This is a genomic window from Pedobacter sp. ASV12 (genome assembly GCF_016429155.1).
Lineage (GTDB): Bacteria > Bacteroidota > Bacteroidia > Sphingobacteriales > Sphingobacteriaceae > Pedobacter.
Map to the genome: position 1 here is coordinate 1 of NZ_JAELUC010000001.1, position 225,461 is coordinate 225,461.

A 225,461-nucleotide genomic window follows, 5' to 3' on the forward strand; every position below is an offset into this window, starting at 1 on the left:
CCCCCCCCCCCCCCCCCCCCCCCCCCCCCCCCCCCCCCCCCCCCCCCCCCCCCCCCCCCCCCCCCCCCCCCCCCCCCCCCCCCCCCCCCCCCCCCCCCCCCCCCCCCCCCCCCCCCCCCCCCCCTCTGTTAGATGTGTATAAGAGACAGGTAAGGAGGCTTCGGCTCTTCGTCGAGCTCTTCGATGATGTCTTTAACAAACGCCTTTTCCAACTTCCATAGCACCTGCATGATGCGTTCTTCTGTTTTGGTTAATTCTTCCATAACCTAAACTTACAACTGATTTTTCAGTTATACAACTAAAAAATCAGTTTATAAACACAAAACACTGAAAATCAGTTAAATATTTTTAACCTAAGGAGATTAAAACTAAAAAACTAGGGGATAAAAGAAGCGGAAGGTTAGCGATAGAAGGCGAAGAGTTAACGCCAAAAGCCCAAACCTTTGGCAATTTGGCATCGGACGCAAACTACAGCCAATGGGCTAATAAACATCAACTATAGGCTAATACTTCAACTTAAAATGCTCTTTGGCCTGTCCTTTCCTGAAATAAACCAGTCCGATCCAGAACAGATCGACGGTTACGGTTACATCGGGATGGTTTTGAATGGTGGCCCAGGCATTTTTCATGCCTTGGCTCCAATAAATATCGTCGAAAATCAACAGCGAATTTTCGTGCAACTTAGGCAGGCACCAGTTGAAATAGTTCAGCGTAGCTTCTTCGGTATGATTACCGTCGATATATACAAAATCCAGACGGTCGGCCTTGGCAATGGCTTCGGGTAGCAAATCGTTAAAATTGCCAACCTGCAGCTCTACATTATCGAGACCGAGTTCATTGAAATTCTGCTCGGCAATCAATGCCGTTTGGGGGCAACCTTCTATGGTTAATACTTGGGCGTTGGGTTTTGCTTTTGACAGATAGGCTGTGGTAACGCCTAAACAAGTTCCCAATTCGATCAGGCTTTGGGCCTGCTGATTGGCCGCCAAGCGGTAAATAAGCTGGGCCAAGCTCGGGCTTTTCAGTGCATTTTTGGCAATTTGGCTTATCTTTTTGGTGCGGTTCTTATTCAGGTACGAGCCTGCCCCCAGATCGGTTACGGTAATCGATCTATCGTCATGCAAAAGTTTTTTTCGCAGCGCTTCTATGCGCTTGTACGCTTCTTTTGCAGAAAAATCGTAAATTACCTCATCAGCGAGCTTATATACAAAAGGCGAATGGGTACCATGCCTGCTTTTGGCAGTTAATCGATGCTTGAGGTAATCGGCAGCAAATTTTAAAACCATAGCGGCAAAAGTAAGCAAACAGAACTTGTAATTGTACTTTAATGGAAAATCTTGCAGAAATCAGCGCATTGGTCAAATTATTAGACGATCCGGATGAGGAGGTGTACCAGCATGTGCAGCAGCGGCTGCTCGAATACGGCAACGAGGTTATTACTTACCTGGAGAGTGCCTGGGAGCAATCGCTCAATACCGTACTGCAAGAACGCATCGAAAATCTGGTGCATGCCATACAGTTCAACAGCGTTAAAGAAGACCTGAACCTTTGGTACCAAAGCGGGGCTTTCGACCTGTTGCAGGGAGCCATTGTCATTAACCGCTACCAATATCCTGACCTTGACGAACAAGGCATCATCAATCAAATCGAAGAAATTAAACGCGATATTTGGGTGGGTTTACAATACGAGATGAGCTCGATTGAAAAGATCAAGTTGATCAACCATGTTTTCTACAACCAATATGGCTTTAGCGGCAATACCAAAAACCACCACGATCCGCAAAACTCTTACCTCAGCCAGGTTTTGGAAAGCAAAAAAGGCAATCAGATTTCGTTGGCCATTATTTATGCCACGCTGGCCCAAAAGCTCGATATTCCGGTTTATGGAGTTAATCTGCCGCAGCATTTCATATTGGGCTATATCGACGAAAGCAATGCCGACAAGGAATATGGCGTTCTTTTTTACATCAATGCTTTTAACAAGGGCGCCATTTTTGGCAAGCACGATGTAGACCAGTTTTTACGTCAGCTTAATTTAGAGCCTCAGCCTGGCTTTTATTCGCCCTGCAGCAATACAGAAATCATCAGGCGTATTATCCGCAACCTCATTTCGGCCTACGAAAACCTGGGCGCTACCGAAAAGGTGGAAGAATTGAAAGAGCTGCAGGAAATCCTGTCTGAATAACCAGCAGCCGGATTACTGCCACATTCCGGTTAAAGCCACTTGTTTTGTTGCATCCAGCTTTTCAGGCTTTCGAACCAGTCTTCCTTGGTGGTTCTATTGTACAGGCCAAAACCGTGTCCGCCTTCTTGGTAAATGTGCATTTCGGCAGGCACTTTGTTTCTGGCCAGGGCTTCATCGTAAAGCAGGCTGTTTTTTACGGGCACCGTACCGTCATTGTTGGCATGCACCAAAAAAGTAGGTGGCGTAGCGCCGTTTACCTGCAGTTCTGACGAAAAGTAACGGCGTTGCTGTGGCGTAGGCTGATCGCCCAAAAGATTTTTAACCGAACCTGTATGGGCATATGGTCCGAAACTGATCACCGGATAGATAAGCACCGAAAAATCGGGTCTTAAGCTGATGTTTTCCTGGTTGTCTATTTTCATATCGTTGTAATGCACACTCAAGCTAGAGGCCAGGTGGCCACCGGCCGAAAAACCCATTACGCCGATCTTGTTGGGCGAAATGCCCCACACCCCCGCATTTTTCCTGACCAGGTAAATGGCCTGCAAGGCATCTTGCAAAGGTGCCAACGATTTATCGACCATAATGGCATCGTTGGGTAGACGATATTTAAGCACAAATGCAGTAACCCCCAGTTCGGCAAACTTTTTGGCTACCAAAGTACCTTCTTTTTCAAAAGCCAAAATGCTGTAGCCTCCACCCGGACAGATAATGACTGCCGTTCCGTTGGCCTTTGCCGGCGCAAAAACGGTAAGCGTAGGGGTGGTTACCCTGCTGATGCGCAACACGCCATCGGCACCTGTTTCGATGGTTTCCTTAAAATCGGCAGGTGCTGTTTTCGAGCCTGGAATGGCGGCGTTGTAAAGCGGAATAACCTGCTGGGCCTTGGTTTGTGTAAAAGCTGTCAAGATAAAGTAGGCTAGTATGAATATCTTTTTCATCCAATTCAATTATAGACCCTAAACTTACATCTTTAAACTAAATGAACCAATATTTTTACATCCCGAACAAAAGCATGGCACTTTAAACGATTATGAATAAATTAGTTAACACCTTAATTAACTATTAAATAACTTAATCCATCAGACATGAAAACTATTTTAAGCAAAAGCGAACTCAAGAAATTTAAAGGAGGCAATGGCAATGACGACGTGTACCACAAAACCGTAAAATGTACGCGTGGCCAAGGAACTTATGACACTTGTTGCGATTCGGTTCAAGACGTAAGCGGACAAGCCTGTTGCGAACGCAAGCATTGCTCAAGCTCTGTTTTCCTTTTTATCGTATCGGGAGATTGTGTTGATGCGGCGGTATCGGATTTCTGTGCCTAAGCCAAAAAAAGCGATCAAATGATCGCTTTTTTTGTTAAAACTCCATTAAATAAGCTTTTAAAAAATCGTTGATGTCGCCGTTGAGTACGGCATCCGGATTGGAAGTCTGGAAATTGGTCCGATGGTCTTTTACCCGTCTATCATCTAATACATAGCTTCGGATCTGCGAACCCCATTCAATTTTTTTCTTGCTGCCTTCAATCAGTGCCGTGGCTTCCATGCGCTTGCGCATTTCGATTTCGTACAACTGCGATTTGAGCAAGCGGATGGCGTTCTCTTTATTTTGCAGCTGCGACCTCGATTCCTGGTTTTTGATGATAATGCCCGATGGTTTGTGGTATAACCGCACGGCGGTTTCCACCTTGTTTACGTTTTGTCCGCCAGCACCGCCAGCCCTAAAGGTTTCAAATTCGATATCGGCCGGATTCACGTCGATTTGGATCGTATCGTCAACCAGGGGATAAACATAAACCGAGGCAAAAGAGGTGTGTCTGCGGTTATTGCTATCGAAGGGCGAAATACGCACCAAGCGATGCACTCCGTTTTCTCCTTTCAGGTAGCCATAGGCAAATTCGCCCATAATTTCTATCGTTACCGATTTGATGCCGGCTACCTCGCCCTCGGCATAGTCCTGTTCCGTAACCTTGTAGCCGTTCTTCTCGGCCCACATCAGGTACATGCGCAAGAGCATGCTGGCCCAGTCGCAGCTTTCGGTACCTCCAGCCCCTGCGGTAATCTGCATGACGGCCGGCAGTTGGTCTTCCTTGCTGTTCAGCATGTTTTTCAGCTCCAGGTCTTCGATTACCTGTAGGGCCAAGGCATATTGCTCGTCCATTTCCTCCTCGCTGGCATCACCGCTTTGCAAGAAATCGTACAATACGGCAGTATCTTCTACCGCGGCATTAGCCTTGGTAAAGCCTTCCGTCCATTTTTTCTTGGTGCTGATTTCGGCCAGAATGCTTTCGGCCTTTTTGGGGTTGTCCCAGAAATCGGGAGCCAACGTTCTTTTTTCTTCTTCGCTTATCTGATATAACAATTCATCAACGTCAAAGATGCCTCCTCAGAGAAGCTAATCTATCTCTTAAATCCTGTAACTGGTCTTTAGTCATGCACAAATATAGAAATGATTGTGGGAGTATTACTTTTTCATCGATAGATAATCCAACGTCAGGTTGCACAATGCTTTTACGCCCAATGCAAAGCTGCTCTCATCGATAAAGAAATCGGGCGTATGATGCGACGGTGCTTTTAAGGGGTCTTCGCCTTTGGGCATACCCCCTAAAAAGAAAAACAGTCCGGGTACTTTTTCCTGATAGAACGAGAAATCTTCGGCGCCGGTTACGGGCGCTTTCAGTTTTACATTGTCGGCACCGGCTGTAGCCTGCAGGCTTGGCAGCATCTTTTCGGTCAGCGCCAAATCGTTAAAAGTTACCGGATAATGGTTGCTGTAGGGAATTTGCACTTCGACTTTGGCACCAGCAGCCTCGCCGGTTTTAATGGCAATGGTTTTAATCCGATCGATGAACATCGCCTCATCGGCCGCCGTAAAATTCCTAACTGTACCCAGCATTTCTACCTTTTCGGGGATGATGTTAGACCGCACGCCGCCATGAATAGCGCCAATGGTAACCACACCCGGATTTTCGGTAATGTTGAGGTTTCTGCTTACAATGGTTTGCAGGTTGTTTACAATTTGTGCGGCCACCACAATCGGGTCGATGCTGCTCCAAGGGTAAGCGCCATGGGCCTGCCTGCCTGTAATGGTAATCTTCATGTCGTTAACGGCCGCCATGGTACCTCCGGGGCGATAGGTCAGTTGGCCAACCGGTGTTTGCGAATTGATGTGTAAGCCAAAAATAGCGTCGACCTTCGGGTTTTGCAGCACGCCTTCTTTAACCATGAGCTGTGCACCACCTTCTTCGCCCGCGGGCACGCCTTCCTCTGCCGGCTGAAAGATGAATTTAACGGTGCCGGGAATATCTTTCTTCATACCGGCCAAAATTTCGGCCACTCCCATTAAAATAGCCATATGCGAATCGTGGCCACAGGCATGCATCACCCCTACTTCCTGGTCATTATAGATTGTTTTTACTTTCGAAGCAAAGGGCAAGGCACCTCTTTCGGTAACCGGCAAGGCATCCATATCGGCTCTTAAAGCCACCACGGGCCCCGGCTTGCCTCCAACCAAAATACCAACCACTCCGGTTTTGGCTACACCGGTTTTTACTTCCATGCCCAACGACTGCAAATGCTTGGCAATAATGCCTGCGGTACGCACCTCGTTGTTGCCCAGTTCGGGATGTTCGTGAAAATCGCGGCGCCAGCTGATTACCTTTTGGGCCAAGGCATCTGCCTGTTTGGAAATAGCCACTTGGCGGGCCGTATTTTGAGCAAATAGCCATAATGGGGCAATCAAAAGCCCGGAGAGCAATATTTTCTTCATCTTGAATTTAAAATATAGGTATCGGCACTAATTAAACAGTCCTTTGAGCTTATCTACCAAGCCACCGCCTTCGGCTTGCCCGTCGGCACTTGGGGCTTGATTGCCTCCATTAAACATGCCCATCACGTCGCTCAGGTCAAATTTCCCATCGCTGCCACCCGCCAATTTGCCCAAAATATCCTGCAGGTTAAAAGAGCTGTCGTTCGGGTCGTTGGTTTTTTGCGTAAGCTTGCCAATAATAGAAGGAATGATGCTCGAGGCTACGTTTTTGGCGGTTTCGGCATTAATGCCCAAGCCGCTCAGTTTATCGACAAAGCTACCCGAAGCCTGCGCGGCAACTGCAGAACCTTCGGCATTGCCTCCGTTAAAAATATCGGCCAGGCCACTCAGGTTTCCAGACGTAACCTGTGCCTTCAAACTTTCGAAAATAGAACCCGATGCGGCTTCAATGACGGCTTCGTTGTGTTCATTAGGTATTTCGCTATTGTTTACAACAGCATCCTGCGCATTTTCGCGCACCAGTTCATTCAGGTTTTCTAACATGGTTTAATTTTTTTAAGTTGATGGATTATAGTAAAACGATCGAACAATAGGCGGGCTGATTGGTTATTGAATATAGAAAAATTTCATGGTTTTTGAACATTAAAAGACAATTTAAATTGTTTGCTTTCTTACTTTTACAAAAAACATATATGCTATGCTTCCCACAATAAACTTTACCCAAACAGAGGCCTATAAATATTTGGCTGACCATTTTATAGCGATCAACCAACAAAGCATCAAGGATCTTTTTACCGAAGACGCCGAGCGTTTTGCCAAATTTTCGATTTTGTTCGAAGATATCTTGTTCGATTTCTCCAAGAACAGGATCAACGATACCACCATGGCCCTGTTGGTGCAGTTGGCCCGCGAATGCAAGCTGGATGAAGCCATTAAAGCCATGTACAGCGGCGAAAAGATCAACCAAACCGAAGATCGCCCCGTGCTGCACATTGCCTTGCGCAACCAAAGCAACGAGCCCATTTGGGTTGATGGCCAAGATGTGATGCCCGAAGTGAATGCGGTTTTGGCCAAAATGGAGAAATTCAGCAATTCGATCATCTCCGGCCAGTGGAAAGGCTATACCGGCAAAGCCATTACCGACATTGTAAATATCGGCATTGGCGGTTCAGATTTGGGGCCTGTAATGGTTACCGAAGCCTTAAAAGCCTACAAAACACGTTTAAACCTGCATTTTGTTTCTAACGTTGACGGCACTCACCTGGCCGAAACCTTAAAAGCGATAAACCCGGAAACGACTTTGTTTTTGGTGGCTTCTAAAACATTTACCACACAAGAAACGATGACGAACGCCAACAGTGCCAGAGATTGGTTTTTGAACAGTGGTGCCCAAAAAGAAGATATTGCCAAGCACTTCGCCGCTTTATCAACCAATGCCAAAGATGTAGCGGCATTTGGCATCGATACCGAAAACATGTTCGAGTTTTGGGATTGGGTAGGTGGCCGTTACTCGTTGTGGAGCGCTATTGGCCTGTCTATTTGCTTGGGCATTGGCTACGATAATTTTAAACAACTGTTGGCTGGCGCACATGCAACCGACCAACATTTCAAAAACACGCCATTTGAGCAGAACATTCCGGTAATTTTAGGTCTGCTGGGCGTATGGTACATCAATTTCTTTAATGCCGAAACCCAGGCTATTTTGCCTTACGACCAATACCTGCACCGTTTTGCGGCCTATTTTCAGCAAGGCGATATGGAGAGCAACGGCAAACACGTAGACAGAAACGGAAACCCTGTTGATTACGAAACCGGCCCGGTAATTTGGGGCGAGCCAGGTACCAACGGCCAACATGCCTTTTACCAGCTGATCCACCAAGGCACCCGTCTTATTCCCTGCGATTTTATAGCCCCGGCGCAAAGCCTCAATCCGCTGGGCAACCACCACCCTATTTTATTGTCTAACTTTTTTGCCCAAACCGAGGCCTTAATGAATGGCAAAAGCGAAGAAGAAGTAATCGCAGAACTTCAAAAAGCAGGCAAATCTGAAGCAGAAATTGCCAAATTGGCTCCATTCAAGGTTTTCGACGGCAATAGGCCAACCAATTCTATCCTGCTAAAAAAAGTAACGCCTTACAGCTTGGGTAGCCTTATTGCCATGTACGAACATAAGATTTTTGTACAAGGCATCATCTGGAACATCTTTAGCTTCGACCAATGGGGTGTTGAGCTGGGCAAGCAACTGGCTCAAAAAATACAGCCCGAACTTGCAGACAACAGCCCTGTAAGCACCCACGATTCTTCAACCAACGGCTTGATTAACCAGTATAAGAGCTGGAGATAACAAAAATTATGGCCAACGGCATCCGCTGTTGGCCATATGAACAGGCTACAGAAATTTGTATTTTTAACCCAACTGTTGCACAAGCAGCTGTAAAAAATGGCATCGGGCACCAAAGTTAAGACTTATCATTTTCTACCCTATAAGTATGGCTCAGAATTGCTATTGGATATTGGTCGTATCGAAACATTGAATAATTATGTATTAGATAGCACCTTACATCAACTCAGTTTTTACGAAATTCTTTTCATCGAAAAGGGAACAGGCACTTTTACATTGGACGAAAACACAACGCCAATAAGTCCACGGACCATTATTTTCACCAGTCCCGGGCAAGTGCGCCGCTGGGATATTGAAGAACCGGTAAGCGGCTATACCTTATTCTTCGAAAAAGACTTTCTCCATCTCTTTTTTTCGGACGAGCTATTCCTCTATCGATTTCAATATTTTCATCAATATTTGCGTCCAACCGATATGCAGCTAGCCGAGTTGCCATTTGAGCAATGCCTGCAGCTGCTCTATGGCATAGAGCGGGAGTTTGGGCAGCTCCAAAACGATAGCAACCATTTGATCAGGGCCTTGCTCTATCAATTACTCGTTGTGCTCAACCGATATTATGCCTCCGTTTACCATGTTCAGAGAGATACCTATGTGCACGCTGATTTTTATAGATTTAGAGCTTTGCTGGAAAAGAAATTTGTGCACCACCGCAATGTGGAGGCCTATACCAAAATGCTAAATGTAAGCCCCGGCTTTCTGAATAAAATCTGCAGGCAATTTAGTGGCTTATCTACCCAACAAATGATCCATTACAAGCTGATTTCAGCCATCAAGAAACAACTGTATCAAAACAAATCGGCAAAAGAGATTGCCTACGAGTTTGGCTTTTCAGATCCCTCTAATTTTAACCGTTTCTTTAAAAAGCTGACCGGCATTACCCCCCAACAATACCGCAAGGAGATATAATTGACCATTTTAAAGCTAAAACGACCATTTTAGGAAGGCAAGCATGTTTTAATTTTACAGCAAAAAAGAACATGATCAAATACACACTTAGCCTCTTATTGTTTGCCATGAGCGTACTGCTGGCACAGGCAGAACAATTATACGTTAATCCTCAAGCGGGTAACGACGCAAATTCCGGCATAAAAACAAGCCCGTTAAAGACACTGATGGAGGCCGCAAGGCGCGTAAACCTCAATCAAGAGCGGACATCAACCACCATCTTCCTCGCTGAAGGCATACACCTGTTAACCCAAACCGTTGTATTTACCAATGACAAGTATACCCTTAAAAACCGGCTGATTATTCGTGCGTGTGTTATGCCCGACGATGCGGATTGGACTCCACAAAAAATGCCAATTGTAGTGACAGCAGTGCCACTTGTATCGGGTGTAGGCGGAGAAGAAGCAAAAGGCATACAGCCAGAGGTTAGCCACGTAACCATTGAAGGCCTGCGATTTACCGGCAGCCCAGATTACGCTTATGTGGACGGCAAAAACCTGCGTCGCTCCTATCCAATATGGCGTGATGGCAAAAAACTGGACGACCTGCTCGTTACACAATGCCTATTTGCCGGCAACGTTGATGTGTTGCCTTTACATGTGGGAATTATCGCTAATGGCTATGGCCTCGTTATTGATCATTGCGTTTTCTTCAACTGCAAAAACCCTGTTGTTTTTTGGCAAACCGACGGAGGTACTGGCAGCCCTAATGCCATGCGCTACTCACTGGTATATGGCTGTTATTTTAGTGGCGTTTGGACTACGCAAAGTACCAATGGAGACGATTTCGAATTTCATCATAACATCATAGCAAACAGCAGTACGGTATGGATCAGAGAAAAAGGAAGCACGCGTCGCTACAAAGCTGCTGATTGCCTTTTTACCGATTACACCAATCTGGCAGGTTATGGAAGTGGCCCCTTAAGCGGCAACGATGCAACTTCGACAGATTTCCTGGAAATGAAAAACGTACAAACCACCGGAAGCGTAAAGATTGAAAAAGACCAGAGCAAACGCAATTACCTGCAATTAGCCGAAGGCTCGATGGGTTCGAACCTAAAGGCGGGCCTTTTCAAAAAGAACCCGCAATAATTGAATTGCATTCCTTATTGAAAATCGCCAAAGCAACCCGGCAACCTAAAATCGCTATTCATTGATCAATGAATAGCGATTTTTCATTTAAAGCAAATTTTTATTGCTTAAATTTCTAATAGCAAGGCAACCTTAAGCTCCTGGCTGCCGTAACTGCATATAACTAAACAAAATTACTTTGCTTACACCCGAACTCATCAATGGCTGTATCAAGAAGGACCGGAAAAGTCAGAAGGAACTTTACCGCCTCTACTATGGCTATGCCATGAGGATCTGTTTGCGCTACGCCAAAAACAAAGACGAAGCGGTTGAGTTGGTAAACGATGGTTTTATGAAGGTATTTACAAACCTGCAGCGCTACGACAAGGAACGCTCGTTTAACGCCTGGATCAGCACCATTATGATCAATACCTCAATAGACCATTACAGAAACCGGATAAAACAAATGGAAATGGAAGAACTTAACGCTAAGCACGAATTGGAAGATAGAGAGAATATTCTTTCCCATTTACACTATGAAGACCTGATCAGATTGGTTCAAAAACTTTCTTATGCCTACCGAACGGTCTTTAACCTTTTTGCCATAGACGGCTACTCGCACGAGGAAATTGCCGAAATGCTTTCCATCTCGGTGGGCACCTCCAAATCGAATCTGTTTAAGGCAAGGGAGAATTTAAAAAAGATGCTGGCCGAAACTTTGGCAACCGATCAGCAACAAATGAGCTATCAAAAATGAAAGAACTGAACGATAAAGATTTTGACCAGGCTTTTAAAACACGGGTAACCGAAGAATACCTGCAGTTTGAAGAGGAATCTTGGTTAAAGATGGAGAAAAAGCTCCAAAAAAGAGACCGCATGATCTGGCTGAGAAATGCCAGCATTATTTTGCTGTTTCTTTCGTTTGGTTTGGGCTTCTTCCTGTTCAACAGGCAAGAACAGCCTAAGCAACAAACTGCCCGCAACAACAAACCCAAACAAACGCAAAAGCCTTTGGTTGAAGCCCCTAAACCTATAACCGAACTAGCCCAAGCTCAACCGATTGGCCCAAAAACCGATGCGCCTACTTTGAGTAAGCAATTGTCAACAGCACATCAGACTACCACAACCGTAACCACAAAAGGCAATAGCGATAAGCCTGTTTCAGACCATGCCATAGCCCATGTTATTCAGGCGCCTGCCAATTCCGCACCAATGGCAGCGCAACCAGTAAAACCTGTACAAAATACCGAATTGACCGATCAGCAGGTTATTGCACAGCTGACTTCGCCAAGCATCAACGCCATTGATACAGCAGACAACCTTGTCCAAAAGCCAAAAGCGAAACGTAAAATCCCGATTAGCCTGGCCATTAGTGCAGGACCTGATTTTAATTCTACCAGTGCCCTGATAGGTGGCAAGGGAACCGCGGCCTTCGGATTGACCGTTGGTGTGGGAATCAGCAAAAAAATAACCATCCAAACCGGTGTTATTTATGGTGCCAAAAATTACACGGCCAGCAATTATGATTATCAATTCAGCAACCCGAATATAAAGAACAGCATTGCGCAGATCAACGCAGCTTGTAAAGTGCTTGAAATTCCGTTAAGGGCTTCCTATTTGCTTAACGACAACAAAAGCCGCAGCCTTGAACTGAACGCTGGGCTATCGAGCTACCTGATGCTAAAAGAAGATTATGTGTTTAAGTACACGGCCGCCAGTGGCAAAGCCGATAGGCTTACGCAAAAAACCAACGCCAATCAGCATTTTCTGAGCGTGCTCGATCTTTCGGCCACTTACAACATCAAACTGAACAATAAATTCGGTTTCGGCATAGAGCCTTACGTTAAAATCCCTTTGGGAGGCATTGGCGAAGGAAGCGTGCCTTTAAAATCGAGTGGTGTATCCTTAAAACTGCGTTATGAACTCAACAAGAAATAAACTGGTCTGGGTGGCTTTGCTCTGCCTTGGCTTGATTGGAAAAGCCGAAGCTCAAAATTATGTGGGCAAAAGCCTGAAGATGACGATCTTTTCTTCTACCCCGGTTGAAGACATCAAAGCCGCAAGCACTTCGGCAAGCGCCGTGCTGGTAGCCGACAAACAGGAGCTGGCAGTGCAACTGCCCGTTAAAAGCCTCGAGTTCGACAAAAAGCTGATGCAGCAACATTTTAACGAAAACTACATCGAGAGCGACAAATACCCGATGGCCAAATTTAAAGGCACCATCACCCCCCAGTTGGATTGGAGCAAAGACGGCGAGTATCCCGTTACCGTAAAAGGCGTGCTCAATGTACACGGCATTGACCAAAACCGGACAATAGCCGGCAAAATAACGATCAAGGGCAATACCATAAGCATCAGTTCGAGCTTTGAAGTAGCCTGCAAAGACCATCAGATCAAAATTCCTCGCCTTGTATTTGCCAAAATAGCCGAAGTTATCAAGGTAACTCTACAAGGCACCCTAGAGCCACTCAAATAAACGTTATGAAAAAGTCTAAATTTTTTATTTACCTCTTTTTGGTTTTAGCCCTGTTGGCCATGAGGGCTAGCGCGCAAACCGCCGAGGCGCTGTTGAGCCAGCTAGACAGCACCAAGAAATTCAACAAGGTAGAAGCTACCTTTAAGGCAACGCATGTGGTACTTTCGCATTCTACCGAAACCCAAAAGAAACACGACCTCGATTTGAGGATCAGGCATCATTTTGGGGATATTGGTGGCGAATTCGGAAGCGCACACACCCTGTATGGACTCGATGTGGCCACCGACCTTTTTATCGGGCTGGATTATGGCTTAACCGACAACCTGACCGTTGGCTTTGGCCGCAGCAAGCATGATGAGCTTTTTAACCTTTATGTAAAACAAAAGCTGCTGCAACAAACAACTGATGGGAGTATGCCCATTAACCTCACGTTTTTGGCCCAGGCAGGCCTGGTGGCTCGAAAACCATTTACCGACACCGAATTTGCCAACTATGGAAACAGGCTGAGCTATTTGATCCAACCTATATTTTCGAGGAAGTTCTCGCAACGCATTTCACTGGAAGTAATGCCGGCCTTCCTGATCCGTTCGGTAAGTGCCGATCCTAACGACCCTAAAAACCTGTTTACCTTGGGCTTTGCCGGGCGGGTTAAGCTCACCAAGCGACTGTCGTTTGTAGCCGATTATACCTTGGTTAACGGCCTATCGCGACCAAATAAACTCGCCGTCCCCCTATATAACCCCTTGGGTATAGGCCTAGAGATCGAAACCGGCGGGCACATCTTCTCGCTCAACTTCATGAATTCGGAATACATTAACGAAAACAGTTTTATAGCCAATACCAAAAAATCGTGGACCGATGGTGGCGTCCGTTTTGGCTTTACCATTTCGCGCAACTTCAGCCTTTTTAAATCTAAAAACCCCGATACGAAATCGACAATTTACTAAAACTATAATTTTATGGAACGGAATGAATTTATCAAATCCCTAGGGCTGGGTATGGCTCTGGTATGCGCCGGAAGTTGCCTTTCGGCCTGTGGAAGCAAGTCTAACGACCCTGCGCCAAGTCCGCCCGGAGGTGGCGGAGGCGGAGGCACGACCGGCGCTACTGCAAGCATAGACCTTGCCACGCAACTCACCACAGTTGGTTCTTTTGTAGCCACGGGAGGTGTTTTGTTTATCCGCCTAGCGGCTGGAAATAGCACTTCTTCGTTTGTAGCCACTCAGGCCGCTTGTCCACATCAGGGCGGCGCATTAAACTGGATCCAGGCCAGCAACCTGATCCAATGCAGCCTACATGCTTCGCAGTATACCTCAGGTGGCGCTATTTTAAGACAGCCTAACGATGGAGGCACAACCAATGCCCTTAAGGTTTACAACACGAGCATTTCGGGCAATATATTAACCGCTACTATTGTTTAGTTTTTAAGGTTGAAAGAAGGACGGGAGAAATATTTTCCGCCCTTTTTTCGTTTTCTTTATGGAAAACCGGTATATTATTAATCATATAGCTGATTTTGAATTTGTTATTCAGAACTGATTTAAGCATTAAATATACTTCATGACCATGAAATCATTTAAAACCTTAGTAGCTATGGCAGGTTTGGCACTTTTGTCCACTGCCGCTGCCGCCCAAACCGATAAAGCCACTACCCGCAAAATTGTGGAAGACAAGAACTACACTTTTGTGGCTACAAGCGCTACACCGCTCAATGGGTCTGACATCAACAGTATTTTGTCGAAAATGCCTGGAGGAGCCAGTGGAGGCAATATTAACCTCACAGGCAATAATTACGACGTACGCATTACCAAAGACAGCCTGATTGCCTATCTGCCTTTTTACGGCAGGTCTTATACTGCTCCAATCACCAACGAAGAAAGCGGCTTCAAGTTTACCAGCAAAAACTTTGTTTACGACACCACCAAGCGCAAAAGAGGTGGCTGGGACATTAGAATCTACGCAAAAGACGTTAAAGACAGCCCACAACTCACGATCAGCATCAGCGAAAGCGGCTATGCTACCCTCAGCATGGTAAGCAACAACAGGCAGGCCATTACCTATAACGGCTACCTGAGCGAAAACAGCAAAAAAGACTAGCGTTACTCGTTGAGCAGTTTGATTTCGTAAAGCTTGGGCCATTTTTTGCCTACCACAAATAGCCGTTTGCCTTTGGCATCCCAAGCGATTCCATTGAGCACATTGCCGTTCACTTCGTCCTGTGTTTTAAAGAAATTCTTGGGCACTAGTGCTGTGAGGTCTATTTCGGCTTCAATTACCCCTGTTTTGGGATCAATACGAACAATCTTATTGGTTTGGTATACGTTTGCATAAATCTTGCCGTCAATAAACTCGAGTTCGTTAAGCTGTTCTACCTGACCTTTATTGTCGTACACCTCTATATAGCCTTCTTCCTGATAGGTATCGGCATTCATGAACCAGATGCGGTTAGAGCCGTCGGTACGCAAAATCTTTTGGCCATCAAAAGCCAGGCCCCAACCCTCTCGACTGAAAGGAAAGGTAGCCAATTGCTTAAAAGTTTGGGCATCGAATACAAAACCCGTGTTTTCCTTCCAGGTTAGCATGATGATCTTATTGCCCAGTTTAAGCGAGCCTTCGCCAAAATACTGTGCCGGTAATTGGATCTGTTGCAAGGTCTTGCCGGTTTTTAAATCGACATACTTGAGTTTAGAGCTTCCATACTCGCCGGTGCTTTCCAATAGTTTGCCCTCTACATAGGCCAGGCCTTCGGTGTAGGCGCTGGTATCGTGCGGAAAGGTATTGACCACTTGATAACGGAGCGGTTTAGGCGTTACGCCACTCGTTAACACGATGTTGGTTGTGATGGTATCGTTCTTGCCATCTTTTGTAACGATTGCCGTTAAGTTCTTATAGCCAAGCGATAGACTGTCGCTTTTGATGCTGACAGGACCAACATTATCATGTAAGTAAGCTTTGAGCTTACCATCTAGGTAATAGCTGATTTCTTCGATTTTCTCGCTTTTATCCAGGTCTAAACTTAGGGTAATGGGTTGGCCAAGCACAAACTGCTGGCCTTGCTGGGGTGCACTAAAAGTAGTATAGCTACTTGTGCTACCGTGCTTGCAGGAAGCCAGGCCAAACAGTACAGCAAGCAAAACGCCAAGCCGGACAGGAATGAGGTTATCGGTTTTAAAAAGGCCAAAATGCATCTTGAATATGGTTTATGGTATAATGGTTTGGTGTATCAAATAAAACAGCAACAATATCAAACCTCACTTCGCCCTGATGGCCCATCAGTTCTACGTAAGCCGTTGCCGCCCGGATAAGCTGTTTTTGTTTAGCTTGGCCCACAAAATCTTCGGGTTGCCCAAAAGCAGTCGAACTCCTTGTCTTTACTTCTACAAAAATCAGTTGGCCATTAAAATAGGCTACCAAATCTAACTCTGCTTTTCCATGAATCCAATTTTCTTCGAGCAACTCGTAGCCCAAACCGGTTAAATAGTTGGCGGCTATGGCCTCGCCCTGCTTGCCTAAATCGTTGTGTGTAGCCATTTGCTTGGTTTATTAGTTCTTTAGTTCATTGGATGGTTGAATGGTTGACAACTGTTGAACTGAAACTGAAAACTTCGGGCTGAAACTGGCAACTGCTAATTGCAAACTGAAAACTATTTGACAATCACCGAGCCCAGGTACTTGGAAATCTCCTTTTCAACGTTTTTGATAAAGGCATAGCGTTGCATCAGGATTTCCTGATTGATTACGTCTTTTTCGTGTTTGATTTCCTGCAGCAGGTCTAGCAGGATTTTGTCTACTTTCCGTTTTTTGAGATGGTACAGGCCGCCCAAAATGGTAGCTTTAAGGTTAACGGTTTCATCGCGCACGTAAATGGTATGCTTGTTGTACCAGTTTTCGCTCAGCGTATAGGGCGAGGTAGACAAGGTGATGGCCAAATCGGCAATTTCGCGGTCTTCGCTTTTGATAAACTGGTTGGCGGTTGGCAACTGGCCATTTTCTATTTCGGTACGGTAATGGTCGATGATTTTTTTGCAGAGCGGATTTTCGAACGTTACATCGGTAAGGTTCTGCATAATGAACGATCCGATGTACATGTTATCGATTTTATCCCAGCTCACCAGTTCATGTCCAAAAGCCAACAATAAACGTACAATTTCTTTTTCCTGGCGTTCGTCGTCGGCCGAAAGCTGTACCGTGGCTTGATTGCTCGGCCCGTCTTCGGCAAAAAGATCGTCGGGTGGCATATCGGAGTGCGCGGGCTGGCGCGAAGAAGCCGAAGCAGCAGCATTTTTTTTCAGCTTGGCTGCACGCATGGTGTTCAGCTCGCTCAACAGAATTCGTTCTTCTATACCCAATAAGCCGCTACACTCGCGCACAAAAACCGAGGCTTTGATGTTATCGGGTATTTTGGCAATGCTTTCAACAATATCGCGGATGATGCCTGCCCTTTTAATCGGATCTGTTCCGGCTTCGGCCAACAGGATATTGGCCTTGTACAGGATAAAATCCTGACGCTTGGTTTCTACATAAGTCTTAAACTCGCCGGCCCCCACCTTATGCATATACGAATCGGGGTCGTCGCCATTTGGAAAAGAAACCACTTTTACGTTCAATCCTTCTTCCAAAATCATATCCAAGCCTCTTAGCGAAGCTTTGATACCAGCCGCATCGCCATCGTACAAAATGGTAATGTTCTGCGTAAAACGACCAATAAGGCGGATCTGTTCGATGGTGAGCGAAGTACCTGAGGAAGCCACTACGTTTTCGATATTGGCCTGGTGCACCGAAAGCACATCGGCATAACCTTCTACCAGGTAACAGTTATCCTGATCGCGAATGGCTTTTTTGGCATGAAATAACCCATAAAGCACATTCGATTTATGGTAAATATCGCTTTCAGGCGAGTTTACGTATTTAGGTACGTTTTTATCGGTTTTTAAGGTACGCCCGCCAAAACCGATTACCCGTCCGGTAAAGTTGTGGATGGGGAACATCACCCGGCCGCGAAAACGGTCGTATAGCTTGCCTTTATCGTTTCTGATAGCCAAGCCCGTTTTTTCGAGGTACTCTTCGGTATGCTTGTTTTTGATGGCCTCTAAAGTCAAGGCATCCCAAACATCGGGCGAGTAGCCGAGATTGAATTTCTTGATGATGTCTTCCCTAAAACCCCGCTCCTTAAAATAGCTTAGGCCAATGGCACGGCCTTCGTCGTTGTTCCACAGGTGGTCTTCGAAAAAGTTCGCGGCAAACTGCGACACGATATACAGGCTTTCGCGGGCATTTTGGGCTTCAACATCCTGATGGCTATCAACCGTTTCTTCAACCTCGATATTGTATTTGTTGGCCAAAAACTTGAGCGCTTCGGGATACGAATATTTTTCGTGGTCCATGATAAAGCGCACTGAATCGCCACCCTTTCCACAGCCAAAGCACTTGTAAATGCCCTTGCTTACCGAAACGTGAAAGGAAGGGGTCTTTTCGCCGTGGAACGGACAATTGCCAATGAGGCTGGTTCCGCGTTTTTTAAGGTGCACAAAATCGCCTACTACCTCCTCTATGCGGGCAGTATCCATTATTTTGTCTATGGTTTCGCGGTTGATCATTATTTGTAGGTATTGAGATGTAAGATATGAGAGGTGAGACTTGAAATAACCGATACAACGAATAACAATCCCTGCCGATTCTCCAATCTCACTTCTATTGTCTCAACACTATCTTATTTAATAAAAGGCAGCATTTGATCGGCTACCAACTGGTTGCCGGTATCGTTCAAATGTACGCGGTCTGTAGTTAGCACGCCTTTTTCTTTATCTTCAGTATTGTTTTTGGCTTCGTATTCGGCAAAGGCCTTTCTCAAATCGCAAAGTGGCAGGTTGTTTTTGGCAGCCAGTTCCCTCACACCTTGTGCATATTTGTTCAGGTCGGCATCGGCTTCGTTGGTACCGTCTTTCTTCTCGCCAATAACCGATGGTGTACATACCACCACCTTGGCGCCATTGGCTTGGATTTTATTAATCAATGCTTGATAAAACTTAAGGTATTTATCGTAGTCTGTACCGGTTCTGGCGCCCAGTTTGTGCCATACATCGTTAATGCCCACATAAATGATTACCAAATCTGGTTTTTTGGCCAATACGTCTTCTTCCATGCGCAGGTAGAGGTCGTACACTTTATTACCGCCAACGCCTGCCCCAATCAGTTCGTATTTAGCCGGATCCAAGTTTTTTTTCAATTGGTTAATGTAGCCATTGCCTTGCACGCCGGCCTGGGTAATCGAATCGCCAAAGAAAATTACTTTTTTGGGCTTTGCTTTCATGGCTATGCTTAAGGTTAAAATTAGTGTTGCTGCAATTAATCCCATGTGCTTCATGTGGTTCTTCATGTTGGTTATTTTTTAGTGGTTAGTTTAAAATCTAAATCCTGAAAATCGAAACTGAAGTCTGTCAAAGGTGAAATGGCTTCCATTTTAAAGCCGTCGGCCTTGCCTTCGTTGCTCAGTCCAAAGTTAACAAAGGCATCGGCATCCAAGCTCCTGTCGTACCACCTTACAATAAAGGTATTGCCTTTATAATAAGTCATGTCGCCTTTAAGTTTGGGTGCGTTTTTAGCCTGGAAGTGCATTTTCCCGTTCACTTCGCTAATGGTTACTTCGCCAAACCAATCGTCCTTAAACGTGCCCAAATAATTTTTCATGTCGGGCTTTGCCGTCGTTGCCTTTTGGGCAGCCGCAATATCGGCCCAAACCTTGTCTACGATTTCCTTGGCCTGTTTCTCGTTTCTTAAACGGTTATCGTTATAGGCCTTGATACGGTCTTGGCCCTTAATGCCCAGGTAGCCATCTTTAATGGAATTGGTAATGGAGTTAAAAGCGGCGCCCGATTGCTGGTTGGTGAGCACGATAATGCCCAGTTTCAATTCTGGCAAAATGGTTACCTGCGTTACAATACCCGATAGGCCTCCGGTATGCGTAGCCTGGAAATTACCATTTACCGAGCTCAGGAACCAGCCCAAGCCATAACTGCTGAAGCTGGCTGGGTTGCCACCAGCGATGATGGTTTGCGGGGTCCACAGCTCTCTGGCTACCGCCGGACTGAACAGTTTCTTGTCGAGGTTGTCGCCGTATTTGCCTCCATTGATCATGGCCGTTACCCATTTGCTCATGTCGGTTACGCTCGAGTAGATGCCTCCGGCTGCATTGGCAATTTCGCCAAAGCTGAGGCCTACTGGCAACAACTTGCCTTCGTAGGGGGCATGGCCATCAATAACGTTCGATTTGTCTTTTAAACGGTACCAGGAAGCCGCAGTTTTATTCATGCCCAAGGGCTTGATGATTCTGCTTTCTATAAAATCTTCGTAGGTAAGCCCCGATACCCTGGCTACCACTTCGCCAGCTACAATGTACATCAGGTTATCGTAATCGTATTTGGTGCGGAAAGACGAAACTGGTTTCAGGAAGCGCAGGTTATGGATCAGCTGCTTTTTATCAACGGTCGACGAATCTGGCCAAATCATCAAATCGCCAGCCCCTAGCCCCAAGCCACTGCGGTGGGTCAGCAAATCCCTAACTGTAAATTCGCTGGTTACATAGGCATCGTACATTTTAAATTCCGGAATAACATCGGTCACTTTGGTATCCCAGGTAATTTTCTTTTCATCAACCAACATGCCCAATGCGGCAGCGGTAAAGGCCTTGGTATTGGAGGCTACGCCAAACAGCGTGTTCTCATCAACTTTCTGATTGGTTTTGATGGAGCGTACGCCATAGCCTTTGGCATGAATGAGCTTTCCGTCTTTGATAACGGCTACAGCAATGCCCGGCACATCGAAAGTGGCCAATGTTTTTTCGGCAACGCTATCTATCTGTTTGGAGGTGAGTACCTGCGCCTGCAAACTGGTGGCGAAAGCGCATAGGGCAACCAGGCCAAGCCCGATAGTTAAGCGGTATGATAAATGCATAGTTTAAAGATTTGAATGCTAAAGATAACGATCTTTTAGAGCCTGTTTAAAATTATCTAATAATTTGCCCATGGTCTGTGCGACACAGACCATGGCAACTATTTGCCCTTGCCCAGCTTATAATCTTTGTGCAGGATCAGAAAACTAGCCCGCTCTTCCTTTTTGAAGGGGTAATCCCAGTTGCCCTGATAGGTAATTTTGGTGGGCAGCTTCACCTCGTCAAAATAGCTCATTTCGATGTTCATCTGCACGTCGAAATCGAAGAGCATGTTGCTGTACTTCATATCTACATAACGGCCCAAGATTTCGAAGTTGCGCTTGTCGAAAATGGTAACCAGCTCCTTGATCATCAAGCCGTCTTTGGTCCAGTTACTCAAATCGGGTTTCACCGAAACCTTGAAGCGGTAAACCGGGATAGAATCCAAATAGGTACCGCTGTAAAAAGTATAGTCGTAATACTGGCGCATATTGGCCGTAAAGATCTGCGTTTTGTTGCCGATGAACGGCAGGCCCTTAATCGGGCGCCCCGGATTAAAAATCAAGGTTTTGAGCTTGTCTTTATAGCTTTCGTTTTTGCTTCCGTCGGTACCTGGCGCCGAGTTGGGCACAAAATCGGTATTGTAGGCATTCATAAAAATGTAATCGAACATTTCTACGGTGTACAACTGGTATTTGCCATTTTTCTTATAAATCTTGCCGTTGTCTTCCTTCACCAGGTACTCCATTTTATAGGGCCCATCGTTGTTGTGCTTGATCTTTCTGTAGATACGGCCATCAACCTTGTTTTTTTTATCGTAGGTGTATACCCTGTTTTCGGCAATGAAAGTATATTTTTTCATGTTGCGAAAAGCCTGATAAAAACTGGTATCGTTGATAATGGCATCGATAAAGGTTTCGACATTGAGGCGCTTAGCCTTGATGTTTACGACCGAATCGAGCTGTATGGTAGGGATGGTATCTGGATTAAAACGTTGGATCTGTTGCGCACCTGCGCCAAATGCAACAAGGGTTAACACCAGCAATAACAATATTTTTTTCATCAGTTCTTTCAATACAAATATCCTGCCTTAAATGTAAAACGGAAGAGGCAGGACGAATTCCCCTTCCACCGTCTTCCTTTTTGCCTTTAGTTGCCCAATTGTTTCAAGGCGATATAGGCCATTAAACCCGTTGAGGTTTTGAGCGCATCTTCGTCGATGTCGAAATTTGGCGTATGAACCGAGTATTGGGTTCCCTTGGCTTCGTTACCTGTACCTAAACGATAAAAGCAGGCATTTGTTACTTGCGAGTAGTAGGCAAAATCTTCGGCAGCCATCCAAATATCCAGGTCGATTACGTTTTCCTTGCCCAGGTAATCTTCGGCATAGGTTCTGGCCCTATCGGTTAATTCTTCTTCGTTAATGAGGAACGGATAGCCACGCATGATGTCGAAGGTACAGCTGCCACCCATGCTCTCGGCAATGCCTTCGGCCATTTTCTTCATCAGCTTATGGGCTTCGCTTCGCCATTCTTCGTTCAGCGTTCTGAAAGTGCCTTCCAATTTAACTTCGTTCGGAATGATATTGGTTGCGCCATTGGCATTGACCTTGCCAAAAGAAAGCACCGATGGCAGGCGTGGATCGGCATTGCGGCTTACGATCTGCTGCAAGGCCACAATAATGTGCGCCGTAATTAAAACCGGGTCGATATTCTGATGCGGCTGCGCGCCATGGCCGCCCTTGCCGTGTACGGTTACATACAGCTCATCGGTAGAGGCCATGTAAATTCCGGAACGGAAACCCACTTTGCCGGTTTCGATCAGGGGCATAACGTGCTGACCTATCATGGCTTGTGGCTTTGGGTTTTCGAGTACGCCTTCTTTGATCATGATGCTGGCGCCACCAGGCAGCAGTTCTTCGGCCGGCTGGAATACCAGTTTAATAGTTCCGGCAAAGTCGTTTTTCAATTGGTTAAGGATATAAGCCGTACCCAAAAGCGACGAGCTGTGCACGTCGTGTCCGCAGGCGTGCATAACCCCATGGTTCTTAGAGCGGTAAGGCTTGTCGTTGGCCTCGTGAATAGGCAGCGCATCCATATCGGCACGCAAGGCCACTACCTGGTCTGAAGGAATAGCGCCTTTAATTAAAGCCACCACTCCTGTATTGGCCATATCGGTATATTCGATACCCCATTTGTTGAGCTTGTCTTTGATAAACATCGAGGTTTCGAACTCTTTAAAAGAAAGCTCTGGGTTGGCATGGATGTGGTGGCGATAGCCTACTACATCGTTGTATATTTGGGCTGCTAGTTCTTGTATCTTATCTTTCATCTGTATTGGTTTTAATCATGGAGAAGCTATTTGTTAGCTTCTTCCAGTTCTGGCGCATTGATCTTCTCCCTAAAAATAAACAGGGTTGGATAGCTGGCTTTCAGTTCGTTGAGAAAACGTTGAGCTTCCATCCTCGTTCTGAAATCGCCAACGCGCAGGTAATAATTAGGTTCTTTGTAGGTAATATAAGCCCCCAGTTTGGGGTAGTTGTTTTTAAAACGGGTCTGTTCGCTAAAGGCTTCACGCCGGTCGGAGCCATAAAACACCTGTACCCTGTAGCCCATATCGGTAACTATGGCCGTACTGCCCGGATTAGCAGCGGTAGGTTTCTTTTTGTTAAGTTCGAGCCTTCTGGCAATGAGACTGTCGATGAGCGGATCTTTAACGATGATGAGCTCGCCCTTGCTTTGGGCCAAAGCAGACTGAAAAGAGAAGAGCACGATAAAAAAAAGACTAAATCTGATCATAACATCCATGGGCCTAAGCCTTTTTACAAGCATAAAAAATGCCGAACTTTTTGCAAAATTCGGCATTCTTATCTGGTATTACAAATTATGCGTTAGCACCGTGGCAGTTTTTGTACTTTTTGCCACTGCCACAAGGGCAAGGTTCATTACGGCCAACGGTTGCTTCCTTACGTATAGGCTGCGGTGGTGCCATTTCGCGGGTATCTTCCATTGGCATGCCGCTACTGCTCGATTCATTGAATTCGGGCTTAGACATGCGCAATTTGCTCGGCTGCGGCTGTGGTGCCCTAGCCTCTCTTACCTCGCCAGCATCTTGTTGTACCGGAATGCCTCCTTTAAACAAGAAGCTGACCACCTCTTTGTTTACCACGCTCAACATGCCTTTAAACAGGTTGAAAGCCTCCATTTTGTAAATGATCAACGGATCTTTTTGCTCGTAAACCGCATTCTGAACCGATTGTTTCAATTCGTCCATTTCGCGCAGGTGCTCTTTCCAGCTGTCGTCTATCAAAGCCAAGATAATGGTCTTTTCGAAGGCCTTAGTTACTTCCCTGCCATTGTTGTCGATTGCTTTTTTCAAATCAACCGGCACCTGTATCTGACGGATACCATCGGTAAAAGGTACGACCACCTGGCCAATTTCATGTCCTCTTTGTTTATAGATATCAGTCAACACCGACATGGCCTGGTTGATGACGTTTTCTGATTTACGGGCATAGAAAGCCGTAACTTCTTCGAACAATTTATCGGTTAAGGCATGGATGTTCTTCGAGTTGAACTCGTTTTCGTCGATGCTGGTATCAACTGAGAAGTTCTTGATGACCTCCAACCTGAAGCCTTCATAGTTGGTGCTTTCTTTGTATTCGGTTACGATATCTTCTGCCACATCGAACACCATGTTGTTCATGTCAACGTCTAAACGGTCGCCGAACAAGGCGTTTCTGCGTTTGGCATAGATTACGGTACGTTGCGAGTTCATTACATCGTCGTACTCCAATAAACGCTTACGGATGCCGAAGTTGTTTTCTTCCACTTTTTTCTGTGCACGTTCGATAGAGCTGGTAATCATCGAATGCTGAATTACCTCGCCGTCTTCGATACCCATTTTCACCATGATGTTAGAAATACGCTCCGAACCAAACAAACGCATCAAGTTGTCTTCTAGCGATACGAAGAATTGCGAAGTTCCCGGATCTCCCTGGCGGCCTGAACGACCGCGCAGCTGTCTGTCTACACGACGAGACTCGTGACGCTCGGTACCAATAATGGCCAAACCTCCGGCTTCTTTTACGCCTGGGCCCAACTTGATGTCGGTACCACGACCAGCCATGTTGGTGGCAATAGTTACCGTGCCTGCCTGACCTGCTTCGGCCACGATATCGGCCTCTTTCTGGTGCAATTTGGCGTTCAGCACATTGTGCTTGATGCCACGCAGCTTGAGCATACGGCTCAACAATTCAGAAATCTCTACCGAAGTAGTACCTACCAATACCGGACGGCCTGCTTCTGTCAGTTTCACGATTTCTTCGGCCACGGCATTGTATTTTTCCCTTACGGTTCTGTACACATAATCTTGTTGGTCTTTTCTGGCCAAGCTTCTGTTGGTCGGAATTTCTACCACATCCAATTTATAGATAGACCAGAACTCGCCGGCTTCGGTGGTTGCCGTACCCGTCATACCGCAAAGCTTGTGGTACATCCGGAAAAAGTTTTGCAAGGTAATGGTGGCATAGGTTTGCGAGGCATCTTCTACCTTCACGTTTTCCTTGGCCTCGATGGCTTGGTGCAAGCCGTCTGAGTAACGACGGCCATCCATAATACGGCCGGTTTGCTCATCAACGATTTTGATCTTGCCTTCGTCTATGATATATTCTACATCCTTTTCGAACAAGGTGTAGGCTTTTAACAATTGGTTTACCGAGTGAATGCGTTCTGCCTTAACAGCATAATCGCGCATCAGGTTATCCTTTTTGGCAATTTTTTCTTCGCTGCTCAGGTTCGATTTCTCGATTTCGGCAATTTCGGTACCAACATCGGGCAAGACAAAGAAATGGGCATCCTCGCCCGATTGGGTAATCAGTTCGATTCCCTTTTCGGTCAATTCTACCTGGTTGTTTTTCTCGTCGATATAGAAGAACAGTTCAGAATCTACCTTAGGCATATTCTTAGACTGATCGGCCATGTAATGGTTTTCTGTTTTAAGCAAGGTTTGCCTTACGCTGCCTTCGCTCAAAAACTTGATCAGTGCTTTGTTTTTTGGCAAACCACGGTGCGCACGCAATAGGGCCAAACCGCCTTCGCCTTCTTCGGTGCCGGTATTGCCACTGTTGATTAAGGTTTTAGCCTGGTTTAAGGCTTGGGTAACGTAAGCTTTTTGGGCATTTACCAAACGCTCGATGCGTGGCTTCAATTCATAAAACTCGTGCTGGTCGCCAAATGGCACCGGACCAGAAATAATCAAGGGCGTACGGGCATCGTCAATCAATACCGAATCGACCTCATCTACCATGGCAAAGTGCAGCTTGCGCTGTACCAATTGGTCTGGCGTTTGCGACATGTTGTCGCGCAGGTAGTCGAAACCAAATTCGTTGTTGGTACCATAAGTGATATCAGCCAGGTAGGCGTTTCTGCGCTCTTGCGAGTTTGGTTCGTGCTTGTCAATACAATCAACACTAATACCGTGGAACTCGAACAATGGCCCGTTCCATTCCGAGTCGCGTCGGGCCAGGTAGTCGTTCACCGTTACAATGTGTACACCTTGACCGGCCAAGGCATTTAAGTAGGCAGGCAAAGTACTTACCAAGGTTTTACCCTCACCCGTAGCCATCTCGGCAATTTTGCCACTGTTTAATACCATACCACCAATCAACTGTACGTCGTAGTGAACCATGTTCCATACCACTTCGGTACCAGAGGCGTCCCAACGGTTTGCCCAATAGGCTTTATCGCCAACAATTTTCACATTGCTTTTGCGGGCGGCATAATCTCTGTCAAATTGGGTAGCGGTAACTTCCAGCTGTTCATTTTCGCTTAAGCGGCGAGAAGTTTCCTTTACTACGGCAAAAGCATCGGGCATAATCTGCAATAACACTTTCTCCAATTCGGTATCGCGCTCCTTGCCCAAGGCATCAACCTGGTCGTAAAGAGCTGTTTTTTCGTGCAAAGGCAAATCCTGCTGTTCAGCCTGCTGCTTTACTTCGGCAATCTGTGCATCTATTTTGCTTAAGGCTTCGGCAATGGTTGCCTTAAATTCTATCGTTTTGTGTCTCAGTTCGTCATTACTCAACGACGAGAGCTTGGCGTAAGCTTCGTTAATCTGCTGCACCAAGGGCTGCAATGCCTTGATATCTCTTTCTGATTTGCTTCCAAATATCTTGGCTAAAAATCCTAACATGTGTATGGTGGTGTTTGTGTATATTCAAAAATGTTCAATTAACAACAACCAAACCATTGGCCTTAACAGGTCAACTTGGCAGTTGCAGGGGAGCTTGAGGCTCCAGTTGCCTTTTAATGAGGCTAAATGCGAGATGGAACAGGACTTAGGGACTGTTGTTTCGGGGTTGCTCCCTGGTGGCTGGGCTGGCCCTGAAATGGTTGGGTGCACGGTATTTGGCTGCTTCTATTTCGGGAAGCGTGCCAATGCTGCTTAAATCGTTGTACGACAAAAAGAAAGGGTTGCGGTCGTGGTCTTGCTGGGCCGTGCCCAACGAAACGATTTCCGTGCCGATCTGCTGCTTGTTGCAGTACCTATCGCTCAAATACCTCAAATCCTCTACACGCTCGGCTTTGGCCAAGTGCGTAAGGCTAAAAAATACAAGAGATATGGTAACGAGGTGTCTCATTCTAGCGGCAAATCTAATTTTAATCTTTTACATACAGAAATCTGATTTACAGCAAATACAATTCCACTTTTCATTTACTGCCAAATCGGCGGCTGAATACGTTTATTTAGATTTTATCCGCGCTTCTGCACAGAAAGCAATATCTTTGTTCGCATAGAAAAACCACTATTGATGAATATTTTACTCCTTGGTTCGGGCGGAAGAGAATGTGCTTTTGCCTGGAAAATCAGCCAATCGGCCCAATGCGACACCTTGTTTATAGCACCTGGCAATGCCGGAACCAGCGCCTATGGCAAAAACGTAAACCTTAACCCCAACGATTTCGAAGCCTTGAAGGCCTTTGCCCTAAAAGAAAACATCGGCTTGCTGGTGGTTGGTCCAGAAGAGCCACTGGTAAACGGAGTACACGATTTTTTTAGCAACGACGAAGCCTTGGCGCACATTCCAGTAATCGGCCCTAAAAAAGAAGGCGCCATTTTAGAGGGGAGCAAGGATTTTTCGAAACAGTTTATGGAACGCCATGGCATTCCTACGGCCAAATCAAGGTCGTTTACCAACGAAAACCTTGCCGAAGGCCTGGCCTACCTGCAAAACCATGCCTTGCCTATCGTTTTAAAAGCCGACGGCTTAGCCGCCGGAAAAGGCGTGTTGATTATTGATAATGTAGCCGAAGCTCAAGAAGAACTTAAATTGATGCTGGGTGGTAAATTCGGCACTGCCGGAACTACCGTTGTAGTTGAAGAATTTTTAACGGGAATTGAGCTTTCTGTATTTGTATTAACCGATGGCAAAAATTACGTGGTGCTGCCAGAGGCGAAAGACTACAAACGCATTGGACAAGGCGATACCGGCCTCAATACAGGTGGCATGGGCTCGGTTTCGCCGGTTCCTTTTGCCACCGAGACTTTTTTGGCCGAGATCAAGAACAGCATTATCCAGCCCACTATCGACGGACTGCTCAAAGACCAAATCGATTATACCGGTTTTATCTTTTTCGGCCTGATCAAAGTAGGCGACAAGCCTTATGTAATCGAATACAATTGCCGCATGGGCGATCCGGAAACCGAAAGCGTAATTCCGCGTATTGAAAACGACTTGGTAGAACTATTCATGGCTGCCGCCAATAAGCAGTTAGGCAGTTATCAGTTAGCCATTAGCGATAAAAACGCGGCTACCGTTATGATTGTAGCCGGTGGCTATCCCGGTCCTTATGAGAAAGGAAAGGTAATTGCAGGCTTAGAAAACCTGCGCGATTCGTATGCTTTCCATGCCGGAACCCTGTTAGAAGGTGGCCAGGTCAAAACCAATGGTGGCCGGGTATTGGCCATTACCAGCGTGCAAGACAGCCAATTTAATGCCCTGCAATGTGCCACCGCCGATGCAGCCCGTATTTATTTTGATGGCAAATACTTTAGGGAAGACATCGGGTTTGATTTGATGTAAAAAAGTTTGAAAAGCCTACATAAAGAGCCCCTGCCGAAATTATCGGCAGGGGCTCTTATTTTTTACAATCTAGCATTTGCGCAGTTTGATAAACTTCGCAAGTGTTATTTTGCTTATTTGGTTTTTGAACCTAAAAGTTCTTCTAATTTTTTGTGCAGAGCTTCTCCACGAAGATTTCTAGCAACGATTTTTCCTTTGGCATCAACTAAGAAATTGAAAGGTATGCCTTGAACACCATAACCTTTAGAAACCGCGTTATCCCATCCTTGCAGATCAGATACGTGTGTCCAAGTCAAGTTATCGTCTTTAACCGCTTTCAACCAAGCTTCTTTAGTAGTACGTGTATTACCGCCGTCTAACGAAACACCCAAAACGGTGAAATTCTTGTTTTTAAATTTATTATAGGCTGCTACCACATTTGGATTTTCTCCTCTGCAAGGTCCGCACCATGACGCCCAGAAATCAACCAATACATATTTGCCTTTAAAATCAGATAATTTAACAGGCTTGCCATCGGCATCATTTTGGGTAAACTCTGGCGACATACCAATTTGCGTTTTCTTTACGCCATCAATAACATCCTTCATCTTTTTAGCCATTTCTGTTCCCTTGTTGGCAGCCGATAACTTCAAAAATACCGGATCTACTGCTTTTGGATCGAAATCAGACCCCATCATGTTCCTCACCGAAACCAAGGCGATATATGAATTAGGGTTTTCGCCAACAAATTTCTCATAAACAGGATTTTTTTCTTTATTTAAAGCTTCATATTTATCATAAAAAGCTTCCATAAAGGCGTCATCTTTTTTCTGCTCAGGCGTAAAGGCATTATACTCCTTCATCAGCCCAGCTACTTTATCGTCAACCGGCTTTAGCAGTTGTGTTAGCTTAGCATTATCATCATTGACTTTAGAATCCACGATTTTCACATGTTTTAGCGAGTCTGTTCCTTCAACCTTGAAAGTAGTCGGCTCAATGTAAACCGACTTCATATCCAATACTTCGCCTTTTGCAGGGCGATTTACATAAGGATTTTTATTGAGGAACAAAGTGCCGCTAGTAGTTTCCTTTACCGTTCCCTTCAGCTCGAAAGCGCCATTGTTTACTACTGCCGAGTCAGTTTTTCGTTGGCCTCCTTCAACATAAGAAAGGAAAATTTTGTCGCCGGTTTTCAAGGCTTTCACATCGCCCTTAATAGTATAGGCTTGTTGTGCCATTACGCCCATAGGTAAAAGGCAAACGGCAGATAAGATTAATTTTTTCATTGTTTTATAAATATAAGGTTTAGGTGCTTTAGCTATCAAATATAGTAAAACGTACAAAATTTTGCGACTAATTCTTTTGTAAAATTAGCTGAGCTTCTGGTAGGTACGCCACCACAGGTTGGGCATCTCGCCGTTTACGGCCGTGTTGTAGTCTTCGTACCTGCACGGAACCAGGTGGTAACGCTCGTTTTTGGAGAAGCCCGACGGATAGGGTACCTGCATCCACCAACGGTCTGAACGCTTGCTCTTTACAAAATTCATTTCGCCCGACCCGTCTTTTAAACTGGTTCGGTAAATGATGTACTGCGATTTTGGCGTCAGCGGAAAATCCTGCTTGCGGTTGTAAAAACCCTCTAAAAAATACCACACCATCTGCGCCAGCAATAGGGCTGTTTGGCCGTTTCTGTCGTAGGCCGGATTAAACTCGTAAAAGCCGATGGAGGTCAATTTGTCGTTCATGCCGGCATAACGGGCAATGCGACAGGCATCTTCGCCATAAAAGCCATTGGGCCCGGCATTGCTATTGGCGCAGGCATCAGACGAGCGGACGGCCCCTAAATCGAAGCTGATCATGTTCGCATTGCGCAAAATGGGTTCAGTCAAAGTCATGTCGGGCAAGAACTCACCCAGCCGGTGCACGTCAAAATAGAGCTTGTCCATTACCTTCAGGCTATCCTGGTTTACAAAATAAGTCTGGTAGCCGATATTGCTGAAATTGAACAGGTAATTGGGCTGATGCAGAAAAATCTTGCTCAGGTAAGAAACAGAAGTGGTTTCTACCCCTTCGTGCTCATCTTCGTTCAAATCGAACTTCGAATCGACCACCACCAGGTCTACTTTTTGCTCCAGGCTCTCATAAGCCATGTACTGGGCATAGGTAATGTCTTGTCCGCCACCAATAATAACAGGCAGGATATTCATTTTCACCAATTCGGCCACGGCGGTTTTCACGGCAAAATAAGTATCAGATACTTCCTTTCCAGCTATGATATTGCCCAAATCGATAATCCTAGAAGTAAAAGCCCCTTCGTTAAGCGCATAAAACTGCTCCCTAAAATAATCGGCAGCCAAGGCACAGCCATTGTTGTTCACGGCGCCACGGTCGTCGTTTACTCCAAAAATGGCTATATCATATGGTTTCTCTTCCAAATCAGGGAACTGATCGGTATAAAACCCGGCCTTCAATCCTAGCTGACTGGTAATAAACCCTTGTTTGGGACTAAATTTTTCGGGATTGATGGGCGAAAAAAAATCTGATAAGGACATAAGGCGGTATGAATGTTGGCATCAAATATCTATTTTTGGGCGCATATTTTAATGAACTCCCTAAAAAAAATGATATGATACTGGTAACCGGCGCAACGGGCTTTTTAGGAGCAGAACTGATCAGGCAGCTTACGGCACAGCAATTAAAGGTAAGGGCTATCAAAAGAAGTACGGCCAATGTTCCCGATTTGATTAAAGACAATTCCTTGATCGAATGGCGCATAGCCGACATTAACGAGCCTGAAACCCTGGCCGATGCTTTTGAAGGTGTTACCCAGGTTTATCATTGTGCCGCTTTCATTTCTTTCGACCCTAAAGACAAGGCCAAGCTGCTTAAGGTTAACATTGAAGGCACAGCCAACGTGGTTAACCTGTGCCTAGAACATGGGGCAAGATTGGTGCACGTAAGTTCGGTGGCAGCCTTGGGCAACGCCAAAAAAGGCGAACAGATTACCGAAAAGGATTTTTGGGAGTACGATCCGCATGTGCATTCTTACGCCATTTCTAAATACGAGGGCGAAATGGAGGTATGGCGCGGCATAGCCGAAGGCCTGGATGCCATTATCGTCAATCCGGCCGTTATTATTGGCAAAAATGCAGGTTTTACAGGCAGCGGCGCTATTTTTAAACTGGTAAAAGATGGCCTGAAGTTTTATACCGACGGTGCCACAGGTATTGTGGATGTAGAAGACGTAGCCAAATGCATGATTTTACTGATGGACAGCCCAATTACCGCCGAACGCTACACCCTTTCGGCCGACAACCTCAATTACAAGGATTTTTTTGCCTCCATTGCCAAAGGCTTTGGCATCAAAGCACCATCAACCGAAGCCAAGCCCTGGATGTTGGGCATAGCCTGGCGCGCAGCCAAGCTGGCCTCTTGGTTTACCCGAAAAGCGCCGGCACTAACCAAAGATGCGGCCCGCAGCAGCTTTAACCACAGCTACTACAGCAATGCCAAAATCAGCAAAGCCGTTCCCATCCAATTCAAGCCGCTTCAAACCAGCATCCTGGAAGTTTGCCAGGCCCTGAAATAAGTAACGGGCTTTTAGCCAAGAACAACAAGTATTGCTATCTTTGCGCCTAACAGAAGCAGGCCTATTTGTTTTTGATTGAGCAAACCTTTATTTATTCCGCAACAATGTTGAAGAAAGCCTTTTACATTATCGATTTTGATAGCACATTTACCCAGGTTGAGGCCTTGGATGAGCTAGCCCGTATCTCTCTGAACAAGCACCCTAACAAAGAGGCTATTTTTCAGCAAATAGAAGATTATACCAACCTGGCCATGGAAGGCAAGCTTTCTTTTTCGGAAAGCCTGGCCCAACGCGTAAAACTGCTCGAGGCCAATGAAGCCCACCTGAAACAACTGGTTACCCGTTTAAAGAAAAAGGTATCGAGCTCCTTCTCGCGCAACAAAGCCTTTTTTAAGAAACACGCCGATGAGGTGCTGATCGTTTCTGGCGGATTTAAGGAATTTATTACGCCGGTAGTGAGCCAATACCACATCAAAAAGGAAAACATTTATGCCAATACCTTCGTGACCACCGGCGATGGCCAGATTATAGACTACGATCATGCCAACCCGTTAAGCGAAGAAGGCGGCAAGGTGAAGCTGATGCGCCAGCTAGACTTGCAGGGCGACCTGTACGGCATAGGCGATGGCTATTCTGATTTTCAGCTGCGCGAAAGCGGCCTGATTAAAAAGTTCTTTGCCTTTACCGAAAATATTGCCCGCGAAAGCATTGTTTCGAAAGCAGACCACGTTACGCCGAGTTTCGACGAGTTTTTGTATGTAAACAATTTGCCCAGGGCGATTTCCTATCCAAAAAACAGGATTTTATGCCTCGTGATTGGCGATGTACCTGCCGAGAGTATCGCTGTGCTCAAAAAAGATGGGCTTTCAATCAGGCATAAAACTTCTTTTGAAGAGAAATATGTGGGCGATGTAGGCATGATGCTTTTGGCCTATGGCGAAAAAATTGAGGACGACAAGCTCAAACGCGCCGTTAAGCTCAAAACCATTGGCTATTTGGGCAACGTTAAAAACAAGTTCTCGCTGCAAACCTGCAACGAAATGGGCATTGTGGTATTCGACGATCCTAAAGCCAATCCGCGCAATGTTTCCTTTCTGCCTAAAAGGATGATCGATTTCATGAACAAGGGCACCACGTACCTGAGCTGCAATTTCCCGAACCTGCAGTTGCCGGCTATCGACAAGTCGCACCGTTTGATCCACATCCATAAAAATGTACCAGGCATTATGGCGCAGATCAACACCATCTTTGCCAAACACAACATCAATATTGTAGGGCAGTTTTTAATGACCAATGCGACCTTGGGCTATGCCATTACCGATATTAATGCCGAGTACGACAAGCAGTTGTTCAAATCGCTCAAAAAAATAGACCATACCATTAAGTTTAGGGTATTGTATTAATGCCTTTCAGCGCTTGGCCAATTGCCTGCCCATTAAATTTTCCCTAAATTGCAACCATGATCAACGCATCGCTTACCGTTTTGAGCTTTTCAGAAGCCTTTAAGGCCTGGAAATGGGTGCGCCTGATCAGTTTGGTTATTGCTCGGCCAAGCTAAGCCGATTATTTCTTAAATTTAGGGCATTGTGCCCACCCCAACAATAGATTTAATGACTTTATTGGCCCTGCTGTATGGCAAATGGCCTTCTTCAATATATCACCATGGATTTTACGCCAGAAATCAAGCACAAGCTAGACAAGCTTCAAGAAAAATACGAGGCTATGGGCCAGGACATGGCCTCTTACCTCGACGGCCTTTTGTATGCCGATTTCCTCACCTATTGGGACTACATCCACCTGGACACGCTCCTGAGCCTGCAAAGCCCCAAAACACCTTTCCCCGACGAGGAAATTTTCATCATGTATCACCAGATTACGGAGCTCTATTTCAAGCTTTCGTTACATGAGTGCAGGCAAATCGCAGAACATCAGCAACTTACGGCGCAGTTTTTTACCGAGCGGATCAAGCGCATCAACGCCTATTTCAATGCACTCACTACGTCTTTCGAAGTGATGGTAAACGGCATGGAAAAAGAGCAGTTCCTCAAATTCCGTATGTCGTTGTTGCCAGCCAGCGGTTTCCAGTCGGGCCAGTACCGCATGATAGAAATCAGCGCCACCAACTTTACCCAGCTGGTTGACAAGAGCCAGCGCGAGGCCTTGAAAAACGCCAGCATCGACGAGCAGTTCGAGTATATTTATTGGAAATTTGGCGCTACCGAACTGGCTACCGGCAAACAAACACTTACCCTTAAACAGTTTATCCAAAAATATGCCACCCAGTTTCTGCAACTGGCCAAAGCGCGCGAGCACAGCAATTTTGCCGCGCTGTACCAGCGGCTGGAAAGCCAAGGCGCCGACGTTAGCGAACTGGCCGAGGAGTTGCGCAAACTGGATTTGTATGTAAACGTAGAATGGCCGTTGTCGCACTACAAGTCGGCCGTACGCTACCTGGAGAAGGATCCGGTCGACATTGCGGCTACCGGCGGTACCAATTGGCAAAAATACCTGCCGCCACGTTTCCAAAAACGCATTTTTTATCCTTTTTTGTGGACCGAAGAACAAATAGAGGAATGGGGAAAATCGTGGGTGCTTAGTGTGCTCAAAACACTTCGAAATGACAAATAAATTACGTTAAAACACGTTTTTTCCCTACTTTTGCAACAATAAATCTTTAAAACCGTGATAGATACCTTACAAATCAAGACTACACAAACCAGCCACTCGAGGCTGGGGGAAACAGACTTCAATGTGCTGCCTTTCGGAAAGGTCTTCACCGACCACATGTTTGTTGCAGATTTTGAAGATGGCGAATGGAAGAATTTTGAAATCCTGCCTTATGGCCCAATTGCCATGAGCCCGGCCATTTCTGCTTTGCATTATGGACAAGCCATTTTTGAGGGAATGAAGGCCTACCGGTTGCCAAACGGCGAGGTAAGCGTATTTAGGGCCGACAAAAATTTTGAGCGTTTCAACATTTCGGCCGCGCGCATGGCTATGCCTACCATCCCAGAAGAAGTGTTTATGCAAGGTATTGCCAGCCTCATCAATATCGACAAGGCTTGGGTACCCAGCGAAGAAAACTACTCTTTGTACCTGAGGCCGGTTATGTTTGCCACCGACGCCGAATTGGGCGTAAGGGCAAGCGCCACCTATAAATTTGTGGTATTAGCCAACCCAAGCGGCCCTTACTACAACAAGGCCCTGAAAGTAAAAATCGAAACCCACTATACACGTGCCAACGAAGGTGGCGTAGGCTATGCCAAAACCGCCGGCAACTATGCGCGTTCGTTGCATCCTTTTGCCGAAGCCCAAAAAGAAGGCTTCGACCAGCTGATCTGGACAGATTCGGCAACGCACCAATACGTAGAAGAATCAGGCGCGGCCAATGTGATGTTCATTTTGAACAACAAACTGGTAACGCCTGCCGTTGGCGAAACCATTTTAAATGGCGTAACCCGCGATACGATCATTGTACTGGCCAAAGAAATGGGCATTGAAGTAGAGCAAAGAAAAGTGTCGATTGCCGAGATTTTGGAAGGCGCCAAAAACGGCAGCTTAACCGAGGCCTTTGCCGTAGGTACTGCCGCAACGGTTACCCAAATTGGCAGCATCGGCTACGATGGCGAGCTTTACACCTTAGCTGATGTAAGTACACGCACCATTTCGCCTGCCATTGCCAAAAAACTAAACGATATTCGCTACGGCCTGGCACCAGACCAATTTGGCTGGAACTGGGTAGTTTAATGATATTCGCTATACCTCATCGGTTAAATCCATGAGGTATAGCGCTTCTATTACCGATTGGCTTCTTCCCTTTCACGTTGTTCGCGACGTTCCTGCCTGCGCTTGCGACGCTCTTCCCTATCGCCTTTCATTTGTTCGAAAGATGCAATCTTAGCCCTGATTTCGGCTTCTTTTTGTGGCGTAACGCCGATACTGTATTTGACACCCTGAAAAAGGGTTTTCCATATAAAATTAAAGAAAGAACTGGTGGGTTTGCGCTCAAACTGAACGGGTGCAATGATGAATTTTCCAGTCGAATCGGGATTATCTGAGCGGATAACCAAGGCATTGGCCAAAATAGAAAGCAGCGCCTTGCGTTTCAGCCATTCCTCGCCTTCTTCTTTTTTAAGCAGGGTAAGTGACAAATCACTGAATCTGAACTTAACCTGGCCTTTGGCTTCTTGCTCGTTGGCCGCTATATCAAAGGCAAATTGCTTGATTGTTCCCTTGTTGATCTGCATCAAACCCAATGCTTTGGAAACCTGATTGAGCTTACGGCCATCCATATCGCTAATGTTGCCTTTGTAGCTAAAAGCACCAATGGGCGAGTTCAAATCGAATTTAAAGCTGATCTCCAATTTGCCTTGCCCCATGATGTAGCTCTGCAAATCGGCCTGCATGATGGGCTGCACCGCTTTTACCTTAGGCATATTGGTCATATTGCTAAGGGTTCCCGAAGTCTTCTCGAAAGTAATCTTGCCCTTTTGCAGGCTTCTTCTGCTAAACTCGGCATAGCTGATGTTGATATTGCCCAGGCTTACCTTTTTAATGCTGATCGGCAGATCGAGTTTTTGCAGCAACTGTTGCGGAAACCGGCCGGTTCTTACTTTTTCCAATTTGGGAAAAGTGCTGTTCCTGAACACCGAAACGTTGCCTTCGGCAATATGCATGTCATTGGCATAAAGCGCTTTTTTTTGGATAAAGGCAGGCAGGTCGATGCCATTTAAAACCAGATTATCCAGTTGGATATGGTAACGCGATTTGGCATAGCCCGCCACGCGGGCAAAGGCTCCTTCGCTATACCTGGGCACTGCCCCAAAATGCTTGAGGCTGAGCTTGCCACTCTTGGCATTGAAATCGAGCTGGTGCACGTTGAGGTGGTACATGCTGTCGGGCGTGGCATAGGTATAATCGCTGATGTTGATGTCGATATCTTTGAGCAGGTACAAACGGCTGGTGTCTTGTGCCGATGTTGGATCGATGAGCCAATCTTTGAGGGTCACATTCATGTTGGCTAACGAATCGATTTCGGGTACCGGCCCATTATTGTCCACATATTTCAGCTTCATGTTCTTAAAATCGACTACTTCTACCCGCAACGACTTAAAGAGCTTGGCAATGTATTCGTATGGCGATTTGCGCGGCCTTGGCGGCAGGTTGTCGTTAAAATCGAAATGCCTGTTTACCATGGTCACTTCCGGCTTATCGAACAGCAACAATTTTACGTCTACCACCTTGTCGAAATAAATAGACCACGGCTTAAATCTTTTGACCGACAACTTTTTCAGTCGGATATAGTAAAGGTTGTTAGGCGCTTTTTGCGCGGCAATCAATTGTTTAAAAACAGTGGTATCGGGCGTAATCCTGACCTCGCCAATGGTAGCCGTGCCAGTTATAAAATTGGTATGAATGTTGGCAAAATCAAGGCTGTATAGCCCATGGGTAGAGGTGCGAACCAACGCTCTAAGCTCTTTGCCAATGATGGGCTTCAGCTTTATGCTGAGGTACCATGAGGCACTAGCCAGGCCCAACACTACAAAAAGCAGTATCGCAGCTATCCATTTGAAGAGCTTGAGTTTACGCCTTGGTCTTTCGGCCATCTTATTGGTTTCCATCTTTGTGCACCCCAATATACAAGAAACCGATTGATTTTATACTAACATTAGCTTTCTTCATGGCTTTCGCAACTGAAGAACGGCAACAAACGCAACAAAAGATCAACAATGCTCCTTTCAGAAAAACAAAGGCAATTAAGATTGAGTTTAAACTCAAAATTAGTTCTCTGGATTTACCTCGCCTCTTGTTCAGCAGCAGTATTAATAGATGCAGAGGCACGTGTCGATATAAACAATTTGCTAAAGAACCTTATAACAGCGTAGAGAGTTGTACCCAAGAAAGAAAATACCCCAATAAAATTACCATATCTGTCCCACCAATGAGTCCCTTCCGCTGTCAGGATAAACTCTGGAAATAAATCGGCTATTTTTAATGGTGACAAACCAAATATAATCCAAAGCAAGCTATACCCGATACAAATTGACTTTATTGTTTTGACTAGCCTTAGACTCTGCGGATTATTGTCTTGGGCTTTAATTTGAAAATAAATTACCTGGGCACACATAAAAAGAGAAAAAAGGACGGTTGACAAAATAGCAGGCCAATTTATATAACTGAGAAAATCTTCACTCGCTGTAAGCTGTTCATCTAACTCTCTGAATAAGGCATTAACTTTTTGTTGATCTGTTCCATTTATTGATAAACTACGATCATAAGAAGTAAATTTAAGGTAAATTGAACTGATTGGCTGATATAGGTCCAAATAATTAATGCGTAAACTCGTATAATCCTTGCCGTCAAGATCTAACTTTTCAATCTGGGAGAAATCGTTTAGTGTTTGAGATTCACTATTGCGCCCTATTTCACAGGAGATACTGTATCTCCTAGATAAACCAGTACTGTCTAGTGAATTCCCTTTATGATAGTATTTTATAGATTTGATCAGTTTGTCAAACCCCTCTTTCGTGAGAGTTAGTCGTTCGTAGCTTTTAGCTCGCTCGAACTGTACAGCATCCTGTGCGTATGCAAAAACGCTTAAGATTAGTAGAAAAAATATGAGCGTTTTTTTCATGGGCGTTAATATGATTATTGCAAATCTAGTAGATAAACTCAGTTTTTTTAAAATATAATTTCCAACATAAGTATAGATGAATATTCTGGATTGCACCCGCAACTTATAAATTTACACGATTTGTCCTTACTTTCGTTATTGTTCACAAACCCACCAAAAAAAGACAATGGATCTAGCGTCAAGGCGATTTCTTTTAGGATCTTTTTAAGATTTCTTCTTCTTTGGTGTTTCGCGTTCCTTTTTGCTTTGCGCTTTGGGAGGCCCCGATTTGGGGTTCGGCATTTTTTTCATCGGTACAATGCCAATGCCCACGGTTTCCCGCATGCCCAAGAAAACACTTTTCCACATCAGGTTAAAAAAAGATGCCTGGGGTACCCTTTCATAAGCAATTTTTGCCGTTCTTCCTGCTTCGCCTTTACTCGGATTGTCGTTCTTAATGAGCAAGGCATTGGCCAGAAAAGAAAGCAAGCCCTTTTCTTTTTTCTGCCCTTCATCATCCTTTTTCAAAAGTTTGACCTTCAAATCGGTATAATAAAAGCGCATGTTGCCGCTCGATCGCCTCACATTGGCATGGACAGCGAAATCCACCTTTTGCACCTGACCGCTTTCAATTTCGATCAACCCTAGTGATTTAGACAGCGGGTTAAGCACCTGCAGGTTGAATGGCCCCACAGTTCCGGTATAGTCAAAAGCAGCATCGGCAGCATTCAGGTCGAAATCTATCTTCACGTTCATTTTGCCCTTGCCCATCACATAAGTGGTTAAATTGGCCAGCGCATGGCCATGGGTAAGCAACCTGGTCGAGTCGTTGGTGACGTTTAGGATACGTCCCCCCAGGTTTTCGAGCCTTACCGTACCCCGTTCTTGGGCCTGCGGATTGTATTCGGTATAAGCTACATCAACTTGGTTTATTTGCAGGGTGTCGACCAAAGTTTGGATGGGTAAGCGCTTGATGGCCACATGCGGATAGTTGCGGCCCTTGTCAAAATTAGGTGGAGGCAGTTCGCGGTTCATAAACACGCCCACTTTTGCCGGACCAAGCTCCAGTTTTTTAACATGCAGTTCGCCATCGTTATTCAGCCCAACAAAATCGATTCCGCTTAGGTTTATTGCTTTAAAATTTAAATCGTAGCGGTCTTTCTGTTCCTTGTACATCCGGCTAAAGGCCAAATCGGGGTACCTGGGTATTACTTTGAGGCCTCTTATCTTTAAAGTCTTTTTGCTGATGGAACCTTCCAAAGTATCGAGTTTGAGTGTATACATTTTGTCTTTGGTAACAGACTGATAGCCATTCAGCGCAAAACCCATATCCTTGGCATAAAAAACGCGGGTGCTATCTTGGTCGGCCAGCGAATCAATCAGTACATCGCGCACATTAACGGTCAGGTGCTCAATGGCATTAAGCTTTTTGGTGCCGTTGTAATAATCGAAATCGGCATCAACAATCCTGATACTGCCAATCCTGATAGACCTGATGCTTTTCGAAAGCTGCTGATAAAGCGTCCGGTCGTCCTTTTTCGCTTCACGCTTGGCCACTTTATGGTAAATCATGTCGATAGAAGGATGATCGAGCACAATCGCATTCATTTTGATTTTTTTGTTAAAATAGGCACCCAAAATACCTACCCTGCTCAGTTTCAGGTGCGCCAGCTTGATCCTGAACAAATGCGTAGGCGCCTTCTTTTGCAGTTTGAGCTGGTTGTATACATTGGTATCGGGGCTGAGCGTAATGCTGTCGAGCACCGCATTGCCACTGATCAGGTTGAGGTGGACATCCTTAAAATCGATGTGGTATAATTGATTGGAGGCTTCGGCCACGCCTGCTTTGAGCTTGGTGCTGAGCAGGGGCTTCCATTTTTGTCCGAGGTAAATGGCGGCGCCGCCCAACAATACAATGAGCACAAGCAATACGCCGCCCGCCCACCAGGCTATTTTTTTGAAGTTGCGTTTTTTAGTCGGCATAATCTGTTTTTATCCTTATCTAATACAACAAACAGCACCATATTGTTTGCCAATTGTAAGGAGAGCCGATTTTTAGGCTGACAATTTGTCATTTATAAATTATATTTTGTATTTTTGATGCCCTTAATTTTGATAATTACTGATGATAGATTTACAGCTTAGCGACAAGAAACACGACGAAGAACGCCAGGGAGAAGCCTTGTTACTGGAAAGCCAGCAAAAGGGCGACGGCAGGAAACTGTATATTGAAAGCTACGGCTGCCAGATGAATTTTGCCGACAGCGAAATTGTGGCTTCGATTTTGGCCGATACCGGCTTCGAAACCACCGGCGACTACCATCAGGCGGATGTGATTTTTATCAATACCTGCTCCATCCGCGAAAATGCCGAACAGCGCGTACGCAATCGCCTGTCGCAGTTTGGTGTCGAAAAAAGAAGAAACCCCAAGCTGATTGTGGGCGTTTTAGGCTGCATGGCCGAACGGTTGAAAGCCAAGTTTCTGGAAGAAGAAAAGCTGGTTGACGTGGTAGTAGGCCCCGATGCCTACCGCGACTTGCCACAACTGATCAATCAGGTAGAAGATGGCCGCAAAGCGGTAAACGTCATCCTTTCCCGCGAAGAAACTTATGCTGATATTAGTCCGGTTCGTTTAACTGGCAATGGCATCACGGCCTTTATTTCGATTATGCGGGGTTGCGACAACATGTGTTCGTTCTGCGTAGTACCTTTTACCCGTGGCCGCGAACGGAGCCGCGATCCTTTTTCTATTGTAGCCGAAGCCCAGGATTTGTTTGACAGAGGCTATCGCGAAGTAACCCTCTTGGGCCAAAACGTCGATTCGTACCGCTGGAGCAAGGCCCAACCGGCCAAAGCCACCGCTACCGACCTAGCCGACGAAATGAACACCCTAACCGGCGACGCTTTGTTGGAGGCCTTGATCAACAAAACAGATTTACCGGCAACCATGGCCAAAGCCAGTGGCGATGAGGTAGATGCCGTTAACTTTGCGCAGCTGCTGACCATGGTGGCCGCCATCAGCCCCGATTTAAGGGTTCGCTTCTCTACGTCGCATCCTAAAGACATTACCGACGAGGTTCTCTATACCATTGCCAAGCACGATAACATCTGCAACTACATCCATTTGCCGGTGCAATCGGGCAATTCGAGGATTTTGGCGCTGATGAACCGCACCTATACCCGCGAATGGTACATGGAACGTATCGATGCCATCCGCAGGATTATTCCGGGTTGCGCCATTTCATCGGATATCATTGCCGGCTTCTGCACCGAAACCGAAGAAGAGCATCAGGATACCTTGAGCATTATGCATTATGCCCGGTATAATTTTGCCTATACCTTCTCTTATTCGGAGCGCCCGGGAACCTTGGCGGCACGTAAATACACAGACGATGTACCTGAAGACGTGAAAGCCCGTCGCCTGGCCGAGATCTTCAAAAAACAACAGGAAGATTCATTGGCTTGTTTAGAGGAATTCGTTGGCAAAACCGTTAAGGTGCTGATTGAAGGCTTCTCTAAAAAATCGGATAAGGAATACCGCGGCCGCAACGACGAGAACGCCATGGTCGTTTTCCCGGTTAGCGATTCGGTAAAACCAGGCGAATACGCCAACGTTTACATCGAAAGCTGTACCTCGGCCACTTTAATAGGTCGAATTGCTTAGATACAGTTGGCAGTATGAGGCTGTAAAAAATTAGATTAAAGGTAGAGCGATGGACAAGAGACAGGTCTCAAATCTCATATCTCACATCTCAATACTAAAGAATGGATATACAAGACATTAAAAACAGGTTCGGTATCATCGGCAATTCGCCTTTGCTTAACCGGGCCATAGATATTGCCAGGCAAGTTGCCCCAACCGACATGTCGGTATTGATTACCGGCGAAAGCGGCAGCGGCAAGGAAGTTTTCTCGCACATTATTCACCAGATGAGCACCCGCAAACATGGTGCTTTTATTGCGGTAAACTGCGGTGCCATACCCGAAGGAACCATTGATTCTGAATTATTTGGCCATGAAAAAGGCTCTTTTACCGGCGCACATGAAGCCCGCAAAGGCTATTTTGAAGTAGCCAACGGCGGTACCATTTTTTTAGATGAAGTAGCCGAATTGCCCTTGGGCACCCAGGCGCGTTTGCTACGCGTGCTCGAAAGCGGCGAGTACCTGCGCGTAGGCTCCTCTAAGGTGCAAAAAACCGATGTGCGCATTATCGCGGCCACCAACGTCGACGTGTACAATCAGGTAAAATCGGGCAAGTTTCGCGAAGATTTGTATTACCGCTTAAACACCGTGCCTTTACGCATTCCGGCGCTCCACGAACGCAAAGAGGATGTTTACCTGCTTTTCCGCAAGTTTGCAGCCGATTTTAGCGACAAATACCGCAGTCCGGGCATACAGCTGGAACCAGATGCCGTCCAAATGCTGAGCAACTACAGCTGGCCGGGAAATGTGAGGCAGCTGAAAAATATTGCGGAGCAGATCTGCGTTTTAGAGAAAGACAGAAACGTAACCGCCCAGGCATTGCTCAAATACATACCCAACGAACAGGCCAACAACCTGCCTATGGCCATTAATGGCAGCAGCAAAGAAGATTTTTCGGAAAGGGATATCTTGTACAAAGTGCTGTTCGATATGAAGAAAGACATGGTAGAGCTGAAAAAACTGGTTGCCGAAATCATCCAGAATGGCGGCAACACGGCACACATCGTAGCCGATAACCCGCAGTACATCAACCAATTGTACCAGGATGTAGACCTGCAGCCGCTGAGCAGCGAACCTACCCTAACCATTAAACATCCAACTAATAGTATTCCTTCCGATTTCAACTACGCGCACGATGCGGAGGAAGTAGAAGAGTCGCTATCGCTGGTTGACAAGGAATCAGACCTGATCAAAAAAGCGCTAAAGAAACATAAGGGCAAACGCAAGTTTGCGGCACAGGAACTGGGCATTTCGGAGCGTACTTTATACAGAAAAATCAAAGAATTAAATCTCTAGGCTATGAAAAAACTCATTTTCTTTTTGGTGGTACTGCTGGTGGCAGGCTGTGGCTACAAGTTTAACGGCGCATCAACCGAGGGATTAAAAACGGTATATGTGAAATATATCGAAAACAATGCGCCTTTGGTAGAGCCTACGCTCAGCCAAACCCTTACCGAAGACCTCAAAGAGCGCATCCGTAACCAAAGCAGGCTGGTTATAACCCAAAACACCGATGCCGACGCGGTATTTGAAGGCCGTATTACAGGTTACGAAATCAAGCCTATTGCCATACAAGACAATACCCGTCCCGTGGCAGGCGCCAACCGTTTAACCATTACGGTGAGCATGAAATATATCAACAACGTAGATACCGGCAAAAGAAAACAAAGTTTTGATGAGGTTTTCACTGCTTTTACCGATTTTTCTTTGTCGGGACAAACCCTTGCTTCGCAACAGCAAAAGCTGATTAAAGAGGTAAACGTAAAGCTTACCGAGAACATTTTTAACCGTGCTTTTGCACAATGGTAAAGGAATTGAACTTTCAATTGTTAACTTAGCTGCATGGAGTTGGACTTAGAAATTAAACAACAATTAGCCGAATTACTTGCAAAACCAACTTTGGTAACGCAGGCACATGTCGCTATGTTGGCCGATTTAACCAAGGCCTATCCCTATTATCAGCCCCTTCACCTGCTCTTGGCTAAAGCCAGTTTGGGCAGCACGGGGCATGAGCACCAGTTGGCTACCGCGGCGCTTTACAACAACGGCAGCTTATTGCATCAAATTATTTACAGACCCGATAGCCTAACCACTACGGCCATTGAGGTGGTTCACCCCCTGAAAGAAGAACAGCCAGCCAGCTTAACCGATGAACAGGAAACCTTTGATGAAATAGCCGAAGTAGCAATGGCACCAGCCGAAATGCCAAGCGACGAACAAGAAACCTTCGACGAAATTGCAGAGCTGGAGACTTTACCAACGCAAGCAAACCCAAGCGAAGAGGAAAGTGCCGAAAACGTGGTGGGGCAACCTGCCGACGAACAGGAAACTTTCGACGAAATAGCCGAACTTGATGCCAGGGAGTTTGCACCAGAGCAGGAAGAAACCGAAGCCGAAGCCGTAGCTAACAACCTAGCTACTGCACCCCAAACAGCCCCTATTGCCAACGACATGGCCATTGGCAGCATTGTGGCTACAGATTTTTTCGCCTTTGAAAAAAACTTTAAAACCGAGCAGGGCGACACCGCAACAACAGCCACCCCGATTGTACAACCCGAAGAATACGACCAAGAAGCCGAAGCGCAAACGGTAAGCAAGTATAACGACGACAAGTTGCCTTACACCTTTTTATGGTGGCTAGCCAAAACGCGCAAAGAACACGAACAGATTTTTCAGCCTTACGTAACGCCTAAAAAAACTGATCCGACACCACTTACCGGCGATTTGCAGCACCAGTATGTAGAGCACATTTTCCATATCCAAACACCGTTCAATGCCAATGAGGCCGGCGACGGCGAAATGGCAGAAAGACCCGCCAACAAGGGTGACGAAATTATCGAGGCATTCATCAAAAGCGAACCTCAGATCGGTCCGCCAAAGCCAGAACAGATCAACAACGAGAACAAGGCCAAGAAAAGCGCCGAAGACAACTATGATCTGGTTTCGGAAACCCTGGCCTCTATTTACATCGAACAAATGCTTTATCACAAGGCGATAGACACTTATGAAAAATTAAGTTTGAAGTTTCCAGAAAAAAGCCGTTACTTTGCCGACCTTATCCAATCTTTAGAAAAGAAAATTTAACAACTTATTTATATATGGTAACCTTTTTAATCATTTTATTAGTTATTTTTTGTGTTGCTTTAGGACTTTTTGTATTGATCCAAAATCCAAAAGGCGGTGGTTTGGCTACCGGAGGCGCAGGCAGCAACATGTTTGGCGTACAACGTACGGGCGACGTTTTAGAAAAAGGCACCTGGATTTTGTTGACCCTGATCGTAGTAGCTTCATTGGCCATTACCAGTATCAGTAAGTCTGGAAGCGGCGTTGCAGGCACTGGCTCTAAAATCGATGAGCAGATCAACAAAGCCGCAACTCCTCCAATTATTGGTGGCAATGCACCTGCAAAATCTACAACTACTCCAGCGGCTACGCCTAAAGCTGGCGACAGTACCAAGAAATAATTTCACTCCATTGAAATAAAAAAAACTCCTGAGCAAACCTCAGGAGTTTTTTTGTCTATAGCCTACACTATTCAAAATTTATTCGGCACTTTTGTGGGCAACCCCAACAAACTACATTAACTATGGATCTTTTTTCACCCGAAATCGGACTAACCGTCTATCAGCTATTTATGGCAGCGGTTTTAGTATTGCCTATCGTTTTTCTCGTGAGGTATTTCAGAAGAAAAAACAGGATTTTGAAGATGAGAGAGCAGGAGCTCAAAGCCAACCAAAAATAGCGGGCATCAATTCGCAGTTTGGCACTTCCTACCTCGGTTTTTCTGCCAGTCTGACACCCCTTAAATCGCTCCGGCAAACCATTCTCTGCCAGTGCGTGCAAATTTGTCAAGCGCAAACAGCTTGGCACAAAAACTGTTCGTTTTATTTTATCGTATTATTGCATACGAGTTAAATTAATTATCAAAACTAAAAATAAAGCGTATTTATGTCATTAAATCTTAAACCAGTTGCCGGCACAGCAAACAGAGTGATTGTTGAACCTGCTGCAGCCGAAGAAAAAACAGCATCGGGAATCTATATTCCGGATACGGCAAAAGAAAAACCATCAAAAGGTACTGTGATTTCAGTTTCTGAAGAAGATTCGGAAGGCAAAAAACCTACTGTAAAAGCCGGAGATGTAGTTATCTATGGTAAATATGGTGGCACTGAGTTTCCTTATAACGGAAAAGATTATCTAATTATGCGTGAAAGCGACATTTACGCAATAGAAGGCTAAGTATTAAATCAAAAAACCAAATCATTAATTAAGTATGTTTTGAGTGAGACATCCCGTCTCAAATCTCCATACTCCTATCTCAAATCTAGTAATAATGGCAAAACAAGTAAAATATAACGTTGAAGCACGCGACTCGCTGAAAAGAGGCGTCGATATTTTGGCAAACGCAGTAAAAGTAACCTTAGGTCCCAAAGGCCGTAACGTAATCATCGACAAAAAATTCGGTTCTCCGGCAATCACTAAAGACGGTGTAACCGTAGCCAAGGAAATCGAATTGAAAGATCCCATCGAAAACATGGGTGCGCAAATGGTCAAAGAAGTAGCTTCTAAAACCGCTGATATTGCCGGTGATGGAACCACTACCGCTACCGTTTTGGCGCAGGCTATCGTAACTGCAGGTATTAAAAACGTAGCGGCCGGCGCTAATCCAATGGATTTGAAACGCGGTATCGACAAAGCTGTTGCGGCTGTAGTAGAGAACTTGAAAAAACAATCTCAATCGGTTGGCGACGACAACAACAAAATCAAACAAGTAGGCTCTATCTCTGCCAACAACGACGAAGTAATCGGCGCGCTGATTGCAGAAGCGATGAAAAAAGTAGGCAAAGATGGCGTAATCACTGTTGAAGAAGCAAAAGGTACCGAAACCGAAGTGAAAACCGTAGAAGGTATGCAGTTTGACAGAGGCTACCTTTCTCCATATTTCGTAACTAATGCCGACAAAATGGAAGCCGAATTGGATAATCCTTTCATTTTGATCTACGACAAAAAAATCAGCAACATGAAAGAATTGTTGCCTGTGTTGGAAAAAACCGTACAAACCGGCAAACCATTAGTGATCATTTCTGAAGACTTGGATGGCGAAGCTTTGGCTACCTTGGTTGTTAACAAAATCCGTGGTTCGTTGAAAGTGGTTGCAGTTAAAGCACCTGGTTTCGGCGACAGAAGAAAAGCTATGTTGGAAGACATCGCTATCTTAACCGGCGGTATCGTAATCTCGGAAGAAAGAGGCTACAAATTGGAAAATGCAGACTTGACCTACTTGGGTTCGGCCGAGAAAGTAGTTGTTGACAAAGACAACACCACCATCATCAACGGTGCAGGCCAGTCAGAAGATATCAAAGCCCGTGTAGGCCAGATCAAAGCTCAAATCGAAACTACTACTTCTGATTACGACAAAGAAAAACTGCAAGAACGTTTAGCTAAGCTTTCGGGCGGTGTTGCCGTATTGTATGTAGGCGCCGCTTCTGAAGTAGAAATGAAAGAGAAAAAAGACCGTGTTGACGATGCTTTGCACGCCACACGCGCCGCTGTTGAAGAAGGTATTGTTGCAGGTGGTGGCGTAGCCTTCATCCGTGCGGTAGCTTCGTTAACTGATCTAAAAGGTGCCAACGAAGACGAAACCACCGGTATCGCCATCGTGAAACGCGCCATCGAAGAGCCATTGCGTCAAATCTGCGAAAATGCAGGTATCGAAGGTTCTATCGTGGTACAAAAAGTAAAAGAGGGCAAAGACGACTTCGGTTACAATGCCCGTACCGATGTTTACGAAAACCTGATTGGTGCCGGTGTAATCGACCCAACTAAGGTAAGTCGTGTGGCTTTAGAAAATGCCGCTTCTATCGCAGCCATGTTGTTGACAACAGAGGTTGTTTTAGCCGACGATCCGGAAGAAGCTCCTGCTGGTGCAGGTATGCCTCCAATGGGCGGTGGCGGCATGGGCGGCATGATGTAATCAACTGCGCCATAAACACATAGCTCAATAGCTAAGAATCCCTCACAACCAATGGTTGTGAGGGATTCTTTTTGCAATAGATTCAGCAATAAAATAAAGCGAGTAATCTCTTTTTCTCTTTATATTTACCATACCTATTGTTGTTATTTACTGTGAAGAGAATACGTTTACTGCTCATTGGCCTCTTGTGCGTGGTAGCCAGCTCTGCCTTTGCGCAGCTGACCATTAACGCCGTAGACCCTGGCCCATACACACCGGGCAGTACCCTAGCTGCTACATTTACCATCGACCCCAGCACGGCTTGTATTGCGCAGACGAATGTTTTTCAGCTCTACCTATCGGATGCTTCTGGCGATTTTACGGCAGAGACTCTCATCGGAACCTACAGCAGCTTTTACAGCACCTTTGTCAATGGCGTTTTGCCCAGCCCCTTGGCAGCTGGAACAGGCTACCGGGTAAGAATAAAGGCCAGTTCAAACGCTGCACTTGTTTCAGCTCCCTCGGCTCCTTTTGAAGTGAGGGCCGGCACACCGGTTGCGGCCAAGCTCATTTCCAATAAAATACTCGATAGCTCCAAAGATGCTTTCGGTTTTTGCTCGGCCCAAAGCGGTTCGGCCGCCGATGTGCTCCTGAGCAACCAATCAACCGCCGGAACAACCACCATCAGCCTCACGCACGAACTCAACCATACCACCACCACTATTCCTGTTACCACCCAAACTACTTTTAATGCAGACCGAACCCATTATACGGCTGTTACAAGGGTAATAACCGCCGATGGCAATGTAGCTACCCGCGCCTATTTCATCATTAACAACGAAGTAATTACGGCTTTTTCTACTACCGGAAACAATACGGTTTGCTTGCCGGGAGGCGCCCTCACCTACCTGATCAACGCGTCGTCGGTTAACGGTATTGGCCGTAACTTTCCGGGCAACACTTACCGCATCAATTGGGGCGATGGTACAGAATCGGTTTACACTTATTGCGATTTAAAAGGCGGTACGGTACAGCACTACTATTCGCAATCTTCTTGCGGACAGAGCTTCAATTCGGGCAGTACCACTATTTACAATGCTTTTGGCATCAACATTCAGGTTGTTAGTCCATTTGCCAACTGTGGCAATATCGGAACCCCGATATCCACTACCGCCAAGGTGATTACCATTACCCAGAATTTTATCAGTGGACCAATATTAGGCTGTACCAACAACAACGTTACTTTTAGCAACACCTCTATTTTAGGACAAGACCCCAACACCAATTCGCCCGGCTGTGCCGATTACAACAGTTTGTTCAACTGGTACGTAGATGGTATTTTGGTAGAGGCCAGCGTACCCAAATCGACTAACCTCAACTACATTTTTACCACCAATGGCCAGCATGTGGTTACCCTCGAATCGATTAGCAATGGCAACTGTACAGCACCTATTGCCAGCCGTACCATTTGTATACAAAATCCGCCACAACCATCGTTTACGCTTACCCCAACCACCATTTGTGTCGGTACAACCTTAAAGCCTGTTAATACTTCGGTGGTTGACGAAAGTTGCAACAACAATACCGTTTACAGTTGGACCGTTTCTCCGGCTACTGGCGTAACCTATGTCAATAGTACCTCGAGCAGCAGCAAAAATCCTGAAATCAACTTTGCCAATCCGGGTACCTACACCATTACCCTCCGCATCAACACGGCAACCTGTACAGCCGTTACTTCGGCTGTGCAAACCGTTACTGTAAACGAGGCGCCTACGGCTGTCTTATCGGCTGATGCCCAGCTTTGTGGCTTAAAGACATTTACCTTCGACAATACCGTTGGCAGTACCACCAGAACCATTTTTACAGGCACCATGATTCCAGAGCCAGTTGGCACTTATACCTGGACGGTTACCTCGGGCAACAGTGGAACCTGGGCTTTCGTTAATGGCACCAATGCCAATACAAAATACCCACAAATCAGGTTCGACAATTTCGATACTTATACGGTTACGGTTACCCATACCAACAATTGCGGCACAGTAAGCGCCAGCCAAAAACTCACTTTTAATACCGCACCGGTTGTCAATGCGGGTCCGGATCAGGCCATTTGCTATAACGATGCGAGCTTTACCTTGGCAGGATCAGTTACTGGAAGCACTTCGAGCCAAACCTGGACAACTACGGGTACGGGCACTTTTTCGCCCAATGCCAATGCTTTAAACGCGACCTACACGCCAAGTGTTGCCGATAAGAATGCCGGAACCGTAACATTAACCTTAACGGCTACTACTACCTTGCCAGCTCCATGTAACTTGGTATCTGATCAGGTGGTATTAACTATAAAGCCAAGGACTTTTGTCAATAGCTTGCCAAGCAAAACCATATGTACCGGCACGGCGGTGGCTTATTCGCCAAGCAGCAATATTGCTGGCGTCACTTTCAGTTGGACAGCCACCGGAGGACCTGGCGCAGGTGGTTTTAGCGCATCGGGTAATGGCGCCACTATTAACGATGTATTAACCAACAGCAATCCTACCACCAACGCCACGGTTACCTATACCATTACGCCAAATGCGAATGGTTGTGCCGGCGATCCTTTTACTTTTACGGTTACGGTTACCCCTAATCCCGTACTTACGGCTACACCCGTTAATGCGAATATCTGTAGCCAGCAAAACGCAGTAATCAACCTCAGTGCTAACCTGGCCAACACCAAATATACCTGGACAAGCACCGCCCAAGCAGGTGTTACGGGCAATACCAACAATGCCACGCCAAGCACTGCCACCAGCATTACCAATACCTTGGTAAACAGCACGCTTGTTCCAAAAACAGTTGATTATATCATCACCCCTATTTCTGCAAATAACTGTCCAGGAACACCTGTTACCGTAACCATTACGGTCGAACCGCAGCCTAGCACACCAAATGCCGGAGCAGATGTAAGCATCTGTAACACGGGGTCTTTTGTATTGCAGGGAAATCAGCCAGCCGTAGGAACCGGAAAATGGACCTTGGTTTCAGGCCAAAGCGGCGTAAGCTTTGTTGACGATACCCAATACAACACCCCAGTAAATGGCTTGGCAGCCGGACAGGTTTATGTATTCAGGTGGACCATTGGCAGCGCGGCAAGCTGTGCTCCAAAATCAGACGATGTTTCCATTACGGTAAACCCGGCCTCTGTGGGTGGCACCGTTGCCGGTAGCACCGCGGTATGTTCGGGAACCAACGGCGGTACGCTTACCTTAAGCGGTCACACAGGCAATGTCATCAGGTGGGAAAGCTCTATCAATGGAGGCACCACCTGGGTAGCCATTGCCAATACCACCACCACACTCAATTATACCAATTTAAATACAACAACACAGTATCGGGCAATTGTTCAAAGTGGCGTTTGTGCACCAGACCCAGCAGTTGCTGCCACCATTACAGTAAGTCCGGCTGTTGTGGCCGCTAATGCGGGTGCAGACCAGGAGCTTTGTAACCAAACCTCAGCTACGCTAACGGCTAATTCTCCTTTGCCAAACACCGGTTTATGGACACAGGCTGGAGGCCCTGCAGGCGCAACTTTTGTTGACGCTACCTCGGCAACCACTCAAGTAAACGGACTTATTCCGGGGCAGATTTATGTCTTTACCTGGACCATTTCGGGCCAGGCTCCTTGTCCGCCAAGTACCGATGAGGTACAAATCAAAATCAACCTCCCTTCTGATGGGGGCACTACTGCCGGAAGCGCTTCGGTTTGCTCGGGCAGCAGCTCAGGCCAAATTACTTTAAGCGGACAGCTTGGCAATGTAGTGAGATGGGAAATTTCTACCAACGGAGGTACTACTTGGCAAACCGTTAACAATACCACCACTGCCATCAATTATAGCAACCTTACCACTACGACCCAATACCGCGCTGTGGTGAAAAACGGAACCTGCGCCGAAGCCAATTCGGCCATAAGCACCATCACGGTAAATCCAGCTGTAGCGACAGCCAACGCAGGCACTTCGCAAGAACTTTGCAACCAAACCACGACCACCTTGGCAGGTAACTCGCCTTTGCCAAATACAGGTTTGTGGACACAGAAATCAGGGCCGGCAGGCGCTGTTTTTGCAGATGCCACCTTGCCTAACACCCAAGTAACCGGGTTGATCCCGGGACAAACTTATGTCTTTACCTGGACCATTTCGGGCCAGGCACCATGTCCGCCAAGTTCGAGCGATGTCCAAGTACAAGTTAACCTGCCTTCCGATGGCGGCGTTACCACCGGAAGCACATCGGTTTGCTCGGGTAGCGGTTCTGGACAAATTACGGTGAGCGGACAAGTAGGCAGCGTGGTCAGATGGGAAAGCTCAACCGATGGCGGTGCCACTTGGCAAATTATCAATAGCACTGCAACCAGCATCAACTATAGCAACCTCACCGCTACAACCCAATACCGCGCCGTGGTGCGCAACGGCAATTGCGCAACGGCCAATTCAACCATCAGTACCATCACCGTAAATCCGGGTTCTATTTCGGCTAATGCCGGTCCAGACCAAGAGCTTTGCAACCAGACCTCGACTACCTTGGCAGGTAACTCGCCACAAACTCAAACCGGATTGTGGACCCAGGTTTCTGGTTCGGCGGTAACCTTTGCCGATGCTTCCCTTTACAACACCCAGGTATCAGGCCTTATTCCTGGCCAAACCTATGTTTTCAGATGGACCATAAACGGTTTGGCTCCTTGTCCACCTAGCATGGACGATATGCAGGTTAAAGTCAACCTGCCTTCCGATGGCGGCGCTACTGCAGGAAGCACCGCCGTTTGCTCGGGGAGTGGCAACGGCAGCATAACCTTGAGCGGACAGGTGGGAACAATCCAGGGCTGGGAGCAGTCGACCGACGGTGGCACCACGTGGAGCCCAATCAATAACACCACCGGCAGCGTGGCCTACAGCAACCTGACCATCACCACGCAATACCGCGCCATCGTTAAAAATGGCAATTGCGCCCCGGCTTATTCAACCGTAGCCACCATCACGGTAAATCCAGGTTCTATTTCGGCCAATGCCGGTCCAAACCAAGAACTTTGCAACCAAACCTCGACCACCTTGGCAGGCAACTCGCCACAAACTCAAAGTGGCTTGTGGGCACAAACTGGCGGACCTGCAGGCGCTTCCTTTGCCGATGCTAACCTGTACAATACGCAGGTATCAGGCCTTATTCCTGGCAACACCTATACCTTTACGTGGACCATTTCTGGCCTGGCGCCTTGTCCGCCAAGTTCGGCAAGCGTAACCATTAAAGTCAACCTGCCTTCCGATGGCGGCGCTACTGCAGGAAGCACCGCCGTTTGCTCGGGGAGTGGCAACGGCAGCATAACCTTGAGCGGACAGGTGGGAACGATCCAGGGCTGGGAGCAGTCGACCGACGGTGGCACCACGTGGAGCCCAATCAATAACACCACCGGTAGCGTGGCCTACAGCAACCTGACCATCACCACGCAATACCGCGCCATCGTTAAAAATGGCAATTGTGCACCGGCTTACTCAACGGTGGCCACCATTACAGTAAACCAGGCGGTGGCACAGGCCAATGCAGGCTCAGACCAAACCTTGTGCAATAGCTCGTCTATTACATTGCAAGGCAATTCGCCATTAACCAATATCGGCCAATGGACGCTTACCTCAGGGCAGACTGGCGTTACTTTTGCCGATGCTTCGCAATACAATACGCAGGTAAACGGCCTGGTAGGTGGCCAAACCTATACTTTCCGATGGACCATTTCTGGCTCGGCACCATGTCCGTCTACTAACGACGAAGTAGTCATCACCAATTTGGCACCGCTCACCAATACCAATATCACAACACCTTTTTCTACAGCCTGCAACGGCCAAGTAATTACCTTGGCCGGTAACGTGCCAAGCGGAGGCAATGGCACTTATACCTATGTTTGGGAAAGCAGCAACAATGGCGGAGCCACATGGACTACAATCAATGGTCAAACCAGTCCAAGTTTAACCATTACGGTAAATGCCAGCTTATCGTATCGCCGAACTGTAAACAGTGGCAATTGCAGCGCCATCAGCAATGTATTGCAGCTTACTGCGCTGCCAGCCATTGCCAACAATAGCATTTCGGCTGATCATGCCATTTGTGTGGGCACCAACGCTACGCCAATAAGCGGTTCGCAACCAACAGGCGGTGACGGCAACAACTATACCTATGGCTGGGAACAAAGCACAGACAATGGGGCTACCTGGACAGCCATTATTGGTGCCAATGGAAAAGATTATGTACCGGGAGCAATTACCCAGACCACTTCTTATCGCCGATTGGTAAGCAGCAGCGCTTGCGCAGGTGCTTTACAGCATATCAGCAATGTGGTTAAGGTTACCGTTAACCCAAATGCCAAGGCCGAGTTTAGCTTTACCCGCGATTTGGACTGCTTTCCTTTTGCAATCAATGCCAGCAACGTAAAAGCAACAGCCTACCCCGACCGCAATGCCACCTATACCTGGTATGCCGACAATGTAGTTATTGGTACTGGGATCAACTTCCCGGGCTACACCATTGCTACCGAAAATACGGCAGTTGTGATTAAATTGGTAGCCACCAGCAGTTTGGGCTGCAGCCAGGACGAAATGAGCCACACTTTCCGCACCCGACCAAACATTTTGGCCACGTTCACGCCATCGGCGGTAAATGGTTGTGGGCCGTTGGATGTCGATTTTACCAATACTTCCAACACTTTAACCGGCGTAACCTTCGAATGGCGGGTTAACAATGTAATTGCCGGTACATCGGCCGATTTCCGCTATCGGTTTGATGCCGACCCTTTTGGCGAAGACAAGGACTACACGGTAATCCTCACTATAACTGGGCCTTGCGGAAAATCGGTTTCGGCGCCACAAAAAATAACCGTTTATGGTACGCCGATCGCCACCGGCACACCAGACAAAACGCGTGGATGCTCGCCGTTTACCGTTAATTTCAGAAATACGTCGCCAGGCTCTACCAACACCTATACCTACGAAATTGACGGGGTGATTGTCAACGGCCCAAGTACCAGCAAGACCGATTTCCCTTATACCTTCACCACCGATGTAGTTAGAACATACAAAGTAAAAGTAACAGCCACCAACACATGCGGCACCGATACGAGGGAATATGTAATCGTGGTTTCGCCAAATACCATCAAACCAGGTTTTACCGTTGATGGCAATAAGCTCAGGGGATGCGCACCTTTCGACGTCGACTTCACCAACAGTACGGTAGGTGCCAGTCAGTATGTGTACAATTTTGAACCTGGCCAATCGGCTGAGATTTCTGTCAATAACCGTCCAGAAATTAAGCATCATCGATTTGACAAACCAGGAACCTATGTGGTAACGATGCTGGCCACCAACGATTGTTCTACTGCACCGGTACAAACCGTTACTATTACCGTCGATCCGCAGCCCGTAGCGGCGTTCAGCGCCAACCTAACCATTGGTTGCGACGGCTTGGCCGTTAAGTTTACCAATACCAGCAAGGATGCCATCGGTTATGTATGGGATTTCGGCGACGGGTCGCCAACTTCTACCGAAGTAGCCCCTACCCACGTGTACAAGGGCAGCGCTCGAAACTACACGGTTAAGCTTACCGCCATCAATAGCCTGGGTTGTCCAACTACCGAAGAAAAAGTAGATTACATCCGTATCGTTGGTCCGCCAAAGGCAGATTTCTCGATCTCTCCGACCGCGGTAATCAGCATACCGAACTACACATTCAAATTTACCAACGAAAGCAGCAATGGCGCCCAAACCTATAAATGGACTTTTGGTGATGGCGATGCCTCTACCCTCAAAGATCCAGCACATACCTACTTGGATACGGGCCGTTTCTTGGTTACCTTAAGAACCTACAACGAACAGGGTTGTGTAGACAGCATCCAAAAATATGTACACATTATGGGCATACCCGGCTATGTTTATGTACCAAACTCGTTTATGCCGGGTGGCACCAACGTTCCGTTGCAAAAATTCATAGCTGTGGGCGCAGGCATCAAATCTTGGAAAATGTCGGTCTTCAATAAATGGGGACAGGTACTTTGGGAAACCACCAAACTCGAAGATGGCAAGCCTGTTGAAGGATGGGATGGCACCTACAACAACGTGGCCCAGCCACAGGGAATCTACTTCTGGAAAATAGAGGTGCAGCTCATCAATGGTACCGAATGGAAAGGCGTAACCTACGATAAATCGGCACCGAAACGAACGGGCGAAATATATTTAATACGATGATGATGAAAAGCAGGATTGTTGGATTTTTAGGACTGTGTTTTTGCCTGATGGCTTTGAACATCAAGGCGCAGGACCACCTGTTTTCCCAGTTTTTTAACGCCCCTATTTACCTCAATCCTTCGTTAACGGGACAGTTTGACGGCGATCTGAGGCTCAACATGATTTACCGTAACCAGTGGTCTTCGTTAAGCGGCGACCTCTCCTACATCAACGCCTCTATTGATGTTAATGTACCCAAGCTTTCGGGAGGCGTTGGCTTGTCGTTTAACCGCAGCAGCGAAGGAACCGCCTACCTGGTGAAGAACAATGTGGCCCTCACCTATTCGTATAGTGTGGGCGACGATGATTTTTTGGCCTCTTTTGGCTTGCAGGCAGGATTTACCAACCGCAGCATCGACTGGAGCAAGCTGGTGTTTTTAGACCAGATTGATCGCCGCATAGGTTACATACCGGGCAGCGTATCATCGGCACAGTTGCCAGACATGTCCAATAAGTTCTTTTTCGACCCCGCAGCCGGCGCCAATTTTGTTTACCGCAACTTTATGCTGGGTGCAGGCCTGTACCACATCAACAAACCCGACGAATCGTTCAGCTCGGCGCAGGCGCGCCTTCCCATGCGCTGGACCCTCAACGCCAGCTTTAAGATGCCTTTGAGCTATCGCTATGATTACCTGGAAGACGAAGGCGCTTTTTTAATTCCTTCTGTAGTTTATTACAAACAAGGCAACACCTCTTCGCTCAGCGCCGGCGCGCAGTTCAAGTACCGAAGCTTCAACTCTGGAATTTGGTACCGCACCAATGCCCTGAACGGCTCCGATGCCATTGTGGTTTCGCTCATCTTCGACATCTTTTTGAAGCGTAACGACAGCGAGAAAATGCGTATTGGCATTAGCCACGATGCCACGACCTCCAGGCTCAACTATACCAATACCAGTGGCACTACCGAGGCCAGTTTGGGCTACGAAAAATACTGGCCCAACAGTACGCGCATCAAAAAATACAACGGTTTGCGCTGTTCTAGCTTCTTTTAAGGTTCGAATCCATAAAACTTTTGCGGCTAGCTGGCGTTATTTGAATAATAATTTCGAAATTACGGCTTATTCAATCGAAGCTTTATGTTCCAGGAATTGTTTAACAATCAGCATTTTATTACCCAAAGCGAGGTCAACAAATTCTTATTGGCCATTTTGCTCTGCGGCCTTATTGGCATAGAACGCGAATTTAGAAGCAAGCAGGCAGGCCTTAAAACCATGATCATGATTGGCTTGGGCTCAACCCTGTTTACCATTCTTTCGGTAAAGATTGGCCTCAACAGCGCCGACCGCATTGCCTCTAATATTGTAACGGGCATCGGTTTTTTGGGTGCCGGTGTTATTTTTAAGGAAGACAACCAGGTGAAAGGCCTGACCACGGCCTGCGTCATCTGGATCGTTGCCGCCATAGGCATGGCCGTTGGTAGCGGCTATTACGAACAGGCCATTGGGGTTACGTTGATTGTGCTGGCCGCTTTACTTGTTTTCCCGTTTTTGGAGAATTTTGTGGATAGGCGCTTTACCAAAAGGGTGTACCGCATTGTTAAAAAATACGAAAACGAGAGCTTAGAAGCCTACGAAGAATACCTGCGCAGCTCTAAGCTCAAGATGCACCGTGGCAAACAGGAACTCTCCAACGGCATCATTAGCGGTACATGGATAGCCGTGGGCAGCCCAAAAAACCACAAAAAATTTGTAGACAAGATGCTGCAAGACACCAAGATCATTGCCTTCGATTTTTAATCGGCCTTATTCAATCCTTCTTCGTGTATCTTATCGAGAAAGTTGGTCAGCCAGTAAAAATCGCCCAAAAGCTCTTCAAAATCTACAGGTAAAGCTTCGATATTGTAGAAAAGGTAATCAATCAGCATTTTTCGCAATCCTTTGTTAAGCCGATAGGCCGGTACGGTTTCCAAAAAAGTTTGCAGGCTTTCTAAAATAGGTGCGGCAATGGGTGTTGTGGTGGCAAAATTGTTTTCTTCAGCAGAAAAAGGTTCGGCCATTGGCGAGATTTCGATCAAGTCTTTCATGTTTTCAAAAGGTTTAGATGAGAGGTATGTATCAATAAGCGTATTTTTCAAATGCCTATTTTTACTGGTGTTTCGGCATTTTTATTACATTTATGATTACATCACCAATTTACTCACTCGATGTGAGTAAATCAATAGCCTAATCAAGAAAAACTCACGAAATGGGAATAAAAATAGATAAAGAACTGATTATAAGCCGAATAAAATCTCATTATGGCTTTAAATCAGACGCTGAACTGGCAAGATTTCTTGGAATAGCCTCCAATACGCTAGCCAATTGGCATAAAAGAAATACGGTAAACCTCGACCTTATACTCACCAAATGTGAAGAACTGAATGCTGATTGGTTGCTCAAAGGCATTGGGTTACCTATTAGAAAATATAAGGAACAGCCCGACGGCAATTTTTCGGTAGTAAACGATATTGCCGAGAAATACGTAAACGCCCGCATCGGCGAAGGCGACTACCAAAAAGACATCGAAATCCTGGTCAAAATCATTACCATCCAAGAACAGACGATCAAAGCCCAAGAGCAAACCATCGAAGCTTTATCGCTGAAAAAGAAACGTTGATTTCGATACGGCAAATTTTAAAGCAACCTGGTTCTTTTACCTTAGCCACTCTTAGGTGGCAATAGCTAATCCATCCTCAACACCAGCGCATGCTTCATCATTTTCGCACCAGCGGGCAAGGTTATTTCCAAAACATCGCCTCGCTGCTTCCACTTCAATGCCTGCTTCATCCCCAGCAAAGTTAGCTTTTTAGGCATTTTGGGTGGCGACTGAATGCTTATCGTGGCATCGGCAGCCTTGCCTTCGTCTAAAAGATATAAAGCATACACACTGCCGTTTTTGCCTTGCGTAAAACAAACATTATTGGTTTTATACGGCGCAATGGGCTTACTGGCATAAATAGCTTCTTTGTTCACGTCCATCCATTGCCCCATTTCGGTAAGGCGTTGCAGGGCAGGCTCCGGAAAAGTACCATCGGGCTTTGGACCTACATCGAGCAAGAAATTGCCTCCTTTGGCCACAATATCGACCAGCAGGTGCACCAATGTATTCGTGCTTTTGTATCGATCATGGGGTACATAGCCCCAGGCATCGCCCATGGTCATGCAGGTTTCCCAAGGATAATCCAACGGCTTTTCGGGTATTTTTTGTTCGGGCGTTTGGTAATTCTCGTATTCGCCGTGCACGGTACGGTCAACCATGATCAATCCCGGTTGTTTCGCCCTGGCCATCTGGGCAATGGCAGGCATGTTGATATCCTGATCCCAAGCCGGAATTGGCGCACCCCACGAAAGCACTTCTTCGTTAATGGTCGATTTTGGCCTCACCCAGCCCCCATCGAGCCATAAAATATCGATGCTGCCATAATCGCTCATCAGCTCTTGGATTTGATTATAGGTGTATTGCTTAAACTGTTGCCAGCGTTGCGGATGCAGGCGGATATCGTAGTTGTTGTTGCGGTCGGGCGTGGCATAGCGCGGCCACCAGTAATATTCGCTGTGCCAATCGGGCTTTGAAAAATAGGCGCCAATCATAAATCCTTCCTTCCTGAAAGCCTCAAAAACCTCTTTGGCAATATTGGCTTTCGGATTGGTGGCAAAAGGCACATCGCTGGCCGTTACCTTATAGTTCGACTGCTTGGTATCGAACAGGGCAAAACCATCGTGGTGCTTGGTGGTGAAAACCACATATTGCATGCCTGCTTTCTTGGCGTATTCGGCCCAAATAGACGGATTGAAGTTTACCGGATTAAACTGCTTGCTCAGGTTAAAATACCAACGCTTGTAATCTTCGTAGTTTTTGGTGCTGTCGCGCGGTATCCAAGAGGCATCTTCGGAGCAGATGCTCCACGATTCAACAATGCCCGGAATACTGTAAATACCCCAATGCATAAACAAGCCAAACTTTTTATCGCCCCATTGGCTCAGCTTGGCCTGTACTTTGGTATCGCTGGGTGCTTGGTAATGTTGCGACTGGTAATGTGCTTGTTGGGCGTGGGTCGCAAAAAAAAGGCAAAAAACAAGGATGGTTAGATAGATTTTTTTCATAGGTTGGCCCGAATTGGTCAGCCCAATTTACGTAAATATCAGTAAAAGTATATAGCTTTGTTATCCATGCAAAAAGAACAGATTTCAGTTTTCGATATATTTAAGATTGGCATTGGCCCATCGAGCTCACATACGCTGGGGCCTTGGCGTGCTGCGCAGCAATTTACTGCCTCCTTAAAAAAACAGGCTGATTTGGCCGACGTGGTTCAGGTGAAAATCCTGCTGTACGGCTCATTGGCCAAAACGGGCAAGGGGCACGGCACTGATATTGCCGTATTATTGGGCCTGGCTGGTGGCGATCCGGTTACCTTTGATGTCAATGCCATCGACAGCACCATCGAAACCATTAAACAAGAGCAGCGCTTAAATTTAGGAGGCGAATATGAAATTCCTTTCTCCTACACCGAAGACCTGATTTTCCTTTTTGCAGAGAGCTTGCCTTTTCACCCCAACGCAGTTACTTTTCAGGCTTTCTTGAACAATGGCAAGGCCTTTTCTGAAACCTATTATTCTATTGGTGGTGGCTTTGTGGTAAAAGAGGGCGAAAACGGTTCTGAAAAAGAACAGGTAGACTTGCCGTTTCCGGTAGAAAAAGCCAGCGAATTGCTCCACTGGTGCCTATCAACCGGACTAAAGGTAAGCGAAGTAGTCATGGAGAACGAAGCGGCCTGGCGTCCGGAGGCCGAAACCCGCAAGGGCGTAATGCAGCATTTCAACGTAATTAGAGATTGTATTTATCGGGGTTGCCATACCAGTGGCTTTTTGCCTGGCGGATTGGATGTTGCGCGCCGAGCTTCGAAAGTGAACAGCAAGCTTACGGCTGGCGAAGCCTACACCGATTACGACAGCTGGGTACAGGTAATTAGGAAAGGCGGCAATGGCTTCAACTATACTTTAGATTGGGTAAGCTGCTTTGCTTTGGCTGTAAATGAAGAAAACGCAGCATTTGGCCGTGTGGTTACCGCACCAACCAACGGCGCCGCTGGTGTTATTCCAGCTGTTTTGCAATATTTCATTGCTTTTTGCGATGGCTATACGGAAGACAAAATCATCCAGTTTATCTGCTGTGCTTCAGAAATAGGCAGCATCTTCAAAAAGGGGGCGACCATATCGGCCGCAATGGGTGGTTGCCAGGCAGAAATCGGCGTATCGTCGGCTATGGCTGCGGCCGCCTTAACCGAATGCCTGGGCGGTTCGCAACGCCAGGTTTTAATGGCCGCCGAAATTGCCATGGAACACCACCTCGGCCTTACCTGCGACCCTATTGGCGGACTGGTACAAATCCCTTGCATCGAACGCAATACCATGGGTGCCATCAAAGCCATTACCGCTAGCCAGCTGGCCCTGCAAACCAATCCCGATAAGGCCAAAGTAAGTTTGGATGCCGTGGTCAATACCATGTGGGAAACGGCTTTGGACATGAACTCGAAATACAAGGAAACTTCCGATGGCGGCTTGGCTACCAATATTCCGTTGAGTTTACCGGAGTGCTAGATTGAAAAAGACAAAAGGTTGGTAGGTCGCAAAGGCAGTTGGCAGTAACCAATTGGCAGTTTAACCGCAAAACAAACCACTATTAATTTAGCTTAATGTTAGGTTGGAAGGCAGAAGGTTGAAGGCAATAACCACACAATCCTTAAATCTGTTGATTGGCCTTGATTGCCAAATAGCGGTTCACAACGTTTACCGTCAGGTTTTGAGGCGGGGTAAGCAGGCTTAGGATGCCGTGTTTGGCCAATTCTTTCACCATTAGTTTCTTTTCGTAGGCAAATTTCTCGGCAATGGTTTTAATGTAAATGCCCTGCACATCCTTAGCCGGTTCTTCACTCAATGCCTTCAGGCTGGTATTTTCAAAAAAGACAATCAGCAACAGATGGAACTTGGCTATTCTTTTCAAAAATGGCAACTGTCTTTCCAGGGCCGACATGCTCTCGAAATTGGTGAAGAAGACCACTAGGCTTCTTTGTTTTAAAGTAGTTCTCACCGTGCTATACAACGCTTCCATATCGGTTTCGAGGTAGCGGGTTTTCTCTTTGTACAGCACTTCCATGATCTTGTTCAACTGTACGGGCCTGCGGTCGGCAGGCACCACATTCTTGGTTTTTTCGGCAATGGTAATCAGTCCGGCCTTGTCTTCCTTAACCAAAGCAACGCTGCTCAAAATCAGGCTGGCATTAATGGCATAATCGAGCAGGGTCAAGCCTTCAAAAGGCATGCGCATGGCCCTCGATTTATCGATTACGCAATACACATGCTGTGCTTTCTCGTCGGTGTACGAATTCACCATCAAATCGCCTTTGCGGGCAGTGGCTTTCCAGTTTACGGTACGGTAATCGTCGCCAGCCACATAGCTTTTCACCTGGTCAAATTCCATGCTATGGCCCAACCGCCTGATTTTTTTGATGCCAATATCGGTTAAGCGGTTAGAAACCGCCATCAATTCATATTGCCTGAGCTTTAAAAACGATGGATAAACCGGAACCGTTTTGGGGCTACCGATGTTAAACCGGCGACTCAGCAACGCCAGTGGCGATTGTACATACAGCCTGGTAAGACCAAAATCGTATTCTCCTCTTTTGGTAGGACGCAACAGGTAGGTAATGAGCTTTTGCTCGCGCGGTGCCAAATGGGCTTTGAACCAGATATCGCGCTTTTGGAACTGGAACGGAATTTCGTCGATGATGCCTAAGCTTACCGGAAAGCTATAAAAATTTTCGAGGTAGATCTTCAGTTCGTTATCGTCGCCATTGCTGAGGCGCTCGGGCACTTCCCTACGTAGGAATATGCCCTTTTTGGTGCGATAGAGCAAGACCATATCCAACAGCACCAACAACAGCAATACGCCAAAAAAGAGGTAGGGCAAATCGCCCAATACAGGAATGAAAAAGGAAAACAGAAACAGGGCCACGCATACGCCCAGCGCAATGAACAGGCGCTTGCCCAAAAAGAGGTCTGTATAATATTTTCTGAAAAACTTTTTCATTTCCTTAGCTTTCGCCACGATCAAGAAACAACCTTGGGTAGCAGCGATGATTCTATCTTGGCACTTCTATTTTCTTGATAATTTGGGTGATGATATCGGCTGGGGTTAGCCCTTCCATTTCTTTTTCTGGGCTCAGCATCACACGATGTGCCAAAACCGGAACAGCCACCCTCACAATGTCGTCGGGTGTTACAAAATCGCGACCGCCCATGGCCGCCAATGCCTTGGCGCCGTTTACCATGGCCAACGAGGCCCTTGGCGAAGCACCCAGGTACAGCGACTTGTTGTGGCGCGTTTCGTGCGTAATTTGCGCTACGAAAGCCAGTAATTTCGGCTCAACCACCAAGGCTTTGATGGTAGCGCGCAGGGTCTTGATCTGCTCAACCGATAAAACCGCATGGAGCTCCTGCAGCTGCTCTTCAGGCTTGTGCTGGTGTTGTTTAGAGAGAATTTCGATTTCCTCTTCGAGCGAAGGGTATTTAACTTCTATCTTGAATAAAAAGCGGTCTAGTTGGGCCTCTGGCAAGCGATAAGTACCTTCCTGCTCAATCGGGTTTTGCGTAGCCAATACCATAAAAGGTTCTTCCAGCTTGTAAGTATGTCCATCAACGGTAATCTGGCGTTCTTCCATGGCTTCGAAAAGGGCCGATTGTGTTTTGGCTGGTGCGCGGTTAATCTCGTCTACCAGCACGATATTGCCAAAAATAGGCCCCTGCCTGAATTGGAACTCGGCTGTTTTCGGACTGAAGACCGCCGTACCCAGCACATCCGAAGGCATGAGGTCGGGCGTAAACTGTATCCTCGAAAAAGAAGCCGAAATACATTTGGCCATCAGTTTTGCGCTGAGGGTTTTGGCCACGCCGGGTACGCCTTCGAGCAAGATGTGCCCATCGGCCAGCAAACCTGCAATCAGCAGGTCTATGGTATCTTTTTGACCCACAATGATATTGCCCAACGTTTCTCTGATTTGGGCTACGGCAGCGCTCAATTGGCTCAAATCCGTTCTTTGGTCAAACATTTCCTGTTCCATAGCTATTGGTCTTGTTTATAAAATTGTTCTATCAGTTTATTTAATCTAATCAGATCCTGGTCGCTGATCAAATAACCGCCGTTAAGGTATTGCAGCTCTACAAAAAGTGCTTCGATGGTTTCGGCGGTGGCACCTGTACGACTGATCAGTGTTTCTTTAAATTCTTCGTTAATATTTACCGTACGCAAACGGTATTTGCTGCGCAGGTATTCGAGCCAATAATTGATTTTTTTCTCGGCTATATCCTTGTTGTTGCGTTGCTGGTAGTAAACGCGCCCTATGGTTTCAGCAAACTCGACCGATGTATTTTTAGGTTGCGAAATAACCGGAATGATACGCTGGCGCCTTTTGATCTCGAAAAGCACAAAAGCAATCAGGCTAAAAAGGGCGATGTAATAGGCCCAGCGCAACTGGTCGTATTTAAACAGTACGCGCAAGGGCGATTTGGCCGCCGCATCAGGGCGCGTAAAATATTCGTCCCAAATCACGCGATTTGTTTTAGGCAAATAAGACAGTGCTTTGGAAGCATATTCTGAGCCATCTTCGCGCAACAGGTTATAGTTCGAAAACAGCTCTGGGTTAGGCAGCAGGTACAGCGCGCCCTTGCCAAAATCATAGCGGATAAAATTGGCTTCTTTGCCCTGTCTGGTACTCAGCACCGTTGCCCTGGCCGTGTCTATCTTGTTAAAATACTGCTCGCAAATACCTTTATCGAAATAATAGTCGATATCGCGTTTCAAGACCGGGTTTAAAAAATTGACGGCGTATTTTTTGCCATTCCTGAAATACACACTGTTAGAAAGCGAGGTCCGCAAGGTATCGAGCAATACGCCTTTAATACGGGATGCCGCAATAAAAACCTGATTGCCTTTTTGCATATACTTCACCAGCTGTTCGTAGTCGAGCTTATCGATGCTAATCTCTGATGCAATCATCAGATAGCTTGAACCTAGGGCCCCGGCATTTTCTTTGAGCGTATTGTAAACTGCTTTTTTTTGCACCTCCACCTTGGCATTTGGAAAAAGATCGTGTATGCGCTGATACAAGATATAGGTGCCATAGGGGATTTTATCTTCCTTTAAATAAGTAGGTCTCCAATCGATCGGTTTTGGCTTGAAATACTGCATGCCCAAGTAAACGGCGAGCAACAAGCCGGCAATCACCATGTATTTTCTCAATCCGTTCATCTGTTCTGCTGGTTAAATTGTTGAAAGGATTGAGCGATCGGTTCGAAATGTTGCTTGTCGATAAAAAATTCGCCATACCATACATATTCGAAGCGGTAGGTTAATTCGGCAAATTCTTTGCGGTGGTTTTCGTTCTGCAGTTCGAGCACATAGGTCTGGTTGGTTTTATCGGGCTGCCAGTTGATCATATCCCTATCGCTAAGGCGCTTAAGGGTTTTGAGGTACAGCAAACGCACTGCCAAACGGTAGTTGCCGTCTTGCACGGCTTTATCCAGCTGTTCATCAAAATCGATTTCGTGGATATTTTCCAGGCTTTCTTCGTAGGGAACTTCGATGCTTTTCGGTTTTTTGGCCAATACGCGCAAATCGAGCCCCAGCAGCTTTAAGACACCATAGGCTACGCCTACTACCAAAACCGCGATCAGGAAGTACTTAAGAAAGACGAAAAAATACTTGAGCAAGGCGCCATCGCCGGCATTGCCACCCCTAAAAATCCTGCCGATCAGATCCCAAAGCCAGGCGATGAGCCTTTGCCACCAGCTTGCATTTTGCGGCGCCGTTTCTTCGTAAACAAACTCCTTTTGCTTGCTATAGGCATCCACGGCTTGCCGGTCTATTTGGCGTTGCTCTACCCGGCTGCTGTCTATCTTAATGGTTTTTGCTACTTTGTCAGGCGCTGGTTTGACCGGTGTTTGCAAGGCGTGGCCATAGGCGCTTAACAGCACCCCCAACAACAGTACAAAAACCAGCCTTAAGCGCATGTTAATATTCTTCTTGAACAAAAGGATGGTCGTCTTTGGCATTATTCTGGCCCAGGCTGTCAATTCTTTCCATAAGGCCGGTACTTTCCTTGCGCTCAACCAGGTTAAAATAAATCACTGCGGCACCCACAATTGGAATAATCATAAATACCTGCGAAAACTGCTGGGCAATGGCCATAATTACGCCATAGGTACCAAAAAATGCACTGTTGTTGCGCATAAAGGCCCCAGCCATAGAAATAGCCACAGCAGGCACTTGGATCACCATCGCACAAGCATAGTAAATAAAGAAAATGACCAGCAGCGTGGCAAAAGTAACCCACCATTCGCCTTTCAACAGTTTAAACGCACGGTTAAAAGAGAAAGAGAAGCCGGCATTTTCCAGAATCAGGATGGGATAAAATATGGTAGCGGCCGGAAAAACATAGATGCCCGGTACGAGACAGAGCACAAAGGACAGGCCCAAAAACATAGACATCAAGATGCCGCTGCCCAGCATGCGCCAAAAATAATATTTAAAGTACGACCAAACCTCGGCCACCGTAGGCGCAATATTTCCCTTTCTCACGTAAAGCGATATGTACGACAACACTGTTAGGTAAATGGCAGTATAGTTGAGGATGATAAAAACAAACATCAATACATAGTTCAGCGTAAAGTTAGAGAACATGTAAAGCGATCTTGTGCCCCTGCTGTAATCAACTGCATTGGCGCTTTTGACCAGGTTGCCCACTTGCACCTGCATCAACACGGAGTTGATCATGCTGGCCAAAACAAAAAAGCCGCATAAAAACAGGTAGGCTTTTAAAAGGGGCTTGATATTTTGCTTGATGAAAAGAACGGTATCGCTGATGACGTCACCAAAATCCCTAACTTTTCTAAATTCAACAGGTTCTTTCATGTTTAATTGTACTGAGTGCGTTTTGCTAATTGCATAGGATAGATAATCACATACCAAACCATAAAACCGAGCGAGCTGGCCAATATGCTAATGCTCAGCCAAACAGGCATTTCGGTATGTCGGGTAATAAAACTTTCAAAAAAGGCGGCCAGCAAGATAATCGGGCTAATGCCCAGCGCTATTTTTGCCGCATCCTTGGCGCCGTGCCTAAAGGCTGCCATCCGGGTATAGGTTTTAGGGAAAAGCAGGCCATGGCCCAAAACCAGTCCGGCGCCACCAGCTACAATAATGGAAAGGATTTCGAGCGTTCCGTGTATCCAAATCACCAAAATCGATTGGGCGCCCAAACCTTTGCTAAAAAAATAATATTCGAAGGCACCCAGCATAATACCGTTCCTCATCATGGCAAAAACGGGGCCTATTGACAAGAATATGCCACTGACAATGGTAACCAGTGTAACCCAAATATTGTTGCTGGCAATCATGAGGAACATGCCAAACTCGTTGTATTCTTTATATACGCCAAAGGGATCGCCCTTGGCAATATTTTCGTTGGTCATGTTTACATAGCTATCGCCCAAAATGAGGCGTAGGAAAGTATCATCGTATTTGGCCGAAAGGATACCGATGGCCATTGACAGCGTAAAAAAGATCAAAGAATACAGCAGCTGCCGGCGATATTTAAAGAACAGCAAAGGCAAATCGAGCTTCCAAAAACGGGTAAAGCGATTTGCATCTTCCTTTTTGTTTTTGTAAATGGCCTGGTGCAACAGAGAAGCAATGCCATTGAGATAGCTCGTAGTTTTAGATTTGGGATAAAAAGTTTTGGCGTAGGCCAAATCGTTGGTGATTTCTATAAACCGCTCGGCCAACTCATCTGGATTATTGGTCTGTAGCTGTTCATAGTTCTTCCACTTTTCGGCATTCTGCTTTACAAACAGCGCTTCTCTCATAGATAGATTTCCCGGTTCTAGAATTTTTCCGTTAAAATAAAACAAAAATTTTATTAGTCAACAAAAATTAAAAAACGATATTATATTTGGAGCTATGGAAACAGTTAGGGTAAATACCAGTCAGCACGTAGACATCGATTATCCGGTTGCGGGTGTGGGCGAGCGCATGGCATCATGGCTTATCGACATCGCTGCCCTTGGCCTCACCTTTCTGATCTTTCTGTTTGTTTTCAGCGCCACCGACCTGCTAAAATCAGCCATTTTTGGAAAGGTGATGCTTGTAATCTATGCCTTTCTCTTTTTGTTCTACGACCTGCTTTGCGAAGTTTTTATGAATGGGCAAACCTTGGGCAAGCACATCCTTAAAACCAAGGTAGTTAGCCTCGACGGCGGCCAGCCGAGCTTGGGCCAGTACTTTATCCGCTGGGTTTTCAGGATCGTAGATTTTCCACTAACCGCCTGGGCTGGGGGCTTTCTCTGCGTGGTGCTTTCAGACAACAAGCAACGCATTGGCGATATTGTGGCCGGAACAACTGTCATCAAAACCGTACCGCGCACCAAGCTGCACCACATTGCCTTTCATCCTGCAGCCGAAAGCTATACGCCTGTTTTCGATAGTGTTCACCTGCTCACCGACCGGGATGTAGAACTGGTGCACGAAGTGCTGAATACCTATTACAAAACCTTTAATCCAAACCTTGTTTACCAAATGGCCGGCAAAATATCGTCGCATTTAGGCACAGCCATACCCGAAGGCATGAACGAGCTCGATTTTCTGAAAACCATTGTCATGGATTACAACCAGGTTACCTCAAGGGCAGTCTGATCATTTAAAGTTAGCCTCGACTGCACTAGCCACTTTTAGTGCCCATTCGCCATACATTTTAGCCGAAGGATGCAAACCGTCGGCCGCAACCAGCCCAGCATCGGTAAGTGCATTTCTAGAGCCTGGGGTAATATCTGTATAGCTTATGCCCAAAGCCAGGGTTTCTGCTTTGTTAATGGCATTAAAAGCATCTATTTCCTGCGCAATGGCCTGTACATCTCGGCCACTGTTCTTGCCAAAAGGCGTTACGCCCCAATCGGGAATAGATACAACAAAAACATGTTTTTTCTGATTTCCTGCAAAGCTTATAGCGGTTTGCAGCAGGGCTTTGAATTCCTTGCGATAGGTATCTGGCGAATAGCCTCGATACTGGTTGTTGACCCCAATAAGCAAGGTAACCAGATCAAAAGAAGTCTTGATTTGGGCCTCGTTAATGGCGGCCTGCAGCTCGTCGGTTGTCCAGCCGGTTTTGGCAATGATTTTTGGAGTCTGCACATTCAGGTTCGCCGTTTTGAGCCGTGCCGCCAATTGATAAGGGAATGATTCGCTGGCGCTAACCGCCTCGCCAATCGTGTACGAATCGCCTAAGGCCAGGTAGGTTAAAGGGGTACCCGAAGGTACCGTTGAAGCAGTATTCATATCAGAAGCCGTGTTTTTATCGCAGCTCAATAATAAACAAAATGACAGGAAAATACCGCTAAATTTCATCAACTTCATTTACGAAATTTTGCACCAACCGGTTTTACCTAGTGCAATTGATGCGTAACTATCTTATAGCCATAGCTGACCAGCACGGCCAAACCCGTTGCCAGATACAACGCCTTGAGCCATTTGGCATTGGTATCCCATTTAAGGCTATAACTCAGCAAGGTGGCCAAAGCGCTGACCAAAAACAACAGCGTAGGCGGATAAAAATGTAAACTGGCCTGCCAATCGCCGCGCACAAGGGCCAACAGCGAACGCTGAAAGCCACAACCCGGGCAGTCGAGGCCGATAAGCCGCTTAAACGGGCAGGGCAACAAAAAACCATCGGCCTTGCTAAAAATAACTAACAAGACAGATGGGTCATATTTTACCGATAACTTCAATTGCACTAGGCTTGTGGCTGGCTTGGTGGCGAAGGTGGCTGGTTAAATGGTCCGTTAGGATTGTTGAACGGATTGTTTCCGAAAGGATTTTGTGCCTCTGCTGCCGAAGGGCCCAAATATTTGGCATCGCCGAAACCCAGGATAGGCCAGAAAATAAAACCCAAAAAGAACAGGCCAACAGTAAAGCCTTCGCTTTTGCCATAGCTTTTGCTCATTAAATTAAGCACCCAGATACAAAACACAAAGTTTACACAAGGTATTATGCACCACAACAACCAAATAGAAGGTTTGCCTACAATTTCAATCATTACATAAATATTGTAAATGGGAATGAGGGCTGCCCAGCCTGGTTTACCGGCTTTTTCAAAGGTTTTCCACATGCCGGCAATCGAAATAATGCCCAAGGCAAGGGAAATTAGCCAAAATGTTAAAAAAATGCCCGCAAATATGCTCGCACCTGCGCCTGAGTAATCTGATGAATAATCCATAGTTTTTTAGTTTTTAGTTTAACTTAAAATTAGGGGTTCTATTCAAACAACAAAATTAATCAAGGTTATTTTTCTTAACACTAACCACTGACTATAAGCAAATTACACCAACCCCTCAATCAAAAAACGGTCTTAATGCAAGGCTACGGCCAGTTTTTTCCTGAAATTGGCATCGGTAAGTATGCTGGCTTCAAAGTCGGCAAAATGTTTATTGACCATGGCATTTTCTTTCGCATCGAGGTTATTGAAGAAAAAGGCACAAGCTATTTTGGCCCCGTTTTTGGCACTGGCGTAAAAGGCATCGGTAAGCACAAAAGCCGTTGAGCCGCCTTTTTGGCCCAAGTGGTTAAACATGGCCTGGTTGCCCGGATAAGCCATGGGCCATTCCATGATGCTTTCGAGCACGCTTTGCACTTTTGGTTCAAAAAACTTGCCATTCAGGATTTTTTGCATCAGCTGGGCATAATCGTAAGTAGTAGCGCCTACTAGCCTGTCCGACCAAACCTTTTGCACCGATAAAGGAAGGCGCGCAAAGCTAAACTGTTTCACATAGTTGGGATCTGCCTTAAGTTTGCGGTGGGCTTCCTCGCATTTTTTGGCATAGGCTGCCAAAGGCATAGTGCTCAATTCCGTGATCCATGCTTCGTTGCTTTTGCCTTCGGGCCGAAGCGTGGCCATAGTAGCGCCGGCCGTAAAATAATACAAAGGCTGGTGCGATTTGAGCTGCAATGCTGCCAAGTTTTTATTGATAAGGGCCAGGCCTAACAAATCCTGCAGGTATTCGGTATTGGCATTAGAACTGAATTTGATCATCCCTTGGGCCACCTGAAGCAAAGTTACGCTATCGGCAGCCGATTTGCCTATCGATTTGAGCCAACTGGGATGTGCCTGCCCATCGGTGTTGGGAATATAGTATTTTGCCAGGTCTTGCACGGCAACTTTTGTTGCTGGCGATATTTTTTTTGTGGCTACCTGTTTGGCAAAGGTAATGGCAATAATGGTTTTGGCAGCGCTGGCCAAGGGCATTACCTGATTGCTGTTCCAGCTAACGGTAGTTTGGCCACCTTCTATCAAATAAATCGATGCCTTTTGGGGATTCTGCTGGATGAAGCTAACCAATTCGTCCAGGTTTTGGGCCCGGGCAGTTAAACCTGCCAACAAAAATAGGCAACCAAGCCACCACTTTTTCATATCAAACCAATTCCATTTTAAACAAGGTGGCAATATGGCCCTTTAATTTTTCCTTTACTTCGGCGATGTCCACTTCCCTGCCCAATTCGCGTTGCAGCGAGGTTACATCCTTATCGTCGATGCCACAAGGCACAATATTTTTAAAGTAATCGAGGTTGGCATTCACATTAAAGGCAAAGCCATGCATGGTTACCCAACGGCTACAACGTACGCCCAGGGCACATATTTTACGGGCTTTTTCCTGATCGGCATCCAGCCAAACCCCGGTATAGCCCGGGTAGCGCCCAGCTTTAATGCCATAATCGGCCAAAGTGAGGATTACTGCTTCTTCGAGTGTTCTCAGGTACAGGTGGATATCGGTAAAAAAATGGTCGAGATCGAGTATCGGGTAACCCACAAGCTGGCCAGGGCCATGGTAGGTAATATCGCCGCCCCGGTTAATCTTGTAATAGGCCGCTTCTTTGGCCCGGAGGCCTTCCTCGTCGAGCAACAGGTTTTCGGGATGCCCACTTTTGCCTAGGGTATAAACATGCTTGTGTTCGCAAAACACCAGATAATCGGGGGTTGGAATAGCCGTAGCTTCGGTTCTGTTTTGGGTTTTAAGGGCAACGGTTTGGCCAAAAAGCTCTTCCTGTTTGTCCCAAGCCTCCTGATAATCGATCAGGCCCCAATCCAAAAACTTAACCTTTACCTTGTTGGCCAGCTCATGTGCCGTGCTTTTGTTTTCCATAAACTTGTTCCTCAGGCCACCACATAGCCCAACATATAGCCATCTTTGGTTTTAAAATAGCTCACGGTCAGCTCTTGGGTACCTTCAGGCAAATCGACCAAAGCTTGTAGCGAACCTTCTTTTTTTAGTTTGAACGGCTTGATATGGATATGCTGCTTAAATTCCAGTCCTTTTTTGCCGTGCCACTTGTAAATGGCCTCTTTGGCACACCAGCTTACATAAAGGCCATCGGTATTATCGCCAATCTGCTTTTGGGCCAGCTCTACATCCGAAAGAAACTTATGCTTGATGCTTTTGATCTTATGCTTGATGAGCTCGATATCAACCCCTACCTTCCTGTCTTTGCCCACAATTACGGCAGCGTAGTCGTAAGAATGGCTCAGCGAAATATGAGTGTCCGAATTAACCAGGTAAGGTTTGCCATGTTCGTCCATGCGGCAGTCGATATAGTCGGCCGTGTTGAGCATGGTGCGCAACAATACCCTCGTACCCAGCCAATGCAGGGCTCTTTTTCCGTTGCTTAGCGAAGCGATTACATCCAGTTCGTGCTGCTTAAGCTGCAGGCTGGCCAGAAGCTCTTCTTCGGTTTCTTCGATTTTCCATACAGCCAGTATGGTTTGGTCATCAATTTTTCTATTAAAAACTATTGGCATCTCTTATTTAGAAAATCAATACAAAAGTATCTTAAATTAATCATAATTTAGTCCAAAACTTCATAAAATGATACTCTCAGACAAACTGATACTTGAGGAAATAGATAAGGGCACCATTATTATAGAGCCATTCCATATCGATTGTTTGGGCACCAACTCCTACGACGTACATTTGGGCAAATATTTGGCCACCTACAAAGACCGCGTACTCGATGCCAAGGCCCACAACCAGATAGACCATTTCGAAATCCCGAAAGAGGGATTTGTACTGCAACCCGGTACGCTTTACCTGGGCGTAACCCTCGAATACACCGAAACCCATGCACATGTTCCTTTTTTAGAGGGCAAAAGCAGCACCGGCCGTTTGGGCATCGACATTCATGCCACCGCCGGCAAGGGCGATGTAGGCTTTTGCAATACCTGGACTTTGGAAATTTCTTGTGCGCAACCCGTTAGGGTTTATGCCGGCATGCCTATTGGCCAATTGATTTACTTTGTGGTAGAAGGCCGCATCGGCAACCTATACAACACCAAAAACAACGCCAAATACAACAACAAAACCACCAAGCCCGTAGAAAGCATGATGTGGAAGAACACTTTTTAGCAATCAACTAACTTTTTAATTCTTTATATTTTAATAAAGCCTTAGGTTTTTGTAACTTAAGGCTTTATTACTTTATTTTCGATGAAAAGGAATCTGCTTATCTTATCCATTGCCTTGCTGGCCTTGTTTGGCCTTTCTGCTTTCACTACAGACGACGATCCGTTTGCCGCACTGCTCAAGAAGCTCGAAGAGTACACTAAAAAATATCCGCAAGAAAAAATATACCTGCATTTGGACAAACCTTATTATGCCATTGGCGACAATATCTGGTTTAAGGCCTATGTAGTAGATACCAAAACATCGGAACCCTCTACCATCAGCAACATTTTATATGTAGAGCTGATCAACGAGCGCGACTCCATCAAAAAGCAGCTCAAATTACCTATGCAGAGCGGCATTACCTGGGGCGACTTTAAGCTGACCGATTCGCTAAGCGAAGGCAATTACCGCATCAGGGCCTACACCCAATGGATGCGCAACGCCGGCCCCGATTTCTTTTTCGACAAAACCATCAAAATCGGGAACTCTTGGGCCAATAAGGTATTTACCAAAACCAAAGACGTACTGAGCACCGAAAACAGTGCCGAGAAAGTAAGCAGCACCATTCAGTTTACCGACAAAGACAATAAGCCTTACGCCGCCTGCGAGGTGGCCTACGAAGTCCAACTAAGCGCAAGAAGCATTGCAAAAGGCAAAGCCACCACCAATGGCAATGGCGAAATTGTAATTGGCTACACCAACACGCAGCCCGGTCTTTACAAATCGGGTAGGATTACAGCCACCATTACCCTGCCCAACAAACAAAAAATAGTTAAAAACATCCCCATCAAAACCACGGCTAAAGGCACAGATGTACAGTTTTTTCCAGAAGGCGGTGGCTTGGTAGAAGGTTTGCCTAGCAAAGTAGCCATCAAGGCGGTCAGCTCAAATGGCCTTGGCGAAAACGTTCAGGGCTCTGTAGTAGATAATGACGGCACAGAGCTGCTCAAGTTTGAAACCACCTACCTGGGTATGGGTTCTTTCATCTTAAGTCCGATTGCCGGCAAAACCTACACCGCCAAAATCAAACTGGCCGATGGAACAGAAAAAAGCACGGTGCTCCCTAAAGCGGCCAGCAGTGGTTATGTCATGGCTGTCAACAATATTGACACCGGCAAAATGGCCATTAAAGTTATGATGACAGAAGACTTGGTCAACAAAGGCGAGCTCAAATTGGTAGCCCAGCACAACGGCAATGTATATTTTACCACCAAGCTGCCAACCGCTAGGCAATTGGTTTCCGTTAGCGCTCCAAAGGCCGAATTTCCATCGGGCATTGTGCAATTGACCCTTTTTACTCCCGATAACCAGCCTGTTTGCGAACGCTTGGCTTTTGTAAACAACCCGAGCGACAAAATTGAAGTAAACGCACAAAACCTGAAACCAAGCTATGACAAACGGGGTAATGTCGACTTTAACTTTAACGTTACCCACGAGGCTAAGCCCGTACAAGGCAGCTTTTCGGTTTCGGTAACCAATGCTTCTGCCGTAACACCCGATTTAGACAACGAAAGCAATATCCTGACCCGCTTGCTCCTTACGGCCGACCTTATCGGTTATGTAGAAAAACCAAACCATTATTTCCTCAGCAACGACACCAAAACCCGCACCGAATTAGACAACCTGTTGCTTACCCAAGGCTGGAGAAAAATAAGTTGGAAAAGCCTGGCGAACAACCAGGAGCCGACGATTACCTACCAGCCCGAAAAAAACATGAAAATTAGCGGCATCATTACCAAAGGCGGCAAGCCTGTACCAAATGGCAAGGTATCGCTATTTTCTTCGTCGGGAGGCTTGTTTGCCATTGATACCCTAAGCGATGCCAAAGGCAGGTTCAATTTTGATCAGATCTCTTTTGGCGACAGCACCAAATTTGTGGTTCAGGCACGTACAGACAAGAACAACAAAAACGTACAGATAGACCTAGACATTGTTCCCGGACAAATCGTGACCCCCAACAAAAACACCGGCGACATTGAGGTAAACGTTAACGAAAGCCTGATGCCTTATTTGGCCGAAAGCGGCCGTTATTTTGACGAGCAGAGCAAAAGAGGGCTTTTAGACCGTACCATTATGCTCGACGAGGTTAAAATCGTAGAGAAGAAAAATCCGGCACCCAACTCGTCAAACCTTAACGGCGCCGGCCATGCCGATCAGGTGTTTACCGAAAAAGACCTAGAAACCGCATTTTCGCTATCGCAATTTCTTTCGGGCCGCATTGCTGGCGTAACCGTGAGCAACGGCAAGGCCTACATGATGCGTTCGGGCGGGCTTAATGGCCGCACGCCAATGGCTATTGTTTTAGACGGCATGAACATGGGCGATGATTTTGACCTCGACAATATTGTGGTGCAAGATGTAGAAAGTGTAGAAGTATTGAAAAGCATTGCCAATACCGCTATTTACGGCATGAACGGAGGCAGCGGCGTATTGGTGATCACCTCAAAACGCGGAGGCGCTAGCAGCAGCTACAACAGGTATGCGCCAGGCATTGTAACCTATGCGCCAAAAGGATTTTATACCGTAAGAACGTTCTATTCGCCTAAATACAATGCCACCCAAGACAGCAAGCCCGATTTGCGAACAACAGTTTATTGGAACCCGCAGGTAGTTTCAGATGCCACCGGAAAGGCCAACATCAACTATTTCAATACCGACCAGTCGGGAACTTTCAGAATTGTGATAGAAGGGATCGACAACCTCGGAAATCTTGCGCGAAAAGTATACACCTATACCGTTAACTAACCTAAATCTAACATGTTATCCAATCTCAAGTTAAAGCTTTCACTGCTTAGCGTTTTGGCCATTGCCTGCCTGAGCTTTAATTATCCCGACGATCCCCTAGAAAAAATACTCAAACAGTTGGCCAAGCTAACAGCCACTTACCCACAAGAAAAAATACACCTGCAAACAGACAAACCTTACTATGCAGCTGGCGAAACCATTTTTATGAAGGCCTATTTGGTTACTGCCGAAAAGAACGAACCCTCTTTTTTAAGCGCTGTGCTGTATGTAGAACTGATCGATGCCAAAAACAACATCAAGAAAAAGATCACCTTGCCTGTTGACAAAGGCACGGCCTTCGGAAACTTGAACCTAGCCGACTCACTGGCCTCGGGCACCTACAGGATACGTGCCTACACCAATTACATGCGAAATTACGATGACCATTTCTTTTTTCAGAAATCGTTCAACATCGGTAACGTAAACGAAACCGGCACCGCCAAAACCAATGAAAAGGCACAGGCATTCGACCTGCAGTTTTTCCCTGAAGGAGGTACGATGCTCAATAACGTAAGGACAAAAGTTGGTGTTAAAGCAGTAGCGGCCAATGGCTTTGGCCTTAACCTATCGGGTTATATTGAAAACTCCAAAAAGGAAAAAGTGGCTCAGTTTGCTACCGAGCACGCTGGAATGGGCATATTTGCCCTGATGCCACAAGCCGGAGAGCAATATACCGCAGTGGTGGTGAACAGCACCGGACAAACCAAAACATTCGAGTTGCCACAAGCCTACAACAGTGGCCATGCACTGGCCATTAACATGGCCGGCGACAACATCAGCATACGCGTGGCCAGTACACCAGATTTGGCTACCGGAAAAGATTTATATATAATTGCCCAAGCAAATGGAGTGGTTTATGCCTCTTTTCCCATCAAGGCAGAAAGCGCGAACGTATCGGTTACCACACGCAAAAGCACGTTTCCTACAGGTATTGTCCAGTTTACGCTTTTCGATTCGGATAGTAAACCCATAGCCGAACGCCTGGTTTTTGTTAACCATCAAGATGCCCTGAAAATAAACATCAACGACATCAAATCTGCCCATACCAAATCTAAAACAGAACTCGATTTCACGGTGAGCGATGCCAACGAAAATCCGACAGACGGTAATTTTTCGGTAGCCATAACCGATATGGGCAAAGTGCCTTTCGACGAGGATCAGGAAACTACGATCCTGTCTAACCTATTGCTGACCTCCGACCTGAAAGGTTACGTAGAAAAACCCAACTACTACTTCAATAACGTAACCGACGAGAAAGCGAGGCAACTAGACAACCTCATGCTTACCCAAGGCTGGCGAAGGTTTATTTGGAAAGATATTCAGGAAGACAAAATGCCTGTGCTTAACTATCGGATAGAAAAAAGCCTCGAAATTGGAGGCACCATTGTTTACGATGCAAACAAAAAGCCAGTGCCTAATGCCAAGGTGACTCTCCTCTCGACCACCAAAAACTTCACCATGATTTTAGATACCGTGGCCGATGCCAATGGCAGGTTTATTTTCGACAGGCTCGACCTTCCAGACAGCGTAACCTTTATTATGCAGGCCAAAAGCAAAAACGAAAGCGATAATGTATTGATTAGGCTTAATGGCTCGCCTAACGTTTCAAGCAGTTTTGATGGCCAATCATTTAACCTGACACAATACCTCGAGGAAACCAGAAAACGCTATGCCGACCTCAAAAAATACAATCTGCTCGATGGCGCCATACAGCTTAACGAGGTAAATATCAAGGCCAAGAAATCGCCTATCCCGGTCAACCCCATCAGAGGTTCCAAAAATTTGGCAGGCCAGGCAGACTATGTCATTACCAAAGAAAAACTAAAGTACCAAACTAGCTTGGAACAGGCTTTTTTGAGTATTCCGGGCATCATGCTTTATGGAGGCAACTATGTACGCTCCAGCTTCCGCACGGTTTCTATTACCTCGGCCCTTCCAAAACCAGTAATGGTCTTGTTGGATGGCGTTCGGATTGGCCAGGATAAGATCAAGGATATCCCGCCAGGCACGGTAGAAGGCATAGAGGTGCTCAGCTCGAACTACAATACCGTTCTTTACGGCCAAGACGGCTATTGGGGCGTAGTTTTGATTACCACCAAACAGCTGGACGAATTAGAAACCGTAACTACTTTCAATAAAATCAGGCTATCTAACAGGGGCTTTGCTACCGTAAAGGAATTTTACATGCCCAACTACGACGACCCAAAAGTCAATAAGGAAATGGAAGACCTGAGAACTACTGTTTTTTGGCAGCCAAACCTCAACAGCGACATCAAGGGCAAAGCCAAGCTCAGCTATTTTAATGCCGGAAGCCCTGGTACTTACAGGGTTATCGTAGAAGGCATGGATGCTTTTGGTAATTTGGGCAGAAAAGTATATACTTATGAAGTAAAATAAGAACCCATGAACACAATTGAAACAAGCATAAAAGACGGTTTGGCCATCATTACCCTGAACAGGGGCAAATCAAACTCCATGAACCGCGAAATGGTAACCGAACTGACCGACATGCTGCACCATATCGAAAACGACAGCCATATCGGCGGCGTCGTGATTACCGGAAAGGAGCATTTTTTCTCGGCCGGATTAGATTTAATCGAGCTTTACAATTACAACGAGGAAGAAGCCAAAAGCTTTTGGCATTTATTCCTGGATTTTGTAGCCAAGATCACGGCTTTTAAAAAACCATTGGTAGCGGCCATAAATGGCCATAGTCCTGCAGGCGGCTGCGTTATAGCCTTGGCTTGCGATGCGCGGGTAATGGCCGAAGGCAAATACATTATTGGATTAAATGAAGTTCCGGTAGGCATCATCGTACCCAACAGTATTTTTAACCTGTACGCCTTTTGGCTGGGCAAAGCCTCGGCATCAAGACATCTTTTAGAAGGAAAGCTGTTTAGTCCGGATGAAGCCCTAAATGTGGGTTTGGTAGACGAATTGGTCAAACCCGAAAGCATTTTAACCGCAGCCGAACGCAAAGCGAGAAAATACATGGCTTTTGAACGCAATACCTGGCAACAGAGCAAAACCAACATCCGCAAGGAATTGATTGCCAGCACCAGTGCCGACCAAAGTGCCGACCTTGAAGTAATGCTGAAACAATGGTGGGCACCGACAACCAGAAGCATTCTCAAAACCATTATAGACGGCCTGCAAAAGAAAGCATAGCCTTTGTAAGGCCCCGTGGGCCAACAATACGGCAACTTAACAATTGAACAATTAAAGCAATCCACTAATTCAGTCATAAAGCCATGTACAACGAACCGATGTTAAAAGATGATGCCCTCAAAGGAAAAACCATTGTAGTAACCGGTGGAGGCACCGGCTTGGGTCGTGCCATGGGCACCTATTTCTTAAAGCTGGGTGCCAATTTGGTTATTACCAGCCGCAAACTAGAAGTGCTCCAAAAAACAGCCAATGAAATGGAAGCTGAAACCAGGGGCAAAGTGTTGGCCGTACAATGCGATGTGCGCGACTATGCCCAGGTAGAAGAAGTGCTGGCACAAACCCTGCAGAAATTTGGCAGCGTAGAAGGCTTGTTGAACAATGCGGCCGGCAATTTCATTTCGCCAACCGAGCGGCTATCGGCCAACGCTTTTTCGAGCATTATCGACATTGTGCTTAAAGGTACCGTAAATTGTACCTTGGCTTTTGGCAAGCATTGGATTGCGCAAAAACAACCCGCTACGGTTCTCAACATCGTAACCACTTACGCCTTTACAGGCTCGGCCTATGTGGTGCCTTCGGCTTGTGCCAAAGGTGGCGTACTGGCCCTTACCCGCTCGCTGGCCGTAGAATGGGGCAAATATGGCATCCGCACCAACGCCATTGCGCCTGGTCCATTTCCTACCAAAGGTGCCTGGGACAGGTTATTGCCTGGCGATTTGGCCAAAAAATTCGATTTCAAAAACCGTGTACCCCTTAAACGCGTGGGCGAAAATCAGGAATTGGCCAATTTGGCTGCCTTTTTAATGAGCGATTTTTCGGGCTACATCAATGGCGAGGTCATTTCAATTGATGGTGGCGAATGGCTGCAAGGTGCAGGACAGATGAACGGGCTCGAAGCCATTCCGACCGAAATGTGGGATATGCTCGAACAAATGACCCGATCGGCAAAGGGGAGTTAGCCTTCTTAAAATCTTCAATCCATGAAAAATGCTCGCCTATATCTTCTCATCCCCTATCTGCTCTTGATTTCGATGGGCTCACTTGCCCAAGATACGAAGCCACCCACGTCAATAACCAACAAGATCGAAAAATACTATGCGCTTTTTCCTTCAGAGAAGATCTACTTATCATTTGACAAGCCCTATTATACGATTGGAGATACGCTGTGGTTCAAATCAATTTTGCTCAATTCAGACCACAGTGTGAATACCAGAAGCGACAAGCTCTATGTAGAACTTTTTAACGACAGCAGCCAGCTGGTTGAAAGAAGAGTGGTGGCACTGGACAATGGGCTTGGATTTGGCCAGTTTCCCTTAAGCCAAAAGCTAACCGATGGAAGCTACAGCATACGGGCCTACACCAATTGGCAACAGAATTTTGGTGTGGATGCTTATTTTCTAAAGAACTTTTACATTGGCAATGCCAGCAACAAAACCTGGCTCATCACTTCAAACCAGAAGATTACGACCGAAAACGGCAAAAGAAGCCTCGACATCAAGGCGAGCCTTACCAATCTGCGCAATGAGCCTTCCGGCTATTTAGATTTGGAAATCTACCTAATGAATGGCAACAAAAAAGTGATGCGCACCGAGTTGCAAACAGATCAGGGAGGTTTTTTTGATGCAAAATTACCCTTACCAACCGACAACCTGAACAGCAATTACAGCTTTTTGATAACCGATAAAAAAGACAAGCTGAGAAGGGCAATTTTGCCTTTAACCCTAAATGACCTTGCCGAAATAGATCTGCAATTTATGCCCGAAGGGGGTTACTTGGTAGCGGGCATTTATAACAAAGTGGCTTTTAAGGCCATTGGTGCAGATGGGTTGAGCCGAAACATAAGCGGCAAGATCATTAATGCCAAAAATGAGCAGTTAACTACGTTTGCCAGCCAACATCAAGGAATGGGCAACTTTTTTTTATTGCCGCAAAAAGGCGAAACCTATACGGCTGTGTTTAATGTAAATGGCAAGGAACAAAAAGTACCGTTGCCATCGGCTCAAGCAGAAGGTACTACTTTGCGGATAGACCACACCTCTAAATCAGATTCTTTATATGTGTTTATCAGGGCAAGCGAAGGGAAAAGAATTGACCAGGAATACGAGCTTGTGGCACAAGCAGCTGACAGCCTCATTTTCGCGACCAGAATTAATCTCAAAAATGGCTTCAGCAATCTAAAACTAGCAAAAAATGGCTTTCCTGATGGCATTGTTCATTTTACGCTCTTCTCTCCCGATCAGCAACCGCTTAACGAACGAAATACATTCATCAACTTCAAACAGCAAATCAAGTTATCGATAACTCAAGGTATTTCCTCCAAACCAAAAGACAGTATTTCGCTATCCATTCATGCTACAGACGAGAACAACAACCCAATCAAAGGTACATTTTCTATAGCCATAACCGACAATGCGCAGGTAAAACTGCCTGTTAATGGCGATAATATTGTCACTTATTTCTTATTGCAAAGCAATTTGAAAGGAAACATCGAAGATGCCGACTGGTATTTTAGAAACCAGGGTGGCGACGCTCGGGTTGCTTTGGATAATCTATTGCTTACCCAAGGATGGATCGGGTACAATTGGAATGAGGTTCTCAAGAAACAAGCAAGCCCCAAATTTATCGCAGAAAATGGCAACAAGATTACAGGAAGGTTAACCAACCTGCTCAACAAACCAGTGGCCGCGATGAGGCTTACGCTGCTTTCTTTGGGTAAGGATATACTCATTACAGATACCATCAGCAACTTGGATGGCGGTTTTACCTTTAGCAACCTGCCACGCTTAGATAGCGCCTCCTATGCCATCAAAATTAAAAATGCAGCAGGAAAAGCCTCTGCGGCCAAGATAAGTGTAAATGAATTTGTTCCCCCGCTTCCAATTGGTCTCGCCGAAAAAACAAATCCTTGGTACGTTAACAGCGACAGTACTGCGCTGAAGCATTTTCTTAACGGAAAAGAAAAGGTGAAACAGAACGAAACAATAATGTTCCCCCTAAGCGGAACCACCTTAAAAGAAGTAGAAATTAAAGGCGTTAATCCAAATATAGCCTACGAAGTAGCCTGGGATGCCAAGATTTATAAATCCATTACAGAAGAGGAGTTGAAAAAAACGCCACGCAAAACACTACTCAATCTTTTGACCGAAAGATTTAGCGGGTTTAAGATAAGCGACCGCTGGTATCCCAACTGCAGCACTGGCGCAGAACGCTTCTTATTTGTGGAATATGTAATCGGCTTGAATATTATTAATTCTATTCGGATAGACAAAATCAGTACAACTAAAGTATCGTCAATGGCAGGCCCACAAGCTTGGTTCGAAGTTAACAAACAGCTTTTCAATTATTTGAGTGCAGAAGATATCAAAAGTATCCAACTTTATAAGGGCTGTGCATTTTATTATCTTGAAATTACTACGCGGAGCGGAAATGGGCCTTGGGAGGCCACAAGCCAAGGCAACTATGTGTACAGGCCTTTGCCCTTAAGTCCGGCAAAAGAGTTTTACAGTCCAAAATATACCACTGAAAGTAAAAACGACCTGCCCGATTTGCGGTCGACCATTTATTGGAATGCCCATGTCATAACCGATGAAAACGGAAAGGCCAGCGTTTCGTTCTATGCGGCCGATAAGCCTAGCACTTACACCGTAAAAGCAGAAGGAACGGATTTAATGGGCAGGTTTGGCTATCAGAAGGCCATCATCCAAGTGGCAGACAAACCAAAATCAAAATAGAGATTTTGCAAAGGATTAGGCAAGTGAAGTAGAAAATACCCCTACCGAGTATAGGGTCTTTTAGAACAAATGAATAGAGTAATCAAAGAAAGCTAAAACACCGCTTATGAAACTTAAATCTTTCATCCTGTTTGCCCTACTGGGTTGCTGTGACGCAACAAAAATGTGGGCACAAGAAACAAGGGCTTCCGTAAGCAACTTGGTGCAAGCGCATTACAGCCTGTTTCCGACAGAAAAAGCCTACCTCACTTTTGACAAACCCTACTATAGCGCCGGCGATACGCTTTGGTTCAAATCTTTGCTGCTCAATGCAGACCACAACATCAATACCCGAAGCGATAGGCTGTACGTTGAGCTTTTTAACGACAGCAGCCAGCTGGTTGAACGGCTGGTGCTTCCCTTAAACAACGGGCTCGGTTTTGGACAGTTTGCACTCGATCCGAAGCTTGCCGATGGGAGCTACAGCATTAGGGCCTACACCAACTGGCAACAGAACCTTGGCGCCGATTTTTATTTCTCGAAAAGCTTTTACATTGGCAACGCAACCGACAAAACCTGGCTTTTAACTTCCAGCCAGCAACTTGTTGGCCAAGACGGCAAACGCAGCCTCGACATTAAAGCCCGGCTAAGCAACGTGAAAAACGAGGCGGCGGGCTACCGCGATTTGGAACTTTATTTGATGAACGGCCAAAAGCGGCTGATGCGCACCGAACTGCAAACCACTCAAGATGGCTTTTTCGATATAAAACTGCCTGCCGTCAACCTAAACCCTGGCTATAGCCTGCTTATCCTCGATAAAAAAGACAAATTGAAAAAAGCAATTTTACCTTTGGTTTTAAAAGACCCCGACAACCTCGACCTTCAATTTATGCCCGAAGGCGGCTATCTGGTTAACGACATCTATAACAAAATTGCGTTTAAGGCCATTGGTACCGATGGCTTGGGCCAGGAAATCAGTGGTAAAATTGTGAACAACAGAAAAGAACAATTGGGCACCTTTGCAAGTACACACCTCGGCATGGGCAATTTCTTCTTGCTGCCCAAAAAAGACGAGACTTATTTTGCCGTTTTTAACCTCAACGGGAAAGAAAAGCAAATGCCGTTGCCTTTGGCAAAGCCAGAAGGCACCACCTTAAGGATAGACCATTTGAATAAGCCAGATTCTTTGTATGTATTTGTAAAAGCTAGCCCAGCCAAAAGAACAGACCAAGCTTACGAACTGCTGGCACAGGTAGGCGACAGCATTATTTTGGCTACCAAGCTCAATCTCCAAAGCGGTTTCAGCAACCTCAAACTGCCAAAGGATATTTTTCCTGATGGCATCGTACATTTTACCCTCTTCTCTCCAGAAAAGCAACCCTTAAACGAACGCAATGCCTTTATCAATTTCAAGCAGCATATAAAGCTGGACTTCGAAACCAGGACAAGCTATAAAACCAAAGACAGCATTGCCATCGATATAACCGCAACCGACGAAAACGGGAAGCCGGTAAAGGGTACTTTTGCATTGGCCGTAACTGACGATGCGCAGGTGCAGCAACCGGCCAAAGCGGGCAACATCAATTCTTACTACCTTTTGCAGAGCAACCTTAAAGGCTTGGTAGAAGATGCCAGCTGGTATTTTAAGACCTTTGACGCACACAGCCAAGCCGCATTAGACCAGTTGATGCTTACCCAGGGCTGGGTAGGCTATGATTGGAATGAGATTTTAAAAAAACAGGAAAGCCCTAAATTCATCGCCGAAAACGGCAACAAGATTACCGGCAGGCTAACGGGCCTTTTCAATAAGCCCGTGCCCGATATCAGACTTACCCTGCTCTCTTTAGGCAAGGACGTACTGCTTACCGATACCGTTAGCAATAAGAATGGCGATTTCACTTTCGACAACCTGCCTTTGCTTGACAGTGCGGCCTACACCATTAAAATCAAAAATGCAAAGGGCAAAGTATCTTCGGCCAACATTGCCGTCAACGAATTTGTACCTGCCTTGCCCTTCGGACTTGCTCCAAAAGTAAATCCTTGGTACATAAACAGCGACAGTACGGCACTCAAATCCCTGCTGAATGCCAAAGAAAAAGTAAAGCAAAATGAACGCCTAATGGCACCCTTAACCGGCACTACCTTAAAAGAAGTAGAAATTAAGGGCGCTAACCCAAATATCACCTACGAAGTTGCCTGGGACGCGCGAATAAATCAGTTCATTACAGAAGAGGAGCTGAAAAAGGTTCCACGCAAAACCCTGCTCGACCTTTTAACAGAAAGGTTCAAGGGCTTTAAAGCAGGCAACTCCTGGTATCCATCTTGTTATTCAAGAATGGGCCATTATAGTTTTGACGAATATGTGATCGGAGCAAACCTTATTTTATCCATCAGGATAGACAAAATAAGCACCTATAAAGTTGTACAAGGCGCCGGCCCTAGAGAGTGGTTTGAAGCCAACAAACAAATCTTCAATTACCTCAATGCCGCCGACATTAAAAACATCCAGCTGTATAAGGGTTGTGTCTTTTATTACCTCGAAATTACCACGCGCAGCGGCAACGGTCCGTGGGTAGCTACGGCACCAGGCGTTTACGTATACAGGCCATTGCCATTAAGTTTGGGCAAAGAATTTTACAGTCCAAAATATACTGCCGACCATACCAGCACCGTGCCTGACCTACGCTCTACCATTTATTGGAACGCCAACGTAATAACCGACGAAAATGGCAAGGCCAGCGTTTCGTTTTATGCGGCCGATAAGCCAACGAGCTATACCATTAAAGCAGAAGGCACCGATTTATTGGGCAGGTTTGGGTTTAAACAAAGTCGGATCAACATTGTGAAGCCAACCGAATCAAAGTAAAAGCTATACCTTAAAAAATACTTCGGTAGCGCCATAACCAAACTTTTCCTTGCGGGCATCCATAAAGGTTCTTACCTGCGGGTGCTTGCTAACGGCTTGATGAAGGTGGTGCCTTAAAGTGCCATTGCCCACGCCGTGTATAAAAACGATGGATGGCAACTGATGCACAATGGCCGCATCGAGCAACTGGCGGAAATGTGCCAACTGGATATCGATGATTTCCGATTGGGAGAGAAACTGATGGTCGTCGCGCAGCTTTTCGATATGCAAGTCTACCTCTTGCGGCGGAACAGGCACAACGGGTCTTGGCGTTTCGCCCCTAAAAAAACTCTCTTTTAGTTTTTGTGGATCGATGAGGGGAGCAGGCTCATCCAGTTGTACCAACCAGCCATATTTATTGATTTCGGCGATTTGTTGCTTGGCCGAATTGAAGTCTTTGCTCCTGAATTTTTTGGTCAGGCTAAGTGGCGCTTTGGGTTTAAGGTTGCCTGTTGTAAAATACAAGACCTGGAAAATATATTGGGGCCAATTGTCTAAATCGCCCAAATTGGCGCTAAAGAGCTGCGTTTGTGCCTGAGGTGGCACTACACCTGCAAACTCTCCCCTATACTGCCCCTTCATATCTGTTTTTAGGGTAAGCAGCAATTGATAGGAACTGCGGTTAACCAAGGTAAAATGAGCCACTGAACTGGCTTTTGAATCTTCGGCTACTGCCAAAAAAGCGCCTTCTTCCTTAAAATCGGCTACTGCTTGCGCAGTTTGCTGAGGCTCATGCGCCTGTGTGGCTCCATGGCCGTGCACATGCGTAAGGTTAGCGCCAACAACCGGAATTTCGAAACCATCGGTATCGGTTACGCCAAAAGTTTGTGCATCAATCACCCGAGTAATATAGCCCTCACGCTTTTCGTCTACAAAACGGACGAAATCTCCTAATTTAAAGCTCATTGTTTTAGTTCAATTGTAAATGGGTTCATTTGGCTTCAGGCCAATTACTTCAGGTTGCATCAAACTACCACCTCAACAAGGCACTGGCCCAGGTAAAGCCCGAGCCAAAGGCGGCTAGGCAAACCAAATCGCCTTCCTTAATTTTACCGGCTTCCCAGGCTTCGCAAAGCGCAATAGGCACCGAGGCGGCCGTGGTATTGCCGTATTTCTGAATATTGTTGAATACCTGATCGTCGCGCAAGCCCAACAGCTGCTGTACATATTGGCTGATACGCAAATTGGCCTGATGAGGCACCAACAGGTCTATATCTTTAGCTTCGAGGTTATTTTTGGCCAAAGCCTCTTTAATCACCTCTGGAAATTTGACTACCGCTTTCTTGAACACAGCTGGTCCATCCATATAAGGCAGGGCCGCGCCACTTTCCAGCTGCTCGGTCGTCATGAACAAACCGCCCAGCTCCTGAGCTGGATAACCCGGCTTTTCAGGCATCCATTTATTGGCATGCGAACCGGGGTAAAACATGGCCAAAATCTCGGCATCGGCGCCATCGCTATGCAAATGTGTACTCAAAATGCCTTGTCCCTCTTTTTGTGTGGGCTGCAATACCACTGCGCCGGCACCATCGCCAAAAATAACCGATACATTGCGGCTACGGGTCTCGAAATCCATGGCAAAAGAATGTTTTTCGCTCCCTACCACTAGAATATTCTTATACATGCCGGTTTTAATGAACTGATCGGCTACCGAAAGTGCATACACAAAGCCCGAGCATTGGTTACGGATATCGAGGGCACCAATTTCCTTCATTTTCATTTCGCGTTGCAGCAACACGCCACACCCCGGGAAATAATAATCAGGGCTCAAGGTCGCAAAAATGATAAAATCGACATCCTGGGCAGTAATTCCGGCTCTGGCAATGGCCACTTTGGCCGCTTCGATACCCATGGTGGTGGTGGTTTCTCCCAGTCTGTCGGCAAAACGGCGTTCCTTGATCCCGGTACGTTCTTGGATCCATTCGTCGCTGGTTTCCATAAAGCGCGATAAATCGGTATTGGTATAAACATTTTTAGGCACGTAATAGCCTATTCCGGCAATTTTTGAGTGTTGCATGCTGAGTGGTTTGACAAACAAATGTAGTTATTTTTTGAGACGTATAGCTTCCTGCCTAATGCTCCGGCATCGGTCATTAATTTCATATCATACAACTTACATCTATATCTAGATACTATTTATTATTTTTGTAGCATGGCAACAGAAACCAAGGAAGAAACATTTACGCTAGACGAAATTCTCACTTCGCTGAAAACCATTCATCGCCTTATTCTCTGGAACGATGATGTGAATACTTTTGAGCATGTAATCTGGTGTATGATGAAATACCTTGACTACACGGAGGCACAGGGCGAAAAAATTGCCTGGGAAGTGCACAACAAAGGAAAATGCGCCATTTTAGAAGGTTCGTTTACCGAAATGGAAGTTTACCGCAAAATTCTGCAACAAGAAGGCTTAACGGTTACTGTCGATTAACGTTATTCCTTTACAACCAACGGCGAAGCACACAAATAAGAAAAGCCTTAATGGTTAACCTAATTTTAACCACCTTAGATGCCTCAGGCTAAACCCCAAAACATACGGCAAAAGAAAAGCCTGAATAACCTTAATGCCTTAATGGTTGGCCTAATTTTCAACCACCTTAGACGCCTCAGGCTAAACCCAAAGCATACGGCAAAAGAAAAGCCTGAATAACCTTAATGCCTTAATGGTTAGCCTAATTTTTAACCACCTTAGACCCTCAGGCTAAACCCAAAGCATGCGACAAAAGAAAAGCCTGAATAAGCTTAATGCTTTAATGGCTAGCCTAACTTCTAACCGCCCTAGGTATCTAAGAAATTCATTACAAAATCTTTAGAAAAAAGATTGAAATGTTCTTATTGGTTAAAAAACGCCCAAACAAAGCGACGAACACATTCGTCTATTTCAAATCAGCCAACAATTTGGCCAGCTCTGCTTGCGTACTTTGGGTTTTATCCTTGGCATACCAACCATGTAGTTGTTCGGCAACCAGCATCATATCGGAGTTTTCTTTCTTCCACTGCATCAATAAATCCTGAAGCACTTGAGGCCTTGGTCCCCATTTGGGCAAAACGAGTTCTTTTTGTTCGTTAAGTACCAAAAGTACCGGAATAGCCCTGCCGTTATTGGTGAGGTGGGCATCAATCAGTTCGAGATGTTGATCGCGCAGGACCAGCTTAAGGTCGAATTGATCGGGCGCATGTTCAACCAATTTGTTAATTACAGGTACAATTTGAGCTGCATCGCCACACCAGCCTTCGCTGATTACCAAAAAGTGGTACTTGCCTTTTACTTTGGCCATGGCCTCCAGAAGATCGTTACCCAGCACCGTGGTTTTGTCGACCCGGTTCATGCGTTGCACGTTCATCTTGGTATAATGCAACATGGCTTCCGAATGATCGGGGCCCGTAGTTTTGCCTTCGGCCAGGAGTTGGTTTACCAATTCGCGATAAGCAGTATAACTTAAACCTTCGTTATCAAAAATATTACCGTAATTTATCATGTTTTAGCTGTAATAAAATAGTTACGCCTCGTTTTTTTAAACTTTCTCATCCGACCTTTGTCTTCCAATTTAGGAAAAACTAAAAAAGAGCAAGATTTAGATGAAAAATAGTATCCGCAAAGTTCTGTTATTGACTTTAGCTATTTGTATTGTAACTGTAAAACTTTCTGCACAAACCAATAATATCGGCAAAATAACCGGAAAAATCATTGATGCACAAACCAATGAAACCATTCCGTTTGCTTCGGCCATGCTGATCGATAAAAAAACGAAAAACACCATCAAGCTGGTGCAAACCGATGTTGATGGTGTTTTTGCCATTACCAATATCCCCAAAGGCACCTTTACTTTCAAGGCCAGTTATGTGGGCTACCAAACCATGGTACGCGATTCGGTTACCATTTCAGATGCGGTTAAGGAAATCAGCCTGGGCAGCATCAGAATGAAAACCGCCAAAAGCAATGTTTTGAACGAGGTAACCGTTACCGCACCCAAAACAACCATGCAATTGGGTATCGACAAAAAGGTATTCTCTGTTGACCAAAGTTTGGTAAGCGAGGGTGGTTCTGCATCCGATCTTTTGCAAAACGTACCTTCGGTGCAAACCGATATCGACGGCAATGTAAGCCTGCGCGGTTCGTCGGGCGTAAAAGTGCTGATTGATGGCAAGCCTTCGTTAATTGCCGGCGGCGACGTGGCCCAGATCCTCAAATCCATCCCCGCCAGTTCAATCGAAAGCGTGGAGTTGATTACCAATCCATCGGCCAAGTACGATGCCGAAGGACAATCGGGTATCATCAACATTGTATTGAAAAGAAACAAGAAGCTGGGTTTTAATGGTTCTTTGGCTTTAACTGCCGGAAACCGCGATAATTACAACGCCAACACCAGCATGAGTTTTCAAAACAAACAAATAAACCTTTACGGCAATTACAGCTACCGCTATGGCAACCGTGTGGGTGGTGGCTACAACAACATCGCTTATTTTAATGGCACCGGGCCAACCGGCTATGCCAACCAGAATACCGATTCGAAAGGTTTGGAAAAAGGACATAACCTGAAGGCCGGACTGGATTATTACCTGGCCGAAAAAAGCGTATTGAGCTTCTCTACAGGGCTCAACATCAGAAACAACAACCAAAACGAGTTTTTGTCTATAGACCAGTTAGGCGCTAACCTTAATCCATTGGCACTCAGCCACCGCTCTAACGATAACAATGGCAAAGGCAACAGCTACGATTTGAACTTGGATTTTTCTCAGAAATTTAAAAAGCCTCGCGAAGAGCTTACGGCCAACATCAGTTTTTCGGAAGGCACGAACGATAATTTCCAGACCTACAACACCAACATTTACAACATTAACGGCAACCCGGTTAGCGGCACGCCCGACATCCAGCGCAACGACAGGGACGGACTGAACCGCAACTACAACGCGCAGGTAGACTATACCTTGCCTGTTGGCAAGTCAGGCAAAGTTGAAGCCGGCTACCGCAGCCAAATCCGTATTGCCGAAAGCTCTACCTATGCCGATGTATTAAGCCCTGTTGATGGCAATTACAATTTTAACTATTCGTTAAGCAACGAGTTCAACAGCAAAGACCAGGTACATGCCATTTATGTAAACTACCAGAACCAAATCAACAATTTTGGCTATCAATTTGGTTTAAGGGGCGAAGATGCGCGTTTAGATACCCGTTTAGGCGCTTACGACATCAACTCTAACTTGGCTTATACTCCAGGCAAAGTAGCTTATACCCGTTTATACCCAAGTGTTTTCCTTACCCAAAAGTTTAAGGGCGACCAACAGGTACAGTTGAGCTATAGCCGCAGGGTAAACAGGCCACGTGGCTGGGACACCAACCCTTTTCTTGATGTTTCAGACCCTTTAAACTACCGCCAAGGCAATGTAAACCTTAAACCTGAAGACGTACATGCTTTTGAGTTGAGCTATAGCAAATTCTGGAAAAAATTCTCTTTGGTTTCGTCGGCCTACATGCGCCAAACCAACGATGTGATCCAAAGGATCAGAACTGAACCTGATGCCAACGGAATTACCATCAGTACCCCACAAAACTTAACCCGCAGCATCGCCAGCGGCGTAGAGCTGATTGGTAAATTCGACCTGCTCAAAGCTTGGAACTTTACCGCCAACGTTAACCTTTACCAAAGCAAGATCGTGGGCGTTCCGGCATTTGGCATCGTAGAAAACTCGGGATTTAGCTACAACGCCAACTTAACCAACAACTTTGTATTGCCATACAGCATCACCCTGCAAATCAAAGGCGACTACCGCTCGCGCGAGGTGATGGCCCAAGGCATCAGAAAAGCGATGTACGGCATGGATGCAGGCGCCAAATACGACTTCAAAAACAAGAAAGCCAGTTTGAGCCTAAACATCAGGGACGTATTTTCGACCAGAAAATGGCAGATGACCCAAAACGGCAATACTTCATTGATTGATTTTAGCCGCTACATGCAAGGCACCATGGGCAACCTCACTTTTTCTTACCGTTTTGGAAAAACCAGTTTTGGCTTTAAGAAAACGAAAAAAAGCGATGATGAGGGTGGCAGACCAAACGAAGAAACCTTTTAATTGATTAGCTTAGCACCTACCTTGAAAATCCTGACATCCTTCTTGTTGCTTGTTGCTTGTTGCATGGCTGCTTTTGGCGCCAAAGCAGCAGAAAAGGGCATTATTCGAGGTAAGGTAATTGAGGAGGTAGGCGCTTTGCCTATTCCCTTTGCTGTAGTAGCCATTTTTGAGGGCGCCGCAGAACAGCCCTTGTCTACCATCCAAAGCGATGAAAACGGTATATTTAAATTCGTGAACCTCAAACCCGCCACTTACAGGCTAAGGGTAAGCTACGTGGGCTTTGCCAGTTTGGTGGTCAACGACATCATCATTACCGAAAAAGATTTCGACAAAAACCTGGGCAACCTGAAGCTCAGCAACGAACAGAGCAACCTGAACGAAGTGGTAATTACCGCCCCCAAACCGCTGGTAGAATTTGGCGCCGATGTGATTACCTATAACGTAGGCTCGTCGATACTGGCCGAGGGGAGCACCGCAACAGACATCCTCAAAAACGTACCAATGGTGCAGGTCGACATCGACGGCAACGCAACCATTGCAGGCAAAAGGAGTACCCGTGTTTTTATTGACGGCAAGCCTTCCGATTACATGACCTCCAACATTACCGACCTGCTCAACGTATTGCCTTCTGATGCCATCGAAAAAATAGAGGTCATGACCAATCCGCCTTCCAAATACTCGGGCGATGGCGAGGGTATCCTCAACATCGTAATGAAAAAGGGCTTCAAAGTCGGTTTTAACGGCAATATAGGTATAACCGCCGGCCTGCAGGGCAATACCAACACCAATGCCAATGCCTCCTACAGGGGCAAAAACTATAACCTGAATGGCAGCGCGGCCTATCGGCAGAACATCGGCAAAGGCAATAGCGAAAGCTACCGCACCAATTTCTTTCCCGATACTACTTTCTATTACAACCAGTTTAACAACAACCGCAACAAAAGCGACGGGGGTAATTTTAGGTTGGGGTTCGATTGGGACATTACGCCCAAGCAAAGCCTCCGCATCTCTACCAACTACAACATCAACAACAGCAATAGCCGTTCGGGCAACGATTTTTATTACCTCAATGAAGACCAGATAGCCACCCGCCTGCGCAACCAGCAGAACCTGGGCGACGGCAACAGCCATAACTTTGTTTTTAATGCCGATTACAACCTGCAAACCGATACCGTTGGAGGCAAGCTGACCATGGGCATTACCGCCAATACCAATGCCAACAACGACCTGCGTTCTTACAACCGCACCTATGCCTTTCCGGCCAACTTAAACCCAAGCCTGCAGCAGAACGACAACGAAATCAGTAACCAGGGACTGAACTTTAACCTCGATTATGACAAGCCGGTTTTTAAAAAGCGCGACCAGTTGGAACTGGGCATGGCCTTTAACTACCGCAAAAACGACAACGACCTGCTGGTGCAGAACTTCAATTACCAAACCGAACAGTACCTCACCAATAAAGCCCTCACCAATAAGTTTTTTTATAATGAACACATCCTGTCGGGTTATGCTTCCTATAATTTGAGGCTCAATGGCTGGGGTTTTAAAGGTGGATTGAGAGCTGAATACACCGATGTAAACTTCGACCTTTCTACAGGCGCCAATTACCATGTAGATCCTTACCTGAGCTTGTTCCCCAACGTATCAATCAACCATTACTTCAAAAAACGCTATAATTTCGGAGCGACCTACAGCGTACGCATCAACAGACCCCGAGAAAACACGTTGAACCCACAGGTTAACAATGCCGATACGCTGAATATTTCTTACGGCAATCCCGATCTTTCGCCGGCCTACACACACCAAATGGATTTCAGTTTTGGTGCCTTCGGACAAAAATGGTCGTTTACGCCACGTATTTCCTACTCAACCGCCAGGGGCGTAATCGAACGATACCGTATGGTCAAACCAAACGGCGTGTCAGAAAGCACTTTCGACAATGTAGGAACCAACCATGCTATTGCCTTGATGCTGATCGGTAACTTTAGGCCTACCAGCAAAATTTCTACCAATGGCAATTTCAGTATAATCCAGAGCCGGTACAGCTCTAAATTAAATTCTTCGTTAAACCGCGACGGATTGAGCTTAAGGGCTTCCTTGGGCTTTTCGATGCAATTGCCGTTCAAAACCGCTTTCGAGTCGTACGTAAACTACGCCAACAACATCAATGCGCAAGGCCGTAACAAAGGATCGATCAACAGCAGCTTCGGCGCCAGGAAAACCTTTTTTAAAAACACCCTGAGTGCACGCATCAGCACAAGCGACCCTTTTGGCCGCCGCAACAACAATTCGTTTAACCAAGGCACCAATTTCACCTCGCAGAGCTATTCTACTAACAACTCGAGCAATGTGAGCTTCAGCTTAAACTATCGCTTTACCAAAGTGAAAGTAAACAAGGTAACCATCCCACCTCCACCTGTACCCGTAAAGCAGTAGAAGAAGTTCACGGGTTCATTAGTCACAGGTTTATTGCTAACTGACAATTGTAAACTCAGTGCCCAACCTCAAATTACATTTTCCATCTTCCGTGTTCCAGCTTACCTCTGCGCCCTAACTAAAGACTATGGACTTCCCGACTATCGACTAACCGACTAAAATCGTATCTTGCAGCCATGGACAAGGATAATCCCTGGAAAATACTGGAAAGTCAAAAAATCTACGATAACAATTGGATTTCGCTTACCGAACATCAGGTAATTAACCCTGCTGGCGGTAAAGGTATTTATGGCGAGGTGCACTTTAAAAATACGGCCATTGGCATCATTCCTTTGGATACCGATTACAACACCTGGCTCGTTGGGCAATACCGATTTCCGATCAAGGCCTACAGCTGGGAGATTCCAGAAGGCGGAGGTTTATTGGGCATCCATCCCGAAGAAGGCGCCCGGCGAGAGCTGGCCGAAGAAACCGGATTAAGTGCCGGCCGTTTGACAGAAATCCAACGGATGCACCTTTCCAATTCTGTAAGCGACGAATTGGCAATCATTTATGTAGCCCAAGACCTCCAAATGGGCATGGCATCGCCCGAAGAAACCGAGGAACTGGTTATCCGCAAACTGCCGTTCGAAGAAGCTTTTCAGCTGGTTTTAGACGGAATCATTACGGACAGCATGAGCGTAGCAGGCATTTTAAAAACCAAGCTATTGATACAGGAGGGTAAAATTTAATTTTTATGAGAAAACTGTTCGGCTATATCCTATCGCCAATATTCTACATCTTTTTCGGACTGATGCTTGGCATTTTCCATCCCATCCAATGGATATGCTATAAACTATTTGGCTACAAAGCCCACAAAAGATCAGTAGACTGCCTGAATTTTTTCCTGACTTATTGCAACTGGTTTCTGCTCAACTCGGTTACTTTCGTGAACCAGCAAAACCTGCCAACCGACAGGCCCATTATTTTTGTGGCCAACCACCAGAGCATGTACGATATTCCGGGATTGATCTGGTTCTTGCGCAAGTACCATCCCAAATTCATCTCAAAAATAGAACTGACTAAGGGCATTCCGTCTATTTCCTACAACCTCAAATACGGTGGCGGCGCCAATATCGACCGTAAAGACGGCAAGCAATCGGTGCTCGAAATCGGGAAGCTGGGCAAGCGGATGAAAGAAAACAATTGGTCGGCCGTAATTTTTGCCGAAGGCACCCGTGCCAAAGACGGCAAGGTGAAGACTTTTCACGTAGGAGGCATTGCAACCCTCCTTAAAAGAGCACCCAATGCCTTGCTGGTACCGGTAGCCATAGAGAATTCGTGGAAAATTGTGCGTTACGGCCTATTTCCATTAAGCGTAGCCGAAGCCATCAGGTGGACCGTGTTGGCACCTATCGAACCGGCAGAAAAACCGGCAGAGGATATTACCTTGGCCGCCGAAGTAGCCATTAAAGCCAAACTCCATCAATGAGCTTCATGAAGATCCTAAAATATTTTCTCCTTTGCTTCTTAAGCATCAGTTTAAGCGCAAACGCCCAAAACAAAAAAACAACAAACACCTTGTTGTGGGAAATTTCGGGCAAAGGCCTAGAAAAGCCTTCTTATTTATTTGGAACCTACCATTTTGCCGGCAAAAGCTTTATCGATACCATGAAAGTATTGAACCAAAAGCTGAACAACGCCGATGCGGTAGTTGGCGAGCTGGTGATGGACAATAACATGGCCATCAAACTGGCTCCCTATATGCTAATGAAGAATAATTTTTTAGACAAGCTCCTGAAACCCGACGAGTATCAAATGGTGGCCGATTACTTGAAAAAAGTATCGGGTTACGACCTTAAAATGTTCAATTCGATGAAACCCGCTGCCATTCAGGTCATGTTGCTGGCCTTTACCTCGCCCGTTACTTTCAGCAAAGATAACCCTGCCATCGACCAATATTTTCAGGATGACGCCAAAAGCAGGAACAAAAAAGTATATGGACTCGAAACCGTAGAAGACCAAGCCGATGTGCTATTGGGAGGAACTTTGGAACGCCAAAAAGAATTGTTGCTCAAAAGCATTAGCAAAGCAGAAAAAACAAAAGCCGAAACCCAAAAAATCTACGATTATTACATTACGCAAGACCTCGGAAAATTTGAAAAGCTATTTAGCCAAAACGAAGATTATACCTCGGAGGAAATGGACAAGCTTCTTAAAAACAGAAACCAAAAGTGGCTAACGCAGCTTCCGGCGCTCATGCAAGGCCAAAGCCTGTTTATTGCCGTTGGTGCCGGGCATCTGATTGGCAAAGATGGCTTAATCCAAGGCTTGAAAGCCCTGGGCTATACGGTTACGCCCCTGGCTACCACTGAGTAACCGGCTGGCGGTTTTCTGAATCGAGGCAATCAGCCTTAAACCCAACTCTGCGCTAGTTAGATATTCCTGCCGTCAATCAATTTAAAAAATTCGTCGCGGTAGGTATCGCCAATCGGGATGATTTTAGAAGCAATCGAAATCCGGCTGCGTTCAATGCTTTCGATCTTGTCGAGCGAAATGATGTATGATTTATGCACACGGATAAATTCGCCCTTGGGCAGGGTTTCTTCCATTTTTTTCATGTTCTGCAAGGTAATCACACGCTCGGTTCTGGTAAAAATAGAAATGTAGTCTTTTAGCCCTTCAATGTACAGGATATCGTCGAGTTGGATTTTTTGGATTTTATGTTCTGTTTTCACAAAGATAAAATCTTGTACAGGCCCATTACCGTTGCTGGCGACGCTTGGCGCGGGTACGGGTTCGGGCATTGGAGCAGGTACTGTTTCAGACCGTTGCAGATTTTTGTGTACTTTTTCTACCGCTTTGTAAAAACGGTCGAAAGCAATAGGCTTAAGCAGGTAATCAGACACATTAAGGTCGTAGCTTTCCAGAGCATATTGCGAATAAGCCGTGGTGAGGATAAAATTAGATTTCTCGCCCGCTATCTTCAAAAACTGAATACCCGTTAAATCAGGCATCTGGATATCCAAAAACACCAAATCAATGCCTCCAGCCTGTACCAGTTGCAAAGCTTCGATGGCATTTTCGGTACGTTTAACGAGTTGCAAAAAGGGCACCTTCGAAACGTAATCTTCAATAATATCGAGCGCTAAAGGCTCATCGTCAACAGCAATACATTTTAAAATCATAAGTCTAGCATCAGTTCGGTTGTGTAATGGGTAGCCGAATTTACAATATTTAATTTATACCTTTCGGGATAGAGCAGCTGCAATCTTCGCTCTACATTGTTCAGGCCTACGCCACCCATGGCATCTTTATTGGTTTTGCTCTTTTTGTTGGTTACGCTAAAGTGCAGTATTTTTTGGTTGGCGATGATATTGATCTTGATTGGATCTTCGGGATCGTTGGCCACGCCGTGTTTAAAGGCATTTTCGACAAAGGAAATCAAAATCAGTGGCACTATTTTTTGTCCATCAATCTCTCCGTTAATGCTGATTTCTACAGCCGCGCCATCTTTAAAGCGCAGTTTCTGCAATTCAACAAAGCTCTGTACGTATTCGACCTCCTTGTTAAGACTCACCCAGCTGTCGTTGCTTTCGTAAATCATATAACGCATGATTTCCGAGAGCTTTAAAATGGCATCGGCGGTTTTGTCTGATTTCTGGTAGGCCAGCGAATAGATATTATTTAATGAATTGAACAAGAAGTGCGGGTTAAGCTGCGATTTGAGAAACTGCAATTCCATGTTTTTCTTTTCGCTCTCCAAGTTCGACTGGATGCGCTGGCTCGAAAACCAGTCGGCAGCAAATTTAAGCAGCGAACTCATTACCAAATAAAAGCCGCTGGTGAATAGGGCCTGAACAATAAAATGGTCGTAAGACTGGTATTCCATCTCTTTGGCACCCCGTTCGGCAAACCTCAGCACCTCTTCCCTATACATAACGGCAAGGCCAAATTTGATGGCTACCGTAACCAGCAAAAGTCCTAAAACCGCAAATACATAAAGCCATGCCCTTTGTTTGCGTTTGGTAAAGCTGGGTATCAAAATCAGGTAGTTGATAAAATAGAGCGAGATGTTGATGATCAGGAAGGCCAGATGGTTGACCAGAAATTCATGAAGTGTAAGCTTATCCCTATTTCCGTATAATCCAAGCACAGTAAGGCCTATGATACCAGACCAGAATATGGAATTAATAATAATTGCACTTTTATTTTTCATGCCATTTGATGCTTTTATATCTATCCAAAGTAACTATTTCATTTGTTTTGGGCCCTTACTTTCGACGAACTGGCATTTTTTTTCTACCAATAGGCTAAAATAATCAATTACCGGCAAAACTATCCTTTTTAGGCGTTTATCGAGAATATTTTGCGCTTGGTCTAAAACATTTTAGCAGCATTTTTTTAATTATTCTATTTGTTTCAACAAAACAAAACGAACATGAAAAAGTTATCAAACGTATCGCCATTCTTACTTTTATTAGTACCAGTTTTCTTGATGATGGTATTGGCTTTTGCAACCAACAACATGGGCAACAGCCAAGACGAAGAGCTTGCGGCTAAAACTACAGGCACTACAGGTAACCTCATCAAAGCGGCAACTGCAATCGTAAAATAAGATGGAGAACAGCTACGCTATAGAAACAGTTGGCCTTACCTATAACTTCGGTGCACAAACCGTGGTTAAGGATTTGTCGCTACAAGTTCCGAAAGGAAGCATTTATGGTTTCTTGGGCCCAAATGGCGCAGGAAAGACCACAACCATAAAGATCCTGCTCAACCTGCTCAAATCTCCTGCCGATCAGGTATTTATTTTTGGCAAGGAAATCAACAGCAACCGCATAGCCAGCCTTAAGCGCATGGGTGCCCTGGTAGAACAGCCTGCCATTTACGGCCACTTAACCGGCAAAGAAAACCTGGTTAACCGTTGCCTGTTGCTGGGTATCAGGAAAAGCAAATGCGATGAAATGCTGGAATTGGTTGGACTTAAAGATGCGGCCAACAAAAAAGCGGGCAAATATTCGTTAGGCATGAAACAGCGCTTAGGTATTGCCTTGGCCTTGGTTTCAGACCCTGAGCTTTTGTTGCTCGACGAGCCTACTAACGGTTTAGACCCGAACGGCATTATCGAAATCAGAAACCTGATGATCGAATTAACCGCCAAGCACAACAAAACCATCTTGGTATCGAGCCATTTATTGGCCGAGATAGAAAGAACTGCCACTCACGTGGGCATTATCAATAAGGGTGAGCTCCTTTTTCAGGGTACCATCAGCGAACTTCAAGACCTGAGCAAGGTATCTGTTAAGATCGAAACCAACGACCAGGCCAAAGCTGTTCAACTGTTAGCCAGCACCGGAGTTGAAATTGTACAGCACGACGAACACAGCATTGCCATAGCTTTTAAAAACAGGGAAGACATGGGCCACATCAACACTTTGCTGGTACAGCATGGCTTAACCGTTTACAGCTTGGCCAAAGAGCGTAAAGACCTCGAACATTTATTCTTAGACATCACTTCAAAAAATTAATATCATGCGCTCATTTTTTGTATCCTTATCCTCAGAATTTTATAAGTCGAGAAAGACATTGGCTTTTTGGAGTGCGGTTTTATTGCCTGTGCTCATCTGCGTACTGATCAGCTGGGGTTTTGTTGCCAAGGCCGACAAATTGGTTAACGACCCCGCTCCTTTGCTTTGGTTCAGGTATATATCGGCCATCATTGGCGTAATGGGCGTATTGCTTTTGCCGGTATTGGTTATTTACAATACCTATTCCATTACCAACATGGAATATAAAGGCGATACTTGGAAAAGCCTCTTTTCTTTGCCCTTACCGAAGCTATCGATTTATGCCAGCAAGTACCTTTATATTGTTTTTCTTACTTTATTGACCATGGCACTGTTCAGCTTGCTCATCATAGCAACCGGACACGGCATCGAGTTCTTGAAACCCCAGTTAAAATTTAGCGCCTACAATCCGAACGAGCTTATCTTTAAGTTTTTCACCAAACTGTTCTTGTCTTCCATCGGCATCATTTCTATCCAGTTTTTAATGAACCTGATGTGGAACGACTTCCTGAAGCCTTTTGGCATCGGCTTTGTACTCACCATTTTAGGGATCATTACTTCTCAACTGAAATGGGATTACGTGAATTTCTTTCCTTATGCCTACCCAAATCTAACCGTGCAGAACATCATGCAATCCAAAGGCGGGATAGATAAGATCGCCATTTTTGACCAGGCTATTTACAACAGTTTGATTTGCGGGGTAGCGGTATTTATTATAGGATATTTCATGGTGGCTCGAAAAACCATCAAATAAGATAGGCTGATGCGTGCATCGGCCACATCAAGACTTTAGTTTAGTTTAGTTTTTAGTTTAGCAAGAAGGCAATGGATGTTGCCTTCTTGCTTTTTTGGAATCTACCCAGCCAAGCAGTCCAAAATCCTGGTTAACAATATTTAACAACTTCTTTTAAAGAAAACGATTAGTTTCGTAGCAACAAACCTAACTATAGATGCACAAACAATTGCTACTTTTAACAGGATTCCTTTTAACGTTGATGTATAGCTGTAATGCGCAGACTGAGTTTAATGGAAGTTTTGAGAAAATCGATCTAAAAACAAATAGGCCTGTTGGATGGACTTTTGGGTTCGGTCAGGCAATGGAGAAGGCCTACCCTCCCAAGTTGGACAGCGTTATTAAAAAGGAAGGAAAATATAGTGTTTTGCTCGAAAAAAAGGAAGCTGGCTCTGAATATGGCGTAATTGGCTATACGATTGCCAAAAAATTCAAGGGCAGTACAATTGACCTGGTCGGCTCCATGAAAACCGAAAACGTGGCCAATGGCTATGCAGGCTTATGGATGAGATTAGATGGCGAAGACGGGTCGATCATCAAAATAGACAACATGGAGAAGCAGGGCATAAGGGGAACCAACGACTGGAAGCAATACCATATCAGGCTGGCGTATGGCGACGAAGTGAAAAGCATTGCAATCGGTGGCCTATTGGCTGGAGATGGCAAGGTCTGGTTTGATGACCTACAGGTATATATTGACGAAAAAAAGATTGAAACCTTATCGCCCAAAACCCTTACCCTTGCAGAAAAAGACAATGAATTTAGCAAAGGTTCAGCCATCCAGCCATTTGTTCCAACCAAACAACAAGTCTCAAATATTGCAGTTGCCGCACAGTTTTGGGGTTTTCTAAAATACCATCATCCTGCTATAGCCAAGGGCGATTACAATTGGGATGCCGAACTGTTCAGGTTTCTGCCCTCGGTGATTGCAGCCAATAACAATGCGGCGCTGAGCACTGCGCTAGAAAAGCAGCTGGACAAATTACCTCAGGTAGAGGCTTGTACATCTTGCAACAACAATAATCAGGCAAGCACTTCCAAACCAAATTATGGCGAGCTGTTAACCGGCAAGATATTGAGCCCATCGCTAACCAAGAAGATCGGTTTTATCCTAAAAAATGCCAATATCAAGGAGAGCTATTACATTGCCATGAACGAAGGCGTTGGCCATCCAAAGTTCCAGAACGAAATGGCTTATGCCTCCATGAAATATCCTGATGCCGGCTACCGCATTTTAAGTTTATACAGGTACTGGAACATGATCAATTATTTTTTCCCTTATAAAAACCAGATTGATGAAGATTGGAATAAAGTACTCTATGATTTTGTTCCCCAGTTTATCGCAGCAGAAAATGAACTGGCCTACAACCTGGTTGCATTAAAATTAATTGCAAAAATAAGTGACACACACGCCAATCTGTGGAACAGCAATGGAGTTTTGGATAAATATAAAGGCATCAATACCGCTCCTTTTAAAGCCAAATTTATAGAAAACAAATTAATTGTGAGTGGCTTTTATGTGGATACTTTGGATGTTAAAAACAAGGTAAAGGTTGGAGATGAAATTTTGACCATCAATGGCAAAAAAGTGGAAGATCTTGTTAAACAGTTTTTGCCAATTACTGCTGCTTCTAATTACGATACCCAATTGAGGGATTTGCCAAATACTTTCTTGCTGCGAACAAATAGTGCGTCTATGACCCTGGGATTCAAAAATGAAAAAGGCACCTTTAATTTCGATGTACCCATGATAAGTGTTCGTTTTTCTTATAAAAACATAGATTATACCAAAGCAACGGGTTATCATTTGTTAAATGATAAAATTGGCTACGTTTATCCTGGGAAATATAAAAATGCCGATTTGCCGGCCATCAAAAAGCTTTTCGAAAACACGAAGGGAATAGTTGTTGATATGCGCTGCTACCCATCAGAATTTATGCCTTTCACCTTTGGCGAATATATCAAGCAAGACAAAACACCTTTTGTAAAGTTTACTACTGGAAGTGTTGCTCATCCGGGCACTTTTGTTATGGGCGAGAACCTGATGAACGGCGGAAATAAAGATGCCTACAAAGGCAAAATCATTGTAATTGTAAATGCAGAAAGCCAAAGCCAAGCCGAATATACGACCATGGCTTTTCAAAGTTCGCCCAATGTTAAGGTAGTTGGCAGCCAAACTGCTGGGGCAGACGGTAATGTTTCTACCATTATTTTGCCTGGCGGAATTTCTTCGTGGATTTCTGGAATAGGCGTTTTCTATCCAGATGGCAAACCTACACAAAGAGTGGGCGTTAAAATAGATTACCCGATTAAGCCAACGGTAAAAGGCATAACCGAAGGTAGGGACGAGCTGCTGGAAAAAGCAGTTTCTCTTTTGGAAAAAGGCTGGTAAACTACAGCTGGTGTTCTTCATCAACTGTTTATAGCAATTGGAATTATTCCTGAAGAATACCAGCAATAATTAAAGCCACAGCTCAACTGATTGATGAATCAAAAATCTATTAATCTGTGGCCAAACCTATATTCTTATGTTGGCGCAGACACCAACTAGAGTATATTTTTATCTGCCTGGCCTCGGCGTAACCACCAAGCTCTCGTGCCCCGCTTCGTCTACCGATTGTACGCCAAAAAAGTAGTTGTCTTTAGAATAAGGTAAAGTGGCCGAAGTTTCCTTTACAAAAAACTTGCGCTCCCAAAACGGACTGGTGGTTTCGCGCATCAGCACATAATAACCTGCAGGAGCCTTGCCCTTGGGCGCCTCCCATTTCAGGGCTGTTTTATTGGTTAGGCCGGAAGTTAGAACCATTACGTTTTCCGGATCTTGGGTAGCCCAAGCCAAATTGGCCATTACCGACAGGTTCATCCGAGTTACTTTTTGCAGATAGTTATAATCTACATATTCGGGCAGATCGCCATATTTAAAACCGTTTTCGGTTCTTACGTCCTGGTGCTGGCGGTTAAAATCTTCGTTCATTTCTGTAATGCGCACAGCCGTAAAACCCTGTTGCGAGAAAGGCGTATGATCGCCACCACGTAAGAACCGATCTCTGCGGTAAATCAGTTTCACGTTTAGCTGGTCTACATACCTTTCGGCTACTTCTTTAATGTACCTGGCGGCCTGGCGGGCCTTCCCATCGTTTTCTGTGCCTGCCGATTGGCGCGCAGCAGCTTGCTCCTTGGTTTCTATCGGAGAAACACCTTCGCTAAATACCCTTACGCTTGTGTTGTCTTTAATATCGGTTTCCATGCCATAAGAATTGCCTACGATATCGTTGTTCATCAACAGGTGTACATTCCAGCCCTCTTCCTTTGCCCTTTTGGCCAGATTGGTGGCGCCATACAAGCCTTGTTCTTCGCCCACCATGGCTACAAAAACCAAAGTGGCACTAAATTTTTGCTTACTCATTACCCGGCACATTTCCATTACCGCGGCCGTACCCGAAGCATCGTCGTTGGCGCCAGGGGCAAAATCCTTGATGTTCATCACATCAGTTACCCGCGAATCGTAATGCCCTGAAACCATAAGCATACGTTTATCGTTCGGGTCTGTTCCCGGCAAAATAGCCACTACATTTTTAAGTACAGTAGGCTCTTTAATCCTTCGGCCATCGGCGGCTTGCACAAAACTATCATACGAGACTTGTAATTTTCCGCCACTGGCAACGCCATATTTTTCGAACTCGCTTTTGATCCAAGCCCTTGCCGCCCCGATACCTGTGGTTTTGCTGATGGTATCGCTTAGGGTATGCCTGGTTTGAAAAGACACCAGTTTTTTGACCAGCTGCTCTAGGTTAGCCGCAGAAACCTCGGTTAGCATAGCGCTGATGTTAGGGTCGCGATTTTCTGTTTTTTGTGCCTGCAACTTGCCTGAGAAAAGCAAAGCGATAAAGAGCAAGGAGCTACAATATTTTTTAATCATGATAAGCGTAATTAATATCTTAACTGGAAGTTACAATTATTTCCGATTTTGTTATCCTCTATCAATAATAATGATACTTAGTTTGAAGCAATCTATCAGTTGATATGTTAACGACTAAACCTGCAAAGCTCTAAAAACTATGCAAGCGTCACCTCATGTAAAAATCTGAATAGGTAGCCCCATGTATTTCGCTTTAACTGTAAATTCACCTTTGTTAACTTAAACTAACATTATGATGAAAAATTTTACGATGAGCGCATTGGCCCTAGGCCTTTGCTTTTCTGCTTTTGCGCAAGAGCCTGTAAACTCGGCTGCCGTGCAAAAAATCAGAGCCGAAGGCTTAGATAAATCTAAGGCTATGGATATTGCCTACCATATTACCGATGTAGCTGGACCTCGTTTGTCAAATTCTCCGGGACTGAAAAGAGCACAAGATTGGGCGGTTAAATATTTCAATGAAATTGGCCTTAAAAACGTGCACCTGGAAGCTTGGGGCGAATTTGGCAAGGGCTGGCAGGTAGACAAATACTATGCCGCTACAACCTTGCCTTTTTACCGTCCGATTATTGCTTCGCCAAAAGCATGGACCCCGGGAACCAATGGCCCGATCAAATCTGAAGTAATCTTGATCAAGGCAGATACTGTTACCGATCTAGCCAAATACAAAGGCAAACTGAAAGGCAAAATCGTGATGGTTGAATCTGCCTTGGTACAACCGCTGAAAAACTCTTACACGCCTGACGTGGTTCGTTTTACCGATGAAGTGTTAAATAAAATGGCTGCAGCTACTCCACAAGACGGCGGCGCCCGTCAAGGTGGCCGCCCTGGCCAAGCTGGAGGCAACAACCAAAGGGCCATGATGATGAAAATGGCAGCTACCAGAGCCGCGATTGACAGCATGCTTTTGGCCGAAAAAATCGGGCTAAAATTAACTTATGCCCGTGGCAGCTATGGCACCTTCTTTACCAGCAACGGCGCTTCTTACAAACTGGATGCGAAACCGGTATCGCCTGAACTAGAAGTAAGCAGCGAAGACTACCTGCACATTTTGCGTTTGTTGCGTGGCGGCGAAAAGGTTGAGATAGAAGCAGAAGTAAAAACTTCGTTCTACGACAAAGATCCTAAAGGCTACAACGTAATTGGCGAAATTCCGGGTACAGACCCTAAATTGAAAGACGAAGTGGTGATGATTGGCGGCCATTATGATTCATGGCACTCGGGCACTGGCGCTACAGACAACGCCGCCGGTTCTACCGTGATGATCGAAGCCATGCGTATCTTGAAAGCCATCGATTTTAAACCTAAACGTACCATCCGTATTGCTTTGTGGAGCTCTGAAGAGCAGGGCTTATTTGGTTCAAGAGGCTATGTAAAAGAGCATTTTGCCGATCCTACCGACATGGCTCCAAAACCTGAACATGCCAAACTAAGTGCCTACTACAACTTAGACAACGGTACCGGAACCATCCGTGGCGTTTATTTGCAAGGCAATGCAGCCGTGAAAGACATTTTCCAAAGCTGGCTAACACCTTTCGAAGATTTAGGCGCCAAAACCATTACCATTAACAATACTGGCGGTACCGACCACCAGGCCTTTGATGGCGTAGGTTTACCGGGCTTCCAGTTTATTCAAGACCCGATGGACTACAACACCCGTACCCACCACTCTAATCAAGATGTTTTTGACCGTTTGGTAGAAGATGATTTGAAAAAATCGGCTACCATTGTGGCTTCATTCGTTTACCATACTTCTGAGCGTGCCGAGAAATTGCCACGCAAGGAAATGCCTAAACCACAGCCTCCGCGTCAATAATTATAACAAAAAAGCTCCGAAGTTAATTCGGAGCTTTTTTGTTATACGGAGAATATCCTTTCTTTAAATGCCCACACAATCATTTGGTGCGAGTTTTTCAGGCCTAGCTTCTTGACCATGTTGCGCCGGTGGGTTTGCACCGTAAACTCGCTGATAAAAAGCCTGTCGCCAATCTGCCTGCTGTTATAGCCCATGCAGAGCAAATGCAGAATTTCGAGTTCACGCTGGCTGATTCCTTGCTGGGCTCGAGATGAAAAGTTAATGGTCATAACAGATTAGCTATTTTCTTTGGGTTTTGGACCAGCTCTTCTCACATTAACCAACTTTGTCATGATTTCGAACCAAAACGGACCCCCCATCGAAATCCCAACGGCTCCAATAAACAAGCCTAAAATCATGACCGAACCCTCTAAAAAAGTAACAAATCTCCATTTGTTACTTTTTTCATCTACTATCTTCAAAGGGTTTCCTTCCCAGCCGAAGATCAACTTATCACTTGATATATTCTTAATCAACGAACTCGCAAATCGATATTGTTCTGTGTTGTATTTTTTAAACGCGATATATTTTTCGGAATCCATTGCTTTTTTTAGAGAATCGACATTCATCTTTTTTGTGGCTGTATCTTTTAAGATCGTATTGTATTTTTGATCGATCCCTTTAAAAGCAGAGTCTACTTTACTTGCATAATAATTTTTAACTACTGCTGGTTGGTCTATCATTTTTTCGGCAGTTGAGACTAAAGTTTCCTTCAATATCGGATCATTATGTATGGTTTGGGCAATCTTCACCATGTTCAAATTAAATATCAGGGCTATACAAATGGCTATTATTCTTGTAATCCATCTATATTTATTCTTATACCAGCCACTTACTCTTTCCATGTATTCATTAAACCATTTTTCAACAGCAGCTTGTAGTTGTTGGATATCTTTTGAAGTTCCTGATAAACTGCTTAACAACTTACACAAATCGTTATTCGAACTCTGCAGGATGAGGAGACCATTCTTAAAATCTGCCAACGCATCTGTAGTTCTTTTGCCCCCCTTTTCTGCAACAATATCAATAATTGCCAGTGCGAAATTTGTAGCTGGAATATAGGAAGGTAATTTTTGGGAATTTTCTTTTAGTCTCTTGAGTTGCGGATGATCGAATAAACTAGCCGCTAAGCTCCTATTTGTACCACCATCCATTAATTGCTCAAGTGCATACTGGAGCATTTTTGAGCGATATTTTAAATTAACCGCAATTAATTCTTGAATAACGTAGGCTACAACGCTAAAAATAAAAAAGATTAAGATAATAGCGATGCCCGTTTCCAAATAGCTGTTCATGATTGTTTGGTGTTTAATGATTAATATTCTTGTTTACCAACCCGTTCACTCGAAGGTTTAACGATTGGTATTTGGCATGTCTATCAATAAATAAGGGATATAAGTGTGCCTCCACTGATCTTCAAAAAAATCAACGGCTAAGGTTTTGGCTACAGTGATGAAACCGCTGCTTCCATCCCACTGATCGGGGTGGATGGTTTGGCAGCCGACACTCGAAACCTTGGTATAGCCCCCTCTGTGAATGTTAATACCAAATTGTCCTTCGTCTGGATAATCGTTTCCATTGTATCCATCTCTAGTAACCTTAACGGGCCTGCCTCTTTGGCAAAGGGCCAAATAAGGTTCTCCGCCACTCTGTGGCACATGGTTATCGAATTTATATACGATCCACAAGCCAGTGTTTAATGTAGCGAAACCTTTATTGCCACCAAAACCTGAGCCCTCTCTCCTAAAAGAAGCGTTTGCATAGTTAGCAGGGTTCGTATTTGCGTTGAATGATCGAAATACGGGTTCGGAATAAATAAATAGGGCATCATCATAAATTCCTCGATCATCTTTACCTGCTTCGCCCATGGTATTCAAGTAATAGCCTCTTATTCCGATAATCCATAAAGGGTGTGTTTGAGTATCAATAGAAGAGCCGCTTTCGCGAATAAAACTCAATAGCTCTTCTTTAGACATTTGAGGCTTTGTATGAGGTACTATTCCAGTTGTTGCCATTTTTAATATAAATTAGTTTTAAAAGTTTATGCCATTCTGCCTATTTCTGCCATTCGCTCCCTACTTGGCGGATCTCTATAATCTCCTCTGCTCATTCTGTCGCTATGATCTCTCATTGCTCTATCCATGCTATCGCGCAGCTGCTTCTCGAACGCCTTCTTATCAGCGTTTGCTTTCTCTTGGGCTTTTGCCGCCGCTTCTTGTTGTTTGGCTATTTCGGCAGCAACGGTGGCCACCGCAGCAGTTGCACCGGCAGCAAGCGCCATAGGTTCGGCCCCGGTTACAGCGGCGAGGCCCGCCACCACGGTAAACGCTTTTTCTCCGGCTTCGAATTTTTCGCCCCAGGCATGCCAGGTTTCCGAAGAGATCAGTGGTTCAGGGCTCGCACTTACCAAAGCCAGTACGGTATTGTCACTGGCTCTAATGGCAAATTGTCCACTATATTCGTCTGTTGTTTTCATCTCTTTATTCTTTATCGTAAGCGATACGCATGCGCACCAATAAATTATCTACATAGTCGTTGTTGGTGTCAATATTGCCGAATATGCTCTTAGGTTCTATTCTGATTGTCCACTCGCCAATAGGACTCACATTATTTACCTCGCGTTGGTTAGGCACTACACCCAGTTCGGCTGCGTGGGCGATATAGGTAGCTGCCGGCACAAATACATTGGCCTCATAGGCATAGGGCTGCACCCCTGTGGCAACTATTATTTTTTTAACTGGGGGCTTAACAAAGACACGCCAAAACTGCAACGGTTGCTTGGTATCATTTGGCACCACGCTTACATCTATGCCTTTTAGACGTGGATTGTTTAATTTGAGGTTAAGGCGTTTAAAGAAATCATCTGACAAGTTAAAAGTAAAGGTACCACCGCTTCTGGCTACCCTAAAGGCATCTAAAGTCATGATACGCGGACTATCGTAAACCGGTGGCGCACCAGCGGGAGCACCCGTAGAACCATCGTTTAAAGCGAAGAAAACCGTAGCTTCCCTCACAAAAAACATTTTCTTTTCCAGTTCGTAGGTTGCTTTTCTTGCCCAAAGTATCAGCTGATCTAAATAACCAATGTCTGTAATATCCGGCACCGGAACATCAACCTGATAAATAGCTTTAAGGCCCAAGGCTGCCGCTCTTGCCCTGCAGTAGGCCTCGATCAGATCTACTTCGAAGAGTTTTTTTAAAAATTCGAACCGAGCAATGTAATTGTTGCCACTACCTTGTTCGTTCATCCTCGCAAGTCTGCTATTGGCATCCTCGAATTTGTATTTCAGCTGTGATTCCTGTTCCTTAAGCACATCTTTCCAATAGGTTGAGGTTTGGTCGCCGGTAACACTGCCTGAGGTCGGTGTGGCCAGATATCTTGTATTAATGGTATTGCCCAGCAACTTAGGCTCGTTTTCAGCAAAAAGCTGAATCTGGTTTTGCAGTGTTTCTAAGAGCTTTCGTTGCAACAGCTGGTCACTTGCATCGGCAAATGCTTTTATTTCAAGTTCTTGGGCTTTTAATCTTATTTCTACGCAATTGTTCAAGTGTTCGTTCAAGGTTTGGATGAGGTATTCAAGCTCCAAGGGCGGATAGGTTAACCAGGCATTCCGATAGTCTCTCAGCAGCCTGTCGGCGCCAACATCGATGGGCTGAGAAATTGAAATGGGCACTTGTCCTTCTGGAATGAATAGATTTTCGGCAATTGGGCTAGCTTCGGCCAATTGGTTAAAGGTGTGTTGAATATTGTTCATCGCTGTTTGATTAAATTCGACTTAACAGGCCATGCTCCATGATTAAGACGTTATGGTTTACCCAAAGCTAGCTTGAACAGCAAACCCATAGCTAGACGCAAACACCCTAATCAACAGGGTATTTTTACGGTAAAAAGAAAGAACATTTTACGGTTGCTAATCCGCTGATAATTAATGAATTTTAGAAAAAACTCAAACCAGCTATTTAACCCTTAAAACTATGTTAGTACAAGTATTCGAAAACCCGATTCATGGCGGAATCAAAAAAGATGACATCAAACAAATGGTGAGGCACTATAGAGGCGCCAATGTCTTAAAGAAAAAAATGAAATACGCTCATTTTAGATTAGAAGATGTGCTCGAATTATTTGTAAAGAATGAAGTCTTGCCCAAAAAAATCATTGACCTCATCAATAATGATGCTGAAGTCAAATCTCACATTAAGAAATATGGGCTAAAAATTTATCTGGGCAAACATAAAATACAAAGAACATGCCCAACTGATGGACAAGCAAAACCAGAAGATTATTTAAACAAAGTTACGACCATACTCTGCAACACCGACCTCAAAGAAAGCACCGTTTTATCTGGACCGTTTAAGGGTTTCAAAGATATGCTAAAAGATAACAAATTTTTATTGGTAGGTGCCGAAAGAGCTACAACAACAGACCCCGGAGATGGACTAGACCAAGCTGAAATTGCACCTCCTTTTAATGCCGCAGATGAAGAGATTTATGATATAGACAACAATCCTAAACCATAAGATGTGGCTAGCTAAAATACCCTTTTCTATAATCGCAGAATGGATGTGTTTCATCGCATCCATTTTGTTGATTAGACAGGCATCTCCCAAATTTTGGAAGTGGTTTATCCCTTATCTCGCAATAACCGTAGCCATTGAGAGTTTTAGTTTCTTTGTAAACAGGGTTTTGCACTTCGGACTGTATACCCAATGGTTGTACAACCTGTTTTTTTTGATCTATATGGTATTCCATATTTATATTTTCTATCAAATAATAGCTCTGCCTTTTATTAAAAATGTAGGCAGGGTATGTTTACTACTTTTAATCGGCTGTTATATTTGGGATTGGAACAGCAAGGGCTTTAATGTTTCTTTTTCTACAGCAAACACCTTATTTAACGGAGTGATGATCGTATTGTCGATCTTGTATTTTTATAGTTTATTTCAAGAAGAAGAACCACGAGATATTCTAAAAGAACCTGCTTTTTGGTTTGTTACCGGCTGTCTTGTTTTTTATGCCACTAGCACATGCGTAAGTGCGTTTTTCGATGAAATAGTTGCCTATAGCAAGAAAAATAATTTTCCTTTAAGGTACGTTATCATGAATTTTTTGAATATTATTATGTACGGATGTTGGATCAAATCATTTCTATGCCTCTACAGGGATCGGGCTTTTTCAAGGCAATTATATTAATATCCCTTGTTTTCTTTCTTGTTGCGGTTGGACTGATTTTCTTGGTTATCATCCATAACCAGCGAAAAAAGCTCCATGCAAAGGAAAAGCTTTCGATGAACCAAAAATTCGAATCCGAGCTCCTCAAAACCCAAATCGAGGTACAGGAACAAACCATGCAAACCATTGCCGCCGACCTGCACGACAATATCGGCCAATTGCTAAGCCTCACCACGCTTACGCTCAGCTCTATCAACCTGGCAAACCAACAAAAAGCGGAGAAAAAAGTCAACGATTCGCTTGCATTGGTCAACAAATCCATTCAGGAACTGCGCGAGCTGGCCAAGCTATTACATGGCGAGCAAATTGTTGCCTTAGGCCTGGGCCATGCCCTGCAGCAAGAATGCGATTGGCTGCAAAGAACAAGGACCTACCAACTCCACTTCAACAACCAGCTGACGGGCCTTAACCTCAATTCGCCAAATAAAGACCTCATCGTACTGCGTCTTTTGCAGGAAATCTTCAACAACATCATCAAACACGCCCAAGCCAAACATATTGACGTTGAAGCCAATCTAAACAACGGAATGCTGCAGCTTAGTGTAAAAGAAGACGGCATTGGCTTCGACTACGAAAGCATGAAAAAAGCCAGTCCAGGTATGGGATTGGCCTCACTACAAAAAAGGATAGCCCTGATCAACGGTAACATAAACATCTATTCGGAACCCAAAATGGGCACTTCCATTACCATCGAAATCCCTTATCCCTAATTTATGCAAACACGTATTGCCATTGTTGACGACCACACGCTCTTCCGCTCAGGACTAGCCAGTCTATTGGCCGAGTTCGACGAAATCGAAGTTGTTTTTGAAGCCAACAATGGCCTCGAGCTACAGGAGAAAATCAAAAGCCATTCCGAGGTTCAACTGGTATTGATGGATATTAACATGCCCCACATGGATGGCTATGCAAGCACCAAATGGCTCAAACAAAACTTTCCCGGCATCCACGTGCTGGCACTGAGCATGTTCGACGAGGAAAAAGAAATCATTGGCATGCTTAAAGCAGGTGCTGGGGGCTATATGGTGAAGGAATCGAAGCCCAGCGACTTGCTGCTGGCCATTAAAACCATGATCGAAAAAGGCTTCTTTATCAACGACCTGGTTTCTGGCCGGCTGTTGGTTTCGCTAAAGCAAGATGTACCCAAACCTGCTTTTACCGATCGCGAGCTCAGCTTTCTGCAATTTTGCAGCACAGAACTTACCTATAAGGAAATTGCAAGCTTAATGAATGTAAGTCCGCGCACCGTCGACAATTACCGCGAAGCTCTTTTCGCCAAGCTCAACATCAAATCGAGGACGGGCCTGGTGGTTTATGGCATCAAGCATGGGCTGATCACGATTTAATTTACAGGAAATCGTGATCTCCAACGCAAGCTGGTTTGTCTGCAACAGGCAGGAATCCCGCTCGAAATAGAACCTGAATCGGTGTCAAGGTTGAGGGCCTTTTTTAAACTTCGCAAGCCTCCTTGCCTCCTCCGCTCTTCTGCCTTCTGGCGCCTTTACTACCCCAAATCAAACTCCTGGTGCCTGTCTGGAATTTCTACGCTTTGGTAACCTTTGGCCAATATCTTCTCCCTAAAGATCTGTTGTACATCATAATCGCCGTGCACCAGGAATATTTTTTTCACTTTTTGCGGGTCTTGCTTGGCTATAAAGCGCAACAGGTCTTCGTAATCGCCGTGCGCGCTCATCGACTGGATGCTGCTTACATCAGCTACTACCTTAAACCGCTCGCCAAAAATACTGACCTCTTTAGCCCCACTCTTTAGGCGTCCGCCCAACGAATTAGGCTCGCAATATCCCACCATCAAAATGGTATTTTTCTGGTTGCCGATATTGTTTTTGATATGGTGCTTTACCCTCCCCGCCTCGGCCATACCTGAAGCCGAAATAATGATGCAAGGATCCGGATTGCTATTAAGTGCCTTCGATTCTTCTACATCTTCTACATAATGTAGGTTTTTAAAATCGAAGGGTTCGTCGTCTACTTTCAGCACATTGAGCACCTCCTGATTATAGCCTTCGGCGTGTTCTTCTACAATTTGAGTGGCCTTAGCCGACAACGGGCTATCTACATAAACCTTTACATCCGGCAATTTGCCTTCCAGATCGAGGTTGTTTAAAATATAAAGCAACTCTTGCGTACGGCCCACGCTAAATGCCGGAATGATTACCTTGCCTCTTTTCTGCACACAGGTTTCGAGTATCACCTTAAGCAGGGCCTCTTTGGTGGGCTGTGCGTCTTTATGCAAACGGTCGCCATAGGTAGATTCCAGCAAGATGTAATCGGCCTGTGGAAATTCCTGTGGTGCCCTCAGCAACAAGTCGCCATACTGGCCCACATCGCCACTAAAGCTGAGCTTGGTTGTTTTTCCGTTTTCCCGGATAGTGAGGTGCACCGAAGCACTGCCGATGATATGACCTGCGTCAATAAACTGCACGCTTACGTCGTCGGTAAGGCGGGTTTCGGTGTGGTAATCAACCGCCACAAAATAATCCATGGCTTTAAGCACGTCTTCCTCTTCATAAAGCGGCTGTTCTAAAGGCAAGCCCCTTTGTTGCAGTTTTTTGTTCTTATACTTCAAATCGCCGGCTTGTATCTTGGCCGAATCGAGCAACAAGATCTTGCTCAGCTCTTTGGTGGCTTGCGTACCAAAAATCACGCCCTTAAAACCTTGGGCAATCAAGCGCGGGATAAGTCCGCTATGATCGATATGCGCATGAGAAAGGACCAGGAAATCGACCGAAGCAGCGTCAAAGCCAAAATTTTCGTTCAGTTCTTCCGTCTCCTGCCCCATGCCCTGAAACATGCCACAATCTAACAATATCTTTATCCCATTGTTAAGGGTAACCAGGTGTTTGCTGCCGGTTACGTTACGGGCCGCGCCATGAAAAGCTATTTTCATAAAAATTGTAAATTATTTTTCCAATATTAGAAAATAATAGACGAAAAGTTTTGTAAACTAATATATTAGTTTTAAGTTTAGTTAAAATTAGTATAGATGTTGTTTAAAATGACTTAGCTCCTATTGTAAACAAACAACAAAACACAACAATTATCATGGAAATAAAAGATTTAACGAAGGCAGAGGAACAGATCATGCAAATTGTATGGCAATTAGACAAGGCATTTGTAAAAGAGGTGATGGATTATTTGCCAGAGCCGAAACCGGCCTACAACACGGTCTCTACCATTATTCGTATTCTTGAGGTAAAGGGCTTTATTGGCCACGAAGCCTTTGGCAAGGCGCACAAATACTACCCTTTAATCAGCAGGGAGGAATACAAGCGCCACGCCACCGAAAAACTACTGGGCAACTATTTCGAGAACTCGGTAGAAAGTATGTTCTCTTTCTTCGTCAAAGAAGAAAAACTCGACCTGAGCGATGTTGACGAGATCCTAAAAATGATCAACAAATTTAAAAATAGGCCAAAATGAGTTGGGCGCATTATCTCTTGCAGGTAAACATTTACCTGGTTATTTTTTACTGCTTCTACAGGCTGCTGCTCGATAAGGAAACTTATTTTGTATTGAACCGCATCTACCTGATCGGTTCTGGCCTGCTTTCGCTGGGCATTCCGTTTATGCGCTTCGAATGGTTCAGCCAACAAGAAGTAAGCCGTCATATTTACGTGGGCGTAGACCAGCTGAACAGCTTGGTAGCCCAGGTAACCATACTGGATGACCAGGCTGCAAAATTTAACTGGGGTACTTTTATCGTATCTGTTTATTTGTTGGGGATTTTGTTCTTTCTAGGCCGATTTGTATTTCAGCTATTGGCCGTCCGCAAGCTCTTTAGCAGCATCAGCAAGGGCACCGCTTTTTCTTTCTTCAGAAAAAAAGTGGTTTCGACCGACCTGCCCGAAATAGCCACGGTAAGCCTGCACGAAGACATCCACATTAAGCAGCTCCACACCGTTGATGTGCTTTTCTTTGAACTGTTAGGCATTTTTACTTGGTTCAACCCCATTATTTATGCTTACAAATACACGGTAAAAAACATACATGAATTTTTGGCCGACGAAGCCGCAGCCAAATTTCAGGGCGACAAGGAAACCTATTCGTTGCTTTTGCTGAGCCAGGCCTTCGGCGTAAGGCCCAATACGCTTACCAATGGCTTTTTAACCAAATCGCTGATCAAAAAACGCATCTTTATGTTGCACAAGGAGCGGTCTAAAAAAACAGCCATTCTTAAATATGGCCTGTTTGTGCCACTTTTTTCGCTCACTTTGGTCTTGTCTTCGGCTACCATCCGTAAAAACAACAAGATTTTAGCCGTGGCCCAGCAAATTCCGCTGAACGATGCCAAGGCTGTGGTTGGCCAGCTGATCCAGGCTCCCTTAAGCGTTGTCAACCTTGCCCCGCCACCCCCGCCAGATTCTACCGTTAAAACAACAGCCGTAATTGTAAACCAGTTTATGGAGCCGGCTACTGCGCCAGTTGAAAATACCGATAATAGCGGCGCCTCGCTAAACTCGTTTTTCAGGTATTTGTCAGAACGGGTAAAATATCCGGCCACCGCCATCCAAAAAAAGATCCAAGGTAATGTGGTGGTTAATTTTAGTGTAATCAATGGTAAGCTGCAGAATGTTTTGGTACAGAACGAAATCGGCGAAGGCTGCGAAGAAGAGGTGATGCAAACTTTGTTAAACTACGACGATTTGCTGCAAAAAGATGGAAAATACAGCCTCAAAGTAACCTTTAAACTCGATGGCGCGACCAGCAAAATGCTTAACGAAGAAGCCAACAATCCAGCAGACTATACGCCAATCAATTTGTTTATCCAAGCTGCCGCTCCTAAAGAAAAAGAACCTGAAGAAGCTAAGCCCGAAGACAAGACGATCTACAATTTCGTGACCTTGGAGAACCCGCCAAGCTATCCGGGTGGCGTGAACAAATTTTATGAGTTCTTGGCCAAAAACATCAAATACCCAACCCAGGCCATCGAAAACGATATCCAAGGCAATGTATTTGTTTCCTTTACTGTAGAAAAAGACGGTTCTTTAAGTGATATTAGATTAGACCGCCGACTGGGCTTTGGTACCGACGAAGAAGCCATCCGCGTACTCAAGCTCAGCAAAAATTGGAACCCTGGCACGCAGAACGGCAAAGCGGTAAGGGTTAAGTATAACATTCCGATCAAATTTGCCTTGGATGCCGGCAAAAGAGAAAAAATTTCGCCGAAAAGCATGGCCATCCGCTTAAAGGGGCTTCCCGAAAAAGATGCGCCATTGGTTGTACTTGATGGCGAAATCAAAGAATATGCTGCATTGAAAGACATCGACGCCAGCACCATCAAAAGCGTAGATGTACTCAATTCGGCAAGTGGCGTGGCCCTGTACGGAAAAGTGGCTGAAAACGGCGCGCTCCTGATTACTTCGAAACAACAAAAAATACCAAAAGTAACTGCTACCCTGATTAACAGAAATTAAAACTAGGATATGAAAAAACTTGTGGCCTCATCGCTATTTGCGATGCTCATGATTTGTTCTTTTCAAAACTGGGCACAAAACGTGACCAATTGGGATGCATTTTACCGCTATCTGTCCACCAAAATAAGCTACCCTGCCGAAGCCAGAACCGAGCTGCTACAGGGCGACAACATCATTACCTTTAACCTGGACAAGGGAATAGTAAAAAAAATAAATGTACAGAACCAGTTGAGTACCAAAACAGACTTGGAAGTGGTGAACCTCATCTTGGCCTACCCGGCATTTAAACCGTCTCAAAACGGAAGCTATGCCATTCGTACTTCGTTTAGGTTGCAAGGCTCCAACAGCACAATCATTAACCAGGATGCCCAAATGCCTACCGGCTTTAAGGCGCTCAGCACCATCAATATCAGTGCCATGGCTCCCACAATCGCCAATGCGCCAAAAAACGGCAAAAACATCGAATTTAGAGGCGAAAATGGCACCCGCATTGTTTTGAGAAACTCGAATGGCCAAAGTGCCGGTCAACCTTTGTATGTAATTGATGGCAAGACAGTCGAAGATTTTGAAATGGCAACGCTTTCTCCAGAAAGCATAGACAGCGTACAGATCCTCAAAAGCTTGTCTGCCGTAGCCTTATATGGCAAAGCTGCCGAGAATGGCGTCATTGTGATTACCACCAAAAAATACGCTTCAGAAAAGACCAAAAAAACAGCAAACTAAACCCAAAAACATATGAAAAAACCGATTTTCTCATCGCTATTTGCGGTGTTGCTGCTCATCTTATGCCTCAACGAAACGAAAGCGCAAGACGAAAAGATATACAACTTTGTCAGCATGCAGCATCCGCCAACCTATCCGGGAGGCATAGCCGCGCTCTACAAATTCTTAGGCCAAAACATCCAATACCCTAAAGAAGCAGCGGCCAAAAACATACAAGGCAATGTATTGGTGTCTTTTATGGTTAACAAGGATGGCTCGGTTTCAGACATCAAGGTGGACAGGAAAATTGGCGGTGGCACAGACGAAGAGGCCGTCAGGGTATTAAAAATGATGAAGAAATGGACCCCGGGCACCGAAAACGGAAAAGCCGTAAAAGTAGCCTATAAAATGCCGGTTAAATTTACTTTGGATAAAGCTACAAATGGCAAACCAGCGCTAGGCAATAACCAAGACAAGGTAGCGGACAACGAGCCAAAAACGAAAAACCTGCCAAGCTATCCCGATGGCATACAAGCACTTTATAAGTTTTTGGGCCAAAACATCAAATATCCTAAAGAAGCGGTTGCCAAGAATATACAGGGCAATGTATTTGTATCATTTATGGTAGAAGCCGATGGCAGCATTAAAGATATTAAGGTGATGAAGGGAATTGGTGGTGGCGCCGACGAGGAAGCCGTTAGGGTAGTAAAGCTGATGAAGAAATGGAACCCCGCCGAGAAAGATGGAGAGCCTGTAAGATCTGCTTATAGCCTGCCGATTAAGTTTACTTTAGCCGCCAAATAAATCAAGACTGAGGCAAGAGCTAAAGCCGTGTCAATTACCGGCTATCATAAACCAAACAAAAAACCCCGGCCTAATGGTTGGGGTTTCTCGTTTCATATTTGTTCTCCTTTGTCTCGGATAACTAAATCTAATCATTTTTTTGCAAAAAAGCAAATCAGTTTCCAGTTCTCTGTAAACTGATAAGCCGTCGGCTTTCGACTGCAAACTGGCCGCCGAACTATCCTTCTTCCTCGCTAATGAACTTAGCGGCGTAAAAATCTCTGTTCATGCGCGCAATGTTCTCTAAAGAAATTCCTTTAGGGCATTCAGCCTCGCAGGCACCGGTATTGGTACAGTTGCCAAAGCCTTCGGCATCCATTTGCGCCACCATGCCTTGTACACGTTTGTAGCGCTCTGGCTGGCCTTGCGGCAATAAAGCCAACTGCGAAATCTTAGCCGACACAAAAAGCATAGCCGATGCATTTTTACAGGTCGCTACACAGGCCCCGCAGCCGATACAGGCCGCCGCTTCGAAAGCGGCATCAGCCTGCGCTTTCGGAATAGGCAGGTTATTGGCATCTTGTGCATTGCCTGTATTGACCGAAATAAAGCCTCCAGCGGCAATAACGCGGTCGAAAGCGGATCTGTCTACGGTTAAATCCTTGATCACCGGAAACGCCTTCGCTCTCCATGGTTCTACCACAATGGTGTCGCCATCTTTAAAAGAACGCATGTGGAGCTGGCAAGTGGTAATGCCCTCTTTTGGTCCGTGCGGCCTGCCGTTGATAAACATCGAACACATACCACAAATACCTTCGCGACAGTCGTGATCAAACACGATAGGCTCTTCGCCTTTATTGATCAGATTCTCGTTCAAAACATCGAACATCTCCAAAAACGACATGTCTGGAGAGATATCGGCCACTTTATAATCGACCAATTGTCCTTTGGTTTTGTTGTTTTTCTGACGCCAAACCTTTAGCGTTAAGTTCATATTTCCTGTACTCATTTTATTAGTATTGAGTATTGGGTACTGCGTATTGAGTTTCCTCTTAACGCTCATACACGTTACTGTTTATGATTCTTTTCTTAGCCTCGAACAAACGCACATCGCTATACGCTTATCTCAATACGCTACTATTTATAACTTCTTTGTGCTATTTTAATATTTTCGAATTTCAGTTCTTCTTTGTGCAATTCGAAGGTTCCGTCGCCTTTATTTTCCCAGGCAGCTACATAAGCGTAGTTCTCGTCGTCGCGCAGGGCTTCTCCGTCTTCGGTTTGGTACTCCTCTCTGAAGTGTCCGCCACAACTTTCGTTACGGTTAAGGGCATCGATACACATCAACTCACCTAGTTCAATAAAATCGGCCACACGACCGGCTTTTTCCAGCTCTGGGTTATATTCGTTTACGTCTCCTGGTACGCGTACATCGGCCCAGAAGTCTTTTTTCAATTGTTGGATTTCTGCAATCGCCGATTTTAATCCTGTTGCATTACGGGCCATGCCACATTTTTCCCACATAATCAGGCCTAGTTTCTTGTGGAAATGGTCTACCGATTTGGTTCCTTTGATGTTGATCAGCTTGTTGAGCGTATCTCTTACGCTTTGCTCAGCCTCTACAAATGCCGGATGATCTGTTGGAATTGCTTTTACAGAAATCTCTTTCGACAGGTAAGCGCCAATGGTGTAAGGAAGCACGAAATAGCCGTCTGCCAAACCTTGCATCAATGCCGAGGCACCCAAACGGTTGGCGCCGTGGTCTGAGAAGTTGGCCTCTCCGGTACAGTACAAACCCGGAACGGTAGTCATCAGGTTATAATCAACCCAAAGGCCACCCATGGTATAGTGAACGGCCGGATAGATACGCATCGGCGTTTCATATGGATCTTCGCCAGTAATCTGCTTATACATATCGAACAGGTTACCATACTTCTCTTTGATTACTTCTGTACCTAAACGCATGCAGGTTTCCTGATCAGGGTTATGGTTACCAGCTTTAGCGGCTTCAATACGGCCATAACGTTCTGTATTGGCTTTGAAATCGAGGTAAACCGCCAGTTTAGAAGCCCCTACGCCATAACCGGCATCGCAACGCTCTTTGGCAGCTCTCGAAGCCACATCGCGTGGCACCAAGTTACCAAAAGCAGGGTAACGACGCTCCAGGTAATAATCTCTTTCGTCTTCAGGAATTTCAGAAGCTTTACGGGTATCGTCTTTCTTTTTAGGCACCCAGATCCTGCCGTCGTTACGCAACGATTCGGACATCAAAGTCAGTTTCGACTGGTGATCGCCAGAAACCGGGATACAGGTTGGGTGGATTTGCGTGTAGCATGGATTGGCAAAGAAAGCACCTTGTTTGTTGGCTTTCCAGGCCGCGGTTACATTGCTGCCCATGGCGTTGGTAGAAAGGAAGAACACGTTTCCGTAACCTCCAGTTCCTAAAACAACCGCATGGCCGAAGTGACGCTCCAATTCGCCGGTAATCAGGTTACGAGCGATAATTCCACGTGCCTTGCCGTCAATCTTAACCACTTCCAACATTTCGTGGCGGGTAAACATTTCTACTTTACCCATCCCAATTTGGCGCTCTAAAGCACTGTAGGCGCCCAAAAGCAATTGCTGTCCAGTTTGGCCAGCGGCATAAAAAGTTCTTTGTACCTGTGTACCGCCAAAAGAACGGTTATCTAACAAGCCACCATATTCTCTGGCCAAAGGCACGCCTTGAGCCACGCATTGGTCGATGATGTTGGCACTTACCTCTGCCAAACGGTGCACGTTGGCTTCGCGGGCACGGTAATCGCCACCTTTAATGGTGTCATAAAACAAGCGGTAAGTGCTATCGCCGTCGTTCTGATAGTTCTTGGCGGCGTTGATACCACCTTGAGCCGCAATAGAGTGCGCCCTACGAGGCGAGTCCTGAAAACAGAAGCATTTTACTTTGTAGCCCATTTCGGCCAAAGTAGCGGCGGCCGAAGCACCTGCCAAGCCCGAACCTACTACAATTACTTCTAAGCTTCTTTTGTTAGAAGGGTTAACCAAGGCTACAGACGATTTGTATTTAGTCCATTTGCTGGTCAATTCTCCCTCAGGTATATTTGAATTTAATGCTGACATTATATTTAGCTTTATTCGTCCAAAATTATTTTAAAAACTCCATCCAAAGTAGATTGCAATTGGCATCAGTGCAAAAAGCAACGGAACGATGATCGAGAACCAAACACCAAGGGTTTTGATGATCGGCGTATATTTTTTATGGTTCCAGCCCAAAGTTTGAAAGGCCGAAGCAAAACCATGCAACAGGTGATAAGCCAATGAGATCATGGCCAATACGTAAAGCACCACGCGCCATGGCTGACTAAATTTGGCATGCATCACCGCATATAAATCTTCGTGGCCTGCGGCATCTAGTGGCGTACCGCCATTAAATTGCTCGATACCGGTAAAGCGCGAAACCACCCAGAAATCAGACAAGTGCACAATCAGGAACATGAGCAACAAGGTGCCCAACAAACCCATGGACCGCGAATACCATTTGCTGTTGGCATTGCCATTGTTGTAGGCATATTTTTCAGGACGGGCGGCCTGGTTTTGAAAGGTTAATCTGGCGCCCTGTACAATATGCAAAAGCAAGCCTGCCATCAAAACAACTTCCATAGCCCTGATGATCCAGTTAGTGGCCATAAAATGTGCGCCTTCGTTAAACAGTACACCGGTATTGTCAAAAAACACAAAAGCGTTTAAGAAACAGTGAACCACTAAAAAAGAGATTAAAAACAGGCCTGTGATGCCCATTATTAGTTTTTTTCCTATAGAAGAGGAAAAAGCATTTGCGATACTACCCATTAGCTTTTAATTTATATTCTAGACTGCAAAAGTATTTAAAATATGATTTAAAATAAGATTGCAGATGATAAAATCGTGACAAATAAACAATTTAGAAACATTCTAAAAAAAGAAATTGATTTTGGCAGAAATTGACATTCGCTGAAGCAGTTAGCCCACTAAAGCCCATAAAAAAAGGACAGCTTTTGGGCTGTCCTTTTTCTCAACTATGAATTTGGAAACTTAGTTCCCAAACGAAATGGTAAACATGCGGTTATCGCTAACGCCCGAAATGGTAATTTGACCATCGCGAGAAGTTGGCAGGGCTTTTTCGATATCGGCTACGCTATTTACAGACACGCCGTTTACCTTGGTAATGATGGCACCTTTTGGCACGTCGTAGTAATCAAAAAGCTGACCGGCTTTTACATCGGTAACCACCACGCCGTTTTTAAGGTTAAATTTGGCTTTGGCCGCTGCTGATGCAGGCGCAAAAGATGCACCCAATTTGCTTACGGTGGCACCTGTTGGTTTTTCGGCCGGCGCTTTGGTAGAAGCCAGGCTTACATTGCTTTCAGGCTTTAAGGTTACCGTTACGTTTTTCATTGAACCATCGGCTTTCAATACCGACAGCGCCACTTTATCTCCAGGACGCATACGGCCCACTTTCTCTTGCAGATCTGGCGAATCGAAGATTTCGGTTCCGTTTACTTTTTTAATGATATCGCCTTCTTTAATGCCTGCGGCAGCTGCGCCACCATTAGGCACAACGCCACTAACATAAAGGCCATTAATATCTTTCACTTTTAAACGTTCGGCAACGTCGGCATCCAAAGCTTGGAAGGTTACACCGATATAGCCACGTTTTACAGTACCGAATTCTTTAAAGTCTTCTAAGATTTTTTTGGCCAGGTTGATTGGAATAGCGAAACCATATCCTTCGTTTCTGCCGGTTTCTGAAGCGATAGCGGCATTGATACCGATCAGCTCGCCGTTGGCATTCACCAAAGCGCCGCCACTGTTGCCTGGATTGATGGCCGCATCGGTTTGGATATACGATTCGATGGCATTATTAGCCGGAAGGTCTGGCATCTTGCCGGTTCTTTGATACTCTTCGTATTGTTCGCGGGTTGGTTGTCGCTGTTCTCTATTCAAGATACCGATGTTTCGTGCTTTTGCGCTCACGATACCCGCAGTAACTGTGGTCTGAAAATCCAATGGAAAACCAACAGCAAGCACCCATTCGCCCACCTGCACATTATCAGAGTTGCCCATTTTTACAAAAGGAAGATCTTTTGCATCCACCTTAATCAATGCCAAATCTGTATTGGCATCCTTGCCAATTACTTTGGCCATTACTTTTTTCCTGTTCGACAAAACCACTTCGATTTTATCGGCATTGTCAACCACGTGGTTATTGGTTACGATATAGCCATCAGGGGTTAAGATTACACCCGAACCCGATGCGGCTCTTGGCACACGTTGCATTCTTCGGCCGCCGCCACCAAAAAACTGTTCAAACATATCGTCCATGCTGCCACCGCCTTGCTCGGCATCGCTGTTGTTATTGCTGTAAGTAGTCCTGATGTGTACTACCGCCGGAGATACTGCTGCTGCCGCTTGTACAAAATCAACCGAACCTGATGAAGCCACCTTGATCGGGTTGTTGGCAAACATCATGTTTTGTTTCTCTGCTAATGAGTAGCTATCGTTTTTGCGCTCCAATAGTTTATAAGCGCCTATTGCAACTGCCCCACCTAAGAAAGCAGCCAACACTATTAATCCTATTTTTTTCATTTGCTAATTATTTACTTTTATTTTAACAAGCCGGCAACAGCTTTCTTGGCCTCTCCCCCCGGGCGGTTGGCTCAGCTTGCTTTCGCCGAAAATGTATTATTTACTTTTTTACTGATGTGTTACTCAAAATTAATACCATATAAACGATATTTGTATCATTCGAACATCCTAATTTTTGTTAAAAAATGTTAAATCAAATTTAGATTTGGATTTTCCGTTTTCCACTAACAAATATTTTATTTTTAAATGAAGAAAGCATGAACATCAAATTCTCCAAATACCAAGGCGCCGGCAACGATTTTATCCTGATCGACCACCGCATGAGCCCGCTCGAAAACATTGATAACGAGCTCGTAGCCCAGCTTTGCCACCGCAGGTTTGGCATTGGTGCCGATGGCTTGATGTTTTTGCTGGACCATGAGGATTACGATTTTGAAATGGTGTACTATAACGCCGATGGCAAACCTGGCAGCATGTGCGGCAATGGCGGTCGTTGCATCGTGGCTTTTGCCAAACACTTGGGCATTTTTGACAGCGAAACCAATTTTTTGGCAGTAGACGGCCCACATTATGCCAAAATTACAGCCGAAGGCGATTGGGTAGAGTTGCAGATGATCGATGTTGAACAGGTAGAAAAAGACGGAGATGCCTTTGTACTGAATACCGGTTCGCCACATTATGTAGCGCAGGTAAAAAACCTGGCTTCCTTAGATGTTTTTAACCAAGGCAAAGCCATCCGCAACAACGAAACCTACCAAGCCAATGGCATCAACGTAAACTTTGTAGAACCTAAACCCGACCGTTTGTTTGTCCGTACTTTTGAGCGTGGCGTTGAAGACGAAACCTATGCCTGTGGCACCGGCGTAACGGCAGTTGCCATGGCCATGGCCAAGCACCAGCAACAAATTGGCAAAGTAGAAACACCTATTGAGGTTTTGGGTGGCAAACTGCAGGTTAACTTCAATTACGATGGCCAAAAATTTACCGATGTATTTTTATGTGGCCCTGCCGAAAAGGTTTTTGACGGAGAACTGGATATATAGCGAAGGGCGTATAGCGTATTGACACAGGATTAATAGCTAATTTTTACCGCCTCTTGGGTACGGCGCAAAATATAAAATATGTTGTCATACCAAACAAACTACCTTCTTTAGCTATCGGCCAGGTACACGGCTACCGCAATCTTGATTTCGCTGAAACTGTAGGATTTGCCCAAATGCTCGCGCAGATCGTTGAGTCTGATGGTTTTGAGCGTGGTGATGGCCTCCAACATCCGGTCGAGCCTTTTTTGAGACACCAAATCGCTTCCCTTGATTTCGTGCTTGGCTACAAAATGAGCCAGATGGCCTTCAATAGTTCCTAAGCTCATTTTTCGCTCTTTGGCAATTTCTTCGGCAGTTTTGCCTTCCTTAAACAAACCCAAGGTCAGTTCTTTGGTATCGGGCTTAGGCAAGGCCGGCGCTTTACTTTTCTTTTTGCTTTTGAGCTTGGTGTAGCCATCGTCGCTGTTAAAATCTTCTTTGCCACCCGAATAGGCTTGTCTGATTTGTTCGTTGCGTTTAGGGTTGCGGTGCAAGGCTACAATGTCTTCTTTGGTCAGCTCCCTGTTTTCGCCTGCAGCCACCAACATAGCCTTTGCTTTGTTGATTTTTTTAGATTGCTCGTCAAACATCAGTTCCATTTCGAGCAGTTCAAACAGGTATTCCTTGGTTTGTTTTTCGGTTTTTACTTTTTCGATCAGTTCAAAAATCGAATCGCTCATCGCCATCAATTGTGGCGTAAAATATTGCGTTGCGGCTTCAGTACGCTCGAGCAAAAGCCCAAAACCTTCGGCGGTACCGGCGCCGGCGCATAAACGCTCTAGTTGCTTTAAAAACTTATCGGCATGAGCCCTTAGCGCAATGAGCGTTTGTTGCAGCTTCACGGCCCAGCTCAAATGGGTTTGTTTGGCCGATCGCTTTTCGTCTTTGGTATAGCTAAACACATGCTCAAACACATAATTATCCAACGTGGCAAAGTTGAAAGCCTGCAACAGCGAATGGCGCATAAACGCAAAGCTTTCTCTTTTGATCTGTACGGCCAGGTCTTCCTGTTGCTGCTTGGTCTTGGCAAAATAAGTTACATTTTGATCTTGACGGATGCCACGGTCGGAAATGAGCGAGGTGAGCACCAGCCCGTCCAGCGAGCGGAGCCTCGACAGCGCTACATAAATCTGCCCGGGGGCAAAGGCATCGCCAATATCGATAATGGCTTTATTAAAAGTAAGCCCCTGACTCTTGTGTACGGTAATGGCCCAGGCCAGCTTGAGCGGAAACTGGGTAAAAGTACCTGCAATTTCTTCTTCAATCTCATTGGTGGTTTTATTTACCGTATAACGTACATTTTTCCAGGTATACCTTTCCACACTCAGCCGTTGTCTCGAATCTTCGAACTTGACTTCTACCAAATCGCTTTCCAGTTTGGTTATCACGGCTATCTTGCCATTAAAAAAGCGCTGTTCGCCGGTTGGATCATTTTTGATAAACATCACCTGTGCGCCAACCTTCAGCTCCAATATCCGTTCGGCCGGATACGAACTTTCGCTAAATTCGTCGGTAATCGTTGCCTTATAAAAAGACGATTTCCCTTCCAATTCGGCCAGGCTGTTTTTGTTCAGCGCATCGGCCTTGTTGTTGTGGGTGGTTAGGGTAATGTAGTTGTCTTTGAGGTCGGGCTGGTAGTTTTGCCGGTAATACGATTTAAGCAGGGCTACATCGGCGACAGTGACCTGGTTGTTGCGCAGGTTATTGAGCAATTGGATAAAAACCTCGTCGGCCTGCCGGTAGATTTTTTCAAGCTCGATGTAAATAGGCGGCGATTGCTCGAGCACCAAGGCATCAAAAAAGAAAGCGCTTTTGTAAAATTGGGCCAAAAGCTCCCATTCGGTATTTTTTACTACCGGTGGCAACTGGTGCAGATCGCCAATAAACAATACCTGGACCCCGCCAAAGCCCGAATTGTTTTTGCGCACATAGCGCAGCACCATATCGATGGCGTCGAGCAGGTCGGCCCGCAGCATGCTCACTTCATCGATAATCAAAAGCTCCAAATCCAACAAGATGCGTCGTTTGGTGGCGTTCATGTGCAGGTGCTTGATAATTGATTTGGGAGTATGGTAATGCTGATAGGCGCCCAACTGCTGATCGGGCACTACTTTAGGCAGAAAAGTTCCGAAAGGCAACTGGAACAAGGAATGGATGGTTACCCCGGCCGCATTAATGGCCGCAATGCCCGTTGGCGCTACAATAACTGTTTTTTTGTGGGTTAGCGATACCAAATTACGCAGAAAGGTAGTTTTTCCGGTACCAGCCTTGCCGGTAAGGAAAATATGCCTCGACGTTAAATTGATAAATTTGGCGGCCAACTCTGCCGGCTGGAGCGCTTCCGGTACCTGTATCATCATCACTTATCTTTTACCCTTTTTTGTTGCGAACCTAACGCTTTTTAACGAGTACGCCACCCTGAAATTCCATCCAGGAGAAATCTTTGTCTGATTTTTTGAAGGTGCCATTCACGTTGCCGAGTACCAAAGTAACCGTAAAATCCCTCGTTTGCTGCGTCAATTGCATTTCTTGCCACGGAATGTCTTTTTTATTCATATCGGCAGTGTAATCGTTCTTGTATTTGAAGTAGAGCTTTTGGGCCAGGGCACGCAGGTCAAACACCAAGGGTTCCTGCTCGTTGATGGTAAGTTTCAACTGGTACTCATCTCTTGCCTTGCCGGTATTATTTCGAGACAGGTACTCGAACTTGAACTTGGCACCTGCAAAACTGCGCTGTTGGTCATCGCTATAAAATGCCGAAGGGAAGTAAATATCGTAGTCTTTCACCACAATCCCGACGTTGCTTTCGCTGTCAAAATTAAATTGTACACTTTCATCGTCGAAATTAATGTCCTTGATTTTGAGCAAGGCCAAAGCGGTATCGGTTTTTTCTTGTTTGATTTCGTACTTGTATATGACCGTACCATTGGCAAGCTTCTTGTCTATCTTCTGTTCGATTTGCTTTAAATCGGCCTTGGTAAAGCTTTGCAACGAAGTTAATCCATGCTGTTCTATCAGGTAGCGAACCACTTTCGGCCGTTCTTTCATCGCCTGCTTGCTTTGCTGGTGCATCAGTCGCTTAAGCCTGGCCAACTGCGAATACCTGGCTACCGAAAAAGCACTCTGCGGTCCGTAAACCGTTAGCAAGGCCAATACACAAAGACTGATGGGAATAACCTTGATGTTCTGCTTTTTGCTGAGCAGAAAATAAGCCGTAATTGCAGTTAGCCAAAGTGCCAGTACAATCAGAACGTAACGCGACTCGGTGATGCCATAATTGCCTACCCTTTTTACAATGGCCAGCACGAGCAGTACCAGCAAAGGGATAATCATGAGGTAAAAGAAACGCGAAAACAGCCTAATCCAGCCATTGCCTTCACGTTCCCTGATCGGGTAAACCAGCAGCAGCGACAAAATGCCAAAAACCGAATAGCCCAATACCAGGGTAGAAACAAGGCCTTTGGGCAGTTGCCAGGCAATGGCAATTTTGATTTCGTACACCAATAAAATAGCCAGGTAAATCGTTACCAAGGGGATGAGCACATATTGCGTAAAGATCTTGAGCGCCTTTGGATAATCTTGCTCTTTTTCGAGGCTATCGAAATCAGAAGGCACGCCGGCCAAAAAGAAAACGGTAGTAAAGCCGGCGCTCACAAAGGCCAGTAGCTTCATGTACCATTTGTAATTGATGTCGACATTAAACAGCCCATTGATGGCAAACAAGGCAATGGCCAGGCCTGCATAGAGCACTCCGGCATAAAAAGCCGAAGTTAAGAAGCGCAAAAGGAGGGTCTTGTTGTACTGCCAGAAGCCATTCAGGTTTGCGCGGCCAATAAAAGGCGCAAAAGCGACCAGCAAATGAAAGGCAAAAGCCAGTTGCAGAATGCGGTAAATATCATTGGCATTTTTCCAGGGATGGAGCAAAAAGTACAAAGCCACACAAATTGCCAAGGCCAAAAGCCTAAGCCCCCATTTCCTGCCCTTTGCATAACCATGCGATTCGGCAAAAAGATCGGCAGACAGCAAAAGCGTAAGCGCCAAGTTAGCCAGCAAAAGCAGCTTAATCAAAACATTGGCCAAAGGGGTATTTTCGCTGTAATTGAGTTCGCTAAGCCAGCACCAAATGATGGTTGATGAAACTGCAAGCAGAAATTGCAAAGGGAAGCGCACAAATACGCCAGCAGCCCCTCGCCAGAGCATTTGTATCGAAGGTAGTTTCATAACGATAAATGTAATTAAATATTCATCATGTTTTCGGCCCCGTAACAAATGTTAAAAAATGTTATCAAATGTTAAAAAACCATAACTAAATTTTTAGTATTAATTTTTTAGTTATATTTTAGCATCAGCCAAACAAAACAAACCCCGATGAAATTTATCCGTCTAGCCATTTTCTTAACAATGTGCTACACCAGTGTTGCGCACGCGCAAAATCCATTTGCTATTAAGGGAATCGTAATCGACAGTGCCGGCAACAGCAAACTCCACTATGCAACCATCAGCATTCTCCATGCAAAAGACTCAACGCTCTATAAATTTACCCGGGCAACCACTACGGGCTCTTTTGCTATCGAAAACATGAAAAAGGGAAATTTCATTCTCTTGCTCACCTATCCCGAATATGCGGATTATGTAAATCCGTTCACCTTGGATTCGGCCAAAACAAGCATCGATTTCAAAAGCATCAACATGAAATCGAAGGCCAAATTGCTGAACGAGGTTATCATCAGAGGCCAAGCCGCAGCCATTAAAATCAAAGGCGATACCACCGAGTTTAATGCGGCCAGCTATTCGATACAGCCCAACGACAAGGTAGAAGACCTGCTCAAAAAAATGCCGGGCATACAGATTGACAAAGACGGCAAGATCACTGCCCAGGGCAAAGCCGTACCCAAGGTATTGGTTGATGGCGAGGAGTTTTTTGGCGACGATCCTACCCTGGTCACTAAAAACCTAAGAGCAGATATGGTAGACAAGGTGCAGCTTTATGAAAAATCAAGCGACCAGGCCGCTTTTACCGGTGTTGACGATGGGCAGAAAACCACGACCATCAACATCAAGCTGAAGGAGGACATGAAAAAGGGTTATTTTGGCAAAATTGATGCAGGCTATGGCACCAAGGATTTTTACGAAGCCCAAGCCATGTTTAACCTGTTTAAAGCCAAGCAGAAATTGGCTGTGTATGGCACTTCGGGCAACAATGGCAAAACCGGTCTCGGCTGGGACGATTCCAATAAATATGGTGGCGGCAGCAACAACATGGAAATATCTGGCGATATGATTTTCTTTAGTGGCGACGACGACGAAATTGATGGCTGGGAAGGCCAATACTATGGCGAAGGTATCCCAAGAGCTAACAATGGCGGGGTGCACTACGATACCAAATGGCGTGGCGACAAAGAAAGCCTCAACACCAATTACAAAATTGGGGAGATGGATGTGAAACTCAAAAAGAACACCTTAAACCAAAGAAACTTGCCTACCGACATTAACTTTAGCAACAGCGATGAGGCTTCAGACAAGAGCATTTTTCGCCAAAAGCTTGACGCAACCTATACCATTAAACTGGATACTACCTCTAACCTGAAAGTATCGATAGACGGAACGCTGAAAAAGAGCAGCAACGAGAGTGATTTTTCGAGCATCACCACGAGAGAAAACGGTTCGAAACTGAATACCAGTGAGAGAAGCAATGATGTTGATGGCAATGAACAAGTCTTCAACATCTCTGCCTTCTACAACAAAAAGCTCAAAAAACTTGGCCGTAACTTTTCTATCAGCTTAAGCCAAAGGATCAACAAAAAAGACAACGAAGGTTATATCAAATCAGATAATGAGTTCTTTGATGAGAATGGCCTGCCCAAAAGCAGCGAGCTTGTAGATCAGTTTAAAACCAATAAGACCAATATAGCTGCGTTTACCTCAAACTTTACCTACAACGAACCTATCAGCAAGTTCTTCTCGCTGGTATTAAATTATGGCTTTAGCGTTAACAACAGTACTTCAGACCGGAAATCATTTAACCAATCGGCCCCCGGCAACTACAACTTGCTAGACCCGGAGTTTAGCAACGACTTTGAGGCTACCCAATACACTAATCAGGGTGGTGCTATTTTCAACTACAAGAAAGGCAAAACCGTACTTGGATTTGGAACCAAGGTAAACGCGGTTAACTTTGACCAGTACGAAGCGCTTTCCAATACAAGGTACAAAAGAAGCTTCTTCAATTGGCTGCCACAGTTAAATTATCAATACAAGTTTTCGTCGCAAAGAGCGATCAGGTTTGGCTACAATGGCTATATGCAGCAGCCTATGGTTGACCAGTTGCAGCCAGTTAAGGTAAATACCGATCCCTTAAACCAGCAATTGGGCAATCCCGACCTTAAGCCGTCTTTCAGCAGCAGTTTCTCCCTCAACTATAGTTCTTACAAGGTTATCAGCAACCAGTCTTTTTACTTAAACGGCTATTTTTCTTTCACCAACAACGCCATTGTAAACAACACGACTACCGATGGGGATGGAAAATCGGTCTACCAATCGGTTAACCTCAACGGAAAGACGCCGGTATCTTATAATTTTTATGCTGGCTTTAGCAGAAAGCTAAAGTTCGTTGGCATGGATGCCGGCCTAAACATCAATGCTGGCGGCAATACCGGATACAGCTATATCAATGGCCAGTTTAACGAAACCACCAGCAAAAGGTTTGGCCCAAGGGCAAGCCTGAGCAGGTATAACGACAAATTTGAAATCAGCTTAGGCTTTGGTCCCAGCTACAATGCCCAAGAGGCATCGTTACAGCCAGAACGTAGCAACAAAGGCTGGGGCACGGCAGGCAATGCCTACGTAAAGGTTATTTTGCCTAAAAAGATCGCTTTGCAAGCTGATGCCGATTATACCTATACGCCGAGCTCTAAATCATTTAACAGCAGCTTTGAACAAACCATCATTAACGCTTCGATTTCAAAAAGCTTCTTCAAGAAAGAAGACCTGAAACTGATGTTAAGAGGCAACGACTTACTCAACCAGAACAGGGGCTTTAGCCGCAATGCATCGGCCAACTCTATTGTACAAACCAGTTACAACAACATCAGCAGGTATTTTATGTTCTCGCTGGTTTGGGATTTCAGCAAAATGGGTGGCGCACCTCAAAAAAATTAAGACCATGAAAATCAAACATATTCTAACGATTGTTATTTTGGCTTTAACGAGCCGTACTTTATATGCCCAAAACGCCCGTTTCGTTACACAAGGGGTAATTGAATACGAAAAAAAGGTAAACATGCTGGCCCTCATTACAGAGCGCATCAAAAAGAGCAAAGACGACACGTGGGGTCAAAAAATACTGGAAGACTATAAAAAGAACAAGCCGCAATTCAAGATCCTAAAAAGCAGCCTGACTTTCTTAAACGGCAAAACTTTGTTTACGCCAGTAGCCGAAGAGGTCATGGAAAACAGCTGGTTCGATTTTGAACAGGCCAAGCAAAACAACGTACTTTACACCAACACGCTAAATGGCACCAGCACCGTACAGAAGAAAATATTCGAAGAAACCTATCTGGTAAAAGACAGCACCCGCAAAATCAACTGGAAGCTAACCGACGAAATCAGGAACATTGCCGGCTACGACTGCAGAAGGGCCAATGCCGTGATTATGGATTCGATTTATGTGGTGGCATTCTATACCGACGAAATCCCGGTTTCGGGCGGACCAGAATCTTTTACCGGATTGCCTGGCATGATTTTAGGCCTTGCCCTGCCTAAAGAGCACATTACCTGGTTTGCTACCTCGGTAAGCGATCAGCCCGTTACCGAAGCCCAGCTAAAGGAACCTACAAAGGGCAAGCCGACCGACAACAAAAAACTTTCGATTATTTTAAAAGATGCCTTAAAAGATTGGGGCGATTATGCGCTCGATATCTTAAGGGCTGTTAGTATTTAAATCTTTTACGGCTGAACTGTTGCCGAGCCTGCCGACTGAGCGGAATGATTTTGTTTGGCAACCACGTGCATACGGTAGCAGGCCCATAACCATACCAACAACATAGGCAACATCCAAAACAAAGAGCCCAGCACAAATGCAAGTACAAATTCCTGTAGGTTTTGGGTGGCCAAGCCACTTAAAATAGTTACGGCAAAGGCCGGTATGGTGACGAACAATACAATGATAACGGTGTATTTAAGGGCAACCCACACAAAATGCTTTCGTTCCAAAATAACAGAACGGCCCGCGCGCTTGCCATAAATATAGGTAAGCCCAAAAAGCACGATCAAAATTCCGATTACCCGAACGCTTAAAACGGCATCCATAAAGAAAAGAAAACCGTTGGCAAAATCGCCACGTGTTTCCTGATACATAAAAAACAGCAGACAAAGTACGACGAGTATTGCCGTTTTTTGTAGAGCCTGCTTGTAGCCAATGCGCTTGGCCTCCTCTAAAGTCATGTGATTAGGTTAAAGGGCGGAAGATATGAAAAACCTGCTATTTCTTGGCACGCGACTAGTTCACCAATAGCTTGTAGCCCTTGCCATGAACGTTCAGGATTTCTACCTTAGGATCTTCCTTCAGGTATTTGCGCAGCTTGCTCAAGAAAACGTCCATGCTGCGGCCATTAAAATAATTATCGTCGTGCCAAATGCTTAACAGGGCTTCTTCCCGGGTTAAAACAGTATTTTTCTTGAGGCAGAGCAGCTGCAAGAGTTCGGCTTCCTTGGTCGATAGCTTTTGCTGCTGGCCGTTAAAGTGGATCAGTTGCGTGGTATAATCGAAGGTATATTTGCCAATCAGGAATTGGGTTTGTACCGGTTCGTTGCTCACGCCTTCTTTGGCCGCCACACGTTTAAGCAGGGCGTTGATGCGCAGCAACAATTCTTCGATGCGAAAAGGCTTGGTAATGTAATCGTCGCCCCCCAGATCGTAGGCCGAAGCCTTGTCTTCCATCATGGCTTTGGCGGTAGCAAAGATAATGGGCACCTGCTGATTGGTTTTCCTGATTTCCTTGCCCAAGGTAAAGCCATCTTTTTTAGGCATCATCACGTCTAAGATACAAAGGTCGAACTGCTGCTTAGAAAAAGCCTTCAGACCTTCTTCACCATCAGTACATAGCACCACATCGAATTTGCCTTTCAGCTGCAAATAGTCTTGCAGCAACAGGCCCAAGTTAGGGTCATCTTCTACCAATAGGATCTTCTTCATCATGATTAATTGCTATGTTTAAATGGTATAATAACTTCGAAAGTGGTACCTCTGTCTTTTTCGCTCTGCACCTTGATGCTGCCGCCCATTTGCATGAGGATATCTTGTACATAGTTCAGCCCCAAGCCAAAGCCTTTTACATCGTGCAGGTTTCCGGTATGCACCCTATAAAACTGGTCAAATATGCGTTTGGTTTGGTCTTTGGTCATGCCAATACCCTCGTCGGAAACCTGTATATACAAGTTTTTGAGACTGCTTCGCGTACTGATGGTAATTTTCGGCTCGTTTAAGCTGTACTTGTTGGCGTTGTCTATCAGGTTGTAAATTACATTAGAAAGGTGCAGTTCGTCGCCCATAACCAAGTCGTCGGCCGAATTGAGATTGAGCGTAACCTGGGCATTGCGCTTTTGCAGCTGCAGGCCCATGCTGTCTACTACAGCCATAATCAGGTCGTTTACATTGACAGGTGCATATTCCAGCTTGATTTCCTTCTTTTCAAGTCGCGCTACGCTCAACACGCGCTCGATGTGGTTGCCCAGGCGAACATTTTCATCATAAATGATGTTGGCCAAGCGGCTGATGCGCGTCTTGTCTTCAACCACTTCCGGATCCTTCAACGCTTCGCTGGCAATCATAATGGTGGCTACCGGCGTTTTAAATTCGTGCGTCATGTTGTTGATGAAATCCGTTTTCATTTCCGATAGCTTCTTTTGTCTGATGATGGCCAAAATGGTATAGGTAAAGATAAAGATCAATACCAAAAGCAGGGCTACCGAGGAGGCCAACGTAGCAAACATGTTGCTGAATATCAACGAACTTACATTGGGAAAGCTTACGTAAAGCATTCCTGGGTCGTTGATCACCACATCATTGCTGAAAACCACATGCTCGAACGTATTTTTAGGCAGAGGCTCATTAATGTTATGTGATACATTCTGGTAGATGATGCGATTCTTGTCTTTGGCGGGGGTAAGCCAGTAATTGTAGGCAAGCTTGATGTTTTTGCTCAGCAATTCCCGCCGAAGCAGCGTATCGAGTATTTTTTTTGACGGAATACGGTTCTCTAAAGGTACATTTTTGTTGTCGAGCTCTTTAGCCACATCCTGTACCAGGTTAAAGCTGTTGTTGCTAAAAAGGTTTGCCGTATCGGCATACAGCCTATCCAGCTCCATTTGGTACTTTTTGCTGGCCTTTGCATCTTCTACCTTGAACTTGGCCATCATATCGGGATCTTTGCTCGGAAAAGAAACCACATGGGGCAACCAGTTCTGCGGACTAAAGGCAATATACCTGATGGTGTCGGGCAGCTTTCCCTGCTGCAGGTTGGTTCTCAGGTGCAAAAACCTAGGCCTAACTCTTCTGCTGATGAGGTTGCCGTTTACATCCTTGATATCCTCAATATCCAAGCCCAGTTTATTGTTTGCGCTCGAGTTTGGATTAGAATAGATTTGATATTCTTCTTCGGTAATCATGAAAGGCGACAAAAAACTGGCCTTGATGGAACTGTCTTGAAAAAGGATATAATCGAGCATTTGCTGCTGTTGCCGGTATTTTCTTTGGCTCTCGCTGTCCTTAAAGCGAACCTTGAAGGCCACGATGGTATCCGTTTTGCTTTTCAGGTCTTCTTCGCGCTGCCTTCTGGCTTCGTCGTCTTTTCTATTGATGCTGGTTACGACGTTCTTCTTCTGAATTTTGTTGACCACCGCATTGAGTGCCTGGTTTACATTCTCTTCGAAAAGCCTCGAGTTCAGCTTGTACGATTCCCTGATGTAATACACCTGCATCACAAAAACACCCAGCAGGGCCAGGGTCATGAGCGCCGTAATTATCCAGAGACTTCTTTTTTTCATCTTTAGTTATTCAAAAATAGCGAAGTATTAGCCCATAAGCCTAGGTTTTAACACTTTTTAACAAGTGTGATTGCCAATTGGTTAAACAAAAAAGCCGTCTCGAAAATCAAGACGGCCCGGCATTTAAATTTGTTTGCTTAAAAAAAGATCTTTTAGAAAGGAAGATCGTCTTCCTCACCCGCCGATGCGTTAAGGTCGGCAGGGGCGGCATATTGTGGCGCTGCCGGAGCGGCTCCTGCCGTATTGGTGAGGGCGGTTAGGCGCCAAACCACTAAACTGTTAAAATAAGAGGTTACGCCTTCTTTGTTGGTCCAAGGACGGCCACGCAAATTGAACGAAACTTCTACTTCGTCGCCCGGTTTCAAACTATCGAACAAAGCTGTCTTATCTTGTAAAGCCTCAAACCTGATGTATTCAGGGTAAGTAGGATTTTCTGCATATTCTATAATCAAATCACGTTTTTTAAACGTTTCGCTCACTTGTTGTAACGCACCGATTTCGTGCACTTTTCCTTTAATTTCCATTTCAATTCTATATTATTATCCTCGCAAACCAAATCTCTATATTTTTATTGATAACTTCGCAATCTATATGATGCAAGTTTTCCACAACAAGAGCAAGGTTATTGTAACCTGCAACAAAAGACTTTCGCCCTACCTGCAAGAAGAAGTTGCAGCGCTGGGCTATACCATTGTACGTGCATTTGCTACCGGCGTTGAGCTCAACATTACCCTAACCGAATGTATCAAGCTTAACCTTAACCTGAGGTGCGCTAGCCAGATCCTCTATTGCATCAATAGCTTTAAAGCCAGCAACCCCGATGAGCTCTATAAAGAACTGGCAGCCATGGAATGGGAAGAACTGATCGATTTTTCGGGCTATTTTTCGGTAACTTCAAACGTAGACAACCCCACCATTACCACGCCACTTTTTGCCAACCTCAAAGTAAAAGATGCCATTGTAGACCGCATCAAGGATAAAAAAGGCATTAGGCCAAATTCTGGCTCCGATGCCAATAAAACTGTGGTTCACCTTTATTGGAAAGACAACGAAGCTGACGTTTTTTTAGACACCAGCGGCGAAACCCTAGCCAAGCATAGCTATCGCAAAATTCCAGGCAAGGCCCCTATGCTCGAAGCCTTGGCTACCAGCGTAATTTTGGCTACCCAATGGGATCAAAAATCACCTTTTGTCAATCCCATGTGCGGTTCGGGAACCCTGGCCATAGAAGCTGCCTTGCTGGCGACCAACCGCAGGCCAGGCCTGTACCGCATGAATTATGGCTTTATGCACATTTTGGGCTACGACGAGGAGGTGTTTTTTGCCGAAAGAAGAATACTGAAAGAACAGGTGATCAAAAACATCGACCTGCAAATCGTGGCTTCCGATCTTTCTGAAGATGCCGTTGAAGTGAGCCGCAGAAATGCCAAAACCGCTGGCGTTGATACCCTCATTACCTTCGAAGTTTGCGATTTCGAACGCACCCAAGTGCCCCAAACCGGCAAAGGCGTAGTGGTGTTCAATCCCGAATACGGCGAACGCCTGGGCGTACACAGCCAGCTGGAGCTCACCTACAAAAGAATGGGCGATTTCATGAAAAAACAGTGCAAGGGCTATTTTGGCTACATCTTTACCGGAAACCCCGATCTGGCCAAGAAAATTGGCTTAAAGGCCGACAAAAAGATCGAATTTTACAATGGTAAGCTAGATTGCCGTCTTCTCGAATACGAACTCTACGACGGCTCGAGAAGGCCCGACGAGGAAAGACCAAAGAGAGCCTAACAACATACACCTCCGGATTTGGCAGGTCGCCACCACAGAAAATTTCAATATCCGAAGTTATTTCAAAACCACGGGTGCTTTTTTTTTGTTTATGCTTTCAGATCAACCCTATACAACCACATGAAAGATAAGGCAAAACAGCAGATGCAGGAAGTAGCTTCCACAATCAGGAAAATAAGGGAACAGAAAAACTACACCCAAGATTACCTGGCCGCCAAGCTCGATATCTCGCAAAATGCATACAGCAAAATAGAGCTGGGCTACAGCAAAATTACCCTCGACAGGCTTTTCCAGATTGCCGTGATTTTAGAAGTTGAGGTCATGCAATTGCTCTACCCCGAAAAGACAGGCAACCTAGGACCCTTCGCCTAAACATTTTTCAACAAAAGACGCTTGTCAACAAAATTCGCGATAACTTGCGGCCTCATATCTATACCCATGCAGGCTATCATTTCAAAAACCATCGAATTTGTGAAGGCAACCTTGGCAGGCGCCGAAGCGGGCCATGATTGGTTTCATATTGAACGCGTTTACAAAACCGCCCAAACCATTAATGCCATCGAAAAAGGCGATGAGCTGCTTGTGGCCTTGGCGGCTTTGCTGCACGATATTGCCGACAGCAAGTTTAACGATGGCGACGAAGAAATCGGCCCTCAAAAAGCAGGCGACTTCCTGAAAAGCATCGATGTAGCCGAACCTATTATCGTACAGGTACAGCAGATCATCAAAAACCTTTCTTTCAAAGCCAGTTTGGGCACGCTTACCTTTGCGTCGAAAGAGTTGGACATTGTACAGGATGCCGACCGCCTGGATGCCATTGGCGCCATTGGGATTGCCCGGGCGTTTACCTACGGTGGCTACAAAAACCGCGTATTGTACGATCCGGCCATTGCACCTAAGCTGAATATGAGCAAGGAAGAATACAAGAACACCACGGCACCTACCATTAACCACTTTTACGAAAAGCTGCTGCGACTTAAAGACCTAATGAAAACCCAAACCGGCAAAGCCATGGCCGAAAAACGCCATCAGTTTATGCTCGACTACCTGGAGCAGTTTGATGCCGAATGGGAAGGCCGTGCATAAGGATAAGTTGGGGAGCTGACAGTTTAGTTAATTAGTGATCAACCGAACCTTACCCCAAAAAGCGCTGGTATTTTTACTAATTTTTTTAGCATGATTTGTTATTTTTGAATTCCAAATCCTGTTAAAATGTCTGAGCGCCTAAGAGAAAAACTGAACATCCTTGCCGATGCCGCCAAATATGACGTTTCCTGCTCATCAAGTGGCAGCAATCGGAAAAACCACAACAAGGGAGTTGGCAACGGCCATATATCGGGCATTTGCCATACCTATACCGAGGACGGGCGCTGTGTATCATTGCTCAAAATCCTGCTTACCAACCACTGCATCTTTGATTGTGCGTATTGCGTAAGCAGAAAAAGCAACGACATTGAACGCGCAGCCTTTACGGTAGAAGAGGTAGTAGAACTAACCATGAACTTTTATCGGCGCAACTACATAGAAGGCCTATTTCTTAGCTCCGGGATCTTTAAAAATGCCGACTTTACCATGGAAAGGCTATTGCGCGTGGTCAAGAAACTGAGGCTTGAAGAAAAATACAACGGCTATATCCACCTCAAAACCATTCCAGGAGCTAGCGACGAGCTGATCAAAGAGGCAGGCCTTTATGCCGACCGCATGAGCATCAACCTGGAAATGCCTACCGAAAGCGGATTGAAATTACTCGCTCCAGAAAAAAGCCACCAGGATGTGATGAAACCCCTGGGATTTGTACAACAACAAATCGTGCAGTTTACCGAAGAAAAAAAATTGATCAAGCACGTACCCCAATTCGTGCCGGCAGGCCAAAGCACCCAAATGGTGGTTGGTGCCACCCCCGAAACAGATAAGGACATTATGTATACCGCTGAGGCCTTTTATCGAAACTTCTCGCTCAAAAGGGTCTATTATTCTGGCTACATTCCCATTAGCAACGACAGCCGTATGCCACTTATCGGCAGCCAGCCCCCTTTGCTTAGGGAAAACCGGCTTTACCAAACCGATTGGCTCATGCGTTTTTATGGGTTCAACGTTAGAGAAATATTGAACGATAGCCACCCACACCTCGATACCGACATCGACCCCAAATTGAGCTGGGCTTTGCGCAACCTCCAGTATTTTCCTGTCGACATCAATACAGCAACCTACCAAATGATTATGCGCATACCTGGAATAGGCATTGCATCGGCCCAAAAAATCGTCAAGGCCAGGCAGTTTGGCAGGCTGCATATTTATCAGTTACAAAAAATTGGCGTGGCCTATAGTCGCGCCAAATATTTTATTACTTGTGCCGATACGCCTTTTCAACTTCGGGATTACCAAGCTACGCAGCTCAAAGCCTTTATCTTGGCCGAAAGCCAAAGCAAATACCTCAAAACCGACCGGCAGCAACTTGCGCTTTTCTGATATGATTTATGTTTTTGACCAAAGCCTTGAAGGCCTTTTGACGGCCATTTTCGAATGGTTTGAGCGCAAGCCCGGCGCAGTAAGGCTTTGCAGCACTTTACACTACCAGCCTGACGCCTTTAGTGAAACCCTGTTCATCCACACCGATAGCGAAAAGGCAGGCCGCGTGTGGAAAGGCCTGCAGCAACGCCTATCCAAAGAATGGCTGCGCAAGCTTTATTGTTGCTTTCTTTCCGAGCAAGAAGAAGCTTTTGTGGCTTTTTTTAACTGTTGTTGCATCTTATTCAAGCAGCAAGGCGCAGAGCAAAACTATGGCGACCCCTTTGTTTTGACCGTGGCAAAGCTGGCCCGGAGCGTAGAACGTGAAAAGCACCGTATGGAAGCCTTTATCAGGTTCGAAAAGGCAGAAGACGGCCTGTTTTATTGTGGCATCGATCCCGATTTCAATGTTATTCCCTTAATTGCAGGGCATTTTACCCAGCGTTATGCAGACCAGCGTTGGGTGATCTACGACATCAAAAGGAACTACGGTATTTATTACGACCTGCGGCAAACCACAGAAATCTTTCTCGAAAACGGCCTGCAACTGCTTCAACAAAAGGAAAAAGTCCAACAAGACGAAAAGGAGAAGCTCTATGCCAACCTCTGGAAAGACTACTTTAAAAGCACCAATATCCAATCCCGCAAGAACACCAAGCTGCACGTGAGGCATGTACCCAAGCGCTATTGGAAATACCTTACCGAAAAGCAACCAGAATAAAGCTACGGCTGCTTTTAACACTTTACTTAACATGGACTTAACTTATTAGTTGTAAATTAGCCTTATGAAGTTAAGCGTACTTGTACTCATCACGGCACTCGCAGTTGGCCTTTCCATTGGCTTGGTCAACTTCCATTTTCAGGGCAGCTGGTATTATTTACTGATTTCTTTTGGGATTTCGTTTGTAACCAGTTTTCTGGTTTTTTACTACCTGTTAGAGAAATATATTTATGGCAAGATCAAGCTGATTTATAAACTTATCCACAACCTGAAACTAGGCAAAGACTTGAAGGAGGCCTTGGGCGAATATGTAAGTTCAGACCCGATTAACGATGTAGAGCAAGAGGTAAAAGAATGGGCCGGCGCCAAAAAACGCGAAATCGAACTCCTTAAAAAACAGGAACAGTTTAGGCGCGAATTTCTTTCTAACGTATCGCACGAATTTAAAACGCCTTTGTTTGCCATACAGGGCTATATAGAAACCTTGCAGGATTGTATTGCCGACGACCCGGAAACGGCTATCAAGTTTCTGAAAAAGGCCGAAAACAATGTAGAACGCTTAAGCTATCTCATCAACGACCTCGATTCGATTTCCAAGCTCGAAACAGGCGAAATACCCATCAATTTCCAGAAATTCGATTTTGTGGTGTTGGCCAAAGAAGTAATGGACAGCCTGGAAGACAGGGCCATGGCCAACAAAATCAAACTATCGTTCAAGGACAAATACACTGGTCCCACCATAGTGTTTGCCGACAAGGAAAAAATAAGGCAAGTAATGATCAACCTGATCCAGAATTCCATCAAATACGGCAATGAAAACGGCGCTACAGCCATCAAGATATTCGAACTGCACGACCAGTTTCTGATCGAGGTAACCGACAATGGCATTGGCATTGAAGAGAAGCACCTGAACAGGCTGTTTGAGCGTTTCTACCGCATCGATTCGCACCGCTCGCGCAAAGAAGGCGGCACCGGCTTGGGCTTGGCTATTGTTAAGCATATTTTGGAAGCGCACCAACAGACCATTTCTGTACGCAGCACGCCCAACATCGGAACTACTTTTGCATTTACCTTGGAAAAGGCCAATCAGAACGATTTATTAAAATAGTTGTTGGAGTTAACATTAACTTAACATAGCAAGCTTAGTTTTGTATCATATTTAATGAGTATGAATAGCATTTTTAGCTTCTTTACCCCTAAGGATAAAAAATTCCAACCTCTATTTGAACAAGCCGGCAGCAACGTTTTAAAGATTGCAGAAGCATTATTGGTCGTGGTAACCACCACCGACTTAGATAAAAGAAAAGAAGCCATCAAGGAAGTAGAACGCCTTGAGCACGTGGGCGACGATATTACCCACACCATCTTTATCGAACTGAGCAAGAACTTCATTACGCCTTTCGACCGCGAAGACATCCACTCTTTGGCCAGCGCCATCGACGATATCGCCGATTACATCCACGCTTCGGCCGGAAACATCGAGCTGTACAACATGGTAAACATTGGTGATGCCATGGTCAAACTGGCCGAGCTCTTGGTAGAAATGTGTGCCGACTTGGAAAAAGCCATCAAGGAATTGAGAAGCTTTAAAAACATCAGGGTAATTGCCGATGCCTGCGTAAGGATCAACAGTGCCGAAAACCAGGCCGATTACGCCTGCAATTTGGCCATTGCCCGTTTATTTGAGTTTGAAACCAACGCGATAGAATTGATTAAACAGAAGGAGATTTTGCAAACGCTGGAAATCGCAACCGACAAATGCGAAGATGCAGCGAACGTGCTTGAATCTATTTTGGTTAAAAACGCCTAACAAAAATATGAGTTTAACCCTACTTTTCGTCATCATTGTATTAGCCCTGATTTTCGACTACATCAATGGCTTTCATGATGCCGCCAATGCCATAGCTACCATTGTTGCAACCAAGGTGTTAACGCCTTTTCAGGCTGTGCTTTGGGCAGCTTTTTTTAATTTTTTGGCTTATTGGGTATTTGGTTTTGGCGTTGCCGATACGGTAGCCAAGACCGCCAACACCATGGAAATTAACCTGGTGGTGATTTTGGCCGGCGTTATAGCGGCCATTATCTGGAACCTGTTAACTTGGTGGCTGGGCATTCCTTCCAGTTCGTCGCATACCCTGATTGGAGGTTTTGCAGGCGCCGCCATTGCCCATGCAGGCTTTAACGTAGTACTTTGGTATAAAGAAGGCAAGGCGGGCGAAATGCCTACCGGCGTATTGGTAATTTTAGGCTTTATTGTACTGGCTCCGGTTATCGGGGCGGTTATTTCCTACTTTATTTCCATCTGGTTTCTGCACTCTTCCAAAAAGAGCATCTGGCCAAAAATATTTACCCTAACCTTAATGCTGGTGGTTGGTATTTACATTTACACCCAGATTAAATTTTACCACGAAATCAAACACCCGCGCTTCGAATCGCATTTTTGGAGCGTAGTACTTGAAGCCCATAACATCAAATGGCTGCTCGTGGCCTTCATCGTCATGTCGGTCAGCTTTTTCTGCCTTATTTTTAGCAGTTTGAACCAAACCCAGTCTACCGCCTGGTTGCGCAAGATGCAACTCTTGTCGTCGGCCTCGTTTAGCTTGGGCCATGGTGGCAACGACTCGCAAAAAGTAATGGGCATTATCGCAGCTGCAGTAGTAGTTTACATCCATACCAGCGGTGTGTCTATGGATAGCCTGCCCTCTTGGCTACACGTAATCCTCCCCTCAAAAGGAGCCAACGGCGAAGAAATTGCCGGACAAATGCCTGATTGGATTCCGTTGGCCTGTTACAGCGCCATTGCAGCGGGTACCTTAAGCGGCGGCTGGAAAATTGTAAAAACCATGGGCTCTAAAATTACCAAGGTAACCCCGTTCGAAGGTGTAACTTCTGAAACTGCAGGTGCCTTAACCTTATACTTTACCGAGCATCTTAAAATTCCGGTAAGTACTACGCACACCATTACCGGTTCTATTATCGGCTCTGGCTTAACCAAAGGCGTATCGGCGGTAAAATGGGGCGTAACCGTAAAACTGATTTGGGCCTGGATACTCACCATACCTGTTTCGGCGGTACTGGCTGCGCTGGTCTATTACCTGTTAAGCTTATTTATCCATTAATAAAAAAAGGCTTTAAGATTTAACTTAAAGCCTTTTTTTCATGTCACGGGCTACCTGCTGCGCATCGGCATCGCCATGCTGTTCCAGGTTTTCGATGATTTTCTTGCGGTTGGCCTCCGTATGGTTTTGGCTCAGCTTGAAAACATTGGCCAAGCCCTCTACCCTGATTTCGAAACCACTGATGGCTTTGAGGTTCTTCTCGATGTAATCGTCAGTCATGCGATGAAACGCCGCCTGGCTCGTTGCCGGATCTTCGTAGCTGTTGGTTAACTGTTTGATTACCTCTCGGGTTCCAGCTTCATCCATCAGCCTTATTTTACCTTTGGCCTGCACCGAGCTATAGTTCCAGGTAGAGGCTCCTGCCGGATTTTCGTAAACCGAAGCGCTGACATAGGCATGGGCACCCGTAAATAAGGCCAGCACGTTTTCGTTTTGAGCATAAGCTTCGTGATGATCGGTTTTTTTCATCACATGACCAACAATACGCAAGCCCTGTTCGTTTTGATAAACCTGAACAGGCACTTGGGTAGCTACCGGGTACATTCCATCAAAACCAATTAAGGTGATAAAAGGATGCGCCTGCATAAAAGCCCATACTTTTTGGGCATCTTTTTCTTCAAACTTAGAATTTTTGTACATTTTAAAGGGGAATTAGGACCAACAAACAGACCGGGAACTGCAGCAACTAAAACTCGATGCTCAATTCTACTTTAGAATCTGAAGGATGATGCCGGACCCAATTTGGCCCTTCCTTAACCAAGCGGATGGCTTCATCGTCTTCGGCCTTGGTTAAGCCTTTTACCACCTTGATATGGCTTGGCCTGCCTTTGGCATCAACCTCAAAGCTAAGCAACACCATTCTGTTGGCCACAGCGCCTTTGTAAAGCTTATTATTGCTGTTTAGGTATTCCCTGTACTTGGCCCAGCTTTCGGCTGGCGTTGGGGGGGCTATTTTAGCCTTGCTTATATTTACCGTTACCTCTTTCAGGGTTTGATCGGCAGGTTCCAATTCGATGATGGCTTTATTGGCTTTAGTACTTACCTCTTTGGCATTAAAGCCCAAATAATTAACGGTTAGGCTTTGGCTGTTGCTACTGTCAAGGCGCAGGCTAAATTCGCCTTTGCTATTGGTCATGGTTCTGATGTTGGTGTTCAGCACCTTCACATCGGCACCCGGAATAGGCAAACCATCTATTTTGGAAATGACTTTGCCACTAAAAATATCGGGAGAAAAGGTAACGCCTGGTGCCCGGCCACTAAGGGTTTGATTTAAAGGCCTGGCTTCTCTTTTGGCCACGGCTACGTTGCTCAGGCTATCTACTTTAAGCGCGCGGACCTGCATTGCCATTGGCGCTGGTGGGGCGGCGGCTACGCTCACTTCGTTCTTGTCGCTTACTTCTGCGACCGTTTTGTTGGCCAATATATCTTCTGGAGCAGTTTTGGCAACAGCCTTCCCTTTAGGGTTGAGTTTGGCGAGGCTGCTGGTTTTGGCACTGGCCAGGGCTTTATCAACTTCACTGGCTACGGTGGCATCGGCAATAGGCGCTTCGGTTTTTTTAGTGGCAACTTGGGGTGCCGTATTTACTTCTACCTGCTTAGGCTGCTGCTTGGCCAATTGTTCGCGGTTGTTGCTTTCCCTCATCCAAAACAAGAGGCTGGCCACCACAAAAAGTACGGCGGCGGCGGCCGCAATGCTTAGGCGTTGCGAAGTTAGGCGCCATCTTTTTTGTTCAATCGGCTTTTGGGCAATGCGTTCCTGCAATTGTTTTTGAAGCAGGGATAAAGACTGGGCACGCTTGGGCGATTGGCTCAAGCCAGCTAGGGCTTCGGCCACGAAAGGATCCTCAAGCGAAAGTTTTTCCACCTGATGCATCTTTTGGGCATCGAGCTTACCATCAAGGTAATCTTCCAATACTTCAATATCTATCCACTCGTTATAGCTCACTGTTCTTTTCTATGCAAATTTTCAAATTTCTCTTCCCATTTTGGATATAGCTCTTCACTTTGAGCATATCGTAGCCGGTTATATCGGCTACTTCCTTATAGCATTTCTCCTGCAAGTAGAACAGTTCCACACTCTTTCTCTGCTCTTCAGACAAGGTTTCCATGCACTTTTCCATCAAGGTAAGCTGCGTTTCTTTTGCATCGTCAATATCCAGATGCACAAAGTCCTCGTTTTCCACAAAATTATCTTCCAAAGTTACGGTAGGATTTTTTGTAGACTTGCGCAAGGCCATTAGGCAGTGGTTCCGGGTAAGCACATGGAGCCAGCTTTTGAAGTTCTGTACCTGGTGCAGCTTCAGTTTCAACACCAGTTCTTCAAAAATCTGCATCACGGCATCCTTGCTCTGCTCTTCGTCTCTAAAATAATTGAAGCAGACCCCAAAAACCAGGTGCATGTATTTGTTGTAGAGCGTACCCAATGCCTCCAAATCACCGCTTTTCTGATAGGTTGCAATCAGTTCAGAATCGTCGTGCTGATTAATCTTGGTGGTATTTTTGATAAACTTCAATGTGGGCCGCTGCTAAATCTTATCCAAGTATAAAAAATATTTTCCGTTGTGGCTATGGAAATCTGAGAAAGCTGCCATCATCAAACAAAACCTACAGCTCATGAAAAGATTAATACTACCTTTTTTGGCCTTGTTCATTTTGTTTGGATTTAAGGGCATAACCACCAGAACCATTACTGGAACAATCGTTGATAAAACAGATGGGAAAGGAATCCAATTGGCAAGCGTCAGAGCAATGCCCAGCAAGAACAAAGTAACCACCGACAATAATGGCCAGTTCAAGCTAGAGATCAACAAAAACGACAAAACCTTTGAAGTTTCCTATCTCGGCTATAAAACACAAACCATTACGATTACCAAGGCAAACCATTACGAGATCCGGCTCGAAGAAGATTCTCATTCGCTAAACGAAGTGGTTGTGGTTGGTTATACGGCACAATTGAAAAGAAGAGAGGTCGCATCATCCTCCAGTTCCCTAATTAGCGCGAAGGAAATGCGAAGTCAACAAGGCAAGGCGGCAGGAGTTGTAATTCGAGGCCATAATTCCTTTCAAAAAGACAAACCCGTTCATGATACCGAAAGCTATAGTGCCATTAAGGAAAACGGTTTTTTGAAGGCCAACAAAAATCCTTTATCTACCTTTTCTATTGATGTAGATGCGGCTTCGTATAGCAACATGCGCCGTTTTATCAACAATGGCAGTTTGCCTCCAAAAGACGCCGTACGTATCGAAGAAATGATCAATTATTTCGATTACGACTATGCGGACCCAACCGGAAATGATCCGGTAAATATTGTAACAGAGCTAGCACCAGCCCCTTGGAACAGCAAACATCTGTTGTTACATATTGGCTTGAAGGCCAAAAAAATCGCTACCCCGCACCTGCCAGCATCGAATTTAGTATTCTTGATCGATGTTTCTGGATCAATGAACGATGAAAACAAACTGCCGTTGCTGGTTTCCTCGTTAAAGCTCCTTACCGATCAGCTGAGGAAACAAGATAAGGTTGCTATCGTAGTATATGCCGGCAGTTCTGGCTTGGTATTGCCTTCTACTTCTGGGGCCAACAAAACGACCATCAAAGACGCTTTGAGCAGACTGAGCGCAGGTGGTTCTACAGCTGGTGGCGCCGGATTGGCATTGGCCTATAGAGTGGCAACCGAAAACTTTATTAAGGAGGGAAACAACCGCATTATTTTGGCCACAGACGGCGATTTTAACGTGGGCGCCAGCAGCGATGCCGCTATGGAACGCCTTATTGAGGAGAAACGCAAAAGCGGCGTATTCCTGACGGTACTGGGCTACGGAATGGGCAATTATAAAGATAGCAAAATGGAAACCTTAGCCGATAAAGGTAATGGCAACTATGCCTATATCGACAATATTATGGAGGCGAAAAAAGTGTTGGTGAACGAGTTTGGAGGCACCTTGTTTACGGTAGCCAAAGACGTGAAACTTCAGTTGGAATTCAATCCATCCAAGGTACAGGCTTATCGGTTAATCGGTTATGAAAACCGCCTGCTTAACGACGAGGATTTTAACGACGACCAGAAAGACGCTGGCGATATGGGATCGGGACATACGGTTACTGCACTTTACGAAATCATACCGGTTGGCGAAAAAAGCGAGTTCATTGCTAACGTTGACGAGCTTAAATACCAAAAGACAAAAGCCTTGGCCAGCCATAACGATGAAATGCTGACCATTAAGCTCCGCTACAAAGAACCTAGCGCCAACAAAAGTAAGCGCCTGCAAAAAATAGTTCGATACGAGGCGATGTCTACCAACACTAGCGACAATTTCAGGTTTGCGGCAGCTGTGGCCGAATTTGGCATGTTGTTGTGCCAGTCCGAGTTTAAGCAAACCAGCAGCTTCGAACAAGTCATAGACCTTGCCAATGGAGCAAAAGGCAAAGACAAAGAAGGCTATCGCACAGCGTTTCTAAAATTAGTGCAGTCGGCCAAATTAATGGCAAAAGATTTGCTTAATATTGCCGATAGAAACGGTGATGGGGAGGAGCGCAATAAACGCTAGCCACCATCTTTTCCGCTCTTTTAACAATTGAAAAGATGATGATAAAAAAACTAGGTTTATTTTTTACCGCTGGCGCTCTATTATGCCTCAGCAGCTGCGATGTGCAGAGCCAATCGAAAATCGGCAACATTTTAAAGCAAATTCCGACCAGCGGCAACCCTACCACCTTAGAAATTGGACAGGGCATTAAACAGGCCCTCGAAATCGGAACTTCGGAGGGGGCCGACAAACTTTCGGCAAAAGACGGCTTTTTTGGCAACCTGGCCGTGAAGATCCTTTTTCCGCCAGAAGCACAAAAGGTTGAAAAAACACTGAGAAGCGTGGGCTTAAATGCTTTGGCCGACAATGTAATCCTGAGCATTAACCGCGCCGCCGAAGATGCCGCCAAGGAAGCCAAGCCTATTTTCCTTTCGGCTATCAAGCAAATGACCATTGCCGATGCCACCAACATCCTGCTGGGCGACAAGGATGCGGCTACACAGTATTTCAAACGCGTAACCACTGCGCAGCTGATGGAAAAATTCAAGCCGGTAATTACCAACAGCCTGGGCAAGGTAGGTGCTACCAAATATTGGGGCGATGCCGCTACGGCCTACAACAAGCTGCCTTTGGTAAAGCCAGTAAACACCGATTTATCGAGCTATGTGGCACAAAAAGCCATCGACGGCATGTTTATCCAAGTGGCACAGGAAGAGCTTAAAATCAGGGACAACATCAATGCCCGCTCTACCACTTTGCTGCAAAAAGTATTCGGCTATGCCGACAACAAAAAGAAATAAAGTGCAACTGATGGGCCTATGCTTTCCGCTACGCATAAATTGTTGATTTGTTAATAAAAATTTCACCAATTAAAACCAAATTCTTGCTAGCTTGTTCTATCAAAAAAAGAAGAAGTCATCTATGGCAAAACAAAAACAACCAACGAAAAAAAGTCCTGTGAACGGGCGATCCGTGTAGGGCAGGCAAAGCATAGCTAACCAGCAGTTAAAGAAAAGCGTCTCGACAAAACCGGGACGCTTTTTTGGTAAAAGGAAGAACCTCCATCCAACAAAAAAGCCATGCCTTTCGGCACGGCTTCGATCTATTAATCTGTTACCCTTACTATTTCAGCTTAACAAAGTAAAGTCGGTTACGGTCAACCTTATTTGTCAATGGCAGTATCTTAGCGGCAAAGCCACTGGCACCGTTATCCACTACTCCAAAATCATCATCGTTAGCAATGGCCAATATATTGCCCGACAACAAAGTCAGGCCTTCGGCTTTATCATGCGGATAAACCATGGGCAGGTCTTTCAATAGGTCGAGTACCAAGGTTTTGCTAACCGGAGCGATGCCAGCTCCTTGCAGGCCCGCCAAATTGTTCAGTTCTTCTACCGTTTTGCCACCGTACAGCTTCCCATTAGCACCATTATTGGCATCAGAAATATCAGTAGCATTGCTGATATCGATCTTGAATACACGCTTAAATGCAGCCGGATTGGTTGCTGCGCCACCAAAGTTGCCATCGCGCTCTATGGTAAGAAAAGTTGTGCTATTTACCGCTACGATATCGCTTACACCAGTGAGGCTGGTATTATCCATCAGATAGGCATATTGTTTGGTAGCCCCGGTAGCAATATCGAAAGTAAGGATACGTAAAACCGTAGAATTGGCTACAGCTGTTTTAGAGGGGTTGTACATCGGCGATTGCATCATGCCCACCAAGGTCTTGCCATCAGGGGTTATCGTCAGCCCCTCCATGCCCCGGTTGGCCCTGCGGGTTGCAAACACTGCCGGCAATTTACGGCCTCCGGTGCCACTACCAAAAGGATTGATACGTTCTAAGGTTTTTCCACTTGCATCTACGTGTAAGATATGTGGGCCGTATTCATCGCTGATCCAGAAAGTACCATCGGCTGCCAAAACCAATCCTTCCGAATCGATTCCATCTGCACTTGGCGTTAACACTTGTCCATTCAGGTCGTAAGCCGTCTCGCCCGAAGCCCCCATGCCCACTGGATTGGGCAATCCGTTCAGTTTGCCATTTTGGGCATTTTTAAGTTCGATCACCTGCTCTAGCACCAGCTTCCCATCCTTTAGTCTGAATTTGCCAATTTGAGGTGCAAAATCAGGCTTGCCGATGATGATCGAATTGGCGACCTGTCCGGCTACGTTAGAGCCCCGATCGGTTAACATGTAAAATACATCTGGCGATTTGGGATCGGCTGCTACCGCCGAGCCAAAGCCGCCATTATAAACCTTTACGCCATCGGCCGTGGTGAAAAGAATTGCAGGCTCGCTTACTTCGGCCATATCAGGGTATACAAAAGCTGGGGTTTCTGGAGAGGATGAATGTTTTTTGCAGGCTGCGAATAAGATCAGGCCGGCCGAAAGGAAGCTCAATGCTTGTTTTTTCATAAAAATATGTTTGTTTTTACAAAAGAACCGAAACCATATAAAGGCATTATTAACATAAAAACAACAATTTGAACAGGCGTTTAATTTGTTTTTGGCTTTTATTTGAGGTACTTTTATCGAGTATTTTACAGATAAACATTTGGATTTTAAGGATTTTAACTTCAACCCCGAGCTTTTAGAGGGTTTATTGGCCATGGGCTTCCGCAGTGCAACGCCCATACAGCAACAGGCCATTCCACTAATTTTAGCAAAAAAAGACCTGATTGCCTGTGCCCAAACCGGCACCGGAAAAACCGGCGCCTATCTTTTGCCGATTATGCACATGCTGACCGAAAAGCACGAGCGGCACAATACCACTTTGATATTGGCCCCAACCCGCGAATTGGCACAGCAGATAGACCTTCAGGTAGAAGCGCTTTCTTATTTTACCAATATCAGTTCGCTAACCGTTTATGGCGGCGGCGACGGCATCGCCTACGAACAGCAAAAACGATCGATGCGCGAAGGCGTAGACATTATTATTGCCACCCCCGGCCGCTTAATTGCGCACCTTTCTTCGGGCCTGCTCAAAATGGACCAGTTACAGTATCTGGTACTCGACGAAGCCGACAGGATGCTCGACATGGGCTTTTACGAAGACATCATGAAAATTGTAGGCTACCTGCCCAAAGCGCGTCAAACCGTCATGTTCTCGGCCACCATGCCTCCTAAAATCAGGAAATTGGCCAGCAATTTATTAACAGAACCTGAGCAGATCAACATCTCGATATCTAAACCAGCCGAAGGCATTAACCAGCAGGTTTACCTTATGCACGACGAACAAAAAGTGCCTTTGCTGACCGAAATATTGAAATCGGCCACCTACAACCGCATTATTGTTTTTGCGGGCCGCAAGGAAAAAGTAAAGGAGCTGGGCAAGGTATTTAAGCGACTGGGCCTCAAAGCGGCCTCGTTCCATAGCGATTTGGAGCAGAAAGAGCGCGAAGCCATTATGCTCGATTTCAAGAACAGCAAACTGAACGTACTGATCGGCACCGATGTACTGAGCCGCGGCATTGACGTAACGGGCATAGACCTGGTGATCAATTACGATGCCCCCCACGATGCCGAAGACTACATTCACAGGATTGGCCGAACTGCAAGGGCAGCCACCACCGGCACAGCCATTACCCTGGTTAACGGCAAAGACAAACGTAAACTGGCCAACATCGAAAAACTGATTGAACGCCAGATAGACCGCATGCCCTTACCCGAGCACCTGGGCGAAGCACCAAAGGAAGAAGCCATGGCCGAGCAAAAACCCTATAAAAAGAAAAAGAAGTTCTTCAAGAAAAAGCCGAAGCCAGCTGCCGGCTAAAAAATCAGAAAAACACTTGCAATATGCCAATTGCTTTCTAATTTTTGGTTCAAATTCTATACCTTTAGGCTATGCAGAACCTCCCACCTTTAGCAGAACGGATGCGTCCACAAAATTTGGATGAGTATGTGGGACAAAAGCATTTGGTTGGTCCAGATGCGGTTTTGCGCAAAGCCATTGAAAGCGGGCAATTGCCTTCCATGATTTTTTGGGGGCCTCCGGGAGTAGGCAAAACCACTTTGGCCTCCATCATTTCACAAAATCTAGACCGCCCATTTTTTAACCTCAGCGCCATCAATTCGGGGGTTAAAGACATCCGAGATGTCATTGACCGTGCCGCCGCACTGAAAGACAGTTTCATGGGCCTGCCCATCTTGTTTATAGACGAGATCCACCGTTTCAGCAAATCGCAACAAGACAGCTTGCTGGGTGCGGTTGAGCGGGGCTTGGTTACGCTGATTGGCGCTACCACCGAAAACCCCTCTTTCGAAGTCATCTCGGCTTTGCTTTCGCGATGCCAGGTTTATATTTTAAAGGCACTGACCGAAGAGGAATTGGTTTCCTTGTTGCAGACCGCCATCAAAAAGGACGAAATCCTTCAAAAAAAGCAAATCAAAATCAAGGAGAACGAGGCTCTCATCCGCCTATCGGGTGGCGATGCACGCAAGCTGCTCAACGTACTCGAAATAGCCATCAATGGCATTGGCGGCGATCAAATTACGCTGACCAACGAGAACGTACTGGCGCATGCCCAGCAGAACCTGGCCCTGTACGACAAGGCTGGAGAGCAACACTATGATATTATTTCGGCCTTTATCAAATCCATCAGGGGCAGCGACCCCAATGCCGCTGTTTATTGGCTGGCCAGGATGATAGAGGGTGGCGAGGACCCGCTGTTTATTGCCCGCAGGCTGGTTATTCTTTCCTCAGAAGATATTGGCAACGCCAATCCCAATGCTTTACTGCTGGCTAACAACTGCTTTGCCGCCGTTAATGTGATCGGCTATCCCGAAGCCAGGATCATTTTAGCGCAATGCGTAACGTATTTGGCTTCTTCTGCCAAAAGCAATGCATCTTACGAAGCCATCAACAAAGCGCAGGCCTTGGTTAAACAAACCGGCAACCTGCCCGTACCGCTACATATCCGCAATGCGCCAACCAAGCTCATGAAAAACATCGGCTATGGCAAGGATTACCAATATTCGCACAGCTACGAAGGCAATTTCTCCGAACAGGAATATTTGCCCGAAGAACTGAGTGGCACCAAGCTTTACGATCCGGGCAAAAATCCGGCAGAAGAAAAGCTGCGCGAGAAACTAAAACAAAATTGGAAAAACAAATATAACTACTAATCTATGCTAACTACTTTTTTAGACCATCAAAGAAAGGCCTTTTGGCGCAGCCGAAACAAGGCTGGCAGCATTGCGGCACAAATTGTACTGGTCTTTTTTATGCTTTACTTTTTGGCTGTGGCCATTGGCGTTGGCTTTGGCATGACCAAGTTTCTGCCCAAATTCTTTCCCGGTCAGGATGCCATTGTAAGTTTTAACGGGCTGATCCTTTATTATTTTGCCTTCGATTTCATCATGCGCCTGCAGCTGCAAGAATTGCCTACGCTAAGTATTATTCCCTATCTGCATCTCAAGATTCCGAAGCGCAAAATCATCCAGTTCCTCAACATCAAGGCGCTCTTTTCGGCCTTTAACCTTTGGCCGTTTTTTATCTTTTTTCCGTTCTTTTTCATCAAGATCGCACCGGCCTACGGTGTGCTTACCTTGCTGATGTATATTGTTTCGGTGCTATCGCTGGCGGTATTCAATAACTACCTGGTGCTGTATATTAAAAGAAAATCGATTGCCAATATCTCGTTTACGGTAATAGGCTTGGCCATTTTTGCCGGATTTGCAGCTTTGGAATACTACAAGGTGATTTCGGTAATGGCTGCCAGCAACTTTGTTTTCTCCAAATTGGCTCAGTATCCGTACATCGGTTTTGTTTTTACGCTTCTGGCTTTGATCATCTTCAAAATCAATTCTACCTACCTGCGCAACAACCTGTATGCCGAGGAGCTGAGCGCCGGACAAGAGAAAAAGGTAAGCACTGATTATGCTTTCTTGAATCGTTTTGGCCGTGTTGGCGAATTGGCGGCCTTGGAGCTGAAACTGATTTTACGCCATAAACGCCCGCGTTCGGCGGTTTTCATGAGCTTTTTGTTTTTGTGCTACGGCTTCATCTTTTACAAAGAATCCGTAATCGCCAAAAATGCGTTCGGACAAATGATGTTTGCCGCCATTTTCATGACCGGTATTTCTATCATTATTTATGGACAGTTCATGTTTGCCTGGCAAAGTGCCCATTTTGATGGCATTTTGAGCAACAAAATCAACTTCAAGGATTTCATCAAAGCCAAATTCCTGCTTTTTACCATTTCTTGTACCATTATTACCTTACTGGCCAGTTTTTATGGTTTTATCAGCCCAAAGCTGTTGTTATTGCACCTGGCGGCCTATCTGTACAATATTGGTTTCGGCACGGTAATCGTGCTTTACCTGGCTACCTTAAACTATAAGCGATTAGACATTACCAAGGCCGCCAGCTTCAACTATCAAGGCACGGGTGCTACCCAATGGTTGCTGATGTTCCCTTATGTGTTGACCCCCATTTTACTTTATGTGCCATTCGGCATCATGAACAAGCCTTACCTGGGACTAATGGTCGTTTCTTTGTTCGGCCTCATCATGCTCCTGATGCGTGGATTCTGGGTTAATTATATTGTTAAAAGATTTGAAAAACAACGTTACAAAATAGCCGAAGGCTTTAGAGAATAAGACATATGCTAGAAATTAGAAATTTACAGAAACATTATGGTGGTCGCACCGTAGTTAATATTCCGAACCTGACCATCCGCGATGGTGAAACCATTGGCCTGGTAGGCAATAATGGCGCGGGTAAAACCACGCTTTTCAGGATGCTGCTCGATCTCATCAGACCCGATGGTGGCGAAGTGCTTTCCAAAAACGAAAACGTAGCTGCTACAGACCAATGGAAAGACTATACCGCTTCTTATCTGGACGAAGGCTTTTTGATCGACTACCTGACACCTGAAGAGTATTTTATGTTTATTGGCAGCCTGCACAACTTGAGTGCTGCACATGTAGCCGATTACCTTAAGCAATACGAAGAGTTTTTTAACGGCGAAATCCTGAACCGCGGCAAATATATCCGCGATTTTTCGAAAGGAAACCAGAACAAGGTAGGCATTGCCGCCGCTTTGATGCAAAAACCCGAGCTTTTGGTGCTCGACGAGCCTTTTGCCAACCTCGATCCTACAACCCAGATCAGGCTCAAAACATTGATCAAATCGTTAAAGGCTACCCATCGTCTTACTACTTTAATCTCCAGCCACGACCTGAACCACGTAACCGATGTATGCGACAGGATTATCCTGCTGGAAAAAGGGGTGGTAATCAAAGACTTTAAAACCGACGAAAATACGCTGAAAGAACTGGAAGCTTACTTCTCAGAATAAATCGGTGGCATGTAACAAACTTGTATACAAATATGGTCAATCTGTACCTTGTGCAGGGTATGGATTGCCCCTGTTTTCTTTAAGGCTATACGCCCGCAATACCTGTAAAATACGGAATTACAGTCGATAAGCCACAAATTGGCTTTTATTTTAAGCAAGATTGCAGAATTGGCATTACCTTTGAATAATTCACAAACATTAAATCAAAATTGTAATAAAATGATGACTTCAAGATTCAAAATAGCAACATTAAGTGTGGCCTTTGCTATAGGCGCAATGACTTTTCAAGGTTGCGACAGTTTAACCAATACGCAAAAAGGTGCAGGTATTGGTGCAGCAGCAGGTGGTGTAATTGGTGGTATTATTGGTAAAAAAGCAGGTAATACTGCGGTAGGTGCCATTATTGGTGCAGCTGTTGGCGGTACTGCCGGTGGTTTTATTGGCAAGCGTATGGATAAACAAGCGGCCGAAATCCAAAATGCTATTCCAAATGCAGAAGTAATCCGTGAAGGCGAAGGTATTATTGTGAAATTTGACAGCGGTATTCTGTTCGACTTCGACAAATTTGACCTTAAAGATGCCGCTAAACAAAACATCCAAAGCTTGGCTTCTTCTATCAATCAATATCCAGGTACCGACATCAAGGTCATCGGCCATACCGATAGCCGTGGTACCGAGCAATATAACATGAACCTTTCAGAAAAAAGAGCCGCGGCCGTTAAAGCCTATGCCGTTTCGCAAGGAGTTCCTCCTGCTCGTTTAATTACGGTAGGTAAAGGTTTCTCTGAGCCGATTGCCGATAACGCAACCGATGCCGGTAGAGCAGCCAACCGTAGGGTAGAGATTGTTATCGTAGCTAACGACCAATTGAAAAAAGAAGCCCAAAAAGCAGGTTAATCATAGCTAGTTCTATTTACCTATATAACATTAAAGTCCCGATTAAATCGGGACTTTTTATTTGTTGCCTTCTTGAGTTTTACTCATAGATGTCTGCAAAATAGCCGATCGCCAACGATTTGAGCAAGAGTTCCTGTTCCATCATGGCATAAGACGGAACCGGCTTTATTAGTTTCCAATGTGGCCAGCCGTCCTGATCAAGGCCCTCGAGCTCGTAAAAGCCCATCTCGCTCAGTAGCCTACAGGTGGCAATATGCATCAGCTCTTCTTTTTGCCTCTTGCTGTATTTCCTTGGCCCCTGTCCCAGCTCCTGAACACCGATTAAAAAGAGTACGACTTTCAGATCTGGCAATTCAGAATCAAACTCTTTAGCGATCCTCTCCTGCAAAACTTTCCATTTGGCATGTGTTTCTGCTGGTTTCATGTCACAAATATACATTTATAGGCGTTTACCTCGCCATCGTTAACGCACATCTACGTCAATTTTTTAGCTTTGTGTTATGAACCGTAAAATCAACACCGGCCTTTTGGCCTATGGCATGTCGGGCAAGGTTTTTCATGCCCCTTTTGTAAGTACGCACCCCGGCTTTCAGCTATCGGCCGTTACCGAACGAAACAAAAAGCAGGCGATACTCGATTATCCGGCCGTAAAAAGCTATGATAGCGTTGCCGAGCTCATTGCCGACGATTCGATTGAACTGGTTATCATCAATACGCCCAACTACACGCATTACGACTATGCCAAGCAGGCTTTATTGGCCGGCAAGCATATTTTGGTAGAGAAGCCCTTTACCGCAACCAGTGCCCAGGCCAAAGAGCTGTTCGAACTGGCCAAAAACCAGGGCAAAAAAGCTTTGGTTTACCAAAACAGAAGGTACGACAGTGGCTTCAATTCGGTAAAAAGAATCATAGCAAGTGGTGTGCTGGGCAAGTTGGTCGAAGTACATTTCCGTTTTGACCGTTACCGCAACGAAATTGGTCCCAAAACCTTTAAGGAAGAACCCATAGCCGCCAGCGGCTTGCAATATGACCTGGGGCCACACTTGCTTGACCAAGCCATCAGTTTGTTTGGCCAACCTAAAAGTTTTCACAAAGTTTTGAGCCACAATCGGGAAAACACCAAGGTTGACGATTATTTTGCCATCCAGCTCAGCTATCCCAACGAGCTCAATGTTTTTTTAACGGCCAGCATGTTGGTAGCCGATATCCAACCGGCATTTGTACTCAACGGCGTACAAGGCTCGTTTTTAAAGAACCATGCCGACGTACAGGAAGAACAGCTTTTAAAAGGCATGAAGCCTACCGAAACGCAATATGGCTGGGAATATCCGAACAACGAGGGCAAGCTAACGGTAGTTACCGCCGATGGAGGTCGTGAAACTTCCTTAATCCCTTCGCAAAAAGGAGATTACACGGGCTTGTTTGAGGCGGTTTACCAGAACATCGTAAACAATGTGCCTTACCCAATAACCGAAAGCGACATTATTACCCAACTGGAGATTTTAGAATCCTAACCAATTCACAAACAAATCATAAGCTCGGATTGGGTTAAATTAAGCATTATTTATACTTTTGGGCACCAAATATAAGACCCATGGCAAATTACGAAATCGGTGTACAACCGCTATCATTGGCCGTTATCCAACAACTGGTTAACGAGCAAAAAAAAATCAGTTTATCCCAATTGGCGATTGAACGCATTGAAAAATGCCGCAAATACCTGGATGATAAACTGAATGATAACGAAGACCCGATTTATGGAATCAATACCGGATTTGGCTACCTGCAAAACGTAAAGGTAGATTCAGCGCATTTAACCCAGCTGCAACATAACCTGTTGCTTTCGCATGCCTGCGGAACCGGCGCCGAAGTACCGCAGCCGATCGTTAAACTGATGTTGCTGCTCAAAATCCAATCGCTCAGCTATGGCCATTCGGCAGTAGCCTTGCCAACCGTGCAGCGTTTAGTCGATTTTTACAACCACGATATACTGCCGGTTATTTACACCCAGGGTTCTTTGGGCGCTTCTGGCGATTTGGCGCCTTTGGCCCATCTGGCCCTGCCTTTAATTGGCGAGGGAGAAGTTTGGTACCAGAACCAGAAAATAAGCACGACGGCACTTTATCGGGAATTGGGCTGGACCAGCCTTACCTTGCAGAGCAAAGAGGGCTTGGCCCTGATTAATGGTACACAGTTTATGAGCGCCTATGGTTGCTATTGCCTGTTGAAAGCTCAAAAAATGACGGCCTGGGCCGATGCCATTACGGCTATTGCCTTAGATGCCTTCGATTGTCGGCTTGACCCTTTCTTAAACCTGAGCCATCAGATCAGGCCACACCAGGGTCAGCTAGACACCGCCAAAAACATTCAAAATTGGCTGGCAGGAAGTCAGTTGATGGCTAGAGAAGGCAAACAAACCCAAGATCCTTACTCTTTCCGTTGTGTACCCCAAGTACATGGCGCCAGCAAAGACAGCATCAATTATGTGAGCGCCGTTTTCGAAACCGAGATTAATTCGGTTACCGATAATCCCAATGTTTTTCCAGACGAGGACATGATCATTTCTGCCGGAAACTTTCACGGACAGCCTTTGGCCTTGGCCCTCGATTTTCTTTGCATTGCCCTGGCCGAGATTGGCTCGATATCGGAAAGAAGAACCTTCCAGCTGATTTCGGGTACGCGAGGCCTGCCTCCTTTTCTGGTTAAAAATGCCGGATTAAATTCGGGATTGATGATTACGCAATATACCGCGGCTTCTATTGCCAGCGAAAACAAACAGCTGTGTACGCCAGCTTCTGTTGACAGCATTGTCAGCAGCAATGGCCAGGAAGACCATGTGAGCATGGGTGCCAATGCGGCTACCAAGTGCTTGCGCGTTTGCGATAATCTGGAAAGAATTTTAGCAATAGAACTGCTTACCGCAAGTCAGGCGCTCGATTTGAGGCGCCCTGAACAGTCATCGCCTAAAGTGGAACAACTGGTAAGTGCCTATCGACATACCGTTGCCTTTAACGATGCCGACAGGTTGTTGGCCAAAGACATCCAGGCCTCTATCCTTTTCATGCGCCAAACTGCCTTGTAGTTACCAAAACTGGCAGATGATAATAATGATGAGTAGCAACAAAATCATTTGGTTTAGTTTTAAATAAAGCCAGGCTGCCACAGGCAGGCCTGGCTTTTTGATTAGTTTATTTGGTGCTTATTACTTGTTAAACAACTGCTTAAGGTTTACGGCAGGCATACTTACCAAGGTTTGGTCGGAAAGCGAGCCTTTGCAATTGCCAATGGTCATGTTTTCCAGGCTTATATGAGCCGTTTCTGATGTATTTAAGGTCAGGTTTTGGATGCGATCCCCCTTTGCCTCGCGATCGTCGCCTTTTACGGTAATGGTCGAATTTCCGGCAGTTGTAATGTCCAGGTCTTGATAAGAAGCCCACTCGCTGGTAAACGCCGTATTTTTAAGATTGAGGTACAAAGATTTGGCGATTTCTTTTTCGATGTTCACTTCGCTAACGTCTTCGGTAGCCACGCTCAATTTGTTGATGGCCGTTTCGCCGTCGAAAACCAATCGGTTTACTTTTTTAAGGCTAACTGCCAGCGAATCGGCTTTGGCGTTAAGGTCTACACCATCGGCTTCTACCAAACTGATGCTTTTCGTATCGGGTGCATAAATAAGCAAGGTAATGTACTTGTTGTCGCGGCCTTTATCGTCGAACGTTAGCTGCAGCCTGCCTTGTGCATCAACCTCCAGCTTTATCATGTCTTTATAATTATCCGGAACTTTTACCCCGTATTTGTCATCCTTAATCAAACGGATATTGAAATACATGCCTTTTCCATTGGCAATATTTACCGATTGGAAGGCCGGCGTTGCCTTGCTCTCCATATTGGCCGAAGCCTGGCTAAAGCTGTCGTCTTTTCTGTCTTCTACCTTGCGGTTCTGGACATCGGTATACAATACCCGGGAGCTGTACACCATGCCTAAAATTGGCAAAAGGATGAGCGATGCCGCAAATGCGATTAATAATTTATTACTTGTTTTCATCTGTTTTAAGCATTAAAAGTTTCTTTAACAAAAGTGTTGTAGCGGGTTTGCAATTCGTCGAAGCCTATGCCCAGCAAATAAATGTTCCTGAAAACCGATGGCAGTTCATCGTCCATAAACTGGCCTTTTCTGTAGGCTTTTACATTGGCTATGGCATCATCGGCTATAAAAAAACCAATGCCTCTTTTGTTGTTGATTATATTTTTGTTTTGCAGCAGCTCGTAAGTACGCATTACCGTATTAGGATTTACCTCGAGCGCTACGGCCATTTCCCTTACCGAAGGTATTTTTTGATCGGCTTGCCATTTGCCCAACAGGATATGTTCGCAAACGTATTCTGCAATCTGAAGGTATATTGCCTTGTTGTCTCTAAATTCCATGTCTATACCGATTAAAATTAAACCTCTTTTTCTTTCAGGCGCACATAGGTGATGCTCCAGATAATGAGCGTAAGTACCGACAGCCCTATAAATACCCAGAGCTCTGCCGTTTCTTTGCCATTGTTTGCGTTTTCGTGGATAGGCACCTTGCCCGATAGCAGCGCTTTAGTAGCCTTAACGATAATGTAGGTCCAGATGCCCGAGAAAACCATAACCGAAATAGCCGTTTTGATATAATGGAACCGGTTAAAATAAACAGAACCCAATAAGAACACACTGGTGATAAAAAGCGGTGCAAGGTAAAGCGGCTTAAACTGATTAGGGTTGTTTTTGGCAAAAAAGTAGGTTGCACTATCGGTTGCGGCGCCCACGTCGTGGAGATGGCCTTTTACATACGACACAAAGGCCAAATCTGTTAAATAAAACAGGATGATGAAGCTGGCTGACGCTAAGATTCCGGTAAAGCACACTCCTGCCAGAAACTTCTCGAAAATGGAAGCAGGAATCATCAAGTCGATTACCGCTCTCGATTTTTGACCCAGGTGCGCAAAATAGGTACTGGCAATAATGCTGATAAACAAGAAGCCAAATACCATGAATAGCGGCTCCCTGAAATTGAGCACGTTGTAGCCTAGGTTATTGCCCAGTGGCAACAAGTTGTAGCCGTAAAAGGCAATAAAAACACCCAGCACCACCAAAAGCGTAATCAGAAAGATCTTGCCAAACTCTAGCCATTGTCTCTTAAGCAATAGCCCAAAACGCTGTAAGTTAAAAGTATTGTTCATGTTGCTTAGCTTTTAGTTAAAAATGGGTTTCAATTTATTTTTCTCTGCCAACACCGCGTTAAACAATAGCTCGATATCAAGCCTGCTGTCTTCTTGGTGATAGTTTGGCACTACCGCATTGTAGCCCGCCAGTGAAGGCTCTGCGTAGATTACTGTTTCGTCAATCTCTTTTACGCGCTTAAAGCAAAGTTTCTCGGTAATCTCGTCAACCGATGCCTTTAAGGCCACTTTGTTCTCGTCGAGCATGATTACCGTATCGATGAGGTTGTCCAAATCCCTCACCTGGTGGGTAGAGATGATGATGCAACGTTCGTCGGTAAGTACCGATGCCATAATTTTACGGAACTGCGCTTTCGATGGGATGTCTAAGCCGTTGGTGGGTTCGTCCATGATCACCAATTTGGCCTGGGTTGCCAAACCGAAAGAAATGATTACTTTTTTCTTTTGTCCGTAAGACATGTTGATGAGCTTTTGTCCAACCGGGATATCAAACTCGGCCAATAGTGAGGCGAAATAGTTGTGGTCGAAGTTTGGATAGAAAGCGGCATTTGCCTTTACATAGGCATCTACTTTTACCGCCGGCAGGTAAAATTCTTCCGGGATGAAGCAGATTTGTTGCAACAGGGCTGGTTGTCTTTTGGCAGGATCAAAGCCCAGTACATCCAGCTGTCCGCTTTGCGCATAGACCAATCCGGCCAAATTTTTTAGCAAGCTCGATTTGCCTGCACCATTCTTGCCCAAGAGGCCATAGATGTGGCCAAAGCTGAGTTGCATGCTCATATCGCTGAACAATGGTCGGTTCTTGCTATAGCCAAAATTCAGGTTGTTTATCTTTATCATACTCTACTGTATTAGTTAAATAATACACTAAATTATTAATACGGATAATCGACTCCAAATTTATTTTCAATTATTTTTCAAAAAGTGGATTTAGAGCTTATAAAGGCAGTTTTAGATGAATTAATTTTTATTGCCGAATTGTTATAGGATTAATGGGATCAGTAAAAACGTGTTAACCACCTTACACAGCTAAGATGGTGAAACATAAGTTCAACCATCTTAGACGTCTAAGAGCACCTAGGCCTATTGCAGCTAACAATCGTAGGCACAAAACCAATCAAGGTGGCAAACAACTTAGATGAACCTACGGGCCTTAAATGGCGAAAAAACATCAGTCAACAAGTATTAAAAACTGTTAATGGGCAACTGAGCATTGTAGCCGACAATAAAAAACCCCAGCCTGCTTTCGCTCAACTGGGGTGGGTGATTAACCTAAACCTATTCCTTTATAATAGCGGTACGCTGATCCCAAAACTCAAATTGCGTCCCGGATTGTAAATACCTGCCGGCTTGTATCTGCTTAAATGATTGAAATACAACTTGTCGGTCAGGTTCTGTCCGGTAACCCATAAATTGATCTTTCCTTTCTTCACTTTTACAGCGGTACCAATGCCTGCATCTATTAATGTATAACCGTTGGTTTCGGTTTCGAAACTGTCGAAACGGTCTTGTTTAAATACATTCGTTAAGCCTATTTTGATATAGCTATCGCTTAGGCCCTTAATTTGGGGCTCAAAGCGAAGCTCGTTGTTCAGGCTGGCTGCCGGAATAAACGGAAGTGGCGCTTTAGTGGCATTATTCGTTCCTTTTACATAGGCAAAGGTATTTTCGAAGTGCAAAGCCTTAATCAAGTGGAAATCTACCGAAGCCTCTCCACCCATCAAGGTTGCATTGGTTTGTACATAACGGTACAATGGCAATACGGTAGTGCTTCCATCCTCTTCCTGAAAATTGATGGTTTCGTTATTGAAATTGCCGGGGTAGATATAGTTATAGATCTTGTTACTGTAGGCGTTTAGGCCCAATGTTACCTTTTCGGCATTATATTCTAAGCCCAAATCAAACTGCAAGCTGGTTTCCTGTTTCAGGTTACTGTTACCCTTTTCGTACCTGAATGTACCTTCGTGACGGCCGTTGGCCCCCAGCTCGGCAATGTTGGGCGCCCTGAAGCCTGAACCAGCATTTCCTTTCAGATTCAAGTTTTTGGCGATTTCGAAGGCAAAGCCGACCGATCCAGAAACATTAGAAAACTTATTGTTGAAAGCCGTAAACACCTGATTACCGTCGGCATCAATCAAATCGCGGCCATCTATGTTTTTATGATCGTAGCGGATACCTGCGTTAATGGCGCCTTTGGCAAAGTTGCGTTTCAGGTAGGCAAAAGCACCGATGTTATCACTGGTGTAATCCGGAATTAAAAACTCATCGCCATTGTTGGCATTGGTTTGGTGCATGCCCTGTACGCCTATGGTTGGCTCCCAAACGCCATTGTTGGCAAAAGAATATTTTACATCGTAGGTGTAAGAATTAAGGTTGAGGTACAAACCTGGTTCGGTGGCACTTTCTTCAAACTCTTTACGTACGTTACGCTGAAAAGCCAGGGTGGTTTTCAACTGGCCACCGCCCAAAAGAATATTGCTGTTTAGCGCCGCACGATAATGGTTGATATTCTGAAACGGAAGGTTCAGTTTCCGCTTTTGGGCTTCGCTGTTCGAAATCACGTTGCCCTCTTCATCCAGGTAATCACCATTGTCGTTTGGTCCTTCTTCCACCAAACCAATATTGGTATTAAATCTAGACAAATTGAGGTGTGCATAGCCCCAGGTTTTGTTCAGGCCGATCATTCCGCTTACATTGGTTTCATTAAAGCCCGAATTAGGCACGGTATGATCTTTATAGCCAAAGCCATAGGCATTTTTATAGGAAACACGGCCTCGGTAAACCAAGCCATCGCTATTGCCCTGCAACATCAACGAAGAAGCTGTCAAGCCATTGTTGGTATTGTAGTTGGTCGTAAAGTTACCGTTAAAATCGCCAGCAGCAGGCACCAGGTCGTCTATAATGTTGATTACACCGCCTAAAGCGTCAGAACCATAAAGCAAACTGGCCGGGCCTTTCAGCACCTCGATGCGGGCGGCAGAAAACTGGTCTACTTCCACGCCGTGTTCATCTCCCCATTGCTGTGCTTCTTCTCTTGCACCATCAACAATGGTCAATACCCGGTTATAGCCCAAACCACGGATAGAAGGCTTTGAAATGGCACCACCGGTAGTTACCTGCGAAACCCCAGGAACTTTGGCAATCGCATCAACAATGTTGGTACCCGCTGCCTGCGCCAGCTTTTCGCGACTAATGGAAACCACCGCCAAACTATTGGTTTTGTTGTTGGCACTATAAGGCGTACCGGTAATCACCACCTCGGCACTTTCGATAACCGACGCTTCTAAAGCGAAAACAATTTGCGCTCCAGCGGCCAGGTCTACTTGCTGCGATGCGGTTTTATAACCCACATAACGTACTTCTACCAAAAACTTGCCCCGCGATGGGATATTGCTAAAACTGAATTCGCCATTGGCGTTGGTGGTTGTAGTGGCTTTGAGGTCGGAAATATAGACCGTGGCGCCAGAAAGCGGTTCTTTGGTGCTGGCATCAAGCACCTTTCCCTTAAAATCTGCCCAATTTGCGGCCAAGGCAGGAGCCGTAAAACAAGCTAATAGTACAACCAGTAAAAGGTGTATCTTTTTCATAATATCTCTTTTTTACAAACGGCAATAGGCAAAGCCAATCAGCCATTGATGAATCATTAAATTGAATGTAAACGGCATCAGTTGGAGCTGATGCAACAGGTAGATGTTTATGAAAAAGCCGGGGGCCCGCGAAGCGATGTGGCAATCAGTTCGGCATAAGAACTGCTGACTGAAGAAATATTTTTGCTCATCAGCTTACTGCTCAGGTAAGTGATGTAAGCATTTTCTGTAGTGGTGTAGTTTTTTTCGAAATGGGCGGCACAGATCAAACAGGTTTCCTGCTGTGTTTTAACATGGACCTTGTGCGTACAGTGTTTTTCAACGGCAACTTCGGGTGCTTGTTCATGGTGATGCAAGGCGCTCCAAGGCGTAATGGCCAGGGAGAATACCCAAAGCATTGCCAAGGACAGAATTTGATGGATATGTTGACGCCTCTTTTTCAATTTCGTGACAAACCTAAGCAAATAACATAAAATTCCTACATTTGAAATTGTAACATTGCCTTGATATGACCACAAACCAAATAGAAGGGTTAAACCTTAAAGTAAGCCAAACCCCAACCGGAAGCCAACTGAACTGCAAAGGCTGGGTGCAGGAAGCCGCCTTGCGCATGTTGTTGAACAACCTTGACCCCGCAGTTGCCGAACGCCCCGAAGACCTTATCGTTTATGGCGGCCGTGGCAAAGCCGCGCGTAACAAGGAAGCCCTTGCCCTCATTGTGAAGGCGCTCCAGCATTTAGAAGAAGACGAAACCCTGCTCATCCAATCGGGCAAGCCGGTAGGCGTATTGCCAACCCATAAAGATGCGCCTCGTGTGCTGATTTCCAATTCGCAGCTGGTACCGAAATGGGCAACCCAACAGCATTTTGACGAGCTGGAAGACAAAGGCCTGATGATGTATGGCCAGATGACCGCCGGTTCCTGGATTTATATCGGTTCGCAGGGCATTGTGCAGGGCACCTACGAAACTTATGCGGCCTTGGCCAAAAAGCATTTTAACGGCAACTTGAAAGGCAAACTGAATGTTACTGCAGGTTTAGGTGGCATGGGAGGCGCACAGCCTTTGGCCATTACCATGAACCAGGGCGTTTGCCTGGCGGCCGATGTTGAAGAGTGGCGCATCCAGAAGCGTTTGGAAACACGTTATATCGACGAGATTGCCTATGACATAGACGAGGCAATAGACCGCGCATTGCAATACCAAAAAGAGAACAAGGCTTTATCCATCGGCGTAGTTTGTAATGCCGTTGAATTGCTGCAAAGATTGATAGACCGCAACATTACCCCAGATACGCTAACCGACCAAACGTCGGCGCACGACCCTTTAATCGGCTATTTTCCCGAAGGGCTGAGTGTAGCCGAGGCGGCCGACCTGCGCACCAACAATCCCGACGAGTATGTAAAACGTTCATACGCCACCATGGCCAAGCATGTAAAACAAATGCTCGAACTGCAAAAACGTGGCGCCATTACTTTCGATTATGGCAACAACCTCAGGGGCCGTGCCCTAGAAGTTGGCGTACAAAATGCTTTCGATTTTCCGGGCTTTGTTCCGGCTTATATCCGTCCGCTATTTTGCGAAGGCAAAGGACCTTTCCGTTGGGCCGCCTTAAGTGGCGATCCGCAGGACATCTATGAAACCGACAAACTGATCCTTTCGCTTTTTCCAGCAAACGAAAGCCTCCGCCAGTGGATTACCATGGCGCAAGAACGTATTGCTTTTCAGGGATTGCCTGCCCGCATCTGCTGGCTGGGCCAAGGCGAAAGAGAAAAAGCCGGTTTGGCTTTTAACCAGTTGGTGGCCGAAGGAAAAGTAAAAGCACCGATTGTAATTGGTCGCGATCACCTCGACACAGGCTCTGTGGCTTCGCCTAACCGCGAAACCGAAGCCATGCTCGATGGTTCTGATGCCGTAGCCGATTGGCCGATCCTCAATGCCCTCATCAATACCGCAGGCGGCGCCAGCTGGGTATCGCTGCATCACGGTGGAGGCGTAGGCATAGGCTATTCTATCCACGCTGGAATGGTCATTGTGGCCGACGGAACCGACGACGCCGCCAAACGCATCAAAAGGGTATTGCACAACGACCCCGCCATGGGCGTAATCAGGCATGCCGATGCGGGTTACGATATTGCCAAAGATACCTTGAGAGCGCATCGGCTTGGTTTGGAATAGCTGGTGGCAACAGCAGCAAGCCGCCTGCAATGCCTAAGCGGCTATTTGCTTATCACTTGTTTTTATTGCAAATACATGATAAATAAAGCCTTAAATTTGAAGGTAGCTTAAACCATAGGGCTATATTTTACGTTTATATAACTAAAAACCATGGCAACTGCAGCGCAAATTCAAAAAGGTTATATCGACTATGTATTAACGCATTACGAGCAACCCAAATCGGTTTACAGTTTTGCTAAAAAACTTAAAATAACCGAGGCCGATTTCTATTCTTTTTATGCTTCATTTAACAGCATCGAAAAAAACATCTGGTTTGAACTGACCTCGGAAGCTATCCATGAAATAGCACAACAGGAGCATTGGGCGCAATATACCGCCAGAGAAAAAGTACTGTCTTTCTTTTACAGCTATGTAGAGTTGCTTAAAAGCCAGCGCAGCTTTGTAATTTACAGCCTCAAAAAACACGGCCACCGGTCGGGAACACCAGAGGCTCTGCTCGGTGCCAAGGCAATTTTCGAGAACTTTGCCGAAGAAACGATTAATGAGGGATTGGAAAGTGGCGAATTGGTGGAGCGCAAATTCTTCAGCAAAAGATACAAAGATGCCCTATGGATACAATTTGCCTTTATCGTTAACTTTTGGATTGACGATGACAGCCATGATTTTGAAAAAACAGACGAAGCCATTGAAAAGGGCATTCAGGTTACGTTCGACTTGTTTCAACGCTCGCCAATAGACAATTTGTTTGAATATGGAAAGTTCCTTTCCCAAAACAGCAAGTTTAAAGAAAGGATGAGGTTTTAATACCGATGAAAGCACAAGAAAGCATGCCGACCACCAAGGTAGAGCGTTCGGCAAAATTTGTTAAAACCGGATTTCAGATTGGTGGCAACTACCTTAAGCACTATTCCAAAAAGCTTTTTAATCCGGCATTGAGCCGCGAAGAACTTAATGCAGACAATGCCTCGGATATTTATAATTCGTTGAGCGAGCTGAAAGGCTCTGCCTTAAAAATTGCCCAAATGCTCAGCATGGACAAAAATATCCTGCCAAAGGCCTATGTCGATAAATTCACGCAATCGCAGTACAATGCCCCTCCGCTATCTGGTCCGCTCATTGTCAGAACATTTACCAAAAACTTTGGCAAAACACCTGAGCGCATTTACGACAAATTCAACATCAAGTCTACCCACGCCGCTTCTATAGGGCAAGTGCACGAAGCCATGCTCAATGGCAAAAAGCTAGCCGTTAAAATCCAGTATCCGGGTGTGGGCGACAGCATATCCTCAGACCTGAAACTGGTGAAGCCCTTTGCCTTTCGTTTGTTGGGCATGAGCGAAAAAGAGCTGAACATCTATATCAAAGAAGTTGAAGAACGTTTACTCGAAGAAACCGATTACGAATTGGAAGTGCGCCGTTCCATTCAATTCGCTAAAGCTTGCAGCCAGCTGAGCAACGTGGTTTTTCCAACCTATTACCCCGAACTATCGGGTAGCCGCATCATTACGATGGACTGGATCGAAGGCATGCACCTGAAAGAGTTTCTCCAAACCAAGCCTTCGCAAGAACTCAAAAATAAAATTGGCCAGGCACTTTGGGATTTCTATAATTTTCAGCAACACGAACTGCGGGCCGTCCACGCCGATCCACATCCCGGCAACTTTTTGATTACCCCAAACGAGAAGCTGGGTGTAATAGACTTTGGTTGCATCAAAGAAATGCCCGACGATTTTTACGAACCTTTTTTCTCTTTAACTTCTACCGACCTGCTCGAAGATAAAGAAGCCACCATACAGGCTTTCCGCCAACTGGAGATGATCTTGCCTAATGATAGCCCGGCACAGGTTGAATTTTATTACAAAGCCTACAAAGAGATGATCGGTTTATTTGCCAAGCCTTACACCACGCCAACATTTGATTTTAGCAGGGCAGAATTTTTCACAGCCCTTTATCAATATGGAGAAAAAATTGCTAAAATGCCAGAATTTAAGCAAGCAAGGGGCGTGAAGCATTTCATCTATATCAACCGGACCAATTTTGGGCTTTATAACATCCTGCACGAGCTCAATGCCACCGTAAGGACCGATACGTTTAAGCCCCACATCAAGCTAAAAGCAAGTGGCTAAGCAAACCTTGCTATTATTTTAAGATTCTGTCTTGTACAGCTTGTTAGTTTTTAATTAAAAGTCATATATTCGGCTCCATGCAAAACCATAATTTCGACGTAGATATTACCGTGCCTTCTTCTGGCCAAAAGGTGAAGATTAATGCAGATTTTATTGAAGTAAACCAAACCAAAATTGCATGTGTAGATGTAGTTGCCATTAAATACGGCGTTTCGTTGATTGGTTCGGTGAAGAATCCGAAATACAAAAAATACACCATCGATGTCAAAGCCAAAGACGGACGCACACTGAGCATCCAGTTTAACAGTAACCAGGTTGGCGAGTTGTTGGCCGAAGACCATACGTATTATTACATCATGTCGGGTTTATGGCAATATGTGAAAAAACGTTTGGTAAACGATTACATCGATGCGCTGAACGAGCACCAGACCATAGAATTGGGCACAGCCAAATTCAACTTCGAAGGTTTTACCGTTAACTACAAGGCCTGGTTCTTTGGCAAAACCAAAACCGCCGTCATTCCTTGGTCCGACGTGAGGTACTTCCAGAAAAAAGGCAACCTGCATATAGAAGGCATTGGCTCTTACAACAAAATTGCCACCCTAAGCCTGCACGATAACTGGAATGCCGTAGTGCTTAATACCTTGCTCCATTATTTATGGCAGGAGCATCGCAGGGAAAAGCTGCAAAAGGGAGAAAAAATAGAATAACCAAGAAGCCTGATGAAATTCATCAGGCTTCTTGGTTTAGGGATATATACTTGTGAAGTATGCTTCCAACAAACGCTTGCGAGGTTTTAACTTCGCAAGTGCATCTCCTAAAACCTAAAGAAAGTATCTTTGCCTCCTACTTTGCCCCCAAAATTTTGGATATTGTAGGTCAAGGTAACCAGGCCATGGCGGCCCAAGTTGTTGGTTTGCATATCGCGGATAAAGTTCTCGCTAATGCTGATGTATCTTCTGGTATTGGTGTTCAAAATATCGTTCACCGCAAATTTCAGCTGCGCTCTGTCGTTTTTCATGAAAAGGAAGGTAAGCGCTGCATTCCAAATCTGGATGTTGTTGCTGTAGCCACCTACCGTTTGGTTGTTGTGCTGAATGCGATAGGTGCTTTCCCAAACCATTTTCTTCGGCAAGCGCAAAATCAGTTCGGTTTCGCTATTGTGTGTTAGCGTATTCAGGTTATTATAGAAATTATTTTGATAGGTGCTTTTGTTGATAGACAGGTAATAGGTTTGCCCCAGTTCGAATTTGTCGTTCAGGTTAATCCTGCCCCTCAATGATGGCGAGATGGAAATATTGTTGTAATCGCTCTTGATGTTATCCACCATCACCAAGCTACGGGTATAGTTAGACCAGAAGCCTACGCCAACCGAATACTGGTTCTTGCCATTCTTGAAATCCTTGTTGATGTTGGCTCCGGCATAAAACTGCCAAATCCCGTTGGCATTGATCGGCGTATTGGTTTGCACGCCGCTGGCAGAAATGGTACGCGACATGATCACCGCATTGTCTTGCACACTGCCACTGGCGTTAAAGTTGTAATTCAGCGATCGTTTGGTATCATATTTATACAAATTGGCATTTACCTGGTACGATTTGGCCGGCAACAGGTTGGCATTGCCCTTTTGCACAAACAAAGGATCGGTATTGTTGGCAACCGGTTGGATGTATTTCACGTCAGGCTCCCTAAACGACGGGCTGTAGGTAATGGTCAGGTCTTTGTACTTAACCATTAATGAAGGTGCGATAAACTGGTAATGCTGTTCAAACGAAGGATAGTTGCGGAAGTTGTTTTTTAAATCGATGGTGTTAAACACAAGCCCCGGCTGTATGCCCCAACTGTCGCTAATTTTCCAGCGTAGGCTGGCACGCGTATTGGTTTTAAAGCCACTTTGGTTAACCGTTTCAGACAAGGTTGCATCTTCAACATCGTAGGCCTGGTTTAAAGGATTTTTATAAAAGGTAACCAAAGCATTTTCATTATCGAGATAATTGGCGTTTACGCTGACATTAAGGTTGAGCTTTTTGCTGATCGGTTCGTTATAATTGGAACTGGCGTACAAATTAAGGTTCTTGATGTTGTTATCGCGCAATTGGTCGAGGTTAGTGGTACTGGCCGAAGGCGAATAAAAATTATTGACCGTGGTATTGAAATTATCGTTCAGGTTTTGGCGCTTGGTCAAATTGATGCTGGTATTGAGCGAACGGCCGCGTTTTTTAAAATCCTTCCACAAATACGAGTTCAAGTTATACTCTGTGTTGTCGCCTTTTAAGCGTGTGTTGTTTACCCCATCGTTAAGCAGGTTTCCATTGGCATCTCTGCTTTGGGTCAATTGCAGCCCCCTGTTGCGCAACAGGTTAAGCGTAACCGTAGGTTCGATGGTCAGCGTGGTTAACGTGTCTATCTTCCATTCGAGCCTGGCGCCGATGTTGTGGTTATAGGCTTTGTTGCGCTGGTTCAGGTTATTGTTGGTAAACAGTTTGTTGTTGCCCAGATTCTGGTCTACGTTAACCAGCTGTTCTGTTAAGGTATTGCTTTGGCCAAAGAAATACTTTCCGTTTATTTTTATGCCGTTTTTGGTCAGCGTATTGAAGTTGGCACCGGCACCTGCCGAAGTCTGTACGCCATTAGAAGTACCCCCGAAAGAGATGTTGTTCAATGCAAAACCCCCATCGGTATTGATCATCACCGAATTAATGCCCGACCTCGAAAAGCCACCAATCCTCGATACATCGCCAATGCTGAAGCCGGGTTTGTTGATGTTGTTGCCATAGGCCAAAACGCTTACCTGTGTGGTATCCCTAAAAAAATTCATAATGCCACCGGCTTCATACATTTCTTTGGGGCCTCCGCCAGCATAGAGCTTGCCAAAGGCTCCTTTTTTAATGGCTCTTTTCAGTTTGAGGTTGATGATCTGGGGCGTATTGGATGCCAGCAAATCCGGATCGCGGCGTTTGGCTTCGGGATCGTCGTTTACCTGGATCTTATCAATAATATTGGCTGGCAGGTTCTTGGTGGCTATTTGCTGGTCGCCGCCAAAAAACTCTTTGCCATCCACCAAAATCTTGCTTACGGCTTTGCCATTCACCTGTATGGAGCCATCAGATGCAATGGAAACCCCAGGCAGTTTCTTCAGCAAATCTTCAACCACGGCCGTAGGCAGGGTTTTAAACGATTCGGCATTGAACTCGATGGTGTCTTTGCGCACCATAATGGGCGGGCGTTCCGACAGAATTACTACCTCGTTCAAATTGTTGCGCTTTTCGCTCAGCAGGAGGCTGCCCAGGTTTAAATTGGGTGTTTCGGCAGTAAGCATCACTTCCTTGCGCAAGATATTGTACATCCAGGCATTCACCACCAAACGGTATTGGATGCCCGTTTCGAGGCCAGGGATTTTGAATATCCCTTTATCATCAGACAAGCGGTAGGTGTGCAATACGGTATCATTGGCCTTATACACCGATACCGTGGCGTAGTTTAAGGTTGTTTTTTGGTTCACACTGTCAACCAATATACCACTTATGCTCCCCTTTTGGGCAAAAGCAAGTGTAGCAAGACAGGTAAAAACGGCAATAAGTAGGGTTTTCTTCATAAAAGTTCTAAGTACGGATAAGACAAGCTGTTTGGTTAAAAGTTGCAATAAAAACTAAAAAAATAGGAGTGTAGCAAAATTGTTGATTTATTCTACGAAACAATTCGTATTACGAAAGTATTCGTAAATACTGATACTTCCAAATTTTTTAACATTTATCCAAAAATGATCAATCGCGAAACAGGATTTTTGAAAATGTGACGAACACCCGTTTAAATGTGACGGATACGATATTGACACTTGGTTTTAGAAATCTGCGTTACTTGAGCAATGCGTTGATCGCTTTGGCCGCATGGGTTTCAGATGGCAGGGGTGCCGACATTTCTACCATTTTAAAGTTCTTGTCGATTAAAAGGCTTCTCGGAATGCCCACAATGTTATAGGCTTGCAGCTTGGCCCGGTTAATCATCCATTGGTAGCCATCGGCTTTGCGCCCGGTAATACTGTTTTTCCATAAAGCCGCATCATCATCAATAGACAGGGAAAGCAACACTACATGGGGATTATCTTTATACAGCGCCTTGAGTTTTTCGAAATGAGGCATTTCCTGCATGCAGGGTCCGCACCAGGTTGCCCAAAGGTCAACATAAATGACTTTGCCTTTCAGGCTGCTTAAGCTTACAGGTTTGCCATTGATGTCGGTAGCTATAAAATCTACGGCCAAATCGCCTTTGCCAAAAGCCATCAGTTGTTTAAGCGAGGCAAGGGCCGCTGCTTTAAAAGCCGGTGTTTTCAGGGCTGCGAGCTGGGTTTTGTACACTGCGAGCTGTTGTTTGTCTTTTACCTTTTGCATGGCGTTCACCAAATCGCTCGCCTTGTACCAGTCGGTTATGGTTTGGATATCGGCTGGACTGCCTCCTTCTTTCACCACATCTTCGGCCACATCGCGGTAAACTACCAGCTTCATCAATGAGGCATCAGTAAAATTTTGGCTGAGTGCTTTTACTTTGGGCTCAATGGCTTTTGCATATTGCGCTTCAAACGCTTTGGCCTGCTCGTCTTTCAGTTTAAGCTCATAGGTACTGTAAAACTTGCCGCTTTGGTAGCTATTGATGAGGTCGGCTTTGATCCGTGCCTTTTCCAAACGCAAAAATTCTGGCGAAGCCTTGCTTAGCTTAGCCAATTCTTGTTCGCGTTGTGCGGCCATGGCTTCAATGGTGGCAAATGTTTCTTCCATCACAGGTTTTACCTGACTGCCGGCTTCTATAAACGAACCGCCTTTTGGAAAGGGAGTTGCCTTCAGATACGTATTGGCTTCGGCCCCTTTGCCTTTGAAACTTGCTTTTTTGGGATCGCTGTAATCGATGAAAACTTCGAGGTCGTCGCCCGGCGAAAGGTAGAGCTGGTTACGGCCCAAGCGGAAATAATTAGGGCTGGCCACTTTGAACCTGATGCTGAAATGGCCTGTAGAATCGGCCAAGATCATGCGCGTGGTACTGGGCGGCAACAGGTACTGGAATTCGGACATGTCTTGAACTTCTACCTGGTTGTTAAAGCCTTTCAGCTGGCCTTTTAGCGTAACCCAAGTATTGGTTTGTGCCTGCAACTTGGTTACCAAAAGGCACAATGCCACACCTAACATCAATTTTTGGATTGTTTTCATCGGGATCAGATTTGCCCACAAGATAAAAAATTTTGGCAAAACAGTTTTAGACCCTACAACAATGCAGGGCCCAAAAAAACTTTAACCGTAGCAGGAGCATTAAAAACGGAGGCCGCAGTGCGCTAAGCCACCATCGGCTTATATTTGCTCCAATTATCGGCAATCATCCAGAGGTTGATAAGTGCCAAAACAGACACCATGGCCAAAGCCGAGTGGTCCATCGTCATGCTGTGAACCAAAATGCCAACCATTACCGGCAAAATGACAATGGCACCCAAGGCACGGGTTTTCGGTATGGCGAACAATAAACCGCCCAACACCTCAACGATACCCACCAAAGGCATCAACCAAGTGATTTTCATAAAGGCGCCAAAAACATCCAGCTGTTCCTGGCTAAGTTTAGGCGTAGGCATGTAATTGAAGAACTTGTTAAGTCCTGCGTTAATGAACATCAGTCCAAAAAGCACGCAGATAATGGTTTTGACTATTTTCATACAACTAGTTTTTAGTGAATTAAAGATAATCAATTCCCATAGTTTAACCAACGGTTAAGCAGCTGCTCCCAAAGTCAAGATTTTTTTGTTACAACAAAATTTTGCTGCTCACTTCCTTGTCGATGGTAATGAAACCCGGATATTTAACCAAATTGCCTCCTACCAGGATAGAAGGCTTGATTTTTAGGGTAACCATGCCTTTCTTTTCTTCGCCTTTCCGAGCACTCGACAAAAAATCGCCAATATCGCTCAGTACCTTGCTGTTCGAAACAAATTGATACACATTGGCATTGACCTGTACCGGTACTTGGATACGTTGTCCGGCATCGATGCTTACCCGTTGATCGACTGTTCCGGTGGCCACCTCTTGCTGATTGACCAGTATTTTGTACTCGAAGTTGTTAATGGCCGCCAGGGTAGACGATGGATTGCTGATTTCGAGGTTGAGGGTGGCCCTCAACGGAATATCTTTTCTGAGGTAGCCTAAAGCCAGGCCCGGCAGGTTAACCAAGTTTATCGATTGCTCGTTCATGAGCTTCCTGATATCGGTACCCGCCAAACTCACCTGCGTAGCATTGACCAAGCGGTAGTCGCATTTTTCGAGCGCCTTGATTTGCTGCGCCTGTTTATTGATGCTGCAAGAAGAAAGGCCCAGCAGCAAAAGCAAGAAGAAACTTATTTTATTCATGATTGATTTAACGCATATTTGATGCCAAAGGTATAAACTTGAGTCAATGTATGCGGGCTTGGCATCAATTTGTAAACATCCGGCCATAAAAACCATCAGCTCAATCTCACATCTCGACACTTGCGCCCCACATCTAGAAAATTTCATTAATTTAGACCGACAACCAAACCCTTATGAACCTAAGAGCATCTCTATTTTTACTCTTGGCATGGCCTTTTATGGGCCTAGCACAAATGCACCAGCCCAATGCAGCCGAAATTGCCCTGGGCATCGGCAAATTGAATGTAAAAGGAAGCGTATTGTACATTGCGGCGCATCCCGATGATGAAAACACCCGCCTGTTGGCTTACCTGGCCAAGGAAGTAAAAGTTCGAACCGGCTATTTGTCGCTAACCCGGGGCGACGGCGGACAAAACCTGATTGGCAATGAACAGGCCGAATTGTTGGGCCTCATTAGAACCCAGGAGCTGTTGGCTGCCCGCCGTATTGATGGCGCCGAACAGTTTTTTACCCGCGCCAACGACTTTGGCTTTTCTAAAACGCCCGAAGAAAGCTTCCAGATCTGGGGCAAGGAACAAATCCTGGCCGATGTGGTTTGGACCATCAGAAAATTCAGGCCCGACGTCATCATTACCCGTTTTCCCGAAGATTCGAGGGCCGGGCATGGGCACCATTCGGGTTCAGCTATTTTGGCGCGCGAGGCTTTTAGTGCCGCTGCTGATCCGAATCGCTTTCCAGAGCAGCTTCAATACGTCAAAGTATGGCAAGCTAAGCGTATTCTTTGGAATACCTTTAACTTTGGAAGCACCAATACCACTGCCCCCGACCAGCTTAAAATAGATGTAGGCCTTTTTAACCCGCTGTTGGGCAAAAGCTATGGCGAAATTGCGGCCATTAGTCGCACCAACCACAAAAGCCAGGGCTTCGGCTCTACGTTGCAACGTGGCGAGGCCCTTGAATATTTTAGTCCAACCGCCGGCGAACCTGCCAAAACAGGCCTGTTTGACGGCATTGACATTCAAGTGCAAGACCAGGCCATTTTAGCACTGCTTGCGCAAATCCAGAAAAACTATCAGGTGGATGCGCCTTTTAAATCGCTGCCCGAATTGCTGAAGCTTAAAAAACTAACCCAGGATAAATCTTTTAACCACCAGTTGCTCGACGAATTGATTTTTGCTTGCGCCGGATTGTGGGTTGATGCCAATGCGGCCGAGAACGTTTATGCTGCCGGCGACAGCGTTGCCGTAAATTATACGGCCATTTATCGCGCCAATGCCGCCATACCCATTAAGGTTACGGTGGGCAGCCAATCGCGTCAGCTTGAGCCGAACAAAGCCACCAATCTCGTCTTCAAACTAGCCACAACAAACAACGACCTTACGCAACCTTATTGGCTGGCCGAAAATCATCCGATAGGACAATACCACATCGCTTCGCAGGAGGAGGTGGGTTATCCCGAGAATCCTAAAAAACTTTCGATAAATACGGTAATTGAACTAGGTGGCGAAAAATTCAGTCTCAATACGCCGGTAACTTATAAATCGACCGACCCTATACGTGGAGAGGTTTACCAAAATCTGGTGATTGCTCCGGCTATGACGGCTACGCTGGGCGAAAAAGCCTACATTTTTAATGGCAATACGCCCAAAACCATTACGGTGCAGCTCAAAAGCTTCCGCAGCAATAGTACGGGCAGCATTAAGCCCCAACTGCCGGCTGGCTGGAAAAGCAGTCCGGCAGCGATTAACTTTAAGCTCGACAAAAAGGGCGACGAACAGCTGATCAGTTTTACAATTACGCCAGCCGGCGCCACCACTAGCGGCCAAATCGTAATGGAGGTAAACAACAAGAAGGCCCAAGGGCTTAAAACCATCAGCTACGAACACATTCCAAGCATTACCCTTTTTCCCGAAGCCAGCGCACGCGTAGAAAAAGTAGACCTTAAAATGGTAGGCAAACGCATTGCCTATATTGATGGTGCCGGCGATTTGGTGGCTGATGCCCTGAAACAGATTGGCTACGAGGTAACCCACCTCAGCACTACACAGGTTTTGAACAGCGACCTTTCGGGCTTCGATGCCATTGTAACCGGTGTCCGTCTTTACAATATCAACGACGAGGTTAAAACCTTGCAGCCTAAATTAATGGCCTACGTACAAAATGGTGGCACTTTGGTGGCCCAATACAATGTAAATACCAATTTAAAGCTCAACAATTTAGGACCATATCCGTTTAAGCTGGCCAACAAGCGCGTAACCGACGAAAATGCTGTGGTTAAGTTTATTGCGCCAAACCATCAGGCACTCAACTATCCCAATAAAATTACCGGAAAGGATTTTGAAGGATGGGCGCAGGAAAGAGGCATTTACTTCGCTACCGATATAGACCCTCAATATGCCACCATTTTAAGCATGAACGATCCCGGCGAAAGCGCCAGCGACGGCGCTTTGCTGGTGGCCGATTATGGCAAAGGCAAATTCGTTTACACTTCGCTGGTTTTCTTTAGAGAACTGCCGGCGGGTGTGCCGGGTGCCTATCGCCTGTTTGCCAATTTATTAGCCCCCAAACAGCCTTAGCATGAAAGAAAAACAAAACGACCTGCCTCCTTTTGTTAAAACCTGGAAACAGTTCTATGTGTTGCTGGCAGTTTGGCTGGTGGTGCTTATTGCTTTGTTTTACGCTTTTACCCAGCATTTTAAATGAGCGCGATAGATTGGATGGTATTGCTGGGCACTTTGTTGCTGATTGTGGGTTACGGCGTTTACAAAAGCCGTGGCGCACAGAGTATGCAGGCTTACCTGTTGGGCAACCAAAGCCTGCCTTGGTATACGGTTTGCCTTTCGGTAATGGCTACACAGGCTAGTGCCATTACTTTTCTTTCGGCACCAGGGCTGGCCTACTCATCGGGCATGAGCTTTGTACAGTTTTATTTTGGCTTGCCCCTGGCCATGATTGTGCTCTGTATTACTTTCGTGCCTATTTTTCACCGGCTTAAAGTATACACGGCCTACGAATATCTGGAACAACGTTTCGATCTCAAAACAAGGGCACTCACTGCCTTTCTGTTTTTGGTACAACGGGGTCTGTCCACCGGGATTACCATTTATGCGCCTTCCATCATCTTATCAACCATCTTGAACATCGACACCACTTATACCACATTGTTTATTGGTGGCTTGGTGATTTTTTATACCGTTTACGGGGGTACCAAAGCCGTTTCTTATACCCAGTTGCTACAAATGAGCATTATTTTTTGTGGCTTGTTTGCCGCAGGTATTATGGTGGTGCACCTGTTGCCCAATGGCGTCGGCTTCGGCAAGGCGATTGCCATAGCAGGCAAAATGGGCCGTACCAATGCCATTGATTTCCATTTCGATTGGAACAACCAATACAACGTATGGAGCGGCCTGATTGGAGGCTTCTTTTTGCAGCTCTCTTATTTCGGCACCGATCAAAGCCAGGTGGGGCGTTACCTTACGGGCGCGTCGGTAGGACAAAGCCGCTTAGGCTTGCTGATGAATGGCCTGGTTAAAATCCCGATGCAGTTTTTGATTTTATTGATTGGCATATTGGTTTTCACCTTTTACCAATACCATAAAGCACCCTTATTTTTCAACAGCTACGAACTGAACAAACTGCAGGAAAGCCCTTATAAAGCCGAACTGCAACAAGTCCAATCGGCTTACGACCAAAGTTTCGAAAGCAAGAAATTAGAGGTAGAGAAATTGGACCGTGCATTGGCCAACCACGACCAGCCGACAATCGATCAGCAACGCATAGCCGTAACAAAAGCAGACAACGAGAGTAAGAAAATCCGTGAGGATTTAAAGGAGCTGATGCTGAAGAACGATAAAAAAGCCAGCACAAACGACAACAACTATATCTTTTTGAGTTTTGTAACCCAATATCTGCCCAAGGGATTGATTGGCTTGCTCATTGCCATCATTTTCCTGGCTTCGATGGGTTCTACAGCCAGTGCTTTGAATTCTTTGGCCTCAACCAGTGTGGTCGACATTTACAAAAGGCTCCTCAACAAAAATGCCAACGACCAACAATATGTAAAGGCTTCGCGCTGGGCCACCATTGGCTGGGGCAGCGTCTGCATCCTGATGGCTTTGTATACGAGCAAGATCGGCAACCTGATTGAAGCGGTAAATATTTTGGGCTCGTACATTTACGGCACCATTCTCGGTGTTTTTTTGGTGGCTTTTTACCTGAAAAAAGTAGGCGGAAGGGCTGTCTTTATCGCGGCGATTTTAGCCGAAGCAATGGTTTGTATTTTAGGCTTTAATGAGGTGGTAGCCTATTTATGGCTGAATGTAATTGGCTGCCTGCTGGTCGTGGTAATGGCTTACCTGATCCAAATTGCGATGAAGGAGAAAAGCACAATCGGTTAAACACCTGCGAAGTTTTGAAGCTCCGCAAGTGTTGACTAAAGCATTATTTCGAGGCTTGCGCCAAAAGTTCTGTGTTTAAACGAACATACTCGTCGTTTTTGATTTCGGTGGCAATGGCAATTCCTGCTTTGGCAGTAGCCTGCGCTCCGGCCTTATCGCCCATTTTCAATTGCACCCGACCTTTCCATAGTTTAACCCAAGGCGCTTTCGGATCGGCTTTTTCGGCTTCGTTCATCCAGCTCAATGCGGTGGCCAGGTCTTTGCCATTTTCATAGTAATATTGGGCAGCAGCCATAAAAGGTTTTTTGTCGCCTTTCATCGCTTCGGCAATATTGGCCATTACCTGGGCGTCGATTGCCGTGGTGATGTTAATGGCTATTGCCGTATTTTCCCACATGATGTGCAATTGAGCCGCCGTAGGGGTTACATCGGCAAATTGCATGGTAAAGGTTTCTACCTTGCCTTTGGTGGCCATTGGTTTAACTTTTACGCGCAAAACGTCGTCAGATTGTTTGTAATCGTAGGCACCCCATTGTTTGGCCGTTTTGTTTAGGATAAATGTCCACTCCTTTTTACCTGGGATGGTAAACAAACCATACTCTCCCGCCGGAACATCCTGGCCTTCAATTTTTACCGCGTCGGTAAATTTAATGGTGGTGGCGCTGTTTGCACCGGTACGCCAAACCACGTTGTAAGGTTCTAATGCACCAAAAATCTTGCGTCCTTTGGTATTTGGCCGCGAATAGGTTAAGGTAATCTTGCCCAAGCCAAAGTCTTGCACAATGGTTTGACCGCTGCTGGCCTGAGGCAATTTAATGCCTTGCGCGTTGGCCTGCACATACAGCCCAATGGCCAACACAAGCAGCAATGCCGATTTGATTGTAAATTTCATCTCTTTTTTGTTTTAAGTTTTCTGGATAAAATTAAACATATCCCTACACAAAGCGATGCCTGCCACCCGAATCTTTGTCAGCCAAAAATCAATTCAACACCAGCGGCTATGGCACCGCAAGGCGAATGCCTTACCTTTGGTTATCATGACCAAACTAAAACCATTGGATAGCCGGCAAGAAACCATCAGCATTTTGGGCTGTGGCTGGTATGGCTTGGCTTTGGGCAAAGCCCTGCTTGCCGAAGGCTACCGCGTAAAAGGATCTACCACCAGCGAAAACAAGCTGAAGCTTTTGGAAGAAGCGGGCATTGAGCCCTATCTGGTTAATTTTGGGGAGACGGCCTTGCCCCACAACCAGGCTTTCTTTGCGAGCGATATTTTGTTCATCAGTATTCCGCCCAAACGCAATTTGCCCCAACCCGAAGATTACCTTCGCAAGATGAAAGCCATTAAACTGGCCGTCGAAAGATCGCAGGTTCAACAGGTGGTTTTCATTAGCTCGACAGGGATATTCGAGGATGGTAATTTTGTGGTAGACGAAACCGTTAATCCGCAGCCTGATAGCCCTGCGGGAAATGCCTTGCTGGGCGCGGAAAAACTTTTAAAAAACAGCCCGGTTTTTACCACGACCATTATCCGCTTTGGCGGGTTATTTGGCCCAAACAGAAACCTGGCGAAGCATTTTGCAGGCCGTCAGGCTATCGCCAATGGCCTGGCACCCATCAACCTTATCCATCTGGACGATTGCATTCAAATCAGCCTCGAACTGCTCAAACAAAAAGCATTTGGGCATATTTACCATGGGGTTTCGCCCTTCCATCCAAGTAGGGCCGAATTTTATACCAAAGCCTGTTTGGTTAATGGCCTGGAAAGCCCCGAATTTCTGCCAGAAAAATCGGCCTGGAAAGAAATCATAAGCATGAACCTGCCCGCTCAATTAAACTACGTTTTTAAGGTTGCCAATTGGGGGCAATGGGTCGCAAAAATGACCGATTAGCCTGGCGTACGGAATGAGATTTAAGACTCGAGATGTGAGATGTGAGATTTAATACGCTTCCATCCAACCCTTACCTAACACTACTTCCCTTTAATCCAAGTGGCGAGATCGGTAACCAGCTGTTCGGATACATTAACCGGAACCTGGTACTGCGACATATCTCCCTTGGCCGTTTGCGGGCTTAGCAAGTGGTTCAATTCGGGATAAAGCTTTAAGCGTACGTTCGGCTTTTTATTCAAAGCGGTATTCCACAAGTTGTAGTCGTTTTGGGTAATCTGAAAATCGTTTCCACCCTGAGCTATAAACATACGCTTGGTTATTTTCTTGGCGGTTTCCACCTGGTTGTAGTTATTCAGGTCTATCCAATAAGATGCCGGCAAGCCCAAAATAAGCGAATCAGGCTTCATTTTATCCAGCTTGGTTATCCTGGTCTGACCTACTGCTTTAAGCACTTCGTCAAGGCTTTTCTTGCTGGCGGCCGTGGTATCTTTGGCTAGCGAAAACATGTAGTTGTTTTGTTCTACAATAACATCGGTTAGCTTTCTCGATGGTGCCGATAGCATGATCAAGCCTTTCAGCTCTGGCAACTGGGCACCTAAACGTGGGGCCAACATGCCACCAAGGCTATGGCCCAGCAGGTAGATGTTCTTCAGGTCGGCACCCTTAACTGTTTTGGCCAATGCAACGGCAGCCAAGGCATCGTCGGTTACTTCTTCTTTTACCGTAAAAGCACCATTAAACTCGCCCGGATAAACCAAAGTACGCTTTACGTAACGCACCGAAGCAATACCTTTGGCGGCCAAACCAAGTGCAATATCTTTCAATGGCTTGTTCGGGCCAACGGTTTCGTCCATATCGCTTGGGCCAGAACCATGTACCAATACCACAATTGGAAAATTAACGGCTTTTTTAGGCACGGTAATCACGGCCGCCAATTGGTGTTTGCCAGAAGTAAGATAAACTTGTTTTTCGTGGTATAAAGTGGTATCGCTGGCGTAAGTTGGCAAAGCGTAAGCCGCTGCTTTTGGCGGCATGAAAATACCTACCAGCTTCTCGGTTTTATCAAACACCAACAAAAACTCTTGTTCGTCTTTTTCAAACTGGCCATCGCAGGTTACGGTATAATAATCGCCCTGCACCTTGCTGCGTATCGGATCAATTGATTTTACGGCACCCAATTTAACCTTAATATTTGCCCAAAGCTCCTTCAGGTTATCGGCTGTAATTTTGGCCTGCTCTGTTTCAGAAAAAAACTGGTGTGCTTCGGTATATTTCGCTGTCTCGAGCAATTCGAAAAACTGACCGGCCTTGCCAAAAAGGCTGATTACATTTTGCGAAAAGGCAACTGTACTGAACAATAAAAACAGCGAGAGGGTAAAGATTTTCTTCATAATGATCTGGTATAGAACCAAAGTTAGCAATATTTGCTTCGCATCCTAATCCGGGCAACCATGTATGGAGTTGTGCCTGACAGAATTTAACATTCTTTAACAAAAAAGCCACTTCCCAATTAGAGAAATGGCCTTTAGGTTTTTAGCCACTTATATTAAAGCAAGGTGGCTTCGATGGTGATGTTGGTGTTCAGCAATTTAGAAATCGGGCAGTTGGCCTTGGCATCGGCAACCAGTTCGTCGAATTTCTCTTGCGACAGGCCATCGGCTTTTACCTTTACCTCTAAATGGATGTTCACGATCTCGCCTTTTTCCGGGTTAAGGTCAACCGTAGCCTTGGTCGTGATTTCGTCGGGCGTAATGTTTTCGGCCGAGATGTTGAAGCTCAGCTTCATGGTAAAGCAGCCTGAATGCGCGGCCGCAACCAATTCTTCGGGGTTGGTTCCTATCCCTTCTTCAAAGCGGCTTTTAAAAGAGTATTGGGTTTGGTTCAAGGTACCACTTTGTGTGGTCAAGGTACCTTTTCCGTCTTTTCCGGTGCCATTCCAAACGGCTGTTGCATTTCTTTTCATATTGATTGTTTTTTTAATAAAGATGATTTCGCACTCAAATGTTTGCTCCTGTCACTGATCTGACAATAAATTTACCATATTTTCTGCAACTATTTATGCTGGAAATATGCAGTACATTAATATCTTTGTTTAATCATCCATATTTCTGATCAAACATTGACAACAAGTAATAAGCGATACAAAAAAGTACTGGTTATAGAGGATAACCACGCCATTTTAGATGTAATTACCCTAATTTTGCAAAGCGAGGCCTATAAAGTGTCGGGCTTGAGCAAAGGTGTCAACATGATGGAGCACATTAATGCTTTTCAGCCCGATATGATGATCTTGGATATCATGCTGCCCGATGCCGATGGCCGCGAGCTCTTGGAACAGTTGCGCACCAACGAAGCAACGGCACACATTCCGGTGTTGATGATTTCGGCTAAATATACCGACAAAACCATTCAGCACGGCGCTTATAAACCCAATGGATTTCTGTCCAAGCCTTTTGATATCGACGAACTCCTCGACAGGATAGAAGGCATATTGGCGGGTAAAACCTATTAGTTTTTTCGCCGGCTCATTTTCCGTAACTTAGGTCAATGAATCATCCCAACCAACAACTGATTGAGCATTTTTATACTTGTTTTAAGCACAAGGATTACAAAGGCATGCAAGCTTGCTATGCCGATAATGCTGTTTTTAGCGATCCCGTATTTCAAAACCTCAATGCCGAACAGGTAAGGGCCATGTGGGAAATGCTGCTGTCGAGAGCGAAGGACTTTAACATCGAATTTAGCGAGGTAAGTGCCGATGATGGCCATGGAAAGGCCCATTGGGATGCATACTACGTTTTTTCTTCCACCGGACGCCACGTGGTAAACCGCATTGAGGCCAGTTTTGAATTAGCCGATGGCAAAATCGTTAAGCATACTGATAAATTCAACTTTTATGTCTGGGCCCGACAGGCACTGGGCTTTAGTGGCTGGCTGTTGGGCTGGACGGGCTATTTGCACCAAAAAGTAAGGGAGCAGGCCATGGACAACCTGAACAGGTTTATGGCGAATAAATAAGGCATAGACGTTTTTCACCACCTAAGACACCTTAGTCCACCCGAGTTGGGTAATCCTTAACTATTCTTAAACGTCTAAGGTGGTAATTTTAGATCCCGTCCATATGAGTTGAACTGTTATGGAAAAGCAAAGGAAGCATTTCATTTGATCGAAAGTCCTGCTTTTTGCTAAAGTTTTTTCGCTTCGTTCAAAACTACCGCTGTCAATCGGGTTTGGAACAGGGCTATCTATGCTACTATGAACGGGCTTTTATGTTATCGCACAATCATTGTCACTTCGCTATGTGGCATGCAAAGCTTTGGAAGAAAAGGCAAACCGAAGCATTGCACTACCTCACACTTTGCTAAAAATAGGCAAGGACGCAGAAGTGCTGTAGTAACACAAGCTAACCAATGACTTTCACACGACTTGACCTTGCACCATCAAAGCGGAGGTTTAGGATTTGCGACAAAGGTTTGAAGCCTTGAATTTTTGGTCACTTTTGTTTCAAGACAAAAGGACTGGCCCCGCCGGCTAGGAGGCGGAAGCAAAGTGTTCGGGATAGATGCCGGGATCGATATCCAGCATGACGCATTCTTAGGTCAGTTTCTCAATAATCGATGCCACATCCAATTGTTGCTGCTCGCCACTTTTCATGTCTTTGAGCGTAAGCAAGCCATTTTGCATTTCCTCGGCACCAATTAAAACCACAAAAGGAATATTTTTCGAATCGGCGTAACCCAATTGTTTTTTGAGCTTGGTGGCAGATGGATAAAGCTCGGTGGCAATGCCGGCGGTTCTCAATTGCTGCAAAACCGGCAAGGCATATAACTCGGCAGCCTCATCAAAATTGCTGATCAACACTTGAGTGCCTTGCGCTGCGGTTTCGGGGAAAAGATTCAGTTCTTCGAGCACATCGTAAATACGGTCGGCACCAAACGAAATCCCTACACCTGTGAGGTCTTTTAAGCCAAACATGCCTGTTAAATCGTCGTAACGGCCACCACCACCAATGCTACCCATAGCTACTTCATTGGTTTTAACTTCGAAGATACAGCCGGTATAGTAATTAAGACCACGTGCGAGCGTGATATCGAGTTCGAGTTGGGTTGTGGGTTGCGGGTTGTGGGTTGCGAGCTTGCTCACATAGTTGAAAACGGTTTCAATTTCTTCAATGCCTTTTAAGCCGATAGCCGAATTGGCCAATACCTTTTTCAGGCTCTCTATCTTCTCCACGTTCGAACCATCTAATAAAATCACCGGCTTCAATTGCTCGATATCGGATTCGGTAAAGCCACGCTCCAACAATTCTTTGCTCACGCCATCCAACCCAATCTTATCGAGCTTGTCAATCGCTACGGTCATATCGACGATCAGTTCAGGCTTGCCAATCATTTCGGCAATACCCGACAGGATCTTGCGGTTGTTGATTTTGATGCTAAAGTCTTTCAGTCCCAAGTTGCTTAACGCTTCATGGTAGATGAGCACAAACTCGGCCTCGTTCAACAGCGACGGCGAGCCTACTACATCGGCATCGCATTGGTAAAATTCGCGGTAACGCCCTTTTTGGGGCCTGTCGGCACGCCAAACCGGCTGTACCTGAAAACGCTTGAAAGGAAAGGCAATATCGTTTTGGTGCATTACCACATAACGGGCAAAGGGCACGGTCAAATCGTAGCGGAGGGCTTTTTCAGAAATTTTTGAAGTGGCCAGCTGCGAGTTTTTGGTGGCTAGTAACTGTTCGTCTACCTTGCCCAAAAAATCGCCACTGTTTAAGATTTTAAAAATGAGCTTATCACCTTCGTCGCCATACTTACCGGTAAGGGTAGCCAGGTTTTCCATGCTCGGGGTCTGTATTTCGGCATAGCCATATTTTTTGAATACGGTTTTAATGGTATCGAAAATATAGTTGCGTTTCACCATTTCTTGTGGCGAAAAATCCCTGGTTCCTTTGGGTAGGCTTGGCTTGGTAATAGACATGGCGCAAAAGTACGAAAACGGAGTCAATAGTCCATAGCCATTAAGCTTAAAGACTAAAACCCAAAACCGGTTTTCAGTTGACAGTTCGTTGGCAATGACGGCTCAATCAATGAACACTTGCGGAGTCTTAAAGACTTCGCAAGTGTTTCTGAAAACTGCCAACTAAACTACTGCTTTGCAGCCCAGGCATCCATCTTAGCCTCGAAAACGCTCAACGGCAACGAACCGTCTTTAAGCACTTCGGTATGGAAAGCCGATAGCTTGAATTTCGCGCCCAGTTGCTTTTCATATTTGTTTCTCAGTTCCCTGATTTTCATGGCCCCGATTTTATAGCCCAAGGCTTGTGCCGGAATGCCCATGTAGCGTTCTATTTCGGCAGTGGCTCCTTCTTCGCTAATGGCTTCGTTGTCCATCATGTATTGAATGGCCTGCTCACGGGTCATGTTTTTGGTATGGATGGCCACGTCAACCACCAAACGGATGGCGCGGTGCATTTCGTCGCCTAAGGCGCCCATGTGCTGATAAGGGTCTTGGTAGAGCCCCAATTCCTTGCCTAGCGATTCGCAGTACAGCGCCCAGCCTTCTACATAGGCATTATGGAAACCGAATCTGCGGAATTTTGGCAAAGACGTATTTTCTTGGGTAAGCGAAATCTGATAATGATGGCCCGGAATGGCTTCGTGCAAAAACAATGATTCCATGCCCGAAGTGGTATTGAATTTCTTGGCATCCAAAATAGGCACATAAAATATACCCGGACGTTTGCCGTCGGCCGAACCTTGATTGTATTCGGCACTGGCCGAAGCCGCCCTAAAAGCTTCGGTCTGCCTGATTTCGAATGGGGTTTTGGGCTCATGGTCGAACATTTTTTTTAGATTCGGCTTCATGCGCTCGTGAATGTTCTCGAAAGCATCCAATACTTCTTTTGGCGTTTTGTAAGGCATAAATTTGGGATCGGTTTTCATGTATTCGAAAAAGGCCTTCAAATCGCCTTTAAAGCCTACCAAATTCTTGATGCTGTCCATTTGGCCTTTGATCCTGGCTACTTCTTTTAAACCGGTCTGATAAATCTCTTCGGGCGTTTTATTGGTAGTGGTTTGCTGTTTAACCAAGTATTCGTACCAGGCTTTTCCTCCCGGCAAGGCCGAAAGTCCAGAAGTGGTTCTTGCCTTTGGCAGGTATTCGTTTTGCAGGAAATCGCCCAGTTTTTTATAGGTAGGCACAATGACATGGGCAATGGCCTGCTTGTATTCTTCGGTAATTTTCTTTTTGTCGGCTTCGCTAAAATCTTTTGGCATCAGTTTTACAGGCCCGTAAAACAAGCTCTGCTCGGGATTGGCTACAACCATGCTTTGCATCTGTGGAATCATTTTAACCACCAAGGCTTTAGGCAACACGATACCGGCCTGCATGCCTTTTTTGAAGTTGCCAATGGCCGTATCGGCCCATACCGAAAAGGCCGAAACCCTTTTGAGCCAATCGGCATAATCCTTTACCGTTTTAAATGGCTGTGCACCCGTACCCGAACCAAACTGGCCGATGGTTAACGGTAAGGCAAACATCTGGTTAAAAGGCAAATACTCTTGATGGTATTTAAAGCCTTCGATATTCATGTGGAGCTGGTCTTTCAAAAAATCGTAAGACAGCTTGTCGTTATCATTCAGTTTTTCGCGGTCGTAGTGGCCCAGGCTATCCAAAAACCGTTCGTTGAACTTTTTCGATTCGGCAATAAAAGCCTGCGAACCGGTGTTTGGCAACAAATCGTTGTAGCGGTCGTCGCCGGCAAAGGTGGCATCCAAAGGCGACAGTTTGAGGCCCTCTTGGTAATACTGTTCGCAAAGCGCAGCAAAGTTTTTGTTTTCGGCGTTGCCTGACGTTTGGCCCGATGGCTTACAAGCGTGGAGCGCCACAATAGCCACAAGGGCCATAGCTAATCTTTTCATTTGGTGTAGGATTGGTTATTTACAAACTAATTTACCGCTTTCGGTTTACATTATCCAAGTAACGTTGTTGTAGGTGTTTTTCGCCGATATGGCTTTACTTGCTCAACGGCAACCGTTTTCGGTAGCTGAGCTGGCGCCAGATCCATTCAATAGGGCCATAGTTGTAACGAGACAGCCACCAGTGGCTCAGATATACCTGCGCCGTATACACAACAATGGCCAGCAACAGGTAAAACCAAATAGGCTTTGAGTTAAATATGCCCAGGCCGAAACCAGAAAAAACAAGCATTCCAATGAGGTTCTGCACCATGTAATTGGTCAAGGTCATTTTGCCCATGATGGCCAGGCTGGCGAAAAAGCGCTTGCACTTGCCTGCCACATACAGCCAGCAAATAGCCGAGGCAATAAACAGCATGGTACTGAGAATTACCCAGTAGGCCAGGTTATAATGTTTGCCAATGGCATTCCATTTCAAGTGCTCGTCAACAATAAAAAAAGCTGTGAGCAATAAAGCTGTCCCCAACGAAATCCAGAAGGTCCTTTTGATATATTTTATCTTGCTGGGCAACTGGTCGAAAAAATTGATGCGATAGAGGCTAAAGCCCCATAGGAAACAGCAAAACATCACCACGTGTACCGTGTACAGGTAGGGTTTGCTGATCATCTGCGCCAGATAAGTGCCCTTTAGTCCAAAATAAAGCACATCGAGCAGGTTATGGCTTTGGTAGAGCGGAAGTATGGCCGTCATCTGCTTCCAGCCACTATCGCCCAGCGAATGGATAAAGGAACTTAAGGCGGGAATAAGCAACAATAAAATGATGCTTACGGTGAAACTGGTTTTGGCCGAACTCCGGTAAAACAGCAAAAGCAACAAACCCAAGAGCGCATAATCCTTTAAAATATCGCCAAAAAAGACGGCACTATTGATCAGGGCCAATACCAGCAACCAAAACATGCGCCCTGCAAAAAAGCCATAAGGATTGTGTCCCTTGTTGCTTACATTGTTCATTAAAACCGCAAAGCCATAGCCAAAAAGCATGCTGAGCAGGGTCCATGATTTGGCGGCGAACAAGAAGCTCGCTGTGTACATGATGATGTTGGTAAACAGATCTGGCTTAAAAGTTTCCCAGTTCCTGCCTATCATAAAGAAATCGTAGTAGTTCATGAGCACTACGCCCAAGAGCGCCCAGCCTCTTAAGATATCAACAATGACAGTGCGCTGGTTAAGCTGGAGGGGTTGGCTAGAAAAGTCTTTCATATCAGTAGATTGGCTTATCTAAAGATAATGTTTTTGTAGGCAATTGTTTAGCCCTTTCTATTTCTCTTTAGTCAACCGATCGAGTGCCTTTAAAACAGTTGGCATTCTATAGGGGCCCGAAAGCTGCCCAATATGATCGGCCGCTCTATCCAGCTCCATCCCGACAGCCGTTATAAAAATTGGCTTTTGGCTTTCACCTCTTAACAAGGCTCGCTTGTTTTTTTGGAGAGTTGCGAAATTAGATTTGGCCACGCCGATAACGGGAATGCTTTTGTGGAGGCTTTCAAACAAATAGGCACCCAGGCCAAACTTGTTTTCATCGTCGAGATAGACAAAGCCATCAACAATAATAGCTTCAACCATTTGACAATCTATTTTTTGGAGCAGGCTTAAAATACAAGGTAATTCTCTTTTGTAAAACGCCCCCGATTCATATTCTTCCACCCCTTCGAGCGTTTCTGCATACACCTCAAATTTTTCGCTGGTAGCCCAATCATCAAAAGCCAAGCACACGGTTTTGCCCTTGTTGCCAAAATAATAAGTATCGAACGCCAGGATCATGTTTTCAAGGGGCCACTCTCCATTTAATCTGTAGGGAGTGCCGTTAAAGATATAAATTTATGCTTGAGCTTATAACCAATCAGGCCAACAAAAAAGGCCACCTTTTCAGGTAGCCCTTTATTATTTGGTTAGTACCCCAAATTTGGCTCGGGGCACTCTACTGTTATTTTTAAACCAGCAATCTTACGGGTTCTTCCAGCAACGATTTTAGGGTTTGCAAGAAAGCGGCACCAGTAGCGCCATCAACCACGCGGTGATCGCAGCTTAGGGTTACCTTCATGATGTTGCCTGGAACCACTGCGCCGTTTTTAACAACCGGCACTTGCGAAATGCCACTTACGGCCAGGATACAAGCATTTGGTGTATTGATGATGGCCGTAAACTCGTCAACGCCAAACATACCCAAGTTAGAGATGGTAAAGGTAGAGCCTTCCATTTCTGCAGGTTGCAGTTTTTTGGCTTTGGCTTTTCCGGCAAAGTCTTTTACTTCGGCAGAGATATGGCTCAACGATTTGCCATCGGCGAAGCGGATTACCGGAACCAACAAACCTTCGTCAACTGCAACGGCTACGCCAATGTGTACATGTTCGTTGGTACGGATGGTATCGCCCTGGAACGACGAGTTGATGGCCGGGTGCTGTTTCAAAGCAATTGCCACTGCTTTGACCACTAAATCGTTGAAAGAAATCTTAACCGGAGCAAAATCGTTCATTTTGGCTCGGGCTGCAATAGCCTGATCCATGTCGATGCTCATGGTTACATAGAAATGCGGCGCGGTAAACAAGCTTTCAGACAAACGTCTGCTAATGGCCTTGCGCATTTGTGTAACTGGTCTTTCGCTAAATTTCTCTTCGCCCACAAAGGTAGGGATTGCCGGAGCGGCTTTCGTTTCGGCTTTGGCACCTTCTGCCGGAGCTGTAGCTGCCGGTGCTGCCGAAGGCTTAAAGTTCTCTACGTCTTTTTTAATGATACGACCGCCTTCTGCGCTACCTGCTACCTGGCTGAGGTCGATACCTTTATCTTTTGCAATTTTCTTAGCTAAAGGCGAGGCAATGATACGGCCGCCGTTGGCGTTTGAAACGGTTTGTGCTTTTTCTTCTTCTTTTGGTGCCTCTGCGGCTTTCGGCGCATCGGCTGGAGCGCTGGCCGCTTTTGCAGGAGCATCACCTTGGGCCAAAATTCCAGAAATATCTGTTCCCTCCGGACCAACAATGGCAATAATGCCGTTTACCTTGGCCGCTTCGCCTTTATTTACACCAATATGCAACAAAGTACCCGTGGCGTAGCCCATTACCTCCATCGTAGCCTTATCGGTTTCTACGTCGGCAAGGATATCGTCGTCTTTTACTTTATCGCCTACTTTTTTATGCCATTCGGCAATTACGCCTTCGGTCATGGTATCGCTCAGCAAAGGCATGCGGATTACCGTAACGCCTTTTTTGCTCAATTCTTCTTCGCTTAAGCCACCGCCTTGGGCTGGAGCTTCGGCTTGGGTTGCTTCTTTTGGTGCCTCGGCTTTAGGCGCCTCTGCAGCGGCATTGCCTCCTTCGGCTTCCAGCGCAGCTTTGTAATCTTCGCCTTCTTTGCCAATAACGGCAATTAACGCATCGATTGGAACGGCTTTGCCTTCTTCAACACCGATGTACAATAATGTTCCATCCCAATAGGATTCTAGGTCCATGGTTGCCTTGTCGGTTTCCACTTCGGCCAAAACATCGCCGCTTTTTACTTTATCGCCTACTTTTTTATGCCACTTCGCCATTACCCCTTCGGTCATGGTGTCGCTCATCTTAGGCATTCTTACTATATCAGCCATCTATATAAATCTAATGAAATGCGTTCTAAAAATTAATCTTTTACGTAAGGATAGTCGGTTTGCACGTACACGTCTGTGTAAAGTTCGGATGCATCTGGCCATGGCGAATCTTCTGCAAATTTCACCGAATCTTCTACAATGCCTTTCACTTTCTCTTCGATTTCGGCAATCCAGTTTTCATCAGCATATTTCTCTCTCAAAATGGTTTCTCTTACGCTTTCGATCGGATCTTTAGCTTTGTATTCTTCCAACTCGTCTTTGGTACGGTATTTTGCCGGGTCAGACATGGAGTGTCCGCGGTAGCGGTAAGTCCTCATTTCCAAGAAAGTCGGGCCTTCGCCAGCGCGCGCACGCTGGATGGCCTCGTCCATGGCATTGTGAACCGCAACCGGATCCATTCCATCAACCGGTGCACATGGCATATCGAAACCTAAACCAATTTTATAGATATCGGTCATGTTGGTAGTACGTTCTACCGAAGTACCCATGGCATAACCATTGTTCTCACAAACAAAAATTACCGGCAGCTTCCAAAGCATAGCCATGTTGAAAGCTTCGTTCAAAGCGCCTTGGCGAACTGCTCCATCGCCCATGTAGCAAATATTTACATGCTTGGTGCCTTTGTATTTTTCGGCAAAAGCGATACCAGCACCCAACGGAATCTGACCGCCTACGATACCGTGGCCACCATAAAAATGATGTTCTTTACTGAACATGTGCATAGAACCGCCTTTACCTTTTGAACAGCCAGTAGCTTTGCCGTACATTTCGGCCATAATACTGTCGGCACTAACGCCTAAAGCCAAGGCATGGGCGTGGTCGCGATAAGCGGTAACCATCGAGTCGCCTTTTTCCATTGCTGAAATGGCACCTGCAACTACTGCTTCCTGACCAATATAAAGGTGACAAAATCCGCGTATCTTTTGCTGTCCGTAAAGTTGTCCGGTCTTCTCTTCGAACTTGCGCATCAGCAACATCGACTCAAACCACTTCAAATAGGTATCCTTATTTATTTCTACTGCACTCATGTTTGGGTATTGATTTTTATTTACGGGAACAAATTTAATTTTTTTATTATATTTTCTCACATCATCGTATGTAAAATTATCCGTGCCGAGCACTAAACACAAGGGATTTAGCACCATTTTAGTGTCTGAATTACACTCACATAGACTGTAAGCTGGTCTAAGCGGGCATTAATATTTTTCTGCCGGGAACTTAGCCCCATTTTTTGATGCTCGATTGGCAAAAACAAAAAAATTTTATTTTGTTGGCAACAAAGGCTTAAAGGATTTTGAAAAAAAGTGTTTTAAAAGATTTTTACAAAACCCTGCTACTTCACCGGAAGCCTGCCTGCAACAGACCGATTGGCAGAAAGAAGCCATCAACTTTTGTCGTCTCTTTCCTTGCTTCGTTTCTTTGGGCAACAGCCAGCGGAGCTAGATTTTACACCTACAGCAACATCTACTGTGCAAAAAGTAAATGAAGACAAAAGTGACCAAAAATTCAAGGCCGTTGCATCTTCGCTGCGCTAGCTGTACCGACTTTGCCATAGCGCAAGCTGGATACGCGGTGTTGCTGTGGCCTAAATTTCTGCTTTGCATTTTTTACAGTGCCCCGTCCCTGCTAATGTACATAAGGCAATTTTATGATAGCACGCTTTATTCCGCCAGAGCTTTTATCCACACTTCCAATCAAAACTTCATCCATGTTCAATAATCACATCGGTTTAAATGATTTATCAACAAATGTGGCTTCGCGAAAGTGGCTCCAGCGCCTTAGAACGCGTAAAATGTTAATAACTTTTACATTTAACTGAGATTCATTTGGATAACATTTGCAAAAGACATATTTTTGCTACCCTAACAATAAGCCCCCGTGGTGTACGTTTAAGTGTAAGTGCCCGTTTACCCAAACTTAAAAGCATAACATGATTAAAAAGATTTTGTTTTCTATTCTTATCGTTCTCAGTAGCTACACAGCTACATTCGCACAAAGCAATAAGACCAAAGAAGCCAAACTAGAAGATCCTGACAACTTAGCGTCGCAATATTTCTCGCAGGTAATGGGTGTAGCCGTTGATGCGACATCGAACCTGAAACTATACAAGTTTATTTACGAGTGGATCGGAACTCCCTACCGTTACGGTGGCAACACCAAGAAAGGGATTGACTGTTCGGCCTTTACCAAAGCCATTTACGACAAGGTTTTTAACACCAACATTTTGCGCAACTCGCGCGATATCTTCAGCATGGTTGATCCTTTATCGAGAGACGAGCTGAAAGAAGGCGATTTGGTTTTCTTCAAAATCAAAAGCCGCAGCATTTCGCACGTTGGCGTATACTTGGGCGATAACCGCTTTGCACATGCCTCGGTAAAAGGCGTACGCATCAGCAACCTGAACGAACCTTACTACAGCCGCTATTTTTATAAGGGCGGACGGATTTTAGATCCGGCAAACAAAGAATTTATCGAAGAATAGCCTTTGGCATCCCATTAAAAATATTCCAATCCTTCCCCATAAAACCGGGAGGGATTTTTTGTAACTACCCATGAAGAAACTCCTCGGCATTGCTTTTTTAACTGGCTTGGTTGCTTATACCCTGATGAGCTGCCAAAGCAAAACCCAGGCAGAGGTAAAACAGGCACAAACCGATACGCCAAAGGTTAAGCGGTTAAAAGATACCTTAAGCCTGGTAGCCGTGGGCGATATGATGCTGGGCTCCGCCTTTCCGAGCAAGCTCAACCTGCCTCCCGATGATGCGGTAAACAGTTTTGTGGCTGTTGATACCTTTTTAAAGGGCGATATTGTATTCGGCAACCTAGAAGGCTGCTTTCTCAATTCGGGCAACTCCAATAAGTGCAAAGGCATTAACCCTAATAACTGCTACGCCTTCAGAATGCCCGATCGTTATGCCAACATTTACAAAAAGGCGGGTTTTAACGTGCTGAGCATTGCCAACAACCACGTAGGCGATTTTGATGCCAAGGGCCGAAAAAACACGGCCAGATTGCTAGATTCGCTTCAAATACATTATGCCGGACAATTGAACAAACCTTTCGACCTGTTTGAAATAGACAGTGTGAAATATGCTTTTTGTGCCTTTGCGCCCAACGAGAATACGGTGTCCATTAAAAACATCGACAGCGCCAAGGCCCTGGTGGCCGAACTTAAAAAACAGGCCGACATTGTGATCGTATCTTTTCATGGCGGCGGCGAAGGGGCACGATTTGAGCATGTAACACGCAAAACCGAGATCTTTTTTAAGGAAAACAGGGGCAATGTTTATGCTTTTGCCCATGCGGTAATAGATGCCGGTGCCGATGTGGTATTGGGGCACGGACCACATGTAACCCGCGCGGTTGAAGTGTACCGAAATAAGTTTATCGCGTATAGCCTGGGCAATTTCTGTACCTATGGCATGTTTAGCCTGAAGGGCCCGAATGGCTTTGCGCCGTTGCTGCAACTCAAAATTAACCGCAGAGGTGATTTTCTGTACGCCGATGTCGTTTCAGTTAAACAAGATAAGATTAATCGCCTAACTTTAGACGAAAACCATACGGCATTTGACAAAATGAAGACTTTGACCGACATCGATTTTGCCGGACATCACCTTATCTTTGAAAACAATCAAATCAGGTTAAAAAACTAATCCAATGAAGAAAGGCTTAACGGTTCATTATATTTTATTTATTGCCGGACTTGCGCTGAGCGCTGTTGCGGCCTATATGATCACCACAGATCCCGACGAAAACCTGAATTCTAAACTGATTGTCGTTTTTGCCGGAGCTTTTGTAGGCATTAGCCAATTTATGATTATCAAACATAAACGCAAGCTCAAATAGCCTCGTTACGATTCGTCTTTGGTGTTTTTGATCAGTCCGATGCCCGAAACAAAGAAAACCAATCCGATAATTCCATAAACAATTAGCCCGCGCGAGTTCTGGCTATGGTTTACAAAACCTATTCCCGCATAAACCAGACCAACAACCCCCAAAAGGGTTAACAGGGCACCAAAAATCCTTTTTACGTTCATAAAGCAATGTTGTAGCATAAAAACAGGGCAACGGCCATTTTGTTTCAAAAAAAAGCGGCACCAATTTAATGATGCCGCCTTTAGCGAGGTCAATTGCAATAATGCCTACCAAACACCCAGTCTGTTTTCTGGGGCTACGTACATTTTGGCGGTTTTTGGAATATTAAAAGCCTTGTAAAAAGCTTCCATGTTATAAACCGGGCCATTTACCCTGAACATTTCTGGAGAGTGCGGATCTGTTTTGATACGAACACGCATGTTCTCATCCCTGTCTTTGATACGCCATACCTGCGCAAAGCTCAAAAAGAAACGCTGATCTGGTGTAAAGCCATCAATTTTTTGGCTGTTGTCCTGTCCTTGCTTGGTAAGTTTAAAAGCATCGTAGGCAATAGCCAAGCCCCCAATATCGGCCAGGTTTTCGCCCAGCGTTAAGTTGCCGTTTACATGCTCGTTACCCAACAAGGTAAAGCCGCTGTACAATTTAGCCACCTTATCGGCTCTGGTTTTAAACTGGTCGGCGTCAGCCTTGGTCCACCAGTCTTTCATATTGCCTGCCGCATCGTACTGACGGCCCTGATCGTCGAAACCATGGGTCATTTCGTGGCCAATTACCGCACCAATGGCGCCATAGTTGATGGCATCGTCGGCTTTGGCATCGAAGAATGGAAACTGTAGAATACCAGCCGGGAACACAATCTCGTTAAATGTCGGGTTGTAATAAGCGTTTACTGTTGGCGGTGTCATGCCCCATTCTGTTTTATCAACCGGTTTGCCTATTTTACTGATTTCTTCGTTGTAGGCATGCATCCTGGCGCTGCGCGCATTGCCCAGGTAATCGCCTTTGCTGATGGTCACATCGTCAAAGTTTTTCCATTTGGTAGTGTAGCCGATTTTCTTTAAAAAGACATTCAGTTTCTCGGTCGCTTTTGCTTTGGTTTCGGCACTCATCCAATCCAGTTTCGAAATCCTGGTGGCGAATACTTTTTGCAAGTTGTTCACCAGCTCGTCCATCCTTTGCTTGGCTTCTTGCGTAAAGTATTTCTCTACATAAAGCTGGCCTAACAGGTCGCCCATGTTGGCGTCGATTCCATTAACCAGTTTTTTCCACCTTTCTGATTGTTTCTTTTGGCCATTGAAGATTTTATTGTAGTTAAACGAGGCATCAACAAAAGCCTTGCTCAGCAAGCCTGCATTTCTGGCCATGTAATCGTATTTGAACTTCGTTTTCCAAACTTCAATAGGTTGGCTGGCCAGCAAAGTGCTCAATGCTTTAAAATAAGCCGGCTGACCAACGTTAACGCTATCGGTTTTAATCTGCATGGCCGCAAAAAGCGAAGGCACGTCTAAATTTGGGGCCAACTGCGACAGCTGGGCTACGCTCATTTTGTTGTAGTTCTTTTGCGGATCTCTCAGCTCTTCAGGGCTGCGATGAGACTTGGCAATTTCTGTTTCCAAAGCCAAAATGGCGTTCGCGTTTTTAGCTGCCGTAGCGGCATCGGAGCCGGTTAGGCTAAATAGTTTGGTGGCGTAGGCAACAAAGCCTTCGCGGGCTACTTTAGAGGTACTGTCTGTTTTAAAATAATAGTCTTTTTCTGGCAGCGACAATCCCGATTGATAAAAAGAAACGATGTTTTTTACGCTGTTTTTTTCATCGGCACCTACGCCCATGCCCAATAGGCCGGCTTCGTTGGTCTTTGCCAGTTCGGCCAATAAGCTCACCAATTCTTTATAGCTTTTGGTACCGTCAATTTTGGCCAGTACCGGCTTTAAAGGTTCGGCTCCCAATTTTTCGATGGTTACCGTGTCCATGCCACTGGCATAGTAATCGCCAACCTTTTGCTTGATGCTTCCTTTCGGTGCATTTGCCTTTTCGGCATCTTCTACAATCCCTTTTAGTTTTTTGAGGTTATCTTCGTACAAAGTATAAAAGCTGCCCCAGCCGCTCTGATCGTCTGGAATAACCGTAGCCTTCATCCATTTACCGTTGGCATATTCGAAAAAATTGTCTCCCGGATTAACCGTTGTATCCATTCCGGCTTTGTCTAAAAATACCGTCCGGGTGTCGGTTTCGGTATTTTTACTTTGGCAGGCCGCCAGAAGCGCCAAACCAATTAATGGTAAACCTAATTTCAGTTTCATAAATGATTGATTATAAAATATCTAAAATAAAGCTACACAGAAAATCAATTTATTAGTAATATTGGCTATAATTTAAATCAAATTCTATGGACTATTTTTTTTATGGACTGCTTTTTTTCGGATTAATTATCCTTTTAAGCTCTTTTGTTACCGTAAGGCAAGGCACCATTGCCGTGATTACCGTTTTTGGAAAATACCGCAGGCAGCTGCGCCCAGGCTTGAGCTTAAAAATCCCGTTGATTGAACAGATCCATTCCAGGATTTCGATACAGAACCGCTCGGTAGAGCTTTCTTTCCAGGCGGTTACCCAGGATCAGGCCAATGTATATTTCAAGGCCATGCTGCTTTATTCGGTACTGAACCACGACGAAGAGACCATCAAAAACGTAGCCTTTAAGTTTGTTGACGCCAGCAACCTGATGCAGGCCTTGATCCGTACCATCGAAGGTTCGATCAGGGCTTATGTGGCCACTCAAAAACAAGCCAATGTATTGGCGCAAAGAAACGAAATTGTAGAGCATGTAAAACACCAGATAGACCAGGTATTGGAAAGCTGGGGCTACCACCTGCAGGATTTACAGCTAAACGATATTACCTTCGACGAAGAGATTATGCGTTCCATGAGCCGTGTAGTGGCTTCGAACAACCTGAAAGCCGCCGCCGAAAACGAAGGCCAGGCTTTATTGATTACCAAAACCAAGGCCGCAGAAGCGGATGGCAATGCCATTAAAATTGCCGCCACCGCCGAGCGCGAAGCGGCCCAATTGCGTGGACAAGGTATTGCCCTATTTAGGGAAGAGGTGGCCAAAGGTATGACCAATGCCGCCCACGAAATGCAGCAGGCCAACCTGGATACTTCGGTTATTTTGTTTACCATGTGGACCGAAGCCATTAAACAATTTGCCGAGTACAGCGAAGGCAACGTCATTTTCTTGGATGGCAGTACCGAAGGCATGAACAAAACCATGAAAGAAATGATGGCCATGCAAATAGACCCGAACAAAGGCAAAAAGTAAGCCGTTGGCGAAAATCAATATGGAAAATCGTCAGTTTCTTCGCGATGACCACACCAATCAAAAAAGCCTTCCAATTAACTCTGGAAGGCTTTTTTTGTTTTGATGATTAGCTAGGGGATGGTGGCATTATGGTCATTTCTACAATTTTCTCACCGAATAGTTCAACTTTGGAAAGTTGCAGCTTATTTAAGGCCCCGGTAGAACAGCTCAGCAAATAACCTTCCTTTCTAAAGATTGTCATACTCCATAGGGGTAAAATCTCTTCTTTTTGAAAAACAAAGCCATGGTTTGAAATGGCATAGTCCAATATTTCGTTAAAGTCAAAATCGGCCGTTGTACTAAACTGGCAACTGAACAACTCGCCGTTAAATACAGATAGGATTAAGGTACCTTTTTCCTGCCAGCTTTTACTATTGACAAAATACGTACTTGATTTTAAGCACTTCCCATCAATGATTTGTTCGTTCTCTTCCAAATTTACTTCATCAAACGACTCGGAAAGGTAACTGTCTATCTGATCAGGGCTGAGCTGAAAAACAGAAACCATCTCTTCAAATACTTGCGCTTTTGTCATTGGATCTGTTGCAAAAAAGCCCCGAACTTTCGGGGCTTTTTGATAAAGTTATTTTTCGAATGTCTTTGGTACATTGGTGAGTCTATTGCCCTCGGTCATCTTCATCAAATCGATCATTACCTTGATGCTTTCGTCTTCCACCAGATCGTAGTTTTCGTCTTTCGCAATTTTATCGCCTTTTTTAACTGGCGCCAAACCTCTCGATGCCCTCAATTCGTTTAAGCGGGTTAGGTTTTTGGCTTCCAAGGCATCTCTTTCCGCTTTGAGCTTGCTTTCGTTGAGGGTAATCGAAGTTTCGCCATCGCGTTTTTTCGAATCGGCAATATCTTCGTTCAGCACTTTATAGTCTAAAGAGCTCTTCATCCTTTGTTCGTGCAACCTTAGCAAGTTAGCTTTGATGTCTGTTAAGTCGGCCACTGCTTTATAGTTAGATGGCTTAATCATATCAAATGGCAAGGCCGATGGCTCTGTATCTTCGCCAATCTTATCCAGTGGATAAACCGATGGAAAATTGATATCAGGAATTACGCCTTTATGCTGGGTGCTATTGCCATTTACACGATAGAATTTAGCCATGGTCAGGTTGATTTGGCCTAACTGCGGAATACCATCCTTATCGAGCACCGCATTGCTGCCTTGTGGCGATACGATCACGCCTTTGCTGTCTCTTTTAAAGAGGGATGCCATTTTTTGCAGGATAGACGGATTAACCAAGCGGTTAAGATCGATTGACGACTGCACGGTTCCTTTGCCATAGGTTTGGGTACCCATGATAATGCCCCTGCCGTAGTCTTGTATGGCACCAGCAAAAATCTCCGAAGCCGATGCGCTCAAACGGTCAACCATTACGCCCATTGGACCGGTCCAAGCGGCGCCCGCATTTTTGTCTTCGTCAACTTCAACGCTGCCTCTCAAGTCTTTGACCTGCACAACTGGCCCTTTGTCTATAAACAAACCGGTGAGGTCGATGGCTTCTACCAACGAACCGCCTCCATTAGACCTCAAATCCATGATGATGGCATCAACCTTATCGGTATTTTTAAGGGTGTCGATCAACAAACGCACGTCGCGGGTGGTGCTTTTATAATTTGGATCGCCAGTATTGGCTGCTTTGAAATCGGCATAGAAAGCTGGCACTTGGATAATACCGATCTTATAAGGTTTACCGTCAGACTGAATGGTTTTTACCGATTTTTTGGCTGATTGGTCGGCCAAAATCACTTTTTCGCGCACCAAGGTAATGATTACCGGTTTAGAAGAAAGTTCTTGTCCAACCGGAATTACTTTCAATTTTACGGTAGTGCCTTTAGGGCCTTTGATTCTCGACACGGTATTATCTATCCTCCAGCCAATTACATCTTCAAATTCGCCGTTGGCACCTTGGGCTACTGCCACAATCCTATCGCCGGCATTCAACTGTTTGCTTTTAAAAGCCGGACCTCCAGGTACGATGGAAACGATTTTGGTCACTTCGTTTTCTAGCTGCAGGGTAGCACCGATGCCTTCGATAGAGCGAGACATTTCTTGGTTAAACACCTCGGCATTTCTAGGGTTAAAATAATTGGTATGCGGGTCGATGGCTTCGGTAAAGGCATCCATGATGAGCTGAAAAACATCCTGGTTGTTGAACTTGGCTGCCTGCGATTTTAGGTTTTCGTATCTTTTGGTCAGCGTTTCTACGTTCTTGGCATCAGGCGTACCTGCAATTTTAAGGTTTACCAATTCGTATTTTACCCTTTTCTTCCACACATCGTCCAAACCAGCAGTTGTGGCAATCCACGGCATTTTTTCGCGATCGTATACGTAGGTATCGTTTTGGTTAAAATCGTATTTGCCCTTAATCTGTGCTATCGAATAATTGATGCGTTCGTTGTATCTTTTCAGGTAAACGTTAAAGATGTAGAAAGGAGCACTCAGGTCGCCGATCCTGAAATCATCGTCGAGCTCGGTCCTGAATTTATCAAAGTCTTTGATATCGCTGGCCAGGAAATAATATTTAGAAGGGTCTAATGCCTTGATATACCTGTCTAAAATGATAGAAGAAATCGAATCGTTGATTTCCAATTTCTTATAGTTATAGCTTTCGATCAGGTTAACCACTTGCCTTAGCACCAGGCTTTGCTGCTCATCTGGCTTAATATTTTGTACGCCATCAACCATTTTCTGCGGTTTTGGCGACGCGCTACAGGCCAAGGCCGCGGCTGTAAACGTAATCATCAATACTCTTCTCAACATCTCTTTAACAGTTTTAAAATCCATTCTTATAAAATCATCATCCAATATGATACCAATTTCTTAAATAAACAAAAAAGATACAGCAATTATCTGTATCTTTTTTGTAAACTTTATTATTCAGCTAGTTAGCTTGTTTATTTTTTTAGCCCTGTTTTTTCGGTAATCAGCAGCCTGCTGTTTTTTATCTGCTGACTGAACTGCGTAATTTTAGCATTTTTGGCTAGCAGTTCGGCACGGTTCACATCTTTGGTAGCCAACCCGTATTCTTTCTTTTTAATCTTGACCTGGGCAATGCCCAATACCGAATCGATATAGGAAGTATTGTTGCGAAGCTGTTGTGCCAGAATCCCCTGCTGGGTATAGAACCAGAGTGATTGGGTTAACTTATTGGCCGCATAATAAATCTTGCCCAGCTGATTATAAGCTGCCATCTGGCCTGCCTTGCTGCCTATTTTGGCGTAGGTTTTAAGGGCGGCATTGAGCACCACCTGTTCGGCTTCGGTATAATGCGAAAGCAAGAGGTGGATGTTGCTCATGCGCAGCAGCGCCGCGCCATAACGGCTAAATTTACGGTCGTTGTTGTATTCGAAGGCCGCTTTGCCAAACAGCGTAAGCGCTTCGTTCAGGTCGCCTTGCCTTTCGTTGCGTTCGGCATCAGCAAAAAATTCATCTCCATTTGTTTCGTCTTTAAGCGAAACCGCGATATTAATAGCATTCCCTACCGCATTTTGTGTTTCCTGAGGCCCAGAATTTACATTTTGAGCAAAGGCAGCAGAAGCAAAAAATAGGGATGCGAGAGCCAGGTGAATCTTGTTCATCTGATAAAGATAGCTATTTTTAGTTAAACACCTGTAAACTACCATCAAAAGCTGCCCAAACCATATACGGATGAGAGTCGCAATGGTAAATTTCGCCCTTAGCCGAGATTCCGATCACGCCGGCAAAGCCGTCGAATGCCTGCAGTTCGACAAAAGATTTGTCGCAGGCCTCTTTCAGGCTAAAGCCGTCGGTAACGCGGGTCACGATTTTGGCAGCCAAGGCGCCGCTTACAATGTCTTCGCCCACGCCGGTACACGAAATTCCGGCAAAATTGTTAGCAAAATTACCCGCTACCGTGGCCGAGTCGCTTACCCGACAAGGAATTTCGAAGCCTTTGCCTCCTGTTGAAGTTGCCGCCGCCAGGTTTCCGTTGGCATCCAAGGCTACGCAGCCTACCGTTCCTTTCCGGTCTTGCTGGTTTAATTTAGCCTCATATTCGGCCTGACGTTGCGGGGTAATTGGATTAAAATAGTCGAAGTTGTTGGCTCTTGCAAAGGCTTGTGCGCCCTCGCCACTCAGTACCCGATCATCATAGGCCAATAGCTTTTCGGCTACCTCAATCGGGTTTTTTACATCTTCTAAATTGATAACGCCACTAAATTTTTGGGTCTGGCCATCCATCAAAGCCGCACTGAGCCTCACTTTGCCGTCGCTTTGGATCTGTGAACCAATGCCCGCATTAAACAGCTCATTGTCTTCTAACAGGCCAACGGCATATACTACGGTTTCTAAAGCCGTATGCTTGGTCAGAAACTGGTGCGCTTGGGTTACAATCTGGGCCAAGGCATCTTGCTTGGCTTTTTTGGTTTCCTGGTTGGTGGCTGATTCGCTGAAAAAGCCGCCGTGTATGATTAGTTTCATCTGCGTATTGCGTAGTGAGTATTGGGTATTGCGTTAGGGGTTTACGGGTCTTAGGCTTGGCGTTCAAAACGCATAATGCTATACGCTGACCGCTTCCCGCCACATGCTTAACGCTTATGGCTAGGCTGTAGGTATAACTTTTGGATGATGGATAACCAATTGATGGCTAACCAAGTCGTAAATATCGCCGTCGCACATCACATGTACCACCATGTTCTTGATCGAAACCGGCTGTCCCATTTCTACATCGGTTAGGTTGGTATCGGCCATAAAACGGCCATCTACCAAAATGACCATACCCGAGCCAATGGCTTCCATGGTATTGTTGTGGATGTACAGCCCGGTATCTTCGCCCAAGCCAATGCCCAAAATACCTGGATTACTGGCCGTAGCGTACAACAAACGGCCAATACGGCCACGCTGTACAAAATGGGTATCTACAATCACATCATCTATAAAACCGAGGCCACCAGTAATTTTTACTTCGCCCTTTAGCAAAGCATCTTTGCTGCTGCCCTGGTAAATCATGTTCTTAGAGCTGGCGGCGGCACCTGCCGAAGTTCCGGCAATGACAAAATCAGTGTTTTCGTATTTGTCTAACAAAATACGGTGGATCTCGGTGCCTCCAAAAATAGACGATAGGCGCAATTGGTCGCCACCAGTAAAAATAATGACGTCGGCCTGTTTAATGCGCGCAGCATTTTCGGGATTGTTGGCCTCCTCGCGGCTACCAATATTCAGCACTCCGATATTATGCACATCGAGCTGCGCAAATGCCTTGATGTATTCTTCGCCAACTTTTTCAGGAATAAGCGATGCGGTGGTCATGATTTCGAAACGCGAATCGTGGCCTTTAATTGATTCGGTGGTAATCCGCTTTAAGATTCCACGCTCAAAAAAGTTCATGTTCTGTGGCAATCCGAATTGCGTTTCGGCAAAGCTTCCCGTATCTATTGCGCCGCCTATGATGATTAATTTTCCTTTTGGAGCCATCGTACCTGTGTAAATGTTGCTAAAATGCCAAATATATGCGCATTAGCCTAATATTTAACAGTATTTTTATCAATATTACACTTTTAATTAACAATCAAAGCAGAATTTGGAAGCCCGATGAACAAGTTTAATTGCAGGGGGCCACAGTTAATTTGAATTTTTTTTTATACTTTAAGCTGAGGTTTGTCGGGCTCGCCCGAAACCGATAATCTCCCCACCTCAACAACGCATTCAAAAAAAACAATTTTATACCATAAATGAAGATATTAGGCATACAGGTTTTACGGGGACCAAATATTTGGTCGGTGAATAGAAAAAAATTAATCCAGATGCGCCTGGACCTCGAAGATATGGAGCAAAAGCCCACCAACCTCATCGAAGGATTTAGGGAGCGTATAGAAAAGCTGATTCCCACCCTGCACAGCCACAGGTGCTCTAAGGGTGCACCAGGTGGTTTTTTAGCGCGGGTAGAAGAGGGAACCTGGATGGGTCATGTGATTGAGCATATTGCGCTCGAGATACAGACCTTGGCGGGCATGGATACGGGCTTTGGCCGTACCAGGCAAACCAAAACCGAAGGCATCTACAACGTGGTGTTCAGTTACCTGGAAGAAAAGGCTGGGGTTTATGCCGCCGAAGCCTCGGTGCGCATCGCTGAAGCATTGATCGGCAACAAAGAATACGATTTGGAACACGACATTCACCGCATGCGCGAACTGCGCGAATCGGAACGCTTGGGCCCAAGTACCGGCTCTATTGTGGATGAGGCGATTGCGCGCGATATTCCATGGATCAGGCTTAACAAAGGTTCTTTGGTACAATTAGGTTATGGCAAAAACCAGGTGCGTTTTCGCGCTACCATGACCGAGCGTACCAGCAGCATTGCAGTTGATATTGCCGGCAACAAAGACGAAACCAAGCGTTTGCTGGAAGATGCTGCCATTCCGGTAGCCAAAGGCGTAACGGTAACCACCCTCGATGATGTGCACGAAGCCATTAAAAAAGTAGGCTTCCCCTTGGTGTTTAAACCCCTGGATGGCAACCATGGCCGTGGCGCCACCATTAACGTCAAAACCGAAGAAGCAGCGATTGCCGCTTTCCACTATGCCAAAGAACATTCCAGAAGGATTATTGTAGAACGCTTCATTACCGGCCACGACTTTAGGGTATTGGTGATCGACCATAAAATGGTAGCCGCCGCGCTGCGTGTGCCCGCCCATGTAAAAGGCGATGGCAAACAGACCATCCAGGCGCTTATTGATGAAGAAAACGCCGATCCGCGCCGTGGCTATGGCCATGAAAACGTGCTCACCGAAATCAATGTAGACCGCGATACGCTAGACCTGCTCGAAAAGAAAGGCTATACCTTGGAAACCGTGCCTCCGAAAGGCGAAGTGGTTTACCTCAAGTCGACGGCCAACCTGAGCACCGGCGGTACTTCTATAGACGTGACCGATCAGGTACATCCGCAAAACGTATTCAACTGCGAACGTATTTCGAGAATTATAGGCCTGGATATTTGTGGCATCGACATTATGGCGCAGAACCTTACCGAACCCCTCACCGAAAACGGAGGCGTGATTTTAGAAGTAAATGCCGCGCCAGGCTTTAGGATGCACCTCGCGCCAAGCGAAGGCCTGCCCCGCAATGTGGCCGCTCCGGTAATAGACATGCTTTATCCGCCAGGCAAAGATGCCCGCATTCCGATTATCGCAGTAACCGGCACCAACGGTAAAACCACCACCACCCGCCTCATTGCGCACATTGTAAAAAACAATGGCAGCCGCGTAGGCTTTACCACCTCCGATGGCATCTACGTGCAGAATACCATGTTGATGAAGGGCGATACCACCGGCCCTTTTAGCGCCGAGTTTATTTTAAAGGATCCAACAGTTGAAGTAGCCGTACTTGAAACCGCCCGTGGCGGTATTTTGCGTTCAGGGCTGGGCTTTAACAAATGTGATATTGGTGTAGTTACCAATATCCAGGAAGACCACTTGGGCATTTCAGACATCCACAACCTCGACGATCTGACCCGCGTGAAAGCCGTGATTATTGGTGCCGTCAAAAGAAACGGCTGGGCCGTGCTCAATGCCGACAATGCCTACTGCCTGAAGATTGCGGCCAGCGCCGATTGCAATGTGGCCTATTTTAGCATGGACGAGAAAAATCCGGTCATTAAGGAGCATTGCAAAAAAGGAGGCATTGCCGCCATTTACGAAAACGGTTTCGTGACCATTAAAAAAGGCGATTGGAAAATCCGCGTGGAAAAAGCCACGCATATTCCACTTACGTTTAACGGTACAGTCGATTTCATGATCCAAAATGTATTGGCCGCTACGCTCACCACTTTTTTGTGGGGCTATAAAACCGAAGATATCCGCACTTCATTAGAAACCTTCATTCCGTCGGCCGCGCTTACGCCGGGCAGGATGAACATCTTCAAGTTCAAGGACTTTAAGGTGTTGGTCGATTTTGCGCATAATCCCGATGGTTTTAACGGCGTAAAAACCTACCTGCAAACCGTTGAGGCCAGCGAGCATGTGGGCGTAATTTCGGGTACCGGCGACAGAAGGGACGAAGACATTATCGAAACCGCTCGCATTGCCGCGCAAATGTTTGATCGGGTAATCATTTGCCAAGAGAAATACCTGCGCGGACGCAAACAGCAGGAGCTGATCGATTTATTGCTTACCGGCTTAAAAGAGGTAAAACCAGACATCCAGATCGACATTAACAACCATGGCGACGACTGCCTGAAAAACCTAATCCATACAGCCAAGCCGGGCTCTTTCATTACCATTTTAAGCGATACCATAGATAACGCGATTAAAAAAGTAACCCATTACCTGGACCAGGAACTCGAACAGAAATAAAAAAACAAAGTCCCGATGCAACATCGGGACTTTGTGATTCTAGGGAGTTTTCAAAACTACGCTTGGGAGTCTCTCAGTCTTTTAATTTCGTCGTGCGATTGCCTCAAAGCTACTTTTTGATCAGTGATCAGGCTCCTGATGTTGGCCGGCAGCTCTTCTTCCAAAGCCATTTTGTAGGCTTTTTGAGCTGCATCTTCGCCAAATTCGCAGTTATTGAGCACTGTTTTTCTGTCGTTGCCCGTAAACACGGCTTTTACATCCATCCAGGCCCTGTATATTTTGCCCGATGTGGTGGTTCCTTCTTCGGCCTCTTCGCCCAATGCCTGTACTTCGGTAGCCAAAGCCATCTTATGTTGATGGCTCTCGCCAATCATCTTTACAAACAAAGCCTTTAAATCGGCATCGCCCTCTTTTAACTCTTTTATAGCCCGTTCATAGCCCGCCACTCTGTCGTTGTTAATTTGGATAAGGTCGTTCAGTACCTCTGCGCTTATTGTTTTCGTTTCCATAATTCTACTGCTTTTAGTGTAGTTAAACAACAGAGACCTTGAGCCAAAAGTTTAAAGAAGCTTAGCGCATTTGGGAATGTGTTCAAATTGCAAAAGCTTTGATATATTTAGGCCATGTATCCCAATTTTATTCAGCATATTAAACGTTACGTATCGTTAACCGACGATGAAACTTCCTTATTGCTGCAGCAAATCAAACCTTTAACCCCCAAAAAGAAGGAATTGCTGTTACAGGAAGGCCAGATTTGCAGGTATCATTATTTTGTAGAACAGGGTTGCCTGCGCATGTTTTTTGTGAACGACAAAGGCACCGAGCAGATTGTACAATTCGCACTGGAAAACTGGTGGATAGCCGACTACATGAGTTTCAGCACACAGCATCCATCCAACTTTTCCATCCAGGCGGTAGAAGCCTCCCAGATTGTGGGCATTGCCAGCAGTCGGCAAGACGAGCTTTTTAGGCAGCTGCCACAGCTGGAGCGCTATTTCAGGATCATGATGCAAAGGGCTTATGCGGCAGCACAAATGCGGGTCAAGTACTTCCACGATTTTACCAAGGAAGAAAGCTACCAGCATTTTGTTACGCTATTCCCCGATTTTGTACAGCGCATTCCGCAGTATATGCTGGCTTCCTATCTGGGCATCACACCCGAATACCTGAGCGAGCTGCGCAAAAAATAGGCTATTGGCCACTCTGTTTTTATTTCTTAAACTGGTTTAAGTTTTTACCGGTGCATGTAGCCTAATTTTGGTTCATCATTTAAAATAAAGTTATGAACCCAAGATTTAATATCGCCGAACTAGAGCCGGCTGGCTATAAAGCCATGCTGGGCCTAGAAAATTACCTGGCTACCACCAAATTAGACAAAATGCACAAGGAACTGATCAAGATCAGGACTTCGCAAATCAACGGCTGTGCCTTTTGTATTGATATGCATACCAAAGACGCCCGCAAATATGGCGAAACCGAGCAGCGCATCTACCTGTTAAACGCCTGGCGCGAAACCAACCTGTTTAATGAGGAAGAAAGAGTTGTTTTGGCTTTGGCCGAAGAAATGGCACTGATTGCCAATGGCGGGCTTTCGGAGGAAACCTTTCAAAAAGCAAAAGCACTGTTTGATGATAATTACATTGCCCAACTGATGATGGTTGCTGTAACTATCAATGCCTGGAACAGAATTGCCATCGGTACCCATTTGCAGCCTGCACAATAAATGCATCAATAATACTTGCGAAGCTTGAAGGCTTCGCAAGTGTTTATGCTAGAGTTCTCCCTTTACAATTTTGGCCAAAGGAAAATAGCCCAGGGTAATCTCGTCTTCGGCCTCGATATTGCCTGGCGTAAATTTCAAGGCATACTTTTTTTTGGTAGCCGAACTTAGGATGTCTTCTATTTCGAAAATATCGTCTACGTCTACGCCATACTTGTCGTCGATGTGCGAGGAGGCCCCGTCAAACCAGGTTTGTTTATAAAAAGCCGTTTCTTTGGCGGTTGCGATGGCTACCGCCTTTTGGTCGGCTACCACCAACATTTTGTAGTGCAGTTCGTCGAATTCGTTTTTGCGATAGCCCCCCAGGTTGAGAAAGAACAAGCTGTTCGGGTCAGTTTTGGGATGGCCTTTTTCAACCACTTCTATCCTATAGTTGCCCACCTTACTCACTACGCGCCAGGCATCGATATGGATCTTGCCTTTGGCTTCGGGCCAAAATTCTACCATTTCCGGAACCAGCTCTTTTAGGGAGTTGGCAATGCCGAAAAAAACATCGTGCTGTTCGGTATGCCTCCTGGCTGGCCGACAACCCAAAAGAACCATAAACAACTGTGGATTTTGCATTTGCTTGAGCTATTGAGTATTTTAAAGGCACAATTTCGTCAATTGTACGGGTTCATCAAAATAAATCAAAACATTTGGAATCGCGCTGCGTTTCTAAAAGAAATCCATCATTGTTATGCTAGCACTTCAACGCCCGCCAGACGGTGGAACGCTTTACACGGAAACCAATTTGCAGCACTTTTTTCCGGAGCCGCTCAATGCCATTACTTCCTGCTTTTTTCTGGCTATTGCCTTTTACTGGACTATAAGGCTATGGAAAGACTATAAATCGCATATGTTTTTAACCTACTGTTTGGTGTTGCTTTATATCGGAGGCATTGGGGGTACTACCTATCATGCTTTTAGGCAGTGGCGAATGTTTATCATGATGGACTGGATGCCGATTATGCTGCTGTGTATATCGGCTGGGGTTTATTTTTTGGCGCAGCTTTTCAGGTGGTATTATGCGGTATTGCTGGTATTGGCTTATGTGGCTTTGCAGTTCTTTTTCAGGAGCATGGTTACCCACGATAAAATGCAGTTGTTCATCAACATCAATTACGCCATGATGGCGGCCTTGGTGCTCCTACCGGTATTGGGCTACCTGATCAGCACCCGATGGAAAAACGGCAAATGGGTGGGCATGGCTTTGTTCGCTTTTATCATTGCGCTTACTTTTCGCATTGCCGATCAATGGGAATGGCTAAGCACAGGCACGCATTTTCTGTGGCACACCTTTGGCGCCATGGCCTCATTCTGCATGTTCAACTATATTTACTTGACCAACGCTAGAGAGGTGGAAGGCGAAAAACTAAAGCTGAAAGGCTAAAGCGAAGAGGTCAAATGGAAGTTTTCAGTTGGCAGCATGTCATCCGATTTAGCCGTTGACTAGTGGCTAATGAGCCTTCCGGCTTCCGACTAAAAGCTACCCCTAAACTCTTCGATCAGTTCTTTGCAACGTTTTTCGACTTGTGCGCAAACCGGCTCGAAAAGGGCATTGTCGTAATAAGGATCGGCTACTTCCTCATCGTCTAGGAACAGCTTCACCTTTTGGCGTTGTGCCGGCGTGGTGGCCAAGGCAAGTACGTCTTTCAGGTTATTCCTGTCCATCACCAAAATATGGTCAAATTGCTCGAACATCGCTTTGTTAAAATGACGGGCACGTTGAGCCGAAATATCATAGCCAAAGTTTTGGGCAATGGCTATGCTCCTGCTATCGGGCGCTTGTCCCACATGCCAACTGCCTGTGCCTGCCGAGGCAATTTGCCAGTCCAGGTGCTGTTCGTTTACCAAATGGCGCATAATGCCCTCGGCCAAAGGCGAACGGCAAATGTTGCCCAGGCAAACCATTAAAATTCTCACGTATTTGCGATTAGCTTTTCGAACTATTTATAAATATCATTCAGCACCTTGGCTAAACGAATACCGCCTTTCAGCAATTGTTCGTTTACGGTGTCGATCCAATCAAAATTGTATTTATAACTTAATTTATCGTCGTTTTTAACGCCTGTAGCATAAATCTTGTTGCAGATTTGGTACGACTCATAAACGCAGTCTTTTAAACTGGCTTTTTGCCAGGCGCCCAATTGCAGGGCAGTTGGGTGATTAATGGCTTTGGTGTATTCGGTATAGCTCAGTTGCTGAAAATCAACCAATCCTTCGTCCCATACACGATGCAGGTTAGACTTTTCGCCAAACCAGGTCAGCAAAATCTTGTTGCCGCCCAAATCGTCTTTTCTGGCGGTGTGCATCGGCTGGTGCATATCGCCTATCAGGTGGATCACCATTCTTAAGGCCAGTTTCTTTTGTTCGGCTGTGCTTTTCGGGTTCTTGAGCACGGCAATCATCTCATTGGTTTTGTTATAGATGTTTGGCCCAGGCTGATGGTCTAAGAAACTGAATACATCGTTTTGCGACAATCCTTCGGGCAGGTTCACATAATGCCAATTGCTCAGGTAGTTATAGGCCGTGTCTGATTTGATAAAATCGGCCCAGTTGGCGGTGATGGCCATGCTTTCGGCACCCAAAATCTGCTGTACGGCTTTGCGGGCCTTCGGGCTGAGGTAATAGTCGGCCACTTCGCCAACAATACGGTGGCCCAAAACGCCCCATGCACCAGCGGTGAAAGGAATATAAGCCAAGACAAAAGCAATGGCTAATTTTTTTAACAGGTTTAATTTTTTCATCTGTTTAGGATTACAATTCTTTAGGGACGCAGGTAATTGGCTCCTTTAGGACCAATACGCACTCGCGCTGGTCGGCCAGGTTTTCAAGCACCAACCTGCTTCCACTGGATGATTTGATTTTAAAATTGTTCAGGTAGCGCCCGCTGCGGTAACAGCCCGAAACCTTTTGCTTGTAATTGGCTTTGGTAAAAGTTCCATTCAAAATCAAGGTATCGCCTTTAACGGCATAGGTACCTTTTGCATATTCTTTCCAAACGCCGTTGTTAAAGCAGGAATCGGAATAGTAGTTTACTTTCGAATGCGTAGTCAGGTCTACATAAAACGAATCGCAGCTAATTTTGAAATGGTGCTGCGTATACGAAAGCAGGTCTTTGGCATTGGCTACGCTGTCTTGGTTCCATACACCTTGCAGCATGGTTTCGCCTCTGCCCTGTACGTTAGGCAAACGGGTACAGGCAGTTAAACAAAGTAACAAGTGAAAAGTAAAAAGTAAAAAATAGGATTTTCTACCGAGAATCTTATGGCTAGTATTCATCTAATTAAAATATGCTATTTAAACTTTTTACTTTCATGCTCAAACTTATTTCAAGCTGCCTACCATATCTTCCGGACGAACCCACTCGTCAAACTGCTCGCTGGTGAGCAAGCCCAGTTCAACAGCAGCTTCGCGCAGGGTTTTATTTTCTTTATGTGCCTTTTTGGCAATCTTAGCGGCATTTTCGTAACCGATATGCGGATTTAAAGCCGTAACCAGCATCAACGAATTTTCCATGTGCTGTTTAATGACTGGTCTGTTTGGCTCGATGCCCTCGGCACATTTGTCGTTAAACGAAACGCAGGCATCGCCAATTAAACGACCCGACTGCAATACGTTGGCCGCAATAACCGGTTTAAATACATTCAGTTCGAAATGGCCGTTACTGGCGCCAACGCTTACCGCCACATCGTTGCCCATTACCTGTGCGCAAACCATGGTTAAGGCCTCTGGCTGGGTTGGATTTACCTTGCCTGGCATAATCGATGATCCAGGTTCGTTATCAGGGATAATGATTTCGCCGATGCCACAACGCGGGCCCGAGCTCAGCATCCTGATATCGTTAGCCACCTTCATCAATGAAACGGCAACACGCTTGTAGGCGCCCGACAGTTCAACCATCGCATCGTGTGCGGCCAAAGCTTCGAATTTGTTTGGAGCCGTTACAAAAGGCAGGCCGGTTAGTTCGGCAATTTTTTGGGCTACCAACACATCATAACCTTTTGGCGTATTTAAGCCGGTGCCTACTGCAGTACCACCCAAAGCCAACTCCTTGATCATTTCCAACGCATTTTTAATCGCCCTGATGCCGTTGTCTATCTGTTGTACATAGCCAGAAAATTCTTGGCCCAAGGTTAACGGTGTGGCATCCATAAAGTGCGTACGGCCGGTTTTTACAATGTCGGTCCACGAAGCGGCTTTTTGTGCCAGGGTATTTCTCAACTTCTCCAATCCCGGGATGGTTACGGTTACCGCTTGTTGGTAGGCCGCAATGTGCATTGCGGTTGGATAAGTATCGTTAGAAGATTGCGATTTATTGACATCATCGTTCGGGTGCAGCACCTTTTTGTCGTCGCCCAAATGGCCGCCGTTAAGCACATGGCCACGGTTGGCAATTACCTCGTTGGCGTTCATGTTGCTTTGGGTACCCGATCCGGTTTGCCAAATCACCAAAGGAAACTCGGCATCCAACTTGCCGGCAATCACCTCGTCGCAGGCCTTGGCAATTAAAGTGGCTTTATCCTGTGGCAAAACACCCAGCTCGGTATTGGCCAAAGCGGCAGCCTTTTTCAAATAGCCGAAAGCATGTATAATTTCCTTTGGCATCGAAGCCTCCGGTCCGATCTTAAAATTATTACGCGAACGTTCGGTTTGAGCGCCCCAATATTTATCGGCGGGCACTTGTACCTCGCCCATGGTATCGTGTTCTATTCTGAAACTCATGATGTTTGCTGTTTTTTTGGCAAATTTAAGTTTTTTGATTAAACGAGCCCTCTTTTAGCCTAGATAATTTGCAACATTACTGCCACATGAACAAACGTTTGCGCACTGTTAAGGCCTTAAAAGCCGGTCTTCTATCCTTACTTTAAGGGTAAAATCGGAAACTGTAGCCAACCAAAACTATTTTTATGCGTACCAAAGCCGCCTGTCTTTTATTCTTATGCCTGTTTGCCGGGGCGTTTCATTCATTTTCGCAACTCAACATCATTCCTTTGCCACAAAAGGTCAAAGCAAACGGAACTGTTTTTAGCATTAGGCCCCAAACCAACATCTACTACCAGAAAGGACTTAAAACGCAGGCCGAATTACTGGCCTCGGCTTTATCGCCGGCCACCGGCTATGATTTTAAGTTGCGGGAAGCCCAATCGGCCAAAGACGGAATCTGGCTGACTTTGGGCAAAACAGCTGTGGCAAACCCAGAAGCCTACCGCCTAACCGTTGGGAATAAGCAGGTTAACATTATGGGTAATACCAGCAAAGGCGTGTTTTACGGCATACAAACGCTGCTGCAATTGTTACCTGCCGAAATCTATAACCAGCAACGCCAAAAAGGCAAAACCTGGACGGTTAAGGGAGCTGATATTGAAGATGCGCCGCTTTATCCATGGCGAGGCATGATGCTCGACGTATCGAGGTATTTTTTTAGCAAGGCTTATGTATTGAGGTTTATCGACATGATGGCCATGTACAAAATGAATAAGCTGCACTTCCACCTGATCGATGATGCGGGCTGGCGGCTGGAAATCAAGAAATACCCCAAGCTAACTTCGATTGGCGCGTGGCGAGGCCAAGGCGCCGAACGTACCGGCGGCTACTATACCCAAGAAGACATTAAGGAAATGATAGCCTACGCTTCGGCGCGAAACGTAGAAATTATACCAGAAATAGAGCTTCCGGCCCATACTTTGGCAGCAGTGGTGGCCTATCCTTACCTGGGCTGTACGGGCCAGCAGTTCGAAATGCCTACCCAACACTCCATCAGCAAGGAATTGTATTGCGTGGGCAAGGAAAGCACCTTTGATTTTTTGGCCGACGTTTTTAAGGAAGTATTCGACTTGTTCCCCTCTAAATATGTACACATTGGCGGCGATGAAGCTGTTTATACCAGATGGGCGGCCTGTCCTGATTGCCAAAAGCGCAAAGCCGACTTGGGACTGAAAACCGAAGCCGCTTTACAAGTATATTTTAACCAGCGCGTACAAAATATGGTGAAGCCTTATGGAAAAACCATGGTAGGCTGGGACGAAATTATTGAAGATGGCTTGAAAGAAAAAGTGGTAGGCATGGTTTGGCACGACCCTAAAAAAACATTCAAGGCCGTAGAAAACGGCCACGATGTGGTGCTGTCGCTAACCAAATTTTGCTATTTTGACATGGCCGAAAGCAATATTCCGGGCGAGGTAAAAGCGGCTACCTGGGTTGGCCTTGTTCCCTTGGAAAAAGTTTACCAACTCAATCCGCTGGTTCCGGGTCTTGACGAAAAATACCGCCAACAGGTATTGGGGGCTTCGGCTACCCTTTGGGCCGATCAGTTTATACATGGCACACTTTTGCAGGAAATAGGCCCACTGAATGAAAACCGTTCCGAAAAATATTTCGATTACCTTACTTTTCCACGCCTATCGGCATTGGCCGAGGTGGTTTGGACGCCACTGGCCCAACAAAACTGGGAGGGCTTTGAAAGAAGGCTTGCCAGCCATTACCTGCGCTACCAACAGGCAGGCTATGGCTTCCGTTTGCCTCAACCCCAATTGATCAGTGCCGAAAAAACCGATAAAGGCTATGTGGTTAAGCTCAAAAACGTGGTTGATGGTGCCCAAATCCGTTATACTACCGACGGAACTTATCCCAATCCCTACGCTCCGGTGTATAGTCAAAGTGTAACCGTTGGCGAACTCAAAGACCTGATGGCCATAACCGTACTGAACAGGGAACAGTTTTCGCTGCCGCTTTATTTTCCAGAAAAATATGAACAGTTTAAAAAATATGGCGAAGTAGTGGCCGAGTGGAATCCCAGCAAGATCACAGGAAAAGCATACAGCCCTTTTGAAATCAATGCAACTGGAAAAATCAATGCAAACGGCAACTATGCCCTTGCCTTTATGTATACCGGAGGCCGCACCAAACTAGAAATCCAATCAATTACCGTATGGAAAAACGGCTTAAAAATAGCCGAAGACCTCCACGAAGGAAGTACGGGTTCGACGCAAAAAGACCATGTTTACAAGTTCAATATCAAGGAATACGAAACCGGCGCCGCGTTTACGATCAAAGCCATGGTTAGAGGCGATGTCGACAACGATTCGAACGGTATCGTGCTGCTCAAAAAGGAAGGCTAAAAGCATCGGCTTGATTAGATTAAGCTAATGTTTAAAACTCTTTTAGGTTTAAAAACCCAATTATCGTTATTTTGCTGGCTTTTAAACCCGTATATTTTATTACATGAAGTTTCGTCTACTCCTAACCGCCGTTGCGCTCTCTCTAATCACGGTTTCGGCCTGTACCAACAAAGAAGAAAAAGCCAAAAAAGCGGCTGCGCAGCAGAAAATAAGAACCAAGGAGGACGACAAGGCCGACAGCCTGCTCATTGCCTACGACCCTAAAAAAGGCGATCCCTGGATTGCTGACTTTGTACAAAACCTGCACAAAAAATACGGATTTAACGGCAATATGCTTGTGGCCCGCAAAGGAAAAATCCTTTACGAAAAAGCCATTGGCTGGGCCGATTACTTGCATCGCGACAGCCTGAAAATCAATTCGGAATTTGAGTTGGCCTCTATTACCAAAACCTTTACCGGCGTAGCCATTATGCAACTGGTTGAGGCGGGCAAGCTCAAACTGACCGACGACGTGAAAAAGTTCTTTCCTAATTTTCCTTACGACGGAATTACGATAGAACTTTTATTATCGCACCGCAGCGGCATGATGAACTACGTTTATTTCATTGACGATATTTACCGCAAGGAAAAACTCAACATGAAAAAAGGCGTTACCAACCAAGAGGTAATGGACATCATAGCCGATAAAAAACCTAATCCGTACACCAAACCCAACAAGGTTTTCCATTACAACAACTCCAACTTTATGGTGTTGGGCGCCATTATAGAAAAAGTGACCAAGCAAAGGTATTCGCAATACATGATGGAGCATATCTTCAAGCCAGCAGGCATGAAGCATACCCATGTTTATTCGACCACTGAATATGAGAAAATTCCGGTTGATGTAGTCGGTCACGACCGTACCTGGCGCTATTCGGTGGTTCAGAATTTTTTGGACGGTCCCGTGGGCGACAAAGGCATTTATAGTACATTGCACGATTTGGTACTGTACGACAAATACCTTAAAAACGGCCGGCTGTTAAGCCAAAAGAGCCTTGATTCGGCTTATGTTGGTCGTAACAAACCTGTAAACGGCCACTTTAACTACGGCTACGGCTGGCGCATGTTCGATGGCAAAGGCATGGACAAAGTGGTTTACCACACCGGCTGGTGGCATGGTTTCCGCCACATCTATGTACGCGATTTGGACAAGGATATCGTGGTCATATTTTTGGGCAACCTAACCAACGGCAGCTTGATGCACCTCGACGATTTGTATAAATACCTAAAGATGCCGATTATCCGCAAAGGAGCCTATACCGGAGCTGGTTCGTTGCCAGGAAGCGACGAAGACTAGCGCCTGGAAGTCCGTGGTTGATAGCCCATGGTTAATGGCCTATTCCCTAAGAAATCTTGTCAAAAGCAATTCCTTGGTTTTTTCTGTCGAGATAGGTTTTGAGCAGGCTATTTTCTGGCAGGCTCACCATCGGGTCGCGCTCAAATATTTCGATTACCGTATTTCGGGCTTCCTGCAGAATGATTTGGTCTTTAGCCAAGTTGGCTACCTTCAGTTCGAGCACGCCACTTTGCTGGGTCCCGGTAATATCGCCAGGCCCTCTCAGCTGCAGGTCTATCTCCGAAATCTCAAATCCATTATTGGTTTTCACCATGGTTTGTAGTCGCAGTTTTGAGTTTTGGCTCAGCTTACTGCTCGACATCAAGATACAATAAGATTGCTCGGCCCCACGGCCTACACGCCCACGCAGCTGATGCAGCTGCGAAAGTCCAAATCGCTCGGCATTTTCGATAATCATCACCGAGGCATTGGGTACGTTAACCCCCACCTCGATTACGGTTGTGGCCACCATGACCTGTGTCTTGCCTTCAATAAACTGGCGCATCTCAAATTCCTTGTCGGCATTGGGCATCTGCCCGTGTACAATACTAATTTGGTAATTGGGCAATGGAAATTCAAATCGCAGCTGTTCTATTCCCGCCTCTAAGTGCATCAAATCAAGTTTTTCGCTTTCCTTAATCAGCGGATAAACCACATACACCTGTCGGCCTTTGGCAATTTCCTGCTTCATAAAGCCAAACATCCTCAAACGCTGCCCTTCGTACAAATGTTTCGTTTCTATGGGTTTTCTACCTGCCGGAAGTTCGTCTATTACCGAAACGTCTAAATCGCCATACAGGGTCATGGCCAAAGTGCGCGGAATGGGCGTAGCAGTCATGACCAAAATATGAGGCGGAACAGTATTCTTCCTCCACAGCTTGGCCCTTTGCTCTACACCAAATCGATGTTGCTCATCAATAACCACCAGGCCCAAATTCTTGAATTTAACCTTGTCTTCAATCAGTGCGTGAGTGCCCACCAAGATATCGATTTCGCCATTTTCTAATTGCTGGTGCAAAACCGTGCGTTGCTTCTTGGTGGTAGTCCCCGTTAGAATAGAAACATTAACCAGTTCACCTCTTAACAGCGAAACCAGCGATTCGTAATGTTGCCGGGCCAAAATCTCGGTAGGGGCCATCATACAGGCCTGATAGCCATTATCATTGGCCAACAACATGCTGATCAGGGCCACTACGGTTTTGCCACTGCCCACATCGCCCTGTACCAAGCGGTTCATCTGGCTGCCCTTTTGGGTATCGATCCTGATTTCCTTAATTACCCGCTTTTGGGCATTGGTCAGGTCAAAAGGCAGCATTTCCTTATAAAAAGTATTTACGCGCTCGCCAACCATATCAAATAAGAGCCCCTTAAACTTAAGGCTGCGCACCTGCTTATTGTACAGCAGCTGCAACTGGATAAAAAACAGTTCCTCAAATTTCAGTCGCCGTTCGGCTTGTTGCAGCTTGGCTTGGCTGGCGGGAAAATGGATGTGCACCAAAGCTTCTTTCCGACTGATGAGCTTATATTTTTCGAGCACATAGGCCGGCATTGTTTCCCGAACCTCGTTAATATGCAGTTCAATCACATGCTGAATCAGCTTCTGCAGGCCTTTGCTATCTAAAAAGTTCTTTTTAAGTTTTTCGGTAGAGTTATAGATCGGCTGTAGGGTAAGGTTACCCGTTAAGCCTGGCTGACGGGGATAGTTTTCAAGCTCGGGATGCGAAATACTAAAGCGGCCATTAAAAAAAGTAGGCTTGCCAAAGGCGATGTAGGTACTGCCACGCATCACATGGTCTTCTACCCATTTAATACCCTGAAACCAGACCAGTTCCATGATGGCGCCCGTTTCGTCGGCAAATTTGGCTACCAAGCGTTTTTTGTGCTTTTCTCCGATTACTTCCTTGCTCAGTACTTTACCAACCACCTGCACCAAGGGCATTTCGGGATCGAGCTCTCCGATCTGGTAAAAACGGGTGCGGTCAATATACCTGAATGGATAATGGTAAAGCAGGTCTTTATAACTGGACATGCCCAATTCCTTTTGCAAAAGCTCTGCACGCTTAGGGCCTACGCCCTTAAGGTAAACAAGAGGTGTATCTAAATTTGAAGCCTGCAAAACGAATTTATTTTCTCTTAAAAGTAAAAATATCTTTCATCAAGTTCCAATTAAATAGCAAAACGGCAAACAGCAGCAAGAGGTAGGCCAACAGCTGGTGCAGGTCTATCTGCTCTCCAAAATAAACAATGGCCACTGTAAAGGCAATAATGGGATTGATATAAATGATAATACCTAAAGTAGAAGAAGGAATGCCGATTAAGGCATAAAGGCTTAGAAACAACGGAATGATGGTAAACAGCACGGCAATGACCACGATGTTTCCCCAAAACCAAACGCTGGCAGGAAAGTCTTGATGGCTGCTCAAATAAAATGGCAGCATCAGCAGTACGGCAATGGCAATCTGTACAGCCAATACATTGAGCTTATCCAAGTGTTGCATTTTGCGCTGGATAATCAGGTAAAACGCATACAGCGCTGCAATGATTACAGACCAAGTTACTTCTATCAACGAGCCAGTGGCCAACATTACAATGCTGAGCAAGGCAACGCCCAAAGCAATCAGCTTAAGCCTCGAAAGTTCTTCCTTCAAAATCAGGAAGCCTCCGAAAGCGGTAATCAGCGGGCATACCATATAAGCAAATGCCGCCGATTTGAGGCTCACATTATTGACTGCATAGATATAGGTATACCAATTGAGTGTAAGCAACACCGTGGCCCCTAAGATTTGATATACGATGATCCGTTTTTCTTTGGGCAAAGCCAACTTGAAATATTGAATATCCTGCGCCAGCGATTTCCTTCTGAACAAGAGAATAACCATCCATATCACCGCCAAAGAAGTAAATATGCGGTAATAAAGGATTTCCTGCGAAGGGAATGCCTTGATATTCCTTAGCGGAATGGCAAAGAAGCCCCAAATGGCTACGGAAAGAAATCCGGCCAGCAGATATTTGGTTTTAGCCCGTTGCAATGCTTAAGCCTTATAGGCGGTTACCGAAATTTCTACGTTTACGCCTTTAGGCAAGCCTTTTACGGCAACGGTTTCGCGGGCAGGGTACTCAGCCTGGAAGTAAGAACCGTACACTTCGTTTACCTCGGCAAACAGGCTCATATCAGACAGAAAGATGGTGGTTTTAATCACGTGTTCAAAATCATACTCGGCCTCTAACAACACGGCCTTGATATTGCGCATCACTTGGTGTGTTTCTTCGGCAATAGAAGTTTGGTTAAGTGCTCCGTTTTCGGGATTGATGGCCACTTGGCCCGAAGCGAACAGAAATCCATTGGCAATTACGGCCTGGCTGTAAGGGCCAATTGGGGCCGGAGCATTACTGGTATTGATTATTGTTTTCATCTATTGGTTTTTATGGATCGGGTGTCTAGTCGGCTACTTATTTTTTGAGGATAAACCACTGTACGAGTTTCCAGATAATACCACCCAAAAACAAGGTAATGGCTATGGCATTAATGGCATGCATAATCTTGATATTGGTATTTTTTGGCCGGTCTGGGTTATTCTTTCTGAAGAAGTACATGATACAAATGTAAGGATAAAAAAAAAGAGCCCCGAAATTTCGGGGCTCTTTTCTTATCGAGTTAAGCAAGATTAGTTTCTTGAAGTCTCAACGCGACGGTTTTGGATACGACCTTCTTCAGTGTCGTTAGAAGCAACTGGGTTAGCTTCGCCGTAACCTTTAACAGTTACTTGACTAGCGTTAACGCCAGAATTTACTAAGTAAGTTTTAACAGAGTTAGCTCTGTCTTTAGATAATTTCAAATTGTATGCAGCAGTACCTTCGCTAGAAGCATAACCTTTAGAAGTTACTTTACCACCGTTTTCACGCAATACTGAAGATAATTTATCTAAGATTGGATAAGATTCGGTTTTCAAAACTGAAGAGTTGAATTCGAATTGGATTGGCTCAAAACCAGTTCTGTTGTCAACTGGAGCAACTGGAGTGTTATTGATTACAGTTGGAGCAGGAAGTGGACATCCTGAACCGTCAACTTTAGTTCCAGCTGGAGTACCAGCACATTTATCGAATTGATCAGCTACGCCGTCGCCATCAGAGTCTTTTTTCAAGTCTTCAACTGATTTCTCAACGTTAGAAACACGGTTTTTCAATGCTTCAACTTCTTGACGTAATGAAGGATCTTTCAATTCATCATACATCATAGCTACTGGGTTAACCCAATCCAAGTTAGGTTTAGCTTTAGAACCTAGAGAGAATTCTAAACCAGCAGAACCGTAAGAGAATTTATCTTTTGAAGTACCACCAGCATAAACTCCATCAACGTTGTCACCATCAACAAAGTTCATGGTATAAGCCAAGTTGAAAGATACGCGGTCTGAAACTTTGAATTTGATACCAGCACCTACAGGGATATAAGCTTCTTTGATGAAGTCGTTATCGCCATTTTCGCCATATTTACCTTTGTTGTTAACAACAGTACCATTAGCTAAGGTTACTTTTGGATTGTAAGCCATTAAACCGTAACCAGCAGTAACGAAGAAGTTAACTGAATTTTCGCGACGTAGGAAATCTACAGTGGCAACATTCACAACACCTCTCAAGTCAGCAGCATACTGAATGTCGGTTTCGAATTCTTTAGTTCCGTATCTAACACCACCTTTAGCATCTTTGTTTGTGCCAGATAGTTTGCCACGGAAGATGTTACCTTCTAAGCCAAAAGCATGACCTAGTTGTTTACGCAACGAAATTCCGTAACCCAAGTTCACATCCCCTGTCTCTTATACACATCTAAAAAGGGGGGGGGGGGGGGGGGGGGGGGGGGGGGGGGGGGGGGGGGGGGGGGGGGG

194 protein-coding genes are annotated in these 225,461 nt (G+C 45.5%); 95 read left to right on the forward strand and 99 right to left on the reverse strand.

All coding sequences use genetic code 11. The features are described from left to right. Positions 1-128: 128 nt before the first annotated feature. Both JHD69_RS00010 and JHD69_RS00015 read right to left on the reverse strand, forming a co-directional pair. Positions 129-263: a BlaI/MecI/CopY family transcriptional regulator gene (locus JHD69_RS00010; protein ID WP_370583439.1), complete on the reverse strand. Its 135-nt coding sequence runs from the start codon at positions 261-263 to the stop codon at positions 129-131. Between the two features lie 240 nt (positions 264-503). Then, positions 504-1,286, reverse strand: coding sequence for an O-methyltransferase (locus JHD69_RS00015; RefSeq protein WP_199135982.1), 783 nt, complete (start codon positions 1,284-1,286; stop codon positions 504-506). A 41-nt stretch (positions 1,287-1,327) separates the two neighbouring features. Between JHD69_RS00015 and JHD69_RS00020 the strand changes: the two genes are divergently transcribed. After that, complete coding sequence (locus tag JHD69_RS00020; RefSeq protein WP_199135984.1) at positions 1,328-2,185, forward strand: transglutaminase-like domain-containing protein; 858 nt, start codon at positions 1,328-1,330, stop codon at positions 2,183-2,185. 29 nt (positions 2,186-2,214) lie between these two features. On the opposite strand, the gene JHD69_RS00025 is transcribed toward JHD69_RS00020, so the two are convergent. Next, positions 2,215-3,126 (reverse strand): alpha/beta hydrolase, encoded by a 912-nt coding sequence (locus tag JHD69_RS00025; RefSeq protein WP_199135986.1) that lies wholly within the window; start codon positions 3,124-3,126, stop codon positions 2,215-2,217. 147 nt (positions 3,127-3,273) lie between these two features. Here JHD69_RS00025 and JHD69_RS00030 point away from each other — a divergent pair, with 147 nt between their 5' ends. After that, positions 3,274-3,516, forward strand: a complete 243-nt coding sequence (locus JHD69_RS00030; protein WP_199135988.1) for a hypothetical protein — start codon at positions 3,274-3,276, stop codon at positions 3,514-3,516. 34 nt (positions 3,517-3,550) lie between these two features. Here JHD69_RS00030 and prfB read toward each other — a convergent pair. The 3 genes from prfB to JHD69_RS00045 all read right to left on the reverse strand — a co-directional run bounded on the left by prfB (position 3,551) and on the right by JHD69_RS00045 (position 6,502). Next, a protein-coding gene (gene prfB / locus JHD69_RS00035) for a peptide chain release factor 2 (protein WP_199135990.1) occupies positions 3,551-4,625 on the reverse strand; the annotation gives its coding sequence in 2 pieces (ribosomal slippage) (positions 3,551-4,564 and positions 4,566-4,625; 1,074 coding nt in all). A gap of 29 nt (positions 4,626-4,654) precedes the next feature. Continuing rightward, a complete protein-coding gene (locus tag JHD69_RS00040) occupies positions 4,655-5,959 on the reverse strand; it encodes an amidohydrolase (protein WP_199135992.1) in 1,305 nt (434 codons plus the stop codon). Between the two features lie 27 nt (positions 5,960-5,986). Continuing rightward, positions 5,987-6,502, reverse strand: a complete 516-nt coding sequence (locus tag JHD69_RS00045; RefSeq protein ID WP_199135994.1) for a hypothetical protein — start codon at positions 6,500-6,502, stop codon at positions 5,987-5,989. Positions 6,503-6,656: 154 nt separating this feature from the next. Here JHD69_RS00045 and pgi point away from each other — a divergent pair, with 154 nt between their 5' ends. The 9 genes from pgi (at position 6,657) to JHD69_RS00090 (ending at position 14,948) form a co-directional block, all read left to right on the forward strand. Further along, on the forward strand, positions 6,657-8,303 hold the full coding sequence (gene pgi, locus JHD69_RS00050) for a glucose-6-phosphate isomerase (RefSeq protein ID WP_199135996.1): 1,647 nt from the start codon (positions 6,657-6,659) through the stop codon (positions 8,301-8,303). A gap of 96 nt (positions 8,304-8,399) precedes the next feature. Beyond that, complete coding sequence (locus tag JHD69_RS00055; RefSeq protein WP_199135998.1) at positions 8,400-9,266, forward strand: AraC family transcriptional regulator; 867 nt, start codon at positions 8,400-8,402, stop codon at positions 9,264-9,266. 71 nt (positions 9,267-9,337) lie between these two features. Beyond that, entirely contained in the window at positions 9,338-10,396 is a 1,059-nt protein-coding gene (locus tag JHD69_RS00060; protein WP_199136000.1) for a hypothetical protein, read from the forward strand. A 178-nt stretch (positions 10,397-10,574) separates the two neighbouring features. Then, a complete protein-coding gene (locus tag JHD69_RS00065) occupies positions 10,575-11,132 on the forward strand; it encodes an RNA polymerase sigma factor (protein ID WP_233165586.1) in 558 nt (185 codons plus the stop codon). After that, on the forward strand, positions 11,129-12,313 hold the full coding sequence (locus tag JHD69_RS00070) for an outer membrane beta-barrel protein (protein ID WP_199136002.1): 1,185 nt from the start codon (positions 11,129-11,131) through the stop codon (positions 12,311-12,313). The genes JHD69_RS00065 and JHD69_RS00070 overlap by 4 nt, the downstream gene beginning before the upstream one ends. Next, positions 12,294-12,851 carry a YceI family protein gene (locus JHD69_RS00075; RefSeq protein ID WP_199136004.1) on the forward strand — a complete coding sequence of 186 codons (558 nt, stop codon included), beginning with the start codon at positions 12,294-12,296 and terminating at the stop codon, positions 12,849-12,851. The genes JHD69_RS00070 and JHD69_RS00075 overlap by 20 nt, the downstream gene beginning before the upstream one ends. Before the next feature lie 5 nt (positions 12,852-12,856). Then, a complete protein-coding gene (locus JHD69_RS00080) occupies positions 12,857-13,798 on the forward strand; it encodes a DUF5777 family beta-barrel protein (protein ID WP_199136006.1) in 942 nt (313 codons plus the stop codon). A 12-nt stretch (positions 13,799-13,810) separates the two neighbouring features. Then, a complete protein-coding gene (locus tag JHD69_RS00085; protein WP_199136016.1) occupies positions 13,811-14,272 on the forward strand; it encodes a ubiquinol-cytochrome c reductase iron-sulfur subunit in 462 nt (153 codons plus the stop codon). A gap of 145 nt (positions 14,273-14,417) precedes the next feature. After that, entirely contained in the window at positions 14,418-14,948 is a 531-nt protein-coding gene (locus JHD69_RS00090) for a DUF4251 domain-containing protein (protein ID WP_199136019.1), read from the forward strand. A 2-nt stretch (positions 14,949-14,950) separates the two neighbouring features. Here JHD69_RS00090 and JHD69_RS00095 read toward each other — a convergent pair whose 3' ends face one another. The 10 genes from JHD69_RS00095 to JHD69_RS00140 all read right to left on the reverse strand — a co-directional run bounded on the left by JHD69_RS00095 (position 14,951) and on the right by JHD69_RS00140 (position 27,418). Then, the gene (locus JHD69_RS00095) at positions 14,951-16,039 is read right to left on the reverse strand and encodes a glutaminyl-peptide cyclotransferase (RefSeq protein WP_199136021.1); all 1,089 of its coding nucleotides are present in this window, start codon (positions 16,037-16,039) and stop codon (positions 14,951-14,953) included. Further along, a complete protein-coding gene (locus JHD69_RS00100; protein ID WP_199136023.1) occupies positions 16,020-16,382 on the reverse strand; it encodes a YraN family protein in 363 nt (120 codons plus the stop codon). The genes JHD69_RS00095 and JHD69_RS00100 overlap by 20 nt, the downstream gene beginning before the upstream one ends. A 113-nt stretch (positions 16,383-16,495) precedes the next feature. Next, positions 16,496-18,448, reverse strand: coding sequence for a DNA primase (dnaG, locus tag JHD69_RS00105; RefSeq protein WP_199136025.1), 1,953 nt, complete (start codon positions 18,446-18,448; stop codon positions 16,496-16,498). Between the two features lie 113 nt (positions 18,449-18,561). Next, positions 18,562-19,227: an SGNH/GDSL hydrolase family protein gene (locus JHD69_RS00110; protein ID WP_199136027.1), complete on the reverse strand. Its 666-nt coding sequence runs from the start codon at positions 19,225-19,227 to the stop codon at positions 18,562-18,564. 5 nt (positions 19,228-19,232) lie between these two features. Next, positions 19,233-20,801 carry a serine hydrolase gene (locus JHD69_RS00115; RefSeq protein WP_199136029.1) on the reverse strand — a complete coding sequence of 523 codons (1,569 nt, stop codon included), beginning with the start codon at positions 20,799-20,801 and terminating at the stop codon, positions 19,233-19,235. A gap of 98 nt (positions 20,802-20,899) precedes the next feature. Beyond that, a complete protein-coding gene (locus JHD69_RS00120; protein WP_199136031.1) occupies positions 20,900-21,841 on the reverse strand; it encodes a hypothetical protein in 942 nt (313 codons plus the stop codon). Between the two features lie 86 nt (positions 21,842-21,927). Next, complete coding sequence (locus JHD69_RS00125; RefSeq protein ID WP_199136033.1) at positions 21,928-23,109, reverse strand: M20 metallopeptidase family protein; 1,182 nt, start codon at positions 23,107-23,109, stop codon at positions 21,928-21,930. A gap of 26 nt (positions 23,110-23,135) precedes the next feature. Next, positions 23,136-23,576: an SPOR domain-containing protein gene (locus JHD69_RS00130; RefSeq protein WP_233165588.1), complete on the reverse strand. Its 441-nt coding sequence runs from the start codon at positions 23,574-23,576 to the stop codon at positions 23,136-23,138. An 85-nt stretch (positions 23,577-23,661) separates the two neighbouring features. Further along, entirely contained in the window at positions 23,662-26,970 is a 3,309-nt protein-coding gene (secA, locus tag JHD69_RS00135) for a preprotein translocase subunit SecA (protein ID WP_199136037.1), read from the reverse strand. A gap of 145 nt (positions 26,971-27,115) precedes the next feature. Further along, the gene (locus JHD69_RS00140; RefSeq protein ID WP_199136039.1) at positions 27,116-27,418 is read right to left on the reverse strand and encodes a hypothetical protein; all 303 of its coding nucleotides are present in this window, start codon (positions 27,416-27,418) and stop codon (positions 27,116-27,118) included. 171 nt (positions 27,419-27,589) lie between these two features. Here JHD69_RS00140 and purD point away from each other — a divergent pair, with 171 nt between their 5' ends. Next, the gene (gene purD, locus JHD69_RS00145; protein WP_199136041.1) at positions 27,590-28,861 is read left to right on the forward strand and encodes a phosphoribosylamine--glycine ligase; all 1,272 of its coding nucleotides are present in this window, start codon (positions 27,590-27,592) and stop codon (positions 28,859-28,861) included. 113 nt (positions 28,862-28,974) lie between these two features. Here purD and JHD69_RS00150 read toward each other — a convergent pair whose 3' ends face one another. Together JHD69_RS00150 and JHD69_RS00155 are read right to left on the reverse strand one after the other, a co-directional pair. Next, positions 28,975-30,165 carry a TlpA disulfide reductase family protein gene (locus JHD69_RS00150; protein WP_199136043.1) on the reverse strand — a complete coding sequence of 397 codons (1,191 nt, stop codon included), beginning with the start codon at positions 30,163-30,165 and terminating at the stop codon, positions 28,975-28,977. 45 nt (positions 30,166-30,210) lie between these two features. Beyond that, positions 30,211-31,392 (reverse strand): formimidoylglutamase, encoded by a 1,182-nt coding sequence (locus tag JHD69_RS00155; RefSeq protein ID WP_199136045.1) that lies wholly within the window; start codon positions 31,390-31,392, stop codon positions 30,211-30,213. Positions 31,393-31,466: 74 nt separating this feature from the next. Between JHD69_RS00155 and JHD69_RS00160 the strand changes: the two genes are divergently transcribed. The 4 genes from JHD69_RS00160 (at position 31,467) to JHD69_RS00175 (ending at position 36,176) form a co-directional block, all read left to right on the forward strand. Further along, positions 31,467-32,429 carry an NAD-dependent epimerase/dehydratase family protein gene (locus JHD69_RS00160; protein WP_199136047.1) on the forward strand — a complete coding sequence of 321 codons (963 nt, stop codon included), beginning with the start codon at positions 31,467-31,469 and terminating at the stop codon, positions 32,427-32,429. 104 nt (positions 32,430-32,533) lie between these two features. Continuing rightward, a complete protein-coding gene (locus JHD69_RS00165) occupies positions 32,534-33,832 on the forward strand; it encodes an HAD-IB family phosphatase (protein WP_199136050.1) in 1,299 nt (432 codons plus the stop codon). Positions 33,833-34,091: 259 nt separating this feature from the next. Then, the gene (locus JHD69_RS00170) at positions 34,092-35,057 is read left to right on the forward strand and encodes a tryptophan 2,3-dioxygenase family protein (protein WP_199136368.1); all 966 of its coding nucleotides are present in this window, start codon (positions 34,092-34,094) and stop codon (positions 35,055-35,057) included. A 54-nt stretch (positions 35,058-35,111) separates the two neighbouring features. Continuing rightward, positions 35,112-36,176: a branched-chain amino acid aminotransferase gene (locus JHD69_RS00175; RefSeq protein WP_199136052.1), complete on the forward strand. Its 1,065-nt coding sequence runs from the start codon at positions 35,112-35,114 to the stop codon at positions 36,174-36,176. 50 nt (positions 36,177-36,226) lie between these two features. On the opposite strand, the gene JHD69_RS00180 is transcribed toward JHD69_RS00175, so the two are convergent. The 3 genes from JHD69_RS00180 to JHD69_RS00190 all read right to left on the reverse strand — a co-directional run bounded on the left by JHD69_RS00180 (position 36,227) and on the right by JHD69_RS00190 (position 41,025). Then, entirely contained in the window at positions 36,227-38,050 is a 1,824-nt protein-coding gene (locus JHD69_RS00180) for a hypothetical protein (protein ID WP_233165592.1), read from the reverse strand. 173 nt (positions 38,051-38,223) lie between these two features. Further along, the gene (locus JHD69_RS00185) at positions 38,224-39,063 is read right to left on the reverse strand and encodes a hypothetical protein (RefSeq protein ID WP_199136054.1); all 840 of its coding nucleotides are present in this window, start codon (positions 39,061-39,063) and stop codon (positions 38,224-38,226) included. Between the two features lie 204 nt (positions 39,064-39,267). After that, the gene (locus JHD69_RS00190) at positions 39,268-41,025 is read right to left on the reverse strand and encodes a hypothetical protein (protein ID WP_199136056.1); all 1,758 of its coding nucleotides are present in this window, start codon (positions 41,023-41,025) and stop codon (positions 39,268-39,270) included. A 142-nt stretch (positions 41,026-41,167) separates the two neighbouring features. On the opposite strand from JHD69_RS00190, the gene JHD69_RS00195 reads away from it, so the two are divergent. The 11 genes from JHD69_RS00195 to JHD69_RS00245 all read left to right on the forward strand — a co-directional run bounded on the left by JHD69_RS00195 (position 41,168) and on the right by JHD69_RS00245 (position 58,727). Beyond that, positions 41,168-42,706: a MiaB/RimO family radical SAM methylthiotransferase gene (locus tag JHD69_RS00195; RefSeq protein WP_199136058.1), complete on the forward strand. Its 1,539-nt coding sequence runs from the start codon at positions 41,168-41,170 to the stop codon at positions 42,704-42,706. Positions 42,707-42,807: 101 nt separating this feature from the next. Continuing rightward, positions 42,808-44,040 (forward strand): sigma-54 interaction domain-containing protein, encoded by a 1,233-nt coding sequence (locus tag JHD69_RS00200; RefSeq protein WP_199136060.1) that lies wholly within the window; start codon positions 42,808-42,810, stop codon positions 44,038-44,040. Between the two features lie 3 nt (positions 44,041-44,043). Next, the gene (locus JHD69_RS00205) at positions 44,044-44,553 is read left to right on the forward strand and encodes an LptE family protein (RefSeq protein WP_199136062.1); all 510 of its coding nucleotides are present in this window, start codon (positions 44,044-44,046) and stop codon (positions 44,551-44,553) included. Between the two features lie 33 nt (positions 44,554-44,586). Continuing rightward, on the forward strand, positions 44,587-45,828 hold the full coding sequence (locus JHD69_RS00210) for a hypothetical protein (RefSeq protein ID WP_199136064.1): 1,242 nt from the start codon (positions 44,587-44,589) through the stop codon (positions 45,826-45,828). Between the two features lie 14 nt (positions 45,829-45,842). Further along, entirely contained in the window at positions 45,843-46,208 is a 366-nt protein-coding gene (secG, locus tag JHD69_RS00215) for a preprotein translocase subunit SecG (protein WP_199136071.1), read from the forward strand. A gap of 122 nt (positions 46,209-46,330) precedes the next feature. Continuing rightward, on the forward strand, positions 46,331-46,486 hold the full coding sequence (locus tag JHD69_RS00220) for a hypothetical protein (protein ID WP_199136073.1): 156 nt from the start codon (positions 46,331-46,333) through the stop codon (positions 46,484-46,486). A gap of 206 nt (positions 46,487-46,692) precedes the next feature. Next, positions 46,693-46,983, forward strand: a complete 291-nt coding sequence (locus JHD69_RS00225; protein WP_199136075.1) for a co-chaperone GroES — start codon at positions 46,693-46,695, stop codon at positions 46,981-46,983. A 94-nt stretch (positions 46,984-47,077) separates the two neighbouring features. Then, positions 47,078-48,718 carry a chaperonin GroEL gene (gene groL / locus JHD69_RS00230; RefSeq protein WP_199136077.1) on the forward strand — a complete coding sequence of 547 codons (1,641 nt, stop codon included), beginning with the start codon at positions 47,078-47,080 and terminating at the stop codon, positions 48,716-48,718. A gap of 152 nt (positions 48,719-48,870) precedes the next feature. After that, a complete protein-coding gene (locus JHD69_RS21610) occupies positions 48,871-56,952 on the forward strand; it encodes a PKD domain-containing protein (RefSeq protein WP_199136079.1) in 8,082 nt (2,693 codons plus the stop codon). Between the two features lie 2 nt (positions 56,953-56,954). Then, positions 56,955-57,983: a PorP/SprF family type IX secretion system membrane protein gene (locus JHD69_RS00240; RefSeq protein ID WP_199136081.1), complete on the forward strand. Its 1,029-nt coding sequence runs from the start codon at positions 56,955-56,957 to the stop codon at positions 57,981-57,983. 84 nt (positions 57,984-58,067) lie between these two features. Continuing rightward, the gene (locus JHD69_RS00245; RefSeq protein WP_199136083.1) at positions 58,068-58,727 is read left to right on the forward strand and encodes an MgtC/SapB family protein; all 660 of its coding nucleotides are present in this window, start codon (positions 58,068-58,070) and stop codon (positions 58,725-58,727) included. Here the strand turns inward: JHD69_RS00245 and JHD69_RS00250 are convergent. Further along, positions 58,724-59,014, reverse strand: a complete 291-nt coding sequence (locus JHD69_RS00250; RefSeq protein ID WP_199136085.1) for a hypothetical protein — start codon at positions 59,012-59,014, stop codon at positions 58,724-58,726. The genes JHD69_RS00245 and JHD69_RS00250 overlap by 4 nt on opposite strands. A gap of 161 nt (positions 59,015-59,175) precedes the next feature. Here JHD69_RS00250 and JHD69_RS00255 point away from each other — a divergent pair, with 161 nt between their 5' ends. Continuing rightward, positions 59,176-59,586 carry a helix-turn-helix domain-containing protein gene (locus JHD69_RS00255; protein WP_199136087.1) on the forward strand — a complete coding sequence of 137 codons (411 nt, stop codon included), beginning with the start codon at positions 59,176-59,178 and terminating at the stop codon, positions 59,584-59,586. Positions 59,587-59,651: 65 nt separating this feature from the next. Here JHD69_RS00255 and JHD69_RS00260 read toward each other — a convergent pair whose 3' ends face one another. Next, positions 59,652-61,073, reverse strand: a complete 1,422-nt coding sequence (locus JHD69_RS00260; RefSeq protein ID WP_199136089.1) for an alpha-L-fucosidase — start codon at positions 61,071-61,073, stop codon at positions 59,652-59,654. Between the two features lie 66 nt (positions 61,074-61,139). Here JHD69_RS00260 and JHD69_RS00265 point away from each other — a divergent pair, with 66 nt between their 5' ends. Then, positions 61,140-62,567, forward strand: coding sequence for an L-serine ammonia-lyase (locus JHD69_RS00265; RefSeq protein ID WP_199136091.1), 1,428 nt, complete (start codon positions 61,140-61,142; stop codon positions 62,565-62,567). 142 nt (positions 62,568-62,709) lie between these two features. Here the strand turns inward: JHD69_RS00265 and JHD69_RS00270 are convergent, their stop codons facing one another. The 6 genes from JHD69_RS00270 to JHD69_RS00295 are packed head-to-tail and all read right to left on the reverse strand — an operon-like array spanning position 62,710 to position 68,888. Next, positions 62,710-64,056: a DUF58 domain-containing protein gene (locus JHD69_RS00270; protein ID WP_199136093.1), complete on the reverse strand. Its 1,347-nt coding sequence runs from the start codon at positions 64,054-64,056 to the stop codon at positions 62,710-62,712. 52 nt (positions 64,057-64,108) lie between these two features. Further along, positions 64,109-65,086, reverse strand: a complete 978-nt coding sequence (locus JHD69_RS00275; protein WP_199136095.1) for an AAA family ATPase — start codon at positions 65,084-65,086, stop codon at positions 64,109-64,111. 2 nt (positions 65,087-65,088) lie between these two features. Further along, complete coding sequence (locus JHD69_RS00280; RefSeq protein ID WP_199136097.1) at positions 65,089-66,273, reverse strand: DUF4350 domain-containing protein; 1,185 nt, start codon at positions 66,271-66,273, stop codon at positions 65,089-65,091. Then, entirely contained in the window at positions 66,270-67,076 is an 807-nt protein-coding gene (locus JHD69_RS00285; RefSeq protein ID WP_199136099.1) for a DUF4129 domain-containing protein, read from the reverse strand. The genes JHD69_RS00280 and JHD69_RS00285 overlap by 4 nt, the downstream gene beginning before the upstream one ends. Beyond that, positions 67,036-67,935, reverse strand: coding sequence for a hypothetical protein (locus JHD69_RS00290; RefSeq protein ID WP_199136101.1), 900 nt, complete (start codon positions 67,933-67,935; stop codon positions 67,036-67,038). The genes JHD69_RS00285 and JHD69_RS00290 overlap by 41 nt, the downstream gene beginning before the upstream one ends. Positions 67,936-67,937: 2 nt before the next feature. Beyond that, on the reverse strand, positions 67,938-68,888 hold the full coding sequence (locus JHD69_RS00295) for a stage II sporulation protein M (RefSeq protein WP_199136103.1): 951 nt from the start codon (positions 68,886-68,888) through the stop codon (positions 67,938-67,940). A gap of 94 nt (positions 68,889-68,982) precedes the next feature. Between JHD69_RS00295 and JHD69_RS00300 the strand changes: the two genes are divergently transcribed. Continuing rightward, positions 68,983-69,714 carry an RDD family protein gene (locus tag JHD69_RS00300; protein WP_199136105.1) on the forward strand — a complete coding sequence of 244 codons (732 nt, stop codon included), beginning with the start codon at positions 68,983-68,985 and terminating at the stop codon, positions 69,712-69,714. On the opposite strand, the gene JHD69_RS00305 is transcribed toward JHD69_RS00300, so the two are convergent. The 6 genes from JHD69_RS00305 to JHD69_RS00330 all read right to left on the reverse strand — a co-directional run bounded on the left by JHD69_RS00305 (position 69,715) and on the right by JHD69_RS00330 (position 73,864). After that, entirely contained in the window at positions 69,715-70,431 is a 717-nt protein-coding gene (locus tag JHD69_RS00305; protein ID WP_199136107.1) for an SGNH/GDSL hydrolase family protein, read from the reverse strand. It lies immediately after the preceding gene. A gap of 29 nt (positions 70,432-70,460) precedes the next feature. Continuing rightward, on the reverse strand, positions 70,461-70,769 hold the full coding sequence (locus tag JHD69_RS00310) for a DUF2752 domain-containing protein (protein ID WP_199136109.1): 309 nt from the start codon (positions 70,767-70,769) through the stop codon (positions 70,461-70,463). Positions 70,770-70,807: 38 nt separating this feature from the next. Beyond that, on the reverse strand, positions 70,808-71,290 hold the full coding sequence (locus JHD69_RS00315) for a DUF5684 domain-containing protein (RefSeq protein WP_199136111.1): 483 nt from the start codon (positions 71,288-71,290) through the stop codon (positions 70,808-70,810). A 132-nt stretch (positions 71,291-71,422) separates the two neighbouring features. Further along, positions 71,423-72,481, reverse strand: coding sequence for a serine hydrolase (locus JHD69_RS00320; RefSeq protein ID WP_199136113.1), 1,059 nt, complete (start codon positions 72,479-72,481; stop codon positions 71,423-71,425). A 1-nt stretch (position 72,482) separates the two neighbouring features. Next, positions 72,483-73,211 carry a lipoyl(octanoyl) transferase LipB gene (gene lipB / locus JHD69_RS00325; protein ID WP_199136115.1) on the reverse strand — a complete coding sequence of 243 codons (729 nt, stop codon included), beginning with the start codon at positions 73,209-73,211 and terminating at the stop codon, positions 72,483-72,485. An 11-nt stretch (positions 73,212-73,222) separates the two neighbouring features. Beyond that, entirely contained in the window at positions 73,223-73,864 is a 642-nt protein-coding gene (locus tag JHD69_RS00330; RefSeq protein ID WP_199136117.1) for a 4'-phosphopantetheinyl transferase family protein, read from the reverse strand. 67 nt (positions 73,865-73,931) lie between these two features. On the opposite strand from JHD69_RS00330, the gene dcd reads away from it, so the two are divergent. From dcd to JHD69_RS00365, 7 genes are all read left to right on the forward strand, one after another. Further along, complete coding sequence (gene dcd, locus JHD69_RS00335; RefSeq protein ID WP_199136119.1) at positions 73,932-74,468, forward strand: dCTP deaminase; 537 nt, start codon at positions 73,932-73,934, stop codon at positions 74,466-74,468. Between the two features lie 81 nt (positions 74,469-74,549). Continuing rightward, positions 74,550-77,252, forward strand: coding sequence for a carboxypeptidase-like regulatory domain-containing protein (locus JHD69_RS00340; RefSeq protein ID WP_199136121.1), 2,703 nt, complete (start codon positions 74,550-74,552; stop codon positions 77,250-77,252). A gap of 12 nt (positions 77,253-77,264) precedes the next feature. Next, positions 77,265-79,688, forward strand: a complete 2,424-nt coding sequence (locus JHD69_RS00345; RefSeq protein WP_199136123.1) for a TonB-dependent receptor plug domain-containing protein — start codon at positions 77,265-77,267, stop codon at positions 79,686-79,688. A gap of 6 nt (positions 79,689-79,694) precedes the next feature. Continuing rightward, positions 79,695-80,459 carry an enoyl-CoA hydratase/isomerase family protein gene (locus tag JHD69_RS00350; protein ID WP_199136125.1) on the forward strand — a complete coding sequence of 255 codons (765 nt, stop codon included), beginning with the start codon at positions 79,695-79,697 and terminating at the stop codon, positions 80,457-80,459. An 83-nt stretch (positions 80,460-80,542) separates the two neighbouring features. After that, positions 80,543-81,418 carry an SDR family oxidoreductase gene (locus JHD69_RS00355; RefSeq protein ID WP_199136127.1) on the forward strand — a complete coding sequence of 292 codons (876 nt, stop codon included), beginning with the start codon at positions 80,543-80,545 and terminating at the stop codon, positions 81,416-81,418. Positions 81,419-81,439: 21 nt separating this feature from the next. Further along, on the forward strand, positions 81,440-84,190 hold the full coding sequence (locus JHD69_RS00360; RefSeq protein WP_199136129.1) for a hypothetical protein: 2,751 nt from the start codon (positions 81,440-81,442) through the stop codon (positions 84,188-84,190). A gap of 106 nt (positions 84,191-84,296) precedes the next feature. Then, the gene (locus JHD69_RS00365) at positions 84,297-87,035 is read left to right on the forward strand and encodes a hypothetical protein (protein ID WP_199136131.1); all 2,739 of its coding nucleotides are present in this window, start codon (positions 84,297-84,299) and stop codon (positions 87,033-87,035) included. Between the two features lie 3 nt (positions 87,036-87,038). Here the strand turns inward: JHD69_RS00365 and JHD69_RS00370 are convergent, their stop codons facing one another. Together JHD69_RS00370 and JHD69_RS00375 are read right to left on the reverse strand one after the other, a co-directional pair. Then, a complete protein-coding gene (locus JHD69_RS00370; RefSeq protein ID WP_199136133.1) occupies positions 87,039-87,980 on the reverse strand; it encodes a Smr/MutS family protein in 942 nt (313 codons plus the stop codon). A 64-nt stretch (positions 87,981-88,044) separates the two neighbouring features. After that, complete coding sequence (locus JHD69_RS00375) at positions 88,045-89,091, reverse strand: 3-oxoacyl-ACP synthase III family protein (protein ID WP_199136135.1); 1,047 nt, start codon at positions 89,089-89,091, stop codon at positions 88,045-88,047. A 135-nt stretch (positions 89,092-89,226) separates the two neighbouring features. On the opposite strand from JHD69_RS00375, the gene JHD69_RS00380 reads away from it, so the two are divergent. Continuing rightward, positions 89,227-89,508, forward strand: a complete 282-nt coding sequence (locus JHD69_RS00380; RefSeq protein WP_199136137.1) for an ATP-dependent Clp protease adaptor ClpS — start codon at positions 89,227-89,229, stop codon at positions 89,506-89,508. A gap of 445 nt (positions 89,509-89,953) precedes the next feature. Here JHD69_RS00380 and JHD69_RS00385 read toward each other — a convergent pair whose 3' ends face one another. Continuing rightward, entirely contained in the window at positions 89,954-90,556 is a 603-nt protein-coding gene (locus JHD69_RS00385; RefSeq protein ID WP_199136139.1) for a thioredoxin family protein, read from the reverse strand. A 100-nt stretch (positions 90,557-90,656) separates the two neighbouring features. Between JHD69_RS00385 and JHD69_RS00390 the strand changes: the two genes are divergently transcribed. The 5 genes from JHD69_RS00390 to JHD69_RS00410 all read left to right on the forward strand — a co-directional run bounded on the left by JHD69_RS00390 (position 90,657) and on the right by JHD69_RS00410 (position 97,943). Next, positions 90,657-93,149, forward strand: coding sequence for an outer membrane beta-barrel family protein (locus JHD69_RS00390; protein ID WP_199136141.1), 2,493 nt, complete (start codon positions 90,657-90,659; stop codon positions 93,147-93,149). Positions 93,150-93,170: 21 nt separating this feature from the next. Then, entirely contained in the window at positions 93,171-95,585 is a 2,415-nt protein-coding gene (locus tag JHD69_RS00395) for an outer membrane beta-barrel protein (RefSeq protein ID WP_233165594.1), read from the forward strand. A gap of 176 nt (positions 95,586-95,761) precedes the next feature. Next, positions 95,762-96,316, forward strand: a complete 555-nt coding sequence (locus tag JHD69_RS00400; protein ID WP_199136143.1) for an NUDIX domain-containing protein — start codon at positions 95,762-95,764, stop codon at positions 96,314-96,316. Positions 96,317-96,321: 5 nt separating this feature from the next. Beyond that, the gene (locus tag JHD69_RS00405; RefSeq protein WP_199136145.1) at positions 96,322-97,056 is read left to right on the forward strand and encodes a lysophospholipid acyltransferase family protein; all 735 of its coding nucleotides are present in this window, start codon (positions 96,322-96,324) and stop codon (positions 97,054-97,056) included. A gap of 5 nt (positions 97,057-97,061) precedes the next feature. After that, entirely contained in the window at positions 97,062-97,943 is an 882-nt protein-coding gene (locus tag JHD69_RS00410; RefSeq protein ID WP_199136147.1) for a TraB/GumN family protein, read from the forward strand. Positions 97,944-97,999: 56 nt separating this feature from the next. On the opposite strand, the gene JHD69_RS00415 is transcribed toward JHD69_RS00410, so the two are convergent. Further along, the gene (locus tag JHD69_RS00415) at positions 98,000-98,752 is read right to left on the reverse strand and encodes a LytR/AlgR family response regulator transcription factor (protein WP_199136149.1); all 753 of its coding nucleotides are present in this window, start codon (positions 98,750-98,752) and stop codon (positions 98,000-98,002) included. Beyond that, the gene (locus tag JHD69_RS00420) at positions 98,749-99,783 is read right to left on the reverse strand and encodes a sensor histidine kinase (RefSeq protein ID WP_199136151.1); all 1,035 of its coding nucleotides are present in this window, start codon (positions 99,781-99,783) and stop codon (positions 98,749-98,751) included. Before JHD69_RS00420 ends, JHD69_RS00415 begins: the two co-directional genes overlap by 4 nt. 222 nt (positions 99,784-100,005) lie before the next feature. Between JHD69_RS00420 and JHD69_RS00425 the strand changes: the two genes are divergently transcribed. The 4 genes from JHD69_RS00425 to JHD69_RS00440 all read left to right on the forward strand — a co-directional run bounded on the left by JHD69_RS00425 (position 100,006) and on the right by JHD69_RS00440 (position 104,319). Further along, on the forward strand, positions 100,006-100,182 hold the full coding sequence (locus JHD69_RS00425; protein ID WP_199136153.1) for a hypothetical protein: 177 nt from the start codon (positions 100,006-100,008) through the stop codon (positions 100,180-100,182). A gap of 1 nt (position 100,183) precedes the next feature. Beyond that, positions 100,184-101,095, forward strand: coding sequence for an ABC transporter ATP-binding protein (locus JHD69_RS00430; RefSeq protein ID WP_199136155.1), 912 nt, complete (start codon positions 100,184-100,186; stop codon positions 101,093-101,095). A 4-nt stretch (positions 101,096-101,099) separates the two neighbouring features. Next, on the forward strand, positions 101,100-101,888 hold the full coding sequence (locus JHD69_RS00435) for an ABC transporter permease (protein WP_199136157.1): 789 nt from the start codon (positions 101,100-101,102) through the stop codon (positions 101,886-101,888). A gap of 367 nt (positions 101,889-102,255) precedes the next feature. Then, positions 102,256-104,319: a S41 family peptidase gene (locus tag JHD69_RS00440; RefSeq protein WP_199136159.1), complete on the forward strand. Its 2,064-nt coding sequence runs from the start codon at positions 102,256-102,258 to the stop codon at positions 104,317-104,319. 168 nt (positions 104,320-104,487) lie between these two features. On the opposite strand, the gene JHD69_RS00445 is transcribed toward JHD69_RS00440, so the two are convergent. Further along, a complete protein-coding gene (locus JHD69_RS00445) occupies positions 104,488-105,846 on the reverse strand; it encodes a M28 family peptidase (protein WP_199136161.1) in 1,359 nt (452 codons plus the stop codon). Positions 105,847-106,081: 235 nt separating this feature from the next. Between JHD69_RS00445 and JHD69_RS00450 the strand changes: the two genes are divergently transcribed. Continuing rightward, positions 106,082-107,659, forward strand: coding sequence for a M28 family metallopeptidase (locus JHD69_RS00450; protein ID WP_199136163.1), 1,578 nt, complete (start codon positions 106,082-106,084; stop codon positions 107,657-107,659). A gap of 41 nt (positions 107,660-107,700) precedes the next feature. On the opposite strand, the gene JHD69_RS00455 is transcribed toward JHD69_RS00450, so the two are convergent. The 5 genes from JHD69_RS00455 to JHD69_RS00475 all read right to left on the reverse strand — a co-directional run bounded on the left by JHD69_RS00455 (position 107,701) and on the right by JHD69_RS00475 (position 111,453). Beyond that, complete coding sequence (locus JHD69_RS00455; protein WP_199136165.1) at positions 107,701-107,928, reverse strand: response regulator transcription factor; 228 nt, start codon at positions 107,926-107,928, stop codon at positions 107,701-107,703. Between the two features lie 6 nt (positions 107,929-107,934). Next, positions 107,935-108,993 (reverse strand): hypothetical protein, encoded by a 1,059-nt coding sequence (locus JHD69_RS00460; protein ID WP_199136167.1) that lies wholly within the window; start codon positions 108,991-108,993, stop codon positions 107,935-107,937. Between the two features lie 57 nt (positions 108,994-109,050). Continuing rightward, positions 109,051-109,674: a hypothetical protein gene (locus JHD69_RS00465; protein WP_199136169.1), complete on the reverse strand. Its 624-nt coding sequence runs from the start codon at positions 109,672-109,674 to the stop codon at positions 109,051-109,053. Between the two features lie 65 nt (positions 109,675-109,739). Further along, positions 109,740-110,174 carry a hypothetical protein gene (locus JHD69_RS00470; RefSeq protein ID WP_199136171.1) on the reverse strand — a complete coding sequence of 145 codons (435 nt, stop codon included), beginning with the start codon at positions 110,172-110,174 and terminating at the stop codon, positions 109,740-109,742. 4 nt (positions 110,175-110,178) lie between these two features. Then, positions 110,179-111,453, reverse strand: coding sequence for a hypothetical protein (locus tag JHD69_RS00475; RefSeq protein WP_199136173.1), 1,275 nt, complete (start codon positions 111,451-111,453; stop codon positions 110,179-110,181). Between the two features lie 220 nt (positions 111,454-111,673). Between JHD69_RS00475 and JHD69_RS00480 the strand changes: the two genes are divergently transcribed. The 3 genes from JHD69_RS00480 (at position 111,674) to JHD69_RS00490 (ending at position 114,274) form a co-directional block, all read left to right on the forward strand. After that, positions 111,674-112,216 (forward strand): hypothetical protein, encoded by a 543-nt coding sequence (locus tag JHD69_RS00480; protein ID WP_199136175.1) that lies wholly within the window; start codon positions 111,674-111,676, stop codon positions 112,214-112,216. Between the two features lie 630 nt (positions 112,217-112,846). After that, a complete protein-coding gene (locus tag JHD69_RS00485; protein ID WP_199136177.1) occupies positions 112,847-113,638 on the forward strand; it encodes a sensor histidine kinase in 792 nt (263 codons plus the stop codon). Between the two features lie 3 nt (positions 113,639-113,641). After that, positions 113,642-114,274 carry a response regulator transcription factor gene (locus JHD69_RS00490; RefSeq protein ID WP_199136179.1) on the forward strand — a complete coding sequence of 211 codons (633 nt, stop codon included), beginning with the start codon at positions 113,642-113,644 and terminating at the stop codon, positions 114,272-114,274. 158 nt (positions 114,275-114,432) lie between these two features. Here JHD69_RS00490 and JHD69_RS00495 read toward each other — a convergent pair whose 3' ends face one another. Then, entirely contained in the window at positions 114,433-115,836 is a 1,404-nt protein-coding gene (locus JHD69_RS00495; RefSeq protein ID WP_199136181.1) for an MBL fold metallo-hydrolase RNA specificity domain-containing protein, read from the reverse strand. 155 nt (positions 115,837-115,991) lie between these two features. Here JHD69_RS00495 and JHD69_RS00500 point away from each other — a divergent pair, with 155 nt between their 5' ends. Genes JHD69_RS00500 through JHD69_RS00515 form a run of 4 tightly spaced genes read left to right on the forward strand, consistent with a single transcriptional unit; the run spans position 115,992 to position 119,869 of the window. Next, positions 115,992-116,369, forward strand: coding sequence for a BlaI/MecI/CopY family transcriptional regulator (locus JHD69_RS00500; protein ID WP_199136183.1), 378 nt, complete (start codon positions 115,992-115,994; stop codon positions 116,367-116,369). After that, positions 116,366-118,363, forward strand: coding sequence for a TonB family protein (locus JHD69_RS00505; RefSeq protein WP_199136185.1), 1,998 nt, complete (start codon positions 116,366-116,368; stop codon positions 118,361-118,363). The genes JHD69_RS00500 and JHD69_RS00505 overlap by 4 nt, the downstream gene beginning before the upstream one ends. Before the next feature lie 9 nt (positions 118,364-118,372). After that, positions 118,373-119,086 carry a TonB-dependent receptor plug domain-containing protein gene (locus JHD69_RS00510; RefSeq protein WP_199136187.1) on the forward strand — a complete coding sequence of 238 codons (714 nt, stop codon included), beginning with the start codon at positions 118,373-118,375 and terminating at the stop codon, positions 119,084-119,086. A 12-nt stretch (positions 119,087-119,098) separates the two neighbouring features. Beyond that, positions 119,099-119,869 (forward strand): energy transducer TonB, encoded by a 771-nt coding sequence (locus tag JHD69_RS00515; RefSeq protein WP_199136189.1) that lies wholly within the window; start codon positions 119,099-119,101, stop codon positions 119,867-119,869. Positions 119,870-120,086: 217 nt separating this feature from the next. Here the strand turns inward: JHD69_RS00515 and JHD69_RS00520 are convergent, their stop codons facing one another. The 4 genes from JHD69_RS00520 to JHD69_RS00535 all read right to left on the reverse strand — a co-directional run bounded on the left by JHD69_RS00520 (position 120,087) and on the right by JHD69_RS00535 (position 125,470). Continuing rightward, positions 120,087-120,857, reverse strand: a complete 771-nt coding sequence (locus JHD69_RS00520; RefSeq protein ID WP_199136374.1) for a succinate dehydrogenase/fumarate reductase iron-sulfur subunit — start codon at positions 120,855-120,857, stop codon at positions 120,087-120,089. Between the two features lie 128 nt (positions 120,858-120,985). Then, positions 120,986-122,965, reverse strand: a complete 1,980-nt coding sequence (locus tag JHD69_RS00525; protein WP_199136191.1) for a fumarate reductase/succinate dehydrogenase flavoprotein subunit — start codon at positions 122,963-122,965, stop codon at positions 120,986-120,988. Between the two features lie 30 nt (positions 122,966-122,995). Beyond that, positions 122,996-123,694, reverse strand: a complete 699-nt coding sequence (locus tag JHD69_RS00530) for a succinate dehydrogenase cytochrome b subunit (RefSeq protein ID WP_199136193.1) — start codon at positions 123,692-123,694, stop codon at positions 122,996-122,998. A gap of 222 nt (positions 123,695-123,916) precedes the next feature. Then, complete coding sequence (locus JHD69_RS00535) at positions 123,917-125,470, reverse strand: trypsin-like peptidase domain-containing protein (protein WP_199136195.1); 1,554 nt, start codon at positions 125,468-125,470, stop codon at positions 123,917-123,919. 257 nt (positions 125,471-125,727) lie between these two features. On the opposite strand from JHD69_RS00535, the gene dapF reads away from it, so the two are divergent. Further along, entirely contained in the window at positions 125,728-126,513 is a 786-nt protein-coding gene (gene dapF, locus JHD69_RS00540) for a diaminopimelate epimerase (protein WP_199136197.1), read from the forward strand. Positions 126,514-126,620: 107 nt separating this feature from the next. On the opposite strand, the gene JHD69_RS00545 is transcribed toward dapF, so the two are convergent. Beyond that, complete coding sequence (locus JHD69_RS00545) at positions 126,621-128,912, reverse strand: helix-turn-helix domain-containing protein (RefSeq protein ID WP_233165596.1); 2,292 nt, start codon at positions 128,910-128,912, stop codon at positions 126,621-126,623. A 31-nt stretch (positions 128,913-128,943) separates the two neighbouring features. Further along, a complete protein-coding gene (locus JHD69_RS00550) occupies positions 128,944-130,773 on the reverse strand; it encodes a DUF4153 domain-containing protein (protein ID WP_199136199.1) in 1,830 nt (609 codons plus the stop codon). 147 nt (positions 130,774-130,920) lie between these two features. Between JHD69_RS00550 and JHD69_RS00555 the strand changes: the two genes are divergently transcribed. After that, a complete protein-coding gene (locus JHD69_RS00555; protein ID WP_199136201.1) occupies positions 130,921-133,710 on the forward strand; it encodes an outer membrane beta-barrel protein in 2,790 nt (929 codons plus the stop codon). A 4-nt stretch (positions 133,711-133,714) separates the two neighbouring features. Continuing rightward, on the forward strand, positions 133,715-134,491 hold the full coding sequence (locus JHD69_RS00560; protein WP_199136203.1) for a GLPGLI family protein: 777 nt from the start codon (positions 133,715-133,717) through the stop codon (positions 134,489-134,491). A 5-nt stretch (positions 134,492-134,496) separates the two neighbouring features. Here the strand turns inward: JHD69_RS00560 and JHD69_RS00565 are convergent, their stop codons facing one another. The 4 genes from JHD69_RS00565 to JHD69_RS00580 all read right to left on the reverse strand — a co-directional run bounded on the left by JHD69_RS00565 (position 134,497) and on the right by JHD69_RS00580 (position 138,119). Beyond that, positions 134,497-134,994 (reverse strand): hypothetical protein, encoded by a 498-nt coding sequence (locus tag JHD69_RS00565; protein ID WP_199136205.1) that lies wholly within the window; start codon positions 134,992-134,994, stop codon positions 134,497-134,499. A 55-nt stretch (positions 134,995-135,049) separates the two neighbouring features. Then, complete coding sequence (locus tag JHD69_RS00570; protein WP_199136378.1) at positions 135,050-135,745, reverse strand: response regulator transcription factor; 696 nt, start codon at positions 135,743-135,745, stop codon at positions 135,050-135,052. 5 nt (positions 135,746-135,750) lie between these two features. Continuing rightward, positions 135,751-137,595 carry a sensor histidine kinase gene (locus JHD69_RS00575; RefSeq protein WP_199136207.1) on the reverse strand — a complete coding sequence of 615 codons (1,845 nt, stop codon included), beginning with the start codon at positions 137,593-137,595 and terminating at the stop codon, positions 135,751-135,753. A 152-nt stretch (positions 137,596-137,747) separates the two neighbouring features. Then, on the reverse strand, positions 137,748-138,119 hold the full coding sequence (locus JHD69_RS00580) for a DUF3127 domain-containing protein (RefSeq protein ID WP_199136210.1): 372 nt from the start codon (positions 138,117-138,119) through the stop codon (positions 137,748-137,750). A 70-nt stretch (positions 138,120-138,189) separates the two neighbouring features. Between JHD69_RS00580 and JHD69_RS00585 the strand changes: the two genes are divergently transcribed. From JHD69_RS00585 to JHD69_RS00620, 8 genes are all read left to right on the forward strand, one after another. After that, positions 138,190-139,377 (forward strand): THUMP domain-containing class I SAM-dependent RNA methyltransferase, encoded by a 1,188-nt coding sequence (locus JHD69_RS00585; protein WP_199136380.1) that lies wholly within the window; start codon positions 138,190-138,192, stop codon positions 139,375-139,377. Positions 139,378-139,497: 120 nt separating this feature from the next. Next, positions 139,498-139,749, forward strand: coding sequence for a helix-turn-helix domain-containing protein (locus JHD69_RS00590; protein WP_199136212.1), 252 nt, complete (start codon positions 139,498-139,500; stop codon positions 139,747-139,749). Positions 139,750-139,815: 66 nt separating this feature from the next. Further along, entirely contained in the window at positions 139,816-140,463 is a 648-nt protein-coding gene (locus tag JHD69_RS00595) for an HD domain-containing protein (RefSeq protein ID WP_199136214.1), read from the forward strand. A 126-nt stretch (positions 140,464-140,589) separates the two neighbouring features. Further along, complete coding sequence (locus JHD69_RS00600; RefSeq protein ID WP_199136216.1) at positions 140,590-141,846, forward strand: putative DNA modification/repair radical SAM protein; 1,257 nt, start codon at positions 140,590-140,592, stop codon at positions 141,844-141,846. After that, positions 141,833-142,606, forward strand: a complete 774-nt coding sequence (locus tag JHD69_RS00605; protein WP_233165598.1) for a TIGR03915 family putative DNA repair protein — start codon at positions 141,833-141,835, stop codon at positions 142,604-142,606. The genes JHD69_RS00600 and JHD69_RS00605 overlap by 14 nt, the downstream gene beginning before the upstream one ends. A gap of 64 nt (positions 142,607-142,670) precedes the next feature. Beyond that, positions 142,671-143,714 carry a sensor histidine kinase gene (locus tag JHD69_RS00610; RefSeq protein WP_199136221.1) on the forward strand — a complete coding sequence of 348 codons (1,044 nt, stop codon included), beginning with the start codon at positions 142,671-142,673 and terminating at the stop codon, positions 143,712-143,714. A 60-nt stretch (positions 143,715-143,774) separates the two neighbouring features. Beyond that, entirely contained in the window at positions 143,775-144,416 is a 642-nt protein-coding gene (locus tag JHD69_RS00615; RefSeq protein ID WP_199136223.1) for a DUF47 domain-containing protein, read from the forward strand. A 7-nt stretch (positions 144,417-144,423) separates the two neighbouring features. After that, positions 144,424-145,725: an inorganic phosphate transporter gene (locus JHD69_RS00620; RefSeq protein ID WP_199136225.1), complete on the forward strand. Its 1,302-nt coding sequence runs from the start codon at positions 144,424-144,426 to the stop codon at positions 145,723-145,725. 24 nt (positions 145,726-145,749) lie between these two features. On the opposite strand, the gene JHD69_RS00625 is transcribed toward JHD69_RS00620, so the two are convergent. Genes JHD69_RS00625 through JHD69_RS00635 form a run of 3 tightly spaced genes read right to left on the reverse strand, consistent with a single transcriptional unit; the run spans position 145,750 to position 148,238 of the window. Next, positions 145,750-146,364, reverse strand: a complete 615-nt coding sequence (locus tag JHD69_RS00625; protein WP_199136227.1) for an FMN-binding negative transcriptional regulator — start codon at positions 146,362-146,364, stop codon at positions 145,750-145,752. Between the two features lie 46 nt (positions 146,365-146,410). Further along, the gene (locus JHD69_RS21425; RefSeq protein WP_199136229.1) at positions 146,411-147,670 is read right to left on the reverse strand and encodes a carboxypeptidase-like regulatory domain-containing protein; all 1,260 of its coding nucleotides are present in this window, start codon (positions 147,668-147,670) and stop codon (positions 146,411-146,413) included. Next, a complete protein-coding gene (locus tag JHD69_RS00635; RefSeq protein ID WP_199136230.1) occupies positions 147,660-148,238 on the reverse strand; it encodes an RNA polymerase sigma factor in 579 nt (192 codons plus the stop codon). The genes JHD69_RS21425 and JHD69_RS00635 overlap by 11 nt, the downstream gene beginning before the upstream one ends. A 100-nt stretch (positions 148,239-148,338) precedes the next feature. Here JHD69_RS00635 and JHD69_RS00640 point away from each other — a divergent pair, with 100 nt between their 5' ends. Both JHD69_RS00640 and JHD69_RS00645 read left to right on the forward strand, forming a co-directional pair. Next, on the forward strand, positions 148,339-150,273 hold the full coding sequence (locus tag JHD69_RS00640) for a vWA domain-containing protein (RefSeq protein WP_199136232.1): 1,935 nt from the start codon (positions 148,339-148,341) through the stop codon (positions 150,271-150,273). A gap of 38 nt (positions 150,274-150,311) precedes the next feature. Beyond that, positions 150,312-151,052, forward strand: coding sequence for a DUF4197 domain-containing protein (locus tag JHD69_RS00645; protein WP_199136382.1), 741 nt, complete (start codon positions 150,312-150,314; stop codon positions 151,050-151,052). A gap of 322 nt (positions 151,053-151,374) precedes the next feature. Here JHD69_RS00645 and JHD69_RS00650 read toward each other — a convergent pair whose 3' ends face one another. Beyond that, positions 151,375-152,670: an esterase-like activity of phytase family protein gene (locus JHD69_RS00650; protein ID WP_199136235.1), complete on the reverse strand. Its 1,296-nt coding sequence runs from the start codon at positions 152,668-152,670 to the stop codon at positions 151,375-151,377. Between the two features lie 139 nt (positions 152,671-152,809). Between JHD69_RS00650 and JHD69_RS00655 the strand changes: the two genes are divergently transcribed. The 5 genes from JHD69_RS00655 (at position 152,810) to JHD69_RS00675 (ending at position 158,453) form a co-directional block, all read left to right on the forward strand. Continuing rightward, entirely contained in the window at positions 152,810-154,027 is a 1,218-nt protein-coding gene (locus JHD69_RS00655; RefSeq protein WP_199136237.1) for a DEAD/DEAH box helicase, read from the forward strand. A gap of 71 nt (positions 154,028-154,098) precedes the next feature. Then, the gene (locus tag JHD69_RS00660; RefSeq protein ID WP_199136239.1) at positions 154,099-155,379 is read left to right on the forward strand and encodes a replication-associated recombination protein A; all 1,281 of its coding nucleotides are present in this window, start codon (positions 154,099-154,101) and stop codon (positions 155,377-155,379) included. Positions 155,380-155,382: 3 nt separating this feature from the next. Further along, positions 155,383-156,855, forward strand: coding sequence for a DUF5687 family protein (locus JHD69_RS00665; RefSeq protein ID WP_199136241.1), 1,473 nt, complete (start codon positions 155,383-155,385; stop codon positions 156,853-156,855). Positions 156,856-156,860: 5 nt separating this feature from the next. After that, positions 156,861-157,556: an ABC transporter ATP-binding protein gene (locus JHD69_RS00670; RefSeq protein WP_199136243.1), complete on the forward strand. Its 696-nt coding sequence runs from the start codon at positions 156,861-156,863 to the stop codon at positions 157,554-157,556. Between the two features lie 219 nt (positions 157,557-157,775). Then, positions 157,776-158,453, forward strand: a complete 678-nt coding sequence (locus JHD69_RS00675; RefSeq protein ID WP_199136246.1) for an OmpA family protein — start codon at positions 157,776-157,778, stop codon at positions 158,451-158,453. A gap of 79 nt (positions 158,454-158,532) precedes the next feature. Here the strand turns inward: JHD69_RS00675 and JHD69_RS00680 are convergent, their stop codons facing one another. Continuing rightward, a complete protein-coding gene (locus tag JHD69_RS00680; protein ID WP_199136248.1) occupies positions 158,533-158,877 on the reverse strand; it encodes a hypothetical protein in 345 nt (114 codons plus the stop codon). Positions 158,878-158,953: 76 nt separating this feature from the next. On the opposite strand from JHD69_RS00680, the gene JHD69_RS00685 reads away from it, so the two are divergent. Both JHD69_RS00685 and hutH read left to right on the forward strand, forming a co-directional pair. Then, the gene (locus JHD69_RS00685; RefSeq protein WP_199136250.1) at positions 158,954-159,967 is read left to right on the forward strand and encodes a Gfo/Idh/MocA family oxidoreductase; all 1,014 of its coding nucleotides are present in this window, start codon (positions 158,954-158,956) and stop codon (positions 159,965-159,967) included. A gap of 80 nt (positions 159,968-160,047) precedes the next feature. After that, a complete protein-coding gene (hutH, locus tag JHD69_RS00690; RefSeq protein WP_199136252.1) occupies positions 160,048-161,535 on the forward strand; it encodes a histidine ammonia-lyase in 1,488 nt (495 codons plus the stop codon). 120 nt (positions 161,536-161,655) lie between these two features. Here the strand turns inward: hutH and JHD69_RS00695 are convergent, their stop codons facing one another. From JHD69_RS00695 to JHD69_RS00720, 6 genes are all read right to left on the reverse strand, one after another. Further along, the gene (locus JHD69_RS00695) at positions 161,656-162,498 is read right to left on the reverse strand and encodes a hypothetical protein (protein WP_199136254.1); all 843 of its coding nucleotides are present in this window, start codon (positions 162,496-162,498) and stop codon (positions 161,656-161,658) included. 5 nt (positions 162,499-162,503) lie between these two features. Beyond that, positions 162,504-162,878, reverse strand: coding sequence for a GntR family transcriptional regulator (locus tag JHD69_RS00700; RefSeq protein ID WP_199136256.1), 375 nt, complete (start codon positions 162,876-162,878; stop codon positions 162,504-162,506). Positions 162,879-162,895: 17 nt separating this feature from the next. Then, complete coding sequence (locus JHD69_RS00705; RefSeq protein WP_199136258.1) at positions 162,896-163,663, reverse strand: hypothetical protein; 768 nt, start codon at positions 163,661-163,663, stop codon at positions 162,896-162,898. 12 nt (positions 163,664-163,675) lie between these two features. Then, positions 163,676-164,503, reverse strand: coding sequence for an ABC transporter ATP-binding protein (locus JHD69_RS00710; RefSeq protein ID WP_199136261.1), 828 nt, complete (start codon positions 164,501-164,503; stop codon positions 163,676-163,678). A 446-nt stretch (positions 164,504-164,949) separates the two neighbouring features. Continuing rightward, positions 164,950-167,250, reverse strand: coding sequence for a TonB-dependent receptor (locus JHD69_RS00715; protein WP_199136264.1), 2,301 nt, complete (start codon positions 167,248-167,250; stop codon positions 164,950-164,952). 107 nt (positions 167,251-167,357) lie between these two features. Further along, positions 167,358-167,648, reverse strand: coding sequence for a hypothetical protein (locus tag JHD69_RS00720; RefSeq protein WP_199136266.1), 291 nt, complete (start codon positions 167,646-167,648; stop codon positions 167,358-167,360). Between the two features lie 110 nt (positions 167,649-167,758). On the opposite strand from JHD69_RS00720, the gene hutU reads away from it, so the two are divergent. The 4 genes from hutU (at position 167,759) to JHD69_RS00740 (ending at position 172,262) form a co-directional block, all read left to right on the forward strand. Next, positions 167,759-169,426, forward strand: a complete 1,668-nt coding sequence (gene hutU / locus JHD69_RS00725; protein WP_199136268.1) for a urocanate hydratase — start codon at positions 167,759-167,761, stop codon at positions 169,424-169,426. A gap of 150 nt (positions 169,427-169,576) precedes the next feature. Beyond that, positions 169,577-170,230 (forward strand): TetR family transcriptional regulator C-terminal domain-containing protein, encoded by a 654-nt coding sequence (locus tag JHD69_RS00730; RefSeq protein WP_199136270.1) that lies wholly within the window; start codon positions 169,577-169,579, stop codon positions 170,228-170,230. Positions 170,231-170,235: 5 nt separating this feature from the next. Beyond that, complete coding sequence (locus JHD69_RS00735) at positions 170,236-171,552, forward strand: ABC1 kinase family protein (RefSeq protein WP_199136272.1); 1,317 nt, start codon at positions 170,236-170,238, stop codon at positions 171,550-171,552. 77 nt (positions 171,553-171,629) lie between these two features. Next, on the forward strand, positions 171,630-172,262 hold the full coding sequence (locus JHD69_RS00740; protein ID WP_199136274.1) for a hypothetical protein: 633 nt from the start codon (positions 171,630-171,632) through the stop codon (positions 172,260-172,262). 107 nt (positions 172,263-172,369) lie between these two features. Here the strand turns inward: JHD69_RS00740 and JHD69_RS00745 are convergent, their stop codons facing one another. From JHD69_RS00745 to JHD69_RS00760, 4 genes are all read right to left on the reverse strand, one after another. Next, complete coding sequence (locus tag JHD69_RS00745; protein WP_199136276.1) at positions 172,370-175,147, reverse strand: outer membrane beta-barrel protein; 2,778 nt, start codon at positions 175,145-175,147, stop codon at positions 172,370-172,372. Between the two features lie 259 nt (positions 175,148-175,406). Further along, positions 175,407-176,750, reverse strand: coding sequence for a TlpA family protein disulfide reductase (locus JHD69_RS00750; RefSeq protein WP_199136278.1), 1,344 nt, complete (start codon positions 176,748-176,750; stop codon positions 175,407-175,409). Positions 176,751-176,872: 122 nt separating this feature from the next. Continuing rightward, on the reverse strand, positions 176,873-177,244 hold the full coding sequence (locus JHD69_RS00755; protein ID WP_199136280.1) for a MauE/DoxX family redox-associated membrane protein: 372 nt from the start codon (positions 177,242-177,244) through the stop codon (positions 176,873-176,875). Between the two features lie 88 nt (positions 177,245-177,332). Next, positions 177,333-177,932, reverse strand: a complete 600-nt coding sequence (locus JHD69_RS00760; RefSeq protein WP_199136282.1) for an LEA type 2 family protein — start codon at positions 177,930-177,932, stop codon at positions 177,333-177,335. 173 nt (positions 177,933-178,105) lie between these two features. Here JHD69_RS00760 and JHD69_RS00765 point away from each other — a divergent pair, with 173 nt between their 5' ends. The 3 genes from JHD69_RS00765 to JHD69_RS00770 are packed head-to-tail and all read left to right on the forward strand — an operon-like array spanning position 178,106 to position 182,329. Further along, positions 178,106-180,508 carry a PIG-L family deacetylase gene (locus JHD69_RS00765; RefSeq protein WP_199136284.1) on the forward strand — a complete coding sequence of 801 codons (2,403 nt, stop codon included), beginning with the start codon at positions 178,106-178,108 and terminating at the stop codon, positions 180,506-180,508. A gap of 1 nt (position 180,509) precedes the next feature. Then, positions 180,510-180,635 carry a hypothetical protein gene (locus tag JHD69_RS21275; RefSeq protein ID WP_255530357.1) on the forward strand — a complete coding sequence of 42 codons (126 nt, stop codon included), beginning with the start codon at positions 180,510-180,512 and terminating at the stop codon, positions 180,633-180,635. Then, a complete protein-coding gene (locus JHD69_RS00770; RefSeq protein WP_199136286.1) occupies positions 180,632-182,329 on the forward strand; it encodes a sodium:solute symporter in 1,698 nt (565 codons plus the stop codon). Before JHD69_RS21275 ends, JHD69_RS00770 begins: the two co-directional genes overlap by 4 nt. A gap of 43 nt (positions 182,330-182,372) precedes the next feature. Here JHD69_RS00770 and JHD69_RS00775 read toward each other — a convergent pair whose 3' ends face one another. Continuing rightward, on the reverse strand, positions 182,373-183,221 hold the full coding sequence (locus JHD69_RS00775; protein WP_199136288.1) for a DUF2911 domain-containing protein: 849 nt from the start codon (positions 183,219-183,221) through the stop codon (positions 182,373-182,375). A gap of 145 nt (positions 183,222-183,366) precedes the next feature. Between JHD69_RS00775 and JHD69_RS00780 the strand changes: the two genes are divergently transcribed. After that, positions 183,367-184,218 carry an NAD(P)-binding domain-containing protein gene (locus JHD69_RS00780; protein ID WP_199136290.1) on the forward strand — a complete coding sequence of 284 codons (852 nt, stop codon included), beginning with the start codon at positions 183,367-183,369 and terminating at the stop codon, positions 184,216-184,218. Positions 184,219-184,298: 80 nt separating this feature from the next. Here the strand turns inward: JHD69_RS00780 and JHD69_RS00785 are convergent, their stop codons facing one another. Continuing rightward, on the reverse strand, positions 184,299-185,609 hold the full coding sequence (locus JHD69_RS00785; RefSeq protein ID WP_199136292.1) for a DUF3887 domain-containing protein: 1,311 nt from the start codon (positions 185,607-185,609) through the stop codon (positions 184,299-184,301). Positions 185,610-185,764: 155 nt separating this feature from the next. Next, positions 185,765-186,181 (reverse strand): OsmC family protein, encoded by a 417-nt coding sequence (locus JHD69_RS00790; protein ID WP_199136294.1) that lies wholly within the window; start codon positions 186,179-186,181, stop codon positions 185,765-185,767. 156 nt (positions 186,182-186,337) lie between these two features. On the opposite strand from JHD69_RS00790, the gene JHD69_RS00795 reads away from it, so the two are divergent. After that, the gene (locus tag JHD69_RS00795; RefSeq protein ID WP_199136296.1) at positions 186,338-186,730 is read left to right on the forward strand and encodes a response regulator transcription factor; all 393 of its coding nucleotides are present in this window, start codon (positions 186,338-186,340) and stop codon (positions 186,728-186,730) included. Between the two features lie 35 nt (positions 186,731-186,765). Continuing rightward, entirely contained in the window at positions 186,766-187,236 is a 471-nt protein-coding gene (locus tag JHD69_RS00800) for a nuclear transport factor 2 family protein (RefSeq protein ID WP_199136298.1), read from the forward strand. 576 nt (positions 187,237-187,812) lie between these two features. Here the strand turns inward: JHD69_RS00800 and hisS are convergent. From hisS to pdhA, 6 genes are all read right to left on the reverse strand, one after another. Then, positions 187,813-189,195 (reverse strand): histidine--tRNA ligase, encoded by a 1,383-nt coding sequence (gene hisS, locus JHD69_RS00805; RefSeq protein ID WP_199136300.1) that lies wholly within the window; start codon positions 189,193-189,195, stop codon positions 187,813-187,815. 167 nt (positions 189,196-189,362) lie between these two features. Continuing rightward, positions 189,363-191,138 carry a DUF885 domain-containing protein gene (locus tag JHD69_RS00810; RefSeq protein ID WP_199136302.1) on the reverse strand — a complete coding sequence of 592 codons (1,776 nt, stop codon included), beginning with the start codon at positions 191,136-191,138 and terminating at the stop codon, positions 189,363-189,365. A 94-nt stretch (positions 191,139-191,232) separates the two neighbouring features. After that, on the reverse strand, positions 191,233-192,396 hold the full coding sequence (locus JHD69_RS00815; protein WP_199136304.1) for a DUF418 domain-containing protein: 1,164 nt from the start codon (positions 192,394-192,396) through the stop codon (positions 191,233-191,235). 57 nt (positions 192,397-192,453) lie between these two features. Next, positions 192,454-192,957, reverse strand: coding sequence for an endonuclease V (locus JHD69_RS00820; RefSeq protein ID WP_199136306.1), 504 nt, complete (start codon positions 192,955-192,957; stop codon positions 192,454-192,456). A 169-nt stretch (positions 192,958-193,126) separates the two neighbouring features. Continuing rightward, on the reverse strand, positions 193,127-194,773 hold the full coding sequence (locus JHD69_RS00825; RefSeq protein ID WP_199136308.1) for a 2-oxo acid dehydrogenase subunit E2: 1,647 nt from the start codon (positions 194,771-194,773) through the stop codon (positions 193,127-193,129). A gap of 32 nt (positions 194,774-194,805) precedes the next feature. Then, entirely contained in the window at positions 194,806-195,801 is a 996-nt protein-coding gene (pdhA, locus tag JHD69_RS00830; protein WP_199136310.1) for a pyruvate dehydrogenase (acetyl-transferring) E1 component subunit alpha, read from the reverse strand. Positions 195,802-196,703: 902 nt separating this feature from the next. On the opposite strand from pdhA, the gene JHD69_RS00835 reads away from it, so the two are divergent. The 3 genes from JHD69_RS00835 to JHD69_RS00845 all read left to right on the forward strand — a co-directional run bounded on the left by JHD69_RS00835 (position 196,704) and on the right by JHD69_RS00845 (position 198,619). Continuing rightward, complete coding sequence (locus JHD69_RS00835) at positions 196,704-197,255, forward strand: C40 family peptidase (RefSeq protein WP_199136312.1); 552 nt, start codon at positions 196,704-196,706, stop codon at positions 197,253-197,255. Between the two features lie 70 nt (positions 197,256-197,325). Further along, positions 197,326-198,426 (forward strand): CapA family protein, encoded by a 1,101-nt coding sequence (locus tag JHD69_RS00840; protein ID WP_199136314.1) that lies wholly within the window; start codon positions 197,326-197,328, stop codon positions 198,424-198,426. A 4-nt stretch (positions 198,427-198,430) separates the two neighbouring features. Next, positions 198,431-198,619, forward strand: a complete 189-nt coding sequence (locus JHD69_RS00845; RefSeq protein WP_199136316.1) for a hypothetical protein — start codon at positions 198,431-198,433, stop codon at positions 198,617-198,619. A gap of 5 nt (positions 198,620-198,624) precedes the next feature. Here the strand turns inward: JHD69_RS00845 and JHD69_RS00850 are convergent, their stop codons facing one another. Both JHD69_RS00850 and JHD69_RS00855 read right to left on the reverse strand, forming a co-directional pair. Then, on the reverse strand, positions 198,625-198,810 hold the full coding sequence (locus tag JHD69_RS00850; protein ID WP_199136318.1) for a hypothetical protein: 186 nt from the start codon (positions 198,808-198,810) through the stop codon (positions 198,625-198,627). 105 nt (positions 198,811-198,915) lie between these two features. Next, positions 198,916-200,949 (reverse strand): M13 family metallopeptidase, encoded by a 2,034-nt coding sequence (locus tag JHD69_RS00855; RefSeq protein ID WP_199136320.1) that lies wholly within the window; start codon positions 200,947-200,949, stop codon positions 198,916-198,918. 86 nt (positions 200,950-201,035) lie between these two features. On the opposite strand from JHD69_RS00855, the gene JHD69_RS00860 reads away from it, so the two are divergent. Then, positions 201,036-201,965: an SPFH domain-containing protein gene (locus JHD69_RS00860; protein ID WP_199136322.1), complete on the forward strand. Its 930-nt coding sequence runs from the start codon at positions 201,036-201,038 to the stop codon at positions 201,963-201,965. Between the two features lie 106 nt (positions 201,966-202,071). Here the strand turns inward: JHD69_RS00860 and JHD69_RS00865 are convergent, their stop codons facing one another. The 5 genes from JHD69_RS00865 to JHD69_RS00885 form a co-directional block, all read right to left on the reverse strand. Beyond that, complete coding sequence (locus tag JHD69_RS00865) at positions 202,072-202,539, reverse strand: hypothetical protein (protein WP_199136324.1); 468 nt, start codon at positions 202,537-202,539, stop codon at positions 202,072-202,074. 48 nt (positions 202,540-202,587) lie between these two features. Then, entirely contained in the window at positions 202,588-204,774 is a 2,187-nt protein-coding gene (locus JHD69_RS00870) for a carboxy terminal-processing peptidase (protein WP_233165600.1), read from the reverse strand. A 134-nt stretch (positions 204,775-204,908) separates the two neighbouring features. Next, positions 204,909-205,592, reverse strand: coding sequence for a hypothetical protein (locus tag JHD69_RS00875; protein ID WP_199136328.1), 684 nt, complete (start codon positions 205,590-205,592; stop codon positions 204,909-204,911). A gap of 19 nt (positions 205,593-205,611) precedes the next feature. Further along, entirely contained in the window at positions 205,612-206,454 is an 843-nt protein-coding gene (locus JHD69_RS00880; protein WP_199136330.1) for an isoaspartyl peptidase/L-asparaginase, read from the reverse strand. A gap of 120 nt (positions 206,455-206,574) precedes the next feature. Then, a complete protein-coding gene (locus tag JHD69_RS00885) occupies positions 206,575-207,447 on the reverse strand; it encodes a cyanophycinase (protein ID WP_199136332.1) in 873 nt (290 codons plus the stop codon). A 305-nt stretch (positions 207,448-207,752) separates the two neighbouring features. On the opposite strand from JHD69_RS00885, the gene cphA reads away from it, so the two are divergent. Next, positions 207,753-210,323, forward strand: coding sequence for a cyanophycin synthetase (gene cphA / locus JHD69_RS00890; protein ID WP_370583440.1), 2,571 nt, complete (start codon positions 207,753-207,755; stop codon positions 210,321-210,323). A gap of 56 nt (positions 210,324-210,379) precedes the next feature. On the opposite strand, the gene JHD69_RS00895 is transcribed toward cphA, so the two are convergent. Further along, the gene (locus tag JHD69_RS00895; protein WP_199136336.1) at positions 210,380-210,832 is read right to left on the reverse strand and encodes a ferritin-like domain-containing protein; all 453 of its coding nucleotides are present in this window, start codon (positions 210,830-210,832) and stop codon (positions 210,380-210,382) included. Positions 210,833-210,946: 114 nt separating this feature from the next. Here JHD69_RS00895 and JHD69_RS00900 point away from each other — a divergent pair, with 114 nt between their 5' ends. Continuing rightward, positions 210,947-211,513, forward strand: a complete 567-nt coding sequence (locus JHD69_RS00900; protein ID WP_199136338.1) for a Crp/Fnr family transcriptional regulator — start codon at positions 210,947-210,949, stop codon at positions 211,511-211,513. 92 nt (positions 211,514-211,605) lie between these two features. Continuing rightward, on the forward strand, positions 211,606-212,046 hold the full coding sequence (locus JHD69_RS00905) for a carboxymuconolactone decarboxylase family protein (protein WP_199136340.1): 441 nt from the start codon (positions 211,606-211,608) through the stop codon (positions 212,044-212,046). A gap of 48 nt (positions 212,047-212,094) precedes the next feature. On the opposite strand, the gene JHD69_RS00910 is transcribed toward JHD69_RS00905, so the two are convergent. Then, positions 212,095-212,667: a DUF1543 domain-containing protein gene (locus JHD69_RS00910; RefSeq protein WP_199136342.1), complete on the reverse strand. Its 573-nt coding sequence runs from the start codon at positions 212,665-212,667 to the stop codon at positions 212,095-212,097. 115 nt (positions 212,668-212,782) lie between these two features. Between JHD69_RS00910 and JHD69_RS00915 the strand changes: the two genes are divergently transcribed. Then, positions 212,783-213,475, forward strand: a complete 693-nt coding sequence (locus JHD69_RS00915) for a hypothetical protein (RefSeq protein WP_199136344.1) — start codon at positions 212,783-212,785, stop codon at positions 213,473-213,475. 89 nt (positions 213,476-213,564) lie between these two features. On the opposite strand, the gene JHD69_RS00920 is transcribed toward JHD69_RS00915, so the two are convergent. The 4 genes from JHD69_RS00920 to fumC form a co-directional block, all read right to left on the reverse strand. Beyond that, positions 213,565-214,008 carry a low molecular weight protein-tyrosine-phosphatase gene (locus JHD69_RS00920; protein ID WP_199136346.1) on the reverse strand — a complete coding sequence of 148 codons (444 nt, stop codon included), beginning with the start codon at positions 214,006-214,008 and terminating at the stop codon, positions 213,565-213,567. 23 nt (positions 214,009-214,031) lie between these two features. Next, positions 214,032-214,832, reverse strand: a complete 801-nt coding sequence (locus JHD69_RS00925; protein ID WP_199136348.1) for a S1/P1 nuclease — start codon at positions 214,830-214,832, stop codon at positions 214,032-214,034. A gap of 10 nt (positions 214,833-214,842) precedes the next feature. After that, positions 214,843-215,307 carry a fumarate hydratase gene (locus tag JHD69_RS00930; protein ID WP_233165601.1) on the reverse strand — a complete coding sequence of 155 codons (465 nt, stop codon included), beginning with the start codon at positions 215,305-215,307 and terminating at the stop codon, positions 214,843-214,845. A gap of 105 nt (positions 215,308-215,412) precedes the next feature. Continuing rightward, positions 215,413-216,810 (reverse strand): class II fumarate hydratase, encoded by a 1,398-nt coding sequence (gene fumC, locus JHD69_RS00935; RefSeq protein WP_199136352.1) that lies wholly within the window; start codon positions 216,808-216,810, stop codon positions 215,413-215,415. 185 nt (positions 216,811-216,995) lie between these two features. Here fumC and JHD69_RS00940 point away from each other — a divergent pair, with 185 nt between their 5' ends. Further along, the gene (locus tag JHD69_RS00940) at positions 216,996-219,206 is read left to right on the forward strand and encodes a beta-N-acetylhexosaminidase (RefSeq protein ID WP_199136354.1); all 2,211 of its coding nucleotides are present in this window, start codon (positions 216,996-216,998) and stop codon (positions 219,204-219,206) included. Between the two features lie 103 nt (positions 219,207-219,309). Then, positions 219,310-220,542, forward strand: a complete 1,233-nt coding sequence (locus tag JHD69_RS00945; protein WP_199136356.1) for a serine hydrolase domain-containing protein — start codon at positions 219,310-219,312, stop codon at positions 220,540-220,542. A 46-nt stretch (positions 220,543-220,588) separates the two neighbouring features. Here JHD69_RS00945 and recG read toward each other — a convergent pair whose 3' ends face one another. The 5 genes from recG to JHD69_RS00970 form a co-directional block, all read right to left on the reverse strand. Beyond that, the gene (recG, locus tag JHD69_RS00950; RefSeq protein WP_199136358.1) at positions 220,589-222,697 is read right to left on the reverse strand and encodes an ATP-dependent DNA helicase RecG; all 2,109 of its coding nucleotides are present in this window, start codon (positions 222,695-222,697) and stop codon (positions 220,589-220,591) included. A gap of 7 nt (positions 222,698-222,704) precedes the next feature. Continuing rightward, positions 222,705-223,610, reverse strand: coding sequence for an EamA family transporter (locus JHD69_RS00955; RefSeq protein ID WP_199136360.1), 906 nt, complete (start codon positions 223,608-223,610; stop codon positions 222,705-222,707). A gap of 3 nt (positions 223,611-223,613) precedes the next feature. Beyond that, positions 223,614-223,994: a RidA family protein gene (locus tag JHD69_RS00960; RefSeq protein WP_199136362.1), complete on the reverse strand. Its 381-nt coding sequence runs from the start codon at positions 223,992-223,994 to the stop codon at positions 223,614-223,616. A gap of 37 nt (positions 223,995-224,031) precedes the next feature. After that, complete coding sequence (locus JHD69_RS00965) at positions 224,032-224,175, reverse strand: DUF6728 family protein (protein WP_199136364.1); 144 nt, start codon at positions 224,173-224,175, stop codon at positions 224,032-224,034. A gap of 71 nt (positions 224,176-224,246) precedes the next feature. Further along, a complete protein-coding gene (locus JHD69_RS00970) occupies positions 224,247-225,356 on the reverse strand; it encodes an OmpA family protein (RefSeq protein WP_233165602.1) in 1,110 nt (369 codons plus the stop codon). Positions 225,357-225,461: the final 105 nt, after the last annotated feature.

Bases quoted from the DNA above. Each gene is read 5' to 3' on its own strand.
- JHD69_RS00055 (WP_199135998.1), top strand. From the start codon at position 8,400: ATGGCATCGGGCACCAAAGTTAAGACTTATCATTTTCTACCCTATAAG.
- JHD69_RS00730 (WP_199136270.1), top strand. From the start codon at position 169,577: ATGGCAACTGCAGCGCAAATTCAAAAAGGTTATATCGACTATGTATTA.
- JHD69_RS00640 (WP_199136232.1), top strand. From the start codon at position 148,339: ATGAAAAGATTAATACTACCTTTTTTGGCCTTGTTCATTTTGTTTGGA.
- JHD69_RS00825 (WP_199136308.1), bottom strand. From the start codon at position 194,773: ATGGCTGATATAGTAAGAATGCCTAAGATGAGCGACACCATGACCGAA.
- JHD69_RS00290 (WP_199136101.1), bottom strand. From the start codon at position 67,935: ATGAAAGAACCTGTTGAATTTAGAAAAGTTAGGGATTTTGGTGACGTC.
- JHD69_RS00510 (WP_199136187.1), top strand. From the start codon at position 118,373: ATGAAAAAACTTGTGGCCTCATCGCTATTTGCGATGCTCATGATTTGT.
- JHD69_RS00160 (WP_199136047.1), top strand. From the start codon at position 31,467: ATGATACTGGTAACCGGCGCAACGGGCTTTTTAGGAGCAGAACTGATC.
- lipB (WP_199136115.1), bottom strand. From the start codon at position 73,211: ATGGAAAACAAAAGCACGGCACATGAGCTGGCCAACAAGGTAAAGGTT.
- JHD69_RS00815 (WP_199136304.1), bottom strand. From the start codon at position 192,396: ATGAAAGACTTTTCTAGCCAACCCCTCCAGCTTAACCAGCGCACTGTC.
- JHD69_RS00695 (WP_199136254.1), bottom strand. From the start codon at position 162,498: ATGAAAACAAGTAATAAATTATTAATCGCATTTGCGGCATCGCTCATC.
- JHD69_RS00705 (WP_199136258.1), bottom strand. From the start codon at position 163,663: ATGAACAATACTTTTAACTTACAGCGTTTTGGGCTATTGCTTAAGAGA.
- JHD69_RS00030 (WP_199135988.1), top strand. From the start codon at position 3,274: ATGAAAACTATTTTAAGCAAAAGCGAACTCAAGAAATTTAAAGGAGGC.
- JHD69_RS00040 (WP_199135992.1), bottom strand. From the start codon at position 5,959: ATGAAGAAAATATTGCTCTCCGGGCTTTTGATTGCCCCATTATGGCTA.
- JHD69_RS00255 (WP_199136087.1), top strand. From the start codon at position 59,176: ATGGGAATAAAAATAGATAAAGAACTGATTATAAGCCGAATAAAATCT.
- JHD69_RS00085 (WP_199136016.1), top strand. From the start codon at position 13,811: ATGGAACGGAATGAATTTATCAAATCCCTAGGGCTGGGTATGGCTCTG.
- JHD69_RS00710 (WP_199136261.1), bottom strand. From the start codon at position 164,503: ATGATAAAGATAAACAACCTGAATTTTGGCTATAGCAAGAACCGACCA.
- JHD69_RS00755 (WP_199136280.1), bottom strand. From the start codon at position 177,244: ATGAAAATAGTCAAAACCATTATCTGCGTGCTTTTTGGACTGATGTTC.
- JHD69_RS00090 (WP_199136019.1), top strand. From the start codon at position 14,418: ATGAAATCATTTAAAACCTTAGTAGCTATGGCAGGTTTGGCACTTTTG.
- JHD69_RS00265 (WP_199136091.1), top strand. From the start codon at position 61,140: ATGCAAAAAGAACAGATTTCAGTTTTCGATATATTTAAGATTGGCATT.
- JHD69_RS00285 (WP_199136099.1), bottom strand. From the start codon at position 67,076: ATGCCAAAGACGACCATCCTTTTGTTCAAGAAGAATATTAACATGCGC.
- JHD69_RS00015 (WP_199135982.1), bottom strand. From the start codon at position 1,286: ATGGTTTTAAAATTTGCTGCCGATTACCTCAAGCATCGATTAACTGCC.
- JHD69_RS00845 (WP_199136316.1), top strand. From the start codon at position 198,431: ATGAAGAAAGGCTTAACGGTTCATTATATTTTATTTATTGCCGGACTT.
- JHD69_RS00060 (WP_199136000.1), top strand. From the start codon at position 9,338: ATGATCAAATACACACTTAGCCTCTTATTGTTTGCCATGAGCGTACTG.
- JHD69_RS00280 (WP_199136097.1), bottom strand. From the start codon at position 66,273: ATGAACGGATTGAGAAAATACATGGTGATTGCCGGCTTGTTGCTCGCC.
- JHD69_RS00650 (WP_199136235.1), bottom strand. From the start codon at position 152,670: ATGAAAAAACAAGCATTGAGCTTCCTTTCGGCCGGCCTGATCTTATTC.
- JHD69_RS00615 (WP_199136223.1), top strand. From the start codon at position 143,775: ATGAATAGCATTTTTAGCTTCTTTACCCCTAAGGATAAAAAATTCCAA.
- JHD69_RS00765 (WP_199136284.1), top strand. From the start codon at position 178,106: ATGAACCTAAGAGCATCTCTATTTTTACTCTTGGCATGGCCTTTTATG.
- JHD69_RS00470 (WP_199136171.1), bottom strand. From the start codon at position 110,174: ATGAAAACAACAGACGAATATAGTGGACAATTTGCCATTAGAGCCAGT.
- JHD69_RS00530 (WP_199136193.1), bottom strand. From the start codon at position 123,694: ATGGGTAGTATCGCAAATGCTTTTTCCTCTTCTATAGGAAAAAAACTA.
- JHD69_RS00740 (WP_199136274.1), top strand. From the start codon at position 171,630: ATGCAAAACCATAATTTCGACGTAGATATTACCGTGCCTTCTTCTGGC.
- JHD69_RS00115 (WP_199136029.1), bottom strand. From the start codon at position 20,801: ATGCATTTATCATACCGCTTAACTATCGGGCTTGGCCTGGTTGCCCTA.
- JHD69_RS00735 (WP_199136272.1), top strand. From the start codon at position 170,236: ATGAAAGCACAAGAAAGCATGCCGACCACCAAGGTAGAGCGTTCGGCA.
- JHD69_RS00435 (WP_199136157.1), top strand. From the start codon at position 101,100: ATGCGCTCATTTTTTGTATCCTTATCCTCAGAATTTTATAAGTCGAGA.
- JHD69_RS00070 (WP_199136002.1), top strand. From the start codon at position 11,129: ATGAAAGAACTGAACGATAAAGATTTTGACCAGGCTTTTAAAACACGG.
- JHD69_RS00195 (WP_199136058.1), top strand. From the start codon at position 41,168: ATGATAGATTTACAGCTTAGCGACAAGAAACACGACGAAGAACGCCAG.
- JHD69_RS00140 (WP_199136039.1), bottom strand. From the start codon at position 27,418: ATGAGACACCTCGTTACCATATCTCTTGTATTTTTTAGCCTTACGCAC.
- JHD69_RS00315 (WP_199136111.1), bottom strand. From the start codon at position 71,290: ATGGATTATTCATCAGATTACTCAGGCGCAGGTGCGAGCATATTTGCG.
- JHD69_RS00305 (WP_199136107.1), bottom strand. From the start codon at position 70,431: ATGAAGTTGATGAAATTTAGCGGTATTTTCCTGTCATTTTGTTTATTA.
- purD (WP_199136041.1), top strand. From the start codon at position 27,590: ATGAATATTTTACTCCTTGGTTCGGGCGGAAGAGAATGTGCTTTTGCC.
- JHD69_RS00365 (WP_199136131.1), top strand. From the start codon at position 84,297: ATGAAACTTAAATCTTTCATCCTGTTTGCCCTACTGGGTTGCTGTGAC.
- JHD69_RS00130 (WP_233165588.1), bottom strand. From the start codon at position 23,576: ATGATCAGATTTAGTCTTTTTTTTATCGTGCTCTTCTCTTTTCAGTCT.
- JHD69_RS00835 (WP_199136312.1), top strand. From the start codon at position 196,704: ATGATTAAAAAGATTTTGTTTTCTATTCTTATCGTTCTCAGTAGCTAC.
- JHD69_RS00855 (WP_199136320.1), bottom strand. From the start codon at position 200,949: ATGAAACTGAAATTAGGTTTACCATTAATTGGTTTGGCGCTTCTGGCG.
- JHD69_RS00550 (WP_199136199.1), bottom strand. From the start codon at position 130,773: ATGAAACTACCTTCGATACAAATGCTCTGGCGAGGGGCTGCTGGCGTA.
- JHD69_RS00475 (WP_199136173.1), bottom strand. From the start codon at position 111,453: ATGAACAATATTCAACACACCTTTAACCAATTGGCCGAAGCTAGCCCA.
- JHD69_RS00155 (WP_199136045.1), bottom strand. From the start codon at position 31,392: ATGTCCTTATCAGATTTTTTTTCGCCCATCAATCCCGAAAAATTTAGT.
- JHD69_RS00295 (WP_199136103.1), bottom strand. From the start codon at position 68,888: ATGAGAGAAGCGCTGTTTGTAAAGCAGAATGCCGAAAAGTGGAAGAAC.
- JHD69_RS00445 (WP_199136161.1), bottom strand. From the start codon at position 105,846: ATGATTAAAAAATATTGTAGCTCCTTGCTCTTTATCGCTTTGCTTTTC.
- JHD69_RS00270 (WP_199136093.1), bottom strand. From the start codon at position 64,056: ATGAAAAAGTTTTTCAGAAAATATTATACAGACCTCTTTTTGGGCAAG.
- JHD69_RS00685 (WP_199136250.1), top strand. From the start codon at position 158,954: ATGAACCGTAAAATCAACACCGGCCTTTTGGCCTATGGCATGTCGGGC.
- JHD69_RS00480 (WP_199136175.1), top strand. From the start codon at position 111,674: ATGTTAGTACAAGTATTCGAAAACCCGATTCATGGCGGAATCAAAAAA.
- JHD69_RS00360 (WP_199136129.1), top strand. From the start codon at position 81,440: ATGAAAAATGCTCGCCTATATCTTCTCATCCCCTATCTGCTCTTGATT.
- dnaG (WP_199136025.1), bottom strand. From the start codon at position 18,448: ATGATCAACCGCGAAACCATAGACAAAATAATGGATACTGCCCGCATA.
- JHD69_RS00390 (WP_199136141.1), top strand. From the start codon at position 90,657: ATGAAAAATAGTATCCGCAAAGTTCTGTTATTGACTTTAGCTATTTGT.
- JHD69_RS00485 (WP_199136177.1), top strand. From the start codon at position 112,847: ATGCCTCTACAGGGATCGGGCTTTTTCAAGGCAATTATATTAATATCC.
- JHD69_RS00300 (WP_199136105.1), top strand. From the start codon at position 68,983: ATGGAAACAGTTAGGGTAAATACCAGTCAGCACGTAGACATCGATTAT.
- JHD69_RS00220 (WP_199136073.1), top strand. From the start codon at position 46,331: ATGGATCTTTTTTCACCCGAAATCGGACTAACCGTCTATCAGCTATTT.
- JHD69_RS00595 (WP_199136214.1), top strand. From the start codon at position 139,816: ATGCAGGCTATCATTTCAAAAACCATCGAATTTGTGAAGGCAACCTTG.
- secA (WP_199136037.1), bottom strand. From the start codon at position 26,970: ATGTTAGGATTTTTAGCCAAGATATTTGGAAGCAAATCAGAAAGAGAT.
- JHD69_RS00945 (WP_199136356.1), top strand. From the start codon at position 219,310: ATGAAGTTTCGTCTACTCCTAACCGCCGTTGCGCTCTCTCTAATCACG.
- JHD69_RS00180 (WP_233165592.1), bottom strand. From the start codon at position 38,050: ATGGAAACCAATAAGATGGCCGAAAGACCAAGGCGTAAACTCAAGCTC.
- JHD69_RS00400 (WP_199136143.1), top strand. From the start codon at position 95,762: ATGGACAAGGATAATCCCTGGAAAATACTGGAAAGTCAAAAAATCTAC.
- JHD69_RS00095 (WP_199136021.1), bottom strand. From the start codon at position 16,039: ATGCATTTTGGCCTTTTTAAAACCGATAACCTCATTCCTGTCCGGCTT.
- JHD69_RS00865 (WP_199136324.1), bottom strand. From the start codon at position 202,539: ATGACAAAAGCGCAAGTATTTGAAGAGATGGTTTCTGTTTTTCAGCTC.
- hutH (WP_199136252.1), top strand. From the start codon at position 160,048: ATGGCAAATTACGAAATCGGTGTACAACCGCTATCATTGGCCGTTATC.
- JHD69_RS00205 (WP_199136062.1), top strand. From the start codon at position 44,044: ATGAAAAAACTCATTTTCTTTTTGGTGGTACTGCTGGTGGCAGGCTGT.
- JHD69_RS00610 (WP_199136221.1), top strand. From the start codon at position 142,671: ATGAAGTTAAGCGTACTTGTACTCATCACGGCACTCGCAGTTGGCCTT.
- JHD69_RS00245 (WP_199136083.1), top strand. From the start codon at position 58,068: ATGTTCCAGGAATTGTTTAACAATCAGCATTTTATTACCCAAAGCGAG.
- JHD69_RS00405 (WP_199136145.1), top strand. From the start codon at position 96,322: ATGAGAAAACTGTTCGGCTATATCCTATCGCCAATATTCTACATCTTT.
- JHD69_RS00785 (WP_199136292.1), bottom strand. From the start codon at position 185,609: ATGAAGAAAATCTTTACCCTCTCGCTGTTTTTATTGTTCAGTACAGTT.
- JHD69_RS00545 (WP_233165596.1), bottom strand. From the start codon at position 128,912: ATGATGATACAGGTACCGGAAGCGCTCCAGCCGGCAGAGTTGGCCGCC.
- JHD69_RS00810 (WP_199136302.1), bottom strand. From the start codon at position 191,138: ATGAAAAGATTAGCTATGGCCCTTGTGGCTATTGTGGCGCTCCACGCT.
- JHD69_RS00820 (WP_199136306.1), bottom strand. From the start codon at position 192,957: ATGATCCTGGCGTTCGATACTTATTATTTTGGCAACAAGGGCAAAACC.
- JHD69_RS00585 (WP_199136380.1), top strand. From the start codon at position 138,190: ATGCAAGTTTTCCACAACAAGAGCAAGGTTATTGTAACCTGCAACAAA.
- JHD69_RS00120 (WP_199136031.1), bottom strand. From the start codon at position 21,841: ATGAAAAAAATATTGTTATTGCTGGTGTTAACCCTTGTTGCATTTGGC.
- JHD69_RS00425 (WP_199136153.1), top strand. From the start codon at position 100,006: ATGAAAAAGTTATCAAACGTATCGCCATTCTTACTTTTATTAGTACCA.
- JHD69_RS00415 (WP_199136149.1), bottom strand. From the start codon at position 98,752: ATGATTTTAAAATGTATTGCTGTTGACGATGAGCCTTTAGCGCTCGAT.
- JHD69_RS00430 (WP_199136155.1), top strand. From the start codon at position 100,184: ATGGAGAACAGCTACGCTATAGAAACAGTTGGCCTTACCTATAACTTC.
- JHD69_RS00715 (WP_199136264.1), bottom strand. From the start codon at position 167,250: ATGAAAAAGATACACCTTTTACTGGTTGTACTATTAGCTTGTTTTACG.
- JHD69_RS00590 (WP_199136212.1), top strand. From the start codon at position 139,498: ATGAAAGATAAGGCAAAACAGCAGATGCAGGAAGTAGCTTCCACAATC.
- JHD69_RS00170 (WP_199136368.1), top strand. From the start codon at position 34,092: ATGGATTTTACGCCAGAAATCAAGCACAAGCTAGACAAGCTTCAAGAA.
- groL (WP_199136077.1), top strand. From the start codon at position 47,078: ATGGCAAAACAAGTAAAATATAACGTTGAAGCACGCGACTCGCTGAAA.
- JHD69_RS00350 (WP_199136125.1), top strand. From the start codon at position 79,695: ATGAACACAATTGAAACAAGCATAAAAGACGGTTTGGCCATCATTACC.
- fumC (WP_199136352.1), bottom strand. From the start codon at position 216,810: ATGAGTTTCAGAATAGAACACGATACCATGGGCGAGGTACAAGTGCCC.
- JHD69_RS00340 (WP_199136121.1), top strand. From the start codon at position 74,550: ATGAAAAGGAATCTGCTTATCTTATCCATTGCCTTGCTGGCCTTGTTT.
- JHD69_RS00775 (WP_199136288.1), bottom strand. From the start codon at position 183,221: ATGAAATTTACAATCAAATCGGCATTGCTGCTTGTGTTGGCCATTGGG.
- JHD69_RS00500 (WP_199136183.1), top strand. From the start codon at position 115,992: ATGGAAATAAAAGATTTAACGAAGGCAGAGGAACAGATCATGCAAATT.
- JHD69_RS00100 (WP_199136023.1), bottom strand. From the start codon at position 16,382: ATGGCTACACACAACGATTTAGGCAAGCAGGGCGAGGCCATAGCCGCC.
- JHD69_RS00720 (WP_199136266.1), bottom strand. From the start codon at position 167,648: ATGCTTTGGGTATTCTCCCTGGCCATTACGCCTTGGAGCGCCTTGCAT.
- JHD69_RS00045 (WP_199135994.1), bottom strand. From the start codon at position 6,502: ATGTTAGAAAACCTGAATGAACTGGTGCGCGAAAATGCGCAGGATGCT.
- JHD69_RS00905 (WP_199136340.1), top strand. From the start codon at position 211,606: ATGAACCCAAGATTTAATATCGCCGAACTAGAGCCGGCTGGCTATAAA.
- JHD69_RS00580 (WP_199136210.1), bottom strand. From the start codon at position 138,119: ATGGAAATTAAAGGAAAAGTGCACGAAATCGGTGCGTTACAACAAGTG.
- JHD69_RS00495 (WP_199136181.1), bottom strand. From the start codon at position 115,836: ATGAAAATAGCTTTTCATGGCGCGGCCCGTAACGTAACCGGCAGCAAA.
- JHD69_RS00505 (WP_199136185.1), top strand. From the start codon at position 116,366: ATGAGTTGGGCGCATTATCTCTTGCAGGTAAACATTTACCTGGTTATT.
- JHD69_RS00555 (WP_199136201.1), top strand. From the start codon at position 130,921: ATGAAATTTATCCGTCTAGCCATTTTCTTAACAATGTGCTACACCAGT.
- JHD69_RS00535 (WP_199136195.1), bottom strand. From the start codon at position 125,470: ATGAAAAAAATAGGATTAATAGTGTTGGCTGCTTTCTTAGGTGGGGCA.
- JHD69_RS00700 (WP_199136256.1), bottom strand. From the start codon at position 162,878: ATGGAATTTAGAGACAACAAGGCAATATACCTTCAGATTGCAGAATAC.
- JHD69_RS00460 (WP_199136167.1), bottom strand. From the start codon at position 108,993: ATGAACAGCTATTTGGAAACGGGCATCGCTATTATCTTAATCTTTTTT.
- JHD69_RS00375 (WP_199136135.1), bottom strand. From the start codon at position 89,091: ATGCAACACTCAAAAATTGCCGGAATAGGCTATTACGTGCCTAAAAAT.
- JHD69_RS00675 (WP_199136246.1), top strand. From the start codon at position 157,776: ATGATGACTTCAAGATTCAAAATAGCAACATTAAGTGTGGCCTTTGCT.
- hutU (WP_199136268.1), top strand. From the start codon at position 167,759: ATGACCACAAACCAAATAGAAGGGTTAAACCTTAAAGTAAGCCAAACC.
- JHD69_RS00870 (WP_233165600.1), bottom strand. From the start codon at position 204,774: ATGTTGAGAAGAGTATTGATGATTACGTTTACAGCCGCGGCCTTGGCC.
- JHD69_RS00790 (WP_199136294.1), bottom strand. From the start codon at position 186,181: ATGAAAAGAAATGCAACAGCCGTTTGGAATGGCACCGGAAAAGACGGA.
- JHD69_RS00330 (WP_199136117.1), bottom strand. From the start codon at position 73,864: ATGCCAATAGTTTTTAATAGAAAAATTGATGACCAAACCATACTGGCT.
- JHD69_RS00745 (WP_199136276.1), bottom strand. From the start codon at position 175,147: ATGAAGAAAACCCTACTTATTGCCGTTTTTACCTGTCTTGCTACACTT.
- JHD69_RS00260 (WP_199136089.1), bottom strand. From the start codon at position 61,073: ATGAAAAAAATCTATCTAACCATCCTTGTTTTTTGCCTTTTTTTTGCG.
- JHD69_RS00670 (WP_199136243.1), top strand. From the start codon at position 156,861: ATGCTAGAAATTAGAAATTTACAGAAACATTATGGTGGTCGCACCGTA.
- JHD69_RS00915 (WP_199136344.1), top strand. From the start codon at position 212,783: ATGCTAGCACTTCAACGCCCGCCAGACGGTGGAACGCTTTACACGGAA.
- JHD69_RS00075 (WP_199136004.1), top strand. From the start codon at position 12,294: ATGAACTCAACAAGAAATAAACTGGTCTGGGTGGCTTTGCTCTGCCTT.
- JHD69_RS00680 (WP_199136248.1), bottom strand. From the start codon at position 158,877: ATGAAACCAGCAGAAACACATGCCAAATGGAAAGTTTTGCAGGAGAGG.
- JHD69_RS00380 (WP_199136137.1), top strand. From the start codon at position 89,227: ATGGCAACAGAAACCAAGGAAGAAACATTTACGCTAGACGAAATTCTC.
- JHD69_RS00520 (WP_199136374.1), bottom strand. From the start codon at position 120,857: ATGAGTACAGGAAATATGAACTTAACGCTAAAGGTTTGGCGTCAGAAA.
- JHD69_RS00210 (WP_199136064.1), top strand. From the start codon at position 44,587: ATGGAGTTGGACTTAGAAATTAAACAACAATTAGCCGAATTACTTGCA.
- pdhA (WP_199136310.1), bottom strand. From the start codon at position 195,801: ATGAGTGCAGTAGAAATAAATAAGGATACCTATTTGAAGTGGTTTGAG.
- JHD69_RS00645 (WP_199136382.1), top strand. From the start codon at position 150,312: ATGATAAAAAAACTAGGTTTATTTTTTACCGCTGGCGCTCTATTATGC.
- JHD69_RS00010 (WP_370583439.1), bottom strand. From the start codon at position 263: ATGGAAGAATTAACCAAAACAGAAGAACGCATCATGCAGGTGCTATGG.
- JHD69_RS00965 (WP_199136364.1), bottom strand. From the start codon at position 224,175: ATGTACTTCTTCAGAAAGAATAACCCAGACCGGCCAAAAAATACCAAT.
- JHD69_RS00450 (WP_199136163.1), top strand. From the start codon at position 106,082: ATGAAAAATTTTACGATGAGCGCATTGGCCCTAGGCCTTTGCTTTTCT.
- JHD69_RS00625 (WP_199136227.1), bottom strand. From the start codon at position 146,364: ATGTACAAAAATTCTAAGTTTGAAGAAAAAGATGCCCAAAAAGTATGG.
- JHD69_RS00020 (WP_199135984.1), top strand. From the start codon at position 1,328: ATGGAAAATCTTGCAGAAATCAGCGCATTGGTCAAATTATTAGACGAT.
- JHD69_RS00840 (WP_199136314.1), top strand. From the start codon at position 197,326: ATGAAGAAACTCCTCGGCATTGCTTTTTTAACTGGCTTGGTTGCTTAT.
- JHD69_RS00880 (WP_199136330.1), bottom strand. From the start codon at position 206,454: ATGAAACTAATCATACACGGCGGCTTTTTCAGCGAATCAGCCACCAAC.
- JHD69_RS00240 (WP_199136081.1), top strand. From the start codon at position 56,955: ATGAAAAGCAGGATTGTTGGATTTTTAGGACTGTGTTTTTGCCTGATG.
- JHD69_RS00895 (WP_199136336.1), bottom strand. From the start codon at position 210,832: ATGGAAACGAAAACAATAAGCGCAGAGGTACTGAACGACCTTATCCAA.
- dapF (WP_199136197.1), top strand. From the start codon at position 125,728: ATGAACATCAAATTCTCCAAATACCAAGGCGCCGGCAACGATTTTATC.
- JHD69_RS00760 (WP_199136282.1), bottom strand. From the start codon at position 177,932: ATGAATAAAATAAGTTTCTTCTTGCTTTTGCTGCTGGGCCTTTCTTCT.
- JHD69_RS00900 (WP_199136338.1), top strand. From the start codon at position 210,947: ATGTATCCCAATTTTATTCAGCATATTAAACGTTACGTATCGTTAACC.
- hisS (WP_199136300.1), bottom strand. From the start codon at position 189,195: ATGTCTATTACCAAGCCAAGCCTACCCAAAGGAACCAGGGATTTTTCG.
- JHD69_RS00200 (WP_199136060.1), top strand. From the start codon at position 42,808: ATGGATATACAAGACATTAAAAACAGGTTCGGTATCATCGGCAATTCG.
- JHD69_RS00110 (WP_199136027.1), bottom strand. From the start codon at position 19,227: ATGAAGAACCACATGAAGCACATGGGATTAATTGCAGCAACACTAATT.
- JHD69_RS00385 (WP_199136139.1), bottom strand. From the start codon at position 90,556: ATGATAAATTACGGTAATATTTTTGATAACGAAGGTTTAAGTTATACT.
- JHD69_RS00525 (WP_199136191.1), bottom strand. From the start codon at position 122,965: ATGTCAGCATTAAATTCAAATATACCTGAGGGAGAATTGACCAGCAAA.
- JHD69_RS00420 (WP_199136151.1), bottom strand. From the start codon at position 99,783: ATGAAAAATAAAAGTGCAATTATTATTAATTCCATATTCTGGTCTGGT.
- dcd (WP_199136119.1), top strand. From the start codon at position 73,932: ATGATACTCTCAGACAAACTGATACTTGAGGAAATAGATAAGGGCACC.
- JHD69_RS00850 (WP_199136318.1), bottom strand. From the start codon at position 198,810: ATGAACGTAAAAAGGATTTTTGGTGCCCTGTTAACCCTTTTGGGGGTT.
- JHD69_RS00275 (WP_199136095.1), bottom strand. From the start codon at position 65,086: ATGGAACAGGAAATGTTTGACCAAAGAACGGATTTGAGCCAATTGAGC.
- JHD69_RS00185 (WP_199136054.1), bottom strand. From the start codon at position 39,063: ATGAAAAAAACGCTCATATTTTTTCTACTAATCTTAAGCGTTTTTGCA.
- JHD69_RS00910 (WP_199136342.1), bottom strand. From the start codon at position 212,667: ATGCAAAATCCACAGTTGTTTATGGTTCTTTTGGGTTGTCGGCCAGCC.
- JHD69_RS00925 (WP_199136348.1), bottom strand. From the start codon at position 214,832: ATGAAAAAATTAAACCTGTTAAAAAAATTAGCCATTGCTTTTGTCTTG.
- JHD69_RS00860 (WP_199136322.1), top strand. From the start codon at position 201,036: ATGGACTATTTTTTTTATGGACTGCTTTTTTTCGGATTAATTATCCTT.
- JHD69_RS00560 (WP_199136203.1), top strand. From the start codon at position 133,715: ATGAAAATCAAACATATTCTAACGATTGTTATTTTGGCTTTAACGAGC.
- JHD69_RS00455 (WP_199136165.1), bottom strand. From the start codon at position 107,928: ATGACCATTAACTTTTCATCTCGAGCCCAGCAAGGAATCAGCCAGCGT.
- JHD69_RS00320 (WP_199136113.1), bottom strand. From the start codon at position 72,481: ATGAAAAAGTGGTGGCTTGGTTGCCTATTTTTGTTGGCAGGTTTAACT.
- JHD69_RS00960 (WP_199136362.1), bottom strand. From the start codon at position 223,994: ATGAAAACAATAATCAATACCAGTAATGCTCCGGCCCCAATTGGCCCT.
- pgi (WP_199135996.1), top strand. From the start codon at position 6,657: ATGCTTCCCACAATAAACTTTACCCAAACAGAGGCCTATAAATATTTG.
- JHD69_RS00125 (WP_199136033.1), bottom strand. From the start codon at position 23,109: ATGAAAGATAAGATACAAGAACTAGCAGCCCAAATATACAACGATGTA.
- JHD69_RS00080 (WP_199136006.1), top strand. From the start codon at position 12,857: ATGAAAAAGTCTAAATTTTTTATTTACCTCTTTTTGGTTTTAGCCCTG.
- JHD69_RS00250 (WP_199136085.1), bottom strand. From the start codon at position 59,014: ATGAAAGACTTGATCGAAATCTCGCCAATGGCCGAACCTTTTTCTGCT.
- JHD69_RS00165 (WP_199136050.1), top strand. From the start codon at position 32,534: ATGTTGAAGAAAGCCTTTTACATTATCGATTTTGATAGCACATTTACC.
- JHD69_RS00885 (WP_199136332.1), bottom strand. From the start codon at position 207,447: ATGGCTCCAAAAGGAAAATTAATCATCATAGGCGGCGCAATAGATACG.
- JHD69_RS00565 (WP_199136205.1), bottom strand. From the start codon at position 134,994: ATGACTTTAGAGGAGGCCAAGCGCATTGGCTACAAGCAGGCTCTACAA.
- JHD69_RS00465 (WP_199136169.1), bottom strand. From the start codon at position 109,674: ATGTCTAAAGAAGAGCTATTGAGTTTTATTCGCGAAAGCGGCTCTTCT.
- JHD69_RS21275 (WP_255530357.1), top strand. From the start codon at position 180,510: ATGAAAGAAAAACAAAACGACCTGCCTCCTTTTGTTAAAACCTGGAAA.
- JHD69_RS00490 (WP_199136179.1), top strand. From the start codon at position 113,642: ATGCAAACACGTATTGCCATTGTTGACGACCACACGCTCTTCCGCTCA.
- JHD69_RS00515 (WP_199136189.1), top strand. From the start codon at position 119,099: ATGAAAAAACCGATTTTCTCATCGCTATTTGCGGTGTTGCTGCTCATC.
- JHD69_RS00940 (WP_199136354.1), top strand. From the start codon at position 216,996: ATGCGTACCAAAGCCGCCTGTCTTTTATTCTTATGCCTGTTTGCCGGG.
- JHD69_RS00660 (WP_199136239.1), top strand. From the start codon at position 154,099: ATGCAGAACCTCCCACCTTTAGCAGAACGGATGCGTCCACAAAATTTG.
- JHD69_RS00780 (WP_199136290.1), top strand. From the start codon at position 183,367: ATGACCAAACTAAAACCATTGGATAGCCGGCAAGAAACCATCAGCATT.
- JHD69_RS00665 (WP_199136241.1), top strand. From the start codon at position 155,383: ATGCTAACTACTTTTTTAGACCATCAAAGAAAGGCCTTTTGGCGCAGC.
- JHD69_RS00750 (WP_199136278.1), bottom strand. From the start codon at position 176,750: ATGAAAACAATCCAAAAATTGATGTTAGGTGTGGCATTGTGCCTTTTG.
- JHD69_RS00575 (WP_199136207.1), bottom strand. From the start codon at position 137,595: ATGAAAAAAAGAAGTCTCTGGATAATTACGGCGCTCATGACCCTGGCC.
- JHD69_RS00620 (WP_199136225.1), top strand. From the start codon at position 144,424: ATGAGTTTAACCCTACTTTTCGTCATCATTGTATTAGCCCTGATTTTC.
- JHD69_RS00600 (WP_199136216.1), top strand. From the start codon at position 140,590: ATGTCTGAGCGCCTAAGAGAAAAACTGAACATCCTTGCCGATGCCGCC.
- JHD69_RS00875 (WP_199136328.1), bottom strand. From the start codon at position 205,592: ATGAACAAGATTCACCTGGCTCTCGCATCCCTATTTTTTGCTTCTGCT.
- JHD69_RS00025 (WP_199135986.1), bottom strand. From the start codon at position 3,126: ATGAAAAAGATATTCATACTAGCCTACTTTATCTTGACAGCTTTTACA.
- JHD69_RS00770 (WP_199136286.1), top strand. From the start codon at position 180,632: ATGAGCGCGATAGATTGGATGGTATTGCTGGGCACTTTGTTGCTGATT.
- JHD69_RS00800 (WP_199136298.1), top strand. From the start codon at position 186,766: ATGAATCATCCCAACCAACAACTGATTGAGCATTTTTATACTTGTTTT.
- JHD69_RS00355 (WP_199136127.1), top strand. From the start codon at position 80,543: ATGTACAACGAACCGATGTTAAAAGATGATGCCCTCAAAGGAAAAACC.
- JHD69_RS00410 (WP_199136147.1), top strand. From the start codon at position 97,062: ATGAAGATCCTAAAATATTTTCTCCTTTGCTTCTTAAGCATCAGTTTA.
- JHD69_RS00225 (WP_199136075.1), top strand. From the start codon at position 46,693: ATGTCATTAAATCTTAAACCAGTTGCCGGCACAGCAAACAGAGTGATT.
- JHD69_RS00370 (WP_199136133.1), bottom strand. From the start codon at position 87,980: ATGAGCTTTAAATTAGGAGATTTCGTCCGTTTTGTAGACGAAAAGCGT.
- JHD69_RS00190 (WP_199136056.1), bottom strand. From the start codon at position 41,025: ATGCCGACTAAAAAACGCAACTTCAAAAAAATAGCCTGGTGGGCGGGC.
- JHD69_RS00345 (WP_199136123.1), top strand. From the start codon at position 77,265: ATGTTATCCAATCTCAAGTTAAAGCTTTCACTGCTTAGCGTTTTGGCC.
- JHD69_RS00570 (WP_199136378.1), bottom strand. From the start codon at position 135,745: ATGAAGAAGATCCTATTGGTAGAAGATGACCCTAACTTGGGCCTGTTG.
- secG (WP_199136071.1), top strand. From the start codon at position 45,843: ATGGTAACCTTTTTAATCATTTTATTAGTTATTTTTTGTGTTGCTTTA.